At 31.5% G+C, this 230,686-nt stretch carries 199 protein-coding genes (2 of these 199 running past the window's edge); 111 read left to right on the top strand and 88 right to left on the bottom strand.

Translation table 11 applies throughout. The annotated features are described in order from the left end of the window. Both Q0829_RS04575 and aroB read right to left on the bottom strand, forming a co-directional pair. Nucleotides 1-405, bottom strand: partial view of a hypothetical protein gene (locus Q0829_RS04575; protein WP_298540451.1) — the 5' portion only. The gene continues 471 nt to the left of window position 1, outside the view; the window shows 405 of its 876 coding nt (coding positions 1-405); the start codon lies at nucleotides 403-405; the stop codon falls past the left edge of the window. A gap of 139 nt (nucleotides 406-544) precedes the next feature. Further along, nucleotides 545-1,615, bottom strand: coding sequence for a 3-dehydroquinate synthase (aroB, locus tag Q0829_RS04570; protein ID WP_298540449.1), 1,071 nt, complete (start codon nucleotides 1,613-1,615; stop codon nucleotides 545-547). Between the two features lie 165 nt (nucleotides 1,616-1,780). On the opposite strand from aroB, the gene Q0829_RS04565 reads away from it, so the two are divergent. From Q0829_RS04565 to Q0829_RS04550, 4 genes are all read left to right on the top strand, one after another. Then, nucleotides 1,781-2,956, top strand: a complete 1,176-nt coding sequence (locus tag Q0829_RS04565) for a proline dehydrogenase family protein (RefSeq protein WP_298540447.1) — start codon at nucleotides 1,781-1,783, stop codon at nucleotides 2,954-2,956. A gap of 218 nt (nucleotides 2,957-3,174) precedes the next feature. Beyond that, nucleotides 3,175-3,552, top strand: coding sequence for a VOC family protein (locus Q0829_RS04560; RefSeq protein ID WP_298540445.1), 378 nt, complete (start codon nucleotides 3,175-3,177; stop codon nucleotides 3,550-3,552). A 161-nt stretch (nucleotides 3,553-3,713) separates the two neighbouring features. Beyond that, nucleotides 3,714-4,064: a hypothetical protein gene (locus Q0829_RS04555; protein ID WP_298540443.1), complete on the top strand. Its 351-nt coding sequence runs from the start codon at nucleotides 3,714-3,716 to the stop codon at nucleotides 4,062-4,064. Between the two features lie 629 nt (nucleotides 4,065-4,693). Beyond that, nucleotides 4,694-8,074 carry a reprolysin-like metallopeptidase gene (locus Q0829_RS04550; protein WP_298540440.1) on the top strand — a complete coding sequence of 1,127 codons (3,381 nt, stop codon included), beginning with the start codon at nucleotides 4,694-4,696 and terminating at the stop codon, nucleotides 8,072-8,074. A 117-nt stretch (nucleotides 8,075-8,191) separates the two neighbouring features. Here the strand turns inward: Q0829_RS04550 and Q0829_RS04545 are convergent, their stop codons facing one another. Further along, on the bottom strand, nucleotides 8,192-9,700 hold the full coding sequence (locus Q0829_RS04545; RefSeq protein ID WP_298540438.1) for a PLP-dependent aminotransferase family protein: 1,509 nt from the start codon (nucleotides 9,698-9,700) through the stop codon (nucleotides 8,192-8,194). A gap of 73 nt (nucleotides 9,701-9,773) precedes the next feature. Between Q0829_RS04545 and Q0829_RS04540 the strand changes: the two genes are divergently transcribed. The 3 genes from Q0829_RS04540 to Q0829_RS04530 are packed head-to-tail and all read left to right on the top strand — an operon-like array spanning nucleotide 9,774 to nucleotide 11,292. Continuing rightward, complete coding sequence (locus tag Q0829_RS04540; protein WP_298540436.1) at nucleotides 9,774-10,433, top strand: pyridoxamine 5'-phosphate oxidase family protein; 660 nt, start codon at nucleotides 9,774-9,776, stop codon at nucleotides 10,431-10,433. 45 nt (nucleotides 10,434-10,478) lie between these two features. Next, entirely contained in the window at nucleotides 10,479-10,769 is a 291-nt protein-coding gene (locus Q0829_RS04535) for a DUF1272 domain-containing protein (protein ID WP_298540433.1), read from the top strand. Next, complete coding sequence (locus Q0829_RS04530; protein ID WP_298540430.1) at nucleotides 10,750-11,292, top strand: GNAT family N-acetyltransferase; 543 nt, start codon at nucleotides 10,750-10,752, stop codon at nucleotides 11,290-11,292. The genes Q0829_RS04535 and Q0829_RS04530 overlap by 20 nt, the downstream gene beginning before the upstream one ends. On the opposite strand, the gene Q0829_RS04525 is transcribed toward Q0829_RS04530, so the two are convergent. The 5 genes from Q0829_RS04525 to Q0829_RS04505 all read right to left on the bottom strand — a co-directional run bounded on the left by Q0829_RS04525 (nucleotide 11,293) and on the right by Q0829_RS04505 (nucleotide 16,223). Next, complete coding sequence (locus tag Q0829_RS04525; RefSeq protein WP_298540427.1) at nucleotides 11,293-11,667, bottom strand: hypothetical protein; 375 nt, start codon at nucleotides 11,665-11,667, stop codon at nucleotides 11,293-11,295. 173 nt (nucleotides 11,668-11,840) lie between these two features. Continuing rightward, nucleotides 11,841-13,040, bottom strand: coding sequence for an alanine dehydrogenase (locus tag Q0829_RS04520; protein ID WP_298540425.1), 1,200 nt, complete (start codon nucleotides 13,038-13,040; stop codon nucleotides 11,841-11,843). A 157-nt stretch (nucleotides 13,041-13,197) separates the two neighbouring features. Next, complete coding sequence (locus Q0829_RS04515; protein WP_298540422.1) at nucleotides 13,198-13,722, bottom strand: hypothetical protein; 525 nt, start codon at nucleotides 13,720-13,722, stop codon at nucleotides 13,198-13,200. A gap of 375 nt (nucleotides 13,723-14,097) precedes the next feature. Then, nucleotides 14,098-14,511 (bottom strand): tRNA (adenosine(37)-N6)-threonylcarbamoyltransferase complex ATPase subunit type 1 TsaE, encoded by a 414-nt coding sequence (gene tsaE / locus Q0829_RS04510; protein WP_298540419.1) that lies wholly within the window; start codon nucleotides 14,509-14,511, stop codon nucleotides 14,098-14,100. A gap of 161 nt (nucleotides 14,512-14,672) precedes the next feature. After that, a complete protein-coding gene (locus tag Q0829_RS04505; protein WP_298540416.1) occupies nucleotides 14,673-16,223 on the bottom strand; it encodes a PglZ domain-containing protein in 1,551 nt (516 codons plus the stop codon). A 221-nt stretch (nucleotides 16,224-16,444) separates the two neighbouring features. Here Q0829_RS04505 and Q0829_RS04500 point away from each other — a divergent pair, with 221 nt between their 5' ends. The 9 genes from Q0829_RS04500 (at nucleotide 16,445) to Q0829_RS04460 (ending at nucleotide 27,145) form a co-directional block, all read left to right on the top strand. Next, nucleotides 16,445-17,674 (top strand): HD domain-containing protein, encoded by a 1,230-nt coding sequence (locus tag Q0829_RS04500; RefSeq protein WP_298540414.1) that lies wholly within the window; start codon nucleotides 16,445-16,447, stop codon nucleotides 17,672-17,674. A gap of 25 nt (nucleotides 17,675-17,699) precedes the next feature. Beyond that, entirely contained in the window at nucleotides 17,700-18,728 is a 1,029-nt protein-coding gene (gene lpxD / locus Q0829_RS04495; RefSeq protein ID WP_298540412.1) for a UDP-3-O-(3-hydroxymyristoyl)glucosamine N-acyltransferase, read from the top strand. Continuing rightward, nucleotides 18,721-20,124 carry a bifunctional UDP-3-O-[3-hydroxymyristoyl] N-acetylglucosamine deacetylase/3-hydroxyacyl-ACP dehydratase gene (locus Q0829_RS04490; protein ID WP_298540410.1) on the top strand — a complete coding sequence of 468 codons (1,404 nt, stop codon included), beginning with the start codon at nucleotides 18,721-18,723 and terminating at the stop codon, nucleotides 20,122-20,124. Before lpxD ends, Q0829_RS04490 begins: the two co-directional genes overlap by 8 nt. Before the next feature lie 55 nt (nucleotides 20,125-20,179). Then, nucleotides 20,180-20,962 (top strand): acyl-ACP--UDP-N-acetylglucosamine O-acyltransferase, encoded by a 783-nt coding sequence (gene lpxA, locus Q0829_RS04485; RefSeq protein ID WP_298540407.1) that lies wholly within the window; start codon nucleotides 20,180-20,182, stop codon nucleotides 20,960-20,962. A gap of 47 nt (nucleotides 20,963-21,009) precedes the next feature. Beyond that, the gene (gene efp / locus Q0829_RS04480; RefSeq protein ID WP_298540405.1) at nucleotides 21,010-21,576 is read left to right on the top strand and encodes an elongation factor P; all 567 of its coding nucleotides are present in this window, start codon (nucleotides 21,010-21,012) and stop codon (nucleotides 21,574-21,576) included. Nucleotides 21,577-21,609: 33 nt separating this feature from the next. Further along, a complete protein-coding gene (locus tag Q0829_RS04475) occupies nucleotides 21,610-22,548 on the top strand; it encodes a UDP-3-O-(3-hydroxymyristoyl)glucosamine N-acyltransferase (RefSeq protein WP_298540403.1) in 939 nt (312 codons plus the stop codon). Further along, nucleotides 22,541-22,948: a nuclear transport factor 2 family protein gene (locus Q0829_RS04470; protein ID WP_298540401.1), complete on the top strand. Its 408-nt coding sequence runs from the start codon at nucleotides 22,541-22,543 to the stop codon at nucleotides 22,946-22,948. The genes Q0829_RS04475 and Q0829_RS04470 overlap by 8 nt, the downstream gene beginning before the upstream one ends. Nucleotides 22,949-23,115: 167 nt before the next feature. After that, a complete protein-coding gene (gene sucD / locus Q0829_RS04465; RefSeq protein ID WP_298540399.1) occupies nucleotides 23,116-23,988 on the top strand; it encodes a succinate--CoA ligase subunit alpha in 873 nt (290 codons plus the stop codon). Nucleotides 23,989-24,160: 172 nt separating this feature from the next. After that, nucleotides 24,161-27,145 carry an insulinase family protein gene (locus Q0829_RS04460; protein ID WP_298540396.1) on the top strand — a complete coding sequence of 995 codons (2,985 nt, stop codon included), beginning with the start codon at nucleotides 24,161-24,163 and terminating at the stop codon, nucleotides 27,143-27,145. A gap of 101 nt (nucleotides 27,146-27,246) precedes the next feature. On the opposite strand, the gene Q0829_RS04455 is transcribed toward Q0829_RS04460, so the two are convergent. Together Q0829_RS04455 and Q0829_RS04450 are read right to left on the bottom strand one after the other, a co-directional pair. Further along, a complete protein-coding gene (locus Q0829_RS04455) occupies nucleotides 27,247-28,050 on the bottom strand; it encodes a hypothetical protein (RefSeq protein ID WP_298540394.1) in 804 nt (267 codons plus the stop codon). After that, nucleotides 28,047-28,610: a sigma-70 family RNA polymerase sigma factor gene (locus Q0829_RS04450; RefSeq protein WP_298540392.1), complete on the bottom strand. Its 564-nt coding sequence runs from the start codon at nucleotides 28,608-28,610 to the stop codon at nucleotides 28,047-28,049. The genes Q0829_RS04455 and Q0829_RS04450 overlap by 4 nt, the downstream gene beginning before the upstream one ends. Before the next feature lie 114 nt (nucleotides 28,611-28,724). On the opposite strand from Q0829_RS04450, the gene Q0829_RS04445 reads away from it, so the two are divergent. The 4 genes from Q0829_RS04445 to Q0829_RS04430 all read left to right on the top strand — a co-directional run bounded on the left by Q0829_RS04445 (nucleotide 28,725) and on the right by Q0829_RS04430 (nucleotide 32,497). Beyond that, a complete protein-coding gene (locus tag Q0829_RS04445; protein WP_298540390.1) occupies nucleotides 28,725-29,102 on the top strand; it encodes a hypothetical protein in 378 nt (125 codons plus the stop codon). 89 nt (nucleotides 29,103-29,191) lie between these two features. Beyond that, nucleotides 29,192-31,846 (top strand): CHAT domain-containing tetratricopeptide repeat protein, encoded by a 2,655-nt coding sequence (locus Q0829_RS04440; protein WP_298540388.1) that lies wholly within the window; start codon nucleotides 29,192-29,194, stop codon nucleotides 31,844-31,846. Between the two features lie 171 nt (nucleotides 31,847-32,017). After that, complete coding sequence (locus tag Q0829_RS04435) at nucleotides 32,018-32,233, top strand: hypothetical protein (RefSeq protein WP_298540385.1); 216 nt, start codon at nucleotides 32,018-32,020, stop codon at nucleotides 32,231-32,233. A gap of 81 nt (nucleotides 32,234-32,314) precedes the next feature. After that, nucleotides 32,315-32,497, top strand: a complete 183-nt coding sequence (locus tag Q0829_RS04430) for a hypothetical protein (RefSeq protein ID WP_298540383.1) — start codon at nucleotides 32,315-32,317, stop codon at nucleotides 32,495-32,497. Between the two features lie 55 nt (nucleotides 32,498-32,552). Here the strand turns inward: Q0829_RS04430 and Q0829_RS04425 are convergent, their stop codons facing one another. The 4 genes from Q0829_RS04425 to Q0829_RS04410 all read right to left on the bottom strand — a co-directional run bounded on the left by Q0829_RS04425 (nucleotide 32,553) and on the right by Q0829_RS04410 (nucleotide 38,755). Then, nucleotides 32,553-34,370: a sodium:solute symporter gene (locus Q0829_RS04425; protein ID WP_298540381.1), complete on the bottom strand. Its 1,818-nt coding sequence runs from the start codon at nucleotides 34,368-34,370 to the stop codon at nucleotides 32,553-32,555. 171 nt (nucleotides 34,371-34,541) lie between these two features. Continuing rightward, nucleotides 34,542-37,040 (bottom strand): PIG-L family deacetylase, encoded by a 2,499-nt coding sequence (locus tag Q0829_RS04420; RefSeq protein WP_298540378.1) that lies wholly within the window; start codon nucleotides 37,038-37,040, stop codon nucleotides 34,542-34,544. 89 nt (nucleotides 37,041-37,129) lie between these two features. Beyond that, a complete protein-coding gene (locus Q0829_RS04415; protein ID WP_298540377.1) occupies nucleotides 37,130-38,431 on the bottom strand; it encodes a hypothetical protein in 1,302 nt (433 codons plus the stop codon). A 96-nt stretch (nucleotides 38,432-38,527) separates the two neighbouring features. After that, the gene (locus Q0829_RS04410) at nucleotides 38,528-38,755 is read right to left on the bottom strand and encodes a hypothetical protein (RefSeq protein ID WP_298540375.1); all 228 of its coding nucleotides are present in this window, start codon (nucleotides 38,753-38,755) and stop codon (nucleotides 38,528-38,530) included. A gap of 112 nt (nucleotides 38,756-38,867) precedes the next feature. Here Q0829_RS04410 and Q0829_RS04405 point away from each other — a divergent pair, with 112 nt between their 5' ends. Beyond that, nucleotides 38,868-39,227: a hypothetical protein gene (locus Q0829_RS04405; RefSeq protein WP_298540373.1), complete on the top strand. Its 360-nt coding sequence runs from the start codon at nucleotides 38,868-38,870 to the stop codon at nucleotides 39,225-39,227. A gap of 90 nt (nucleotides 39,228-39,317) precedes the next feature. On the opposite strand, the gene Q0829_RS04400 is transcribed toward Q0829_RS04405, so the two are convergent. After that, entirely contained in the window at nucleotides 39,318-41,489 is a 2,172-nt protein-coding gene (locus tag Q0829_RS04400) for a DNA mismatch repair protein MutS (RefSeq protein WP_298540370.1), read from the bottom strand. Nucleotides 41,490-41,636: 147 nt separating this feature from the next. Here Q0829_RS04400 and Q0829_RS04395 point away from each other — a divergent pair, with 147 nt between their 5' ends. Continuing rightward, nucleotides 41,637-42,302 carry a uracil-DNA glycosylase gene (locus Q0829_RS04395; RefSeq protein WP_298540369.1) on the top strand — a complete coding sequence of 222 codons (666 nt, stop codon included), beginning with the start codon at nucleotides 41,637-41,639 and terminating at the stop codon, nucleotides 42,300-42,302. A 5-nt stretch (nucleotides 42,303-42,307) separates the two neighbouring features. On the opposite strand, the gene Q0829_RS04390 is transcribed toward Q0829_RS04395, so the two are convergent. The 4 genes from Q0829_RS04390 to Q0829_RS04375 form a co-directional block, all read right to left on the bottom strand. After that, the gene (locus tag Q0829_RS04390; protein WP_298540367.1) at nucleotides 42,308-42,487 is read right to left on the bottom strand and encodes a hypothetical protein; all 180 of its coding nucleotides are present in this window, start codon (nucleotides 42,485-42,487) and stop codon (nucleotides 42,308-42,310) included. Between the two features lie 267 nt (nucleotides 42,488-42,754). Further along, on the bottom strand, nucleotides 42,755-43,321 hold the full coding sequence (locus tag Q0829_RS04385) for a hypothetical protein (protein ID WP_298540365.1): 567 nt from the start codon (nucleotides 43,319-43,321) through the stop codon (nucleotides 42,755-42,757). A 108-nt stretch (nucleotides 43,322-43,429) separates the two neighbouring features. Then, a complete protein-coding gene (locus Q0829_RS04380) occupies nucleotides 43,430-44,020 on the bottom strand; it encodes a hypothetical protein (protein WP_298540363.1) in 591 nt (196 codons plus the stop codon). 54 nt (nucleotides 44,021-44,074) lie between these two features. Next, complete coding sequence (locus tag Q0829_RS04375; RefSeq protein WP_298540360.1) at nucleotides 44,075-44,926, bottom strand: substrate-binding domain-containing protein; 852 nt, start codon at nucleotides 44,924-44,926, stop codon at nucleotides 44,075-44,077. A 156-nt stretch (nucleotides 44,927-45,082) separates the two neighbouring features. Between Q0829_RS04375 and Q0829_RS04370 the strand changes: the two genes are divergently transcribed. Beyond that, complete coding sequence (locus Q0829_RS04370; RefSeq protein ID WP_158597073.1) at nucleotides 45,083-45,229, top strand: hypothetical protein; 147 nt, start codon at nucleotides 45,083-45,085, stop codon at nucleotides 45,227-45,229. Here Q0829_RS04370 and ppk1 read toward each other — a convergent pair. Genes ppk1 through Q0829_RS04345 form a run of 5 tightly spaced genes read right to left on the bottom strand, consistent with a single transcriptional unit; the run spans nucleotide 45,218 to nucleotide 50,481 of the window. After that, nucleotides 45,218-47,287, bottom strand: coding sequence for a polyphosphate kinase 1 (gene ppk1, locus Q0829_RS04365; protein ID WP_298540358.1), 2,070 nt, complete (start codon nucleotides 47,285-47,287; stop codon nucleotides 45,218-45,220). The two genes, Q0829_RS04370 and ppk1, sit on opposite strands and share 12 nt — an antisense overlap. A 51-nt stretch (nucleotides 47,288-47,338) precedes the next feature. Next, the gene (locus Q0829_RS04360) at nucleotides 47,339-48,217 is read right to left on the bottom strand and encodes a nucleoside phosphorylase (protein ID WP_298540356.1); all 879 of its coding nucleotides are present in this window, start codon (nucleotides 48,215-48,217) and stop codon (nucleotides 47,339-47,341) included. A gap of 1 nt (nucleotide 48,218) precedes the next feature. After that, nucleotides 48,219-49,157: a DUF1835 domain-containing protein gene (locus Q0829_RS04355; protein WP_298540354.1), complete on the bottom strand. Its 939-nt coding sequence runs from the start codon at nucleotides 49,155-49,157 to the stop codon at nucleotides 48,219-48,221. Between the two features lie 34 nt (nucleotides 49,158-49,191). Beyond that, nucleotides 49,192-49,521 (bottom strand): translation initiation factor, encoded by a 330-nt coding sequence (locus tag Q0829_RS04350; protein WP_298540353.1) that lies wholly within the window; start codon nucleotides 49,519-49,521, stop codon nucleotides 49,192-49,194. Nucleotides 49,522-49,530: 9 nt separating this feature from the next. Then, on the bottom strand, nucleotides 49,531-50,481 hold the full coding sequence (locus tag Q0829_RS04345) for a 2-oxoglutarate and iron-dependent oxygenase domain-containing protein (RefSeq protein ID WP_298540351.1): 951 nt from the start codon (nucleotides 50,479-50,481) through the stop codon (nucleotides 49,531-49,533). A 292-nt stretch (nucleotides 50,482-50,773) separates the two neighbouring features. Between Q0829_RS04345 and Q0829_RS04340 the strand changes: the two genes are divergently transcribed. From Q0829_RS04340 to Q0829_RS04265, 16 genes are all read left to right on the top strand, one after another. Then, entirely contained in the window at nucleotides 50,774-52,771 is a 1,998-nt protein-coding gene (locus tag Q0829_RS04340) for a dehydrogenase E1 component subunit alpha/beta (protein WP_298540349.1), read from the top strand. A gap of 46 nt (nucleotides 52,772-52,817) precedes the next feature. Continuing rightward, a complete protein-coding gene (locus Q0829_RS04335) occupies nucleotides 52,818-53,345 on the top strand; it encodes a hypothetical protein (protein ID WP_298540347.1) in 528 nt (175 codons plus the stop codon). Between the two features lie 399 nt (nucleotides 53,346-53,744). Further along, complete coding sequence (locus Q0829_RS04330) at nucleotides 53,745-54,743, top strand: SDR family oxidoreductase (protein WP_298540345.1); 999 nt, start codon at nucleotides 53,745-53,747, stop codon at nucleotides 54,741-54,743. 39 nt (nucleotides 54,744-54,782) lie between these two features. After that, on the top strand, nucleotides 54,783-56,063 hold the full coding sequence (locus Q0829_RS04325) for a nucleotide sugar dehydrogenase (protein WP_298540342.1): 1,281 nt from the start codon (nucleotides 54,783-54,785) through the stop codon (nucleotides 56,061-56,063). Between the two features lie 14 nt (nucleotides 56,064-56,077). Continuing rightward, the gene (locus Q0829_RS04320; protein WP_298540340.1) at nucleotides 56,078-57,208 is read left to right on the top strand and encodes a glycosyltransferase; all 1,131 of its coding nucleotides are present in this window, start codon (nucleotides 56,078-56,080) and stop codon (nucleotides 57,206-57,208) included. 23 nt (nucleotides 57,209-57,231) lie between these two features. Further along, on the top strand, nucleotides 57,232-58,365 hold the full coding sequence (locus tag Q0829_RS04315) for a glycosyltransferase (RefSeq protein WP_298540338.1): 1,134 nt from the start codon (nucleotides 57,232-57,234) through the stop codon (nucleotides 58,363-58,365). Next, nucleotides 58,362-59,390 carry a glycosyltransferase gene (locus Q0829_RS04310; protein WP_298540336.1) on the top strand — a complete coding sequence of 343 codons (1,029 nt, stop codon included), beginning with the start codon at nucleotides 58,362-58,364 and terminating at the stop codon, nucleotides 59,388-59,390. Before Q0829_RS04315 ends, Q0829_RS04310 begins: the two co-directional genes overlap by 4 nt. A 21-nt stretch (nucleotides 59,391-59,411) precedes the next feature. After that, nucleotides 59,412-60,599, top strand: coding sequence for a polysaccharide pyruvyl transferase family protein (locus Q0829_RS04305; RefSeq protein WP_298540335.1), 1,188 nt, complete (start codon nucleotides 59,412-59,414; stop codon nucleotides 60,597-60,599). A gap of 106 nt (nucleotides 60,600-60,705) precedes the next feature. After that, complete coding sequence (locus Q0829_RS04300; protein WP_298540332.1) at nucleotides 60,706-61,176, top strand: acyltransferase; 471 nt, start codon at nucleotides 60,706-60,708, stop codon at nucleotides 61,174-61,176. Between the two features lie 17 nt (nucleotides 61,177-61,193). Next, entirely contained in the window at nucleotides 61,194-62,357 is a 1,164-nt protein-coding gene (locus Q0829_RS04295; RefSeq protein ID WP_298540330.1) for a glycoside hydrolase family 88 protein, read from the top strand. A 4-nt stretch (nucleotides 62,358-62,361) separates the two neighbouring features. After that, complete coding sequence (locus tag Q0829_RS04290; protein WP_298540327.1) at nucleotides 62,362-63,930, top strand: hypothetical protein; 1,569 nt, start codon at nucleotides 62,362-62,364, stop codon at nucleotides 63,928-63,930. Nucleotides 63,931-63,937: 7 nt separating this feature from the next. Beyond that, nucleotides 63,938-65,044 carry a glycosyltransferase family 4 protein gene (locus Q0829_RS04285; protein WP_298540325.1) on the top strand — a complete coding sequence of 369 codons (1,107 nt, stop codon included), beginning with the start codon at nucleotides 63,938-63,940 and terminating at the stop codon, nucleotides 65,042-65,044. Further along, nucleotides 65,041-66,246, top strand: a complete 1,206-nt coding sequence (locus Q0829_RS04280) for a glycosyltransferase (protein WP_298540323.1) — start codon at nucleotides 65,041-65,043, stop codon at nucleotides 66,244-66,246. The genes Q0829_RS04285 and Q0829_RS04280 overlap by 4 nt, the downstream gene beginning before the upstream one ends. A gap of 9 nt (nucleotides 66,247-66,255) precedes the next feature. Then, entirely contained in the window at nucleotides 66,256-67,350 is a 1,095-nt protein-coding gene (locus Q0829_RS04275; protein WP_298540320.1) for an EpsG family protein, read from the top strand. After that, complete coding sequence (locus Q0829_RS04270; protein ID WP_298540317.1) at nucleotides 67,350-68,348, top strand: glycosyltransferase; 999 nt, start codon at nucleotides 67,350-67,352, stop codon at nucleotides 68,346-68,348. Before Q0829_RS04275 ends, Q0829_RS04270 begins: the two co-directional genes overlap by 1 nt. Then, on the top strand, nucleotides 68,338-69,195 hold the full coding sequence (locus tag Q0829_RS04265) for a beta-1,6-N-acetylglucosaminyltransferase (RefSeq protein ID WP_298540316.1): 858 nt from the start codon (nucleotides 68,338-68,340) through the stop codon (nucleotides 69,193-69,195). The genes Q0829_RS04270 and Q0829_RS04265 overlap by 11 nt, the downstream gene beginning before the upstream one ends. Nucleotides 69,196-69,275: 80 nt before the next feature. On the opposite strand, the gene Q0829_RS04260 is transcribed toward Q0829_RS04265, so the two are convergent. Next, nucleotides 69,276-71,324, bottom strand: a complete 2,049-nt coding sequence (locus Q0829_RS04260) for a hypothetical protein (RefSeq protein WP_298540314.1) — start codon at nucleotides 71,322-71,324, stop codon at nucleotides 69,276-69,278. A 141-nt stretch (nucleotides 71,325-71,465) separates the two neighbouring features. On the opposite strand from Q0829_RS04260, the gene Q0829_RS04255 reads away from it, so the two are divergent. From Q0829_RS04255 to Q0829_RS04245, 3 genes are all read left to right on the top strand, one after another. Then, complete coding sequence (locus Q0829_RS04255) at nucleotides 71,466-72,608, top strand: glycosyltransferase family 4 protein (RefSeq protein WP_298540311.1); 1,143 nt, start codon at nucleotides 71,466-71,468, stop codon at nucleotides 72,606-72,608. Between the two features lie 139 nt (nucleotides 72,609-72,747). Next, nucleotides 72,748-74,052 (top strand): CoF synthetase, encoded by a 1,305-nt coding sequence (locus tag Q0829_RS04250; protein WP_298540308.1) that lies wholly within the window; start codon nucleotides 72,748-72,750, stop codon nucleotides 74,050-74,052. An 8-nt stretch (nucleotides 74,053-74,060) separates the two neighbouring features. After that, nucleotides 74,061-74,675 (top strand): sugar transferase, encoded by a 615-nt coding sequence (locus Q0829_RS04245; RefSeq protein WP_298540305.1) that lies wholly within the window; start codon nucleotides 74,061-74,063, stop codon nucleotides 74,673-74,675. 44 nt (nucleotides 74,676-74,719) lie between these two features. Here Q0829_RS04245 and Q0829_RS04240 read toward each other — a convergent pair whose 3' ends face one another. Both Q0829_RS04240 and Q0829_RS04235 read right to left on the bottom strand, forming a co-directional pair. Then, nucleotides 74,720-75,445: a class I SAM-dependent methyltransferase gene (locus tag Q0829_RS04240; RefSeq protein ID WP_298540303.1), complete on the bottom strand. Its 726-nt coding sequence runs from the start codon at nucleotides 75,443-75,445 to the stop codon at nucleotides 74,720-74,722. Nucleotides 75,446-75,507: 62 nt separating this feature from the next. Continuing rightward, entirely contained in the window at nucleotides 75,508-77,205 is a 1,698-nt protein-coding gene (locus tag Q0829_RS04235) for a carbamoyltransferase C-terminal domain-containing protein (RefSeq protein WP_298540301.1), read from the bottom strand. 265 nt (nucleotides 77,206-77,470) lie between these two features. Here Q0829_RS04235 and Q0829_RS04230 point away from each other — a divergent pair, with 265 nt between their 5' ends. Genes Q0829_RS04230 through Q0829_RS04210 form a run of 5 tightly spaced genes read left to right on the top strand, consistent with a single transcriptional unit; the run spans nucleotide 77,471 to nucleotide 82,724 of the window. After that, entirely contained in the window at nucleotides 77,471-78,088 is a 618-nt protein-coding gene (locus Q0829_RS04230; protein ID WP_298540299.1) for a formyltransferase family protein, read from the top strand. Next, nucleotides 78,081-79,175 carry a hypothetical protein gene (locus Q0829_RS04225; RefSeq protein ID WP_298540297.1) on the top strand — a complete coding sequence of 365 codons (1,095 nt, stop codon included), beginning with the start codon at nucleotides 78,081-78,083 and terminating at the stop codon, nucleotides 79,173-79,175. The genes Q0829_RS04230 and Q0829_RS04225 overlap by 8 nt, the downstream gene beginning before the upstream one ends. Nucleotides 79,176-79,181: 6 nt before the next feature. Then, on the top strand, nucleotides 79,182-80,675 hold the full coding sequence (locus Q0829_RS04220) for an AMP-binding protein (protein ID WP_298540295.1): 1,494 nt from the start codon (nucleotides 79,182-79,184) through the stop codon (nucleotides 80,673-80,675). Nucleotides 80,676-80,685: 10 nt separating this feature from the next. Next, nucleotides 80,686-80,928: an acyl carrier protein gene (locus Q0829_RS04215; protein WP_298540293.1), complete on the top strand. Its 243-nt coding sequence runs from the start codon at nucleotides 80,686-80,688 to the stop codon at nucleotides 80,926-80,928. Between the two features lie 44 nt (nucleotides 80,929-80,972). Further along, nucleotides 80,973-82,724, top strand: a complete 1,752-nt coding sequence (locus Q0829_RS04210; RefSeq protein ID WP_298540291.1) for a NeuD/PglB/VioB family sugar acetyltransferase — start codon at nucleotides 80,973-80,975, stop codon at nucleotides 82,722-82,724. 12 nt (nucleotides 82,725-82,736) lie between these two features. Here Q0829_RS04210 and Q0829_RS04205 read toward each other — a convergent pair whose 3' ends face one another. Both Q0829_RS04205 and Q0829_RS04200 read right to left on the bottom strand, forming a co-directional pair. Next, entirely contained in the window at nucleotides 82,737-83,705 is a 969-nt protein-coding gene (locus tag Q0829_RS04205; protein ID WP_298540290.1) for a hypothetical protein, read from the bottom strand. A gap of 32 nt (nucleotides 83,706-83,737) precedes the next feature. Continuing rightward, nucleotides 83,738-85,189: an MBOAT family O-acyltransferase gene (locus tag Q0829_RS04200; protein ID WP_298540288.1), complete on the bottom strand. Its 1,452-nt coding sequence runs from the start codon at nucleotides 85,187-85,189 to the stop codon at nucleotides 83,738-83,740. 699 nt (nucleotides 85,190-85,888) lie between these two features. Here Q0829_RS04200 and Q0829_RS04195 point away from each other — a divergent pair. The 4 genes from Q0829_RS04195 to Q0829_RS04180 all read left to right on the top strand — a co-directional run bounded on the left by Q0829_RS04195 (nucleotide 85,889) and on the right by Q0829_RS04180 (nucleotide 92,184). Next, the gene (locus Q0829_RS04195) at nucleotides 85,889-87,022 is read left to right on the top strand and encodes an aminotransferase class I/II-fold pyridoxal phosphate-dependent enzyme (protein ID WP_298540285.1); all 1,134 of its coding nucleotides are present in this window, start codon (nucleotides 85,889-85,891) and stop codon (nucleotides 87,020-87,022) included. After that, the gene (locus tag Q0829_RS04190; protein ID WP_298540283.1) at nucleotides 87,019-88,947 is read left to right on the top strand and encodes a nucleoside-diphosphate sugar epimerase/dehydratase; all 1,929 of its coding nucleotides are present in this window, start codon (nucleotides 87,019-87,021) and stop codon (nucleotides 88,945-88,947) included. The genes Q0829_RS04195 and Q0829_RS04190 overlap by 4 nt, the downstream gene beginning before the upstream one ends. 84 nt (nucleotides 88,948-89,031) lie before the next feature. Further along, complete coding sequence (locus Q0829_RS04185; RefSeq protein WP_298540281.1) at nucleotides 89,032-89,826, top strand: polysaccharide biosynthesis/export family protein; 795 nt, start codon at nucleotides 89,032-89,034, stop codon at nucleotides 89,824-89,826. A gap of 6 nt (nucleotides 89,827-89,832) precedes the next feature. Next, nucleotides 89,833-92,184, top strand: a complete 2,352-nt coding sequence (locus tag Q0829_RS04180; RefSeq protein ID WP_298540280.1) for a polysaccharide biosynthesis tyrosine autokinase — start codon at nucleotides 89,833-89,835, stop codon at nucleotides 92,182-92,184. Here Q0829_RS04180 and Q0829_RS04175 read toward each other — a convergent pair. The 5 genes from Q0829_RS04175 to Q0829_RS04155 form a co-directional block, all read right to left on the bottom strand. Next, nucleotides 92,181-92,915, bottom strand: a complete 735-nt coding sequence (locus Q0829_RS04175; protein ID WP_298540278.1) for a CpsB/CapC family capsule biosynthesis tyrosine phosphatase — start codon at nucleotides 92,913-92,915, stop codon at nucleotides 92,181-92,183. The two genes, Q0829_RS04180 and Q0829_RS04175, sit on opposite strands and share 4 nt — an antisense overlap. A gap of 156 nt (nucleotides 92,916-93,071) precedes the next feature. After that, the gene (locus Q0829_RS04170) at nucleotides 93,072-93,806 is read right to left on the bottom strand and encodes a head GIN domain-containing protein (protein WP_298540276.1); all 735 of its coding nucleotides are present in this window, start codon (nucleotides 93,804-93,806) and stop codon (nucleotides 93,072-93,074) included. Nucleotides 93,807-93,827: 21 nt separating this feature from the next. Next, nucleotides 93,828-94,928 (bottom strand): DUF4097 family beta strand repeat-containing protein, encoded by a 1,101-nt coding sequence (locus tag Q0829_RS04165; RefSeq protein WP_298540273.1) that lies wholly within the window; start codon nucleotides 94,926-94,928, stop codon nucleotides 93,828-93,830. Beyond that, nucleotides 94,909-95,472: a hypothetical protein gene (locus Q0829_RS04160; protein ID WP_298540270.1), complete on the bottom strand. Its 564-nt coding sequence runs from the start codon at nucleotides 95,470-95,472 to the stop codon at nucleotides 94,909-94,911. The genes Q0829_RS04165 and Q0829_RS04160 overlap by 20 nt, the downstream gene beginning before the upstream one ends. After that, nucleotides 95,469-96,020: an RNA polymerase sigma factor gene (locus tag Q0829_RS04155; RefSeq protein WP_298540268.1), complete on the bottom strand. Its 552-nt coding sequence runs from the start codon at nucleotides 96,018-96,020 to the stop codon at nucleotides 95,469-95,471. Before Q0829_RS04155 ends, Q0829_RS04160 begins: the two co-directional genes overlap by 4 nt. A 218-nt stretch (nucleotides 96,021-96,238) precedes the next feature. Between Q0829_RS04155 and lon the strand changes: the two genes are divergently transcribed. Continuing rightward, nucleotides 96,239-98,689, top strand: coding sequence for an endopeptidase La (gene lon, locus Q0829_RS04150; RefSeq protein WP_298540266.1), 2,451 nt, complete (start codon nucleotides 96,239-96,241; stop codon nucleotides 98,687-98,689). Between the two features lie 813 nt (nucleotides 98,690-99,502). Next, entirely contained in the window at nucleotides 99,503-100,717 is a 1,215-nt protein-coding gene (locus Q0829_RS04145; protein ID WP_298540264.1) for a class I SAM-dependent rRNA methyltransferase, read from the top strand. 66 nt (nucleotides 100,718-100,783) lie between these two features. Here the strand turns inward: Q0829_RS04145 and Q0829_RS04140 are convergent, their stop codons facing one another. The 3 genes from Q0829_RS04140 to Q0829_RS04130 form a co-directional block, all read right to left on the bottom strand. Further along, complete coding sequence (locus tag Q0829_RS04140) at nucleotides 100,784-101,194, bottom strand: DUF2541 family protein (RefSeq protein ID WP_298540263.1); 411 nt, start codon at nucleotides 101,192-101,194, stop codon at nucleotides 100,784-100,786. A 165-nt stretch (nucleotides 101,195-101,359) separates the two neighbouring features. After that, complete coding sequence (locus Q0829_RS04135; RefSeq protein WP_298540261.1) at nucleotides 101,360-102,196, bottom strand: M57 family metalloprotease; 837 nt, start codon at nucleotides 102,194-102,196, stop codon at nucleotides 101,360-101,362. A 291-nt stretch (nucleotides 102,197-102,487) separates the two neighbouring features. Then, on the bottom strand, nucleotides 102,488-102,934 hold the full coding sequence (locus Q0829_RS04130; RefSeq protein ID WP_298540258.1) for a hypothetical protein: 447 nt from the start codon (nucleotides 102,932-102,934) through the stop codon (nucleotides 102,488-102,490). 237 nt (nucleotides 102,935-103,171) lie between these two features. Here Q0829_RS04130 and Q0829_RS04125 point away from each other — a divergent pair, with 237 nt between their 5' ends. Together Q0829_RS04125 and Q0829_RS04120 are read left to right on the top strand one after the other, a co-directional pair. Then, on the top strand, nucleotides 103,172-103,360 hold the full coding sequence (locus Q0829_RS04125; protein WP_118456171.1) for a hypothetical protein: 189 nt from the start codon (nucleotides 103,172-103,174) through the stop codon (nucleotides 103,358-103,360). A 29-nt stretch (nucleotides 103,361-103,389) separates the two neighbouring features. Further along, nucleotides 103,390-104,451 carry an MJ1255/VC2487 family glycosyltransferase gene (locus tag Q0829_RS04120; protein ID WP_298540256.1) on the top strand — a complete coding sequence of 354 codons (1,062 nt, stop codon included), beginning with the start codon at nucleotides 103,390-103,392 and terminating at the stop codon, nucleotides 104,449-104,451. A 65-nt stretch (nucleotides 104,452-104,516) separates the two neighbouring features. On the opposite strand, the gene Q0829_RS04115 is transcribed toward Q0829_RS04120, so the two are convergent. Next, on the bottom strand, nucleotides 104,517-105,350 hold the full coding sequence (locus Q0829_RS04115) for an OmpA family protein (RefSeq protein ID WP_298540255.1): 834 nt from the start codon (nucleotides 105,348-105,350) through the stop codon (nucleotides 104,517-104,519). Between the two features lie 341 nt (nucleotides 105,351-105,691). Here Q0829_RS04115 and Q0829_RS04110 point away from each other — a divergent pair, with 341 nt between their 5' ends. Continuing rightward, on the top strand, nucleotides 105,692-106,657 hold the full coding sequence (locus Q0829_RS04110; RefSeq protein WP_298540251.1) for a M23 family metallopeptidase: 966 nt from the start codon (nucleotides 105,692-105,694) through the stop codon (nucleotides 106,655-106,657). A gap of 3 nt (nucleotides 106,658-106,660) precedes the next feature. On the opposite strand, the gene Q0829_RS04105 is transcribed toward Q0829_RS04110, so the two are convergent. Beyond that, complete coding sequence (locus Q0829_RS04105; protein WP_298540249.1) at nucleotides 106,661-107,821, bottom strand: response regulator; 1,161 nt, start codon at nucleotides 107,819-107,821, stop codon at nucleotides 106,661-106,663. A gap of 247 nt (nucleotides 107,822-108,068) precedes the next feature. Between Q0829_RS04105 and Q0829_RS04100 the strand changes: the two genes are divergently transcribed. The 4 genes from Q0829_RS04100 to Q0829_RS04085 all read left to right on the top strand — a co-directional run bounded on the left by Q0829_RS04100 (nucleotide 108,069) and on the right by Q0829_RS04085 (nucleotide 110,872). Further along, complete coding sequence (locus Q0829_RS04100; RefSeq protein WP_298540246.1) at nucleotides 108,069-108,734, top strand: hypothetical protein; 666 nt, start codon at nucleotides 108,069-108,071, stop codon at nucleotides 108,732-108,734. 464 nt (nucleotides 108,735-109,198) lie between these two features. Further along, the gene (locus Q0829_RS04095; RefSeq protein ID WP_298540245.1) at nucleotides 109,199-109,687 is read left to right on the top strand and encodes a sigma-70 family RNA polymerase sigma factor; all 489 of its coding nucleotides are present in this window, start codon (nucleotides 109,199-109,201) and stop codon (nucleotides 109,685-109,687) included. Between the two features lie 4 nt (nucleotides 109,688-109,691). Next, nucleotides 109,692-110,303 carry a hypothetical protein gene (locus Q0829_RS04090; protein ID WP_298540243.1) on the top strand — a complete coding sequence of 204 codons (612 nt, stop codon included), beginning with the start codon at nucleotides 109,692-109,694 and terminating at the stop codon, nucleotides 110,301-110,303. A gap of 143 nt (nucleotides 110,304-110,446) precedes the next feature. Beyond that, entirely contained in the window at nucleotides 110,447-110,872 is a 426-nt protein-coding gene (locus Q0829_RS04085; protein ID WP_298540241.1) for a Dabb family protein, read from the top strand. Between the two features lie 18 nt (nucleotides 110,873-110,890). On the opposite strand, the gene Q0829_RS04080 is transcribed toward Q0829_RS04085, so the two are convergent. Continuing rightward, nucleotides 110,891-111,214 carry a metalloregulator ArsR/SmtB family transcription factor gene (locus Q0829_RS04080; RefSeq protein WP_298540239.1) on the bottom strand — a complete coding sequence of 108 codons (324 nt, stop codon included), beginning with the start codon at nucleotides 111,212-111,214 and terminating at the stop codon, nucleotides 110,891-110,893. Next, nucleotides 111,204-111,632 carry an SRPBCC domain-containing protein gene (locus Q0829_RS04075; RefSeq protein ID WP_298540238.1) on the bottom strand — a complete coding sequence of 143 codons (429 nt, stop codon included), beginning with the start codon at nucleotides 111,630-111,632 and terminating at the stop codon, nucleotides 111,204-111,206. The genes Q0829_RS04080 and Q0829_RS04075 overlap by 11 nt, the downstream gene beginning before the upstream one ends. Nucleotides 111,633-112,064: 432 nt before the next feature. Between Q0829_RS04075 and Q0829_RS04070 the strand changes: the two genes are divergently transcribed. Genes Q0829_RS04070 through Q0829_RS04055 form a run of 4 tightly spaced genes read left to right on the top strand, consistent with a single transcriptional unit; the run spans nucleotide 112,065 to nucleotide 117,571 of the window. Further along, complete coding sequence (locus tag Q0829_RS04070; RefSeq protein ID WP_298540237.1) at nucleotides 112,065-113,216, top strand: caspase family protein; 1,152 nt, start codon at nucleotides 112,065-112,067, stop codon at nucleotides 113,214-113,216. Then, entirely contained in the window at nucleotides 113,209-114,696 is a 1,488-nt protein-coding gene (locus tag Q0829_RS04065) for a hypothetical protein (RefSeq protein ID WP_298540235.1), read from the top strand. The genes Q0829_RS04070 and Q0829_RS04065 overlap by 8 nt, the downstream gene beginning before the upstream one ends. A gap of 4 nt (nucleotides 114,697-114,700) precedes the next feature. Then, nucleotides 114,701-115,783 (top strand): hypothetical protein, encoded by a 1,083-nt coding sequence (locus Q0829_RS04060; protein WP_298540233.1) that lies wholly within the window; start codon nucleotides 114,701-114,703, stop codon nucleotides 115,781-115,783. A gap of 48 nt (nucleotides 115,784-115,831) precedes the next feature. After that, nucleotides 115,832-117,571, top strand: a complete 1,740-nt coding sequence (locus Q0829_RS04055) for an amidohydrolase family protein (protein WP_298540231.1) — start codon at nucleotides 115,832-115,834, stop codon at nucleotides 117,569-117,571. Nucleotides 117,572-117,573: 2 nt separating this feature from the next. Here Q0829_RS04055 and Q0829_RS04050 read toward each other — a convergent pair whose 3' ends face one another. Next, the gene (locus tag Q0829_RS04050) at nucleotides 117,574-118,944 is read right to left on the bottom strand and encodes a hypothetical protein (RefSeq protein ID WP_298540228.1); all 1,371 of its coding nucleotides are present in this window, start codon (nucleotides 118,942-118,944) and stop codon (nucleotides 117,574-117,576) included. 192 nt (nucleotides 118,945-119,136) lie between these two features. Here Q0829_RS04050 and Q0829_RS04045 point away from each other — a divergent pair, with 192 nt between their 5' ends. From Q0829_RS04045 to Q0829_RS04035, 3 genes are all read left to right on the top strand, one after another. After that, complete coding sequence (locus Q0829_RS04045; RefSeq protein ID WP_298540226.1) at nucleotides 119,137-119,787, top strand: class I SAM-dependent methyltransferase; 651 nt, start codon at nucleotides 119,137-119,139, stop codon at nucleotides 119,785-119,787. A 136-nt stretch (nucleotides 119,788-119,923) separates the two neighbouring features. Further along, complete coding sequence (locus tag Q0829_RS04040) at nucleotides 119,924-120,241, top strand: DUF6660 family protein (RefSeq protein ID WP_298540223.1); 318 nt, start codon at nucleotides 119,924-119,926, stop codon at nucleotides 120,239-120,241. A gap of 66 nt (nucleotides 120,242-120,307) precedes the next feature. After that, nucleotides 120,308-122,488, top strand: a complete 2,181-nt coding sequence (locus tag Q0829_RS04035; RefSeq protein ID WP_298540221.1) for a TonB-dependent receptor — start codon at nucleotides 120,308-120,310, stop codon at nucleotides 122,486-122,488. Nucleotides 122,489-122,603: 115 nt separating this feature from the next. Here Q0829_RS04035 and Q0829_RS04030 read toward each other — a convergent pair whose 3' ends face one another. Next, nucleotides 122,604-123,491 carry a winged helix-turn-helix domain-containing protein gene (locus Q0829_RS04030; protein WP_298540219.1) on the bottom strand — a complete coding sequence of 296 codons (888 nt, stop codon included), beginning with the start codon at nucleotides 123,489-123,491 and terminating at the stop codon, nucleotides 122,604-122,606. A gap of 132 nt (nucleotides 123,492-123,623) precedes the next feature. Here Q0829_RS04030 and Q0829_RS04025 point away from each other — a divergent pair, with 132 nt between their 5' ends. Both Q0829_RS04025 and Q0829_RS04020 read left to right on the top strand, forming a co-directional pair. Continuing rightward, complete coding sequence (locus Q0829_RS04025; RefSeq protein ID WP_298540217.1) at nucleotides 123,624-124,616, top strand: YceI family protein; 993 nt, start codon at nucleotides 123,624-123,626, stop codon at nucleotides 124,614-124,616. Between the two features lie 128 nt (nucleotides 124,617-124,744). Then, complete coding sequence (locus tag Q0829_RS04020) at nucleotides 124,745-126,295, top strand: DEAD/DEAH box helicase (RefSeq protein ID WP_298540214.1); 1,551 nt, start codon at nucleotides 124,745-124,747, stop codon at nucleotides 126,293-126,295. Between the two features lie 20 nt (nucleotides 126,296-126,315). Here Q0829_RS04020 and rlmF read toward each other — a convergent pair whose 3' ends face one another. Next, on the bottom strand, nucleotides 126,316-127,191 hold the full coding sequence (rlmF, locus tag Q0829_RS04015) for a 23S rRNA (adenine(1618)-N(6))-methyltransferase RlmF (RefSeq protein ID WP_298540212.1): 876 nt from the start codon (nucleotides 127,189-127,191) through the stop codon (nucleotides 126,316-126,318). Between the two features lie 659 nt (nucleotides 127,192-127,850). On the opposite strand from rlmF, the gene Q0829_RS04010 reads away from it, so the two are divergent. Further along, entirely contained in the window at nucleotides 127,851-128,462 is a 612-nt protein-coding gene (locus Q0829_RS04010; protein WP_298540209.1) for a matrixin family metalloprotease, read from the top strand. Between the two features lie 206 nt (nucleotides 128,463-128,668). On the opposite strand, the gene Q0829_RS04005 is transcribed toward Q0829_RS04010, so the two are convergent. The 4 genes from Q0829_RS04005 to Q0829_RS03990 form a co-directional block, all read right to left on the bottom strand. Further along, nucleotides 128,669-129,049, bottom strand: a complete 381-nt coding sequence (locus Q0829_RS04005) for a DUF779 domain-containing protein (RefSeq protein ID WP_298540207.1) — start codon at nucleotides 129,047-129,049, stop codon at nucleotides 128,669-128,671. A gap of 15 nt (nucleotides 129,050-129,064) precedes the next feature. Further along, on the bottom strand, nucleotides 129,065-130,588 hold the full coding sequence (locus Q0829_RS04000; protein WP_298540200.1) for an aldehyde dehydrogenase family protein: 1,524 nt from the start codon (nucleotides 130,586-130,588) through the stop codon (nucleotides 129,065-129,067). Nucleotides 130,589-131,104: 516 nt separating this feature from the next. Then, complete coding sequence (locus Q0829_RS03995) at nucleotides 131,105-131,524, bottom strand: DUF2147 domain-containing protein (protein ID WP_298540197.1); 420 nt, start codon at nucleotides 131,522-131,524, stop codon at nucleotides 131,105-131,107. A gap of 189 nt (nucleotides 131,525-131,713) precedes the next feature. Beyond that, the gene (locus Q0829_RS03990; RefSeq protein WP_298540195.1) at nucleotides 131,714-131,920 is read right to left on the bottom strand and encodes a hypothetical protein; all 207 of its coding nucleotides are present in this window, start codon (nucleotides 131,918-131,920) and stop codon (nucleotides 131,714-131,716) included. Between the two features lie 114 nt (nucleotides 131,921-132,034). Between Q0829_RS03990 and Q0829_RS03985 the strand changes: the two genes are divergently transcribed. Further along, on the top strand, nucleotides 132,035-132,382 hold the full coding sequence (locus Q0829_RS03985; RefSeq protein ID WP_298540192.1) for a hypothetical protein: 348 nt from the start codon (nucleotides 132,035-132,037) through the stop codon (nucleotides 132,380-132,382). Between the two features lie 83 nt (nucleotides 132,383-132,465). Here the strand turns inward: Q0829_RS03985 and Q0829_RS03980 are convergent, their stop codons facing one another. The 5 genes from Q0829_RS03980 to Q0829_RS03960 form a co-directional block, all read right to left on the bottom strand. Next, nucleotides 132,466-133,527, bottom strand: coding sequence for an Ig-like domain-containing protein (locus Q0829_RS03980; protein WP_298540190.1), 1,062 nt, complete (start codon nucleotides 133,525-133,527; stop codon nucleotides 132,466-132,468). Between the two features lie 37 nt (nucleotides 133,528-133,564). Continuing rightward, a complete protein-coding gene (locus tag Q0829_RS03975) occupies nucleotides 133,565-134,671 on the bottom strand; it encodes a hypothetical protein (RefSeq protein WP_298540187.1) in 1,107 nt (368 codons plus the stop codon). Between the two features lie 242 nt (nucleotides 134,672-134,913). After that, a complete protein-coding gene (locus Q0829_RS03970) occupies nucleotides 134,914-135,240 on the bottom strand; it encodes a hypothetical protein (RefSeq protein ID WP_298540185.1) in 327 nt (108 codons plus the stop codon). A 104-nt stretch (nucleotides 135,241-135,344) separates the two neighbouring features. Beyond that, nucleotides 135,345-136,016 carry a LytTR family DNA-binding domain-containing protein gene (locus Q0829_RS03965; RefSeq protein WP_298540183.1) on the bottom strand — a complete coding sequence of 224 codons (672 nt, stop codon included), beginning with the start codon at nucleotides 136,014-136,016 and terminating at the stop codon, nucleotides 135,345-135,347. After that, the gene (locus Q0829_RS03960; RefSeq protein WP_298540180.1) at nucleotides 136,009-137,028 is read right to left on the bottom strand and encodes a histidine kinase; all 1,020 of its coding nucleotides are present in this window, start codon (nucleotides 137,026-137,028) and stop codon (nucleotides 136,009-136,011) included. The genes Q0829_RS03965 and Q0829_RS03960 overlap by 8 nt, the downstream gene beginning before the upstream one ends. 190 nt (nucleotides 137,029-137,218) lie before the next feature. On the opposite strand from Q0829_RS03960, the gene Q0829_RS03955 reads away from it, so the two are divergent. From Q0829_RS03955 to Q0829_RS03940, 4 genes are read left to right on the top strand one after another with little or no spacing between them, the layout of a single operon-like run. Next, entirely contained in the window at nucleotides 137,219-137,527 is a 309-nt protein-coding gene (locus Q0829_RS03955; protein ID WP_298540178.1) for an EF-hand domain-containing protein, read from the top strand. 60 nt (nucleotides 137,528-137,587) lie between these two features. Further along, complete coding sequence (locus Q0829_RS03950) at nucleotides 137,588-138,334, top strand: YHYH protein (RefSeq protein ID WP_298540176.1); 747 nt, start codon at nucleotides 137,588-137,590, stop codon at nucleotides 138,332-138,334. After that, nucleotides 138,321-138,926, top strand: a complete 606-nt coding sequence (locus Q0829_RS03945) for a toxin-antitoxin system YwqK family antitoxin (protein ID WP_298540174.1) — start codon at nucleotides 138,321-138,323, stop codon at nucleotides 138,924-138,926. Before Q0829_RS03950 ends, Q0829_RS03945 begins: the two co-directional genes overlap by 14 nt. Next, the gene (locus Q0829_RS03940) at nucleotides 138,892-139,575 is read left to right on the top strand and encodes an SCO family protein (RefSeq protein ID WP_366892612.1); all 684 of its coding nucleotides are present in this window, start codon (nucleotides 138,892-138,894) and stop codon (nucleotides 139,573-139,575) included. Before Q0829_RS03945 ends, Q0829_RS03940 begins: the two co-directional genes overlap by 35 nt. 384 nt (nucleotides 139,576-139,959) lie before the next feature. On the opposite strand, the gene Q0829_RS03935 is transcribed toward Q0829_RS03940, so the two are convergent. From Q0829_RS03935 to Q0829_RS03905, 7 genes are all read right to left on the bottom strand, one after another. Continuing rightward, the gene (locus Q0829_RS03935) at nucleotides 139,960-140,319 is read right to left on the bottom strand and encodes a hypothetical protein (protein ID WP_298540172.1); all 360 of its coding nucleotides are present in this window, start codon (nucleotides 140,317-140,319) and stop codon (nucleotides 139,960-139,962) included. A 40-nt stretch (nucleotides 140,320-140,359) separates the two neighbouring features. Further along, on the bottom strand, nucleotides 140,360-141,274 hold the full coding sequence (locus Q0829_RS03930; protein ID WP_298540170.1) for a DUF5777 family beta-barrel protein: 915 nt from the start codon (nucleotides 141,272-141,274) through the stop codon (nucleotides 140,360-140,362). Between the two features lies 1 nt (nucleotide 141,275). Then, the gene (locus Q0829_RS03925; protein WP_298540168.1) at nucleotides 141,276-141,821 is read right to left on the bottom strand and encodes a YceI family protein; all 546 of its coding nucleotides are present in this window, start codon (nucleotides 141,819-141,821) and stop codon (nucleotides 141,276-141,278) included. A 19-nt stretch (nucleotides 141,822-141,840) separates the two neighbouring features. Further along, nucleotides 141,841-142,269, bottom strand: a complete 429-nt coding sequence (locus Q0829_RS03920) for a hypothetical protein (RefSeq protein WP_298540166.1) — start codon at nucleotides 142,267-142,269, stop codon at nucleotides 141,841-141,843. Nucleotides 142,270-142,279: 10 nt separating this feature from the next. Continuing rightward, nucleotides 142,280-142,624 carry a cytochrome c gene (locus tag Q0829_RS03915; RefSeq protein WP_298540165.1) on the bottom strand — a complete coding sequence of 115 codons (345 nt, stop codon included), beginning with the start codon at nucleotides 142,622-142,624 and terminating at the stop codon, nucleotides 142,280-142,282. A 100-nt stretch (nucleotides 142,625-142,724) separates the two neighbouring features. Further along, on the bottom strand, nucleotides 142,725-143,567 hold the full coding sequence (locus tag Q0829_RS03910) for a hypothetical protein (RefSeq protein ID WP_298540163.1): 843 nt from the start codon (nucleotides 143,565-143,567) through the stop codon (nucleotides 142,725-142,727). Nucleotides 143,568-143,892: 325 nt separating this feature from the next. After that, nucleotides 143,893-145,011, bottom strand: a complete 1,119-nt coding sequence (locus Q0829_RS03905) for a LytTR family DNA-binding domain-containing protein (protein ID WP_298540161.1) — start codon at nucleotides 145,009-145,011, stop codon at nucleotides 143,893-143,895. Nucleotides 145,012-145,349: 338 nt separating this feature from the next. Between Q0829_RS03905 and Q0829_RS03900 the strand changes: the two genes are divergently transcribed. From Q0829_RS03900 to Q0829_RS03890, 3 genes are read left to right on the top strand one after another with little or no spacing between them, the layout of a single operon-like run. Beyond that, nucleotides 145,350-145,787: a hypothetical protein gene (locus tag Q0829_RS03900; RefSeq protein WP_298540159.1), complete on the top strand. Its 438-nt coding sequence runs from the start codon at nucleotides 145,350-145,352 to the stop codon at nucleotides 145,785-145,787. Next, nucleotides 145,780-146,328 carry a YceI family protein gene (locus Q0829_RS03895; protein WP_298540157.1) on the top strand — a complete coding sequence of 183 codons (549 nt, stop codon included), beginning with the start codon at nucleotides 145,780-145,782 and terminating at the stop codon, nucleotides 146,326-146,328. The genes Q0829_RS03900 and Q0829_RS03895 overlap by 8 nt, the downstream gene beginning before the upstream one ends. After that, entirely contained in the window at nucleotides 146,318-147,226 is a 909-nt protein-coding gene (locus Q0829_RS03890) for a DUF5777 family beta-barrel protein (RefSeq protein ID WP_298540155.1), read from the top strand. Before Q0829_RS03895 ends, Q0829_RS03890 begins: the two co-directional genes overlap by 11 nt. Nucleotides 147,227-147,326: 100 nt before the next feature. Here Q0829_RS03890 and Q0829_RS03885 read toward each other — a convergent pair whose 3' ends face one another. Beyond that, a complete protein-coding gene (locus Q0829_RS03885) occupies nucleotides 147,327-148,892 on the bottom strand; it encodes a M28 family peptidase (protein ID WP_298540153.1) in 1,566 nt (521 codons plus the stop codon). Between the two features lie 202 nt (nucleotides 148,893-149,094). Here Q0829_RS03885 and Q0829_RS03880 point away from each other — a divergent pair, with 202 nt between their 5' ends. The 3 genes from Q0829_RS03880 to Q0829_RS03870 are packed head-to-tail and all read left to right on the top strand — an operon-like array spanning nucleotide 149,095 to nucleotide 152,019. Next, the gene (locus Q0829_RS03880; RefSeq protein ID WP_298540151.1) at nucleotides 149,095-150,144 is read left to right on the top strand and encodes a DUF3667 domain-containing protein; all 1,050 of its coding nucleotides are present in this window, start codon (nucleotides 149,095-149,097) and stop codon (nucleotides 150,142-150,144) included. Nucleotides 150,145-150,200: 56 nt separating this feature from the next. Continuing rightward, a complete protein-coding gene (locus tag Q0829_RS03875; protein WP_298540148.1) occupies nucleotides 150,201-151,763 on the top strand; it encodes a protein adenylyltransferase SelO in 1,563 nt (520 codons plus the stop codon). A gap of 7 nt (nucleotides 151,764-151,770) precedes the next feature. Beyond that, a complete protein-coding gene (locus tag Q0829_RS03870; protein ID WP_298540146.1) occupies nucleotides 151,771-152,019 on the top strand; it encodes a peptide methionine sulfoxide reductase in 249 nt (82 codons plus the stop codon). Nucleotides 152,020-152,069: 50 nt separating this feature from the next. Here the strand turns inward: Q0829_RS03870 and Q0829_RS03865 are convergent, their stop codons facing one another. The 4 genes from Q0829_RS03865 to Q0829_RS03850 form a co-directional block, all read right to left on the bottom strand. Next, entirely contained in the window at nucleotides 152,070-154,295 is a 2,226-nt protein-coding gene (locus tag Q0829_RS03865) for an acylase (RefSeq protein ID WP_298540144.1), read from the bottom strand. 36 nt (nucleotides 154,296-154,331) lie between these two features. Then, nucleotides 154,332-155,258, bottom strand: a complete 927-nt coding sequence (locus tag Q0829_RS03860; protein ID WP_298540142.1) for a LamG-like jellyroll fold domain-containing protein — start codon at nucleotides 155,256-155,258, stop codon at nucleotides 154,332-154,334. Between the two features lie 218 nt (nucleotides 155,259-155,476). Next, nucleotides 155,477-155,965 (bottom strand): hypothetical protein, encoded by a 489-nt coding sequence (locus tag Q0829_RS03855; protein WP_298540140.1) that lies wholly within the window; start codon nucleotides 155,963-155,965, stop codon nucleotides 155,477-155,479. Nucleotide 155,966: 1 nt separating this feature from the next. Next, complete coding sequence (locus Q0829_RS03850; protein WP_298540138.1) at nucleotides 155,967-156,539, bottom strand: sigma-70 family RNA polymerase sigma factor; 573 nt, start codon at nucleotides 156,537-156,539, stop codon at nucleotides 155,967-155,969. Nucleotides 156,540-156,676: 137 nt separating this feature from the next. On the opposite strand from Q0829_RS03850, the gene Q0829_RS03845 reads away from it, so the two are divergent. Together Q0829_RS03845 and Q0829_RS03840 are read left to right on the top strand one after the other, a co-directional pair. Further along, nucleotides 156,677-157,012 (top strand): DUF6249 domain-containing protein, encoded by a 336-nt coding sequence (locus Q0829_RS03845; RefSeq protein ID WP_298540136.1) that lies wholly within the window; start codon nucleotides 156,677-156,679, stop codon nucleotides 157,010-157,012. A gap of 62 nt (nucleotides 157,013-157,074) precedes the next feature. Further along, nucleotides 157,075-158,757 carry a serine hydrolase domain-containing protein gene (locus tag Q0829_RS03840; RefSeq protein WP_298540134.1) on the top strand — a complete coding sequence of 561 codons (1,683 nt, stop codon included), beginning with the start codon at nucleotides 157,075-157,077 and terminating at the stop codon, nucleotides 158,755-158,757. Between the two features lie 116 nt (nucleotides 158,758-158,873). Here Q0829_RS03840 and Q0829_RS03835 read toward each other — a convergent pair whose 3' ends face one another. The 3 genes from Q0829_RS03835 to Q0829_RS03825 form a co-directional block, all read right to left on the bottom strand. Beyond that, entirely contained in the window at nucleotides 158,874-160,424 is a 1,551-nt protein-coding gene (locus tag Q0829_RS03835) for a hypothetical protein (RefSeq protein WP_298540130.1), read from the bottom strand. 135 nt (nucleotides 160,425-160,559) lie between these two features. Continuing rightward, complete coding sequence (locus Q0829_RS03830) at nucleotides 160,560-161,423, bottom strand: ABC transporter ATP-binding protein (RefSeq protein WP_298540128.1); 864 nt, start codon at nucleotides 161,421-161,423, stop codon at nucleotides 160,560-160,562. Nucleotides 161,424-161,434: 11 nt separating this feature from the next. Then, nucleotides 161,435-162,760 (bottom strand): serine hydrolase domain-containing protein, encoded by a 1,326-nt coding sequence (locus Q0829_RS03825; protein ID WP_298540125.1) that lies wholly within the window; start codon nucleotides 162,758-162,760, stop codon nucleotides 161,435-161,437. A 216-nt stretch (nucleotides 162,761-162,976) separates the two neighbouring features. On the opposite strand from Q0829_RS03825, the gene Q0829_RS03820 reads away from it, so the two are divergent. From Q0829_RS03820 to Q0829_RS03805, 4 genes are all read left to right on the top strand, one after another. Continuing rightward, a complete protein-coding gene (locus Q0829_RS03820; RefSeq protein WP_298540122.1) occupies nucleotides 162,977-163,957 on the top strand; it encodes a histidine kinase in 981 nt (326 codons plus the stop codon). 4 nt (nucleotides 163,958-163,961) lie between these two features. Continuing rightward, nucleotides 163,962-164,669, top strand: coding sequence for a LytTR family DNA-binding domain-containing protein (locus Q0829_RS03815; protein ID WP_298540120.1), 708 nt, complete (start codon nucleotides 163,962-163,964; stop codon nucleotides 164,667-164,669). Nucleotides 164,670-164,777: 108 nt separating this feature from the next. After that, complete coding sequence (locus Q0829_RS03810) at nucleotides 164,778-165,914, top strand: AraC family transcriptional regulator (RefSeq protein ID WP_298540118.1); 1,137 nt, start codon at nucleotides 164,778-164,780, stop codon at nucleotides 165,912-165,914. A 146-nt stretch (nucleotides 165,915-166,060) separates the two neighbouring features. Beyond that, nucleotides 166,061-168,445, top strand: a complete 2,385-nt coding sequence (locus Q0829_RS03805) for a TonB-dependent receptor (protein WP_298540116.1) — start codon at nucleotides 166,061-166,063, stop codon at nucleotides 168,443-168,445. Nucleotides 168,446-168,553: 108 nt separating this feature from the next. Here the strand turns inward: Q0829_RS03805 and Q0829_RS03800 are convergent, their stop codons facing one another. Next, nucleotides 168,554-169,252, bottom strand: coding sequence for a LytTR family DNA-binding domain-containing protein (locus Q0829_RS03800; protein WP_298540113.1), 699 nt, complete (start codon nucleotides 169,250-169,252; stop codon nucleotides 168,554-168,556). Further along, nucleotides 169,249-170,451: a histidine kinase gene (locus tag Q0829_RS03795; protein ID WP_298540110.1), complete on the bottom strand. Its 1,203-nt coding sequence runs from the start codon at nucleotides 170,449-170,451 to the stop codon at nucleotides 169,249-169,251. The genes Q0829_RS03800 and Q0829_RS03795 overlap by 4 nt, the downstream gene beginning before the upstream one ends. A 214-nt stretch (nucleotides 170,452-170,665) precedes the next feature. Here Q0829_RS03795 and Q0829_RS03790 point away from each other — a divergent pair, with 214 nt between their 5' ends. Beyond that, nucleotides 170,666-171,538 (top strand): ABC transporter ATP-binding protein, encoded by an 873-nt coding sequence (locus tag Q0829_RS03790; RefSeq protein WP_298540108.1) that lies wholly within the window; start codon nucleotides 170,666-170,668, stop codon nucleotides 171,536-171,538. A gap of 5 nt (nucleotides 171,539-171,543) precedes the next feature. Next, nucleotides 171,544-174,813 carry a M1 family aminopeptidase gene (locus Q0829_RS03785; RefSeq protein ID WP_298540106.1) on the top strand — a complete coding sequence of 1,090 codons (3,270 nt, stop codon included), beginning with the start codon at nucleotides 171,544-171,546 and terminating at the stop codon, nucleotides 174,811-174,813. Nucleotides 174,814-174,931: 118 nt separating this feature from the next. Here Q0829_RS03785 and Q0829_RS03780 read toward each other — a convergent pair whose 3' ends face one another. Next, nucleotides 174,932-178,699, bottom strand: a complete 3,768-nt coding sequence (locus tag Q0829_RS03780; RefSeq protein ID WP_298540104.1) for a carbohydrate-binding protein — start codon at nucleotides 178,697-178,699, stop codon at nucleotides 174,932-174,934. A gap of 381 nt (nucleotides 178,700-179,080) precedes the next feature. Between Q0829_RS03780 and Q0829_RS03775 the strand changes: the two genes are divergently transcribed. After that, nucleotides 179,081-181,261, top strand: a complete 2,181-nt coding sequence (locus tag Q0829_RS03775; RefSeq protein ID WP_298540102.1) for a S9 family peptidase — start codon at nucleotides 179,081-179,083, stop codon at nucleotides 181,259-181,261. A gap of 137 nt (nucleotides 181,262-181,398) precedes the next feature. Continuing rightward, nucleotides 181,399-182,295 carry a phospholipase A gene (locus Q0829_RS03770; protein ID WP_298540099.1) on the top strand — a complete coding sequence of 299 codons (897 nt, stop codon included), beginning with the start codon at nucleotides 181,399-181,401 and terminating at the stop codon, nucleotides 182,293-182,295. A 106-nt stretch (nucleotides 182,296-182,401) separates the two neighbouring features. Here Q0829_RS03770 and Q0829_RS03765 read toward each other — a convergent pair whose 3' ends face one another. Further along, the gene (locus Q0829_RS03765; protein WP_298540097.1) at nucleotides 182,402-185,458 is read right to left on the bottom strand and encodes a GEVED domain-containing protein; all 3,057 of its coding nucleotides are present in this window, start codon (nucleotides 185,456-185,458) and stop codon (nucleotides 182,402-182,404) included. 314 nt (nucleotides 185,459-185,772) lie between these two features. On the opposite strand from Q0829_RS03765, the gene Q0829_RS03760 reads away from it, so the two are divergent. The 4 genes from Q0829_RS03760 to Q0829_RS03745 are packed head-to-tail and all read left to right on the top strand — an operon-like array spanning nucleotide 185,773 to nucleotide 188,125. Next, nucleotides 185,773-186,885, top strand: coding sequence for a serine hydrolase domain-containing protein (locus tag Q0829_RS03760; RefSeq protein ID WP_298540094.1), 1,113 nt, complete (start codon nucleotides 185,773-185,775; stop codon nucleotides 186,883-186,885). A 10-nt stretch (nucleotides 186,886-186,895) separates the two neighbouring features. After that, entirely contained in the window at nucleotides 186,896-187,225 is a 330-nt protein-coding gene (locus Q0829_RS03755) for a DUF6249 domain-containing protein (protein WP_298540092.1), read from the top strand. Further along, entirely contained in the window at nucleotides 187,215-187,787 is a 573-nt protein-coding gene (locus Q0829_RS03750; RefSeq protein ID WP_298540090.1) for an RNA polymerase sigma factor, read from the top strand. Before Q0829_RS03755 ends, Q0829_RS03750 begins: the two co-directional genes overlap by 11 nt. Next, entirely contained in the window at nucleotides 187,784-188,125 is a 342-nt protein-coding gene (locus tag Q0829_RS03745; RefSeq protein ID WP_298540087.1) for a hypothetical protein, read from the top strand. The genes Q0829_RS03750 and Q0829_RS03745 overlap by 4 nt, the downstream gene beginning before the upstream one ends. A gap of 173 nt (nucleotides 188,126-188,298) precedes the next feature. Here Q0829_RS03745 and Q0829_RS03740 read toward each other — a convergent pair whose 3' ends face one another. Further along, on the bottom strand, nucleotides 188,299-189,459 hold the full coding sequence (locus Q0829_RS03740) for an iron-containing alcohol dehydrogenase (RefSeq protein ID WP_298540084.1): 1,161 nt from the start codon (nucleotides 189,457-189,459) through the stop codon (nucleotides 188,299-188,301). Nucleotides 189,460-189,653: 194 nt separating this feature from the next. Here Q0829_RS03740 and Q0829_RS03735 point away from each other — a divergent pair, with 194 nt between their 5' ends. The 7 genes from Q0829_RS03735 (at nucleotide 189,654) to Q0829_RS03705 (ending at nucleotide 196,539) form a co-directional block, all read left to right on the top strand. Beyond that, nucleotides 189,654-190,856: a GAF domain-containing sensor histidine kinase gene (locus tag Q0829_RS03735; RefSeq protein ID WP_298540082.1), complete on the top strand. Its 1,203-nt coding sequence runs from the start codon at nucleotides 189,654-189,656 to the stop codon at nucleotides 190,854-190,856. Nucleotides 190,857-191,071: 215 nt separating this feature from the next. Then, on the top strand, nucleotides 191,072-191,365 hold the full coding sequence (locus Q0829_RS03730) for a hypothetical protein (RefSeq protein ID WP_298540080.1): 294 nt from the start codon (nucleotides 191,072-191,074) through the stop codon (nucleotides 191,363-191,365). Nucleotides 191,366-191,370: 5 nt separating this feature from the next. Continuing rightward, the gene (locus Q0829_RS03725) at nucleotides 191,371-192,156 is read left to right on the top strand and encodes a hypothetical protein (protein WP_298540077.1); all 786 of its coding nucleotides are present in this window, start codon (nucleotides 191,371-191,373) and stop codon (nucleotides 192,154-192,156) included. 383 nt (nucleotides 192,157-192,539) lie between these two features. After that, complete coding sequence (locus tag Q0829_RS03720) at nucleotides 192,540-193,769, top strand: hypothetical protein (RefSeq protein ID WP_298540074.1); 1,230 nt, start codon at nucleotides 192,540-192,542, stop codon at nucleotides 193,767-193,769. A 184-nt stretch (nucleotides 193,770-193,953) separates the two neighbouring features. After that, nucleotides 193,954-195,063, top strand: a complete 1,110-nt coding sequence (locus Q0829_RS03715) for a type 1 glutamine amidotransferase domain-containing protein (RefSeq protein WP_298540071.1) — start codon at nucleotides 193,954-193,956, stop codon at nucleotides 195,061-195,063. A 34-nt stretch (nucleotides 195,064-195,097) separates the two neighbouring features. Beyond that, nucleotides 195,098-196,216, top strand: a complete 1,119-nt coding sequence (locus Q0829_RS03710) for a helix-turn-helix domain-containing protein (protein WP_298540069.1) — start codon at nucleotides 195,098-195,100, stop codon at nucleotides 196,214-196,216. Between the two features lie 131 nt (nucleotides 196,217-196,347). Next, nucleotides 196,348-196,539 (top strand): cold shock domain-containing protein, encoded by a 192-nt coding sequence (locus tag Q0829_RS03705; RefSeq protein WP_298540066.1) that lies wholly within the window; start codon nucleotides 196,348-196,350, stop codon nucleotides 196,537-196,539. A 132-nt stretch (nucleotides 196,540-196,671) separates the two neighbouring features. Here the strand turns inward: Q0829_RS03705 and Q0829_RS03700 are convergent, their stop codons facing one another. Next, nucleotides 196,672-197,187 carry a hypothetical protein gene (locus Q0829_RS03700; RefSeq protein ID WP_298540064.1) on the bottom strand — a complete coding sequence of 172 codons (516 nt, stop codon included), beginning with the start codon at nucleotides 197,185-197,187 and terminating at the stop codon, nucleotides 196,672-196,674. Between the two features lie 303 nt (nucleotides 197,188-197,490). Here Q0829_RS03700 and Q0829_RS03695 point away from each other — a divergent pair, with 303 nt between their 5' ends. Next, on the top strand, nucleotides 197,491-198,420 hold the full coding sequence (locus Q0829_RS03695) for a lytic polysaccharide monooxygenase (RefSeq protein ID WP_298540062.1): 930 nt from the start codon (nucleotides 197,491-197,493) through the stop codon (nucleotides 198,418-198,420). A 155-nt stretch (nucleotides 198,421-198,575) separates the two neighbouring features. Here the strand turns inward: Q0829_RS03695 and Q0829_RS03690 are convergent, their stop codons facing one another. The 7 genes from Q0829_RS03690 to Q0829_RS03660 all read right to left on the bottom strand — a co-directional run bounded on the left by Q0829_RS03690 (nucleotide 198,576) and on the right by Q0829_RS03660 (nucleotide 205,018). Further along, nucleotides 198,576-199,979 carry a S41 family peptidase gene (locus tag Q0829_RS03690; protein ID WP_298540060.1) on the bottom strand — a complete coding sequence of 468 codons (1,404 nt, stop codon included), beginning with the start codon at nucleotides 199,977-199,979 and terminating at the stop codon, nucleotides 198,576-198,578. Between the two features lie 76 nt (nucleotides 199,980-200,055). Then, nucleotides 200,056-200,616: a hypothetical protein gene (locus tag Q0829_RS03685; protein ID WP_298540058.1), complete on the bottom strand. Its 561-nt coding sequence runs from the start codon at nucleotides 200,614-200,616 to the stop codon at nucleotides 200,056-200,058. A 157-nt stretch (nucleotides 200,617-200,773) separates the two neighbouring features. Then, nucleotides 200,774-201,868, bottom strand: a complete 1,095-nt coding sequence (locus Q0829_RS03680) for a helix-turn-helix domain-containing protein (protein ID WP_298540056.1) — start codon at nucleotides 201,866-201,868, stop codon at nucleotides 200,774-200,776. 222 nt (nucleotides 201,869-202,090) lie between these two features. Continuing rightward, nucleotides 202,091-202,984 carry an alpha/beta hydrolase gene (locus tag Q0829_RS03675; RefSeq protein ID WP_298540054.1) on the bottom strand — a complete coding sequence of 298 codons (894 nt, stop codon included), beginning with the start codon at nucleotides 202,982-202,984 and terminating at the stop codon, nucleotides 202,091-202,093. Between the two features lie 68 nt (nucleotides 202,985-203,052). Then, complete coding sequence (locus Q0829_RS03670) at nucleotides 203,053-203,559, bottom strand: hypothetical protein (RefSeq protein ID WP_298540052.1); 507 nt, start codon at nucleotides 203,557-203,559, stop codon at nucleotides 203,053-203,055. Between the two features lie 20 nt (nucleotides 203,560-203,579). Continuing rightward, nucleotides 203,580-204,185, bottom strand: a complete 606-nt coding sequence (locus tag Q0829_RS03665; RefSeq protein WP_298540050.1) for an NAD(P)H-dependent oxidoreductase — start codon at nucleotides 204,183-204,185, stop codon at nucleotides 203,580-203,582. Between the two features lie 167 nt (nucleotides 204,186-204,352). After that, nucleotides 204,353-205,018: a hypothetical protein gene (locus Q0829_RS03660; RefSeq protein WP_298540048.1), complete on the bottom strand. Its 666-nt coding sequence runs from the start codon at nucleotides 205,016-205,018 to the stop codon at nucleotides 204,353-204,355. 191 nt (nucleotides 205,019-205,209) lie between these two features. On the opposite strand from Q0829_RS03660, the gene Q0829_RS03655 reads away from it, so the two are divergent. After that, nucleotides 205,210-205,773 carry a Crp/Fnr family transcriptional regulator gene (locus tag Q0829_RS03655; RefSeq protein WP_298540046.1) on the top strand — a complete coding sequence of 188 codons (564 nt, stop codon included), beginning with the start codon at nucleotides 205,210-205,212 and terminating at the stop codon, nucleotides 205,771-205,773. Between the two features lie 171 nt (nucleotides 205,774-205,944). Here Q0829_RS03655 and Q0829_RS03650 read toward each other — a convergent pair whose 3' ends face one another. Then, nucleotides 205,945-209,082: a ThuA domain-containing protein gene (locus tag Q0829_RS03650; RefSeq protein ID WP_298540044.1), complete on the bottom strand. Its 3,138-nt coding sequence runs from the start codon at nucleotides 209,080-209,082 to the stop codon at nucleotides 205,945-205,947. A 19-nt stretch (nucleotides 209,083-209,101) separates the two neighbouring features. Then, nucleotides 209,102-211,096, bottom strand: a complete 1,995-nt coding sequence (locus Q0829_RS03645; RefSeq protein WP_298540042.1) for a carbohydrate-binding protein — start codon at nucleotides 211,094-211,096, stop codon at nucleotides 209,102-209,104. A gap of 132 nt (nucleotides 211,097-211,228) precedes the next feature. Between Q0829_RS03645 and Q0829_RS03640 the strand changes: the two genes are divergently transcribed. Beyond that, nucleotides 211,229-211,495: a hypothetical protein gene (locus tag Q0829_RS03640; protein ID WP_298540040.1), complete on the top strand. Its 267-nt coding sequence runs from the start codon at nucleotides 211,229-211,231 to the stop codon at nucleotides 211,493-211,495. A 211-nt stretch (nucleotides 211,496-211,706) separates the two neighbouring features. Here Q0829_RS03640 and Q0829_RS03635 read toward each other — a convergent pair whose 3' ends face one another. Both Q0829_RS03635 and Q0829_RS03630 read right to left on the bottom strand, forming a co-directional pair. Continuing rightward, entirely contained in the window at nucleotides 211,707-212,405 is a 699-nt protein-coding gene (locus tag Q0829_RS03635; RefSeq protein ID WP_298540038.1) for a LytTR family DNA-binding domain-containing protein, read from the bottom strand. A 4-nt stretch (nucleotides 212,406-212,409) separates the two neighbouring features. Then, entirely contained in the window at nucleotides 212,410-214,086 is a 1,677-nt protein-coding gene (locus Q0829_RS03630; protein ID WP_298540037.1) for a histidine kinase, read from the bottom strand. A gap of 250 nt (nucleotides 214,087-214,336) precedes the next feature. Here Q0829_RS03630 and Q0829_RS03625 point away from each other — a divergent pair, with 250 nt between their 5' ends. The 4 genes from Q0829_RS03625 to Q0829_RS03610 are packed head-to-tail and all read left to right on the top strand — an operon-like array spanning nucleotide 214,337 to nucleotide 219,371. After that, nucleotides 214,337-215,329: a hypothetical protein gene (locus Q0829_RS03625; RefSeq protein ID WP_298540035.1), complete on the top strand. Its 993-nt coding sequence runs from the start codon at nucleotides 214,337-214,339 to the stop codon at nucleotides 215,327-215,329. A 13-nt stretch (nucleotides 215,330-215,342) separates the two neighbouring features. Continuing rightward, entirely contained in the window at nucleotides 215,343-216,227 is an 885-nt protein-coding gene (locus tag Q0829_RS03620) for a DUF5050 domain-containing protein (protein ID WP_298540032.1), read from the top strand. A 22-nt stretch (nucleotides 216,228-216,249) separates the two neighbouring features. Then, nucleotides 216,250-218,070, top strand: coding sequence for a serine hydrolase domain-containing protein (locus Q0829_RS03615; RefSeq protein ID WP_298540030.1), 1,821 nt, complete (start codon nucleotides 216,250-216,252; stop codon nucleotides 218,068-218,070). 56 nt (nucleotides 218,071-218,126) lie between these two features. Further along, on the top strand, nucleotides 218,127-219,371 hold the full coding sequence (locus Q0829_RS03610; protein WP_298540028.1) for a serine hydrolase: 1,245 nt from the start codon (nucleotides 218,127-218,129) through the stop codon (nucleotides 219,369-219,371). Between the two features lie 148 nt (nucleotides 219,372-219,519). Here the strand turns inward: Q0829_RS03610 and Q0829_RS03605 are convergent, their stop codons facing one another. The 3 genes from Q0829_RS03605 to Q0829_RS03595 form a co-directional block, all read right to left on the bottom strand. Further along, nucleotides 219,520-222,771: a sialidase family protein gene (locus Q0829_RS03605; RefSeq protein ID WP_298540026.1), complete on the bottom strand. Its 3,252-nt coding sequence runs from the start codon at nucleotides 222,769-222,771 to the stop codon at nucleotides 219,520-219,522. A 195-nt stretch (nucleotides 222,772-222,966) separates the two neighbouring features. Then, entirely contained in the window at nucleotides 222,967-225,210 is a 2,244-nt protein-coding gene (locus tag Q0829_RS03600; protein WP_298540023.1) for a carboxypeptidase-like regulatory domain-containing protein, read from the bottom strand. A gap of 187 nt (nucleotides 225,211-225,397) precedes the next feature. After that, nucleotides 225,398-227,677, bottom strand: a complete 2,280-nt coding sequence (locus Q0829_RS03595) for a lytic polysaccharide monooxygenase (RefSeq protein ID WP_298540021.1) — start codon at nucleotides 227,675-227,677, stop codon at nucleotides 225,398-225,400. A 387-nt stretch (nucleotides 227,678-228,064) separates the two neighbouring features. Here Q0829_RS03595 and Q0829_RS03590 point away from each other — a divergent pair, with 387 nt between their 5' ends. Further along, on the top strand, nucleotides 228,065-229,795 hold the full coding sequence (locus tag Q0829_RS03590) for a thiamine pyrophosphate-dependent enzyme (protein ID WP_298540019.1): 1,731 nt from the start codon (nucleotides 228,065-228,067) through the stop codon (nucleotides 229,793-229,795). 12 nt (nucleotides 229,796-229,807) lie between these two features. Further along, nucleotides 229,808-230,686, top strand: the 5' end (the start) of a protein-coding gene (locus Q0829_RS03585) for a hypothetical protein (protein WP_298540017.1). 1,221 nt of this gene lie beyond the right edge of the window; the window shows 879 of its 2,100 coding nt (coding positions 1-879); its start codon is at nucleotides 229,808-229,810; the stop codon falls past the right edge of the window.

Here is a 230,686-nt window from a genome sequence, read left to right as displayed (position 1 = left end):
GAAGGCGTGTTTTAGTTCATTAATTAATACTCTTAAAGTACCATCATAGTAAATAGTTCCTTCATCACTTTTTCCAAAATAGAGAAATTCAGGTTCTCTTCTCAATCTAAAAGAATACATCGTATCCGATTGTTCAATAACTTTAAATTCTTTTTGGGCATCTTTTAGTTCTTTGATACGGGCTTGGAGGTCTTTTTTATCTGCGCCTTTGGCATTGGGTAACTTCGCTTCCAGTTCCTTAATCTTCTCTGCTACCTTTTTCTTTAATAATGCAAAGGTTTTTTGACTATTAGGATGGATGCCGGTAGGATAGCTATTTCGAGCCAGGTGATCCAGTTCAATTTGTTTTTTGGCAATTTCATTCTGAGATAGTAGGATATTCCTAAATTCTTGTATATAGTTCATAGTAATCAACAACTGTTGCTTTAGATCAAAACAACCATAACAAATAAACTATATTTTCCCCAATAGTCAAATAGTTTTTTTTAATATAGTATATATCGTATATATTATATTGTTCATAAGAATTGCTCATCCAGCATGATTACAATGATGCATAATACTCAAAAGCATCAATGATGATATCATCAGAAACTGTACAGTTATATTTTGCTTCACCAATCGTATTTAGTAATACAAAATAAATATTTCCTTTTTCATTCTTTTTGTCATGAACTAGCAGTTGCATAATAGCTGGATAATCGTTAGGATCGATATCTACTTTTGGGAATGTAGCTAGAATTACCTGGCTTATGATGATAAGCTCTTCTTCTTTTAAGGATAGTTGGGCAGCAGAAATAAACCCTTCCAGGATCATCCCGATAGCAATCGCTTCACCGTGTAGTAATTCTGGTTTCTCTGGATGTGTTAAATAAAAAGATTCAATAGCATGACCTAAGGTATGACCAAAGTTCAGGTATTTACGAATGTTTTGTTCTGTGGGATCTTCAAAAACAATTTTATTTTTAATAACTACAGAGTCATAAATCAATTGATCTAAATCATCTGTAGTAAGCTTTGATAGATCGCTCATTTTCTCCCAATACGCTTTATCTTGAATTAACCCATGTTTTAGCATTTCTGCAAAACCACTACACATTTGATTTACTGGTAAGGTTCCCAGAAATTCAGTATCTACCAGGACCATTTCGGATTCACTGATAACACCCACCATATTTTTAAGGTTACCAAGATCTACACCTGTTTTACCTCCAACGGAAGCATCTACCATAGCGAGCAAAGAGGTTGGAACATTTATATAACTGATACCACGTTTATAGGTGCAAGCAATAAAACCACCAAGGTCAGTTACTACACCACCACCGAGGTTAATGAGCAAACTTTTTCTATCAGCACTGTACTCTGCTAATACACTCCAGATACTACTGCAGGTATCAATATTCTTATTGATTTCACCAGGTTCAATCTCTAATACTTCAACCTCATAATCTCCTTCGACCTTACTCATAAAATGAGCATAACAGTTCTGATAGGTATTACTATCTACAAGAATAAAAATTTTGGAATGGTTCGCTTTCTCTAAATAAGCATTGAGAGCAGTGTAGCATTCATCGTTAAAATAAACGATAGAATCTTTAGAAACTATGGGCTTCATAAATGGTGTTTTAACAGGCTGTGAAATTAAGTAGAATTTGTAATAAAATAAACTTCCAAGTTCTATATTTGCAGATATCTTAAAACAATTGTGAGGGAAATGATAATATGATCATAATTTAAGTGTTTTCGCTCTTATTGTTACGAATTTTAAAATGAATGCTTCATGAAAGAACATACTTTGTTTGATAATACTGAAACTGCTTTTGCGTTAAAAAGTGATTCTGAACTAGAAAGAGCTTACTTTCTTTTTAAAATGATCGCTAATGAACCTCTTGTTCGTATTGGTACTGCTGTTACAAATTTTGCATTAAAAGCCCATTTACCCGTACAAGGTCTTATTAGAGCCACAGTTTTTGATCATTTTTGTGGAGGAGTAGATGAAGAAGATTGTTTACCAGTGGTAGAAAAGATGTATGCTAAGGGTAGAGTTTCGTCTGTATTAGATTACTCTGTAGAAGGAAAAGAAGAAGAGGAACAATTTGATCATGTATTGGATAAAACCATGGAGATTCTGGATTTTGTAGATCAAAAAGAGGCTATTCCGTTTGGGGTTTTTAAACCTACAGGTTTAGGCCGTTTCTTGGTGTGGCAAAAGAAGACAGAAGGTACTCCATTAACTGTGCAAGAAGAGAAAGAATGGAGTAGGATAGAAGAACGTTTTGATAAGGTATGTAGAAAAGCATATGAGTGTGATGTTCCTCTATTAATTGATGGAGAGGAAAGCTGGATGCAGGATGCTGCTGATGAGTTAGTAGCTAAGATGATGGCGAAATACAATAAAGAGAAAGCAATTGTATATAACACCCTACAATTGTACAGGCATGATCGGTTTGAATACCTAAAGAAGTTGCAAGAAGAAGCTAAAAAAGGAGGTTTTAAGATAGGAATGAAGATTGTACGCGGAGCATATATGGAGAAAGAAAATGATCGTGCTCAGGAAAAAGGATATCCAACACCTATCTGCGAAAATAAGGCAGCTACGGATCTTAATTTTAATACGACACTGGAGTATATATTACAAAATCTGGAAGATATTTCTGTGTTTATAGGAACTCATAATGAAGAGAGTTGTTATCAAGCTATCGAGTTAATGAGAAAACAACAAGTAATTAAGAGTGATCCTAGAGTTTGGTTAGGACAGTTATACGGTATGAGTGATCATATAAGTTTTAATTTAGCTGCAGAAGGTTACAATGTGGCTAAATATCTACCTTTTGGTCCTGTAAAGGATGTTATGCCATATTTGATCAGAAGAGCGGAAGAAAACACCTCTGTTGCCGGACAAACTACCAGAGAATTAGATTTATTATCTAAGGAAAGAAAAAGACGAAAGCTCTAGTAGTGATAAGTTTTTGAGTAAGTGAGGATATTCACTTCGTTCATTATGAGGTGAAATTTCGGGTGCGATTTTTAAAATACAACCAAGAAAACATGAATTCTCAATCCTAATCAAAGATCTATTACAGCTTCTCTTCCTTGTAGGGAGAGATGTGAAGATGTATCTTGATAGAGAGGGTAAGTGCAGCACAATTTTTATTATATATTTATGTTTAAACCATGAATCTAAATCAAGTCACAGTTCCATCACTTAATATAGAACGATCTATTTCGTTCTACGAGAAACTAGGTTTACGATTAATTGTCAAGGCTTTGCCTCATTATGCTCGTTTTGAGTGTAAAGAAGGGGATGCTACCTTTTCTATTCATCAGGTTGAAAAGTTACCAAATGGAGATGGTGTTTATGTATACTTTGAAACAACACAATTAGACCAGGAAGTAACACGATTAATAGAACAAGGATTACAGTTTGAGCTGTTACCTACAGATCAAAGCTGGTTATGGAGAGAAGCAAAGCTTAAAGATCCTGATGGGAATCAAATCATTTTGTATTTTGCAGGAGACAATAGAAAGAATCCACCTTGGAGAATTAATTAATTTTTTTACTTGAATTTTATTGCCACAAAACAGTATGTTTTTTGGATTAAATGTTATTTAAATAATAAAGTTTGGTTATTGTTTGTAAAACTGATTACTAATTGGAAACATAGTTTTTAATTATTTATAGATTTTTAGTATTCATTAAAATATTTATATAAATGAAATATTATCTTAGTTGCATCTTATTTTTAGGTATGTTGGTTTTCAATCAATCTTGTAAAACGGCGAAAGCTTCGGAAATGGAAAAAGAAACTCAGGTGGATTCAAATGATAAGATATCTGATGGTTACAAAAAGGGAATTTTAAAGCGTACCAAGGTAAAATCTTGTCCCTATACAATTACAGTAGATACTTACAGTGATAGCCTTGATCCGGTAAATATTGAAGATTTTTTTAAAGAAAATATGCCTGAAAAAGTTTGGGTTAAATTTACTAGTTTAAGAATGCAGAATCGATGCGATATGGGTAGGCCCATACATATCGTTGCTATTGAAGAAAGAGTAGATTAATAATCTCTATTTATAGTTCATTTTATTAGTAAAACGCTATTTGAAAGATTGTTTGACAAAGCATTCAAAATAGATAACTGAAATGGATTTGCACGTTTCACGCCGTTTTTTAGTAGGATTTAGAGGTCTAATGTCTCGAGGTAGATGCGTGGATTTATCTCCTATTGAATACCTCGCTGACTTACCTGGAGGTTTATGTAGCGATCTCAGTTTAGGTCTTAAAACTTTTTCAATTTAACTTGGTTAACGTGAGTTCGAGGTAAGAAAATTCACGTCAGTCTGATTCGTCTTGAGCGGTTTGTATCGAAGACAAGGAGATTTTCAAGCAAAAGCCTAATTTCGATATCCTCCAAAGGCGGACAGGCTAATTTTTTTCCGTTTCACTATGAAAAATCACTCAATTTGACGGCTTTTTAGCACTAAATTTTTATATCGAGTTCACGTTGGTTACTTCATATAGTATTAAGAAACAGATATGCTTTACATAAATTTTAAAATGAAAGTCAATACCTTATCAAAAAGTAAATGTTAAAATTTAACTTTTTGATAGGGTAAAACATCCGAGTGTTGTTTAATAATAAATGAAAGTCATAAAATTTTAAAAGACTATTTGTAAAGCTAATTCTGTTATGAGAAAAAATAATACTCGACAAATCAATTTCTGTTTCTTGTTTTTTGCCTTTATCCTTTGTTATTCTGGTGTGCACGGCCAAAAGAGGGTATGGTCTGAAACGAAACCAAACGCTAAGAATACTAATGTTTCTTTAAAGAATCTAGATGTAGCGCATTTTAAGGTCTTTGATCTTAATTATGAAGATTTTAAAGATCAATTACAAACCGCTCCATTGCGGGGAACGTCCGTTACGAATTCAAGATCTATCATTTCTTTTCCAAATGAGCAAGGAAAAATATCACAATATAAAGTGATGGAGACTTCAATCTTTTCATCAAAAGATAATACATACCAACATCCTAATATTAAAACCTATTTAGGATGGCGAACAGATAATTCTGGAACTAGAGCAAGATTTAGTGTGACTCCTCAGGGGCTTAAAGCGATGATATCGGAGCCTGGAAAAGAAACTGTTTTTATTCAACCTATAACCAAAAAATCTAAGAAACAGTATTTAATTTATAATAAATCTGCAAGAGTAGGAGTGAAAGAAAATTTTGAATGTCTGACTGAAGATCTCAATACACGGGTAAAAAATGCTCCAAAATCAATAGCAAAAGATGCTAATGATCAGGTATTAAGAACTTTTAGAATGGCTGTTACTACAACGAGTGAATACACAGCCTTTTGGGATGATGGCGATGCTAGCAACGGAGATGCTAGGGCAGATGCGCTAGCTCAGGTGGTATCCACTATGAATCGTGTTAATGAAGTGTATGAATCAGATATGGCGATAACGTTCGTCCTTGTAGATACAGCTGATGATCCTGCACTAGATTTGATTTACGAAGATCCGGATCCTTACTCTAATAATGTTCTTGTAGAAATGCAGACTGTTATCGATCAAACTGTGGGGGCTGAGGATTATGATATTGGTCACTTATTTGTATATAATCCTAATGGAAACAACGGAGCTGCAGGTGATATAGGAAATGTTTGTCGCGTCGGTGTTACTGGTGGTATTGGAAAAGCAAGTGGTTTTTCAGCTCATACTTTTACCGGAGATAATGGAGGGCCATATATGTCAGATTATTTTGATGTGGATTATGTGGCACATGAGATAGGTCACCAAATGGGCGCAAATCATACCTGGTCATTTAGTAGTGAAGGGACTGGTGTGAATGTGGAACCAGGAAGTGGAACCACTATTATGGGATATGCCGGGATAACTGCAGAAAATGATGTACAACTTCATAGTGATGCTCATTTTCATTATGCTAGTATTAATCAGATTCTTAATTTAGTCAGTCCTGCAGGGAGTTGTGCTATGACTACTCCAATTACTAATGCTCCTCCTGTAGCAGATGCAGGTCTTGATTATGTAATTCCTAATGGTACAGCTTTTATTTTAAAAGCATCTGTTACCGATGCAGATGCTGGGGATGTACATACATATACTTGGGAACAGTTAGATGATGGTATTACAACATTTCAGACGTTTGGCCCAGACAAGACTACAGGGGCTGTATGGAGATCAAGACCTCCTAGTATTAGTCCTAATAGATATATGCCGATATTAGAGAGAGTGTTGACAGGAGGATTAACCCAAACCAATCCGGTTTTAAATGTGGAGAACACCTCTTGGGAAACTGTATCTAATGTAGCACGTGAATTAAATTTTGGATTAACAGTTAGAGATCGCTCAGAAAGTGGAGGATTTGGTCAAACACCGCAATCAGACTTTGACGAGATGAAGGTTACTGTAGATGGAACCGCTGGTCCATTTGTCGTAACATCACAGTCAACAGAAGAATTCTGGCCGGTATCATCCACCAAGACAATTACCTGGAATGTGGCAGGAACGGATACAGGGGCTGTCAATGTTTCTACAGTAAATATTTTACTATCCTCAGATGGAGGATTAACATTTCCTGTAACATTAGCAGCGGCAGTACCTAATAATGGTTCATATGAAATTACTGTACCTGATATTGCAAATACTGCAACAGCTAGAATTATGATAGAGGCCAATGATAATATATTTTATGCTGTAAATAGTTCTAACTTTACCGTAGATAGTGCAAGTTTCGATATTGAGGTAAATAATCTTACTCAAGATGTGTGTTTACCTGACAATGGAATAGTATACAATTTCTCTTATGAGACGTTTTCTGGATTTAATAGTACCACTAGTTTTACGGTTAATGGATTGCCTGCAGGAGCAACAGCTGTTATAAACCCCACTTCAGCTACTCAAGGCACTATGGGGACGGTTACAATATCGGGGCTAGACTCGGTAGATTTGGGTTCATATGCTTTTGCTCTGGAAGCAACTTCTGGAACTGATAAAAGGACAGTCGATAATCTTGGGTTTAGATTATATCCGGAAACACTGTCGGCAGTTACATTATCTAGTCCAGAAAATAACGCAGACAATGTTTCTTTAACCTCCAATCTAACCTGGAGTGCAGATGTTAGTGCAACTAACTATTTAATAGAAATTGCAACTGATCAAAACTTTACTGAAATAGTTGAGTCTGGTAATTTGGATACGACATCTTACACTACTCGAAGTTTACTGGATGCTACTACTTATTTTTGGAGAGTAACAAGCTCAAATCCTTGTGATACAGGAATGGTTTCAGTAGTAAATAGTTTTACTACAGTAGCCTGTTACACATTTAATTCCGTACAAAATGATATTACAATACCAGATACTGGTACTGCAAACCACGTGATTACTTCTACGATTACTGTTGCGGAGGATATAACAATTAGTGATTTAAATATTAGTGTTAACATTCTACATGACTATGTAGAAGATATAGAGTTACGATTGATTTCTCCGGAAGGAAGCGAAATTGTTCTATTAGGTGGGGTTTGCGGTGCAGGAGATAATATGGCAGTTACCTTTGATGATGAGGCAGATGGTTCCCTTGAATGTAGTGCCAGTGCTCCTGCTGTTGAAGGTATTATCATACCTGCTAATCCTTTATCTACTTTTCAAAATGAAAGTGCTCTAGGTGATTGGGTACTCCAAATCACAGATGTATTCCCAAGTGCAGATGGCGGTGAATTCCAAAATTTTTCATTACAAATATGTGGTCAGGAATCAACTACATTGAGCATTAATGATTTAAGTGAAGAGGTTTCCTTAATAATCTCACCTAATCCGTCAGAAGGTAATGTCTTAGTCACTATGGATGTATTAAATAATGACGATATAAATATTGATTTATATGATTTAAGAGGTCGTCTGATTAGTACACAGTCTTTTAACAATCCAGGAAATACTTTTAAGGAGGAATTACAATTCATTGATTTGGCACCAGCTATTTATATCTTAAGTATTGAAAATGGTGGGCAAAGGATAAGTAAACAATTGGTTATTAAATAATATGGTAAATTAATTTACCATATACATTGACAAAGATCTTTACACTAAAAAACTTAGTGTAAAGATCTTTTTATAAACGGAAGATTTTACAAAGGCACCACAATTTTATAATCTAATTTAAACGGCTTTTAATTCTAAAACTTTCATTACGGTTTCTAATATCTCAATTACGTTATAAATTTCTTCTTCATTAAATTTTGCAAAACCTATTCTAAAACCGTTGTGACCACTGTTGTCATTATCATATCGTTTCCAATCATTAATGAAAGTCAAATTTTGTTTTCTGGATTCTGTGATTACTAAGTCCCAATGATATGGTTTCTTTAATTTCACCCAAACAGCCATTCCGCCTTTTGGTATTTCAAAATCAAAAAAATCACCTAATTTTTCTTGCAATAATTTACAGAACAAATCTCTACGTGTTTTATAAATCCTACGCACTTTACTGCTATGTCTTTGCACATCACCATTGCTAATCATTCTAGCTAGTGTTTGTTCTAATAAAGTATCTCCTTGTCTATCTAATATTCTTCTTAACCTTGCTGCTTCATCTACTACTTCCTTTGGAGCAATGAAATATCCAATACGAAGTGCGGGAGCAATAATCTTTGTAAAACCACCAATATATATTACATTTCCATGAGTATCATTACTTGCTAACGGAAGAATAGGAGCATTGCTGTAGTGGAAATCGTAATCATAATCATCTTCAATAATAGCAAAATTGTACTGTTGTGATAACTGTAATAAATGCATGCGTCGCTCTGCTGATAAAGTAACAGTAGTAGGATGATGATGATGAGATGTTACATATATTGCACTAATGATTTGTTTTTTGCAGATCTTTTCGATTTCGTTAGTATTCATTCCTTGTTTATCAACAGAGACACGTTTTATAATTCCTTCTGCTTCTGTAAATGTATTATCGGCTGTCATATAATTTGTGTTTCCTGTGATAATAACGTTTTGATTATTAAGTAGTAGTTGACTGGCAAGATAAATACCCATTTGACTTCCTCTGGTGATTAGGACATTATCAATAGTGATTTTTAATCCTCTTGTTTGATTTAGATAGGGTACTAATGCTTTGCGTAATTCAATATTTCCATAGATGTCGCCATAGGTGAGTAGCGCTCTGTGATGTGTTTTCTTTGTGATATTTCTATATGTTTTAGCAATATCCTCAATAGGAGCTAATCTATGGTCTGGAACTCCATCATCTATTTTAAAAGCAGCCTGCATAGTTTCTATTTCTTTTCTAAAAAGATGTTTTCGTTTTTTAAATGGAAAACCTACAGTTTCGGAAGTTCTATTAGAAATATCATTGTTTTGAAGCTTTTTAGGATTCACAATAGGCAAATCCTGACTTACAAATGTTCCTCTTGCAGGGATACTTTCTATCCAACCTTGGGACATTAGTTCATCGTAAGCAGCGATAACTGTTTTTCTATGTACATTGAGATCTTCTGATAGTTTTCGAGATCCAGGAAGTTTTGTGGAAGGAGCAAGTTTTCCTGATTTGATAAAACCAATCATCTGATCGCATAATTGTAAATAAAGATGACGATTTGATTTTCTGTCTAAATCAATGTTGCTTTTAAAAGGAAATATAACCGGACTACTCATAATATATAAACTGGATTAGTTTAACAATCCATAAAACTACTAATTTTGGCTTAAATCAAAAAACGAATATGTAATGTCACAATATCAGGTATCCGAACTCAATAAAGTAATAAGAGGTTCAAAAAGAGCAAATTATAATGTTGAAGAAATTAATAAAATTCTAGATGATACATTTTTATGTCATGTAGGATATGTTTGGCAGAATAATGCGATTGTGATACCCACCGCTTATGGTAGAGATGGAGATACGATCTATATTCATGGTTCATTAAAAAATAGAATGATTACTAATTTATTAGCAGCCGGGAGTGCTAGTATTTCTGTTACTCATCTTGATGGATTGGTGTTAGCTAGATCCGCGTTTCATCATTCTGCAAATTATCGATCTGTAAATGTTTTTGGAACCGTTCGAAAAGTAGAAGATGCTGAAGAAAAGATGAAAGCTTTGGAATGTATCCTAAACCATATGGTTCCCGGACATTGGAATAATATTAGACAGCCAAACGAAAAAGAATTTAACGCTACATTGGTCATGGCAATTAAGATGGATACGGCTTCTGCCAAGGTTAGGGCAGAAGGAGTTGTAGACGAAAAAGAGGATCACAGTTTACCAATTTGGGCGGGAGTGATACCAATTAAGCAGACAGCGAGTGATCCGGTCTCTGATGCTGATTTAGGGGAAGCTGTAAAAGTTCCTGAAGCGGTTTTAAGTTATGTAAAAAATAAAAGCTAATTTTTAATTAGTAATTCAACAATCGTAATTCGTAATTTTATTGTTATGCTAGAAATAAGACCAACCTGTGAAAATTGTAACAAATCTTTACCTAATGATAGTAAAGAAGCCATGATTTGTACTTTTGAATGTACATTTTGCAAAGATTGTGTAGATACTATTTTACAGAATGTATGCCCTAATTGTGGAGGAGGTTTTACTAAAAGACCAACGAGACCTTCTCATCTTTTAGAAAAATATCCTGTAAGTACGAACATTATTCATAAACCTGTGAATTACGAAATTTACAAAGAGCTACAGAATAAATTTATACATATTGAATCCAGAGAAAGATAATGATATGAGCGTGCAAATAAAGATAGCTACGATAGATGATATTGAGGATATTTCGTTTTTGGGGCAAAAAACGTTTGATCAATCCTTTGGTCATCTGTTTAAAGATAGAAAGGATTTAACTGATTATTTAGAAAGTACATTTTCGGTTGAAAAATTAAGAAACAGTATTGTTAAGACACATAATGTATATTGGATTGTTTTTTATGAAGATAACGCTGTAGGATATGCTAAAATTCAATTGGACTCACCTTCAGAGTTTATTGAATCCCCAAAAACCTGTAAGTTGCAAAAGATATATATACTAAAAGAATATTTATCTATAGGAATCGGAGCTCAATTAAACCAATTGATATTTGATAGAGCAATAGGTAATAACAGTGAATATATCTGGTTGTCCGTTTTAAAATCAAATGAAAAAGCCGTTAGATTTTATGAAAGGAATTCATATACGATTGTAGGTGAACATCCATTTAGTATTGGTAAAGAAGATTTTGATTTTTGGGTAATGAGTAGAAAACTATAATTATTTAATAATTTCTAACGAATTCACTTGTGCAATAGAGTCGCAATTAGCAATAAGTAGTCCGATAGTTTTTTCTTTAGCTAGTCCTTCTATAAAATATGTATTACAAGAGTCTAAATCAGTATTACTTTTACCGAAATCTACATCTCCCGATTTTAGAATATTAGAGATATCTGCAGTATCTATGCTATAATTTTGCATAGTCGTGAGTACTTCTTTAGAAAACACCCGTTCTTTAATCCTGATGTTTTTTAGTACCCGAGCAGTAGGAGTGTAGTCACAAGAAGCCTTTTTTCCTCCTAAAAAGAAAAATAACAGAAATAATCCAATAATAAACCCAAAAAAGTAAAACCCCAGTCGGTGCGCTAGTTTCATATGTTATAAAAATCAATGCAAAAATAGTTAAAGTTTATGAGTTTGTTGGTGGGTTTTTTAGTTTTCGGGTACTAACAATTTTATTACATATTACTTGATTATTTTTTACCATGAGTTTAAGACTCAAAGCAAGCAGGCAATGCTTGCACTCTCACCACTCCAAAACTCACTTACTATAGAATCAACAAATTAATATCTCGATAAGATAAATCAAACCAATCTGCGATAGATTTACTTGTTAGAATACCGTGGTAGAAATACAATCCACTTTTTAATCCACGATCAAAACGCACAGCATTTTCTATACCTCCTTCTTCGCCGATCTGTAGGATATAAGGCGTAAAAATATTACTAATAGATAGTGATGATGTCTTTGCATAGCGAGATGGAATATTTGGAACACAATAATGCACTACTCCGTGTTTTTCGAAAGTAGGATGATCGTGAGAAGTAACTTCACTTGTTTCAAAACAACCACCCATATCAATACTTACATCTATAACAACGGCACCATTTTTCATCCTTTCTACCATTGTTTCTGATACAATAATAGGGGATCTGTTTTTTCCTCTAACTGCACCAATAACCACATCACAACGTCTTAATGCTTTTAATAAGTTTTTAGGCTGTATAGTAGAAGTATAAAGAGGTCGTCCGATATTTGTCTGAATACATCTTAGTTTAGTAATAGAGTTGTCAAACACTTTTACATTAGCTCCTAAACCAATAGCAGAACGCGCTGCAAATTCTCCTACAGTACCTGCGCCAATAATCACTACTTCTACTGGTGGTACGCCACTTATATTACCCATCATCAATCCAGAACCATGTGTAGCGCTACTCATTAATTCTGAGGCAATTAATACCGCTGCTGTACCTGCTATTTCACTTAATGCACGAACTGCAGGATATGCACCATCTGCATCACGAATAAATTCAAATCCAAGAGCAGTAATTCTTTTTTTAGCCAGTTCCTGAAAATAATCTTTAGATTGTGTTTTAAGCTGTAATGCGGAGATCAAAACCGTTTGTGGATTGATATGAGCTAATTCTTCTATAGATGGCGGTTCTACCTTGAGGATAATTGGGCATCCAAAAACTTTTTTAGTATCGTTAGTGATTTCTGCTCCGGCTTCGCTATACTCATTATCTGTAAAACTAGCTCCTATTCCAGCGTTAGATTCGATCAATACTCTATGTCCATGTGCTGTTAGGGCTGCCACGGCGTCTGGAGTGAGGCATACACGTTTCTCTTGGTAACTGGTTTCTTTAGGGATTCCTATAAAAAGTCTTCCTTTTTTACGGGCCACTTCTATCATTTCCTCTTGTGGCAAGAGTTGCTCTTTGGTAAAAGGAGAGGTTGGTTTGCTCATTTGTGTGATCTTCTATATCTCAAATTACGAATAAAAATGAATAGTATGCAAATTTAGTAGTAAGCGAGTGAATGAGTTTCTGAGTTTTTTGAGTCAGAAAGAATACTGTTTATGATAATTTGATTTGATGATATACAATGAGTAGAATACCTAATAGCTATCTAAGCCTATTCCACCAGGACTTTTTGTTTGATTTGTTAAAAGTGCTTAATTCTGATAAATCAATCCCATGAATTATATCAAAAACTTTAGTTCTTACAGCATAAACTACTGATAAAATAATAATGGTAATGGGAATAAGATAGAAGATTTCATCATCATTTATTATTTGTGAATCCTCAATAATTAAAGAGATAAGTTGAAAAGAATATAGGGCAATAGGAATTAGAATTACTGGATACCACCAATGCCTACAGGTGAAAAACCAAATAATGAATAGTGATAGTGGAATTAATTTGCCAAGGAGTACCCATACAAATACATTAACACTTTCATAATATTTACTTTGATAACTAAAAAGGGAATTTTCCCAGATTTTGCCATCTGGGAAAATATCATTAATATAAAATAAGAATGGTACTGTTGCTATAAGAAATACAATCAGACTACTTATTTTTAGGTACTTTAATTTTTGTTTTGTCGAGTGATTTTGGGGTTGTTGTTCCTTGCTGGGTGTTGTCATTTTGTGTGGTTGAGGTATAGGGTTTTGTCAGGTTATTATTATCTACATCGGAGATCATGTAGGTAGCTAGGGTAAAGAAAAAACTGAAAAAGATAGTTGTTGTGATTTTCATTTTATAGGATTTAAAATTAGTTATATCCCAAACTTAGATGAAAATCAAATGATTGTTCAATTTAAAAAAATTGTAATTTCGCGAGCTGTAACAGGTTGTTTTTGTTGCTGAAAAAAAGTAAAAATACTACGTTGTTTCTGTCGAAAACCATTTTTTTATCGATTAAATACTAGTAAAAATCAACAATAAAAATAGTTTATTATTATTGTAAGAAAAAGAGTAATTCTGTTAAATTTTACTAAAATGGCTTTTTTAACATATTTTTACCCTAATGAAAGTACTCTTTTACCATCGTCGAGAAGGTCTATTTTTATTTTAACACAGTTTTCTGGTAATAAATTAGAGATTCTATCCGACCATTCTATGAATATCCAAGCGTCTACCATATCGAGGTATTCTTCGAAACCAATATCATAGGCCTCTTCTTCATCTTGTATTCTATAAAAATCAAAATGATAAATAGTGTTGTGTTCTCCTTTATACTCATTTACTAGAGAGTAAGTAGGACTAGAAATCGTATCAGATGCACCTAGTTGTTTGCATATTTCTTTAATTAAGGTAGTTTTTCCAACACCCATTGCTGCATTAAAGAGTAATAGCTTACTTGTATTTTTGGTGTTATAGATTAACTGCTTTGCTACTATAGAAAGATCTTCAAGAGTATATGTAATAGTCATTGTTTTAATAAAAAAATTGGCTTATGTTATTTTGGTATAATAAGTTAATCAAAATGTTATTAAAAGCAGAATTTAGGCTTCTCTCCCTTTGGGAGAGATGTCCGCCTAAGCGGACAGAGAGGGAAGCAATTCTTTATTTAAATTTTAATCCTTTTGTATAGTTACCTCGGATTTAATACTACAAAAGGTATAATCATTTCTTCTAAAGAAACTCCTCCATGTTGGTAGGTGTTTCTATAATAACTAACATAATGATTATAGTTGTTAGGATATGCAAAGAAATAATCTCCTTTAGCAAATATAAACGAACTACTCATATTTATAGAGGGTAAGTGTATAGATTTTGGATTAGTTGCGGCCAATACTTCTTTGTTTTCATAAGTGAGGCTTTTACCAGTTTTATATCTTAAATTTAGACTAGTGTTTTTATCACCAATAACTTTTGAAGGGTTTTTTACATTAATCGTTCCATGGTCAGTTGTGATTATCAATTTAAATCCCATCTGTTGTGCTTGCTGTATCATATCGAGCAAGGGTGAGTTCTTAAACCAACTCTGAGTTAGAGATCTATAGGATTTATCATTAGAAGCTAATTCTTTTATTACTTCCATTTCTGTTTTGCTATGAGATAACATATCCACAAAATTGTAAACAACAACAGTCAGATCATTATCTTTTAGTCCTTTAAAATTAGCAGCAAGTGTTTTACCAGAACGTTCATTAGTTATTTTGTAATATTCGTGCTGTATATCTAAACCAAGCCTTTGTAATTGTGCAGTAAGAAATTCATTTTCATTCATATTCTTACCACCTTCATCGGTATCATCTAGCCAAAGATCTGGATGTCGTTTTTTCATATCGGCAGGCATCAGACCAGAGAAAATAGAATTACGCGCATATTGGGTAGCAGTTGGTAGAATACTACAATACGAAATTTCTTCTTCTTTCTTATAGTAATTATTTACAATTGGCTCAAAAGCTTTCCATTGATCATACCTAAGATTATCAATAACTATAAATAGTGTAGGTTGGTCTTTACTGATTTCAGGAACTACTTTTTGTTTAAACAATGTATGAGACATAATCGGAGCATCTTCATCACCGTTAAACCAATCCGGATAATTCTTATCAATAAATTTACAGAATTGGGAATTTGCTTCTACTTTCTGAGATTCTAAAATCTCAAACATACCAGTATCTTCAATATCTTCTAGTTGAATTTCCCAATATACCAACTTTTGATACAGCTCTACCCAAGCAGAATAAGAATTTACCATAGCCATATCCATAGCTATTTTTCTAAATTCTTGCTGATAGTTAGAAGTAGTTTTTTCAGAAACTAATCTGGAGTGATCTAGATTCTTTTTTAGACTTAATAATATTTGATTTGGATTAACAGGTTTAATAAGATAATCCGCAATTTTACTTCCGATTGCTTCTTCCATGATATATTCTTCCTCACTCTTAGTAATCATCACTACAGGAAGACTATCATTTTTTTCTTTGATTTCTGCTAAAGTATCAATTCCAGAAAGTCCTGGCATATTTTCATCAAGAAAAACAATGTCAAAATTCTTTTCTTCTAGCGTTTCTAGTGCCTCAGTGCCACTTTGACATTTGGTTACTTCATAATTTTTCTTTTCCAGGAATAGTATATGGGGTTTTAGTAAATCAATTTCATCATCTACCCAAAGTATCTTTATATTGCTCATTATAGGCTGTTTTTTTATGCTATTTATTATTATAAGGTGTTATATGATTTAAGAATATGACTTTTTCAATTTTATGACCACCTTATCTGTTGTATTGACTGTTTATTTTCTAAATTATTACAGTTTTACTTTTTAAAATGTATACACATTGTATAATTCTATTGCTTAATTCGTAATTCTGAATTCATACATATATATTTGTTAGCAAAAGTAAAGTAAACTTGAAAAAAAGAAATAAACTTAAAATACTAAACGACCCAATTTACGGTTTTATTACGATACCTAATGAACTAATTTTTGATCTTATAGAGCATAGGTATTTTCAGAGGTTAAGAAGAATATCCCAGATGGGGCTTTCTTATTTAGTATATCCAGGAGCACATCATACACGTTTTCATCACGCGTTAGGTTGCATGCATTTAATGCAAAATGCTGTGCGAGTTCTTCGTTTTAAGGGGGTTAGTGTTTCTTCAGAAGAAGAAGATGCCTTGTGCACTGCTATATTGTTACACGATATTGGGCATGGACCTTTCTCTCATGCGATGGAGCATAGTATTGTTAATGAAGTAAATCACGAGTCAATTTCTTTGATGTTTATGGAGAAAATAAACGAAGAATTTAACGGTAGTTTAACGCTTGCCATACAAATTTTTAAAGGAGAGTATCATCGTCAGTTTCTTCATCAATTAATTTCTGGTCAATTGGATATGGATCGTCTGGATTATCTAAAGCGAGATAGTTTTTATACAGGTGTTGCAGAAGGAAATATAAATAGTGAACGTTTAATTACTATGCTTAATGTAGTAGATGATGAATTAGTAGTCGAAGAAAAGGGTATATATTCAGTAGAGAAGTTTTTATTAGCAAGACGTCTTATGTATTGGCAGGTATATCTTCATAAAACAAGTTTAGTCGCAGAAAGTTTATTAATTAGAGTATTAAAAAGAGCAAAAGAATTAGTTGGCCAAGGAAAAAAACTTAGTTCAAGCAAGGCACTGTTGTTCTTTTTAGAAAACAAAATTACGGCTGATAATTTTACGGATGATGTTTTAGAGACTTTTTCGAAATTAGATGATTATGATATTGTATCAGCTATGAAAGAATGGACTACCTCTGATGATTTCGTTTTACGGAGCCTATGTAATATGATTATTGATAGGGATTTACTAAAAATAAAAATAAAGAAGAAAACGTTTAACGAAGGAAAAATAAAAAGAAGAGTTGATGAATTTAAAGAGAAATATAAAATTTCTGATGAAGAAGCTCGTTATTTTGTGTTTACAGGAACCATTTCTAATCAAGCATATCATCAAAATAGACAGAATATAAATATTTTATATAAGTCGAGTAAAATAGTTGATATTGTGAGTGCTACGGATCAATTTAATTTAAAGGCATTGTCAAAACCTGTAACTAAATATTTTATATGTTACCCAAAGCATATAGATTAACACATTTTTTATACTTTTGTTGCTAATGATTTTTACAGCCACACAAATTGCAGGTATACTGAATGGTGAAATCGAAGGAGATGAAACCGTAGAAGTATCAAAACTAGCAAAGATAGAAGAAGGAACTAAAGGTTCGTTAACATTCTTGTCTAATCCTAAATATACCCCATATATTTACTCTACGGATGCGTCTATTACTATAGTAGATAAAACATTTGAAGCTGAATCTAATATAAAAACTACTTTAATTAGGGTTGAAGATGCTTACAAAGCATTTTCGCAATTATTGGATTACTATAATATGGTAAAGATGAATAAAACAGGTATTGAACAGCCCAGTTTTATTTCGGATACCGCTAAGTATGGTGATGATATGTATTTAGGAGCATTTTCTTATTTAGGAGATAATGTAAATATTGGTCAAAATGCCAAGATCTATCCAAATGTATATATAGGAGATAATGTAACCATTGGAGATAATGCTGTAGTTTTTGCAGGAGCAAAAATATATTCTGAAACGATTATAGGTAATAACTGCGTAATTCATAGTGGAGTAATCGTCGGAGCGGATGGATTTGGTTTTACACCAAATGAGAAAGGAGAATATAGTAAAGTTCCACAGACGGGTAATGTGATCATAGAAGATAATGTAGATGTTGGTGCAGGAACTACGATAGATAGAGCAACCTTAGGTTCTACAATTATTCGTAAAGGAGTTAAATTGGATAATCAGATTCAGATTGCTCATAATGTAGAAATTGGAGAACATACTGCCATTGCTGCCCAGACCGGAATTGCAGGATCCACTAAAATTGGGAAATATTGCTTAATTGGCGGTCAAGTAGGTATTGCAGGACACCTTGTTATAGGTAATAAAGTTAGAATTCAGGCACAATCTGGAATTGGAAGAAATATAAAAGACGGAGAAGCTATTCAAGGATCTCCGGCATTAGGGTACTCTGATTATAATAAATCTTATGTACATTTTAAAAATTTACCCAAAATTGTAGATAGAGTATACAAACTTGAGAAAAAGATAAATGACAATGAGTAATTCCGTTGCAAATAAACAAAGGACGATTCAAAAAGAAGTCGAACTCAGAGGAGTAGGGCTTCATACCGGAAAAGAGGTTATACTTACTTTTAAACCAGCACCTGAGAATCACGGATATGCATTTTGTCGTGTCGATTTAGAAGGGAGTCCGATTATAGAGGCAGATGCTAATTATGTAGTAAATACGCAAAGAGGCACAAACCTGGAAAAGAATGGTGTAAGCATCCAGACATCCGAACATGTACTTGCTGCTTGTGTTGGTTTAGAGATTGATAATCTTTTAATAGAGCTAAACGCTTCAGAACCGCCTATTATGGATGGATCTAGTAAGTTTTTTATAAAAGCTTTAGAAGAAGCAGGTATTGTAGAACAGGAAGCAGAAAGAGATGAATATATCGTAAAAGATGTAATTTCTTATACAGACGAAGAATCTGGAAGTGAAATTATCGTAATGCCATCAGATGAATATCAGGTAACTACTATGGTAGATTTTGGTACTAAAGTTTTGGGTACACAAAATGCGTCATTAAAGCACCTTTCAGAATTTAAGAAAGAAATAGCTGATGCCAGAACATTTAGTTTTTTACATGAGCTAGAAATGTTATTAGAACATGGTCTTATTAAAGGTGGTGATCTTAATAATGCAATTGTATATGTAGATAAGGAGTTAAGTTCTAGTACCATGGAAAAACTAAAAGTTGCCTTTGGTAAGGATTCTATAGCTATAAAACCAAATGGGATATTAGATAATCTTACTCTTCATTATCCTAACGAAGCTGCAAGGCATAAGCTGCTAGACGTAATAGGAGACCTTGCGTTAATAGGAACACGTATTCGAGGAAAAATCATAGCAAATAAGCCTGGACATTATGTTAATACTCAGTTTGCTAAAAAACTTTCGAAGATTATAAAAATAGAGAAACGTAATAAAGTTCCTCAGTTTGATCTAAATAAAGAACCTTTGATGGATATCAATAAAATTATGTCTATGCTTCCACATAGACCACCATTTTTATTGATTGATCGCATTTTAGAAATGTCGGATAAGCATGTTGTAGGAATGAAAAATGTGACTATGAATGAGCCATTTTTTGTTGGTCATTTTCCTGGGGCGCCTGTTATGCCAGGAGTTATGCAAGTAGAAGCAATGGCTCAGACAGGAGGTATTCTTGCTTTAAGCACTGTTCCAGATCCAGAGAATTATCTTACTTATTTTATGAAAATAGACAAGGTGAAATTTAAACAACAGGTATTACCAGGAGATACACTAATATTTAAATTAGAATTGCTTACTCCAATAAGAAGAGGAATTTGTCATATGCAAGCTTTTGCTTACGCTAATGGAAAATTAGTGACAGAAGCGGAGCTTATGGCCCAAATCGTGAAATCAAAATAATTATTTAGTATACTAAATAAAATTTGTTTATACTAAAAATATTAAAATCAAATCAATGAATCAGCCTTTAGCATATGTTCATCCCGGAGCAAAGATTGCAAAAAATGTAGTCATCGAACCTTTTACTACGATTCATAATAATGTGGTTATAGGAGAAGGAACCTGGATCGGTTCCAATGTAACTATTATGGAAGGAGCTCGTATAGGTAAAAATTGTAGTATTTTTCCTGGAGCTGTTATCTCTGCTACTCCACAGGATAAAAAGTTTAATGATGAAGATACTACTACCGAAATAGGCGATAATACTACTATTCGTGAGTGTGTTACTATCAATAGAGGTACTGCAGATAGAATGACAACCAAGATTGGTAAAAACTGTTGGATAATGGCATATTGCCATATAGCTCATGATTGTATAGTAGGTGATAATTGTATATTTTCTAATAATAGTACACTTGCCGGTCATATTAATGTTGGAGATTTTGTAGTTTTAGCAGGTATGGCTGCAGTACAGCAATTTTGCAGTATAGGTAATCATGCATTTGTGACAGGAGGATCTTTAGTTCGTAAAGATGTACCACCTTATGCTAAAGCAGCTCGTGAACCACTTTCGTATGTTGGAATAAATTCAATAGGATTGCGAAGAAGAGGTTTTTCAACAGAGAAAATAAGAGAAATACAATCTATTTATAGAATTTTGTATCAAAGCAATTATAATAATTCTCAAGCTGTAGCTATTATTGAAGCAGAGATGGAAGCTACACCCGAACGAGACGAGGTTTTGGAGTTTATTAAGAACTCTCAAAGAGGTATTATGAAAGGATATTTCTCTAACTAAGTAATTAATTAGAGATTAGATAATAGGAATAAGTAACAAAAATAACAATGGCAAGTACTAGCGATATTAGAAATGGATTGTGTATTAAATACAATCACGATATATATAAGATTATTGAATTTTTACACGTAAAACCAGGGAAAGGTCCTGCTTTTGTGCGTACAAAATTGAAAAGTGTAACTTCTGGAAAAGTAATTGATAATACGTTTTCTGCTGGGCATAAAATTGATGAAGTAAGAGTAGAAACTCATAAGTTTCAGTTTCTGTATGCAGAAGGTGATACATATCATTTTATGAATACTGAGGATTATAACCAGATTACATTAGAGAAATCTTCTCTTGATGCTCCTGGATTATTAAAAGAAGGAGCCGTAGTTACGGTTATTATCAATTCAGAAGACCAGATGCCACTTTCTGTAGAAATGCCAGCAAGTGTTGTTTTAGAAGTTACTTCTACAGAACCAGGAGTAAAAGGAAATACAGCCACTAATGCTACCAAACCTGCTGTAGTCGAAACAGGAGCAGAAGTAATGGTGCCTCTTTTCATAAATGAAGGTGACAAAATCAAAGTTGAAACGGAGAAAGGAACCTATAAAGAACGTATTAAAGAATAATTCAGAAATAATTTCTGAATTCTGAATTATAAAATGAAGTTTCCTCAAGCACACACGCTAAAGCAAATAGCCACTATAATATCTTCAGAATTTGTTGGTATACCGGATTTTCCAGTACTTGGAATGAATGAGATTCATGTGGTTACGCCCGGTGATATTGTTTTTGTTGATCACCCTAAATATTATGACAAAGCTTTAGAAAGTGCAGCTACAGTTATATTAATTAATAAGAAAGTAGATTGTCCAGAAGGAAAAGCTTTGCTTATTTCTGATGACCCTTTTAGAGATTTTAATATATTAACCAGGTATTTTAAGCCTTTTGAAAAGGCTATGAAAACAGTCTCTGAAACCTCTAAAATTGGAAAGAATACTATTGTCCAACCCAATGCTTTTGTTGGTAATAATGTAGTAATTGGTGATAATTGTTTTATTCATGCAAATGTAAGTTTATATGATGGGACTGTTATCGGAAATAATGTAACTATACATTCAGGAACAGTATTGGGAGCAGATGCTTTTTATTATAAAAAGCGACCTGAAGGTTTTGATAAACTAATTTCTGGAGGTAGGGTTGTGATAGAAGACAATGTAGACTTAGGATCTTTATGTACTATTGATAGAGGAGTTACAGGAGATACCACAATAAAAGAAGGAACCAAAATAGATAACCAGGTGCATATTGGTCATGACACTGTTATCGGAAAAAAATGTTTGATCGCTTCTCAAGTTGGTATTGCCGGATGTGTAATAATAGAAGATGAAGTTACCGTATGGGGACAAGTAGGAGTAACCAGCGGAATAACAATTGGAACCAAAGCTATTGTTTCGGCACAATCCGGAGTTAGTAAATCTCTGGAAGGAAACAAGAGCTATTTTGGAACTCCTGCTGATGATTTTAGAAAAAAATATAAAGAAATTGCTGCCATTAGGCAAATACCCGAAATAATTGAAAAATTAAAGAATGATGAGTAAAATAGCAAAAGAGGTAGTTCAATCCTTTTATCAAACGGATTTGATTCATAACATAGAAGCCTTTTCTGAGTATTTACATCCAGAAGTAGAATTAAATTGGAATAGTAGCTTTGGCTACAATAAAAAAGGTTTCGATGACATTAAGACCATGTTTAAGGAGATGTCCAGCTCATTCGAAACATTTAGATGTGAAATTAGTCACCTTTTAGAAGAGGACGGAATGGTTACTATTCGATATACCTATGTCGCTAAAACCATTGAAAGACCTGACCAAGAAGAAGCAATAGCTCATTTTATTGCAATTTGGGAACTAAAAGATGGTAAACTATATAGAGGATATCAGATTAGTCAACAAGGCGATAATACACCAGAAAATTTAAAGTCATTTTTATCTAAATAGATTTCAAAAATCAGAATAATTACCTTTATTTTTTCCAAATATTGAAAAAGAAAGGTGTTAGAAAATTAAAAATCAAAAAAGAATTTTTTTTTGATTTTTAATTTTAACTATAGTGTTCAAAACCGTACTTTTGAAACTGCTAAAAAAATATAAAAAATCATAACGCAATGAGTGTTCTAGTAAATAAGGATTCTAAAATAATAGTTCAAGGTTTTACAGGTAGTGAAGGTACTTTTCATGCTGGTCAAATGATTGAATATGGTACTAATGTTGTTGGAGGTGTGACTCCTGGTAAGGGAGGACAAACACATCTTGATAAACCAGTTTTTAATACTGTAGAAGATGCAGTTAAGGAAGTTGGAGCTGATACTACTATTATTTTCGTACCACCTGCATTTGCTGCAGATGCTATTATGGAAGCTGCTGATGCAGGAATCAAAGTAATAATAACAATTACGGAAGGTATTCCTGTTGCAGATATGATTACGGCTTCTAACTATATAAAAGGAAAAGGATGTCGTTTGATTGGTCCTAACTGTCCAGGAGTAATTACTCCAGGAGAAGCAAAAGTTGGTATTATGCCAGGTTTTGTATTTAAAAAAGGAAATGTAGGTATTGTTTCTAAATCAGGAACATTAACCTATGAAGCAGCCGATCAGGTTGTAAAACAAGGATTAGGAATTACTACTGCTATTGGTATTGGTGGAGATCCGATTATTGGAACTACCACAAAAGAAGCTGTCGAATTATTGATCAATGATCCTGAAACAAGTTGTGTTGTAATGATTGGAGAAATCGGAGGACAATTAGAAGCTGATGCCGCTAGATGGATTAAAGAAAGTGGAACTTCTAAACCAGTAGTTGGTTTTATCGCAGGAGAAACTGCTCCGGCAGGACGTACGATGGGACATGCGGGTGCAATTGTAGGAGGAAGTGAAGATACTGCTGCAGCTAAGAAAGCTATTATGAGAGAATGTGGAATTCATGTAGTAGATTCTCCAGCAGAGATTGGTAAAAAAGTTGCCGAAGTTTTAGGTTAAAATAATATATAAATTAAAGTATTCTATTAATAATATTTTAATAAAGTCCATAGGCTTTCTAGTCTATGGACTTTTGCTTTTACCCCTGTTAAAGTATTATTAAAAAGTGTAACTTGTGCTAACATTTTGCGTTTAATAGAACGTTAAAGAAACATTAACTTAAACTATTTAAATGAAATCATTAAAATCTCTCTTACTTTTATCTTTAGTAATATTATTGAGTAATTGTGAGAATTCATCAAATCAAGAAAAAAAATCTGAGAAAGAACTTAAAGTAGAAAAACATACAGATCCCGCAGGGTTTTCATATGAAACTGTTTCTAATGATCCTACTGGTTTACGATTGTATACCTTAGATAATGGATTAAAAGTATATTTGGGGAAAAATCAAGAAGAACCAAAAATTCAAACTCTTATTGCAGTGCGTGCCGGCTCTACTTATGATCCAGCAGATAATACAGGTTTAGCGCATTATTTGGAGCACATGGTATTTAAGGGGACAGATAAAATAGGAACACAAGACTTCGAAAAGGAAAGTGTTTTTCTAAAGCAAATTTCTGATTTATATGAAACTCATAAAAAAGAAACTGATACAGTAAAGAAAAAAGAAATTTATAAGAAGATAGATGAGATTTCTCAAGAAGCTTCTAAAGTTTCTATTGCTAATGAATATGATAAGATGGTAAGTTCGTTAGGTGCAGAAGGAACAAATGCATTTACATCAAATGAGCAAACTGTATATGTGAATAAAATACCTGCCAATGAATTAGATAAGTGGTTAACTGTAGAGAGTGAGCGTTTTAGTAAATTAGTGTTACGTTTGTTTCATACAGAATTAGAAGCAGTATATGAAGAATTTAATAGAGGACAAGATAGTGATGGCCGTAAGCAGTATTTTGCTGTTCTAGAAGGTTTGTATCCAACACATCCATATGGTACTCAATCTACAATTGGAATATCAGAGCATCTTAAAAATCCTTCAATGGAGGCCATTCATGGGTATTTTGATAAGTACTATGTGCCAAATAATATGGCAGTAATATTAGTAGGAGATATCGACTTTGACGCTACAATAAAAAAAGTAAACGAATCTTTTGGATCTTATAAAAAGAAAGAAGTTTCTCATCCTACCTTTGAAAAATTAAAGCCACTTGCTGCCCCTGTTAAAAAAGAGGTATATGGACCTACATCTGAATCAATTTATGTTGCTTTTAGAACAGAAGGAAAGGGATCAGAGCAAGAAGTAATAGTAACTCTTATTGATTATATGCTTGCAAATTCTCAAGCAGGATTGATTGATTTAAATTTAAATCAAAAACAATTGGTTCAAAATGCTTCGTCATTTACAAATTTTGATAATGATTATGGGTTTCATTTATTATATGGAACACCAAAAGAAGATCAGACATTAGATGAAGTTAGAGATTTATTGTTGGCACAAATTGAAAAGATTAAAAAAGGTGAATTTGAAGAATGGTTGCTGGATGCAGTTGTTAATGATTTACGTTTATCTCAAATTAGACAATATGAGAATGCATCTTCTACAGCATATGCATATCTAGACGCTTTTATTAGTTTTCAAGATTGGGAAAATCGTTTAGAAATGCTGGATAATATGAAGGAGATTACCAAAGAACAGGTAGTAGAGTTTGCAAATACTCTGTATGCTAATAACTATGTAGAAGTTCATAAGATTAAAGGAGAAGATAAAGGTATCGTAAAAGTTGAAAACCCTGGTATCACTCCAATAGAACTAAACAGAGATAAGGAATCTATTTTCTTACAAGAATTTAACAAACTCAAAACTCCGACATTGTCTCCTCAATTTATAGACTATAAAACAGCTATTAAAGAAAACAAGACAAGTAATGGATTATCAGTGTCATATATCGAAAACCCTAATAATGATATTTTTAATTTAAATATCATTTTTGACATGGGTAAAGATCATGATCCAAAAATGTCTTTAGCTGCAGGTTATTTAGATTATTTAGGTACAGACAAGTATACACCAGAACAACTTAAGCAAGAGTTCTATAAAATTGGAGTTAATTATAGTGTATTTACTGCTGATGATAAGACATATGTTGGCATTTCAGGACTAAAAGAAAACCTTGATGCCGGTTTAACTTTATTGGAAGACTTATGGAATAATGCTGTGCCTAATCAAGAAACATATAATAAATACGTAGATAAAGTTTTAAAAAGTCGTAAGGATAATAAAACTCAAAAAGGTAATATCTTCTGGAATGGACTTATGAGTTATGGTAAATATGGTGAAAATTCACGCATACGTAATATCTATACTGCTTCAGAATTACAGGCTTTGAATCCAAAAGAATTAGTGGATAAAGTAAAAGAATTACGAGATTTTAAACAACGTATTTTCTATTATGGTAATGATGTTGAAGGTGCTATCGCTTCTTTAGATAAAAATCACATTATAAAGTCTGATTTATTAGAATATCCGGAGAAGACGAAATATATAGAAAAAGAAACTGGAGGTAATGTATATTTTGTGGATTATGATATGGTACAAAGTGAGATGTTATTGTTAGCAAAAGGAGCAGAGTTTGATTCTAAAAAAATGGCAGCTTCTAGATTGTTTAACACTTATTTTGGTAGTGGGTTATCATCTATTGTATTTCAGGAAATACGAGAATCAAAATCATTAGCATATTCTGCTTTTTCTAGTTATAATCAGGGTAGAGAAGTAGGAGAATCGGATTATGTTATGGCATATGTTGGTACACAAGCCAATAAAATGCCACAAGCAGTAGATGCAATGATGGAATTAATGACAGATATGCCGGAAGCAGAAGAACAGTTTAATCAAGCAAAAGAAGCTACGTTAAAGAAAATTGCTGCACAGCGTATTACTAAATCTAACATTTTCTGGACATATGAACGTCTTAAGAAAAGAGGTATAGAAAATGATAATCGCGAACAAATGTATAATACCATTAAGAATATGAAATTAGAAGATCTTAAAACATTCTTTAATGAGAATATTAAGGGCGAAAATTATAATGTTCTGGTAATAGGTAATAAAAAAGACGTCGACATGAACGCCTTAAAAAAGCTAGGAGATGTAAAGGAAATGGATATCGATTATCTATTTAACTACGAGAAAAATGATAAAGATGTTAAAATGTAATTTACACAATACTTACACGGTAAGTATTATGTAAATTAAAATAATACTATTGACTAAAAAGTCCATCTGCCTAAAACGGATGGACTTTTTGATTTATTGTATTATAAAGTATCTAAAAGTTCGGATGCTTCTTTAGATTTATAAGTACTAGGGTTTTGTGATATTTGAAAAAGAAGCTCCTTAGCTTTTGATACTTTATCTAATTTGATATATAATAAGGCTTTATACCAAGTTCCTTTAGGAGCATCAATTAATTTACTGTTGATTAACTTGTCAAAAGTTTTTTCTGCATCAGTGAATTGATTTAATTCCATTTGCGAGATTCCAGTATATAAATAAACTATTGCTTTATTTTGCTGAATAGAATCTAAGTCATTGGTCAAAATCTGTAAAGCATTCTTATATTGTTTAGCTTCAAATAGTTTTTGGGCATTAACTAATAGTTTAGTCTGATTATTAGTTCCTCTATCCACCAATGAAGGTAAATCAGATAGATTGATATAATTGGTATAAAGTTCTTTATTAGATGGTGAGTTATAAAGTAAAAATGTGCTTAATCCGATTAATGTCAATATCATAGCTGCACCAGAGTATAGCCACCATGATTTCATTTTTTTCTTTTGTCTATTTTGATATTCAGTATTGACGTTGCTTAAAGTACTTTTAAGCTCTTGGGTAGTGCTACTTTTAAGTAATTCCTCATATTCTTTTACTTCTGGTAGCTCATAAGCATTACTAAGACTCCATTCAGAATTATTTAGATTAAAAAGCAATTGTTTTTCGAAGTTTACTTTTTCTCTAAAACTTGAATCAACCGCTATTTTTGATAATACTTCTCTTCTTTCCTTTTCAGAAAGTGTGTTTTTAAGGAAGTTTTGAATTAATATGTCTTCTTCTATACTCATAATTTTTTAAGCGGATTATAACGCTCATCTTCTTTGATGAATTTAGATAATTTCCCTTTACATTTAAAAACACGTTGTCTGGCAACGGTTTCGGAGCTATATTTCATTTTTTTTACGATATCTTCATAAGAAATATTATTGAAAAACATAATTAATATCTTTTTACAATTATCAGAAATTAAGTTTAACTTTTCATTAAACAATTCCCATCTTTTTTGTTCTAAAATAGTTAAAGCAAGATCACGTTCTTCAGGAACTAGTTCTACAATTTCAGTATTTGTTACCCAGTTTTTCGATTTTTTTAATTCTTTACGCCATAAATTTTTACAGGCAGTAAATAAATAGGCTTCAAAACTAGTATTGATTTCGAATGTTTCCTTTCTGTATCGTACAGTAATTTGCACTAAAGCTTTCTGAAAAATATCTTCTGCATCTTGTTGTTGTCCTTTATTTTGGAGAATGAACTTTCTTACTCTTGGGAAAACTATGGTGTATATTTTCATTATCCCTTTAGAATCATTATTCAGTAAGCTTGTAAGATATTCCGTTTTTTCCGTCATTCGCAAATAGTATGTCCGTTGCAAAAATAATTTTTTTACGATGATTGGGTAACAAAATGCAAGTTTTGGGAACCAATTAGCTAAAAATTAATAATAATTTATAAAAAGTAAAGAATGGAAAAAGGTAATTTTTATAAGACAGTAACATTTGCGATATGTTCTATATTTATTTTTAGCTGTAGTTCTGATGCTGTGATTGAGGAAAATCACGAGTATTATAATACTAAACGAATGAGTATTGAAACTACAAATATTTTGATAGAATATGTTCCTGGAACTAGAGAATTAACAAAAGATGCTATTAGACAAAATTATTTAACTTCAGGTCTTTTGGTAAGATGGAGTTCTTGTGAGATAGATGATGTGGAAGTTTGGGAAGTAAATACGTACATTTTTTTCAAAGGAAAACCTAAAGCCGTTATTGATACTGATAATGAAGATATAGATAAGGCTACTATATATGCAACGTGTGAAGATTATATAAGAAACTAGTGTTTAGGTATTTAAAACTTTTAATTTTCTTAGTAATATTTTGTCCAAAAGGTAATTCCCAGGAGTTATCTAAGGATGATAGATCGTTTATGGATCGTAATGATATGTATGCTTCTGAAACTGAAAAACATATTGATAGTATTATTACGATTCATTTAAGTAATAACAACTTTCTTAATGGTATTGCAATTTCACACGAATATTCACGTAGACTTTATAAAATAAAACGATATAGTACGGCTATTAAATATGGAACGTTAGAAATTTCTCTCTATAAAAAACTAGATCTAAAAAATGATAAATATGCAAAAGCTTTATACAATTTAGGGTTGTTTTATAGTAAAATAGGTGATATTGATAGTGCTAGTCTTTTTTACAAAGACGTCGTGAATAGTAATAAAGATGAATATAGTACAGGCAAAGCATTTTGCGAATTGGGAAATTACTATTATGAGAAAGGAGATTTTTTTAAAGCACAGGATTATTATACAAAAGGAATTTCGATTTTAGAAAAATTCGATAGAAAAAAGCTGCTATTAAAAAAATACATTGATTTTTCCCAGGTTTTGGGCGAAATGAATACGACAAATAGCCTAAGTAAAAAACTAATTATCTTAGATAATGCTAATGAACTTATGAATAAGGTTTCATCACCTTTTTCTGTTAGAGATTACATAAGTCTTAATAATGAATATGCGAATTATTTTAATAGCGAAGAAACTTATAATTTTAAAAAAGCAAGATACTACTACGATAAAAACCTAAGAAAATCTATAGAAGTTAAAGATTCATCTGTAATATCGAGAACATATTCGAATTTAGGTAATTTATATATTGATTCTGAAAATATAATAAAGCGAGATAGCGCTCTCTATTTTTTGGGACAAGGGTTAAAATACAGCACTAATAAAGAAGAGAAATCTTTGATTTATCATAATTTTAGTAATTATTATGTTACTAAAAATCAGTATTTAGATGCTCTGAATAATATTCAAAAATCTCTTGTAAAGAGTGTTAATATTGGTAATGAAATAGAAACCTTACCAGATGAAAAAGTTTTAGCGATCGCTTATAATAAGTATAATGTACTTTCTGCGTTAATCCAAAAAGCTACTATTCTTATACAGTTATATTATCAAGAAAAAGATCTAAAGTATGTAGAACTTGCTCTTTCTAATCTAGTTTCTGCAGATACATTAATAAATCTTCTTTTACGCGATAGTAAAGAAGAAGGTTCAAGATTATATTGGCGTAAAGAAGCCGCAGAAATTTATCTCAAAGGAATACTAGTCTGTGAAATTTTAAATAAAAAAGAAGCAGCATTCTATTTTGCAGAAAAAAAGAAAGCATTACTTCTAATTGAAGATATATCAAAGAATACAAATAAATCAAAACTACCTGGAGTTGTTCTGGAAAGAGAAAATACATTAAAAAAGAAGATTGTAGATATAGAGAAAGCTATTAAAGAGGAAAAGGATAACGGTCTTATTAAGTCGTTGAAAAATAATCGTTTTAAACTAAAAAGACAACAAGAAAGTTTTGAAGATTCTTTGGAAATTTTGTTTCCATCTTATCATAAAGAAAAACAGACCACGAGTATTACTACAATATCACAAGTTCAAGAGAATTTAGATAAAAAAACTGTAATTATTTCATATGTAAGTAGTTATAATAAAATTGATGATGAGTTTAACAAGTTATATGCAGTTGTAATTTCTAAAAGTCAAACAGAGATTATTGAGATTGGAAAGTTAAAACTTGTAGAAGAGTTAATTGTAAATTATCGAGAAAGATTATCTAAACCCTTTGAAACATTAACGGATAAGCTGATGTTCCAAGAAGTAGCAAATGAATTATATACTCTTTTAATTCCTAAGAACAGGATATCGATAGACGTACATCAAAAACATTTAATGATAATTCCCGATGGGAAATTGCAATACATACCTTTTGAATCTTTGGTAATAGATCGTGATACAAATCGATATTTGATAGAAGAAAATGAAATAAGTTATGCATATTCTATTTCTTTTTTAATGCATAATAACAATGTTGACCGCAAAGCTACAAAGGATTTAGTAAGTTTCGCTCCTGTAAATTTTAATCATAATAATTTAGAAGAAATTATTCACAGTATTGATGAAATTGAAGCTATAGGTAATCATTTGCTCCAAAATAACTATAAAGAAAAGGACGCTTCTAAACATAATTTTTTATCTAATACAGATGATTATAAGATAATCCATCTGGCTACACATGCCAATTTTTCTGATAAACTTCAGATAGCTTTTCATGATTCGAACCTAGAATATAGTGAGCTATATACTTCCAGAAATCAAGCAGAATTGGTAGTCTTAAGTGCTTGTAATACCTCATTAGGAGAAATAGCCGAGGGTGAAGGAGTAATGAGTTTAGCTAGAGGGTTTTTCTATGCTGGTGCCAATACGGTGATTTCTTCTCTATGGAATGCCAATGATAAATCTACTGCTCAGATTATGGAGAGTTTCTATAATAACTTAGAAAAAGGCCAGACCAAATCTAAAGCATTGCATAATGCTAAAATTAAGTATCTAAAGTCTACTTCTTTATCTGATGCATCACCACATTATTGGGCAGGTTTTGTATTGATTGGTGATGCAGATACCAAACTATTTTCATTTAATATTTTCTTTTGTAGTATTCTTTTTTCTCTTTTTTTAGTATTGATAATCAGCGCTTTATTGTTTTTTATTAAAAAAAGATAATTTTTCTGGGTAACAAAAAACTTGTTATGGTAACAGGACATCATAATTAGTAAAAGTTACTCGTGTTTCTTACCTAATTATAATCAAAATTCTTTCGCGAAGAATAGACATAAGCTATGAGTGTCATTAAATGATCATAGTATTATTCATCATAATTTAAAATTCATAATTATGTTAAAAAACATTTCAAATTTAGGTAAAGAGCTAAACAAAAATGAGCAGAAAACAGTTAATGGTGGTTTGAGACCTAATGCAGATGGTTTAGTTTGTCATCCATCATTTAGATTTACTCCTACAACGTGTCCAAGCGGTACTACGTATAACAGCACTTGGGATGCTTGCTGTTATGGTTATCCAGTCCTACCGTCAGAACCTACTGAAGTATAAATTTAGTAAGTTTCACTAGAAGATATAAAATATGAACGTTATTAAACGGTCATAGTATTCATCATAATTTAAACTTTAATCATGTTAAAAAACATTTCAAATTTAGGAAAAACTTTAAGCAGAGTAGAACAAAAACAGGTAAATGGAGGGAGAAAAGAGGATCCTACAGTACCAGATTCTACAATCAAATGCTATTGTAATGGACAATTCGTAGCAATGGTAGATGATGTAGATGCCTGTTTGTGGATTTGTGATATGTACTAAATCTTAGCAATATTAATATTTAAAGGGGAAGCTTTTAGTAAGCTTCCCTTTTTCATTATTGTATTTCGATCTTTTTATTATTACTAGTTGGTATAAATCCTTGTAACAAAATGGCTAGAAACATTACTATTCCACATCCAAGGGCATTGAGCCAAAGAAAAGGAAGCCAATCTTGCCACCAGACAAAAATAATGACAGCTTGTGTAATGAGTGCAGCGATAAAAACAGCATTACTCTTTACAAACTTGAAAAAGAAAGCCAATAAGAAAATGCCTAATACATTTCCATAAAATATAGATCCTATAATATTAACCAGCTGTATCAGATTATCAAACAGATTTGCAAAACAGGCGACCAGAATCGCCAATATTCCCCAAACAAGCGTAAAAAATTTAGAGGCTGTAACATAATGTTTTTCGCTTTTTTCTTCTTTTAGATTACGTTTATAAAGGTCTATTGCCGTAGTAGATGCTAAAGCATTTAATTCTGAAGCCGTGGATGACATAGCAGCTGATAATATCACAGCTAATAATAAACCAATAAGTCCTTTCGGAAGATTATTGAGTATAAAATATATAAAAACATAGTCCTTATCGTTAGTCTCTTTGTCCTTGGCAGATTCATTATATAATGTTAATAATTCATCTTTTTTTGTTTTATATTCTTTATTAACGGATGATTTATCTTCATAACTAGCTATTTCTGCTTCTAGTTTATCATACTTCGACGCATATGCTGTATCTACAACCCTTTTTATAAAGAATTGTGTATTGAGACGATATGACCGTTCTATACTGTCCAGATTAGCTAACTCTGTCTTTAATTCAGGATTTCCGGTAATTGCAAGCTTTTCACTTATTTCTTTTTTTCTAGAAAATAGCACATCATTCTTTTGCTCAATTTCCTTATAATCATTAGAATATTCTGATGACAATAATTTATCTACAGAGTTTTGATTGAAATTCAATGGAGATTGATTAAACTGATAGAAAACGAATACCATTATTCCTACCAAGAGTATAAAGAATTGCATTGGTATTTTTAATAGTCCATTAAATAATAGTCCTAATTGACTTTCTTTAACAGATTTACCTGATAAATAACGTTGTACCTGACTTTGATCTGTTCCAAAATAAGAAAGCATTAAAAATGTTCCTCCTAAAATACCTGTCCAAACAGTATATCTGTTGCTAAGATCAAAAGAAAAATCTAAGACTTCCATCTTTCCACTAGCTCCAGCAATATCCAATGCTTTTGTGAAAGTTACATCATCAGGCAGATAACTTATTATAAGAAAAAAAGCAATAAACATTCCTGTGAAAATAATAGCCATTTGTTGCTTTTGTGTAACGCTTACTGCTTTAGTACCTCCAGAAACGGTATAGACAATTACCAATATCCCAATGATTATGTTTAGCGTAGTAAGATCCCAACCCAATACTGCAGATAATATAATGGCAGGAGCAAAGATGGTAATTCCGGCACCTAATCCTCTTTGAATCAAAAAGAAAATGGCCGTAATAGTTCTTGTTTTTAAATCAAACCTACTTTCTAAATATTCATAGGCAGTATATACTTTTAACCTATGATATAACGGAATGAAAACCATACAGATGATGATCATGGCAATGGGTAGTCCAAAGTAAAACTGAACAAATCCCATTCCACTATGAAATGCTTGTCCCGGAGTAGAAAGAAAAGTTATAGCTGATGCCTGAGTGGCCATTACGGATAGACCAATAGTCCACCATTTTGCTTCATTACCACCACGAATATAATCCTGAACATTTTTACTTCCTTTAGTTTTCCAAACACCGTATAATACAATAAACAATAAAGTTCCTATGAGTATGATCCAATCTATAAGTTGCATATGTTAATTATCTATATGTGTATGTTGTGAAGTAATGTTACGTGCTAAATTTTCATGAAAAAACTGTCGTAATCCAATAAAAGAGGAGTAAATACAACGCATTAGCTACTAATATAACCGTGTATAGTTTTTTCCAGACTATTTTAGTGTTTGAATTTTCCATAATGGTAGTTATTTCCCTAAAGATAGCATATTTGCAAACAATCTATAGGCTCCCGAAACTCCCGCAGGAAATTCTCTAAAGAAGCTCAAACCTGTATATACATAATATCCTTTACCATACTTTGCAATCAACAAAGCTCCTTTTTTCTCAGATTCTCCTTTGTCATTTGCCGAAATAATAGGTGTGTATTCTTTAGACCATTCATTAGGGAAGTATAATCCTCGTTCTTGTACCCAACCTTCAAAATCTTTGTTAGATATTTTATTTGGAGTGTTTAATACAGGATGATCACTTGCTAATAACTTAATAGTCGCATTTTCATCTGTAACACGATCTCTAGAAAGTTTCAAAGGATATGGCCCTAAGTTATCTGTTACTTTGAGTCTTCTGTTGGTATTATATTGGATAATTAAGTTTCCACCGTTTTTTACATAATCTAACAGGAATTTCTGTCTGAACTTTAATTCTTCTACGGTATTATATGCGCGTATACCAACAACAATAGCATCAAAAACTTTTAATGTTTCTTCAGAAATTGATTCAGGACTAATAGTAGTTACTTTGTAACCAATTTGTTGTAAACTTTCTGGTACTACATCACCAGCCCCTTCTATATATCCAATATTTTGGCCTTTCTTCTGGATGTCTAATCGAACAACTTTTGTCTCTGAAGGTAGTACTATGGTCTGAAATGGAATATGATCATAATCAATTGTTATAACCTCATCAGAATATGTCTTTCCTTTGATTTTTATTTCAGGTGAAATATAACCTTCACTTTGATTTTTTGGAGCCGTAAGTGTAAAAATCACTGTTTTTTCTTCATCTTTTTGAGCTAAACTGAAATTAATATTTTGTGGAGATATTTGCCAACCTTCTGGGTGTTTTAAAGAAACAGTTCCAGTTAAGTCAGATTCTCCGGCTTTTATAGTGACAGGAATTTGTTTTGCAGGACCATTAGCATAAATGATTACTTTGTCCTTAATACTTGCAGAAATGGCAGGAACAATCTCAAAAGGTTTATATACTTCTCCTTTTACAGGGTCATTAGTCTTGTAAACAATATCTTTTTGATAAGGAATAATGGTCCCATTGATTTCAATATTAAAAATTGCCTGAGTCTGGTGTTTTGTTTCTGGTGTTCCAATCAGTTTTTGGTCAGTAACATTGTACATACCTAACGTTCCCTTATTGTTTAACCAATAAGGAGTTGTGTTTTTTGTGCCAGAAATTATTTTTCCTTTTAGTTCATAATTTTTTCTTTGATTATTCGCTAAAGCGGTTTCCGCATTTTCTGAAATTCCAATTGTAGAAATATCAATTGATTTTAGACGAATTGAAGCATCACTTCGATTAACGGCTTCAATTTTAACTGTTATCTCACTATCCTTAGTAGTATAAGGTTCTGTAGCAACAGCTTCTAAATAAAGACCAGTAGCTGCTGTGATAATATCTTTTATTTCTTTTGTTTTAATGGTTTTCCAGTGAGTGTCTTCTAGTTGTTGTATTAATTGGTACGCTTTTACTAATTGATTAACAGAAGCTGAAGGGTTTTTGAAATCAAAGCTTTTTTCTACTTCATATAAAATATCGCCAATGGCTTTCCCTCCTTTAACTTTGTTCCAGGAAGTGTCAATTCCATCAAAAATATTGGCTTTGTCTTTAGGAAGTTCTCCTTTTATTAATTCTACATATTCGGTTTGTGTTCCACGAGTTCCAGTACTCCCGAAACCTTGTGATTTATGCTGGCTTCGACTTAATGAAGCAATTTCAGTATTAGAAATTCCTAAATTCGGATAATAAACGCCTGTGTCGAACTCTAAAAAATTAGATTTATCCGCTTTTTCAAAATTTTCTCTACTTCCGTAAAACCACCACGAAGTATTAAAAAACAATCTTTTAGGTTGCCATGTATCAACATATTGCAATTGCTCAGGGTATACTTTTTTGTCGGCTACCATATCAAAAGCCTCTACACTAAGCATTGCGGATGATGTATGATGTCCGTGTGTACTTCCCGGAGTCCTATGATTAAATCTATTGATTATAACATCAGGTCTAAACTTTCTTATCGCCCAAACAACATCATTTAATACTTCTTTTTTATCCCAGATTGCCAAGGTTTCATCAGGATGTTTAGAATATCCAAAATCATTGGCACGTGTAAACATTTGTTCTCCACCATCAGTATTACGAGCTGCTAATAATTCCTGTGTTCTTATTACTCCAAGTAATTCTCTTATTTCCGAACCAATTAAATTTTGACCACCATCACCACGAGTAAGTGATAGATAAGCAGTTCTTGCCTTAATCTGATTAGACATATAAGAAATTAGTCTAGTGTTTTCATCATCAGGATGTGCCGCGACATATAAAACAGAACCTAAAAAGTTTAGTTTTTTAATTGCTTCATGGATTTCTACTGAATTTGGCTTTTTAGGCTGTTGTGCTTCAGTTATATGTATAGACAGTATACTGAAAGCGATTACAAAAAGTAATTTTCGCATAATATTGGATTGATACTAATTTTGAGTGTTTCGTCAAATATAAAAAGATAAAATTCTCAGTATTTAGGTTTAAGGATACTTTAACAGGACTATTTGGATCTATAGATTAAGCCAAGTAAAGAACCTAATAAAACGGTAATTGCAATAGTGGGTCTGGGTCCAAAAACGGTTAAACCTATAAGCAAGCCTATAACACCTCCTAATGCGCTGGCAATAAAACGGCCACTATTTTTCTTTTTATTAATTACGTAAATCATGGCTATAGAAAGTGTCATTCTGAGCGCTGCACCTACGATAGTAATGTCTACGATACTTTTCCAAAATAGTGCAGTAACATAAGCAATAACAACAGTTATAATTGTTGCATATCGTAATGATTTTACTTTTTTATCTTCTTTTGATTTGTAAACCAGGTGGGAAGATACGGCAAAAATAGAAGTATCAGCCGTACTCATCAAACCTGCAAAGAAAAGTACTAGTAATAAAGGAATCCAAGATTGATTGACTAAGTTTTGCATTGCAAATACAAATACAGTATCCGGATCCAAAGTAGTATTTTGATTATAAACATATAAACCTATAAGTAATAATAAAAATGCTATCACCAATACAGGGATAATAGCTAATCCTAGCCCTCTTTTTAGAGATTTTACATCTTTTGCAGCATAACAAAGTTGGTATCTATCTGCTAACCCAAATACAGATAAACCTCCATACAAGACGAGACCTATGATACTACCTAATTGTACATTTTCGTTGGTAGAAGTACCTAAAACGCTACCAAGATCTTTTATATCTAACATTCCGAAAATTAGAATACATAAAAAACTAATTATAATAAGAGCCTGAATTATATCTGTAATAATAACTGCTTTGAAACCAGAGAACAAGACATAAATTAATACTACGGATGCCGTAATAAGTAAAGAAATATCATAAGAAAATAAATCAAAAAAGGTAATAACCTTAGCACCGCCAGCAAGAGAGAGTAAAATCCAAAAGAATTGAACAATAATAGTAATAACATTAGTGATTAATGAAGTCAATTTGTTTCCTGTAACAAATTCGGGTAGATCACCTTGTGTATAAAAAGTACCTTGTAGTGATAACTTCTTGATTCTCGGTGCTGCCCAAAAAGCAAATAATAGATAACCTATTACAGAGCCAATAGACATAGCAAATAATCCCCAGCCAAACTTATATGCGTAACCTGTATAGGTAATCAAGGTACTTACACCAATAGCACCAGCAAATTTTGAAAATAAGATTGTCCATCCACTACGATTTCTCCCGCCAATTAAAAAATCTTCGGTACTGGATGATCTTGAAATATAAACTGATAGACCTATGATTAATGTGATATAAATGGACAAGTAACTATAAATCTCCATATGGGGACGGGTTTAATGAGCTTCAAAAATAAGCAAAGTGTTTATAAAGGACTTCTCTTTTTAGTAGTTGATTTAATAATATAATGAGAAGATAGGTTAAGTCTTTTTGTCTTTCGACTTCTTCTTAAAATCTACAATATCTATTACATCCACACCCATATAATCTGCAATTTTTTGTAATCGTTCATAATCTTTTGCTAAATCTTTTCTCTTCACGACATAATCTCCTGCTTGCGGACTTACACCTAATACTTTAGAAATACCATATACGGTTTTCGCCCCTTTACTTTTCTTCAGTAACCTTTTTAACTTCTTGTTAATCATTATTTAACAGTGTTATAGAATTTAAATATACAAATAAATTTTTATTAAAAAAATATTTGATTAATCAAAAAATAATTGTATATTCGAATCATACAAATCAAAACGGCTAAAAATGAAACTCTTATTAGTAATTGCAATGCTTTGCGTAACATTCGGAAACGCTACTTCTTTAGATTCAAATCCAATAAATGAGAAGGAAAAAAACAAAAAAGGTGATAAGAAAGAGAATGTGGAGAATAACTTGATCTCTAGAAATTTTCATTCGATTAAGAGGTGGAAGATGACTGTGGAGTACACGAATGGCGATATTATTTCTAAAACTATTGAGATCAACGATGACCTATCATCTAGTGCAATGGAACTAGCTTTTATAGAAGCAGAAAAATATATAAAGACTTTAAAAAGAGTGAAAACTTATAATGTATTACCAGTATCAGGAAATTCTTTTGTTTTGCTAGCAGGAGGGAAGTAATAATCGATTGAGCTTAACCTACGAAAAAAAGGGCTGCTAATTAAACAATTAGCAGCCCTTTGCTGTATTATATATATGTATTATTAGATGTTACTTTTTTCGTTCCACAAATTCTAGTTGTTCTACTGCAACATTCGTGGTGAAAATTCCATAATTAACAACCGCTTTTCCTTTTTCTAAAGTATCTATAGTTCCAATGGATTTTCCATCAATCATGCGGACTCTATCACCAACCTTAAGGATCATTTTTGGTTTTGCTTTTTCAAGTTTTTCTACTTTCTTTTTTTCTTCCTTTTTCTTTTCTCTTATTACTTCTACTTTTTTCTCTACTTCTTTGACTATTTTTTCCTCCTTTACTTTTTTAGCCCTTCTTTGCTTAGTAGTTTGTTTTTTCCTTTTAGAGTTTTCTACTTGAACAATTTTCATAAACTCATCGATAAGTTCTCTCTTTCTCTTATTGTGAAAGTATTTTTCGCTTATTTCATTTAACTTTTGACCTAAATAAATCATCCGTTGATTACTATCATAAAGTTCTTGATAGCTTTCTAATTTATGCTGTAATCGTTGATTGATTTTATCTAAACGTTCCTTTTCTTCTTCTGTTTTTTGTTCTTTTGTTTTCAGAACAGAAGTGGTTTTTTGGAGTTTTGATCGTTCTTTTTGCAGGTTTGCAATACTTTTATCAAATCGAATTTTGCCTCGTTCTACTTTTTTCTTTGCCTTGTTAATTAAACTATAAGGTATTCCGTTTTTTTGTGCTACTTCAAAAGTAAACGAGCTTCCTGCTTCGCCTAAGTATAATTTGAATAAAGGTTCAAGAGTTTTAGAATCAAAAAGCATGTTTGCATTGGTCATGTTAGGTAGTTCATTAGCTAACATTTTTAGATTTGCATAATGTGTTGTGATGATTCCAAAAGATTCTCGCTCGTAAAAAACTTCTAAAAATGCTTCTGCTAGTGCTCCTCCTAATTCAGGATCACTACCAGTACCAAATTCATCTATAAGAAATAACGTTTTGTCATTACATTTCTTAAGAAAGTAATTCATGTTTTTTAAACGGTAACTATAGGTGCTTAAGTGGTTTTCTATAGATTGATTGTCTCCGATATCAGTCAAAACGGTATTAAATATACACATTCGACTATATTCATGAACAGGAATCAGCATACCACTTTGTAGCATAATTTGTAGTAAGCCTACAGTTTTTAGCGTAATACTTTTTCCTCCAGCGTTAGGACCGGATATTACAATGATTCGATTTCCCTTGTCTAATGAAATAGTTTGGGGATAGGTTTTTTCTCCTTTTTCCTGATTGTTTAGATAGAGTAGTGGATGATATGCATCTTTTATTGTTAATTCTCTATCCTCAGTTATTTTTGGTAATACTCCGTTTAATTTGTTTGCGTATTTTGATTTTGCAGCAATGATATCAATATCGCTAAGGTACTCTTGATATTGTTCTAGTAATTCTGAGAACGGTCTTATTTTATTTGTTAGTTCTTTAAGTATTTTAACGATTTCTTCTCGTTCTTCATATTGAAGATTGCTAAGAGTTCTGCTAAATTGTAATGTTGCTTCGGGTTCAATATAGACAATACTTCCGGTTTTAGAACTCCCCATTATAGAGCCTTTTACTTTACGGCGATACATCGATTTAACCGCAAGCACTCTTCTATTATCGACAACACTTTCTTTGATTTCATCCAAATATCCTAAACTATTATATCTGGTAAGGTCTCTACCGAAACTTCCGTTTAACTTTCCTTGTACTTCATTAATATCTTTTCTAAGTACTCGAAGCGTAGGAGAAGCGTTGTCTTTAATCTCACCAAATTTGTCGACAACTATTTCAATAAGGTTGATAATTTCTTTGGTGAAAGGAACTTCAGAAGATGTTTGATGTAGTATAGGATAGAATTCCTTAAATTTTCTAAAAAAACTAAGTAAACCATTAGTTGTTAAGCTAATAGATATAATCTTTTTAAGATTAAATGTTTCTAAAAATGTATTTTCAATACCTAATAATTGTAATTCTTTATCAATACTATCAAATCCATGATTAGGTATCTTAGAATCATTTAGATAAGAAGATTTGTATTCGAATACTTGTTGTAGAGACACATGTAAATCTTCTTTAGTACTTAAAGGAACAATTTTTAAAGCTTTTGTTTTTCCATGGTCAGTATTACATAAATCTTCAATATGATTAAGTACTGTGTTGAATTCTAAGTCTTTAAGTGTTTTTTCGGAAATACGGATCATGTTGTTGCCCTAATTTTTTAGGAGATATTCTTTTTTCTGTTAATTTCTTTATTATAAATCTCAATATGAGTTTACTTTTAGAAAAGTATTTGTTATAATTTTACAACGAAGCAAATGTAAACAATTGCATATTTTTATGATACTAACATGGATGTAAATATTGAGAATAGCTGGAAACAGCAACTTAAGGATGAATTTGATAAACCATATTTTAAAGAATTAACGGGTTTTGTAAAACAAGAATACAAGACTCAGACTTGTTTTCCTAAAGGATCAGAAATTTTTGCTGCATTTGATTATTGTAGTTTTGATGATGTAAAAGTTGTAGTAATTGGTCAAGACCCTTATCACGGTGTTGGGCAGGCTCATGGATTATGTTTTTCTGTTAATAATGGAATCGCAATGCCTCCTTCTTTGATTAATATTTTTAAAGAAATTGAATCTGATATAAATATCCCTTTTCCTTCTAATGGTAATCTAGAGCGTTGGGCAAGACAAGGCGTTTTATTATTAAATGCTACATTAACCGTAAGAGCGCATCAAGCAGGATCGCATCAAGGCAAAGGTTGGGAAAAATTTACAGATGCGGTTATTCAATCAGTTTCTAGTAATAAAAGTAATGTGGTTTTCTTATTATGGGGTGGTTTTGCTAAGAAAAAAGGAGCTAAAATAGATAACAAAAAACACTACATTTTAAACAGCGGCCATCCATCTCCTTTAAGTGCCAATAGAGGGTATTGGTTTGGAAACAAGCATTTTAGTAAAACTAATGAATATCTTACAAAGACTAATCAATTACCAGTGCAATGGTAAATTAATTATGCAGCCTTTGGAATTCCTGTAGTTTTTACTTTATTGATTTTTGCGCTAGCTGTAGTAGACTGAACTCTTTTTGCTTTTGCTTTTTTCTTATCGGTATCAACTGACTGAATACTGAATTTTAATAAAACAAAATTGAATGCTATAAGCCCTCCAAGAATTAGTAGAAAAGTTACCATAATTGATTTGTTAGTTAATTATTAGATGCAAATACCTCCAAAGGGTTGCGTACACTTTCATAATTAGTTTATTGGGGTAGGCTCGGCAAATGTACAAAAATAATTAGATCTTTTATTGCGGATATTCCGTAATATGTATGATTTAGTTAAATCTTAATTATTTATCTTATTTAGTTTACGTTATTTTAAAAAAAATATTAAATAATTAAACAATCATCAAGTCTTTCCTCTTATTATATAACGTTTATGTAATCAAAAACCCTACTTCTAAAATCTAAAACCGAAAGATAAATTTGGATGAGCGAGTAAATCAGGAGTATTTCCGCTTAATAAATTGTAGGCTACAGCAATCCCGAAATCAATAAAAATACCATTTTTTAGTATTCTTTTGTCCCCTATACCTATCCCTATAGCGACATCAGTAAAGTCAGTTTCTTGAGAAATTGAATCATTATTTCTGAAAGTGTATACTTTTCCTGATGATATCATGGCCAGTCCCTGAACATAAAACCTTCTTGCAAATCTTTCACCAACATAGTATTTGATATTAGGAATGACCGAAATATTTGTTCCGCTGGTAATATCTATATCTCTATTATCGATACTATTTTGGTTATTATATGCTTTGAAAAGATTTATTCCGACACTTATATCTTTGTTAAGAACTCTATCATAGTTTATACTAAAACCTTCAGCAATAATAAATGGATGCAGATTTACACTTAAATCGTTTTTTTGAGTATCACGTTTTGGCAAATTGATTGCATTCTCTTGTGAAAGACCAATTCTGATAGAAAAAATAAGCACTATTGTAATTATTATGATTTTCTTCATAGAATTAATTGCTTTTTTTAAAGAGTTATAAAGGTATAATCTTACCAAGATATAAGCTGTATAACTCTATATAGAATAAGTATATGCCAATATGATAGATTTGTTATATTAAAATCTATATCCTATATAAAAATTTGGTCTTACAATAATTTGAGGAGCTTTTTCATTAAATAAATTTCTCCCAATACCAAATCCAATATCTAGGAAAAAACCATTTCTAGCTACAAATTTACCACCTAAAGAGAATCCTAAAGCAAAATCTGTGTATTCTTCTGAGACATCTCCTGAACTAACAAAATTTCCTAAATCATCAAATATTACTACATAATTATCATGATCACCAGAAGATAACATTCCAAATGCTTCTACATAAAAGCCTCTTGCCACTCTGCTTCCAAAAAAATATTTGAACCGTGATGTAAAAGCTATTTCTTTATCAAAAATTCCATCTCTATCAATTACGTCATCATCGTTATCGATATTATCACTAAACCTGTAGAAAAAGTCAAAACCTAGTGTAGTATTATTTGTTAATACTCTTTCATAACCTATATCAAGAGCTCCAAAAGCTATAATGTTAATTGGGTTAATACCGATTTCATTTTTATTAATGTCCCTAGGAGGTAGATTAGATTGGTTTTGTGCAAAAGAAACTTGAAAAGAGAATAAAATAATAATAGCTATTAATGTCTGTTTCATAATAATTAAGTTGTTTTCCTATTAAGAAAGATGTTAAAACATGAAAAAGGTTGCTTACATCTTAAAAATTAGTTTCTCAGTATCAACTATCTTGCCAATGATATCCAATCTAAATAATTTATCTTGAACTTCTTTTAGAGTTTTCTCATCTATCAATGATTGACTCCATTCAGTGATTTGTAACCATGCTCTAATGTCCTCTAGTTGTTGTTCATACCTATGAGCAAGTGTTTTATCTATACTGGGTATTTGCTTAAAATCAGCAGTAGTAGTATTGATTGTTTCTAAAATACTTTTTACCTGATCTTTCTTATTGTGTAGAACTTCTTCTCTAACCGCAATCACGAAACAAGGCCACGGAGTAGGGCAGTCTCCTAAACGTCTAAAAGTTTTATTATCCACTAATGGTTTTGTTGTAAAATGTTCCCACATAAAATAATCAGCACTACCATTAGTTAATGCTTTTACAGCTCCATCTAGATTTTTTATCACTTCAAACTTTAGTGAAGAAGTATCCCATCCATTATTCTGTGCATTTATGTATGCCATTAAGTGAGATCCAGATCCGTATCTGCTTATTGCTGCTGAAGTGTTTTGGAGATCATTTATATTATTATGTTTTGAGTTATATCCTACATGTATTCCCCAAATTAAAGGAGACTGAATATATGTTTGTACAATTTTTGAAGGATTGCCAGCAATGATGTCTTTTATAATTCCTTCGGTAAGAATGATAGCAATATCAATATCTTTGTTTCTTAGAGCTTCGCACATAGCTCCGGTTCCCCCAGGAAAATCTTTCCATTCTAGTTGTATGTTATTTTCAAGATAAGCACCTTCTTCAATTGTTAAATGCCATGGTAAATTGAAGTGCTCAGGAACACCTCCTATTTTTATCGTATGCATGCTGTTATGATGTGAAATATGGTAAAATTGTGTATTTTATCGATTATATTTGTTTTTTGTCGTTTAATTTGAATTATTATCATTACCTTTGAAATATAAATCTGATAATTACGACTATATTTGAAGTAATTAAAACCAAATAAAACAATATTTGCTATGAAAAAGAATTTTTTAAGAAATAAAAGTGCTCAAGTTAAGGTAGCTAAATTAAAAAACAATACGTTAGAAAACGGGATTGTGGTATTTATCGCCTTGTTGTTAGCAACTAATTTTTTAATAAGTTTGAAAATATTATTCGGTTAACATATCGGTTAGAGAATGTACTTCTGTTAGATATTCTCTTATTTGATGCTGAGATTGTATGGACGGTTTATCGTCCATTTTCTTTTTATAAGGATTAGTTTCATTAGCATCTTGGATTCTAGCTTTTACATTGTCATTAAGTTGTATATCCAAAATTGTTTCTAACTCTTTTTTACAATCTTCATCTAAAATAGGTACTAGGACTTCTATACGTTTATCTAAATTACGTGTCATCCAATCTGCGCTGCCAATGTATAGTTTTTCAGATCCATTGTTTTCAAAATGATAAATTCTCCCATGTTCTAAAAACCGATCAACGATACTTATTATTTTTATGTTTTGGCTAATCCCTGATAATCCTGAAACTAAGCAGGTAAAACCCCTTACTAGTAATTCTATTTTTACACCTGCATTACTTGCATCATAAAGTTTCTGTATAATTAGTTTATCCTCTAAACTATTTAATTTTGCTTTAATACCAGACGGTTTACCGATTTTGGCATTATCTATTTCTTTTTCAATAAGTTCTTCAAAAGTTTTTCGCGTAGTGAAAGGTGATACAAGTAAGTGCTTGGGTTTAGGTAAAATCATCTTTCCAGAAAGTACTTCAAAAACTTCTGATAATTCTTTAGTTATTAGTTGGTTAGCTGTAAATAAACCGTGGTCGCAATAAATTTTAGATGTTTTAGCATTAAAATTACCAGTACCGATATAAGCATAAGACATTTCTTTATTGTTCTCCTTTCGTTTGATGAGAAGTATTTTAGAATGTACTTTAATTTTTGGGTAGCTATAAAAGACGGAAGCTCCTTTTTCTTCAAAAATCTTTCCCCATTTTAAATTATTCTTCTCGTCAAAACGAGCTTTGGCTTCTACAAATACAGTCACTTTTTTATTATTTTCTAAAGCTTTTAATAGAGAAGTGGTAAGTTCAGATTCCTTAGCGACGCGATACAGTGATATTTTTATTTCTGTAGTGTTAGGGTCTACAGCTGCTTGATTAATAAAGTTTTGAACATAATTAAAAGACATATATGGAAAATGTACCAATTGATCTTTTTTAGAAATTACTTCAAAGTAATTGGTGTTTTTCTCAAATTCCTTGTGTTTTATCTCCGTTATTTTTGGATAATGTAAAGAAGAATTACCTGTTGGATCTGGAAAACTGAAAAAATCACTAAAATTGTGATATTTTCCACCAGGCATCATATCAATTTTACCCAATCCTAAGAATTTACGAATCTTATTTTTAAACTCTCTAGGTAAAGCAGCGTCAAATAATAAACGTGTCGGTTGGCCATGATCACGTTGTGATAAGGATTCTTTTATTTTTTCTGCCAAAACACCATCAAATTCGTCATCGATGTATAATTCTGCATCCCTTGAAAGCTTTATTTGGAAACATCCACTTATTTTTTGATTTTCAAAAATTTGATTTAAATTAAGTCGAATAATGTCATCAAGAAATGTTATGAATGTGTTGTGATCTATAGAAGGAAAACAAACAAATCTTTCTAAATCATCAGAAGGTATATTTACAATTCCGAAGTGATCTTCTTCTTCGAATGCTATTAAATAGTATAATTTGTTATTTTCCAGAAAAATCGAATTTTCATTTGATAAATTAATGGTTTCGGCATTGATTAAAGGAAGGATTTTCGAGATAAAATATTCTGTAGCAAATTTATGTTGATTAAAATCATATTGATTTTGATCAATTAGGTGAATATTGTGTTTTGCAAGTCCGGGAATAATATTTTTAAAGAAAATGTCGCCAAATCTCTCTTGTTGAGTTTTTACACGTTTTAATATTTCCTTTACCTGTTTATTTGGTTTTAAAGCAAGCTTTTTTCTAAGCTTTTTATCTAATTTTTTTATTTGTCGTAATCGAGAAACTCTTACTCTAAAATATTCATCTAGATTAGAGGAGAATATTGCTAAAAACTTCAATCTTTCATATAAAGGATTTGAATCGTCTTCAGCTTCTTGCAAGACACGTTCGTTAAAACTTAACCAATTTACATCCCTGTTATTATAAGGGTATTTTTTTAGATCCATATTTTAAAGTTAAGCTATACAGAATATTTTAGATTTAACTAAAGGTTAAATCTAATCAAGGTAACTCACAATTTTATCTAAAGTATACTTGATAAGATTATCAACAGTTTTTTTTGGGTCATTACTGAATTGCTTTGTGGCCCTGTTTGCTATCATTGCATTCATGGATACAGCACGATGACCAAGAAGTTTTGCCATTCCATATATGCCAGCTGTTTCCATTTCTAAATTTGTTATTTTTTTATCAGCATAGCTAAATGAGGCTATTTTGTTATTTAATGTAGCGTCTGATGTAGGCAGTCTTAATACTCTACCTTGAGGGCCATAGAATCCAACATTTGTGATTGTAAATCCTTTACTGGTTTGGTCACTTTGCATATGTCTTCCTAACTTTTTGTCAAAAGAAACTACATAAGGTGTTGATTTATCTTTATCCCAATTCAGATGCTTTGTTAAGGGTTCAGAAATCTGAGGAAACTGAATATCTTTACTATCATAGAAATGGAGAAGACTGTCAAACCCAATAGCAAGTTCAGAAACTATGAAACTATCTATTGGAATTTCTGATTGTACAGCTCCAGATGTACCAATTCTAATAATGTTAAGAGAGGTATGGTCTTTTTTAATTTCTCTAGTGTCAAAATCAATATTAACTAAAGCGTCTAATTCGTTAAAAACTATATCTATATTGTCTGTACCAATACCGGTGGAGAGTACAGTTATTCTTTTTCCTTGATATGTACCTGTCTGAGTATGAAACTCTCTTTTACTGATGCTATGTTCTATAGTATCAAAATATTTAGTAACCTTACTTACTCGATCAGGATCACCAACAGTTATGATAGTGTTAGCCAGGTGTTCAGGTTTTAGGTTTAAGTGATAAATACTACCATCTTGGTTGAGGATTAATTCTGATTCGGCTATAGCCATATTATAATTTTAGTAAATTGTGTGTTTCATTATTATACAAATAATCATATTTTTTGACCCCTCCATAATACCAATCTAATGTTTGAGTATTATAAAAATTCTTTTTTTGTTGTACGGCAAGTTTTCCTCTTTCTGATAATAAGAGTCTGTCTTTGGTTTGATCAAAAAACTGAAAAAGTCTTGCCAATACTCTTTTCATCTGCATATCACCATATCCATAGAACCCTTGATATTCTAAGGTATAACCCATCAATTGTTTTATGTTTTTGATCTCATATGTATCGACCATTTGTAGAATATTATGTTCTAATGTATTAAGACCTGTTAGCATATTTGGGAACCTTTGTAAATGGGCTCTTAAACAAATAGATAGATAATCAAATGATGATTGTTTTTTGATTTGTCCAGCGATTTTATTTGGATTGGATTCACAATATAATGTCCAAACATGAGATGCTAGTTCTAAATCGTTGATATCTAATGTTATTTTATTTTCGAAATGTTTTTTTAATTGAACATCTGATAGTTCACCTAATCCCAAGTGTTTTTTAGAATTCTCAACTCTACCACTACAAACCAAAAATATTGGAGTGTCTTTAATTCCTTTTCTAAGTAATAAGCTTATAGCGGCAATCATATTAATATGGCAGAAAAGATCATATTCAAACCAAAGTATAATTTCATCATACTTTTCTAGGTTGTCTAATTTATTTAATTGACTTATAAATTTCTCTTCATAGTCATCATTAGCAATTCTGTAGTACTTTTTTAGAAATCCTTTTCGTTTTTCAATAGCCTTATTGGTTTCAATTCTTATGTCTGTAGGACCTTCGCAAAGCATCTCCCTCCAAATCAAAAATTCTCCATCTACAAGATTAAGCTCTTTTAGACGATCCGTCAAACTATCGCCATTTGTAATATGTAATGTTTTAGCCCCCAATTATATATCTATTTCTAAATTATTCGATAAAAAATTATCCTCCAACTCTTTTTACTTTAAACCCTTTTGTTTTTAGGATGTCCATAACTTTATCACGATAGTCTCCCTGAATTATAATACGTTCATTCTTAAAACTACCCCCTACACTTAATTTGGTTTTTATTTCTTTAGCAAGTTTCTTGAAATCTTCATCAGCACCTGTATATCCTTCTAATATGGTTATCGGTTTCCCTTTTCTTTTTTCATACTTACAAATAATCGGATCATCTTGCATCCAAATATCGTCTTCTTTTTTAAGATCTTTTTCCTCTTCAATAGGTTCGTGATCTGGAAATAAGTTTTTTAATTGATCTTTTAAATCCATATGCAGAAATTACTTCTTAATCAATCCAATTTCAACAAGTCGTTGATGTAGAAAATCACCTGCAGTAATGTCTTCATACTGTTTAGGATTATCTTCTGTAATACATTCTTCTAAGCAATTTAATTTCATATCGCTTCTAGGATGCATAAAGAACGGAATAGAATATCTAGGTTTACCCCATTGTTCTTTTGGAGGATTAATTACTTTATGTATAGTAGAACGTAATTTGTTATTAGTATGACGCTCTAACATATCTCCTACATTAATTACTAATTCATCTTCTTGCGGTATGGCATCGATCCATTCACCATCTTTACGCTGTACTTGTAATCCACCAGTAGAAGCTCCCATTAATAATGTAATTAAGTTGATATCCCCATGTGCTCCAGCGCGAACTGCTCCTTTTGGTTCTTCGGTTATAGGAGGATAATGGATAGGGCGTAAAATGCTATTCCCATTACTAGCCCAATGATCAAAATAGAATTCATCTAAACCTATGTAAATTGCTAATGCTCTAAGTACATATATTCCTGTTTTTTCGAGCATTCTATAAGCTTCCATTCCTGTAAGGTTAAAATCTTTAAGCTCTTCTACAATAACATTTGGAGGGTATTCTTCAATTAAATTAGCGTCTTCGGACGGTTCTTGACCAAAATGCCAAAATTCTTTTAGATCACCTTCTTTTTTACCTTTAGCATGTTCTTTACCGAAGGAAATGTAACCTCTTTGCCCACCTAATCCTTCAATCTCATATTTCTGTTTATCTTCTAAGGGTAAAGCAAAAAATGCCTTTACTTCTTTATATAATTCTTCTACTAAGTTATCACTTAAAAAATGATTTTTTAATGCTACAAAACCTATTTCTTCATAGGCTTTTCCTATCTCATCAACGAACTTTTGTTTGCGTGATGGATCTTCAGATAAAAAATCCGAAAGATCTACACTTGGTATATTATTCATGGTTATTAATTTTCTTTAACTAAAATAAATGTATTTCATTAAATAAGCATCATGGATGATGCCTTTTTTTAAAATATCGTGAATAACTGTCAAAATAATTATTTTTTGACATATTATCACTAAAGCAAAGTAAATTTAATTAATTCGTATAATTTTCAGGGTTAAATTAACAACTACTTAATATTATTGGGTTTTGGTTGTTTTTTCTGAAATAAAAATAATTACATTTACTTTACTGTTTTCCAATTTTGGAAAACCAACAATTATTAAGGTATATTGATTTTTGAATTGTATGGCAGAAGAGAAATTGTTATTAGATTTTGATAAGAAAGCGTATAGTAATGAAGTACTAATTTCATTATATGTCAAAATGTTGAAACCAAGATTGATCGAAGAAAAAATGCTCATATTACTTCGTCAAGGTAAAATATCTAAATGGTTTAGTGGTATCGGTCAAGAAGCTATTTCTGTCGGGGTAACTGCTGCATTACAGAAAAATGAATATGTTTTGCCGATGCATCGTAATCTAGGTGTATTCACTACACGGGATGTTCCCTTGTATAGACTTTTTAGTCAGTGGCAGGGTAAGGCTAATGGTTTTACTAATGGACGAGATCGCTCATTTCATTTTGGTACCCAAGAGTATAATATTGTAGGTATGATTTCACATCTAGGACCACAATTAGGAGTTGCTTGTGGTATTGCCTTAGGTAACCTCTTAAAAAAGAATACCAAAGTAACTGCCGTATTTACAGGAGAAGGAGGAACTAGTGAAGGGGACTTCCATGAAGCTTTAAACATTGCATCGGTATGGAGTTTACCGGTGTTATTTTGTGTTGAGAATAACGGGTATGGATTATCTACACCGACAAGAGAACAATACAATTGTAAAAATCTTGCTGATCGAGGCATAGGATATGGTATGGAATCTCATGTTATTGATGGTAATAATGTGTTAGAAGTTTATGATAAAGTAGATAAACTGGCAGAGAGTATACGGCAAAATCCTAGACCTATTTTACTAGAGTTTAAAACTTTCAGAATGCGCGGTCATGAAGAGGCGAGTGGAACAAAGTATGTGCCAGATGAGCTAATGAAACAATGGGCATTAAAGGATCCTATAGATAATTATAAGGAATATCTTATTGAAAATGGCATTCTTTCAGAGGAAGATAATCTTCGTGAAAAATCCACTATTAAAACAGAAATCGAAACACATTGGCAAAGAGCTAATGAAGAACAAAATGTTCAAGTTCATTTGGATAAAGAGTTAAAAGATGTTTATAAGACATTCGAATTTAAAGAAATTCAACCTAACACATCAACAAAAGAACTTAGACTTATCGATGCAATCGCAGATAGTCTAAAAGAAGGAATGCGAAGATATAATGATCTTGTTATTATGGGACAGGATATTGCAGATTATGGAGGTGTTTTTAAAATTACTGATGGTTTTATGGATGAGTTTGGAAAACATAGGGTCCGAAACACTCCGATCTGCGAATCGGCTGTAATTTCTGCCGCCTATGGATTATCTGTTAATGGTACAAAAGCAATTGTAGAAATGCAGTTTGCAGATTTTGTTTCTTCTGGATTTAACCCTATTGTGAACTTATTAGCTAAATCACATTATCGCTGGAGTCAATCTGCGGATGTTGTTGTCAGAATGCCTTGTGGTGGTGGAGTAGGTGCAGGACCGTTTCATAGTCAGACCAATGAAGCTTGGTTCACAAAAACTCCAGGTCTTAAAGTAGTATATCCTGCTTTCCCCGCAGATGCCAAAGGATTGTTATTGACCTCTATAGAAGATCCGAACCCAGTATTGTTTTTCGAACACAAAGCACTGTATCGTAGTATTAGACAGGAAGTGCCAGAAGGATATTATACTATTCCATTAGGAAAAGCTTCATTGTTAAGAGAAGGAGATCAGATAACTATTATAAGCTACGGAGCAGGTATACATTGGGCTTTAGAAATCTTAGAAAAACATTCTGAAATAGAAGCAGACCTTATTGATTTAAGAACTTTGCAGCCATTGGATGTTGAAACAATTTTATCATCAGTTAAGAAAACTGGTAAAGCGATTATTTTGCAAGAAGATTCCATGTTTGGAGGAATAGCTTCGGATATTTCTGCATTGATTATGGAGAATTGTTTTCAATACCTAGATGCGGCTGTAAAAAGGGTTGCAAGCTTAGATACACCAATTCCTTTCGAACCAAGTCTAGAATCTCAATATTTAGCAAAAAGTAGATTTGAAAAAGAGTTGCAAGAGTTATTAGAATTTTAGACCTGTATATAATAATGGGTTTGAATTAATTTTAAAATAATTTATTATGAATTTTAAACCCAACGATTTTTTTATCGGAATCTTTGATCTGTTTGCGATTCTTTTGCCTGGATTGATATTTGTCTATTTGTGGATTAATGAGATATCATCTATTTTTCATTTTAATATAGTCGAAATCCCTGAGATAACGGTGTTTTTGGTGATGTCATATATCATAGGACACTTTTTACTTAGTATTAGTTATCCTTTAGATCTTTTATATTTCAAATTCCGTAAAAAAACGTTAGGTCGTAACAGATTTTATAATGCTTTTTCTTTTATACGGATGAATAATCTCTCTGCATTACAGGAATTAGAAAGAAATACAGCGCATTATAAACTTTTTCGAAGTTTATCCTTTGTATTTTTTATAGAAATGATCCATGGCTTTGTAGGCGGTACTTTAAGTCCGTGGATCTTCATAATTCTTACTTCATTATCATGTTGGAGATACTGGTTTCTTAAGAAATGGACGGAAGAATTAGCTCTGGACTTTGAAAAAACCATTAGAGAAGACGTAATTGATAGAAATTAATTACTTCCATTTTTCAATATTTTTATAAAATCATAATAGTTACTAGTTTAGAAAAATGATTTCCATTGTAGCTAGCAATAGCATCTTTATATTTAATCAAAAATAAGGGCAAAAAAAGTTGTTAGATCTTTATACGTATTAATACCTGTTTTTATATTTCGAAAACGTTTTTGTTAATAAAAATGAGTGAGAATTTATATATTTGATTTACAGTTGGTTATAATATTTGAATCGATGAATTGATTTTTTTTTGGGATGACGGAGCATCGTGGGTTTTGTTAAGGGTTAAAATCCCCTTTGATATAAGTTGTGTGTTCTATTGTTTAATCTTAATTTCGCGCAGTCTATGCGATAAGCATAACGTAGGGGATTAAAAATCAAGGGGTAATACAAAAAATCATGAACACTAACCAATTAGAACTATTGAGTTCTTCTACTGTTTTAGTTACTGGAGCGGCAGGTTTTATAGGGTCCAATCTATGCGAAGCTTTGCTAGAAAAGGGTAGTAAAGTTATAGGTTTAGATAATTTTGCCACTGGTCATGAGAAAAACTTAGCAGCTATTAACGAAAATCCAAATTTTACATTTATTGAGGGAGATATACGGAATATAGAAGATTGCCATAAGGCTACTAATGGTGTTGATTATATATTACATCAGGCAGCATTGGGATCTGTACCAAGATCCATAAATGACCCAATAACCACTAATGATGTGAATGTAGGAGGTTTTCTTAATATGCTCGTAGCATCTAGAGATGCTGGAGTTAAACGATTTATATATGCGGCTAGTTCTTCTACCTATGGAGATTCCAAAACTTTGCCAAAAGTTGAAGAAAAGATAGGAAAGCCTTTATCACCGTATGCAATTACCAAATATGTAAATGAATTATACGCAGATAATTTCAAAAGAACGTATGATTTGGATACCATTGGATTACGTTATTTTAACGTGTTTGGACGTAAACAAGATCCTGATGGAGCATATGCAGCGGTTATTCCTAAATTTGTAATGCAGTTTATGAAACATGAGTCACCTGTAATTAACGGTGATGGATCTTTTTCTAGGGATTTTACATATATAGATAATGTAGTTCAAATGAATTTAAAAGCTATTGTTTCTGATAATAAAGAAGCATTGAACAATGTATATAATACAGCTTTTGGAGAACGAACTACTTTAAATGAACTGGTTACTTTATTAAAGGAGTATTTATCAGAGTTTGATGCTGAGATTTCTGATGTAGAAGTCAAAAAAGGTCCTGAACGTAAAGGTGATGTGCCACATTCTTTGGCTTCTGTGGATAAAGCAAAAACACTTCTTGGATACGCCCCTAAGTTTGACATGAAATCTGGATTAAAAGAAGCTGTAAAATGGTACTGGGACAATCTTAAATAATGATATAACCTTTATATAAAAGAAATAATCATAACAAGAATGCGGAATATTAAAATAGGAATCATAGGTTTAGGATATGTAGGTCTTCCTTTGGCTAGACTTTTTGCTACAAAGTTTCCTGTAATTGGTTTTGATATTAATAAAAATAGAATAGAAGAATTAAGAAACGGAATAGACACAACTTTAGAAGTTGAAGATGAAGTTTTGCAATCAGTGTTGAAGAGTAATTCTCAAATAGACCAAGGCTTATATTGTTCTGATGATTTAGAAGATATTAAAGATTGTAATTATTATATAGTAACTGTTCCTACACCAGTAGATAAAAATAATAGACCAGATCTTACTCCACTGTATAAGTCCAGTGAAACTGTTGGCAAAGTACTTAAAAAAGGAGATATTGTTATTTACGAATCCACAGTATATCCAGGGGTTACTGAAGAAGAATGTATTCCGGTCTTAGAAAAGATAAGTGGATTAAGATTTAATGAAGATTTTTATGCTGGATATTCTCCAGAACGCATCAATCCAGGTGATAAACTGCATACGGTCGAAAAAATTCTAAAAGTAACAGCAGGTTCAACACCAGAGATAGGTGAAAAAGTAGATGCATTATATGCATCAGTCATTACTGCGGGAACTCATTTGGCACCAAATATAAAAGTAGCAGAAGCAGCTAAAGTGATAGAAAATTCTCAACGTGACATTAATATTGCTTTCGTAAATGAGCTGGCTAAGATTTTTAATTTAATGGATATTGATACAAGTGAAGTATTAAAAGCCGCTGGGACTAAGTGGAATTTCTTGCCTTTTAAACCGGGTTTGGTGGGTGGACATTGTATAGGAGTAGATCCGTATTACTTAGCTCAAAGAGCACAAGAGTTTGGATATCATCCTGAAATTATATTAGCAGGGCGAAGATTGAATGATAGCATGGGACAATATGTTGCTTCTGAAGTTATTAAATTGATGGTTAATCATGATATTAAAATTAAAGGAGCTACTATTTTAGTACTTGGGATTACTTTTAAGGAAAACTGTCCAGATGTTAGAAATACCAGAGTAGTTGATGTAATAGGGAATCTAAAAGATTTCGGAACAGATATTACTATTTATGACCCTTGGGCAAATCCATCAGAGGTGAAACATGAATATGATCTGGATACGGTAAAAGAACTACCAAATATTAAGTTTGATGCCATTGTATTAACTGTAGCGCATAAAGAATATCTTGATATTAATCTTAATTCATTATTAAAACCAAATGGAGTTTTGTATGATGTAAAAGGGATTTTGAAAGAGAAAGTGCACGGAAGACTTTAAAAAGACTATAAGCTGTGAAAAAAGTTTTATTTTTTGTAGAAAGTTTATCTGGTGGAGGAGCTGAAAAAGTACTAACAGATCTAGTATCTAATTTGGATTTATCTAAGTATGAAATTACGGTATGTTCACTGGTAGACGTAGGAGTATATAATGATTATTTAAAGAGCATTTGTACTTATAAGGCAATTTTAAATAACCCTGGTGATAATAAAAACAGTATTCAAAGAAGGTGGTATGGATTACAATATAAGTTAATACATATACTACCATCTAAATGGATGTATACAATGTTTTTTAAAGAAAAATATGATGTAGAAGTTGCTTTTGTAGAAGGTTTTAGTACTAAAATTATTGCATCCTCTTCCAATAAGAACTCTAAAAAAGTAGCTTGGGTTCATATAGATTTATATGCGAATCATTGGACACAAATAGAGTATAAAAACTTAGAAGAGGAAGTAAAAGCCTACCAAAAATTTGATCATATAATAAGCGTAGCCAAAAGTGTACAAGATGCTTTTTCAAAAAGATTTGGTATTAAAGAAAGATTAAAAGTTCTGTATAATCCAGTAGATCGAAAAGATATTTTAGAAAAATCATTGCAGAAAATAGATTTTCAAAAAGAAACTTCTTTAATTCATCTAGTTACCGTTGGTAGATTAGAATCACAAAAGGGATATGATCGATTATTAGAAGTAGTCTCCAAACTAAAAAAAGATTCTTTTGAGTTTAAGTTAATGATTGTCGGAGAAGGTTCTCAAAGAAAACAATTAGAAAATTATATAGAGGAAAATGATTTACAAAACTACGTGACACTTTTAGGTTTTCAGACGAATCCTTATGCGTTTATAAATACTGCTGATGCTTTTGTATGTTCTTCCCGATCAGAAGGTTTCAGTACGGTTGTTACCGAAGCTTTAATTTTAGGAAAACCTGTTGTCGCAACCGATTGTTCTGGAATGACAGAACTTTTGGGTGATAATGAATATGGTATGATAACCGAAAACAACACAGAGGCTTTATATATTGGGTTGAAGAAATTTTTACAGGATGAACAAGTAAGATCTCATTATACAGCTAAAAGTAAAGAAAGAGGCGCAGATTTTGACATTAAAAAAACTATAAAAAGTATCGAAGAAATACTATGAGTACCAAGTTGAAAATAGTTTTTATGATTAATAACCTCTACGGAGGTGGTGCCGAGAAGATTCTTCAGACGCTGCTCGGACAGTTGGATCAAGATGTATATGACATTACTTTATATGGTGTAAAGAATGAGAAGTATGATACTGCCTTATATCCTAAAGGCGTTCAGTATAGATCTGTATATAATGGAGGCTATAAAGGCGGAGGATCTCTAAAAAATCAATTGAGCATCAAAATCATGAATAAACTAAAGTCATTTGTCTATAATAGATTTTCGGCTAAGGTGTTTTATAAGTGGTTCATAAAAGGAGATTATGATGTAGAAGTAGCCTTTATAGAAGGGTATAGTACCAGAATTATTAGTGGGTCTAATCAAAATTCAATTAAAATTGCCTGGGTTCATATCGATTTAGAAGCAAATCACTGGAGTGAAATTGCATATAATAATTATGAAGACGAGTGTAATAGTTATACTAAATTTGACCATATAGTTAGTGTGTCTAAGAGTGTACAAGATGCTTTTTCGCGTAAATTCAATATGAATAAGCGTTTAACTGTTAAGTATAACCCTGTAGATAGAGAGAATATCATCGAAAAGTCTAAATTAAAGCCTACGGTTAACATAGAGTCCGACAAGGTTTTACAACTTGTTACTGTGGGGCGTTTAGAACCACAGAAAGGATATGATCGACTATTAGAAGTATTAAATAGACTAAAAAACGAATCCTTCTCTTTTCATTTACGAATCATCGGAGAAGGTTCTCAAAGATCAGAATTAGAGAATTATATTAAGAATCATAAACTTCAGAATGAAGTTAGCTTGATGGGGTTTCAGTCTAATCCTTATCAATTTATCGCCTTGGCGGATGCTTTTGTTTGCTCATCACGTTCTGAAGGATTTAGTACTGTTGTTACTGAAGCATTAATTTTAGGAAAACCAGTCGTAGCAACAGATTGTGCTGGGATGCTAGAATTATTAGGTGAAAATGAATTTGGACTTATAACCGAAAATAACAAGGAAGCACTATATGAAGGTTTAAAAAGATTTTTGGAAGATGAAAAACTAAGGGCATATTATACCGAAAAAAGTAGAGAAAGAAGTGGCGATTTTGATAGCAGAAAAACATTGGCTAGGATTGAAGAACTTTGGAAAAAATGAAGACTAAAGAATTGCCATTAATATCTGTAATAATTCCAATATATAATTCGGAAAAATATCTGGATAAGTGTATTCGATCTATTATTGGTCAAACATATTCGCATCTTCAGATTTTGTTAGTAAATGATGGGTCTACCGATGGCAGTCTTGATATATGCAAGCATCTTGAAAAGGAAGATAATAGGATTACGGTAATAGATATACCAAATGGTGGTGTTTCTAATGCAAGGAATACAGGGATTTCTATGGCAAAAGGAACGTATCTTCAGTTTATAGATAGTGATGATTATGTAGATGGATTATATATTGAGCATTTGTTCAATACGATTCAAAAAGAAAAAGCTCAATTATCTGTTTGTGCTATTGAATCTTTAAACACAGATGGTCATATTTTTGACAAGTGGGAAGTAGAAGAAAGTACACTTCATTTTGATCATATAAATAAGGATATATTCTTAGAATTAATACAAAAATTCTTGTTATTTGGACCTGTAAACAAATTGTATAAAACAGATATTGTTGTTAATAACGGAATATCGTTTGACAGATCTTTATCTTATGGAGAAGATTTGCTTTTTAATTTTGAATATTTTAAACATATCAATTCTATAGCAGTAACAAATAAGGTAGTATATAAATATGTTCACGATAATCAAGAATCATTATCAAAAAAACGATATCATAATAAAACAGAATTAGCAAAACGAATTCATTTCGTTTTACTTGATTTTTTTGATAGGATTCAGTTAACAGATAAAGAATCTCTGGGAGTATTATATAATAGGCTTTTCGATTATTTTTACAACGAAATTTTTATAATAGTTAATGATATTGGATTCACATTTAGAGAAAAATATAAAGAAATTAGGATATTGCTAAAAGAAAAAGAGCTGACAAAAAGTTATAAATATTTATTTAAAGAAAAATATGCTTCTTGGATAGTTTTATGTATGAAACATAAGATGGTATTTTCTTTTTTGATTTGTAATTCGATTTTAAAAACAATAAAAACCAACACTAAATAATTAAAAATAACCGACGAAACGATGAATAAAATAATTATGTATCCTCATGGAGGAAGTTACAACCACGGATGCGAAGCTATTGTAAGAACAACTTTGGATATTATGGACCAAGCGATCCCTGAGGTTAGCAAAAATAAAGTTTTATTTTCTATGCGTCCGGAAGAGGATATACAGTTTGGGATGGATAAAAAATGTAAAGTTTTACCGCAAACACGACCATTACAATCCCTATCATTTGATTATTTTAAAGGAATGGTCAAAAGACACGTATTTGGTGATAAAGGTTTTTTTGATAGATATGCTTATAGAGATGTATTTAATAGTGCGGGAAAACAAACATTAGCTTTGTCAATTGGAGGAGATAATTATTGTTATGGTAGACCAGGCGATATTTATTTTATGAATAAACATGTTCGTGAGAAGGGTACAAATACCATTTTATGGGGCTGTTCTATAGAGCCAAGTGCTATGGATGAAGAAATGGTAAAGGATTTGAAGCAATATAAATTTGTTTTTGCAAGAGAGACTATTACGTACAACGCATTATTAGAAAAAGGAGTTAAAAATGCACGTTTATGTCCTGACCCGGCTTTTTTATTAGAAAAAGAAGAAATAACATTACCTAAAGGTTTTGAAGAAGGAAATACAATTGGGATCAATCTAAGCCCAATGATTATGTCCTATGAAGAAAATAAAGGAGCAGCTTTCGAAAATTATAGCAAGCTTATAGAATATCTAATTTCTGAAACGAAACACCAAATAGCTTTAATCCCTCACGTAATGTGGGATCATAATGATGATAGAATCCCACTGAAAAAATTATATGATAAATATAAAGATAATGATAGGGTTCTTTTTGTGGCAGAAGATAATTCTCTGAATGGAATGCAACTAAAATATTTAATTTCTAAATGTAATATTTTTATTGCAGCTAGAACCCATTCATCTATTGCAGCCTATTCTCAGTGTGTTCCTACTCTAGTAGTTGGGTATTCAGTAAAAGCCTTAGGAATTGCTAAGGATTTATTTGGTTCTGAAGAAGGATATGTAATTCCTGTACAATCATTAAAAGAAGAAAATGATTTAACTAATTTATATAAAGAGTTTGCAAAGAAAGAAGATGGTATAAGAAAATATCTAGTTGATATGATGCCAGAATATAAATCTAGAATAGTTGAAGCAGCTAAAGAAATAGGAACGCTCAACTAGAAACAGTGTAATAGTTTTTATAATGTTAAGCAAGATAAAGGGTAAATTCAAACAGATTTTTGGTTTAAGTAGGGATATTGACTATAGAGACTGTATCAAAATGGGGATGAAAGTAGGAGAAAATGTTCTTCAGCTTAATGAGGTGAAATTTGATTATTCTCATTGTTGGCTTATCGAAATAGGAAATGATGTTGTGTTTGCACCTCAGGTTTATCTACTAGCACACGATGCAAGTACCAAACGTCATATAGGGTATACTAAAATTGCAAAAATAAAAATTGGAGATGGTGCATTTATTGGTGCTCGTGCTCTAATTATGCCTGGAGTTAGTATTGGTAAAAATGCAATAGTGGCAGCAGGAAGTGTAGTTGTAAAATCTGTACCAGATGGTGCAATTGTTGGTGGTAACCCAGCTAAAATAATTGGTACTACTGAAGACTATATTAAAAAGCATAAGGATTTGATAAAAGAAGCAAAGGTGTATGATGAAAATTGGACCATACATAACGGTATTACTGAAAGTATGAGAACCCAAATGAATAGGGACTTAGAAAACGATTCTGGATATATTGTTTAGCTAAAATAAATTTAAAAATGATCTACTACATATTGATTTTACTTATCATAATACTATCTGTTTTATTACTTGTAATAGGGATAGACTTGTTTTTTTATTATAAAAGTGTTTTTCAGAGATATAAAATAGGAAGATGGACAGATCAAAATAACTGGCTAAAAAGTGTAAAACAAATTAATTTAACCTGGCTTCGCAAAACACCAACGGTTAAATTAACTGATAATGAAAGTTATATTATAAAAGATCTTCTAAAAGGACATTATCGAAGTACGACGATACAATCCTGGCAGGAAGCAGGAGCTTTATTAGGTGCAATTGATACTGAAAACACAAAGGAAAAAATTGATGAATTCATTAATAATAAGATAGATATACATACTGGCACCTGGAAACAGGTTCCACAATATGTAGATGGAGCTATTTTGGCGTATGCACTAACCAAAACAAATGTTGATGTTATTAAACTAAAACCTGCTTTTGATCAGGTTATAGAACTTATAGATCGTTGTAAAGGAGAAGATGGTACTATTTTTTATAGAGATTTCATTCCTTCAATAAGATTTGTGGATACCATCGGTTTTATTTGTCCGTTTCTAACATATTATGGTCAGAAATTTAATAAACCAGAATATATCGACTTAGCTTTATTACAAATACAATCTTATGTAGCTAAAGCTTTTTTACCAAACAAGATGATTCCAGCTCACGCGTATGATCTTAAAAAAGATATGCCATTAGGAATTTATGGATGGGGTAGAGGACTCGGATGGTTTATTCTAGGAATTACAGATATGTATTACGAGTTAGATGAGACGCATTCATCAAAGATCTATCTTAAAGAGCTCGTAGAAAAAACAGCAAAGGACGCATTAGTTTTTCAGAAAGAAGATGGAGGATTTAATGCTATGATTGCAGTTGATTCTTCCAGACATGATTCTTCTATAACAGCAATTGCAGGCTGGTTGTTTTATACAGCATTTACTATTGATAAAGATGAAAAATATCTTTTGGCTGCCAAAAGATGTGTACAATCTCTTATGAAAGTGACTCGTAGAGATGGTGTTATTGATTTTTGTCAAGGAGATACCAAGGGAATCGGACTTTATGCAACCACTTTTGATTTAATGCCTTTTGTGCAGGGGTTAACCATACGGCTGTCTTCGGCTATAGAAAGTAAATAATAACATGGCGGAGATAAAGGGTATTAATACGGATTCTAGAACGGTAAATTCATTTAGAAATATTGGATCCGGTTTAATTTCTCAGATTGTACAGACTGTTTTGGGTTTTGTCTGTAGAACTATTTTTATTAAGTACCTGGCGGTAGAGTATCTTGGAGTTAATGGATTGTTTACCAGCATTCTTTCTGTACTGGCATTTGCCGAGTTGGGAGTTGGTTCTGCATTTATTTATTCACTTTATAAACCTTTAGCAGAAAAGAAAGAACATGTCGTTACTGCAGTACTTAATTTATATAAAAAAGTATATGTAACCATAGGAGTAACGGTTTTTGTATTAGGTAGTTTGGTAATTCCATTTCTGGATGAGTTAATTCCTGTAAAACCGGATGCAATTGTTGAAAATATTACAGTAATCTATCTGTTTTTTCTATTCAACGCGGCATCTTCATACTTTTTTTCTTATAAAGTATCTCTATTAAATGCAGACCAGAGAAACTATATCACTACTGTTAATTACTTGATTTTCTATGTGATCCAAAATGTTGTTCAGATTCTGGTTCTGATCATTTATAAAGACTTCTTATACTATCTTGCAGCTCAGTTGATTTTACAGTTTTTGAGTAATGTTTCTGTTTCATATTTAGTGAACAGATATTATCCTTTTTTAAAAAAATTCAAAAAAGAAAAAGTAGATACTGTTATTAAAAAAGAAATAATTTCTAATGCAAAAGCTACACTAGTTATAAAAATAGGGGGAATCATTGTTAATAATACGGATAATATAATTATTAACTATTTCTCGGGCTTGGTATTAGTAGGATTAGCTTCTAATTATAACTTACTTATTGCGATTATATCTGCTTTAATCTTGCAAGTTTTTAATAATATCACGTCAAGTATTGCCCAAATTAATGCTGTAGAAAGTAAAGATAAGCAGTATCAAACATTTAAGATGGTCAACTTGGCCAATCTTTGGATATACGGTTTTAGTGCTATCTGTTTTATAATTCTTTCTAACGATTTTATTGTTTTATGGATTGGAGAAGAATATATATTACCAGTAAACATCTCACTAATGTTGGCCATTAATTTCTTTATGGTTGGAGTCCAGGGTACTATATGGACTTTTAAAACTACCTATGGTTTTTTTAATCAAGGTAAATATTTGGTGATAGTTACAGCTTTACTGAATTTACTTTTCTCTTTTTGGTTGGGTAGTGAATACGGTTTATTTGGTATTTTAATGGCAACTGCTATTTCCAGAGTGGTTACTAATTTTTGGTATGATCCCTATATTGTTTTTAAGTTGGGACTAAAAATAAAAGGATCCGTCTATCTTAAAAGGTTTCTGGTATTTTTAGGACTTTTATTAATTTCTGGAGGTATAACATATTATATATCGATACATTTTAATTTTTCAATATTAGTTAACCTGATACTTAAACTAATACTCTGTTTAGTGATACCAAATACTATTATTATGTTAGCATACAGGAACACTACAGAATTGGATGCTGTTAAAGGGATATTTAGAAAATCATATTTGGCAATAGTATCAAAAATAAAAAGGTAAAATTCGAATGAAATTACTATATATTACAAATCAAATTTGCGGATCTGCTGGATTAGAAAGAGTTCTATCGATAAAAACTGATTATTTAATTGAGAAATATGGATATGATATTCATATACTTACTATGAATCAGAATAATACTCCTGTATTTTATGATTTTAATGATACTATTAGATTTCACGATATTACTGTAAAGGGAAATCCTATTCAATATTTTTTGCAATATCAAAAAGGTTTAAGATCTATAGTCCAAAAGGTGCAACCGGATATGATTTCAGTTTGTGATGATGGATTAAAGGGTTTTTTTGTCCCTAGTATTGTCGGCAAACCTTGTCCGATGATTTATGAAAGGCATGTGTCCAAAAATATAGAGGTAAAGGAAGATAAAGTTTCTTTTAAGACTCAATTAATTACCAATATTAAATACCGACTTATGCATTTAGGTGCTAAACGGTATGATCGTTTTGTCGTACTTACTACAGATAATCTTAGTGAATGGAAATTAAAGAATTTACAAGTGATTTCTAATCCTTTGTCGTTCAATCCTGATACCAAAGCAGTATTAGAGGCAAAAACAGTATTGGCAGTAGGAAGACAGAGTTATCAGAAAGGATATGATAGATTACTAAAAAGTTGGAAAACTATTCAAGACAAGTATCCTGATTGGAAATTAAAAATTTATGGAAAAAAAGATGAAAGCCTTAATTTAGAAGGTTTAGCGAATACATTAGGAATCGATAGTTCTGTAGAGTTTCATTCTCCTACAAAGGAAATACTAAATGAATATTTAAATTCATCAATATATGTTATGTCTTCTAGATTCGAAGGCTTTGGTATGGTACTGATAGAAGCAATGGCTTGTGGAGTGCCCGCAATATCATTTGATTGTCCTTGCGGTCCAAGTGACATCATTACTGATAATACGGATGGTTTTTTAGTAGAAAACAATGATATTTCGGCATTTTCTGAAGCTATTGAAAAATTAATTCTGAATCCAGAAAAGAGGAAAAAAATGGGAGCTAATGCAAAGGAAAATATTCGTCGATTCCTTCCGGAAGAAATAGTTCCCCAGTGGGATACATTGTTTAAAAGTCTAGCAAAAAATAAAATATGAACATTTTATTAATCATGCCATATGGTAGTGTAGGAGGGATGGAACGTCTGGCTTTTACTTTTTATAACCATTACAGATCAATGGGGCATAAAGTAAAAGCAGTTAAGTTAATAAAACTAGAATCTGATATTATAAATTTTGGACAAGATGAATATCATTTTAGTGATATTGATTTTGCAGATATGTCTAAATCAAACAGAGCTCTATTTTATTTAAAAGCACCGTTGCGATTAAGAAAAATAATTAAAAAAGAAAAAATAAGTCATTCTATTTCATTTGGTGATATGACTAATGTTTTTAGTTCATTGACATACACTAAAGAGTTTAAAATAGCTAGTATACATGCATTAAAAAGTGTAGAATTGAGTGCCAAGAATATGCTCAATCGGATTTTTGAATTAAGCTATCGTACTACCTATCGAAATTTTGATAAAGTAGTTTGTATTAGTAAAGCAATTAAACTTGATTTACAAGATAATTGTGGATACACTTTTAACAATCTTCAGGTTATTTATAATCCACATAATGTATCTCAAATAATAGAACTTTCTAAAGAAAAAATAACAGACAACAAGGAATTACAGATTTTTTCTGAAGATACAATATTGTTTCTAGGAAGAATGTCTATACAGAAGGCTCCGTGGCATTTAATTAATGCTTTTTCCAAATTATCAATTACTAAAAAAACGAACTTAGTCTTTATTGGAGACGGAGATGATAGGGTTTTAGATTATTTAAAAAAGCAAATAAACGATTTAAAAATATCAGACAGCGTATTCTTTTTAGGCCGCAGAAAAAATCCATATAAGTATATTTCATCATCAACTTTGCTATCACTTTCGTCATATTATGAAGGCACTCCTAATGTGATCGTAGAGTCGTTGTGTCTCAAAACCCCTGTGGTAAGTAGTAACTGTACTGATGGGATATTAGAGCTTATGAGTATTGATCAAAGAGATCTAATAGAACATAATAATATTATGACCGAAGGCGGAATCGTTACTCCTAATCTGTTTAAAGGAGATTTATCAGTTCCATCAGAAGAAACTTTAAATTATGCATCAGAAGAAGCGTCTTTAAGTCAAGGATTACAGCTTGGGCTAGAAAATGCGACGTCGTTGCGAAATGCAATAGAAAATAAATATGAATTACTTTTGTCAAAATTCGATTTACAAAATGTGACGAAACAATATCTAAAATAATTCTTTAGAATGATAGATTTCATACCTCTTAAAAATTATTTCTACTTCTTCATTAATAGTGGATTATGTATGTTGTTATTTATGTTATTGCATACCTCTTCTCTAAAAGGTGATGAAGGAAAGGTGATATTTTTTAATAGGGTTTTTGGTTATGGTAGTTTATTTGTTTTATTATTATATATTGGTTTAAGACCATTAAGTGAGTATTATTTTGTAGATATGGCAACATATGGACATATATTCACGTCATATGAACATGGGGCACCAATGTCAGAAGAAGGTGATATAGGTTTTGTGATTTTTACCTATGTTGCATCAAAATTGATATCATTACAGATGTATTTTTTAATCTGTGCCTGTATGTATATCATACCACTATTTGTTGCTTCTCGTAGATGGTTTCCTAAGCATTACTTCTTTGTTTTCTTTATGTTGGTATGCTCATTTTCGTTTTACACTTATGGTGTTAATGGTATGCGTAATGGTATTGCAACATCGTTTTTTATATTAGCCTTGTCTTACGATAAGAAAGTTGTACCGATGGTATTCTGGTTTATGCTTAGTGTTTTGTTCCATAAAAGTATGAGTCTTCCTTTATTGGTATTTATTTTGGCTAATTTTTATCACAATATTAAATTTTATTTCATTGCCTGGGTAAGCTCTATTTTTATATCTCTCACTGTAGGAGGATTTATAATAAGTATTTTTGCGAGTTTAGGATTTGGTGACGATCGATTGAGTGCTTATTTAAATAATGCTCCGACCGCAGGTAAATTTAGTTCTACAGGGTTTAGATGGGATTTTCTGATATATAGTGCAATCCCAATAATTATGGGCTACTTATATATTTATAAATTCAAGGTTACTGATAAGACGTATCATAAACTTCTAAAGACATATTTATTAACCAATGCATTCTGGGTGATGGTCATACGTGCGAATTTTTCAAATAGATTTGCCTATCTATCTTGGTTTTTGATGGCCTTAGTAATTTTTTACCCTCCTTTTAAACAAAATATTTGGGATCAACAATTTAAGAAAATTGGATATCTAATGTTGGGATATTTTGCTATTACCTATGTTTTAACTGTAATATTATTGTAATGAAATTATCTATAATTGTACCTGTATACAATGTCGAGTTATTCTTAGAAAAATGTATACAAAGTGTATTCGATCAAGATATACCGCACGAAACGTATGAAATAGTAGCGGTAAATGATGGTTCTACAGATAATAGTCCTGCTATTTTAGAAAAATTACAAAAGACAATTAGTAACCTAAAGATTATTCATCAAGATAATAAAGGACTCAGTGGGGCTAGAAATTCTGGATTTGATTTTGCTACAGGAGACTATTTATTGTGTGTAGACTCAGATGATTATATACTTCCTAATTCTTTACATAAATTAATATCTCTGGCAGAAGAACATCAACTCGATCTATTAGAATTTGGAGCGCAAGGTGTTGATGAAGATAAAAATGTAATTTACTCTTTAGCAAAGTCTAGTAATGGTAAAGTTTTTACAGGTGAGCAGTATCTAACAGAAATAAGATATATGGGTTCTGCTTGTAATAAATTATATAATCGCAATTTTCTTAATACACATAAATTACGTTTTATGGAAGGTGTTTATATCGAAGACATAGAATTTAACACACGTGTGGTTTTTAAGGCAAATAAAGTATTAGCAACAGATTACATTGCTGCTCATTTTTTGCAACGCTTAGGATCTATTACAAGAACTAAAAATTTTGCAAAAAAAGAAAAAATGATATTTGATATTCATACAGTCTTAAAATCGATTAATGATTTTACCGAAAATGAAGTCACAGAAAATTCTTCTGCATATATTCCATTAAAAAGGAGGGTAAGTTCACTTATCGCTACTTTACTCATTCGTGTTCTTAAAGATTCTAAAACTACATCAACGAAAAAAGAAATTATTAAGAAACTAAAAGAAGACAATCTCTATCCAACAAAGTATGAAGCGGAAACAAAGGATAAAAAATATTTTTTAAATTTTTCGAATATCTATCCCTTATTTTCAATAGGAAACTTTTTTTGCAGTACTTATAATCGAATACGATATGGAAAATAAAATAGCGATTTTAATATTAGCACATCATCAACCGAAGCAACTTGGCCTATTGGTTAATCATTTGCAAACTGATTTTGATGTATTTGTTCAGATTGATAAAAGATCAGAAATGAAAATTGCTGATTTACCAAAACATGAGAACGTATTTTATTTTAAAGAAGTTGAAGTATACTGGGGTCACGTAAGCCAAGTAGAAAACATGAAATTTATTTTAGAAAAGGCTTATGAAAATAGATATAGCTACTATATGTATATAAGTGGTGATGACCTCCCTATAAAAACAAATAATCAAATTAAAGAGTTTATTCTTACCAATAAAGATAATTCTTATATGTACGTAAATCCTTTACCTATAAAGACATGGGGTTTTAATCAAGGGTTTGATAGACTGGATCGATTCTGGTTTATGAAAATTAGCTCTAGAAAAATAGTAAAAATTGTAGCCAGAATTACCTTGATTCTGCAACGAATGTTTTTTATAAAGGTGAAAAGATTTCCTATAAATTATTACGCAGGATCTAATTGGATAAATTTAAATCTCAATGCAGTAGAGGAGGTGTTTGCATTTTTGAATGATTATCCAGAGTTTTTGAAAAAATTAAAATATTCAAGGGCTACCGATGAGATGTGGGTGCAAAGTATTTTGATGAACTCAAAAGAGAAACAAAATATTGTTCATTATGATTTAAGATATATTGATTGGACCACGGGCCCTACATTTCCAAGAGTCTTGAATGAGGAAGATAAAGCTAAAATTGAAAAAAGTGATGCCTTGTTTGCAAGAAAATTTAATTATAGTAGCCATCCTAAATTTATTGAAGGATGGCTTAATGATCTTAAAAATTAATTGATATAACAATTATAAATAAAAAACCCTTGGCTACTTTAGTAACTAAGGGCTCTTAATTAAGCTATTAAATATTTTTTTTAATTATTTTCAATAGTATTATTAGCGTTTGTTGGTTCATTCATAACTACAACAGGTTCATAATTAGCTGATAGCGTAAAATTATTCTCTATAATTTGACAATTCATAGAGTTATCAAGGATCACACCATCTACAAATTCTGCAACCACAGTGTTATTTAAAAATCGAGTACCGTCTGTTTGTACAAATTCTGTTCCTGTGTTTATTTGATTGTTTATCAAATGCACACCAATAGCATCAAAAACTCTGGAAGATTTGTTACCAGATAATACACAATTAGAAATTTCAACAGTAAAACTTTCTACTTCACTACTGAAATCAAGGTTTCGGTTATAATTATTTACGAAAAGATATCTAGCAGCAACAGAAACATTTTCGTTAAATATTTTTACATTGTTACCATAAGATCCTAAAATAATACCTGCACTATTAGGCAATGAACTTTCATAAATATTGTCATGAATACTTAAGTCTTCCGCTCTGTCAACAATTAGACTTACTTCATTTTCATAGCCAAAGTTTCTTGTGATTTCCGCCTCAGATCCTCTAATGTAGTAACCTGTAGTAAAACCACGAACAGTATTTCCGGATACGTTATTATTTAGCGCATATTGTTGGATATTTCCACCTATAAAATCAGTATATCTTCTAAAATCACTAGTAGTAATACCTACTCGTCCTGATACGTTAGATCTAGCTTCTACGGTATTGTTAGTTATATTACTACCTGTAGTTTCATTTAGGGATATAGAGTGGTCAGCAGTATTATTGTCAATAGAAACTTTATCACCAGAATATACTACGATACTACCTGCGTAATTATCTTCAAATCGATTATTGCTAATACTTACATTCTCTACCCATTCATATTGCACTCTCGAGGCAAAATCAAAACTGGCATACTCTACATAAGGTTCTACATCAAGTCCATAACGTGGATTTACACCTGCAGAATTAAACACTCCATTCGGATTCGTAGGACCATCACCAGCATTGATAATCAAATTGTCTACAACCGTAATATTTTCTCCATCAGTAATACTAATATTATTTCTACGATTACCATCCAACGTACAATTTCTTAAAACAATTCCTTCATTCCATACTGCGCCCGGATTGGTTCTAAAACCTGCGCTACCTACAATAAAGCCATCTCCTGTTGAATGTTCGATATTGATATTTTCAAACACAATATTACTAGAACCTGCGGTCACAATTAATGCAGGCCATTCATGAGTTTTTCTGGAGATATTATCACCGTCTATAAAATCAGAATAGTCGTGTTCATAACGATCACCAATAAGTGTTCCACCCGTAATAGTAACATTCTCTACTTTATAAGTACTTAATAAAACATACCAAGGGAAATGAGTTGGTTGCACTCTTAAGTAAGTATTTTCCGACATTTCTAGTCTAAAATTAGAAGGGATATGAATACCATTTTCTGATAAACCTTGCTGACCTCCGTGACCTAATCCAACTTTAAAAAAGGCATCAAGCTCATCTGTATTAAAAATTTGAGCTCCTAATCTTTTAGAAAGGTCTATAGCTGACTGTAAATTTAGCTTATTTTGTTCGGCGATTTCATCACTCACTGTTCCAGATTTGATTTCCCAGCGATTTGACCTAAAATCGAATGAATTATCACTCAAAATTACTTCTCCTTGAATGTCTAAATTTATATTTAATAGATCCCCGTCAATTGTACCTCCAGACGCAAATTGTAATGTACCATTTATGATTTGACCATTGTCAAAGATCAGTGTAGTATTTGCAGGAAGATTTATTGTTGCACCTTCCAAATCCATAGTACACGAAATAGTGACACTAGAATTAGATGCTATTCCTTCTAAACTAAAGTCACAAGGTGTAAGATTAATAGTATCATCTGGATCGGGATTATCATCTTCTTCCTGATCTTCTTCTCCATCAGGAATGTCTTCGTTTTCGTCAACCTCTTCGATAAGTTCATTTTCAAAGGATTCATTACTACAAGAAGAAGAGAAAATGAATCCAAAAATAAGTAGGATTAAAATTAATTTTTTCATTTTTTTGGCTAATAATTTAGGTTTATTTGAAGAGCATAACGTAAATAATTGTAAACTATTGTTCGTTCGTCGAACTTTTTTTACTTTTTATCCTGTTTTTTTAAATTTTAAAGCTAATATCTTAATTTTTAACATTTTTTAATGAAAAAAAAGAAAATAATCAGGGTAGTAACTTCTGATGTCTCTTATGGATTATTGACTGGTCAATTGAAATTTCTTAATCAATATTATGATGTGGTTGGAGTTTCTTCGCCAGGAGAAAAAGCAATAAAAGCAGGCCAAAGTGAAGGTATTAGGGTGGTTGATATAGAAATGCAAAGACAAATATCTATTATCAAAGATTGTGTCGCGCTTTATAAATTATATAAATTTTTCAGAAAAGAAAACCCATATATAGTCCATTCTATAACACCAAAAGCAGGTTTACTTAGTATGATCGCTTCTTATTTGGCAAAAGTTCCAAATAGAGTTCACACTTTTACTGGATTAATTTTTCCAACTAAAGAAGGTTTATTTCAGAAATTGTTAATTAAAACAGATCAACTGTTATGTAAATGTGCTACACATATTTATCCAGAAGGACAAGGAGTTAAAAATGACTTAAAAAAGTATAAGATTACCAAAAAGCCTCTAAAAATAATCGCTAATGGAAATGTAAATGGAATTGATATCGATTATTTTAATAGCGCCTTGTATTCAGAAAAAGAAAAAGAAGAATTGAAAAGAGAGCTATCAATTTCTTCTCTAGATTTGGTTTATGTTTTTGTGGGGAGACTTGTAAGAGACAAGGGCATTAATGAATTGATAAGTGCATTTAAGCGTATTAATGATGAGTATGAAAACGTAAAACTAATATTAGTGGGGTCTTATGAAAAAGAATTAGATCCTGTTTTACCGGAAACAGAGGAGGAGATAAATAATAATCCGAACATTATTCCTGTAGGTTGGCAAACTGATGTTAGACCATATTTTGCAATATCAAATGTATTAACTTTTCCGAGTTATAGAGAAGGATTTCCTAACGTGGTTTTGCAAGCAGGAGCCATGGGACTTCCCAGTATTGTAACTGATATTAACGGATGTAATGAAATTATTTCTGAAGGTAAGAACGGAATGATCATCCCTGTAAAAAACACTGATTTTCTGTATGGTGCCATGGAGAAATTTATAAAGCAACCAGAGCTTAAAGAGACGTTAGCTATGAATGCTCGTAAAATCGTATGCGATAATTATGAGAGACAATTTGTGTGGGATTCCATATTAGAAGAATATAAACAATTATAAGAAAGATCTTTTGGATATTAATAAGAATCAATTAAATTCTTAATTTCACTTTTTATGAGTAAGTTACCATGAGAGAGCATTATGATCTCTTACTCTTTATAAACCTTAACAGTATATAAAAACTATTTAGTAAGCGCGAATGAAAGTTTTTGAGAAATTGAGAAATATATTGTTTTGGAGTATTGATTTTGCAAAAGGAGGTAAAGTTTTAAGTCATTTTAAGGATATAAAACATATAGCAGAACACCCAAATGATGATTTAACTCACAAAAAAACGCATCAGTATCTGAATAGTATATTAACTCACGCTATTGAAAACACAGAATTTTATAAAAATATTAGAATAGCTAAGCTTAAAAACTTTCCAGTTATTACTAAGGAAACTATAAGAAATTCGTATTCTGATTTTGAATCTTATACATTTAAAAATAAAAAAAGAGTAAAAGTAACGACAAGCGGATCTACTGGAGCTTCTTTTTCTGTATATCAAGACCTTAATAAAAAAGCTAGAAACATAGCCGATATTATTTATTATTCAGAAATTTCTGGTTTTCATGTTGGATATAAATTGTACTATTTGCGTTTTTGGGATATGTTTAAAAAGAAAAGTAAGATATTATCTTTTTTACAGAATATTGTCCCTATTAATGTTTTTGATTTGTCTCCCGAATCTATTCAGAATCTGGTAAATACTTTGAAAAATGATAGATCCTCAAAAGGAATGATAGGATATGCCTCATCATTTAATAAGATATGTAATTACTTAGAAACAGTACACTCTGAACCTATTAAATGTAACCTAAAATCGGTTATTGGTATTTCTGAAAGATTAGATGGTGTTACCAAAATGGGCATGAAAAAATATTTTGGGGTGGATATGGTTTCTAGATATTCTAATTCGGAGAATGGTATGATCGCACAGCAACCGATAGGAGAGGAATACTTTGATATTAATTGGGGTAGTTATTATGTTGAAATTTTGGAGATATCGAGTAATGAGGCGGTAACACCTGGAACTTTGGGAAGAATTGTGGTTACAGATTTATTCAATTATCTCACTCCTATAATTAGATATGACACTGGTGATTTGGGTTGTGTAGATTATATCTCCCAAAATAATATTTCTAGATTGGTATTAACCAAAATAGAGGGGAGGAAGATGGATATGATTCGTAATACTGAAGGTGATATCTTATCCACCAGCATATTACTATTGATTAATAAATATGATGAAATTGTCCAACGCCAGATCGTACAAAAAACAAAGAATGAATATCTTTTTAGATTGAAGACTAAAAATAATATTTTTGACCAGGAAGATGTTTTCAAAAAGGAGTTTAAAGAATATTTGGGGCAGGACGCTATAATTTCAATAGATCTGGTTACAGATATTGCGCTGTTGCCTTCTGGAAAAGAAAGAGCTATTATTAATGAGGTAATTTAACAGGTTTTATGTATACATTGTTTTTCAAGAGATTTTTGGATTTTGTAGGTTCTTTGGTTCTCTTATTATTTGTTTCTCCAATTTTTATATTCTTAACAGTTTTTTTGGCGTTTGCTAATGCTGGCAAACCATTTTTTGTTCAAAAAAGACCAGGGAAAAACGAAAGAATATTCTCAATTATTAAGTTTAAAACAATGAATGATAAGAAAGACGATAAAGGGAATCTTTTATCTGATACAGAACGGTTAACTCCCGTGGGAAGTTTTGTGCGTAAGACTTCTTTGGATGAAATACCACAACTTATCAACGTTGTTTTAGGAGATATGAGTTTTATCGGACCTCGTCCACTATTAACAAAATATTTACCATATTATCGAGAAGAAGAAAAACTAAGACATACTATTAGACCAGGGATTACAGGATTGGCACAAGTGTCTGGTAGAAATCTATTACAATGGGATGATAGATTAGCTAAAGACGTAGAATATGTGAAAAATATATCCTTTTTAATGGATGCTAAAATAGTGATCAAGACAATTCAAAATGTACTTACATCAAAAGACGTTGTGGTAGATCCACAATCGATAATGCCTAATCTGATGGAAGAACGTCAGAAAGGTTAATCATTTAGAGTTCAGTTTTCTGAAATTTTATACGGGTGTTTGGATCATATTTTTTTGCAAACAAAGAAAATACCATCACCGTGCAGACTAAACTTTTTTTTCTGTTTTACAATTCGTTGGCTTTTAAATCCATGTTTTTCTAGTAAAGACAAAATGTTAGTTTCTTTTCCCCAAAAAATTGAATGTTGATCAGCATGAAAGAATTTGGTATTTATTTTTCCATTCATTGTTAATTCAGGAATGTAATATGAACTCCATTTTTCTCCTCTTATTAATCGTAAAACGTTTAGCATAAAACTAAGTATTGGATTGTACCATCTGGATTGCCAATCCATAAAACTGAATACATAAAGACTATCTTTCGTTCCAACTCTAAAAGCTTCAGAAAGAGCTTCTGATAAGAATTTCTTGCTAACCATGCTTAATATCTGTTGTGGGTATAAAACATAACCAAAATGATTGTCTTGGAGTTCATTCAGCGCTGAAGCATCGGCAATTATAAAATTAACTTTTGATTTGGTTTTTAATGCTTTTTCTTTTGCTCTATCAATTAAATCAGGAATTATATCAAACGCTGTAATGGAATCAAATCCCTTAGACTCAATATAGAACGAAATCACACCGGCACCTGTACCAGCTTCAAGAACTTTTAAGTTTTTATTGACAAGGTAGGTGTTAATTAATTCATTTTCGATGTGGTTAATTTGTTTCCTATCCTTATAACCTTCAATTATTTCGTTTTTATAATTTTGTTTAAATTCATTTTTCATCTTACACGGTTACGGCTTACTATAAAACATCAATGTTGATCATAAAATTGGAAATTACTTTTTTAAGAGTTGTTTTTTAGTAAAACGTAATTACCAACGACCAAGGCATCCAATCCATTAGAAAAAAAACATCTAATAGCATCAATCGGAGATTCTACAACCGGTTCTCCTTGAATATTAAAACTTGTATTTAGAACTACCGGAACACCGGTTTTATCTCCTAGTTTTTTAATTAAATCGTAATACAATGCATTAGATTTTTTGGTAACAGTCTGCAGTCTTGCGCTACCATCTACATGAGTAACTGCTGGTATTACAGCTTGCTTTTCTTTAAGTACGTTACAAACTTTAAGCATAAAAGGAGCTTCTACAGTTAGATCAAAAAAATCTTCTTTTGCCTCTAAAATTGTAGACGGGGCAAAAGGTCTGTAAGCTTCTCTAAATTTAACTTCGGCATTAATTTTATCTTTCATGTCCGGAAAAGCAGGATTAGCAAGGATACTTCTATTTCCTAAAGCTCTTGGTCCAATTTCCATTCTACCTTGAAACCAACCAATTATTTTCCCTTGCTGGAGTAGAGAGGACGCCTTATCAGTAATGTCTTCATAATAAGTGTACGTTAATTTAGAGCTTTTTAGTGCTTTTTCAATTTCGTTATTGCTATAACCGGTTCCTAAATAAGGGTCTAGGTGAATAAAATTTCTTGGTTTTTTCAGAATTCCATTATATAAATAATACGCAGCTCCTATTGCTGTTCCATTATCACCTGCCGCGGGCATAACATATATATCTTTAAAATTACTTTCTCTAACGATTCTACCATTCATTACACTATTCAGAGAAACTCCTCCTGATATTACTAAATAATCTGCTTTGGTTTTTTGATACAAAAAATCACAAATTTCTAAAACCTTATCTTCTAAGACCCTTTGAAAAGCAGCAGCAACATCCATATGATGTTTTTTAAAATCTTCTCCATTTTTTCTAGGTTGACCAAACGTTTCAAAAAACTTGGGAGCGCAACGCTTCCAGCTCATATTTTGATAATTAAAATAACTTAAATCAATATGTATCGATCCTTTATCGTCGATAGTAATAATCGTATCGACAATATCTTTAAAAACATTCGGATCACCCATAGGAGCAAGTCCCATAGTTTTTCCTTCATCATACATCGTTCTGAATCCACAGAATTGGGTAACAGATTCATAAAAAGATCCTAAAGAATGTGGAAAAAAACTCTCAGATATTTTAGTTATCGTATTATTACTACCGTATCCAATCCAACTAGTAGCCCATTCGCCGGATCCATCTATACTTAATAAAGCAGCTTCTTTATAAGGAGAAACAAAAAAAGAACCGGGTGCATGACAGAAGTGATGTGGAATAAAATGTGTTTTAGGTCCTTTATTTTTATCAGACCAATGTTGTTTGTACCATTTCCAAAAGCCTTTTTGCTTGTTTTTTGCGTGGGTATACTCGTGATTTATAAATGTTTTTAATTTACTTATATATCGTATTCCGTGAATTATTTTTTTATTTAAATTATGAGTAGGTTTTATGGAGACTGCAATATGATCGATATCGCCATATCCTATATTGGCAATTTTTAAGCAACGATCTATGGCTTTTTGAGGAAATACGCGCGTATGTTTATCTCTATTAAGCCTTTCTTCTTCGATTGCAGCGATAAGTTCACCATTAATAATTATACATGCGGTTGAATCATGAAAATAGTAATTGAGTCCAAGTATGACCATAAATTTCTTTTAGAATATAATAAACATGTAGTTGGTTACATATTTGGAATTAGATGTATAAAAGTAACAATTTTATCATTGCCAATGATTTATGTAAAAATGGTTCCAATAGTAGTTGTCTTAAAAAAAACCAAAAACCTCTTAAAAAAAACTTATAAATATGATATAACGATTAAAATAACTGATATTTTTGCGGTTAGTTGAAAAGACTAAATTAAATCGTATTTAATAATATACATATTGAAGAAAAACTACATTTCATTTTATGCAGACAATAAATAAAATTAACTGGGCTATTCTTGTTACAGGTTGGGGAAGAAATGCTGTAGATACATTAAAGGCTTATGCTAATGAAAAACTGGGATCGGGTCACCGTATATCTCTTGTATTATATGAATCTGAGCCTTGTGGAGCAGCAGAGCTGGCAGTAAATATTGGTGTAGAGACTTTACAATTAAAAAGAAAGGATTTCAAGGACTCAGAAATTTATCAAAAAAAAATCGTAGAAGAACTTCAGAATAGAAATATAGATTATATATTTATGCTCAATTATAAATATATAATTAGGAAGAATATGTTATCTGCATTCCCTAGCAGAATTATTAATATTCATCCATCCCTTTTCCCCAGTTTTTTAGGTACTAAGACGGCAATTCAAGATGCGTTAGCGTATGGTGTTAAGATAACAGGAATAACAACCCATATTATTGATGATAAAGTGGATGAAGGAGAAATTCTTTGTCAGGTTGCAATCAAAGTTAAAGATGAGGATACATTCGATACTTTATACCCTAAGTTTTCTAAAAAGGGAGCTAAATTGATTATTAAGACGATGAAAAAAGTTGAAAGTTTACATATAAATACAGTAGGCAACAATGAATAGTGATTTTAAAACCTTATTGATTACCAAAAAAGAAATCAGAGAGGCTTTAGATAAAAACACTTTCTGGAAGAATGCTAAAAATGTTCCTTTTACCAAAAGTAAAGCAAATTGGTTGTTGCAGAACAGTCGCATAGAAGAAAATGATATCTGTGGTTTGATAGGGTATGAGGATGAAGTAATGATAGCTTTCATTTATTTTATTCCAGATTATATTAAAACAAGCGCCGGTGAAAAAAAAATATATTGGTGTAGACGATGGTGGGTAGCAGATGCTTATAAGAACTCTATTCTTGCAACCTATATGATGAACGAAGCTGTTAATGCTGTTGACAAGCAGGTTTTAATTAAATATATAGGAAAAGAAGTTGAAGAGTTTTATGATAAACAACCTTTTACGAAATTTTCTGAAAGAGAGCGGTTTTTCATTCTATTTAACGCTGATGCTAATTTATTGATCAGTAAAATAACAGTTTTAAAATATGCAAAACCTATCGCTAAATATTTAGAAAGAATTTCTGGGTGGTGGATTCAAAAAATCAATCGTAAAAAAATAAACAAGACTGTTTCAGAATTATCTTATGAATATCTAAGCTCATTAGATCAAGAAACTTGGGAGTTTCTTGAAAATAAATGCAAAAATGATTTGATTCCCAAAACAAAAGAATACGTAAACTGGCAACTTTCTAACAATCAGTATGCAATTACACCTGTAATAAACAGATTCCCATATCATTGTTTGATAGCAAGTGCTTCAGAGCAGTTACATCATATAAATCTAAGTGTTAAGAAAGAGAAAGAGATTATCGGATTTTTAAGTTTTCTGGTAAGGGGGAATGAATTTAATGTTAAATATTTTGTTGCTAAAGAAGGATATATGGATGAATGTGTTAGTGCTTTAATGGATAATTTTATAAAAACAAATACGAATATTATTCATACTGAGAATACAGTTTTGGGTAAAAAGATTTCAGAAAAGTTTAGCAACTTTTATAGCGATAAAAGAATGTTGTATGCGTTTGCGCATAATGATATCGAAAACAATTTTGAAAATGTAAGTTTGTATGACCGAGATGGGCATTTTGCATAATTAAAAATGAAAATGGGAGTTATTGATCAAATAGTAGAAAGTTTTTCTAAATACAAAAATCGGCCGGCTTTATGTATTAGAAAAGAAACATATACGTATGAAGATTTATCACAGAGCATATCTGATATAAGACTGCTTATAAGAGAGCATATTCCATTATCTCATAAGCATATAGGAATAATGACGAATGACGATGTAGAAACGTATGCTACTATTTTTGCATTATGGTTAGAAGGAAAAGCTTACATTCCGATAACACCAACAACTCCGTTAGAAAGAAATAGTTTTATTCTTAATGAAGTAGGTAGCAATTTTGTTCTATCCTCAGAAAAAGTAGACGGATATGATAAAGATTACAGCGTTTTAATAACATCAGATATTCAATCCGCCGAAATTAATTTGGAACCAAGCGAGTTTTCTGAAAGTAATTTAGCATATATATTATTTACTTCAGGTTCTACAGGAACACCAAAAGGAGTACCGATTACTTTTAAAAATCTAGATAGTTTATTTAGAGCTTTAGATGCAGATCCAAGACATAAGATATTTTCTGAAGATAAATGTCTGCAGATGTTTGAATTAAATTTTGATTTTTCTTTGGTTACATTTTTATACCCATTACTCAATGGCGCAAGTATTTATACAATACCAAAAGATCAAATCAAGTACTTCTATATATATAAGTTGATTTTAGAAGAAAAGTTAACGTATTTAGTTATGGTACCTTCTGTAATACATTATCTAAGGCCATATTTTTCTGAAATTAATGAATTAGAAGTTAGATATTGTTGTTTTGGTGCAGCACCGTTAGATGCAGATATTGTTTTGGAATGGAAAAAATGTATCCCTAATGCAATATTGTATAATTCCTATGGCCCTACAGAATATACTGTTACCACAACGTACTATTCTTTAGAAAATAATGATACACCAAAAACAAGAAATGGAGTAGTAGCGTTAGGGAAACCTCTAGATAAAGTCGAAGCTATGGTAATAGATGAGTTTCAGAATATTCTGAAACCTGGTGAAGAAGGTGAACTATGTCTTGCTGGATCGCAACTAACCTCTGGATATTGGGGTAATTCGCAAAAAAATAAAGAATCATTCTTCACTACAGTTTATAATGGAAAAGAACAACGGTTTTATAAGACCGGAGATCTATGTACAATGGATGAAGAACAGGATATTACATTTATCGGAAGGAAAGATTTTCAGGTGAAAATAAGAGGATATCGTGTAGAGCTTTCAGAAATAGAGTTTTATGCAAAAGAAAAATTATCAAAAACTAATGTAATAGGGATTGATATTACTAATGATTTAGGAAATACGGAGATAGCCTTAATTATAGAGTCTGATAAGTTTGATGTATCAGATCTTGAAAAGCATTTGAAAAATAAATTACCAGATTATATGATTCCTACTCAATATAAATTTATTAAAGAGTTTCCTCTAAATGCAAATGGAAAAATAAACAGGAAAGTAATTAAAAACATACTTTGAACTAAATAGAATGGATATAGAAAATATAAAAATTAAAGTTAGAGAAGCATTCGTAAAAGTCTTAGAGCATGACAATTTTACGTTAACAGATCAAACTACTGCACACGACGTGGATGGATGGGAATCTATCACGCATATGATGATTATATCTGAAATAGAAAAATCTTTTGATATAAAATTTAAGTTAATGAGTCTCATGAATATGAATAATATTGGAGATTTGATACAGACTATAGAATCTGAAATAAAATAAGATTCAGAAAATATTTTTTCAAGAATTCGGGTAAATAAACGTACATGGACAAAATTCTTATAATCGGAGCTTCGGGACACGCAAAAGTAGTGGTGGAGGCTGTTGAGTTAGTAAATGAGTATGAAATACAAGGCTTTATAGATACATATAAGAAGTCCGGAGATATGATTCTAGGCTACGAGATTCTGGGAGATGAATCTATATTGAAGGAACTCTCAGAAAAAGGAATTAAAAAAGGAGTTATTGCTATTGGAGATAATTGGGTGCGTTCGATTATGTATAAAAGAATTGTGGAATTAGTGCCGGATTTTGAATTTATAACCGTGATTCATCCAGGTGCTATTTTGAGTCCTTATAGTACAATTGGAAAAGGAACTGTTATTTTAGCCTCTGGAACCGTTAACACGCATGCTACTATTGGTGATTTCTGTATTATCAATACGAATGCCAACTTGGGACACGATAGTATTATGGAAGATTTTTCAAGTCTGGCCCCAGGAGTTACTACCGGAGGAACCGTTCTTATTGGAGAATTTACAGCAGTTTCGTTAGGAGTAGTTATTTTACAAAATATATCTATCGGAAGTCATAATGTAATAGGAGCAGGAGCTCTAGTAACTAAGAATATAGAAGATTTTACAGTATCCTATGGAATACCCGCAAAAACTATAAGAAAAAGAAAAAAAGGAGAAGCGTACCTTAATTCGATGCCAGCAAATATAAATTTTGCAGCTTATGAAATCAAAACAGAAAAAGACCTAGAAGTATACAAAGATAGTGTAGAAACAGTTTATGGTTCTAATCCATTCTATAAAATAGAATTGTTAGATACTACCAATATGAATGCTCATCAGTTGTGCTATTTTGTATTGAGCAAATCAGACACTACAATGATTATGATGCCTTTTTTCAAAAGACAGATATCTATAGATGGAAAGCTTAGCGAATATAATGATGTAATTTCACCTTATGGATACAGTGGTCCTCTATATGATTCGGATAAAGTTGATGAGAGTCTTATAAAGTATTTTTGGAAACAAGTAGACATCTGGTATCAGAAGAATAATATCGTTAGTGAGTTTATTCGTTTTAGTCTTAATGGGAATCATGAATATTATAATGGTGTACTTATTCCAAGCCTTAAAAATGTTAAAGGAAAAATTATAGAAAAGGAGGAGCAATGGAAAAAATTCAAGCCCAAAGTTAGAAACAATCATAGAAAAGCTGTAGATGAAGAACTGAAGCTAAAAATTTATCAGCAGCCCGTGTCAATAGACATAGTTCAAAGTTTTTATAATATATATATAGAAACAATGAGACGTAATAATGCACATTCATTGTATTTTCACGACATTGATTATTTTAAAAATTTTATTTTTAATAATCCTGATTCTTCTATCATCGCAATGATATACAAGGATGATCAGCCTATTTCTACAGAATTAATTTTAATAGACAATTCTACTCTTTATTCATATTTGGGAGGGACATTATCAGATTATTTTTATACAAGACCTAATGATTTCCTGAAAATTGAGGTGATGAATTGGGCAAGAGAGAATAATTATGAATATTATGTATTAGGAGGAGGGCGTGTCGATCAGGACGGTCTCTATAAGTATAAAAAATCATTCTTTCCTAATGACGAAGATGTAATATATTGTACAGGCAGAAAGGTTGTTGATGAGGAGAAGTATCTAGAACTTATAGAACAAAAAATTAATGATATAGATTCGAAAGATATAGATGTATATTCATCTGTAAGTTATTTTCCACTTTATAGAAGAGATGATTAATTTTTAAAATTACTATTTTTTAAGATCTATTTCTTTGAGGTAGTTACTTATAGCCTTTGCTATTAAATCACGTCCGTGATTATTCCAATGTTTATCATAAATTAAAATTGTGGATTGACTACTCTCTTCAAAATATGTTGAAAAGTCAATATAATTGAAACCGTTTTCTTTTAGATATGATAAAAAAGTATCACTGGTAATTCTTGAATCTAATAGTAAGGTAAACCGATCTTTGTCATATCGATATATATCTGCAAGGCTTTTAAAATTAACTAAATATTGATTTTCCTTTTGTTTTTTGATTTTATTAATTTCTTCTTTACTCAAAACAGGTTTCTTTGATACCGGTCTTAAAATATTTATGATTCTATATAGTAATTGTTGTGGAGGATCCAATATACCAATACTCTTACAGTAAACTAGTAGCTTACTTTTCTTAAGAAGTTTATTCATAGGAGATTCCAGTTGTAAACGACCTGTGTCGACTTCATATTTTCCTCTTGTAAGATCATTAGAAAATTTTATTCCGAGAATTATATGGTCAATCGCATCAAATTGTTCTTTATAAGCGTAAACAAGGTGTAGTTGATCTGCAAAATCATATCCAGCATATCCGTATTCGTAAACTTCGACTTCAGGTATTGATTTTTCAATTTTTTTACCAATGGAGTTATAGTAGTTTTGATGAAACCCTTCAATAAAAGAATCTCCTACAAGTGCAACTTCAATATTGTCTGTGGTCGGTGTAAACTCGCGATAAGAGTTATACCCTGAGTTGTTTATATGGTATTCAGAAAAATTCTGTCTTCTGTTTCCCGTAACGGAATACCCGTTCTGATTAGGCATCCATTTCTCTACGTTATATTCATCCAAAATTCTGGTCGGTGTATCTTTTCCTAAATGAAAAACGCGAACAAATAACTCTAATGAAATAAGCACAAGAAATACATATAAAGCGCTTTTTAGAATAAGTTTTTTCATTTTTTTAGTTCAGTTTTAGATACTCATATAGTTTAAAATTGAAAATAGATAAATGATCTGTCAATATTATCATCAAAGAAAAGGAGCATACCTAAAATTACTAAAGTATAAGCTATAAATCGCACTAGCTTTGATTTAAATTTGAAAGGAGATCTTTCATCTCTTCTAATTCGATATTCGTACAGAAGAAAGAACCCTAATAATACAAAGTAGTCAATCATTCTATACCCTAAGGGATGTTCGTATATTTCAAAGTTAAAATTATTATATATCTGTTTTAAAAAACCAAAAGCATCAGTGATTGATTCTGATCTAAAAAATACTCTGGAAAATGTTACTAATGAAAAGGTGAGTAGTATTTGTAATATTTCTTTAAAAGAAGGAAACCAACTATTTTCGGCAACTACATTATTCATATAAATTCGATTACGTCCCATAAGAAAAACCGGAATATATAAAAGTGCATGAATAGCTCCCCAAGCGATAAAAGTCCAATTAGCACCATGCCAAAAACCACTAACTAAAAAGATAATGATGATATTTCTAACTGATTTTAGTTTACTAACCCGGCTTCCGCCAAGAGGAATATATACATAATGCCTAAACCACGTTGATAGTGATACATGCCATCTTTGCCAATATTCCGCAACATTTCTGGAGAAATTTGGAAACTTAAAATTAGACATTAGCTCTATTCCAAATAATTTAGCAGTACCAATAGCGATATCAGAATAACCGCTAAAATCTCCATATACCTGAAAACTAAACAATGTAACGCCAAGTATTAGGGTGGAAGCTGGGTAACTTCCGTAATTAGCAAAAATGTCATCCACTATAGGGGCAATAGAATCTGCTATCACTACTTTTTTAAATAAACCCCATATGATTAGCTTTAGTCCTTCTGTACATTGCTTATAATTGAAAGTTCTTTTTGTTGTAACTTGAGAAAGTAAATTGGAAGCTCTTTCAATCGGGCCAGCAACTAATTGCGGAAAAAAACTAACAAATGTTGCAAATGATATGAAATCATTAGTAGGAGTAAGCCTCTTATAGTAAATGTCTAATGAATAAGACATAGTCTGGAAGGTGTAAAAAGATATTCCTACAGGAAGTATAATTTGTAATGTCCAGGAACTTTGTTGTTTATAACCAAAAATATCAATTAGATCAACCCAGGAGTCTATAAAGAAATTGTAATATTTAAAAAAACCTAATAGTCCAATATTAAAAATCACACTGACCCATAACCATCTCTTTCTCTGTTTATTGGAATCACAACTGTATATATATTGACCAACAAAATAATCAACTGTAGTACTTGCTAAAATAAGAAACAGGAAACGCCAATCCCACATTCCATAGAATAAATAACTAGCAACCAAAACAAAAATATTTTGAAGCTTTAAATTTTTATAGAACAATAACCAGTATACAATAAAAACTACTGGTAAAAAAATAAAAAAATCTAATGAATTAAATAACATGTAAAATCATTAATATAAAATTCTGGGGAGTTTATGGATTATAAGGATTAGTATTATAAAATTTTGATATTTTTTGAAGCGTGTAAATTTTGTTTATTTAATTTAATAAATCAAGAATTATTTTCTTTTTTTTAAAAACTCTTTTGTTGACGTAAAATTAGATTTTTCTCACTAACGTTGCTAGGGGAAAAAACCCTTTAAAGAAACAGTTTATTCACTACTTATTTTATCAAATTTAACCAGTATCATTACGTTGTTGTTTAAAAATTAGCTTAAGTAGGAAATTACGTTAATTTTTTTTGCAAATTTTAGTTAAAAAATGTTAAAAATGATGGTTTCGACCTAATTGATTAAACAAAATGACCTTTTTTGTAGGTTTTTACTTGTATTAGTGTTCTATTTACATAGTACTTTTCTTACGGTAAACCCCTCGTTTAAGGATCTATAACGAAGTAGTTATGCTGTTAAACGCCTTTTTTAAGTATTCTATCTAAAAAATTAATTTTTTAGATGATATTAAAAGTAACTAAACTATTTTAGCGGTGGTTAAAGCAAGTAAGAGAAAAATACAATTTTTGGAAGTACTACCCCCTTCTTCCTTACGTTTTATTAGATTATCATTAAAAGAGTCGGCAATTATAGCAGTTTTGTTATAATAGTTGAGGATAAATTATTGTTCATTAATTAATGGGGAAAATTATGAATGCAGTAGAATCCAAGAGAATATGGCTTTCTTCACCACATATGGGGGGGACGGAGCAAAGTTATGTTAAACAGGCTTTTGATACTAATTGGGTTGCACCATTAGGTCCAAATGTTGATGGTTTTGAAAAGGATATCGAGAATTATCTTGGTAGTAACAATTTTGTTGCAGCCTTAAGTTCTGGTACCGCAGCGTTACACTTAGGACTTAAACTTTTAGGTGTTTCTCGAGGAGATGAAGTATTATGTCAGAGTATGACATTTGCAGCTTCTGCCAATCCGATAGTTTATTTAGGAGCAAAACCTATATTCATTGATAGCGAGGCACAAACATGGAATATCTGTCCTGAGCAATTAGAATTAGCTATTAAAGATAGAATAGCAAAGGGTAAGAAGCCTAAGGCTATTATAGCAGTACATTTATATGGAATGCCATATAATGTGGATGCTATCCATAAAATAGCTTCTGAATATAAAATTCCGGTTTTAGAAGATAGTGCAGAATCACTCGGTAGTTCTTATCATAATGTAAAGTGTGGAACTTTTGGTGATATCGCTATACTTTCTTTTAATGGAAACAAGATTATAACCACCTCAGGTGGAGGTGCATTAATAGCTAAAAAACCAGAGCATAAAGAAAAAGCCATTTTTCTTGCAACTCAAGCTAGAGATAATGCTCCGCACTATGAGCATACCGAAATTGGCCATAACTATCGTATGAGTAATATTATTGCTGGTATAGGTAGAGGTCAGATGGAGGTTTTAGATAAGCACGTAAACAACAGAAGAAATAACTTCAATTTTTATAAAAATAACTTAAGTAACTCAACTGAAATTAAATTTTTGGAAGAGCCTACAGGTTTTCATTCTAACAGATGGCTGACATGTATAGAAACCACATCTTATGAATTAAGAGAAGGTATAAGAGCAGCATTGGCAGAAGAAAACATAGAATCACGACCACTATGGAAACCCATGCATCGTCAACCTGTTTTTGCAGATTGTGATGCTTACCTCAATGGAATTTCTGACGACCTATTTGATCGAGGACTTTGCTTACCCAGCGGGTCTAATCTTGAAAAAGAAGATTTATTTAGAATTGTATCGGTAATTAAAAATATATTGAGATGATTAAGGACTACATAATTAATAATTCACATAAGCACGCGTCAAAATGGGTTGTATTATCTATTGATATTGCGATCACTATTTTTAATTTCTTTTTAGCATATGTAGTTAGGTTTGGTATAACCCTAGATTTTGATAAGACTAATTTTGTTTATCAAATACCAGTAATGGCGGTAATAGCTGCCGCTAGTTTCTTGATGATAGGTTCTCATAAAGGAGTTATCAGGCACACTGGAATGAGAGATGCATACAATTTGTTTTTAGCAGTTACAGTGCTGATTTCACTAAGCGGTGCGTTAATGGTATCAAGTAGATTGTCTTTGATTCCTGAGCTTCTTAATATTCCTGTATCTATTATTTGTGTTCATTATTTATTGAATATTATTAATTTGACTCTTAGTCGATTAGTGTTTAAATATTTTTACCACTATATAAAGTCAAAACTTGGAGATTCTTCAAGGGTGATGATTTATGGAGCAGGAGATTCAGGGTTAATAACATTAGCTGCAATCACGAACGATTCTCATAAATCGGTTACCGTAGTTGGTTTTATTGATGATAATCCTCAGAAAATAGGAAAAACGATTAATGGTATTAACGTTTATCGTTCTAAAACGATTACACAAGGGTATATCACAAAGCATAATATTACCGAAATTATCGTATCAATTCCTCATATTGATAAACAACGTCTATCAGAAATCTCAGATAATTTGCTTAAGTTGTCTGTGAAGGTAAAGATTATACCTGCAATTAATGATTGGATCGATGGGAAATTAAATGTATCCCAAATCAAACAAATTCAGATAGAAGATTTATTGGATAGAGCTCCGATTGCACTAGAAAATCAAAATATCAAAAAAGAGCTTCATGATAAGGTAATTTTGATCACAGGTGCAGCAGGTTCTATAGGAAGTGAAATTGTTAGACAAGCATCTTTTTATAGCTATAAACACCTGGTATTAGTAGATCAGGCAGAGTCACCTTTGTATGATTTACAGCAGGAGTTATTAAGTAAAGGAGTTAATAATTTTACACCAATTGTTGCAGACATTCGAGATCATCAACGTATTGAAACAATTTTTGAAAGATTTAGACCTAATATGGTATTCCATGCGGCAGCATATAAACATGTGCCTTTAATGGAAAACAATCCTTGTGAGGCAATTAAGATAAATGTTTTAGGTACTAGGAAATTAGCAGATTTATCGTCGGAATTCGGCGTAGATAAATTTGTTTTTGTCTCAACGGATAAGGCAGTAAACCCTACAAATGTAATGGGTGCGACCAAAAGGGTTGCAGAGATGTATATAAAATGCTTGCATAGAACAAGTAAGACTAAATTTATCACTACTAGATTCGGTAATGTTTTGGGATCTAATGGCTCTGTAATTCCCTTGTTTAAAAAGCAAATAGATAAAGGAGGACCACTTACTGTAACTCATAAAGATGTTACTCGCTTTTTTATGACCATACCAGAAGCTTCTCAGTTAGTGATTGAAGCTGGAACGATGGGTAATGGAGGAGAGATCTTTATTTTTGATATGGGTGAATCAGTAAAAATATTCGATTTAGCTAAAAAAATGATCAGATTATCGGGACTTAATTATCCTAATGATATCGATATAGAAATTACTGGTTTAAGACCTGGAGAAAAGCTGTATGAAGAACTATTAGCAGATACCGAAAATACCTTACCAACGTACCATAAGAAAATTATGATTAGTAAGTTTGATGATGCTGATTGTCCATTAGTAATGGATAAAATTGATGATCTTTGTATTATGAATTTATTCAATCAGGATCACAAAATTGTTGGGAAGTTAAAGGAAATTGTACCAGAGTTTATTTCTAAGAATTCTACTTTCGAAAGCATTGATATTAAAAACGAGGAAACTAATAATAAAGAACAAAAGGTACTAGTCTAGTCTTCTTTTTAAAATTGTTGTAATAAACGAGAATATTATCATATTTTTGTTTGTTTATTAAATGCCCTAAAGAACTTAAAAAATATGAATTCATATAAGTTTTTACTTTTATTAGTAATATCAACATTCATTTTTTCTTGTAAGACTCCGACAGACGTGGTCTATTTCCAGAATTCTAAGGATTTAGAAAAAATAAAATCTACAAACTCATTTACTCCAGTTTTTAAGGTAGATGATGTTGTTAGTATTTTAGTTTCTGCCACGGATATGGATGCAGCGAGACCCTTTAATTTAATGCAAGGAGCTAGTTTGGAATCTTCGTCTGGAGATAATACTGGAACCGGATCTAATGGAAATGGAGGGACAGAACCAACATACCTTATTGATGAAGAGGGAACTATTGATTTTCCGGTTATCGGAAAATTAAAAATAGCTGGATTGACTCGAGTGCAGATAAAAGATATGCTAAAGGAAAAGCTAAAAATCTATATAAAAGATCCTATTGTAAATGTTAGACTTAAAAATTTTAAGATTACGGTTATCGGAGAAGTAGACAGACCTGGGTCTTTTACTATTCCTAACGAAAGGATTACAATTATAGAAGCTATTGGTTTAGCTGGAGATCTTACTATTATGGGGAAAAGAGTAAATGTGATGGTGATAAGAGAAAATGAAGGAGTGAATACATATCATAGGGTTGATCTTACCTCTAAATCGATTTTTGATTCACCTGTCTACTATTTAGCACAAAATGATGTCTTATACGTAGAACCTAATGAGGCTATGGTCAAAAGTTCTAAGGGCAATGACAATACCTTAGGAGTTGTTCTAAGTGTAGTAGGGGTTAGTTTATCTGTATTAGCGCTTATTATAAATTAGAGGAGTATGATTTCTAATACTAATTCTGATAATACTACCCTCGTGAATGCACCGAAGTCCAGTTTCAATTTTAGGGACGAAATTCTCAAATACATAAAGAAATGGTACTGGTTTTTGCTAAGTGTATTAATTTTTGGAACCTTGGCGTTTCTCCATGTACGATATACAATTCCGCAGTATAATGTTTCTGGTACCATCCTAATATCACAAGAAAAAAGTGTTAGTGAATCTGAACTATCTGCTTTTAAGGATCTAGGATTACTTGATGAATCTCAAAATAAAATAGAAAATGAGCTTCAAATTATAAAATCAAGAACATTATTAACGAAAGTTGTTAATAATCTGAAATTGAACGTTCAATACTTTACAAAAGGAAGAGTGCTCGAATCAGAGAATTATCCTAAATCTTTGATAGAGATTAATTTTTTATCTGCAGATTCTATTGTTCATACTAAATCAAAGAACTTCAGAGTGCTTGTTAATTCTGAAACTTCTTTTTCGTTTGTGGATAAAGAAGGAAAAAATATTAGTGACCATTCCTTTGGTAAGACTATAAATACTACTGTAGGCGATGTTGTTATTACTCCAAATATTGAAGATATAGCCTCTAATAAAGGAAAGATAATTCGTATAAAAATAACTCCTGTTAACGTTGTTGCCCAAAACTATAGGAATAAGATCTTTGTTGCTAAGAGCGGAAATGGATCTTCTATTGTAAACATGTCTTTAAATGATCCTGTTAAGGAGAAAGCCAAAGACATTATTAATAACTTAGTAGAAGAGTATAATAAATATACCATTAAAAACAAGAAGCAAACTTCTGCTAGGACCGCTGAATTTATTAATGAAAGATTAGATCTTATTTCCGGGGATTTATCTGAGGTTGATGATGAAGCGGCAGGTTATAAATCTAAATTTGGGTTGACCAATGATGTTTCTGCACAAACCCAACGAGTTGCTGATATTGATTCTAGGAATATTCAAGAAATTAATAGATTAGAAACTCAATTAAGAAAAATAGAATCTACTAGACGTTTTGTTTTAAGTCAGGATGGTAAATATGATATTTTACCTTCTACCCTTGGATTTGATGATCCATCTGTAACATCTACAGTTGCTAGGTATAATGGATTGATAAGTCAAAGGAAAAGATTATTAAAGTCATCAAGTGAGCAAAACCCGGTGGTAGTTAATATCGATGAACAAATAGGTTCATTACGTCAAGGACTGATTGCTAGTTTAAATGGAGCTAAAAGTTCTATAAGTATAAGCTTGAATAGTTTAAGGACTCAGGATAAGTATTTTAGTGGACAGTTGTATAATGCACCGTTAAGGCAAAAAGAATTAACTGCAATCGGTCGAGAACAAGGTATTAAAGAGCAATTGTATCTTTATTTATTACAAAAACGTGAAGAAGCAGAGATTACTAGTCATATTACACTTTCTAATGCACGTGTTATTGATAAAGCTTCTACTTTAGGATCATATCCAGTTTCTCCTAACAAGAAAATGATCTTTTTAGGTGCAATATTTTTAGGATTAGCACTTCCTTTTTTAACGATTTATTTATTGGATTTATTTAATACTAAAATAAGTTCAAGAGAAGATCTGGAGAACGCACTTTCTATGCCAATCTTAGGAGCTATTCCAAAAACGAAAACTAAGAAGAGTAAAATTGTAGTTTCCAGAAACAGCAGATCATCCGTAGCTGAAGCTTTTAGAATCCTTAGAACTAATTTAGGTTTCTTAATGGCTGGAACAAACAAAGAAACTGGTAAAGTGATATTTGTAACCTCAACGATCTCTGGAGAGGGTAAGACGTTAGTTTCATCTAATTTAGCCAAAACATTAGCTATTTCTGGTAAAAAGATAGCATATTTAGGGACGGATTTTCGTGACCCAAAATTTCATAATTTCTTTGAACTACCAAAAGGAAAAGATACTCCAGGATTTACCAATTATATTATGAATTTGGATATTAAACCTGAAGATATAATATATGAGCAAGGCCAACAAGATCCTATTTCTGTAATTCCTTCTGGAGCTATTCCTCCTAATCCTGCGGAACTTTTAATGAATGACAGGGTAAAAGAGATGTTTGGATATTTGGAAAAAAATTATGATTATATAGTGGTGGATACAGCACCTGTTAGTCTAGTAACGGATACCTTATTAATTGGTCATTTTGCAGACTTAAGTATATATATAGTAAGAGAGAACTATTCGGATAAAAGAATTTTACAGGTTCCTGAAAACTTTTATAGAGAAAAACGATTGCCAAATATGGCTGTCCTTCTTAATGCTGCTGGTGATAAGGTGGGTTATGGTTATGGATATGGGTATGGAGCAAAAGACTAACTAAAAGAACGGTTCTTTTTCATTAATTCTGATATTTTAGATGCATATTTAGTAGTATATCCCTTTTCTAGGACTTCAAACTGCTGATGATTATGGACATCAGAACCGGCAAACTCATAAAGGTTTTCGGTTAGTAATTTTTGTCCTATATTTTTTACTTTTTCTCCATAATAACCGGAAACAGAAAGTAAATTAAGTTGAAATAAAAACCCCGATTCCTTTAATTCGATGAATTTATTAATATCATCTTTATAAAAAGAATAACGCTCTGGATGGGCTAGGATAGGACTAAAACCGGCCAACTTAATTTCAAAAAGTATTTCATTTAAATTAATTGGAGGATTAAATGTTGACATTTCTACCAAAATATATTTTTGATATAGTGGAATGATATCTTTGTCTTTTATTCTTTTATAAAAAAGATCATCTAACATATATTCCGCACTAGCTTCTATCGTTACCTCTATATCAAGTGAGGATAATACTTTTTGCATTTCAATATGTTTAGATGTAATAATCTCCGTGGTGTTAGGCCATACATCTTGCATGACATGAGGTGTGGTGATTATCTTCTTTACACCTAGTTTTTCGAATTGCTCAATAATAAATGCAGATTGATATACCGTTTTTACTCCATCATCTATTCCGGGTAATAAATGTGAATGTATATCAACATAACCTTTTGGTATGAATTCTTTAAGTGGAATTTCTTTTTTAGATAAAAAATGCAAAATGTCCGTCTTGTTTTGGGGTAAATTATAGCTGTAAACCTTTAATTTATAATGAGTACAGTTATTTACAAAAGTAAAGATTATTATACGTAAAAAAAACTGCCTAAGAAGTTAAACCTCTTAAGCAGTTTTCGGATTATTGAAATATGCTTCTTATTAATGTTTTGTAATATCTCCGGATCCCGAAACTTTTTTATCTTCTTTTTCTGGATTCCCTTGATAATCAATGTCTCCAGAGCCAGTAACACGAGCTTTTAGAGAATGCGTAGATGTCAATTTAATATCTCCTGAACCAGTTACCGAGGCATCTACATTTTTTGCTTTTAAATCATAGGCTCTTACATCTCCAGAACCAGTCACATTAAATTCTAGATTTTCTGCTGATCCTTTTAGTGTTAGATCACCACTACCAGAAACAGACCCTTCTAGTTGATTCGCTTCCACTTCTAATCGTACATCCCCAGAACCAGAAACTCTTGTCTCGAAAGAGTTCGCCTTGATAACATCGTTAGAATAGATATCGCCAGATCCAGATAAACTTACTTTAGAAATATCTTTAAAAGGTACAGTGATTAGTATTATTTTATTTTTACTAGGTTTTAAGTAATAGTTTTTTTCTACGTATATTTTTAATACGTCACCTTCAACTTCGGTAACTACATGTTGGATTAGATTACTTTCAGCTTCAATTTTAATATTTCCTTCTGTTCCGTATTCTAAAGCTACGTCTAGACTACCTTTTAGTTTTACTTGATCATAACTCGATAGATTTCTGGTTTTGGTAACTACATTACCATTTCCTTCTACTTTTTTACCTTTTCCCCACCATTGTGCATTTACCGATGTTATGCTGCATAATGCTAGGCTTAAAATGATTGCTACTGTTCTCATAATTGATTGAATATTTGATGATTAATTTTTCCTTAATTTTACTCCTCCGTAACTGGTTGAAATATCGATAGTATTTCCACTATTTTTTTGTCCACGATATCCTTGATAATCCTTACTGGAGTTTTGTTTATTCTTTTTCATAATGCTAATATCTTCATCAAGTTTAATACCTCCATACGATGTTTTGATATTAAAGTCAAAATTCAAACCAGCATCATAACCTATACTGACACCTGTATAATCAGTTCTAATATTTACATTTTTCGTAGTCGATTCTAAATTTTTAATATTTATTGAACCGTAATCTGAGTTGATATTTACACTATTACTTACGTTTCCAATATTTGTGTCAAGATAGTCGCCATTTCCTTTAAATATTCCAACATTTTCTACTTTTAAACTTCCATAATCACAATTGTAATTTAGTTCTTTAGCCGCTATTATTTTAGATTGCGTATAATCTGCATTGAGTATTATTTCTTCTCCTTTTTCTAAGGTAAAATCAGAGTAGTCGGCATTAATTTTTCCATTTTTCATATACTTAATAGTACTATTATTAGTGTAATCTATACTGATATAATTGTCACTTCCTAATAATTCTCCTATAAGTATCTGTCCATAGTCACAGTTGATTTTTGCATTACCTCTAATTTTATCTACAGTAATGCTACCATAGTCATTATTGAGATCTATGCTATTTGTAGCCGGAACTTTTACAGTATAATTAATTTCCATTTTTAAATTATTTCCTTGCCAACTATCAGAGAATTTTGTCCACCAAGATTTTCCACCTTTATTAAAAGTTGTCTTTGCGCTAACTAATTGTGAAGTTGCTTCAAAAACTACGTCAATACTTTCTAGTTTTTTGATTACTTTCTCTTCATCGTTTCCATTAACTTTAATGTTAATTTCCATAACAATTCTATCTTCATCCCAAGAAGTAATATCTAGATTCCCATAGTCATTACTAATTTTTAATAAAGCATCACTGTTTACAGAAAACTCTTTTTTAAGTGACTTTTCTTTGGTATACTTTCCTTTTTTTCTAACATCCCCGTTTCCAAGTGTGATTGCAGGAACTAGAAATAGTAAGCATATTATTTTATAGTATATTGGTTTCATTTTCTGATAATTTTAATTCGTTGACATTGTTAATTTTTTCTAATACTTGTTCTAGTAAAGAAGCACGTTTCTGAAAGTTTTTGATCATCGCGCTGATTACTCTTTTGTCGTTACTACTTTCTACTAGATCTTTTTTAAGAATTTCATAACTAGATTCTAATTTTTCTAATTGTTTCATTGCATCTGTAACTAATTCAGTTGTTTCTGCAGATGAATTTTTATCTATTTCTTCCAGTTGAGTTTTAATTGCAACCGTAAAGAAATTTTGAGTTTCTTCCATTTGTGGAGAAACACTTGCTAAATCAGCTTTCTCATTATCACTAAAAATAGGAGCTACCGATACGATACCTATAAGTATAGCAATTGAGGCAGCTATAGCTAGTGGCTTGATCCAATTTCGCTTCTTTGTTTGTAATGTAACTACCTTATTTTGATCTTGTAGTTTTTCTAAAAAGCGTATTTTATGATCAGCTGATGGTTCAAATACATCAAGTTGATTTTCCATGCGTTCAAATAATTTCTCTATTTCATCTTCGGTTTTCATGCAACTAGTAATTTTTTTCGTAAACTTTCTTTCGCGCGAGAAATAAGCGTACGACAGTTAGAATATGATATATTCAAAATTTCACAGATCTCCTCATAATCATATCCTTCTATTAAGTGTAATGATAATGCAGTGCTATAACTTTCTTTTAATTCTTTTAATGTATTTAAAACTGCATTTGCTTTAACACTAGTTAAATCCTCTCTTACAACCCCTTCTGTTTCATCTGTAAGTGCATATGCTACGGTTTCTAAAGGGACCTCACCATAACTATTACGCTTACGAGATATTGTAAGACTTGAATTAATAACTATTTTTTTTAACCAAGCTCCAAACAGTTTATCATCCTCTAGCATTGATAGCTTTGTGAATGCTGTTAGAAAAGCTTCCTGCATTACGTCCTCAGCTTCTGCAGAATCTTTTATAATCCTATAAGCGCTATTATACATAGCTTTATAGTATCGATTATAAATTTCCATCTGCGCTCCCTGATCGCATTTGCGGCATCTTTCTACCAGTTGCTCGGTATTTAGTTTGGTTAGTGTCAAAAACTTCAGTTTATTTTATATAAAGATATGGATAGATACATTTTGTTACAGTTTTAAAAATATTTTTTTGAAGTTTATGGCATAACAATTGAATTATCTAAGTAGGATCAACTATAAATAGCTTATTTTGTTACTGTTATTGATTCTAAAATCAGTTTTATTAAATTTTTAAAGAATGTTGTTTTGACTTAATGACAAAATGACTTTGATATATACTTATGACGAAATCCAAATTAACAACTCTTGACAGTTTGTCATTACAAGGAATAAATGAAGATGCAGAATTAATACCTTTAATGACTCCTGAAGATGAGGAGGAAATAGATAAAGAAGATTTACCCGAGACTCTTCCTATATTACCGCTTAGAAATACAGTGCTGTTTCCTGGTGTGGTAATTCCTATTACAGCTGGTAGAGATAAATCAATTAAACTTCTTAACGAAGCTAATAATGGTAATAAAACTATTGGTGTAGTTTCTCAAAAAGAAGAAGATGTAGAAAACCCAACATCAAAGGATATAAATAAAGTTGGAGTAGTGGCTAGAATCTTAAGAGTTCTTAAGATGCCTGATGGAAACACCACGGTTATTTTACAAGGGAAAAAAAGATTTAAGATTGATGAAATTTTAGAAGAAGATCCTTATATAAGAGCCAGAGTAGTAGAAGTAAAGGAAAATAGACCTTCTAAAGAGAATCAGGAATTTAATACAATCATTGATTCTATTAAAGAATTAGCATTAGAGATTATTAAAGAAAGCCCAAATATCCCTTCTGAAGCCTCTTTTGCAATAAAAAATATAGAAAGTAATTCCTTTTTGATCAATTTTGTTTCTTCGAATCTTAATTTACCTGTTGATGAGAAACAAAAAATACTAGAGATAGATAGTATAAAGGATAGAGCGCTTGCTACACTAAAGTATATGAATCTGGAGTTTCAGAAATTAGAACTCAGAAATGATATACAGAATAAGGTGCAGCATGATATGAGTCAACAACAACGTGAATATTTTCTTCATCAACAGATGAAAACTATTCAAGAAGAGCTTGGTGGAGTATCTCATGAAGATGAAATAGAAGAGATGCAGGCGCGCAGTAAGGATAAGAAATGGGATGAAAATGTAAAAAAACATTTTGATAAAGAATTGTCCAAAATGCGTCGTATGAATCCGCAGGTAGCGGAATACTCTATTCAGAGAAATTATCTTGATCTATTTCTAGATTTGCCTTGGAATGAGTTTAGTCAGGATAAATTTGATCTTAAACGCGCAAAGAAAATTCTTGATCGCGATCATTATGGATTAGATGAAGTAAAAAAACGTATCATCGAGTATTTAGCAGTGCTAAAACTTCGTAATGATATGAAGTCCCCAATATTATGTTTGTATGGACCTCCAGGAGTTGGTAAAACTTCTTTAGGAAAATCCATTGCAGAAGCATTGGGTAGAGAATATGTTCGTATTTCATTAGGAGGATTACGAGACGAGGCCGAGATTAGAGGACATAGAAAAACTTATATTGGAGCAATGCCTGGTAGAATTGTTCAAAGCCTTAAGAAAGCCGGGACTAGTAATCCAGTATTTGTACTAGATGAAATAGATAAACTCTCTGTTGGAAATCAAGGAGACCCTTCTTCTGCATTATTAGAAGTTTTAGATCCAGAACAAAACTCGGAGTTCCATGATAATTTCCTCGAAATGGGATTTGATCTTTCTAAAGTGATGTTTATAGCTACTTCTAATAGTCTAAATACTATACAACCCGCATTACGTGATCGTATGGAGATTATTAATGTTACTGGATATACAATTGAAGAAAAAGTAGAAATAGCAAAGCAACATTTACTTCCAAAACAATTGGTAGAACATGGATTGGATAAGTCACATCTTAAAATAGGGAAAGCTCAATTAGAAAAAATTGTAGAAGGTTACACAAGAGAATCTGGAGTAAGAGGCCTAGAAAAGCAGATCGCTAAAATGGTTCGATATGCGGCTAAGAACATTGCAATGGAAGATTCATACAATGTTAAGGTTAGCAATGAAGATGTTGTAGAAGTACTTGGGGTTCCTAGATTAGAACGTGATAAGTATGAAAATAATGAGGTTGCAGGTGTTGTAACAGGTTTAGCCTGGACGAGTGTCGGTGGAGATATTTTGTTTATAGAATCCATTCTTTCTAAAGGAAAAGGTAGTCTTACTATTACCGGAAACTTAGGTAAAGTAATGAAAGAATCTGCTACCATTGCTATGGAGTATATAAAGGCAAATGCAGATATATTGGGAATTAATCAGGATATTTTTAGTAATTATAATGTTCATATACATGTTCCAGAGGGAGCAACTCCTAAGGATGGACCAAGTGCAGGTATAACGATGTTAACTTCTCTAGTATCTTTATTTACACAAAGAAAAGTGAAAAAAAGTATCGCAATGACCGGAGAGATTACACTAAGAGGTAAAGTATTGCCAGTAGGAGGGATAAAAGAAAAAATTCTAGCTGCGAAAAGAGCTCATATTAAAGAAATATTACTTTGTGAAGATAATAAAAGAGATATTGAAGAAATAAAATCGGAATATCTTAAAGGGTTGAAATTTCACTACGTAAAAGAAATGAGTGAAGTATTAGAATTAGCATTGACTAAAAGCAAGGTTAAAAATGCTAAAAAATTATAATCAATTCATTGATTAATGTAATTACAACTTTTTAAATTAAAATAATCCCGCTGAAAAGCGGGATTTTAGTTTAAGATTTCCACCCTTGGAGCGATCTTTTTATTAGATTCATTACCAAATTTGATGTTTAATACCTTTTGCTTCCAGATATTATTAAATGCTTGAATCTATTGATTTTATTGCATCTTTCTAGTTTTTAGGTGTTTAATTAGAAAAAAAATAGCAGAAAAGTGTAACAAAATTTATCAATGTTCGTCATATAGGTGTAAACAGTAGAGAAATCAACGATATCTTTTACTAGATCATCAAAAGTTGAATTAATACTAAAAAGGGGGTTCATCCTGATACATCTTAGGATGAGTGCTTTTTGAAATAGCGTATTATATTTTAACTGGCAATCAAAAAACAAGATTTACTTTACTAATAATTACAAGTTCGAACAATATTTTTTTGAGCGTTTATCCTGATACTACTTGGGATGAGCGCTTTTCTTATTTTAGTGGTAAATCAACTATTTTCTTTCACTTTTTTTGAGGTTTACACGCAGCTATAAGTTGTTTAAATATCTTACTTTTAAACTATAAACCAGACTTTATTTGAAACTCATGTTTTCATTGACCAACGAGTATATTACACATGAAAAATCTCTTAAATCTAAAGTTAGATTTTTAACTTATTGAAAAGCATACTGAGTGTCTTTTATAATAAGTTCACTTTCTAAAAAGTTTTGGTAGAACGGGACTGTTATAAACAATCCCGTTTTTTTTATCATATATTCCGATAAGCTAAAAAATATCATTAATCTTGCATACTATGGACATAGTATCTAATATTAAGACTCAAAGATTAGCAATAAAACTTAAGCCCGCTGCAGAAAAAATGGTAAAGCGGGGACATCCTTGGATTTTTGAAAACAGTATTCTTAAACAAAATGTAAAAGGTAATGCCGGTGATTTAGCTATTATATACGATCATAAAAAAAATACCATATTAGCTATTGGGTTATATGATCCATATTCTCCAATCAGGATTAAACTGATTCAGTTTAAAAAAGCGGCGCAGATTAATAATGATTGGTTTAGTAATTGCATACAGGAAGCTTATGCTCTAAGAAAGCCTTTATTAGAAACCGATACGAATAGTTATAGATTGATATTTGGTGAAAATGATCAAATGCCAGGGTTTATTGCTGATGTGTATAATAATGTTTTAGTTATAAAATTATATTCTCATATTTGGTTCCCTTACCTCAATTGGATAGTTCCTAATTTAATTAAGCAATCTGACAGCAAAACTGTAGTAGTTAGATTAAGTAGATCCTTACAAACAGTAGGGGAAACTTATAACTTAGAGGATGGTAAAATAATTTATGGACACCTGGAAAATGAAGTTGTCATTTTTAGAGAACATGGGGTCTTATTTTCTGCTAATGTAATTAAAGGTCATAAGACTGGATATTTCCTGGATCATAGACATAATCGTAAACGAGTAGGGGATTTATCTAAAGAGAAAACAGTGTTAGATGTGTTCTCATATGCAGGAGGGTTTTCTATTCATGCTTTGACAGGTGGTGCAAAAGAGGTGATAAGCTTGGATATTAGCAAACATGCATTAGAAATGGCGAAGGATAATGCTTCTTTAAATGAACATTCTGGAAATCATAATATTATGGTCGCAGATGCTTTTGAAGGTCTACAAAGTTTAATTCATCAGAAAAAGAAATTTGATATTGTTGTAATTGACCCACCATCTTTTGCGAAAAGAGAAAGTGAAATTAAAAAAGCTAAAAATAGTTATGCTAGATTGGCTAAACTTGGAGCACAATTAGTGAAAAATCAAGGCATTTTGGTTTTAGCTTCCTGCTCATCAAGAGTAATAGCAGAAGATTTTTTTAAAATTTGTGAAGAAAATATTTCTAATACAGGAAGAAGATATGAACTATTAGATAAGACTTATCACGATATTGATCATCCGATCACTTTTCCGGAAGGTGCATATCTGAAATGCGGATATTACCAGCTGTATTAGAATAGTATATAATTAATAAACCTGAGTCTAATTTAATACATATAGACTCAGATTATCCTGTTTTTATTAATGCTTTCCGAAAACGTGAACCTTAGCGCGATTTCTAGATAAGTTTTTAGTGTCGTAGATAAAAGTGATATCTTTTATAATTCTTCTATTACCTTTTAGATCAATAAGTCTTGTTGCTCCGCCTTTTTTAAAGTTCTTTCTAACTTGAATAACTTGTTTTTCGCCATTACCATATTCTACCACAATTCTATGCATGTTTAATGAACCATTAGTTACCTTCAACTTTAATTTTTTAAATGCACCATCCAGAGCGGTTACTTTTATGACATCACGATCTACCTTGTAGTTTACAGTTCTAGAACCTAAATGTTCCCATTTTGTAATTTTGGAAGATGTAAAACTACTTCCTACCAAAAAAATAATGATTAAGAAGGGTAATGCTATTTTTTGTATTCCTGTATTTTTCATAATTCAAGTTTTAATGTTTGGTAATAAGACTTGATATAATCGAAAAGGTTTAATCGTAATTTTTTTGAACATACATTTCTTAATTAAACGTTTATATCATATAAAGAGAAACCACATACATTTGATTGTATGTGGTTTTTTATGATCTGATGAAGCTTTAACTATCTAATAGAGTATATTTAAAGCATCCTTATCTGAATTTGTAAATTCTCCATCTTCATTAGGACCAAAGCATGCTAGCATTAAAGAATCTGCAAATGGTGAAATAGGCGTGCCAGGAATCCAAATAGCAGGTGATTCTGCAGGTAATGGGCCTGTATAACCGCAACTTTGACGATTATACCAATCCTGGTGTCTTAACCCAACACAATGCCCAATTTCGTGACCAATTACGTGTTCATTGACGTTGGTTGTAAATGCGTCTGTTCCAGAATTTATTCTTACCCATTTGTATGGTTCGCCTTGAGCATTAGGAAAACCTGCACTTCCACCACCACCAGCATTATTTACTTTATAAACTACGATATCTGCGGGACCAAAGTTAGTTCCAAAAGTAAGATTGAAATTAAGAGTATTAGGTAGTGCATTATAATTATTAACTGCCCAACTTAATGCAGTTTGCATTTTTGAAGTTAACGCGAAACTACCACCAGTATATCCAAGAATATCAATGTCTCTATTAGCAGGAGATACTATATTAACATCTCTATATTGTTTGTCACCACCATCTAGACGTTTTAGTTCTGGATATGAATCTAAATCTGAAACAGGAACTAAAATATCTCCTGATACCAAGTATTTATAGGTTTTTCCATCTAAATTGGTGATTTCTTGTATAGAAACATCATCAATGTTTATACCCATACTTAGTAATTTATCAAGCTGTTCTTTAGTCGGTTCTTGAGTAATTCCCTGTATTTCTTCAGTAACTTCCTTTTTTTGGCAGGAGTAGGTCATTGCCATGACAATTGCACAAAGTGCTAATAATTTAATTTTTTTCATTGTAATATATTTAGTTATGGTTAATTATCAATACTATTTACTAAGGAGGGATTCGATCACAAATCTTTCAACAAAAGTTATAATAGAAATAGTTTTAGGGTGGGAACAAAATATATGTATGGAACTATACATTTTTATTGTTTTCAAAAGTAAGATGAAATGGCAAATAGAAAAAGGGGCGTACAACCCAAATCAGTGGGTTAATCCCCTTTATTTTTAATACTTGGTAAAAAAGACTTATTTAAAAGAAAAAATTAAGTATCCAGTTTGTTTATTAGAATGACATACGGACTATTCAATTCTTATATAATTTTCAGATTGTGTATGATGTCCTTTTTCGTCAACCGTGATTTGCTGATAAGAATTTTTATCCATGACAAGTTCAAATTTAAATACCTGAGTTGTGTCAACAATTTTCATCATTGGGCCTGATGCATATTCTAATCTTTCTTCTAGTACATTACCTTTGATTATATATGACCCATATCCAAACCACTCATTGCTATCAGTAGGATCAAAACGGGTCCACATTATTTTTCCTTTATTATACATTTTTACCTGACGGTATTCATTAGTATTAAAAATGGTATCAGAAATATGATTGTCTTCATATAGGAATTGGTGCTTTAGTTCCCACACTCCCTCAAGGTTATAGACATCAATTGAAGGAGAAGTACTAATATTATTGAATGTAGTAGTAGAAAATAAGCCGAGGAGAATCAATACAAAGATTTTCATGATTGTGTGATTTAAGTTGAACCTTAATAAGTTACAAAAATTTTGTGAGATTATTTTGTTTTGAAATGGCTTTATAATTTCTTTAGGAGTGATTGTGAATAAGAATTTAATAACATGTAGGGCCTACTAATAAAAGTAGTTATCATAAAAAGTAAATTTGAAACCTGATAATATAGATGAATGGTTTTTAATATTTATAATTAAAAACATATTCTAGCTTGAAAACGAGAATATAATATGACCGAATATGTATTATTAACTGATGATCAAACCTATTTTGTAGAATATCTTATAGGAGAATTGATTTTATCTAATAGTATCAGTGAAGCAATGAAGTTTAACGATGAGCATTTGGCTTTAAAGTTTAAACAAATGCTTCATAATTCTTGTAAATTAACTACGAGTGTGAATACCTATATAGGTTAATACATATCTTACAATTATAATTACTTAGTTTGAAAATATTATATGGAGTTCCTGGAGAAGGAATGGGACACGCAACGAGAGCAAAAGTAATTCTTACCCATTTAGCTAAAACTCATGAAATAAGAATTGTCTCTAGTGATAGAGCATATCGATTTCTTCAGAAAGCGTTTCCGGATCAAACATATGAAATTAAAGGATTTCATTTTTCATACAAGGATGGAGTAGTGTCTAGATCGAAAACATCTGCGGATATTATAAAGCATGCGCCAGAAAACCTGATTACAAATTTCAAGAAATACAAAGATCTTCAGGATGATTTTAAACCAAACATCGTCATATCTGATTTTGAATCCTTTACCTATATATATGCCAAGTATCATAAAATTCCTGTAATAAGTATCGATAATATGCAGATTATTGATCGAGGTAAAATAGATGTTAAAATACCGAAGTCAGAAAAATTAAATTATAAAATAGCTAAGGCAGTAGTAAAAGCAAAACTTCCTCAGTGTAATCAGTATTTGATATCCTCTTTTTTTAAAACTAAAATTAAGAAAAAGAATAGCTGTCTAGTTCCGCCAATAATTAGAAAAGAAATTCTGGATGCCAAGCAAGAGATAAAGAATCACATATTAATTTATCAATCATCCTGCAGTGAAAAGAGAATGATACCTCTTTTAAATGAGTTTCCCAAAGAAGATTTCTTGTTATATGGTTTTAACAAGGAAGAAGTTCATGGAAATGTATCGATGAAGAAATTTAGTGAAACTGAGTTTATTGAAAATTTTAGAACTGCTAAAGCTGTTTTCTGTAATGGAGGATATTCGTTTATAAGTGAAGCATTATTCTTGAATAAGCCTATCTGTACTGTTCCTATTAAAAATCAATTTGAACAATATTTAAATGGTGCTTATATAGAAAAACTAGGATATGGGAAAATGCTTATAGATTTTGAAACAGAAGGAATACAAAATTTTTTGAATAAGCTGTCGGAATTCCAAAAGAAGATAAGAGAATATCAACAGAAGGATAATCTTTTATTATTTACTATGTTAGACAGTATTTTAAGAGATATTACAGAAATAAAATAATCATTGAATACAAAAAAAGGGATGAGTACTTAAACTCATCCCTTTTCTTTAGAATTTGTTTTATCTTAATTCGATGATAACATCGCAAAGAATTTATCTAAATTAGGTAATAATACGATTCTTGTACGTCTATTAATAGCCATATTTTCTTCAGTATCATTTTCTACTAGAGGCTGGTAACTGCTTCTTCCTGACGCTATTAGTTTAGCAGGATCCACATTGTATTTTTTCTGTAATAATCTAGTAATAGAAGTTGCTCTTTTAACACTTAAATCCCAGTTATCTTCTAATGCAGGAGTGTTAATTGTTCTTGGGTCTGTATGACCTTCGATCATAACATCAAGACTAGGCTCAGAATTAATTACCTGTGCTAGTTTTTCTAAAACATCATTTGCTTTGTTACTTACTCTGTAACTTCCACTATTAAATAACATTTTATCAGATATAGAAATCATAACTACCGTATTATCAATATCGATAGAGATATCATCATCTTCTTTCAAACTATCATCTAAAGAACTTTTTAGATTATGAGAAACCGCAAGATTCATAGAGTCTTCTAGGGTTCTAGCACCCTGAAGCTTTTCTGGATCTACTTGAGCCAACGTTTCCTTCATCTTTTCCTTAGTGTTGTTCGAAATTACGGCAAGGTTATCAACCATTACCATTTTCTCATCATTAGATTCTCTTAATGAATTAATTTTCGAATTGTAATCTGCTACTCTAGCTTCAATTTTTGCAAATTTAGATTCTAATTCTTCTTTTTCTACAGTGGTTTTCTGTAACGTACTACGAGTGTTGTTTAAATCCTCTTCTAGAGCAAGATATTTCTTTTTAGATACGCAAGACGTAGCCATAAGAGCTCCAGATAATACGATTAGTGTGAATACTTTTTTCATGGTTATTTAATTAATCTTTTATACGTAACTAAAACTACTTGTTGTGCGTTTTATTATATTTTCACCTACTAAACTTTTCATATCGAATTCTTAAAAATTGTTAAAAAAAATTGTTAAAATTAGTATACCGTACTATTTTTACGGTAAATTTATCCCTTTATTATTGTTAATAAACTGAATAATAATACTTTAATGTTTTTTAGGTATGATTGAAATTTTTTTATTCGAAATTAATTTTTTTTATTGTTGTAACGATATAAAAAATGTATCGTCTTATTATAAAACGAAAGGTCCTGAATCAATTTTACTTTAAATTTAAAAATTCTTGAAAATTCATGTTTTTGAATAAAAGAAAATTATTCCTATTAGGAGTTTTAGTTTGTGTTTCATCTATAAATGTATCTGCACAGTTAGTCGAAAATAAAGATGATAAGTTATTATTAGGCTATAAGACGATAGTATTGGACGGCACCATTACGTACTTACCAATATATAAAGTAAATCGACAAAGTATTATTGCCAGGACTAATTCTGGTACGACACACGATTCCAAAGATTTTAGTGAGGTTTATGAGAAAGACTGGAGTAATACAGTATTTAATGTTTTTTGGCTAAAAAAGTCTATAGATCCTTTCTTATTGCATTTTGAGGATGAAGTTTTCTCATCACCCGTAGAACATAAAATGGTAGTTACATCTAGATATGGATGGAGGAGAGGTAGACCACATCAAGGGATTGATATAGATCTTAGAACTGGTGATAATGTAAGAACATTACTTAGTGGAAAAGTCCGATACGCCAGACGTCACGGAGGTCACGGAAGAACTGTTGTAATTCGTCATGATAATGGTTTAGAAACTGTTTATGCACATCTCTCTAAATATTTGGTAAAAGAGAACGATATCGTGGAAAAAGGACAAATTATAGGTAAAGGTGGTGTGTCTGGTAATGCGAGAGGCAGTCATCTTCACTTAGAAGTAAGATATAAAGGTAAGAGTATACATCCGGAGTATCTTTTCGAGTTTAATCAAGAGACGAAAGTTAGATCCAAAGATATTGCTGTAACAAAAAAGTGGATGACCCCAAGATCGCACCGATCTACTAAGAAAAGTAAAATTGTAGTTCAAACGAATATTAAAGAAATCTCTAATGAAACTCCTACTAAAAGTGTGTATATAGTGAAGAGAGGAGATACTTTACATGGGATCGCAAGAAAACACGATATCGAAGTATCGGAAATATGTAAAATAAACGAAATCAGATACAACTCGGTTCTTAATGTGGGACAAGAAATTGTAATTTATTAATAGTTAATTTCTTACATGTTTTTGTATCATTTCTAACAAAATATTTTTGTCGTAAGGCTTTAATATATAGTCATTTAATCCTGCTTGTATAATCTGCCTGTTTAACTGTGTTACATCAACAGCAGTCAATGCAATGACGGGAGTTTTACTATCAAATTCTCTAATTCTTTTTGTAGTGCCGATGCCATTAAGTTTTGGCATATTGATATCCATAAGAATAATATCATAAGAATTGTCTTTTGCTAATTCTATAGCATCGAAACCGTTGTCTATAGTCGTGCATTCAAAATTTTCTTTTGAAAGAATCTTGTCCGCAACTAACAAATTCAATTTATTATCATCAACGATTAGTACTCTTTGCTTAGTACCACTATCTATTGTTTGACTAGCTTCATCGTTAGGATTGATAGTTTCCATATCTATAACAAAAGCATATTCGGACCCAGAGTGAGAATTGTTTTGCAGTATGATTTCACCATTTAAAGATTTAGCAAGTCTTTTAACTATAGTAGAATTAGCACTAGTTCCTAGATATGCCTTTTTTACATTTTCTATACCTATAAACTCTTGATATATAGATTTTTCATCTTCTTTGGAAACCTCATTACCATCATGAGTTACCTTAAACGAAATATGATTCAAATTCCCCTTTTTATTGATAAGCTGAACCGAGAAAAGAACATTTCCATTTCTAGTAAATCTAAGAGCATTACTAATGAGATTCATTAATATTTGAGAAAGAATCCCAGGATTGCCATTTAGTGTTTCGGGTAGATCGGGATCAAACTCTAGATCTAATGAATTATCACTATTTTCTATAGCATAACTAAAAGAATTTATGATATTTTGAGTCAATTCTTTTAGATTAAAAGGTTTCTTTGTAGGCACAATTTCTTCAGAATCTAAAACATTAATCTGAAGTACGTTATTAATAAGAGTTAATAAGTAATCTCCTGAAAATTTTAATGATTTAAGATTTTTATTGCTTTCCAATTCCGGGTGCTCATTAACTAGAATATTCGTTAAACCCATAATTCCGTACAATGGTGTTCTTAATTCTTGGTTAAGAGATGAAATAAATTCTTGATTGATTTGAACTTTCTTTTCTGTAGAATCAAGTAAAGAATTTAACTCATTGTTCTTATTATTGAGTTGGTTGCTCAATGTTAAACATCGATAACTTAAATAAATAATCACGAAGAGGAGTAAAATTCCGATGATATAATAAATCATTTGAAATATTTTATGACAAAATAAGAGATATCGGATTTATCTTACAAGTTTGAAACCGTATTTTTTTGGTAAATAGGATTATTTTGCATTTTTGACTTAACAAATAGTTAGTTTGGTTGAGTTTTTGATTACAAATAATAAAAAAAAGTAAGGGATTGATTATCTTTAACGACTATATATGGATAAAGGAATAATGAGGATGAAATCTACAGTTGTATCAATATTAGCGGTTTTTTTTGTGATTTCTATAAATGCACAAATAGAAAAACCTTTGTCTTCTTTAAAAGTTGATGAAAGCAGTAATTTAAGTACTAGTAAATACAGTTTATCCTCTGGTTTAGCCAAGCCTAAAAATAATTTTACATTATATAATAATTCAAAAGACTCAATTCGGTTTAACAGAACACAGAAACCGTTTGATATGACTGGAAATAATGGTCTTTTACAACCAAATTTTAAGGTTGTCCCTAAACATTTTCAAAAGGATAAAGAAATAAAAGAAGAATATAAATCTGATCAATATCTGGGAGATTTTAAAAGTAATTCAGAGTATGTATATCTTATTTACAGAGATCATCAATCCGTAGATGGAGATTTAGTAAGAATCTTTATAAATGATGATGTAATTAAGTCTAATGTATACTTAGATGCTGTTTTCAAAGGGTTTAAGATTAATTTAATTAAAGGGTTTAATAAAATAGATATACAAGCTCTAAACCAAGGAACCTCTGGTCCCAATACTGCAGAGTTTCAATTACACGATGACCAAGGAAATATAGTTACTGCTAACGAATGGAATCTGACTACCGGAGTAAAAGCTACGATTATAGTTGTTAAAGAGTAATATCTTCTTATCCTAAATCTTTTTAAATTCACGTTTCTTATTTTTCGAATTTTTATCATTAATTAATTCTTCGCTAATCTTTATAAGGTGAACTCGATGAAAGAATTTAGTTCTAAAAAGCCGTCAGATAGAGTAATTTTTTATAGTGAAACTGAGAAAAATTAGCTTGCCCGCCTCTGGAGGGTATCGAAATTAGACTTTTACCTGAAAATTTACTTGTCTTCGATAGTTCTGCTAGCCTGTCGAAGTATAATTCGCCTAAGACAGAAGATCACTCTGACTAACGTAAATTTTCTTAGGTCGAACTCAGATTTATATAAACGTATCTTTTAGGTTTACTATATCTTTTTTGATACTTTTTCCACACGTTAATTAGTAATGATTTCATAGTATTTATATTTTTTTTGAAATATTATGTGATTTTTTAGATGTATAACATACTAATAAGAAAAAACAAACTCAAGATGAGTAAAGAAGAAGAGTTTACTCGCATTATTAAGGATAATGAAGGTGTTATTTTTAAAATAACTACCATATACACTGATAGATCAGAAGATCAACAAGATTTATATCAGGAAATTGTGTATCAATTATGGAAAGCTTATGATACATTTAAAGGAAAATCTAAAATAAGTACCTGGATGTATCGTGTGGCATTAAATACAGCCATCACAAGACTTAAGAAAGAAAAAAGAAAAGGTAGTAGAGTCGGAATTGATCAAGTAGTATTAAAACAAACAGAAAACTATAATACCGAGTTCGAGGAGAAATTAAGAATCTTATATGCTCATATAAAAATGCTTAACGATCTGGAAAAAGGATTAATTCTATTACTTCTAGAAGGGAAGAAGTATGAAGAAATTGCATTGATCACCGGATTAACTCCATCCAATGTGGGAACAAGAATATCCAGAATCAAACAAAAGCTGAAAACTCAAATAATAAAAAAATAAGGCTATGGAACTAGAGGAAATGCAAGCAGTATGGTCTGAGATTAGTGGCCAATTAGAAAAACAAAAAAAGTTAACAGATAAAATGATTATTATGATGACACAAGAACAATATAGAAAAAAATGGAATAAAATAGCTTATCCGGAAATTTTTGGTACTATCATTTGCTTTAGCATGGCGATATTGATTTTTGCTAATATAAATACATTAGAAACATGGTATAATATTATACTTGGTGTGATATGTGCCATTATTTTATTGGTTTTACCAATATTATCCTTGCGATCAATAAATAAAATGAGCGGAATTAATTTTTATGAAAATAGCTATAAGGATACTTTAATAAAGTACACAAAAAACAAAAAACAATTTCAATTACTTCAGAAATTCTCTTATTATTTAAGCTTTGTACTAATATTTTTGATACTACCGGTAACATCTAAAATTATTGGAGGTAAAGATATGTTTACGGGTGTAAAAAATATTTGGCCATTGATTGTATTCATACCTTTAGGAATTACATTCTTTATATTTTTTGCTAAATGGGTTAAGAAATGTTATGGAAAAAATATCAACGAGGCGGAGAATATACTAAAGGATTTACAAGCAGAAGAATAGATTTTAGTTTCTAACAATAAAAAATAAAACCAGACTTGAGCGCAGAGTTCTGGTTTTGTTGCTATAGAATTCATTTTTTTGATTTATACGTACAAAATGTAATGTTTTTGTATTTTTAAGGAATAACCAATGATATTTTAAAAATGAACTTCACACTTAATTTTAATCGAAAATTTCAATATTTAATTTTTAGTTTAATAATATTTAGTACAATTATTTCGTGTGAAGATGCTAAATCAAATGATAATCAATTTGATAAAAACTTTGTTCATACGGTGTATATATGGCTCAATAATCCGGATAGTAAAGAGGATAGAAAACTTTTTGAAGAGTCTCTAAATAAATTCTTAAATACATCGAAGTATGCAAAAACTAACTTTGTGGGCACTCCTGCAGGAACCGATAGGGAAGTAGTGGATAATTCTTATACGTACGCAATAGTCGTTACTTTTTCTTCTAAAGAAGAACAGGATTTATACCAAAAAGAAGAAGCACATCTTTTATTTATTAAAGAGGCTTCTTCCTTGTGGAATAAAGTACAGATCTATGATGCTATTGGTATAGATTAAATAAAACAATAGTTGTACCTATTCTTTTTGATCCAGATACGATCCTAAATTATTAAGTGTATCATCCCAGAATTGCTCATAGAACTTCAACCATTGATTTACTGCTTTTAGTGGTTTTGTATCTGCAAAACAAAATCGTTCTCTTCCTTTCGAATTTATTTGGACCAAACCAGCATCTTCCAACGTTTTTAGATGCTTAGTTACTCCCTGACGGCTCATGTCGAATTGACTTGATATTTGAGTAATTGGTAAAGCAGTGGCTGCCAATACCAATGCATGAAATATCTCTCTTCTGGTTGGATCCGCAATCGCTTTTAGTATTTTGGTGATTTTATCCTGCATGTACTTCCTGTGTTAAATATCCTGACAGTTCGTTGATACAATTATTCCAACCACCATTAAAACTGTTGAACATGGTTACGGCAGTGTCTCCTGGATAATTAGAAATACCGGAGTGTTCAAGATATAATTTAGTACCTCCATCAATTTCTTCTAGTTTCCAAGTTACTATAGTTTCTACTGCTGTGCCTCCTACAATCCATGTGTAGATCAAGGTATAAGGGTTAGCTTGTTTTACGGTACCAGTTATTTGGGTACAGTTTTCTTTATCAGGTGAGTTAAAAGTATACCTGTAACCAACTTCAGCTTTAAAATCTGCAGGAATAAACCAGGTTGATATTTCTTCAGCCGTAGAAATAGCGTTCCAGATTTTGTCAATGGAATGTTTAAAAATGTGTTCTTTAATAATTTGATCTTTCATTTGTATGACATTTTAAATTAATAATGCAACTATATGGTTGCAAATTTAAGTCAATGTTTTTTAATAAGCAACTTTTTGGTTGCTTATTGATTGTAAAAGCCTTGTTTTTATGGTTTTAAGTATGCTTGATTCCAATCGATTTAAAAATAAATATGTAAAGTAACTTTTTTATTTAAATTATTCTTATTACTTTAAAGGTCCTCATAGTTAAGTTTATTTTCCCCATTTTTTAGTTATTATTTTCAAAGTAAAAGACACTTTGAAGAATTGTGTATAAGGGTTTTTTGATTCAAAATACCCAATAACAGGTATGTTATATATAGTCAGAATTATAGAAATTACAAATGCTAATTTGTACTCAGTTGAATAATGATATGTTATTTTTTGGTATTCACTTTTTTAGCAATGACGCATTAAAATAATAAAAATTATATGGCATTGATTTTTGATCAAATAAATGGAGGAGCACAAACTCACGTATTAATTATAGGAGTGGGAGGTTATCGATATCTATCTGGAGGAATAGAAGAAAAGGTGCAGAATTATGAAAGAGTTGGTATTTTGAAACAACTATCATCACCTCCTAAATCAGCTTTGGCTTTTAGAGATCATCTATTAGAAATAGAGAACGATCAGCAAAAAGGATTTGTTAAATCTTTGGGGAGTATAGAATTATTGATTTCTCCATCTCCTAATGACCCTAATCCTGGTAGTGATGGAGAACAATTTGAACCTGCAAACTTTGCAAATGTTTCCCAAGCATATAATGATTGGAAACAACGTTGTGATAGTCATGTAGATAATGTCGCAATTTTCTTTTTCAGTGGTCACGGAGTTGAAAAAAAAGATCACTATTTGTTAACTGAGGATTTTGGTGCTAACCCTAATAATCCTTGGTTGATGGGAAGTTTTACTTTCAATAAAACGAGAAGTGCATTTCATTCTTGCCAGGCATCTACACAATGTTTTTTTATAGATTCTTGTAGAAAGATTAATGCAGATATGCTCCAAAGTGATCTTCCAGATATTCCTTTGGATGTTCCTTCGTTAACAACGCCTGATTGTAAACATGATCTTACAATGAAAGCTGCTGCACATAATGAAGCAGCATATGGACCGAAAAAAAAGCCTTCATTTTTTACTCAATCCATAATAAAAGCTTTACAAGGATATGCAGCCGATAAAAGAGGAGGACAATGGGCTGTCAATACAGGTGATATCGCTACACAGATTCATAAGATCCTACGGATGGTTAAATCTACTGAAGGATATAAACAACGTTGTGTGTATTCTGCTAGTGAACCTTCTGGTATAATTACCTTTAGCAAGGCGCCACCTGCGCATCTATCTGTTGCTTGTGATCCAGCTGAAGCAACCAATGTATCTAAATTAAAATGTAAAGCTCTTGAAGGAGAAACGGAATTTACTGAAGATCCAAAACCTGAATCTTGGGAATTAGATATGATTGCCGGATACTACACATTACAGACTGAATCACAAAGTGATGAATTTAATAATGGAGAAACATTGGCCTTAGTTCGGGCATTAACTAACGAAAAAATAAACTGTTCTAGAAATGAGTAATCTATCTATACATATTATAACACATGGAAATGATTCTTCTCGTATTCCTAAGAAAATTACAATTCTCAATTCAAAACTCGAAGAGATTGATTCTTTTTGGATGACTCATAATAATCATAAAAATTTAAATGTGGAATCTGGAGTTTATGGAGTAGCACTTACATTGGCTTCTGGTAAAAAAATGGAAAAGGCTGTAATGGTTAAATCTAATTTAAGCGGAAAGGTAACGTTCGACTTATCGGGGTTAAGCCCATATGAAACCCAAGAATGGGCATATTTATCCAAAAATTTATCCACCCACGTAGATAAAGAAAAAGATTTAGTAGATAATACTTATTTAGGCGCTTGGATTCGATTATGGAAAAAAGAAGATGAGAACTGGAAAGTTGTTAAGATTCCAATTCAGGAATCAAGTTCCTGGAATGAAGAAGGTGTAAGTTATGAGCTAAATGTAGAACGTGATCAACAATTTCTACAAGTAGGAGGGCCTAAAATTCCCTGGAAATTAATAGCGCTACCTCCTAATAATAACTTGATGTGCTTGATCCGACCTAATGAAGGTCCTAAAAGTATTGTACACCCTTTAGAGGTTACGGTAACTTCAGATAACTGGTTTGCAGAAACTATTTTGACTTTACTTAATCAAGATTCCAGATCCAAAGCACAGGATCTTTATGATAGCTCAGGGCTGAAATCATCTTCTGCAGAAGAACTGTTATATGGAAAAATATCTAATCCTACTGCCGCGGCGATAGGAGGATATTACTTATTGAAAACGGGAGAAATAGACCGATTACATAACTGGGCTGAAAATTTGGCTAATTGGATGCCTTGGATGTCTGATGGTTCGATTATCTGGGCATGGCAATTGATCAAAGAAGGAAGAAATAGTGGTAATATGAATATTATCGAAATCAAATCACGTTTTCTGGAAGCTACAAAAAGAGGAATACCTTTATATACAGAAGGATTAAGGTTGTTATGGAAAGGTTTAAAAATGTTGGTTGATAATGACACTGCTGACTCAAAAATTGAAGCTGCATTAAAAGTAGTAGAAAAATATGCTGAAGCCGCGGACTGGACAACCACAACCACCACTTTTAATGGAGTTGCTCCCCAACAACCTGGTAAAAAGTCAAAAAGGGGAACACCTCATAATAAAGATTTTATAGCATACATCTATGATGTACCTGTAAAGGAGTTAATAAAAGATACGGTATTCGATCCTATTGATGATAATCTGGAAATATATGTCGGAGATTCCGTTTCGCCAGGAATAAGGTTAGCGTCAGATGGATGGATTAGATCAGATGAAGGAATGAAGTTTGGTTCTATTTATAAAGCAGCAAAAGAATTAAGAAGTAAAGGAACTACGAGCGGATCTATGGATGAAAAATTAAAAGACATTCATATTAAGTTTCCTAATAAAGACTTTGATTCTGAAATCAGAAAATATAGAATGGGAAAAGGAAAACTATAAAATTATGTTTAATATTAAATTTTTACCTGCAAGATTTGGCGATTGTATCTGGATAACTTACGGAGCAGAAGATAATCCTAGTCGTATTCTCATTGATGGAGGCACTGGAGGTACAAGGCACAGTATCAGAAAATTAGTAGAAGAACTTCCGGAAAATGAAAGAAAGCTTGAATTGTTAGTAGTAACACATATAGATAGAGATCATATAGAAGGTATTCTTAAATTGTTAGAAGAAGATGAATTACCTTTTACCATACGTGATTTCTGGTTCAACGGCTGGGGACATTTAGATATACCGGGCGAAGAAGAAATAGAACCTTTTGGAGGTGTTATGGGAGAACGCCTTTCAGCAGGAATATTAAAACATAATTTATCTTGGAATGGAGATTTTAATAAGAAAACCGTTGTAGTAGATGGCGAAGCATTACCAAAAATATCGCTACCAGGAGGAATGAAACTTACACTTTTATCTCCAGCACCAAAACACTTATCTGAGCTTAAAGATAAATGGGAAGATGAAGTAAGAGCTGCTAATTTAGATCCTGGTTTTGGTTTAGCAATAAATGATGAAGAGGAGGGTGAAGAAGAGGTTGATAGTTTTGGAGGTGAAGAAATACCGAATATAGATATACTCTCGCAAGAAAGTTTTGAAGAAGATACAGCAGCAGGAAACGGAAGTAGTATTGCTTTTTTAGCGGAATATGAAGGAAAAAAAGTACTGTTTTGTGGAGATGCATTTCCCAGTCAACTATTAGAAGCACTAAATAAAATAGCTCCGGATCGTAAAATAGATTTAGATCTTTTTAAAGTATCACATCATGCTAGTTCACATAATACAAGCCCAGAATTGTTAAACAAAGTAAACTGTAAGAATTTTGTCATTTCTACAAATGGTAGAATTTATAAACACCCAAAAAAAGTAACTATAGCCAGAATCTTAAAATCTGCAGGAGCTAATACTCAACTTATTTTTAATTATAAGTCAAAGATTAATAAGATTTGGGATGAAGAGTTTATAAAAAACAAATATAATTATACAACTATGTATCCAGAACCGGGAATGGAAATAGTACAAATAGATCTTTAAAATCATCCTTCATAAACCAAAACATAACACTTTTTAAATCAAAAGATTATGAATGATTCAACTAAAAAGCCAATCATAAACTGCCACGCTCATATTTTTAAAGGAGAACACGTGCCTCCTTATCTTGCCAAAACATTTGTACCCTGGCCATTTTATCGTTTGCTTAATACTCCGCTGATATTGAAGTTGTACAAACGTAGTGTAAAAGATAATAACGAAAAATACCAAGATCCTTACGTAGAAAAAAAACGGAACAAAGTGATCAGAAGAATAAAACTTCAGCGAAATAAATTATTGAATGGTGTTTTATCACTTATAGGATTTATTGTAACATACCATGCATTGTTTATTATTTTTGAATGGTTGTCCCTTGTTTTTAGTCCTGAAAATAATGACGTTATCAAATACGGATTAATATTACAGGAATGGCTAGAATCTATATACCTGTTATATCCATTAAAAAATATTTTTATTAAGACTGCATTGGTTGCAATACTAGTATTATTTTTTAAAAGTGGTAGAAATCTAATATGGTTTATACTTCGTAAAACGCTAAAGTTCTTTTCTGTTTTACCAGGTAAAATGACAAAAGATTTGTTAGATAGGTATTTGCTTTTGGGTCGTTTTACATTATATAAAGATCAAAAAAGAATTTTTTCAGTACTAGAATCACAATATCCTCCTGGTTCTAAATTTATAGTATTACCAATGGATATGGAATATATGGGAGCAGGTAAACTAGACGCAAAATCCTCATATAAACATCAAATGCAGGAAATAGCAAGTATAAAAGAAAAAGGAAAGTATAAGAATGAAATACTTCCGTTTGTATTTGCAGAACCAAGAAGAATACGAGAAGAAAAAGATCACCTTAAGTTTACATTTTATAAAGGAAAAGTAACACTTCAGGATTGTTTTATAAAAGAGTATATAGAGGATAAAAAATTCAACGGATTTAAGATTTACCCTGCATTGGGATATTATCCTTTTGACGAAGCGTTATTACCATTATGGAAGTATGCTGCTGATCGTGGTATTCCTATTATGACACATTGTATCAAGGGAACTATATTTTACCGAGGCAAAAAGGAAAAGGAATGGGATGTGCACCCTATTTTTAAAGAAGTTGTAAATCTTGAAAACGATATTTATGAGCCATTATTACTGCCGCAAACTAAAAACAAAGATTTTTCATTAAATTTCACACATCCATTGAATTATTTGGTGTTGCTGAAGGAAGAATTACTTCGTATTCTGGTCGATCAATGTAGTGATGAAATTAAAAGCCTATTCGGATACAAAGACTTAAACACTCCTTTAACTTATAATTTATCTCATCTCAAAATTTGTTTTGCTCATTTTGGAGGAGAAGATCAGTGGAATAAATATCTGGAATTTGATCGATATAGGTATAGTAATGAGTTAATTAAAGAGCCAGAGACTGGGATTAACTTTTTGTACAGATTGGATAATAAGTTTAGTTGGAAAAAACTAGAAGATTGCTGGAAGTATGTAGATTGGTATTCAATCATTTGTAGTATGATGTTACAACACGAGAATGTGTATGCAGATATAAGTTATATACTTCATGATGAACAGATTTTTCCTTTATTGAGACAAACTATCAATCATACTAAGTTAGGAAAGAAAGTTTTGTTTGGGACTGATTTTTATGTGGTAAGAAATCATGCCGCAGAGAAGAATTTAGTTGCTGCGACAACAGGTAACTTAACTGTAGAAGAATTTGATATTATCGCGCGTGATAATCCTGCAAAGTTTTTATCTTGATGTTAATTAGAGCTATCAGTAGCATACCATTTAGCAATGGTATTTCCAGCTGGTTTAAACCTTGGAGAAAAATCTAAATTAGTAGGAGCATTCTCCTTATTTGATTGAGTGTTCCATTGCCAGATATATGTTCCTGCGAACCAATCTTTGTTCCATAATGTTTCATAAAGTGCTTGATAAGCTATTTGTTGGGTTTTGTCCGATTTTTGTTTAGATAAAATACTTAGGACAGAACCCCATTCCCAGGGTTTGATAGTTGCCGATGCTTCACTTTTGTATCCTATTTCTGTAAATAATATGGGTTTTTTATGGTTTTTTGATAATGATTCTAACATTTTTACATGGGCATCCCATCCGCTTAGTACTGTATTTAAATCGGGATTAGCACCTTCGGTTAAAGGAAAGTAAGCTTGTATTCCTATATAATCTAGTTCATTCCAAAAATCGATTAATTCATATTCACCATCCCAATTTGCTGCATACGTTAATTTTCCTTTATAGATAGTTTTAATTTCTTTGATTAAAGTCTTCCACTTTTCTGGCTGAGCTAGTAGAGAACTTTTTAATTCTGTACCTATGCAAAGTAGCTCCACATTAGTTTTAGCAGCCATTTTCGTATAGTGTAACATATTTGCACGATAAGAATTGAACCAAGTATCCCAATCAGCAGAAGTAGGTTGTCTTACATTAGATCTCCATCCAGAACGTAACCAAAGGTGTGGTTTTAGCATTATATTAATACCTCTATCCTTAAGCTTTGTGATTGCATTTATATATATACTATCTCTTTTTGACCATTGGCCAACTTTTTTTGGAGTTCTCATTTTTAATGTTTCCTCATCTTCCTGATCGAAAAAAGGTACTACCGCTACCCATTCTATATTGGATCGAACTAGGTCATCAATTGCAGTTTTATTATCCTCATTATAATTCCAACCAAATACGGTCATGCCACGATGTTTTCCATCAACTTTATATAAGTTCTTAGAGAAACCACTATTGTTTTCTATGGATGGAATCCAATTATACTCAAAATCTTCTGAACTATTCTTGATGATAATAAATTTAAAAATTCCAAATAGAACCAAAGTTGGAGTAAATAATTTTAAGGAGAAATGTTTTAACATCACTGTAAAGCCTTTCTTTTTTTGTAATCGAATAAAATATCTGAAAATTAGAAATACTATATAAAGTATTATATATAGGATATGAATTACAACAATAAACTTCAGACTTATCAGTGCATTTCCAAAATACTGCAAAGATTCTAAAAATGTAAACCCAGCCGATATAGTACCAATAATAAAAATAATTAAGCTCGTTAACCAAGAGAATATATATACCTTAAAAGCTGTAAAAAGTTCGTTTTTCATATACCAGATCACTAACTTAATATATTAAAATAAAAATGCGTCGTAATCTTACATAGCATATAGATGAATATCAATTTCTAAATGTAAATAAAATATAAACTTTTCATAAATAAAGTATTTAAAGTTTAATTAACTCGTATTTTAATTAAGCTAATCATCATATAATCAGTATTAATACAAAACCGAAGATATATGGAGTTAAATAATAAATTTCTGATATTATTAATTTTGATTGGAATTAATTTAGGACAGGCTCAATATAAAGAGAATGATTGGAAAGAGAGAGATACCTGGATGAAGGTTTCAGAATTATTTGAGATAGCAGAAATCAAACAAGGCAGTATGGTGGCAGATGTAGGTTGCCATGAGGGATACTTGTCGATTCATATGGCAAAAGTAGTCGGAGCATCAGGAAAAGTTTTAGCAGTCGATGTTAGAAAAGATAGATTAGAGAAGCTGGATGAACATCTAAAGAAGCGAAAAATTAAAAATGTAAAAACTATTTTAGGAGATTATGATAATCCAAACTTACCTGATAATTCTTTGGATGTTGTGGTGATTTTGGATACATATCACGAAATGGACGATTATAAGGAAATATTAGCACACGTTAAAAAAGCTTTGAAACCAAAAGGTAATATTGTAATAATAGAAAAATTTAAAGAACATATGCTCAATAAATCTAGAGATGAGCAAATGGAGGCTCATACATTGGCTATGCATTATGTGAAAAAAGAATTAGAAACTGCTCGGTTTATAATGAAAAGGGAAATTAAAGATTTTGGGAGATGGAAAAAAGAAGAAGATAAGCGAATATGGATTTTAGTAGGGACTAAGAAATGATGAATATTCACTATACAGATTTGCGTGTTTTTATAATACAAATAGTGAATTTGATGCTAAAAGAAGTTTATGATATTGGAATTTATAGAACTTTCAAACTTCATTGCATTGTATTTCGTTTATCTTTGTAAATGTAATGAAGTTATTTACAATAATATTATCTGTCTTTATATTAAGTTCGACGCTTATACCTTGTTCTGATGCATTGAATTCAGAAGATCAAGAGGATGTATTTTGTGATCACAAGCACGATCATTCTGAGGATACAGATGATTCTTGTGCTTCAATATGTATATGTACTTGTTGTGGTGTAACAATTACATATGAGTTACTAAAACAGTTTAATGTAGCTATAAGAACTGTCATCATTTCTAAAGATGATTGTATCTATCAATCCGATTATACTTTTTATTTCTTTCCAAATATATGGCAACCGCCTAGATCAATTAGCTAATTGTTAGTTAGGCTTTATAATATAAGCCTCAAATCAAATTTGGCGAATTAAAAACTAAAATTTAAAATGAAAAATATACTATGGAGCATAATGCTCTCCATATTGCTATGTGCATATGCTAATGCGCAAACAAATACATTAAAAATTAAAATACTATCAGAATCAAACGGTGAACCTTTGATTGGAGCAACTATTTATTCGGAACAAATAGAAAAAGGGGCTGTAACGGACTTGGATGGTATAGCCACTATAGATTTAATTCCAGATGGGATTTATGATTTTACGATATCATTTTTAGGTTTTGAATCGGTTAAAAAATCAATAAAAGTTCCAAACACTGAAGTATTGATTATAAAACTAAAAGAAGATGGTGAATCTTTAGAGGAGGTAGTTTTACAATCCAATCGAAGTACTAGAACCATCAAAAGAATTCCTACAAGAATCGAGTTTATAGGAGCAGAAGAATTAGGAGAAAAAAATGCTATGAATGCTACTAATATTTCCATGGTATTAAGAGAAAGTACCGGAATACAAATGCAGCAAACATCATTAAGTAGCGGAAATTCGAATATTAGAATCCAGGGGCTGGATGGTCGATATACGCAGCTGTTAAGAGATGGATTTCCCCTGTATGGAGGGTTTTCCAGTGGATTGAGTATTATGCAGATACCTCCTTTGGATTTAAAGCAATTCGAAATCATAAAAGGAAGTTCTTCTACACTTTATGGAGGAGGAGCAATTGCAGGATTAGTAAATATGATTTCTAAAACTCCTGAAGAAGAACCTGATCTCGATATTATGATAACACAGACCCACGCATTAGGAACTACTGGTAATGTGTTTTATAGTAAACGTAATGATAAATTTGGAGTGACTCTATATGGATCTGGTCATTATCAGAAGGAATTCGATCCAGAAGATGATGGATTTAGTAATTTACCACGAACAAAATCTGTATCGATAAATCCTAAACTATTTTATTATCCATCCGATAAAACTACGTTTTGGTTTGGAGTTAATGGTACTTATGATGATAGGATAGGTGGCGACACAAATGGAATCGATAATAATGAAAATAATACGCTTTACACAGAAGAGAATATTTCTAAACGTTTGAGCACTCAGACAGTTTATACAACCGAAATTGATGCTATAAGATCATTAAATGTAAAAAATAGTTTTGCTTATTTTAATAGGGATCTCACCGTTCCTAACTTTAATTTTAATGGATCTCAGTTCAATTCATTTACAGAAATCGTCTATAATAAGAAGGGTGTAAGAGCAGATTGGATTTTAGGTGCAAATTTATATACAGTAGATTTTGATGAAGATTCTATTACGTTAGAACGTGATCAGAATGATATAACAGCTGGATTGTTTGTAAATAATATCTATGATATCACTGACAACTGGATAGTAGAAACAGGTTTTAGAGCAGATTATGCAAAAGACTGGGGATTTTTTCCTTTACCAAAAGTCTCATTACTTTACAAATCAAATAACTCATTTTCTAGTAGAATAGGAGGAGGTTTAGGGTATAAAATTCCCGATATTTTTACTGAAGAAGCTGAATTTATTAACTTCAATAATATATTGGCTATCGATAAGGATGGTTTAGACGCAGAACGTTCCTATGGTGTAAATTTGGATTTTAACTATGATACCTACTTAACTGATGAAATAAGTTTTTCTGTAAATCAATTATTTTATATGACAGCAATTCAGGATGGTTTATTGTTAACGGATACCAATACCGGTTTTTTTGAATTTGAAAATGCACAGGATGATATTGTTAGTAAAGGAGCGGAGACCAATATTAAATTTAGTTATAAGGATTTTAGATGGTTTCTTAATTATGCATTTATTGACACTCGTTTAAATTACCTTAATGGTAATCCACAAAAGCCTTTAACAGCAAGACATAACGCAGGAAGTGTGGTGATGTATGAAAATGAAACCTGGAGAATAGGTTTTGAAACCTATTATATCGGTAAGCAATTGCTATCTAATGGAACAGAAACTACCGATTTTGTTTTAATGGGGTTATTAGGAATGCGTAATTTTAGTTGGGGAACAATCTTTGTAAATTTCGAGAATTTTACAGATCGTAGACAAAGTAGATTTTCTCCATTGGTTTTACCTCCAACCAATGACCCTACATTTACCGAAATTTATGCTCCTACAGATGGATTTATTCTTAGTGCGGGTGTTATTATAAAACCCTTTGGGCAAAAAGAACATCATTAATTCATAAAATAAAGGATGCCTTGTTTTTTATAGCAAGGTATCCTATATTCTAGCTTAGAGAACCAATCTAAATGCTCATTTTAGGGACATAATTTTATAGTAACTTCATTAAGAATTATTGTTTACTATTGGTTGTTTCAAGTTTGTAACCTACCCCATGAACGTTTACAATTTTGACCTCCGAATCTTTACCGAATTTTTTTCGTAGCTTAGAGATAAACATATCAAGACTTCTGCCTACAATAACACCATTATCTTCCCAGACTTGTTTAATAAGCTGTTCTCTCTTAACAATTTGATTAGGATATTGTGCAAAAATAGCTAGTAGTTCACTTTCTTTAGCCGTTAATGAAATTTCTGTTTGATCTTTATTTAACTTCTGTTGATCCGGATAAAATATAAGTGTACCAAGAATGATTTGATTTGATGAAACTATTTGATTTTTTTCTAGATCTTTCTTTTTAAACAAAGTAGTACTTGTAATCACAATAATAAGTAATACTAATAAAGAAAGAGTATACATATTACCCATTGTGCTATATAAAGAAGGCGTTTCTTCTTTAAGCATAATAAGCTGAATAGTGTAACAACTTACAGGAAGTTTTCTGCCCAGGCATGAAATTTCAGTTTCTTTTATTGGACCTAATATTTCATAACTATACGATACTTCTTTTGTTTCACAATGAATCACTTCTGTGATATAATTATCAGGGAGCCCTGTTTTTTTTAATTCAACATCAATAATTGCAACTAAATCTTCTGGATCAATTGTCAGTTCTTTCTGAAAAGATAATTCAAATTTATGATCAGAAACCTCTTTTATCGGAAGTACTAAAGATGTGGAATCATTGTTTTTTAATAATAACTTGTTTCCAATAGCTCTTAAGGCAACTTTAATTTTTTCTGTATGGAACACATCTTCTTTTGGAGAAAAACTATGAATCATCATTATACTCATCAATAAGACGGTAACAGTTATAGGTATTTTGAGTTTATTCTTCACTTAAAAAATGTTTCTTACTTACAAATAACGAAAAATTTACAATTGCGATACACTTTTTTACAATTGATTTAGCATTGTAGCATATGCTCTGAATTATTTTCGTCTTAACTAAAATTTAAAATATTATAATAGATGAAAACTAATGTAAGAATTCAACTTAATAAATTGAATGTCAATATTGTTAAAATATATATAAGTATGCTCATACTTATAGTGTTTTTTGGATGTTCTAATAAAACCGACTTTATTAGCACAGAATCGGGACTTCAGTATAAAATAATAAAACCTGGTTCAGGTCCTGCAGTTGTAAAAGGAAAAGAAGTTCTTATTCATGAAACTACTACATATACCGATGATTCTTTGGTGTATACTTCTAGAAACAGGCCAAGTCCTCTTAAGATTTTGGTAGGAGGAAATCAAGTAATAAAAGGAGTAGACGAAGGTTTACAGGGAATGAAAATAGGAGAAGTACGTAAACTTATTGTGCCTCCATCTTTAAGTAAAAGAACTGGAAATGTTACTTTTCCACATCCAGATTCTACATTACTTTATGAAATTGAATTAATAGATATTGTAAAAGAGAAAATACCTACTAAAGCTGTTGATGGTAATATTTTGAAAATAAACAAAGAGAAAAGCATTCTTAGATGGGAAGGATTTAATAAACTTCAAACAGAAGGACACTACGGAACTGTTACTTTTGATAGCGGAGCATTCTATATGAAAGAGAATAAGATTTTTGGTGGAGAGTTCGTAATTGATATGAATACTATTATAAATACAGATGGAGATTACATCGAGTCTCTTGTAGATCACTTAAAAAACGCTGATTTTTTTGAAACAGATAAATATCCGGTCGCTTCACTTAAAATAATAACCGTTAAATATATTGATGACTCTAATATATCGGTACTAGCCAATTTAACTATCAAAGACGTGCAACAGCCAATAGAGTTTAATGCTCATATAGCGTATAAAGAAAAGAAGTTGATTTTTACTTCAAAATTTACAATCGATCGAACGTTATGGAATATAGTTTATGCATCTGGTAGTGTTTTTGGTAGTTTAGGTGATAATTTGATCTCAGATGAGATACAGTTTGAAGCCTCCATATTCACGGAATAATAAGCTTCGGACATGCAATTTCATTCATTTGACAACAAATTGTAGAAAAAAAATAACATATTTTATGATAAAAATTCTGCAAAAATGCATAAAAGGAAGTAGTTTTGCAGCCCTAGAAATCAGAAAATATGTCGGATACCACTACAGAATTACAAGAAAAAAAAACAGGTAAAGATTTATATAGTTATCAAAAAGGAGCAATTAACAAGATTTTCAAAAGTTTTGAAGATGCTCGTGAAGACTACCATTTATTATATCAATTACCAACCGGAGGAGGGAAAACGGTTATTTTTTCTGAGATTGTAAGACAATACCTTAAGCATCATAATAGAAAAGTGTTAGTGATGACACATCGTATAGAATTATGTAAGCAGACATCTAATATGCTTACAGGATTTGGTGTTGTTAACAAAGTAGTGGATAGTAAGGCTAATCTAGATGATCAGAATAAGTATAGTTGTTTTGTGGCAATGGTGGAAACCTTAAACAATAGATTGAATGAGGGGAAGCTGGATATTTCTGATATTGGTTTAGTGATTATAGATGAGGCACATTATAATTCTTTTACTAAACTATTTAAATTTTTCGAAAAGTCTTTTATTTTAGGAGTTACTGCCACGCCATTAAGTTCTAATATAAAATTACCAATGAAAGACAATTATGATGAATTAATTGTTGGTGAAACTATAGAGTCTCTAATTGAGAATGAATTCTTAGCGCGAGCAGATGTATTTGCTTATAATATGGGATTAACTTCTCTAGAGGTAGGATCTAATGGAGATTATACAGTAAAATCTTCAGAAGATTTATATACCAATAGTAATATGCTGAGTCAGCTATTGCAAGCCTATGAAAAGCATTCTAAAGGTAAAAAGACATTAATATTTAATAATGGTATTAACACTTCATTACATGTTTACGATACTTTTAGATCTGCGGGATATCCTATTGCGCATTTAGATAATACTGCTACCAAAAAACAAAGAAAACAGATTCTTCAATGGTTTAAGGAGACACCTGATGCTATTTTAACTTCTGTAAGTATTTTGACCACAGGATTTGATGAACCTACGGTAGATACTATTATCCTTAATCGTGCTACTAAGTCATTGACTTTATATTATCAGATGATCGGTCGTGGATCTCGTATATTAAAAAATAAGTCTACATTTAATGTTATTGATCTAGGAAATAATTATCATCGTTTTGGACCTTGGGGAGCAGATTTAGATTGGCAGAAAATATTCAATTCGCCGGATTATTACATGGATAAACTCCTTAACGATGAGGATATTGAAAACAAGTTCAAACATGAAATGCCGGAAGAATTAAGAGCTGAGTTTGCTAATTCCGAAGAAGTGTATTTTGACATCAAAGAGACATATAAAGATTCTGTTAGAAAAGGAGAATCTTCTAAAGTTGTTTTAGAACGATCCATAGCACAACATGCAAAAATTTGTATAGAAAATAGTGAAGATGTTTATGATGCTATTGCTTTAGCTAAGTTACTAGGAGATGATATAGATCATAGGATACAGAGTTATGCTAAATGCATAAGTAGAAGTACATATAACTTTTTATCTTGGTTAAAGGATGATTATAGAAAAAAACTGAATGCTTATTTAAGAGAAAATTTCGATACTAAATTCGAAGAAATTCACGGTAGACCTCCCGAATAGACCTTGATTTTTATTTTTTTCTATTCTTTTTGGAATTTCCAGGCTATAAATCGGCTTTGTTTATTTCCTTGAGACATTTGTACAGTTTTATGAATCGCTTTTAGCTTATTAAGCTGTTTGTAAATTTTTGGCAAATTATCTTTTTTGGATACTAAAGAAGTAAACCAGCCTACTTGAGTTTTATAATTTTTACTTTGTTTAATCATTCGTTTAATAAACAAAGCTTCGCCACCGTTACACCATAATTCATTAGCCTGTCCACCAAAATTTAATACCAATGATGTAGTTTTTTCGTTGCTTGTAGATAGATTTTTTAATTTACGAAGTGTCCCTTTGGTAGCCTCATCTTCTGAAGAATGAAAAGGAGGATTGCAGATAGAAAAATGATAATATTCATTAGGTTTAATAATACCTTCAAAAATATTAGCATTATTTTCTTGATGCCTAAGCTCAATATTCTTCTTTAAATTAGGAGTTAAATCTACATTAGCTTGAGCAGCGGAAACAGCAGTCATGTTAATATCTACACCAATCATTTTCCAATTGTATATTTGAGATCCTAGTATAGGATAAATACAATTTGCACCAACACCAATGTCCAACCCTTTTACTTGGTCATTACTTCCATCTTTTGTTAATAGATCAGCAATATGATGAATGTAATCAGCTCTCCCCGGAATAGGAGGACATAAATAACCTTTAGGGATATTCCAGTCATTTAAGCGATAATAATGCTTCAGAATTGCTTTATTCAATTCAAGTACTGCTTGATTGTTAGAAAAATCAATACTCTTATTACCGTAAGAATTTACAGAAAGATAGCTTGATAAATCTTGATGAGATGTAATTAAGACATCAAAGTCGTAAGTGGAATTATGGATATTATTGGGATGCAAAATAGAAATGGAATTATGAAAGTGTAAATATACAGATTATAATTACCGAAATAAGTAGTAGCGAGATGATAGAAGTTTTTGCGTATTCTCTTTTACATTTTAAAAATAAGGGATAAAATATGTTAAAATAAAGTTAAAAAAATAAATTTTATCCTCTATTTTATACTGTTATCAATGTTGTTTATAACATAAAAAAAGAAATATTTTCCATCTCCAATAAAAACCTTCTTAACAGTGATAGATACACATTTTATAGTGCTTAAAAAGTTCATAATTCCCTATTTTTTTAAGTATTAAAATAGATCGATAATCGATGTAAATGCTATGAAACAAAATGTTTTTCATTTTTGACAGGGGAAAAAACCCCTTATTTTGAGTTGTTTAATTTCTTATATTTATGTTAATTAATCGTCACAAATATTCTCACACAAACTTAATTACAATGCAATTAATATATAAATATTGCATTAAAGATTAGCTTATTTAAAATTTAATTTGAGCAAATCATACTTCGATGATTTATAGTTCTTGTTGCTACAACTATAATCAGAATTACCCAATTATAAAAAGCTCGAAAGATGTATTCAGTCTGTGCTTCAAAGCGCGTGGAATACTTAGGACTCATTAATCTGTAATGTTTAATATTTAATATTCGATTTATGAAGTTAGTTGTAGCAACGCTTAGTTTTTTATTTTTAATTTCTTGTGCAGTAGAAGATGATTATGTTCAATTTCAGATTGAACAGGTGTTTTCTGATAATTTAGAACAAACCATTAAGGTTGATATTATTTATGTGCAATCTTCTGTAGCTTCCAATCAATCTTTTTATAATTTAGATGAAACTGCTTTTATCCAGAATCTGAATGGTAGTTTTTTTCATCGATATGGCATTGGACTTGAAATTGGAGATATTCAAACACTAATTAATGATGAATTATATGATTTAAGAGATAATAGTGGAGAAGAATCAAGGGTGTTTTTAGCTCAGACACAGGATTTGTATAATAAAAATAGAATGAACATATATATTATAAAGAGGTCTCATACCGATGCAATAGCGGGTATAGGTAAAAATCAAAGAGCCTTAATTACTGATGAGTTTTTGTTTACGGCAACGGCTCCACATGAGATAGGTCATGCTTTAGGGTTGTTTCATTCTACAATAGAGGGAAATGTAATGAGTAAAATAAGACCACATATGAGAAAGGATTTCACAAATGCGCAAGTTGATCAAATGAAGAATGCTATGAAAAAAATTGAAGAATTTTAGATGGTGATTTTGCTAAGAGTTACATTAAATTCTTCTTTAATTTTTCGTAGTATTCTTTTAACTAAGTTTCCTTTTTTATGTAGTTAAGAGTGTTATTAAGTTACTGCTATGTTTAATTACCCAAATTTCTTTTATTTAAAAATAAAAGATAAAACAGGCTGTTTTTACAGCCTGTTTTTTTAAAATAACTAATGAATTTTGGTAAATCATCGTACCATTTCTCCAATATGAATGGGCTTCAATTCATTAGTTTCTGTGTCATTATATATTCGAGATTTAATTATAAATCTAACTCCTAAGGGGATTTCTAAAGAAAAACTAGAACCACGACCTTCAATTATATCTACAGTTAATTGCGTGTGTTTCCAATACTCAAATTGATCTGCTGACATATAAAAGTCACAGTTATGGATGATACCTAGCCACACATCTGTTTCATTGATCATCAATTCACCTTTTTCAAAACACATAGGAGATGATCCATCGCAGCATCCTCCGCTTTGGTGAAACATTAATTCCCCGTGTGCTGCTGTGAGTGTATCTATAGTTGCTTTTGCGGCTTCTGTAATTTTAACTCGTGGTGTCATATCTCAGTTTACTTTTTAGAAAAACCCAAGAGGATTTTTGTCATAAGAAATAAGCATATTTTTAGTCTGACGATAATGGTTAAGCATCATTTTATGATTTTCTCTTCCAATACCAGATTTCTTATAACCTCCAAAAGGTGCATGGGCAGGATATGTATGGTAGCAATTTACCCAAACCCGTCCAGCTTGCACAGCTCTAGATATTTGATAAGCTTGATGCATATCGCGAGTCCATACACCTGCACCTAAACCATACAGAGTGTCATTAGCAATTTCTATAGCTTCCGCTTCATTTTTGAAAGTTGTTACACAAGCGACAGGGCCAAAGATCTCTTCTTGGAATACACGCATTTTATTATTTCCTAATAATAAGGTTGGTTCAATGTAATATCCATTTTCTAAACCTTCTACATAAGCCGCTTTACCACCCGACAATACCTCGCATCCTTCATCCTTACCTATATTTATATAGTTAAGTATCTTTTCATACTGATCATTTGACGCTTGTGCCCCCATCATAGTTTCAGGATCTAAAGGATGTCCGAGTTCTATTGCTTCTGTACGTTCTATAACTCGTTCTATGAATCGCTCATAGATACTTTCTTGGATCAATATTCTTGATGGGCAAGTACATACCTCGCCTTGGTTAAGCGCAAATAATACTGCGCCTTCGATACATTTATCAAAAAAGGTATCGTCTGCTTCCATGATACTCTCAAAAAAGATATTAGGAGATTTACCTCCAAGTTCTAATGTAACAGGAGTAATGTTTTTAGAGGCATATTGCATGATAAGCTGACCAGTAGTAGTTTCTCCTGTAAATGCTACTTTTTTAACTCTGGTACTAGATGCTAATGGTTTTCCAGCTTCAATTCCAAATCCATTAACTATATTAAGAACACCATCTGGAAGTATTCCTTCAATCAATTCCATAAGGATCATGATTCCTACTGGTGTTTGTTCTGCAGGTTTTAGTACGATACAATTTCCGGCAGCAAGAGCAGGAGCTATTTTCCAAGTTGCCATTAAGATCGGGAAGTTCCAAGGGATAATTTGACCAACAACACCAAGGGGTTCCAAAATATTTATTGATACAGTATTGGAATCTAATTCACTTGCCGATCCTTCTTCTGCACGAATTACACCTGCAAAATATCTGAAATGATCAACAGCTAATGGCAGATCGGCTGCTAAGGTTTCCCGCAGAGCTTTTCCGTTGTCCCAGGTTTCTGCTCGTGCTAGTGCATCAAGGTTTTTTTCGATTACGTCAGCAATTTTTAATAAGCAATTGCTACGAAATGTTGCAGAGGAGTTATTCCATTCTGGAGCGGCTTTCCATGCCGCGTCAATAGCTAGTTCAATGTCCTCGGCGGTTGATCTGGCAATTTTTGTGAAGCTAGTTCCATCAACAGGAGAAATATTGTCAAAATATTGACCTTTTACAGGAGCGGTCCATTTTCCACCAATATAATTGTTGTATTGGTCTTTGAAGTCAGGTCTTCTTACCTTACCTTTTGGGGTTGGCCTTACGATACTCATAGTGATAAAAGAATTAAAAAAGTTTAAACAGTTATTAGAGAATAGGGATTCTAGTGATTTGTCAAGCAACAGGTATAACATGCTGACAATAAAGGACGTATCCTTAAATATACTATATTTTGAAGAATTCTAAGGGATGAAAATTGTTAATATTATTATTAACTTTTGTGAAAAATTTGTTACACGAATAACCCTAATAAATATACATTACTACCAATCCGATTTCGATTAGTATTAAGTACATCATGAAAGTTTAATTTCGAGTGATTTTTCGTAATAAAATGAGAAAAAATAACTAACACGCTTGTAAGTAGCCGGAGCATCTTTTTATTACTTAAATACTGTATTTCAGTTTAATACAGCTTAAGTTGTTAGAAAATTTTATCAATTGTATGAAGTGAATTTTAGTAGTAGTAAACTAGCTCAGGGCAAGTCCGTGAGGCATTAGATAGAAAATAATTTTAGATTTCGAGGCAAGCCTCGGGGCATTTAAATCTCGATTATCGAGTAAATGCATTACTTTTTTACTCTTGTTGCTTCAAAAGTTTTAAATAGAATACCTTTATAGGCCCTTATGAAACATAAATCAATGTTATCTGAATCAATCCATACTTTTACAGTATATGTCTTTCCGCTATCTGCATTGTAGATAGTTCCACCAGATAATTCTCCATCTTCAAAACTTAAGTTGTTAAGAATATCTATTCCCAATAATTGACGTTGTCTAAGAGAAGGATTAGGGTTTTTGTTATCTAAGCCATTAAGATTAGAAATAGGTTGTTCTGCTCGTTTATTAATTTTTCCATAAAAATGATCTCCATTTTTATAGATTTCTATGATAGAGCCACCTTCAATACGCCATTTACCAATATAAGTTTCGGGTTTTATGGATAATACGTAAATAGAAGCTAAGAAGAGAAAGAGAGTTAATCTCATCGAGAAGAATGTGTTATTTAGATTAGTTTTCTTCGGAAATATAAGTATAAAAGTTTGATTTTAGTTTTATCTCAATTAATTAAACTGAATAATGCCAGATCAATTCACAGAATAATCAATAAAAAACAGCATGCCATTTTGTATAGCAACTAGAAAACCAATCTTATAATAACACAGTGAAGTAAAAGGCTATTTATTGCTATCTATGATGTCTTTAATATCTACTTCCATATAATCAGCAATTCTTTGTAATCGTTCAAAATCTTTAGCAAGATTTTTTCTCTTTACTACATAATCTCCTGCTTGCGGACTTACTCCTAAAGTTTTAGAAATACCGTATACCGTTTTAGCCCCTTTACTTTTTTTTAAGAGCCTTTTTAAATTCTTATTTACCATAATTCAAACATACATGTATTTTTTTAATATTCAAATAAAATTTTATTAAAAAAATATTTGTATAATCAAATTATATATGTATATTCGTCGGAACAAATCCAAAAATCATCACTTATGAAACTCCTTATTATCAGTACTTTGTTCTGTATGTCTTTTAGCTATGCGACAACAAATCCGAGAAATGAAAAAGAAAAAACTAAAAAAGAGAAGAGTAGTGCTAAAGAAGAAAACTCATTAGTCTCTAGGAATTTTCATTCTGTAAAAAAATGGAAAATGACAATTGAATATACTAGTGGAGAGGTGATTTCTAAAACGATTACTTTAGATCAAAATTTATCTGTAAGTCCAATGGAAAGTGCTTTTGTTGAGGCGGAAAAATATATGAAAACATTAAAAAATGTAAAAAGCTATAATGTGTCTCCAGTAGCGAGTAACTCTTTTGTTTTGTTGGCCGGACACTAAAATCTTACATGAGTCTCAAAACTACCACTGAGATAATATACCTACTTAATGCTAGAAAAGGCAGTTGATCATACTGCCTTTTTTTAATTTATAGTAAATCCTAATGAGTACTTTTGATGATTACTTTGGTTGTTAGAAGTGTTTTTGATTTCTTTATCAAATAACCGATTGAGGTTGTTTCCAGCTAAATCTTCAATTTCTGGATTACATAAAATCTGATAATAACCGTTTTTCCACAATTCTATAGGCTGAAATGATAATATAGTCTCTTGTTCCAATAATTGCCAGGTTCCCTTTATTTCCTGCATACTACTGTCTACTATATAAATATTATCCCGGACGCTACCATAATCCATAGATTCATTACATCGAATTAAAAGCTTTGATGTAGAATTAGTTTTCGGAATATCTATCTTCCAGTCATCTATAGTTGGTTTTATGCGATCGGTATCTCCTATACTGAAGGGGTGTATGAAGTCTTTTTGCATAGAAACTCCGTTATTATCTTTTATGTTTTTTGTAACTATCAAACGATAGGTTTCTTTATTAAAAACAGGTCCTAATTGTTGATTTGGTTTTAAGCCTCGTTTTTGTCTGCCCGGTTCTATCCATAGGGTTAAGACTGTTTTATCATCAGAAATAAGTGGGTTTTCTAATGGGAGTATAGTTTTTGATAATGTATCTCCTGCGTGGTTAATGAATCTAATGTGATTATATATTGAAGTAGTATTAATTGGTTTTGAAAACTGAATATATAATTTTAAAAGATTGGAAGGAAGGATAGTAGCAGAGGGGTATATTTTTGTTACGGAAAGAGGTTCGTAATTCTCAGGAATTGTTAGTTTGAAATATTCTATGATATGATTATATACCAAGGTATATTTTTGATTCCATCCAAAAGGAACTACTGGTGTAAATAAGGTTCCTTCTTGTGCTTTAATTGTTTTTCCTAGAATTGGAGTAGAAGAATCTAACTTATCCTCAGAAATCTCACCTTTGAATATAACGATTCTTCCTTCGGGTAATTTGTCTTTTTTTATAAGAACTTTGTTTTTAGTGAAAGTAAATTCCAGTGATGACTGCTGGGCATACATTACTTGCATTAGATTTATAAGAACTAATAAAATCTTGAAAAGATGCTTCACAATAAAATATTAATAAATAGAAATGTATTAAATATTACTATTTCACCCACCAGCTATTTCCTGTTTTTAACGCTAGATTTCCATTAGATTCTCTTTGTACGATAAGAAAGCTATCACCTAGTTTGTCTAGTTGCTGTACGTTTACAAATGGCAGGTTTACATAATCTACGCCCACTGCAGCTCCTTTTTTAACAACAGGTGTGGTAAGAGAACCTTCATATGCTTCAAGATCCTTAAAATCCATTTTCATTAATGGTCTATTACTATTAGCAATAAGTAAATAACGATTTCCTTCACTTTCAATCTCAATCATATCTACTGGAGAGTTTCCGCTTCCTAATTCAGCGACTGTTCTACCTTTATTATGTTCACCAGATTTAATTTCATTCATAGGAAAAACAACTAATGGCGTGCACGTATAACCAGCAACTAAGTGTAGGTTCCCATTTATGCTAGTCGGAATAAATGCTTTTATTGGAGCATGAGTTTCATATTTTCCATGTGCCGCATGATAAATTTCTAAAGAGCTATAATCTTGTTTTTCACTAAAAGGAAAATCTATTGATCTAAATGTAGAAGCAAATTCTTGATTACTCAAACCTGATAACAATACTTTTCCTTCTATATATTTTATATCTGCTACGGCCCATTTACGTAATTTTCGACCTCTACGATCCTTTGCTTCTTCGGTTACAGGATTGAGTAAAGTTGTTTTACTATAAGAAACATTGTCAAGCGGAACCTGTTTTAATACATTATTTTCTACTCTTAATAAGATTGGTACTCCCGAACTGTGATTGATCGAGAGATAGATATTGTCATTCTGTGGATTTACCACCATATCTGTAATCTGTATCTGGTCGATGGTTGTGCCCATCATATCTGCTATTAGTTTGTCTAGTTGATCTAATTTTACTTTAGAGTTATCTAACTTAGGATGCTCACTAAGATCAATTGCTACAATTTGGGCAGCATTACTGTCGCCAATAAATAGAATGCCTTCTGGACCAAAGGTCATTTTATGAATAGAAGTAATACCGGGATTACCTGTTTTAAAATTTATTTTAAGTAAAGAATTTGCTTTAGCATTACTAGCAAAAAGAGATAGAATGAATGCAATAATTAGAGTGATGAGTGTTTTCATGACGTGTGATTTATGAATAGATCAATGATTTTAAAAGTAATAAAAATGAAGAATTCTTACAGTTAAATAATTGCCAATACTGTAATTCAGTATAGAATTAAATCTGAAACATTACTCTAGAAAACTAATGATTTATTTATGAATCACTCAGATTTTGATACAAAGCTTATTTAAAACCCTTAAAAATATTAGAGCCGGAGAATAGTATTTATTCTCCGGCTTATATTATTATGGTTCTTTTATTAATTCAATTCTCCTTCACCTACAGGTTCATTAGCCGTAGATATTCTAGAGTTGTTAAATCCATTATCATTATTGAAGTAAACATATATTGGATTCTCATTTCGTAACATGTCGATTAAATGTTGTAATTGATTATGATGATAATAGAAACTATAATAAGAACCGAATTGTGTGGCATCCGGAAGAACTGCATTAGAGTCTTCTATAAACCTAACCGAGCAGGTTTGTCCACCAGATCCTCTAAGAATTAAATTGGTTTTTCCTGTATTTCTTGAAGACCAGTTATAATAGGAATATGTCTGAACTTGAAAAGATGATTGTGCCATAATTATTTTGTTTTTTATGAAGACACAATCTATATTTTATTATTTCGAAAAAAAAGAGGTGAAAAACTGATTATCAATAGTGTAAACACCTTTTTGTTTTCAGTTTAAAATAATTGTTCTTTAACCGATTCATAATAGCTAGAGCTTACAGGTATTTTGATTTCTGATAAGAAAAGATCTTTTCCCTTTAATGCTGTGACTTTATACTTATTGACAATAAATGAACGATGAACCCTAATAAAAAAGCTATTTGGCAATGCTTCATTAAGAGATTTTAAGGTTTGATGGCTCATTATTTTCTTACTATCTGTATTAAAAACAACATATTCACTATCACTTTCTATATAATGAATATCGCAATATTTAATTTTATGCAAATCATATCCTGATTTAATAGTAATAGTGTCTTCGATATTTGTAGGAGGAATATTTTTTTTAATTTTAGTCACAGCAACTAAAAACCGATCAAAAGTGATAGGTTTTAATAAATAATCTAAAGCATTTAACTCAAACCCTTCTAGTGCATATTCTGAGTAAGCAGTTGTAAAAATTACTTGTGTAGATGAAGGAATTAGTTTGGCAAAATCAGTTCCCTTTAATTCTGGCATTTGGATATCCAAAAAAACAACATCAATTGATTCATTTTTAAGAGATTCCATAGCATCAATTGGGTTTTCGAACGAACCAATTATATCAATAAAATCTAATTTATCTATATATGTTTTTAAAAGGGCTCTTGCCAATTCTTCATCGTCTATTATAAGGCATTTAAGCATGATCAATAAATTTTATGTTCAACATAACCTTAAATTTTTCTTTAGAGTCATTAATTTCTAATCGATGTGTTTCTGGATATAATATACTCAATCTTTTTTTAACATTTTCTAGTCCAATTCCACCGACATTATCTTTCTGAATCTTTTCTTTTGGAATGCTATTCTCAATTTCAAAAACTATATGTTGTGCCGTAACATTAATTGCTATATGTATAAAGGAACCATTGTGCTTCTCAATATTACTATGTTTAAAAGCATTTTCGATAAAAGGAATGAACAGCATAGGTGCTATCATTAAATTATTATCAGAAACACTAAAATTAGTTTGTATAGGATAAGGTTTGCTGCTCTTTAGCGAAAACAACTTGATATAGTTTTCGATATAAGTAATTTCTTTATCTAGAGAGACTAGTGGTCGTTCACACTCATACAATACGTATCGAAGCATATTAGACAAATAACTAATGCTTTGTTGTGTTTTATCGGAATCTATTACTGAAAGTGCGTAGATATTATTAAGAGAATTAAATAAAAAATGAGGATTGATTTGTGATTTAAGAAGTTTAAGTTCTGTCTGAAGGTTCTCATTTTTAATCAGGATAGTTTCTTCTTCTTTCTTTTGCGCAAACAAGAAAGTCTCTATAAATGTAGCAATTACATATGAAATGGTTAAGAACAACAATGTAATCAAAAACTTAGATGGAGGTCTTCTGGGCATATGCCTTAATTCATCAATTCGTGGCATTCTTGCTGGAGTAAATAGGTTAGAAGCAATAAATGTACATATACTAATTGCTAAAATTGAAATTATTAAAAAAAGCACATATTTTTTCTTGAATAAAAATTTCTCTGCAAGATAAAATATAAGACCAGCGATAAGAAAAACCTGAAAGCCAAACATTAATAAATTTTCGCTAAACAATCTATGATTACTAACTTGACCTAAAGATAGAATTACCCATACAGTTAGCCATAAAAGTATTTGGAAAAAGAATCTTTTTGATTTGCTCATATTGCAAATTAACTAAAAATAAAGTCAGTCATTTTACAAAACTTAGCTCAAATCTTTTTTATAAATGCCATCTACATGTTATAAACCATCATTCACTGAAAAGATCGTGTTATTGACTGATAACAGGGATTTGCTGTACTACTTTTGTTTAATTTAATAGTCTATATAAGAAATGATAACACGTATAGATATGAATTTAAGAAGAAACAAAATGAATTTTGGATTGGCGATAGGGTTAGTAGCGATTATGGTATCTTGTAAATCAAATGCTCAATCTAATGATAGCAGAGAAAGAGGTCAAAAACCTCCAAGCATAGAAGAAATATTCAAAATGATGGATACTAATGAGGATGGAAAATTGACCAAAGAAGAAGTAAAAGGGCCATTAAAAAGAGATTTTTCTAAAATCGATACAGATGAAGATGGATTTATTACAAAAGAAGAGTTAGAGAAAGCCCCTAAACCGGAAAGAAAAGGCCCACCGAAAAGAGAACAATAGAATGATATTAATTGACTAAATCTGAAAACAATGAATCTTAACCTGAAAAATAATAGAATGATGACAACAATATTTGGAATATCCATGTTGATCGTCACTTTTATCGCTTGTAGTAGTGATGATAACAATGTAAATACAACTGATGATGATGGAACCGTTTCAGAACTTCATGCTGCCTTTGCTGAGTTTGATACAGAGGAAACAGATATTTATATAGAAGGCTCTAATGTGGTTATAGAAACTACAGGAAGGCCAAATCATACCAGTTCTTATTGGGGACAAGGTAATGCATTATACATAGAGGAACCTGATGTTGTGGCAACACCGAGTTTGATTCCAAACTTTGATGGTTCTGCTACTTTAAGAGTTTCTACTGATCCTCAATTAGCAAATAGTACAACAGCGACATCTCTTGGAGCTATTGGGATAGCTATTAGTGGAGCAGCACTTTTTAATGATCAAGAAGGTAATGGAGCTTTAGATCAAGCTGCAGCATCTCTAGATTATTCAGGAGGACATATTGGACCGGCAGAATATCATTATCATTTAGAACCAAGAGCTTGGTCAGACGATGATGAAGATTTAATAGGGATCATTTCGGATGGTTTTTTTATTTATGGCCGAAAATGTAATTCAACAGCAACATATCCAACAGATTTAGATGCTTCTGGAGGACATTCAAGCACTACTCAGCATACAGATGAAGCTGAATATCATTATCATATCATCAATGAACTGTATTCTACAACAGGTAGTTATATAGTTTTTGCCGGACCATATAATGGAACTCCAAATGCGATTAATTAAAATAGTTTATACCACCATTTTCCTTTGTTTGATCAGTTGTAAAAATACTTCAGAAAGCATAAATATATACACTGAAAATGTTACAAGTATTCCTAATAAACTGGTACCTAAGAAAAAGTTGGTTCTTAATTCAAATGAAGGGAGATGGTATTATAACAACCAACCTTTTTCTGGATATGCAGTTACTTATCATCTAAATAATACTTTAGAGGAAAAGGTTGGTTATTATAATGGGAAAAAACAAGGGATTGCCAAAAAGTGGTTTCCTAATGGAGCAGTACGCAAACAGTGTTTTTATAAAAGCAATCGTCTTGATGGAGTAGTAAAAATCTGGTGGGAGAATGGTTCTTTAGCTTCAAAGTCAAACTATATAGATGGAGAAAAACATGGTATTCAACAAAAATGGTATCCAACCGGACAATTAGCTAAGCAAACTCATATGAATCTAGGCAGGGAAGAGGGTATGCAAAAAGCATGGTTAGAGAATGGTAAAATATACGTTAATTATGAGGCTAAAAATGGTCGGATTTTTGGTCTTAGACGCTCAAATTTATGTTATGAACTTAAAAAGGAAGTGGTACAATATCAATAAAACAGTATGCTTTGCTATTGGCATGTTGATTATGATAAGTAGCTGTAAAGATAATAAAGCAAAGAAAACGAGTAGGGTAGAGTCTTTACCCTATTTTAATGAAGCTACATTTACACCACATTGGTTAACACCAGGTAGCCAAGAAGAAAAAGAATTTCATGTGATACCTAATTTTACTTTAATAAATCAACTTGGAGATACGATTACGAATAAAACTTTTGAAAATAAAATATATATTACAGATTTCTTTTTTACTACTTGCCCTGGTATTTGTCCAAAAATGACGGCCAATATGTCTAAGCTTCAGAAAGAATTTAAAGATGATTCAACCATATTGTTATTGTCTCACTCCGTGACTCCTGAATATGATTCTGTTCCTGTATTACAAGAATATGCTAAAGAGAAACAGATCAACCCAAATAAATGGCACTTGGTGACTGGTGACAGAAAGCAGATTTATGATTTAGGAAGGAATTATTATTTTGTAGAAGAAGATCTGGGAGTAGAAAAGAATGAAGATGATTTTTTGCATACAGAAAATTTTTTATTAATTGATAAAAACAAACATATCCGTGGAATTTATAATGGACTTAATAGAGCTTCTATAGCACAATTAATTATTGATGTTAACACATTAAAATCGGAATGAAGTTTTTTTAAAAAAAATATTACCCCAAGACTGTAAAACTGAGAATTTGACTTCTTATGTGTTTATAGATAGATTTGTTTATTGAGAATCTCTGTAGTTATTATTAATTACAGAGATTTTACTTTTGAAACAACTTTTGAAAGTATAGAATATTGTAGTTTATATTTACACCAAACTTTAGTTAAGCTGGAGTTGATTAATACATAAAGGAAGAAATACTGTTATAATAAAAAGGCTGAATTCTTACGAAAACAGCCTTTCTTAATATCAACCACCTAAAAAACATTTTTCATAGCAATTTCACCCCATTGACCTTTCTATAAAGTAGTTTTAAGTAAATGATTGATCAATCTCCATATATTTTTATATGGATAATTAATTTTATTAAGCGTGATGATCAAACCAGGATATACTTGTTTTTGCAGTTACACATAATTCATTACTTGCATTAAAAAAACTATTTCTAACAATTAGTTTTTGTTGTTTTTCATCAAATGACAATAACTCCAGATTTATAAAAAACTCCTGCATAAACATTAAATGTTTTCTGATTTTTTTTGTTTCTAAGAATTCTTGCAAATCAAAGTTGATCGTTTTTCTCTTTTGCTTAGCGTATCCTTTTTCAGATAAATAAGCATTAAGTATCGATGATGTATAGCTTTGATAGGCATTGTCCTGCATTACCATAAAATCATCAACATCTTCTCCTTTAACTTTGAAATTTCTTCTAAACATTTTATTCATCGTATAATTTGTTTAATATTTATTGTAGTAGTAATCTTATTTATAAACCAGCATCTTTCATTGCTTTCAATTTTTTCTTTTTCTTATTTCCAATTTGGAAAGCTCTTGAAATATTAAAACCGAGATGTATATCTCCTTCAAAAAAATCATCTGTGGATTCGGTAATAAAACTTTTTTCTATCATAGTTATAGAATTCGAAAGTATGATCTGAAAAACGTGTCCTCCTGTTTCTATATCAACCCCAAAGGCTATTGAATTTGAAGCATCAATGGATTCTAATGGGTTTGCTGTATAAAAATACTCTCCGTTTATAGAAACTCTCTTAGTTAATTTTACTCTACTACCAACACCAACGGCAAATATGCCATGTGGATCCTCATTAATCTTTACGGAATTTCTATGAATATAGGTTGGCGTAATTTGTAATGAAAACCCGGGACTAAACTTTCTTGCCATTAATATTTGTGTAACATATGATAACTTTTGACTGAAACTTGGTTCATTGTTTGGATCAAAATCTTTTAATGTTCTATACGCAATACTGGTAAAAAGAGATGCAGTAAAAGGAAATGAATTTTTACCAGAACTTTGTTTTAAGAACTTGTACTTAACAAATCCATCGTATGTTTTATCAAAACTACTTCTACCTATTCCTAGCATGATATCATCAGTTAAACCATACTCAAATGCAAAACGAATATTAGATTGATCCAGTCCATATAGCTCATCAGCTCCCAAATTAACTCTACCAAAACGATGTGATATTACAAACTCTAAGGTTCCTTTTTTTCGATTCTCTATGGAATGACCATTTAGTATTCGGGTTCCTTTAAAAGTAGAGGTAATGTAATTTTTAGTTTGTGGAGTCTCATCTTCTAAAATATCTAATAGATCTTGAGCAAATACTTGAGAGCTAATGATACAAAGTGTAATAACAATTAATATCTTTTTCATATTATTTATTATAAGGTTTGTGATCCAACTCAAATGAAACTTTTACGACCTTGGCTATATTATTAGCAACTATAGATGGTATTTCAATTTTGAAATCAGCCACGGTTACTGGAAAATCTCCCGTTAGTAAAATATTTTCTTTAGTCTTAGTGATTTTACCTTTAGTTTCTATTTGTTTTGTAACACCGTGAATTGTGATATCACCTGTTATGGTTACTATTTGTTCACTTTCATCTAACTTGTTGAAATTGAGAATTTGACCTTTAAAAATTGCTTTTGGGTATGTATCTGATTCTACATAGTTTTCATTAAAATGTTCTTGCATTAATGATTTTTCGAACATAAAAGATTTCATAAGTATAGAAATGGCTACATTACCTGTTGATGAATCTATAATACTTAGCACTTGGTTGTTATCTGCTTTAATATCTTCTATAGGAGAAGTAGAAAAGAACGAAGTGTATCCTTGTTTTGTTAGAAATTTGCCTTGCCCGAATGAAAGAGTTGAGCATAATAAACCGAATAATAATATATTAAATATTTTCATTTTTTTTGTAATTAGATTGTTAGTTAGTAATTGTACATTTTATCAATATTACATCCATTAAATATCCAGTACAGATACCTTTAATATTGATTTCTTGACCTATTTTTAGGTTACTTGTTTTTTTATTTTCCTCAGGTGATAGATGACATATTACACTCTCTATATCATCGCCTTTTCTCAAAACGATAATAGCATTACCATTTTTATTTGTATCGATTTCCGCAATGGTACCACTAACTTGAATTATTTGTTCTAAGTATTTCTTGTTAGCTTCTGTTTCATCATTTAGAAATTCGGCCAATAGAATACCTGCTTTCATGGATACATTGGGTGTAGCTGTTGATACATCTATATGAGGCTTATTATATATTTTGAAGCTTATAAAAGCAGCGACAAATAGCATAATTACTCCGGCAATGAGAATCTTTTTATTTGTTTTCTTTGTCATTGGATTTGATTTAATTGTTTAATGCGCCGCTTTCTATCCAACAGCGAATCAATTCTATTTCCTCATTACTTAAAGAACCACCTTGTGGCATCGTTCTATTAACAACTTGAGTTCTTACTCTGGCAGAGTTATTATTAATACCATCATAAGTTCTTAAATCAGGAAATTGGCTTCCTCCATGACAGCTTATACAGTTACTATCGATAATTGGTTTAATGCTAGCTGCAAAGGAAATAGTGGTGTCACAAGATTCTATTATTATATCAGAATCTTCTTCTACGTTAGTCTCGCAAGAGAAAAGAGTGATACTAAGTACGATTATCAGTGCGTTTTTAATTTTTGAGATAATGTTCATTTTTGAAAAGAATTTTAAGTATAAGAGGAAGAAAGAAGTTCTTATCTTCCTCTTATGATCAACTAACTAACTACTTATAAATAAACCAAGTTTTAATCTTCTAAAGTTCTGTAGTATCGGTATTAACAATTGGCCAAATACCTGGATTAGGAACATTGATTCCATAATTATCTCCTCTTTCTACATCTTGTCCAAAATAGTATAAAGGTCTTCCTTTATAGGTTAATTGTGGTGTACCAAAAACATCGATGGTTCCAAAATCACTAGCATCTAGAATACTAGGTAATCTATCTATATCTATATGAAAAACAGGCCACGCAGCATTATTAGAAAAATCTTCTACAGTGAAGCTGTTTTTATCTTTTGTATCTTGGCTAAAGCTGTATATGGTTCTTCCTTTGCTACTTGTCATATAAAAGGTAAGTTCATCTCCAGGATTATAATCACTAGTGAAATTTTGATCGTTTCCATCACCATCTCTCCCCACTAATTGAGCTTCTGCATACATTAAGGAATAATCGGGTTTAGCAATGTACCAGTTATTGCCAATTTTATCGCCGTTAGTATCACCAGCTGCATTATCATTTGCAAAATAATATAATGGCCATCCTTTATATGTATTTTGTTTTTCTCCATCAGTTCTAGTTATTACACCAAAATCATTAGCATCTAAACCATCATCTAGTGTTAAGTCAGCTTTATAAAATATAGGCCAAGCCGTTTTACAATTACCTGAGCATTCTGATTGTTCTTTAGTATCTCTCGAGAAGAAATAAAGCGACATACCTTCAGAATCAGTAAGTATTTTTCCGTGAATATTATTATCAGCTAATTTTACATTATTAGCTTCAGGTTCGGTAATAATTTGTTGATCTGAGTCATCACTACTACAACTTGTTAATAATGATATTGAAGTGAGTAATAAGAAAATTGATTTTTTCATTTTTAAATTATTTATGATTTATGCCACAAATAACCATCAATGAAGAAGGTAAAATCAAATTAATGTATGTGAGAAGGAAAAAAAAGCCTTAAAAAGGAAAAAAAGGCTTTGAAATTATAAAGTGTTTTATATTTTCTGAATTTCATTAAAATGAATTAAACGAATACATTTTAAATATCTGAAAATCAGTATTTTATTTTAATTTAATTAAAGAATGTTCACACAATGTCTACCTAAATCGTTTTTTGAATAAATGGAATTTTATCCTTTAAAGCGGTAATTCTAAATATAAAACAGGGGAACATTGCCTATGGTGTTTATAAACTTAAATATTTAGCCATTGTCTAAACTCTGCTGCTTTATTTTTACTTATAATTATCTCTACATCGGCATCCTTGATCAAAATTTTCAGTTGACTATTTCCATATTTGATGATTTTTGCTATGGCAGTTATACTTATTATAAATTGCCGATTTGCTCTAAAAAAGAGAGAAGTATCCATGTTCATTAATATATCATCTAAACTATCATTACTTGTAGATTTTTTACCATCAAAACATACTATATATGTTATAGTGTTTTCAGTATATATGTAAGATATATTGTTTATCGAAACTGGAATCAATTCATTTCTGATATAGGTTAGAATTCTTTTTTTGCCAGATTCTTTTAAGGATTCTACTGTTGATTCTAGTGATTCTTCCTCAGTATTTTCTACTACTTTTTGCTGATAAGCAATAAGATCTGTATTTAATTTAGATAGATTTAGTAGTTCACTTTCCAGGCTTATATTTTTCTGTTCTAATTGCTTTTCGTAATAACTTCCTATAATTCTAACTGCAAAAAAAGAAGATAGAATAATTAATCCACCCATGAGTGCGAAAATGGTGTAAAAACTTGTTTTTAGTTTTCTTATCTGGATTGATATTTTACTTAAATTTACTTGTGCAGCTACTATCAGATCAGAGTCTTTTACAGGTGATATATAAACAATTTCTGATACTATTTCTGCATTAGCGATACTATCATTCTTCTTTCTTTGGTTTATAAGAAGGTCATATAGTTTATCAGAACTATCTTCTTCGTTTAATGAGGTGATTAAAGATTGATCTGAATTTACTTTTAGACCTACTTTTGTAATATCTGGATGACAAACTTGTTTTCCTGACCAATCAAACAAACAAATAAAAGAAGCTTCATTATGAGTGTTTTCGATAGCATTTTGGATACTACTGACTATTTTTGATTTTTCAATACCCTCAACTATTTGGTTTTGAGTTAATTTAGATATTTCGTTAGCTTCTCGTTTACTAGATTCTAACTGTATCTCTATTAATTGATTCGCACTTACTTTAATAAAGTACTTTACACCAAAAGAAGCAATAATTAAAAAAATTACAGATATAGAAATAAAAGTTAAGAAGTATAATTTGTCTTTTCTCATTGACTATGCTAGCTATCGTTTTTAATAATTTAAACTTAATAAGCTTATTGATTGTTTTCGAAACGAAAATACTATATTTTTTCTCCTATTGTTTTTAAACGTTGAAATAATTACAGATCATCTCAATGTTTTTTTTTCCTTTTTAAACACTATTTTTCGTCTTAAAACAGGTTTTTAATGATAGAATATCTCAATAACCTTTAATTTGTCTAAGTTCTAATTTTAAAAAATTAAATATGAAAGCAAATATGTACTATAGATTTTTATCATTGTTAAGATTATATTTTTTAAATTCTAAATAATATCATCAAGAACCACTAGTTTTGTTTCAATAACAAATGAATAAAAAAAATAAAATAACTTTTTCTCTTATAACCTTATTATTGTTAGGAGGTTTTTATATCTATTTTGAATTTTATAGTTATCCGCGAATGGATATCAATAAAGTATCAACAGAAATAAAAACGAGTTCTAAAAATCTTACGGCATCATTTATTAAGAATGAAAAAAATGCTAATTCAATATATAAAGGTAAAATAATAGAAGTAGAAGGTGTAGTGAAAGAAGTTACTTTTTTAAATAACCGAAATACAGTAATATTGTATGGTGATAATAAACATTCTGGCGTATTATGTGATATGCAATCCAATCAAATGATGGAGATTAAAAAGCTTGCAAAAGGCCAGAAGATTATGCTTAAAGGGGTTTGTAAAGGATTTCTTAAAGATGCTATATTACTAAATTGTATGCTGATTAACCAACAAAGCAATGAATAGAATTATTATTCTACTATCTCTTTTGATCAATTTTATTGACGCTGACAATAGATCAGATCAAGTTATAACACGTCAGGGACAGGTATCTTTCTTTTCCTATACTTCTGTAGAAAACATAGAAGCTAAGAATAATCAGGTTTTAAGTATTATTGATTTTTCGAAAAATGAGATAGCTATAAGTATGCTAATGAATGCATTTGTGTTTAAAAAATCACTAATGCACGAACATTTTAATGAAAGTTATATTGAATCTGATTTGTATCCTAAAGCTACTTTTCAAGGTAATATTATTGATTTTGATCCTTTAGCAGAAGGGATTCAGACCAAAATGGTAAAAGGAACACTTACTATTAGGGATATCGCTAAAGAAGTAGAAATAAAAACAAGTATTGAAAATAATAATGGAACATATTTAATAACGGGTGATTTTGAAGTTGTTGTTAAAGATTTTGATATTAAAATTCCACCAATTCTTGCGCCCAATATAGCCAAAATTATATCAATTAAATTCAGATTTGAATACCAACCATATGAGCAATAATAAGTTTTTTCTTCTGTATTTACTTTTGCTAATAGGATTTAGTATGTCTATGAATGCTCAGGATTTACTGGACAAATTAGAAAAAGAATATCCAAATACTCCACAGTATGAAATAGCAACCTTCAAAGGAACTCGTATTTCGTTAGGTCACTCTATAGAAAACCGAAGAAAAGGAGTTTTAGAAGTAAAGGCGATGAATCTATTTTGGAATATCCCTAATCGTCCAAGTCAAAGTTTTGTTGCGGATAAATGGACAGCAAGAATTGCTTTAGAATATGGGATATCTGATAGATTAACTTTTGGTGCCGGCGGATCTACATTGGATGGTATTTTTGATGGTTTTCTAAAATATAATCTTATACGCCAAAGAAAAGATGCTAAAGGTGCGCCTATAAGTATTACATTGTTTCAAAATGGATCTTATAGAAGTATGACTAGTGGGCTTCATAGCAATATAAATTTATCTGATGATTTTATGGATCGGACTGCATTTACCAGTCAGATTTTAATCGCTAGAAAATTTACCCCTCAATTTTCTTTACAAGTATCTCCAACATTTATTCATAGAAGTTCTTCTGCTTTTGATGAAGATCCAAATAATCATTTTGCTTTAGGAATAGGAGCAAGGTATAAAGTGGGAGGTCATATATCTATTGTTTCAGAATATTATTATCAGGCTAATCCACTTAAATCAATTGACACCTATGATGCCTTTGTATTGGGAGTAAATTGGGAAATGAGCGACTTAATGCTTCAGTTTCAGATGACAAATGCCAGAGGCATGGTAGAAGATACATTTATTACACAAACTCCTAATAACTTTAATCTTAGTGATGGGAATTTCGTTTTTGGATTTAATGCTACGTTTGTTTTGCATTTTAATCAAAAACAACCTTAACTATTTGATACATATTTTTTTAAAATATTTTTTAATAAAAACAGGCTTGATTGATTCATCAAGCCTGTTTTTGTATCAAAAGAACAATGATAAGTTTTACTTATTTATTTTCAGCTTTATCGACAACAATACGATTTTCACGATTTGCTAATTCCCAAGCAGTATAAAATACTAATCGTGTTCTGTTTTCTAATAAGTCATATTGAATTTTATCCGGAGTATCACTAGGTTGATGATAATCATCATGAGTTCCATTAAAATAAAAAATAACAGGAATATTATTTTTAGCAAAATTGTAATGATCTGATCGGTAATAGAAACGATTAGGGTCATTTTCATCATTATAAGTATAATCCAATTCTACATTCGCGTATTTAGTATTTACCTCTTCTGAAATAGCATGTAATTCTGTACTTAATTTATCGCTCCCGATTAAATACACATAGTTTCTATTTTCACTTTTACGTTTAGGGTCTATACGACCGATCATATCAATGTTTAAATCTGCTACAGTATTTTCTAATGGAAAAATTGGATCTATATCGGTATAATAACGAGATCCTAATAGACCTTTTTCTTCACCGGTTACGTTTAGGAATAGAATAGAACGTTTTGGACCATTTCCATCTTTTACAGCTTTTGCAAAAGCTTCAGCAATTTCTACTACAGCGACTGTTCCAGACCCATCATCATCGGCACCGTTATATACTTTACCATCTTTAACGCCTTCATGATCCAGATGTGCAGAAATTACTATGATTTCATCTGGTTTCTCCGATCCTTTGATAAATGCGGCTACATTTTCTGAAGTTATTTTTTCAGAGACATTTTTATAATCCAAAGTCATCTTAGTTTTGATAATATTGGTTTTATCATTTGTCTCTATATCATTTACTAATGCTTTAGCCAAATCATTATTGATCAGGAAGAAGTAAGCTTCCTCAGAATTATCCGAAAGCGTCATTCTACCGGATGCATTGCCAAATTGTGCCACAGCCATTTGATAAACTTCTGGGAAATAGAACAATATTGCCTTAGCACCTTTCTCTTTGGCAGCATTACGTTTTGCAGCAAATTGTTGTCTCATATTAGACCATTTTGACCCTTCTGAAGTGCCTGTGATCGTAAATGTCCCATCAGTATTTTTGGGCTCTCCTGATTTTATAAGAAGCACTTTATCTTTAACATCTATATCACCATAACTTGAGAATTTTTCGTCATCAATTCCGAATCCTGCATAAACAATTTCATCTAAAGAAAAGTTATCTGTTTTTCCTGAAGAAAGCGAAATAAAATCTTCTGTATACTGAAAAGGTTTATCATTAACGCTAAGTTTTACATCGGGTTTGCCAATAATATTTAGTGGTACTTCCTGAAAATAGTTTCCATCACTTTTTGCAGCTGGCACACCATATTTCATATAATGTTCTTTCAGAAAATTAATCGCCAACTTCTGTCCCGGTTTACCTGTTTCTCTACCCTGAAATTCATCAGATGCATATGTGTATAATGCTGTTTTTAGATCTTCCGCAGTAATCGTATTTGCATAAGTTACAGAATTACTGACTACTTTTTTTGTTTCTGCAGAGGTACTTGTAGTATTTTTTGTAGTACCACAAGCTGCAATGAATGCCGTTATTACTAAAACGGAAATTACTTTTTTCATAAAAGATGTGTGAATATTAATTGTATGATTTCAGCCAAAAATACAAGAATTTCTATATCATTTTGTTAAGTGACTGCAAAAAGTAGGAGTTATCAGATATTTAAAAGTACTTTTAATTATAATCTATAAGGATTGAAGCTAGCATAAATAGATCAAATTATATTTGTAATTTCGTTCTGTACATTTAAACAAATGATTAAAAATGTCTACTACTAATCAATGTAAAAATTGTGAACAATCTTTTGAAAAATCTTTTGACTATTGTCCCTACTGTGGACAAGAAGCTGCGGATAATCTAACTTTTGGGGTATTATTTAGTAATACTATAGGTAATTATTTTGCGGTTGATGCTCGTTTTTTTAAGAGTTTTATTCCTTTAATGACAAAGCCAGGTATTTTGGCAAGACTTTTTGTTGATGGAAAACGCTTATCTTATTTGCATCCTGCCCAGTTTTATCTTTTTATCTCTGTTGTATTCTTTTTTGCTTTTTCATTTACTGTTAGAAAGGCTGATGACAGTCTAAATAAGACGTTTAAAAAGGAGTTTAGCAAGGAAAGTGCGTTAGATCCAGAAGAAATTAAGAAAGATTCCATTGGTTTAGAAATTGCTAAAAAAGCATTAACAAATAATGCAGGCCTTTCCAAAATAGCAAAAAAAGATCTTAAGGTTTTTGATTCTGTGATGTCTGCTGAACAAAAATCATCTAAAAATTCATTCAGTTTTAAACGAAAGCAGCTGGATTCTTTAATAGCTATAGAGGCTCCTTTGGAAGAAAAATTAAAATTTATGGGATTAGAGGAAGGGGATAGTGGGATCACTAAAAAATTCCTTACCCAAATTCTAAAGTTTTATGAGCAAAAAGGAGGAGGTATTTTAAAAACATTGTATGATACTATTCCAATAACGATGTTTTTGATGTTACCGTTATTTGCATTTTTACTAAAAATATTTTATTGGAAAAGAGGAACTTTTGCACATCATATGGTATTTAGTTTCTATTTTTTCACGTTTGTTTTTACTTCGTGTTGTTTTCTAATTTTAATTAATTCAATTGTCGGAATACCTATTTGGTTGCAGATCTTATTCTTTTTTTCATTTATTATTTACTTAATACTTGCTTTTAGAAATTTTTATAAGAGTAGTTGGATAGGAGCACTTCTTAAAGGCTTTTTTGTTAGTTATATATATGTGATTATTATAATACCGTTTGCTTTAAGTGGTATTATTTTGGTTTCAATATTTTTATATTAAAGGAATACTCAAGTTTTTTGAAGCAAACTAGAAGTATTACTAAAAAGTAGTCGGTAATGAAATTAAATTTAAATAATACTTTTTCTGAAGAATTACCTTCAGATCCTATTCAGGAAAATTCCCGAAGACAGGTTAGAAATGCTTGTTTTTCGTATGTGACTCCAAAGAAAACAAGCAAGCCAGAGATGTTACATGTTTCTGAAGAAATGAGTCAGGAATTGGAATTTTCTAAAGAAGATGTGCAGTCAAAAGATTTTTTGCATATAATGACAGGTAATAAGATTATAGATGATACTAAACCTTATGCTATGCATTATGGTGGACATCAATTTGGAAACTGGGCCGGACAATTAGGAGATGGTCGCGCTATTAATCTTACAGAAGTTGTATACAATTCTAAGCGTTGGGCAATTCAGTTAAAAGGTGCTGGCGAAACTCCATATTCTCGTAATGCTGATGGTTTAGCTGTATTACGATCCTCCATTCGTGAATATTTATGTAGTGAAGCAATGTTTCATTTAGGAGTTCCAACAACACGAGCATTGTCTCTTGCAATTACAGGTGATCAAGTATTAAGAGATATATTATATAACGGTAATGCAGCTTACGAAAAAGGAGCTATTGTATGTCGTGTAGCTCCTTCATTCATCAGGTTTGGGAATTTTGAAATTTTAGCAGCTCATGGAGATCATAAAAATTTAAAACTTTTGACTGATTATACCATAAAACATTTTTATCCAGAAATAAATGCGAGTGGTAAGGATGCATATGTTCAATTTCTTTCAGAAGTTAGTAAAAGAAGCCTAAAAATGGTTATTGATTGGCAACGGGTAGGCTTTGTACATGGTGTTATGAATACGGATAATATGTCTATTCTTGGTTTGACCATTGATTATGGTCCATACGGATGGTTAGAAGATTATGATCTGGGATGGACTCCTAATACTACAGATAGACAATTTAAACGCTATAAGTATGGAACGCAACCGGAAATAGTACTTTGGAATTTGTACCAACTGGCTAATGCGTTGTATCCATTAATTGAAGAAATTGATCCAATAGAAAATGTATTAAATGAATATCAAGAAGCTTATAAGCAGGAATATATTGATATGATGTATACTAAAATTGGAATTTTCACAGGTCAGGAGAAAGATCATCTACTTATAAATGAACTAGAAGAATTGCTACAACTTGTAGAAACGGATATGACGATCTTTTTTAGAACCCTTGCTAACTATAAAAAAGGAGATCACAATCAAGGAATTGAAATTGTGCATCGTGCGTTTTATAACCCTAAAGATTTAAAAGATGATATTGTAAGTCGTTGGAATGCTTGGTTTGTGAAATATAATGATCAATTGCAAAACGAGGTTTTGAGTGATGAACAACGTAAGGAGAAAATGAATATGATAAACCCAAAATACGTTCTTCGCAATTATATGGCTCAGCTGGTGATTGATGACGCAGATAAGGGAGATTATAGTTTAATTGATGAATTATACCAAATGCTTAAAAAACCATACAATGAGCAACCAGAATATGACAAATGGTTTGTAAAACGTCCAGATTGGGCAAGAAACAAGGTTGGTTGTTCTATGTTATCCTGTAGTTCTTAGTATTGTTATGTTATTAGAATATATAAAAAGAATTCCAGAAGGATATTCTGAAGGAATATATAAAAACATAAAATATAGTATTACCAAAGAGACCTTCAATAAAGGAAAGTCTTTTAAGATATACGGAAAAGAATTGCAAGGAAATGATTTTATCAGCTTAAACTATTACATTACGTCTACTTCAGAACTATTAAAACCTTGTGAAATGCCAGAACAAAAGGTTGTTGATTTTTTAGAAAATATTGTTATAGTATGACTTAGTAATTGGTAATAAAAAAATTTCATAAAATATTGATTTTCAATTTTTTACCTGTTTTTATTTAATTGTTTGATGGAAGGTTCTTTCTCTCCTGGATGATATAAACTTTTACCACGTTTTAATACATCTTCTTTATAAAAAGCGGCCTCTTTAAATTGTACATCAGCATAGGGTTGTATTTGATCATCAAAATGAGGAGAATCGGGATTGCCACTTTGACCACCAGCAAGGCTTGTTTTTGCTTTTACCTTTTCTCCAAATTCCACAACGGCCACAAAACTATTTCCTCTGGTTCCATAGATTTTTTTGGTATTATTTGTATAACGTTCACCATAAGCAGCAAGTGCTCCCCAACGTCCTGATGCAAAACCAACTGCTGTACTGGGTTTATTATCATCGAATGGTTGTCTGATATCTCCATTAATACGCTGAAAACGATTGACTTCTCCCCAAGGAACAATGCCTCCAAAATCCGCTTCTAATTGCGATAATGTTTCTTTAAAAATATTTAGTCTTTCTTCTAACGGAGATCCTGTACCAAAATAGGTGAGAAGTGCCATATCGCTCATCCGTTCTTTAGGTCTTTTTCCTTTTTTTGCATAGTTAGTTCCATAAAAGTGAGCCAATGTCATGGCTTTGGATTCTTTAGAAGTTTTATAATCCCAATTTCGTAAAATTTCTATAGAACTTTCTAATTCTTTAGTTTTATCAATTTTATCATAAGCTTCTACCAATCCAGGAATTAATTTTTCAAAAGCTGGTAAATACGAATCATATGCAAGAGCAATAAGACTATCTATGGTATAATCTTTTTTATCTTTTAGTAATTCAATAGCATGAACACCCCTGAAATTTTCACGATCTATAGACATATAGCGTGGATAATCTTCCTTTTTAGGACTAAATTCTAGTGCGGAAGTATATGGTGTAGAGTTACAATTTTGTAACCAGCCATTTTTCGGATTTAAAAGGGTTATTGCTTCATCAACAGGATGTAAGCCATTCCAATCGGTTTTAGGATTACTACCATCTACAGGTTTTGTATAATCAAAGGATTGATCTCTAACAGGAATAAAATTACCGTGAAAGTATGCTATATTTCCTTCAGCATCTGCATATACTGTATTATTTGATGAATTAGTTTTTATATCCATCATTTTACGAAACCCTTTATATCCATCTTGTTTAGTTCGTATATAGGATTGCTCTAAGGCTTTTACTGGTTCCCACATTAAAGCAGTAGATACCCATTTCCCATCTTTAATATGTGTTACAGGACCATGGTGTGTACGATATGCGGGAAATGTTTTTTCTTTTATAGAATCACCTTCCTTATACTTTAGGGTAATATCATATTGATCTATAGGGCGCAGTTCATCACCGTATTGATACATGGGTTTGCCTTGTTTCTCAGTAGTAGTTTCTATAAATTCATCAATAACATCCGTATATGTAGAGGTATGCATCCAGCCTGTTTTCTCATTAAAACCTTGATATACGAAAAACTGTCCCCAAGTAACTGCTCCGTATGCATTCAATCCTTCTTCACTAACTACATGGACTTCTCCTCTAAAATAAAATGAAGTATGTGGATTGATCAATAACATAGCATTTCCAGATTGTGTGAGTGAACCGGAAATTGCAATTCCATTAGAGCCCTGAGGTTCTAACATTTCCTTTTCTTTTTGTAACGAAAGTTCTTCAGTAATAGGTATTTCCATACCATTTTCATACATCGCTTTGATTTTACGAGTAGATACGCGCTCTATATCTCCACCAATGGAACCTTCACTAAAATACATAGGCATCCATGGTTCAAAATGTGTAAGTAATCGAGGTTTTACTTCTGGATGTGTTTCCAAATAATAATTGATCCCATCGGCAAAAGCAATACATAATTCCTTAAGCCATTCTGGACTACTTTCATAATTAGCTATGGCTTCTTTTTCTGTCATAAAAAGCTTTGCTCTTAAATCACTATAAATAGCTTTTTCTCCTTCCACTTCGGCTAAACGACCGATTGCCCAAATATAATTTTGTTCCACTCGATTAAAATCATCTTCACATTGTGCATACAATAATCCAAATACAACATCTGCATCAGTCTTTCCATAGATATGAGGTACGCCAAAATCATCTCTAATGATGGTAGTATTTAATGAATGTTCTTGCCATCTTTTCTCTTCATCACTAATTTCTACTTTTTTTTCAGTTTTACACGAAAATAGGAGCAAAGTAGTAATACCAAAAATTATGATTTTAAATCGTATCATAGAACTTATTTTATAATCTAAAGAAAGGGTAAGTTGTTATTTTAGAAGTGTATGAACTCCATTTTCTAATGTATATAATGTGGTAATTTCTTTTTGAGTAAGATTTCTATTGTAGATAGAAAGTTCATCCATCAATCCTATATATCCTAATCCCAGATAAATATTTGATTTATCTAGTTCCCAAGTAAAAGGATCTGTAATGTTTTCTCTTTTTCCTTTTAGTTCACCGTTTATATATAAGGAAGTTTCGCCTATTTCTGTGTTTAGGCTTTTAAAATTAATTAAGATATGTGTCCAGGTGCCTTTGGCAAAAGGCGGTTTAGAAACGGGCAGTAGTTGTTTAATAAAATCCTGATCGTCATTATCAGAAACTGTAGTGTCTTTTTTCCAAACAGTTTTATCACCAATAACTCCAAGTCTAAAATCTCTTGGATTATCTTTCGTAAAGTCAACCCATATAGATGCATCATTATAACTAACATCAGTTATTTGGATTGGATCACAATATCCTGGTTCCAGATCAGTGGCTGGATCAAGATTTAGCCAAAAAGAAACAGCACCATTCCAGTTATTGGTGTTATACGCGATGTTATCTTTACTGGTATAATAAATATAGCCTTTACCATTAGAAGTATATAATAGTGCATCTCCTTTAAGTCCTTTATCTTTTGCAATACTTATATTTTCTTTATGTATTCCAACTTGTGCAGAATCTCTTGCTTTACGAGAAGGAACCGTATATAGTTGAGGATCTCCGAGTGCAAAGTCAGCCTGAACGCCTTGATCAAAAGAAGCATAAAAAGTTAAGGCTTTTTTTAATGCTGTGTTTGTAGTATTTTCTTTAGCTACGTCCTTTTGGGTCTTATCTTTTTTGGTATTGTCATTTCCACAAGACCCTGCTAAAAAAGATAGTGCAAAAGCAAAAATAACAATGTAATGAGGGTTAGATTTTATAGTTTTCATGAGATGGTTTGTGTGAGATAATATGGTTATAAATATATAAAAATAATACCCATCATATATGATGATGAGTATTGGATATGAAAGTTTTAAATAAACTTTATGATATCGCTGTCATGAGATGTGGAAGAATGAATTGAAATAAACACTTTACCCTATCTAATATCATAATTTTATTGAACGATATATTATCTGAAAATTAAATATTGCTTTGTAAATATTTAATTTTCAGATAATATATTTCCTATGGTTAGAAATATTTTTTCTATTGTTAAAATGAGTACAGAACTACTCATGATATATATTAGTAAAATAGGTGTTTTTTGAATAAATTTTAGAGCAGAATTAATAATATCTAAAAACACGCTATTTATCTCGATTTGCTCTGAATTAATATAAGTTTCGAAAAACAAAGAAAGAATAAGAATACTCGATATGAAGATGATTAAAACCTTTTTGGAAATCAAAGGTTCTATTACTTCATCTTCGTTATTCTTTTCTATCATAGAAACAACTTTTTTTGTAAAATCACTACGGATAGGGTCTAGAGTATTATGAAATAAAACCTCATTAATTCTAACATCTTTTGTTTTTAAAAAAGTTTCATTCTCCTGAATCATTTCCAGAAAATCACTGGTAAATTGAGTATTAGGTCCCTCTAATTGCTCATTTTTAATCCACTTTATTAGAAGTTTATCTTTTTTATTCATTTTATAAAATGTTTTTTAATTCGTCTTTCAATAAACCATTTAATTGTTTTTTTAACTTCTTTCTTGCTCTAAACAGTTTAATTTTGATATTTGATTTAGATAATCCAGTAATACCATGTATTTCTTCAATACTGTTTTCATCGATATAGAATAAAGTAATTAAAAGCCCTTCTATACTTGGTAATGAATTGATAGCTAATTTCACAAAGTATTGAGTGTCTTTATACTGAAGACTTTCTTGTTGAGAAAGATTCTGTGACTTTAATTTCTCATGATCTTCATTAACAATGGGTTGCGTATTGATTTTGTTTTTTCTAAGATCATATATAGCGGTCCTATATGTAATCGTATATAACCAAGTAGAAAATTTCGATTCTTTTTTAAATGCGTGTATTTGTTGATATACTTTTATAAAACTCTCCTGAGCTATATCTTCTGCTTCGATTTTGTTTTTCACAATTTTTAAAGCAATGTTATACACCATATCCTTGTACTTATCTACGATATATGATAATGCTTCAAAATCACCTTGTCTTATTTTTTCGATATGTATAAAATCTTCCTCTGAACTCATCCATGCTTAGGATGCTATTTTATGTACAATGGTTACACTTTATTATGATTTAATCAAAAATTCATTCTTTATCTATAATGTGTAACCATATATCTAAAAAGTGCATCTTAATAGATAACAATTAAAAATTTAAGAATATGGATGGAAATATTTTAGTGCCTATTTCATTTATAGCCTCTGTGTTTGGAATCATTTACATATATATAGCCTCCCGACATAGAGAACGTATTGCTATGATTAAATATGGAGTGAATGCTTCTCAATTAGTAAATAGGAAAAGGGATTTAGCACAATCATTAAAATACGGAATGTTTCTGATGGGTATCGCTTTAGGAATTTTGGTAGGATACTTTATAAATCTATTTGTACAAGAAAAAGACCATCCTATATTTTATTTTTCTATGACATTTTTATTTGGAGGGATCAGCATTATTATTAACTACAGAATGGAAAAAAAGAAAGCAAATATCTAATACGTGATCGTATTGAGATTTATAACCAAAATAATCATTTCATCAATCAATTTTAATCAATTATGATACAATCAAAACGAGTAGTTATAAAAATAATTTCGGTATGTATTTATGTACTTTCGATCAGTGTAGCAAAATCTCAAAATTCTACCGTAGTAGAAGAAAAAATAGATGCGTTATTCAATGACTGGAAACAAGGTGAAACTCCTGGAGCCTCGGTTTTAGTTATAAAAAACAGAGCTGTTATTTTTAAAAAGGCGTATGGATTAGGAAATATTGAAAATAATATTCCTAATACAACCTCTAGTCTTTTTAATATAGCATCTAATTCTAAACAGTTTACTGCGTTTGCAGCATTATTACTTGAGGAAGAAGGTAAGTTATCCTTAGAAGATGATGTTCGAAAATACATTCCAGAACTTCCAGATTTTGGATATACTATAAAAGTAAAGAATCTGGCACAGCATACTCATGGGATACGAGGTGTAATTTACTTATTAGGAATGGCGGGATGGAATATTGAAGATGTTATTACTAAAAAAGATATTTTTGAATTATTTAAGCAACAAAAGGAACTCAATTTTCTACCGGAGACTGATTTTTTGTATAATAATTCTGGATACATATTACTAGCAGAAATTATAGCGAGAGTATCAGGAAAACCATTTCATGCATATCTGAGAGATCATATCTTTATGCCATTGGAAATGAGAAATACAGTTGTTTTCGAAGATAATAGTAAGATCATTAAGAACTTGTCATATCCATATTATTTTGATGGTAAATCATATAAAGTAGCCATTAGAAATTCAAAAGATATTGTTGGCCCTAGTGGTATCAGAACTTCTACAGAAGACTTAAGTAAATGGTTGCTGAATTTTGAAAACCTAAAAGTAGGTAATGAAAGGATTATAAATAGATTAATCACTCCAACTGTACTAAAAAATGGTGATACACTGTCTTATGCCTTAGGTCAGGTGATACATTCATATAAAAATCAAAAAGTTATCAGTCATGGAGGTTCTGATGCAGGATATAAAAGTCAGATTTTGCGCTTTCCTCATGAAAAATTATCAATCATTGTTTTAACAAATAATGGTTCGTTAAACGCAGAAGAAAAGGCATATCGCATTGCAGATTTATATTTAAGTAATGATATGAAATCTTTAAAAAAAGTGTCTAATCAAAAAGTACTATCAACTTCACCTATAACAGAAGAAATGTTAACCAAATATGAAGGGAAATTCGAATTGCAACCTGGGTTTATATTAGAATTTAATCAGAAGGAGGGAGGTCTGTTTATAACCGCTACTGGACAAGGAACATTACCTTTAGAAACAATTAGTAACACTGAATTTAGAATTAGAAGGATAGACGCTTTAATCACATTTGTGGAGGATAAAGATGGGACAGTAAATACATTAAGTTTTGATCACAATGGAACCGTTAATTCTGCTAAAAGGATAACTTATGATATTGATAAATCTATTCTAGAAAAATATACTGGTACTTATTACAGTGAAGAGTTAAATACGTCCTATAAATTATCAATACAAGATGGTCAATTAATTGCCAGTCATCAACGACAAGATAATACTAAACTTACAGCACTCGAACCTACTAAGTTTACCGGAAATACGTGGTTCTTTGGTATTCTAGATTTTATAATCCAAAAAGATAATGTTAAAGGCTTTAAAGTTTCTTCTGAAAGAGTAAAGAATCTTTGGTTTGAAAAGAAGATTTAAAATAATTCGAGTTAAGTAAAAAAATCAATTTATTAATAAAATTTACTCAAATTTAATACACTTTGAGTTCGTAACAAAAAAATATGTATTGCTACGAACTCAGAGTGTAAAGTGTGTCATTGTTTTCTCAACTGATACCTTCTCGTTAAGAAACCAATGATTCCTAAAGTCATAGTTACTATTATTAATGATATTATATAATTAGAACTATGATTAAGTCCACCGAAATAGTCTGCAAATGGTATTTTATTAATGTTCGCATATGTGATCATAAAAAATAGTATTTCGAATAGTTTTTTTCCTTTAGTAAGTATCCCTAATCCAGATGCTAACAAAACAATAAAAACAGCCCCTATTATTATAAATCCTACAGATGAAAATTCTTGTATAGTCATCAATCTAATTATTAACGGAGTGGCTAAAAATAATATGATAGCTATCCCTGCAATTATTTGAGACGTTAATAATCGAGTTAATGGTTTATGTGAACTAAATGCAAAATAATGAACATTATGGTAGATTTCTTTAGATGATATTTCTGAAAGCCGATGTACTTGTAAAAACCATAGTATAGGTAAGATCAATGGATATGCAATTTCAACGGGAGTTATTGCTAGCAAAATCATTCCTATAAGATTTATAACCCATAACCATCTTTTTCCTTTTCGGAAGAGTAGTATTAATTCAGTTTTTACTAAAGAAAATATTCCATAGTCGATTTCAGGTTTAGATAAGTTGGATAAAACAATTTCTTTGGCTTCTTTTTTATTAAAGATTTTGGGAATTGTATTTGTTATTTTGGATTTGTGTTTTATCTTAAATCGATGAAAAAATGGAGATATTATGATAATTAGTATCATTCCTAGTAAGGTCCAGGCTATTCTGCTTATTAAAAAAGATATAGGAAAAGATATTCCGTTAAATTCGAATTTCTTTGGTTTTTGAACATTTCCTAAAACATATCCTATTGATAAACTAGTCTGGTCATCCACTTGTAAAATACCTTTAACACTTTCTTCCATTTGATGCATTACTATTTTGGTTCCAAAAGGATCTAATGCAAATTGTGTTTCATCAGAATATGTGGAAAATACAATTGTAGAGAATAAAAAGAAGAAGCCGATATTTTGAATTACTGAATATTTTTTAAATAGAACTTCGAAAACTACAGCCAATACAGCAATAAAAAACATAGCCGGAATAGGAATCAATAAATATGGAACTATAAATTGTGACAGTTCAAAAGGAAATCCTTCATTGTATAAAAAGAAGAGAATTATACTCATTATGAAAATAATAAATACAATGGTAGATAATATTAAAAAATTACTAAATACCTTTGAAAATAAATACCTGAAGTTAGAAACAGGAGTAGCGGCAGTGATCTGTCCAATCTTAGTTATTTGATCCGCTTTAATTCCACTGTTTACGAGATAAAAACCAATTAGGGATAAAAAAACACTCGTCATAATTGCCGTTACATAACCAAACCAAGCTGCATTGTAATAACCTACATAATCAGAAATTCTTATCGTAGAATAGGATGCATTTGGTTCTGGCACGAATGTATATGCTATTGCTAAACTAATACATAAGGTTATTAGAAAACTATAACTTCGGGTGCGTTGCAGATAATCGAACTTTATGGTTGATAAAAATGTTTTCATGATAAATTGTGTTAGTAAGCATTATAGATTCCGATATGTACCTTTTCTAAAAAAGCAAGGATTGCAATGAATAATAGTACTGATGCTATGGATATTCTTACAATTGTCTTTTTATTTATTGATTTTTTCATGGTTTTAGTTTCTTTTAGTTAAGTATAAGTATGCATCTTCAAGATTTGCTTGTTGGGGGATAGAATGTTCAATTGGGTTTTCCGAAATGTACCGAACGTTTATCATTCCTTCTTTTCGAGAAGTACTTACTATAATTTGGTTGTTTTTAAAATGAGTAAGGCGATCTTTCTCTATGGTAATACTAAAAACCTTTTGATCAACAAGTTGTATTAGTTTTTCTTGATCACCATATGAAAGTAAAGAGCCATTTTTCATTACAGCTACTTGATCAGCAATTGTATCAATATCGGATACGATATGGGAAGACAAAATTACAATACAGTCTTGTGCTAAATCCGAAATAAGATTTCTAAAACGAACTCTTTCTTCTGGGTCAAGCCCAACCGTTGGTTCATCAAAAATCACAATTTTGGGATCATTGAGAAGTGCTTGTGCAATTCCCACGCGTTGTTTCATTCCTCCAGAATAACTTCCTATAGGTTTTTTAGCAGCATCTAATAGGTTAAGTCCATCTAGCAATTGCTCAATTTTTGATGTAAGATTAGATCCTCCGATACCTTTCATAGCTGCTATATATTCTAAAAACTCAAAAGCATTAAGATTAGGATATACTCCAAAATCTTGAGGAAGAAAACCTAGCTGTTTGCGCATATAGTTTGCATCTTTTACAATATTGTTTTTATTTAAAATAATAACACCTTGTGTTGGTTTACTTACAGTAGCTATCATTTTTAAAAGTGTTGATTTTCCAGCTCCATTAGGCCCTAATAGTCCTAATATTCCTTTCTCTATAGTTATGGAGAAATCTTTTAAACCGTATTTATTTCTATTATACTTTTTTGATATGTTTTGAATTTCGAGTGTCATAATTGTCGATTTTATTTGCTTAATGCTTTTTTGCTAATTGTCGTTACAAAACCGTTTTGGCTAAACGATAAACTATTATTATCATCTTCTATTTGTGTTAATACAACACCAACGGTAGTGTCATAAAGTGATTTATCATCTTTTTGTGTAAGTTCACTTTTAACCCCTTGAGCTTCTGAAACTAAATACATTTTATCATTCTCAAGAACAATTTCTAAGGTTAGATTAGCTTCTTTTAGTAAATAAGTTCCAGTATATTTTTTGAAATTTTTTAAATCAATACTTTTAAAACTTTCTATAGGTTTATTATTCATATATGCTATTAGGTCGGTACTAATAGATTTTTTTGATGGAATTGTTCTTGTATTAGAAAAAATGAGGTATAAATCTTTAGTGATTGGATTATATTGGTTCCGGAATGCATACCCAATATTGTTTCCACCGTGTCCGTAATAATTCACTCCTTCTTGGTTGGATTTGAATAATCCGTAGCCATAATATTGATTTCCGGATTCCATCATCATTTTTACTGTCTCTTTTTTCAATAATTGTTCTGTTTCGAATAAGGATCGATAGAATATCTCCATATCTGTTAGGGTAGAAGCCATACTACCAGCTGCATACGCAATATTTGCAAAATAACGGTAGTCTAAATAATCAGTAACATCTTTTTCTTCGTGATAAGGTGTTGCTAAATTTGGAATATTTCTATGCACATAAGGATGAGTGTTTTTCATTTTTAAAGGTGTAAGAATGCGTTCTCGCAACAAATCAAAATAACTTTGATCAGTGATTTTTTCAATAATTTTTCCTAAAAGAAAATAATTGGTATTACAGTAGTCGAATTTACCAACCATCTTAGGGTTAGATTTCTCTATTTGTTGTAATAAAGCAGCATTATACAATGAATCGTTTTTTGCATAGAAAATATCTTGAATGTTTCTTCCTATTACTTCATCTAGACCACTTTCGTGTGTTAGTAAAGCTTTTATAGTCAATGATCCATCTACATTTTGTATTGGTGTTAAGTATGTACCAACACTATCCGTTAGTCTTAAATTTCCTTTTTCAACTTCCTGAAGTATTAGTATTGCAGTAAAAGTTTTTGTTGCGCTACCAATATTAAAAACACTATGCTCTGTTAGATTAAAATTACCTAAACTGATTGTCTTTATTTTGTTATCTTTTTTGATTAGGATGGCCATTCCTTTGTTTTGTTCTTTTAATACGGAATTATATTTTTTAGAAATAATATCTAAATCATTTGTTTGCCCATATCCAATATACTTTATAAGGAAGAATACTAGTAATACGATTAATTGTCTTGAAGTTTTCATAAATCTGTTTTTATAATTTGTTGGATCAAAACTCATTTAATTTAAGTTTAGAATAAAAAAAGAATGATGAGAGGGAGTGATAGAATGATATTAGTATAAAAATCATCTTAACACGAAAAAGAGGTCACATAGACCATAAAGGATAACTTACATCATTAAAAAGTGTTATTTCAAATACCAAAACCTATTTTTGATAAGAATTTTTAATCAAATACTATGTCAAAATTAGATACTTGGGTGGATAATAAGCTCTTACAAAATATAACTGCATGGTTGTTTTTGATGCTTATTTTCTTGATGGTCATTCAAGCAGAAAATAGGTTGATTACAACTTTGGGATTTATTGCCTTTATTATGCCGCCAGTATATATCTGTAACTTAAAGATATTGCCTTTATTCTTTAATAATAATAATAGAGTGTTAGGAATGTTTTTGTTTTTCCTTAATATTTTATTTTTTACATTTTTGGGTGTTCTTCTTTTGAGCAACTTATTTGATAATTTCCAATGGAAAATGTTATTCAATGTTTTTGGTGCCGTTTTATTAGTGATTCTTTTCGGAACAGCTTTAAAACTCGCCAGAGATAGTTTTTTTCGTCGCCAGGAAGAGAAGGAAGCAGAGTTAAAACTTCTGAAAGCACAATTGAATCCACATTTTTTATTTAATACCTTGAATAATCTATATGGCTTATCTGTTGTGAAATCAGAAAAATTGCCTGATTTAATGCTGAAACTTTCGGACTTGTTACGTTATAGTTTATATGAAACGAAAGAAATGTTTGTTCCTTTAGAAAAGGAAATTAAATATCTAGAAAACTATATCTCTCTTGAGAAGATACGCTTAGAAGATAAAGCGGATATTCAGTTTAATATTAGTGGTGTCATATCTAGTACTGCTATAGCACCAATGTTGCTAATCGTTTTTGTGGAGAACGCTTTTAAACATTTAGGAGTCTTAGGTGATATGAAGAGTAAAGTGTTAGTAAATATAGTAATAGCGGAGAGTTCACTCGATTTCGAGTGTATAAATACTACTGATTCTTTAGATATAAAACATAGTAATCTCGAAAAAGGAAAAAGTGGTATTGGTTTACAAAACGCTAGAAAACGTTTAGATTTGATGTACCCAGAAAAACATGAATTGCAGATAGAACAACAAGAAGATTCTTATCGAGTAGCGTTAACTCTTAATTTTTGAATGTGTGAAAATATTACAATGTTTAATAGCAGATGATGAGCCAATAGCTCGCCAGATCATTGAGAATTATATTAAGGAAATACCTTATCTAGAGGTAGTTTCTACGTGTAAAAATGCTTTTGAAGTTATGGCTTTTTTACAGGAAAACAATGTGGATTTATTATTCCTAGATATCAATATGCCCAAATTGTCAGGTATCAGTTTATTAAAGACAATGCAGCAAAAACCTCAGGTTATTATTACTACAGCTTATCCAGAATTTGCCGTAGAAGGTTTTGAGTTATCTGTGATTGATTATTTACTTAAACCATTTTCTTTAGAACGATTTATACAGGCAGTTATTAAGGTACAACAAAAATCAAATAATAATGTCAATAATGTAGTTGTTGAGAAAGAAGATACTATTACATCTATATATGTAAAGAGTGATAAGAAAATTATTAAGCTGGACTTAGATGCTATTAATTATATAGAAGCGTACGGTAACTACATTAAAATTTATACGGATCAAATGATATTAACACCCACAACATTATCCGATTTTTCAGAAAAATTATCTAATGATTTCATTAGGATACATAAATCATTTATCGTAAATTTTAATAAACTAAAATTAATCGATGGTAATCAAATGGTATTACAAAATGATAGTAAATTACCGATAAGTAAGTCGTACAGAAAAATAGTTTTAAATAAGATTGATAATACATAGTATTAGTTATACACTAAATATATTTTTATTTTTTTATTATTAAAGGTTCTTTTACTTATTAGTTAATAGCAAATATTTATTTTAGCTTTAAAATATTTTTCAAGGTTAATGGATAAATTTTCTGTTTTAGGAATCATAACTTTAGTAATCGTATTTATTGCATTATTGCTTGCTGTTTTCTTGTTTACTGTTAAAACAAAGAACAAGATTAGTAACCGATTAATGGGGGTCTATTTTATCATATTTGCCGTACATATAAGTGTATTTTTTTATGCAAAGTATATTGAATTACCTTTGGTTATAGACATGCTTCGAGATCAAATCATGTTTTTGTCCAGCCCATTATTATTCCTATACGTATTGTCCTCTGTCTATTCAGATTTTAAACTACAGCCCAAGCATTTGTTACATCTGATTCCTTTTGTTATTGAGATTTTGATTTATGTTCCTAATTTTTATGCGGTTAGTGAAGAGGAAAGAAGAATTTTTACAGATAATTTTCATTCAAATCCGGAAGTGAAATTTTCTACATTGTATGGTTCTATAGTATCCATAGTTTATCTTGTTTTAATATTCCAAACGCTTAAAAAATATAAGTTATTACTGCTAGAAAGTTACTCTGATAGTAATAAGTTTAATTATAAATGGTTATATCAATTAACATTACTACTATCGTTCATTTTTATTTTTTCTACTTCTAAACAAATTTATAAATATGTTGGTAATGATATAGAAGTTCTAAATATGTTGAGAATTCTACTCACATTACTTTTGTTAGGTTTTTTGTCATGGATTGTACTCAAGAGCATGTATTATCCAGAATTGTTTAGAAGTATTGATACTAAGCACCTGTTGGTTAGAAATTTGATTGAAACTTCATCTATTAAGCAAGACCCTGCTGATAAATTTGTAGAACAAATAGAGAAGCTTCAAAACTATATGGAAACCGAGGAACCTTATTTAGATTCTTCATTGACCATACATAAGCTAGCGAATCAAATGAACCTTCCGTTCAGGGATATGTCCATTTTAATTAATCATCATATTGGAAAACACTTTTTTGATTTCATCAATGAATATCGAATAAAAAAGGCAATAACCTTACTAGAAAATCCACTTAACAAAAAACTAACCATCCTTGAGATTCTGTATGATGTTGGGTTTAATTCTAAATCTCCATTTAATACGGCTTTTAAAAAACACACCGGTTATACACCTTCTCAATATCGTAAAAACATCTCATAATGAAGTGTTTACAATAAAGTAGTACGTTCTTGTAAAAAAGTAATACTAATTTTTGGTAAAAAAATGAGTACTACTTTCTTTAGTTGTACGCATTCATTAAACTTTCCTATCATTTTTGTTTTGAATTAAATTTTAAAACACACGAAATGAGAAATTACATACTATCTATTTTTTTAATGACTTCTTTTTTAGGGATCGCGCAATTAGAATTAACAGGAACTGTAACAGATAGTTCTAGCCCTGTTGCATTTGCAAATGTATTCTTGACTAATCAGGATGGTCAAATTGTAACTAATAGTGGAGGTATTACTGATGAAAATGGTTTTTTTTCTATAAAAACTGAAAAAGGCACCTATAAAATAACTGTTAGCTTTATAGGTTTTAAAGATTGGGAAAAAGAACTTTTGATCGAAAACAACTATGACTTAGGAAGTATTATACTTGAAGAAGATACAGAAAACCTGGAGGAGGTAGTGATAACATCACAAAAGAAATTAATTGAACAGAAGACAGATAGGTTAGTATTTAACGTAGAAAACAGCATTGCTGCGATAGGAGGTAACGCAGCAGATGCGCTTAGAGTTGCTCCTGGCATCAGGATACAAAATAATAATATCAGTATGATTGGCGGTGAATCCTCACGGATTATGATCGATGGTAGGTTATTAGAATTAACCGGAGAAGATCTAATCAATTTTTTAAATTCTATAGCATCAGATGATATAAAGAAGATAGAGATCATTACTAATCCACCTGCTAAGTATGAAATCGTAGGGAATGGAGGTATTATAAATGTTATTTATAAAAAAGGTAGAAGAAATTCCTGGAAGAATACTTCAGGTATTACATATAACCAAAACACCTATAACTTCACAACACTGCGTAATAGCTTTTTCTACAACAAAAGTAAAATTAGGTTAGCACTTTCTGTAAACGGTAGTAAGGGAAATATCAGAAATCAAGAAGGTAGTACTATTTTCTTTCCGAATAGTACATGGAATGTTGACACGGAGTCTAAAGATGAAAAAGATAATTATTCTGGTCGTTTTTCATTAGAATATGATATTTCAGAGAATATAAAAATAGGAGGGCAGTATTATGGTACTTATAACCGTCCGGATTCTAAAGGTAATGGTATTACTAACTTTATCAATAATCAAGGCACTCTGGATTCATTGTTGATAAATGATAATAATAGAAGTGATAGAATAGATAGTCATGTACTTAATGCACATGTAATAACTCAACTGGATACTATAGGAAGAAAAATCTCTGTTGATTTCGATTATTTTCGCTATAATAATTCTCTAGAAAACGATTACATTGTTAATACGTTCTCTTCTGAGAATGAATTCCTTGGTATTAATCAAGCGGCACAGAATTTCTCGAATCAAAATATAGAAAACTATAGCGTAAAAGTAGATATGGAACATCCTTTAAGCTTTGTAAACCTTTCTTATGGCGGCAAATTAAGTTTTATTACAACACTGAATGATTTGCAAAACTTTAATACGATTACCGGATCTCCAGTTTTTGACACCAACCTATCGAATCAATTTGAGTACAAAGAAAACGTACAAGCATTGTATATAAATGGAGCAAAAAAAATACAGAATAATTGGAATTTACAAGCTGGATTGAGATTAGAGAATACAGAAACCAGAGGTTATTCTGCTACCTTAAACCAGCGAAACAAAAACGATTATTTAAAAATATTCCCTACACTTTATGCATCATATCAGAGAAATGATGCACATAATTTTTCATTCAATTATGGAAAAGGTATAAATCGACCTAGCTTCAGAGATTTAAATCCATTTAGAAGTTTTATCAACAGTAATGCATATTCTGAAGGGAATCCCTTTATTCAACCATCCTTTACAGATCGTTTTACGTTATCACATAATTATAGAGGAAAATTAATTACGAATCTCTATTATGCTCGAACTAAGGATGGTTTTGGTACGTTGTTTTCTGCTGATGCTGAAAATGAAATTCAGACCATTATCAGACGTAATTATTATTCGAGTTCCTTCTTTAGAATAAGTGAAACCTATACTTTCGATAGTTTTTCTTGGTGGAAAAGTCAAAATTACTTCTCTTTTTCACTTCAGAACACAAGACTTGACGATGATCTCAATTCAAGCCCTCAAAATGGAAATCAATTCTATTTCTCAACAAATAACACTTTTGTATTAGGAAAAACCACAAAGTTACAAGCAGATTTTTGGTATGCTTCCAAGAATAAAGCATTATTATATGATGTAGACAAGATGTACAATTTTACCATTGGATTAAAACAGAGTTTTTTAGACAATACCCTACAAGCATCGTTAGTATTTAATGATATTTTTGATACCGCTAGTTTACGTAATCTATCATCAGAGATCAATGGTGTAGAAACAATCTATGGTCAAAATTATAGTAGTAGAAATGTACGATTCTCATTAACCTACAGCTTCGGAAACAAAAAAGTTAACGTTAAAAACAGAGGTTTTGGGAGTAAAGATGAACAAAATAGAGCCAATTGAATTAGTACATTCTTATTTATCCCAAAATCGATAGGATATAAAACTTATCGGGTTTTGGGATTCATTATTTTATATCATATAAAGCTTAAATGAGATTATTCTTGGGTATTACCTCAGTAATTGGGTGACATTGGTTTTATACATTGTTCCGATAGGGACCACATGATCCGCTATTAATATTCTATTTCCTTCAATACTTTTTATATGTTTTTTGGCTACGGCAAAAGATTTGTGTACCTGCAAGAAATCATCACTGGCCAGTGTTTCTAATAAATCGGTTATTTTTTCTCTTACGGTAATGGTTTCATGGATCGTAACCACTTTTGCATAGTTTCCTGCAGATTCTAAATATTGAATATCACCTAGCGGAACCTGAGTATACTTCTTGTTACTTTTTAGAAAAACACTTCGTTCTTCTCTTTCTTTAGGTGTTGTAGGTGAAGGAGTTGCTTTTGATGTAGAAGTTACCGCTTTATTTACTGCTTTTAGGAAACGTTCAAAGCTAAAGGGTTTCAACAAATAGTCTGTTATATTAAGTTCATATCCTTCAACTGCATATTCAGAATAAGCAGTTGTGACAATAACTTTGGGAGGAGAAGAGAGGGTTTTTAAAAAATCAAAACCTTTAAGTTTTGGCATGTTAATATCAAGGAAAATTAAATCTACTTCATTAGTACTTAAATATTCAAAAGCTTCCAGTGCGTCATAACAATCTTTCATTAATTTCATATTTGGCAATACATCACAATAGCGTTTAATAATACCGTGCGCTATATGCTCATCATCTACGATTATATATTTAATCATACTAGTTTCAGTCTTAATTGTACTTTATACACATCTTCTGTTGTTGAAAAAGATAAAGAGTGTTTTTTGTGATACACTAGCTCAAGTCTTCTTCTTAGATTTTTGAGTCCAATACCAGGTTTTTCTGTAGGCTCTGTGGGATCAAAATTGTTTTCTACAGTAAAATATATTTCCTCTTTTGTTGAAGTTAGATTAACTCTAACATACGCATTTTTCCTTAGATTTTCTAAACCGTGTTTAAATGCGTTTTCCAGTAATATTATAAATAATAAAGGCATTACTTTGGTTTCTTTATTTTCAATATTATAATCAAATTGTACATCAGTTTTTTTATGATAACGCATCTTATGCAGCTCTATATAATTGCTGAGATATTCAATTTCTTTGTCAATATTCACAAAATCGTGTTCTCCTTCATAAATACTATATCTCATCATATCAGATAATTTTAATATCAATTCTTGCGCTTTTTTCGGATCTTCTTCTACTAATCCGTACAGGTTATTTAAGGTATTAAAAAAGAAATGTGGATTTACCTGGCTTTTTAAGTGTAGTAGTTCGGTTTTAGTTTTTTCGTTTTTAAGCCGGATTATAGATTTGACCTGTCTGATAAGCCAATTCAATATAAACACCAATACCATTAAAAATATTACTGGTATCAGAAGATCCATTAATAAATCTTCTTCTTCTAATATCACTAATGTTCCTTTTTCAGTTGCTTTTTTCTCGAATGTGTAAAAAATAACAAATAATAGTACAACGGTAATATTAACCATTAAAGACCAAAATGCGATGGTAAAAAAGCTCCAATTTCCCACACGATTACCTTTATTTTCTTTAATACGATATTGTATATATAAGAAAATCAATGTCGAAATAAATGAAATCCAGAATAGTATACTTAAAACCCCATGAGTCGGATCTGACTCTAATGCTCCAATTAAATATACTATTCCTAATACTATCGAAACCGCTAAGATTTCATTGCGTATCCAGGCTAGTGAACTGGGTGTATAACTTTTTCTGGAAAGAAACCAATATAATAGTAAATAGCCAATGGTAACTATAGCGGCAAATGTTAATAGAACCCCAGTAAACCTTATGTCTAACGTTATTAAAAATAAACCACTTATTAACGAAAACACAAAGAGACTTAGTGTAATAAAAACTCTATTATATCTATTATTTTGTAACATCATACCCAATATTACTTAAATAAATGGTATCCACCAAAGAAGTTGATATACACGGTTTATCTCTATATGAACCGTATTAAATCAGGGACGAATCCACTTACTATTTATAGCTCTTATTTGTGCATCTATTTGAATCAAGTTGGTCACTATTATTTAGTTGATTTTAATCTTGTCTATATGTTTGATGAAAACAAATATTAATCAAAAAACGAACAGTATGGAACTAACCATCAATAACTTATCAAAGACTTATAGAAATGATGTAAAAGCACTACAAGATGTTACGCTAAACATTCCAAAAGGCATGTTTGGGTTACTGGGACCTAATGGTGCTGGTAAATCAACGTTAATGCGTATTATTTCTACCCTACAAGAAGCCGATACAGGTACAATAACACTGGGGAATATAGATGTTTTAAAACAAAAAAATGAAGTTAGAAAGATATTGGGTTATTTACCACAACAATTTGGTACATATCCTAAAATATCCGCTTATGCATTACTTAACCATTTAGCATTTTTAAAAGGAATCACTAATAAAAATCAACGAAAAGAAGTGGTAAAAGGGCTACTTCATAAAACAAACTTATATGATGTTAGAAAACAAAACTTAGGCGGTTATTCTGGAGGAATGAAACAGCGTTTTGGAATTGCACAGGCCTTACTTAACAATCCTAAGTTATTAATAGTTGATGAACCAACCGCTGGATTAGATCCTGCAGAACGTAATCGTTTCTATAACCTATTAAGTGAAATTGGAGAAAATACGATTGTTATTTTATCGACACATATTGTAGATGATGTTAAAGAGTTATGCACCAATATGGCGATTATTAATAAAGGTAAGGTTGTATTAAAAGGAAACCCTTTGGATCTTATTAATAGTACAGAAGGGAAGGTATATCAAAAAACGATTCATAAAAATGAATTAGATACTTATAAAAAAGAATATGAAGTTATCAACGAGAAACTGTTTTTAGGAAAACCTACTATCAGTATACTAAGTAATCATCACCCCAAAAATGGTTTTATTCCTATAAATACTAGGTTAGAAGACGTCTATTTTTCACAAATCAATAATAAAAACTAAAAATTATGTGGTACGAAATATTCAAGTTCGAACTTAGGTATAGAGCTAAACGTCCAGAAACATATGTGTTTTTTATATTCCTATTTCTGTTTTCTACAGTAGGTGTGGATTTTATTTTTCAAGGAGTGGAATTAGGATTAATGAAAGAAAATGCACCCTTAGTTGTTGCCAAAACAATGGGTGCAATCACAGGCATTTTTATGATTATGGCCTCAATGATTATGGGGGTTCCTATTCTCCGAGATTTTCAGTACAATATGGAATCATTACTATTTGTTAATCCCATTAAGAAGCAAGATTATTTAGTAGGGCGCTTTTTAGGATCTTTTACTGTATTGCTTTTCATCTTTAGTGCCGTATTATTAGGAATGATGGTAGGTGAATTTATGCCTTGGCGTCAAGATCTGTTACCATTTAAACCAATTACCTATTTGCAATCCTTCCTAGTAATTGTAGTGCCTATATTGTTTTTTGGCGCCTGTTTGTTTTTTATCGCAGGAATGTTGAGTAGAAAATTATTAGTGGTCTATACACAGGGCATATTCTTATTTGTTGTTTTTTTACTTACCAAAGCGATCGAAAATGAACATTTACAAGCAATTTTAGATCCTTTTTCACTAACTACATTGACGAACATAGCAAAGAATTGGTCGATTATAGAGCGTAATTCTTTAGGGATATCATTTAATGGAGTTATGCTTCATAACAAGTTGTTTTGGATCGCGATAGGCATCGTTACTTTAATAATAGGGTATCGTAAATTTAGTTTTAGTCTTGTTTCTAAAATTTCAAATAGTAAAAAGAAAAAGGAGGTTAAACTCGAAGAAAATTCTATAATAACTGAACATATTATTCCAAAAGTTAATATCCATTATACGTTTAGAACATACTGTATTCAATTATTAGAGCTATCTAAGTTTTATACAAGATCCTTACTCAAAGAGACGTCATTTTGGGCGATTGCCATTTGCGGAATAATCATCATCTTAATCAATTCGGTAAACTTGGGAACAGTATATGATGTAGATAGCTATCCTGCAACTTATTTTATTGTAGAGGAATTACAAGAAATGTCTCTGTACTTCTTTATCATCATTCTTGTTTTTTATTCTGGTGAACTTGTTTGGAAAGAACGTGATAAAAAAATCAACTTGATATATGATGCAACACCAATTTCAGAATTTACCACACTTTTCAGTAAGTTTACTGCACTTACTGGTATTTATATTGTGTTAATGTTTAGTTTGATAATAACAGGGATACTATTTCAAGTAGCTCATGGTTATTATCAGTTTGATCTGAAAGTTTATTTCTTTGGATTCTTTATAGAAATACTGCCATTTTTAATGCTATACACAATTGCTGCATTTTTCTTTCAGATTATTAGTAATAATAAGTTTGTTGGAATCCTATTTCTGTTATTATTCTTTATTGTAAATATTAGTTCAGAACTTTTTGGATTTCAGCATAGCTTGTACAAATTTGGAGGTAAAACATTAGGTACTTATTCAAGTATGAATGGTTATGGTCATTTTTTGAAACCTTATTTATGGATTAAAACCTATTGGTTCATATTTGGAGTTTTATTATTGATACTAAGTGCAGGAATCTCCGTACGTGGATCAGAAACCAACTTAATAAAGCGTTTTAAAGCCTTTAGATATCGCTTTACAAAACAGATGATACAACTTACTATTTCTGCAAGTTTTATATTTATACTAATAGGAAGTTATATTTTTTATAATACGAATATACTTAATGAGTATTGGACAAACTCTGAACAAAGTGTATTTAGGGCCAATTATGAAAAAACCTTGAAACATTTTGAATATCTACCACAACCTAAAATTACAAGTGTGAATTTAAATGTGGAATTATATCCAAAAATTAGAGGATACTCTGTTAACGGATACTATATCCTAAAGAACACTTTAGATCAACCCATTAATGATATCCATATTCAGAAAAAAATAGCATCACATGTGCAACTAGATTCTATAGTTTTTGTTGGAGGCGCATCGATAAACACAGCATATAATCAGTTTGATTATACGATCTATTCATTATCTAAAACATTAGCACCTGGAGATTCTATCAAAATGAAGTTTAAACAAAGTTTTTTTTCTAAGGGCTTTGATGATCAAGATACGAATACCGAAATAATACACAATGGTACTTTTTACAATAATCAAGAGTTTCCAACTATTGGTTATAATAGAAAATATGAACTTCGCGATAAGGATATCCGCAAGGAATATGGACTAAAACGTAGATCGAATAAAGCTAAAAGAGATCATGTTTTAGAATTAAAAAATGCTATTTCGGGTGGTGATTCTGATGGAATTCATTTTGAAGCGATTATCGGTACAGACAATAAACAAACCGCAATTACATCGGGAGTTCTAATCAAACAATGGAACGAGAATAATCGAAATTATTTTCATTATAAGATGGATCAATCTATGATAAATTTTTATTCGATAGTTTCTGCGGATTATGAAATTAAAAAGGATTTTTGGAAATCACCATTAGATAGTTTAGTGGAACCTGTTTCCTTGGAAATATATTATCACAATACTCACACATATAATTTAGATAGGATGATGGCTTCTATGAAAGCTTCTTTAAGCTATTACAGTACTAACTTTAGCCCTTATCAATATGAGCAATTGCGTATTATGGAATTTCCTAGGTATGCTACATTTGCTCAATCATTTCCTAATGCGATTCCTTTTTCTGAAGCAATAGGATTTGTATTGGATATCGATGATGAAAGTGATGTGGACATGGCATTTTATGTAACTGCACATGAAGTAGCGCATCAATGGTTTGGTATGCAAATAGAAGCAGCAAACGTACAAGGGCGTCATATGATTTTAGAAACCTTATCTCAATATGCAGCTATGATGGTGTTGAAAAATAATTATCATGAAGAAAAAATACAGCGGTTTTTAGAATTTCAAAAAGAAACTTATAATAAGAAACGAAAGAAATCTAAAATCGAAGAACCTTCATTGGCTTTAGTAGAAAATCAAGATTATATTTATTATAATAAAGGAGCCTTAGCAATGTATACATTGCAAGAAAGAATAGGAGAGGATCAAGTTAATAAAGCATTACAAGCTTTTATAGAGGATTGGCATGGCCAAAAAGGTAAACTTAAAAATTTATCAAGTAGATATGCCACGACCAAGGATTTACTATCATATTTTATTAGAGTAACACCAAAAGATCAACAATATATAATTACCGATTTATTTGAAAAAGTAGAATGAATTGTTTGTCAAGATAATCGAATGTTTTATGATTAAATAAGTAAGCCTTTCATTTTTGAAAGGCTTACTTATTTTAAGGATTTCTTTTTTATCTAACTTTAGTTAAGTATTCAAACAATTACTTCTGAATACTTATTTTGCTAAAATATGATTTTTTATTATCTAGAATTTTTAAGATGTAAACACCAGTATTCAAGTGTTGTAAATCCAAAGCTGCTGATTCACCTTTAACACTTTCTGAATGTATCCGTAAACCAGCTAGGTTATAAACTTCTACCCGAGCTGTACCTACACCTGAAACAGTTACATTTAATAAATCAAAGTTGTTTAAAGGGTTAGGATATACCAAAGGACCTTTCTTTATGATATCTTCAGGGGATTTGTTATTTCCTTGAAAGCGATCTCTACCCGCAAGCCATTCCATATCCCAACGAACACCTCTTAATAAACATCCTTCAACTCCCATATCAACTCTACCAGGACATAATGGTTCATCGCTTGAATCATTTATAGGTCCATTTCCACATTGAACATCATTATAGATGTTATCTCCATTATTTCTTGATCTAAATAAAGGATGTTTTTCTAATTCATCACAAATATCAACTACACTATATTGTGTTCCATTAACGATTACCTTTTTACTACCTAAATTGTGATCAAAATTAGTACTACACCAGCAAAACCCATTGGCCTCATAACTATCGTGCCATGATACTCCTCCTGGGTTTAAAGGAATATCTCCACAATCTTTTATTAAAATGAGGTGAGCTATATTGTATTCGCAATCTCCACCTGCATATCTAGCGGCTACTTGATATTCTGCATTACTTAAACCTGTAAAGCTATAAGAACCAGCATTGTCATTAATAGTAATAGGGTATGAGTTTCCTCCATCAATACTTAGTTGAATTTGTGTATACGCATCCGAATCTTCGAAATCGACTATAATTTGACCATTGTTATTGCTACAACCTGGATTAGTTTGAGTAATTGAAATTCCTCCAAAGAAATCTGAACAATCTCCACCAATCGTTGTGCAAGCCAATGCAGAAACATTAGGTCCTGTTACTTCCATATAATCAATATTACCAAGTCCAGAACTATTAGTAGCCTCCAGACGTACATCTTTTACTCCGTCAGAAAGGTTTACTGTAACTGATTCTGTTTCCCAATTAGTCCAACTTCCTGTAGTATTAAAGGCAATATTGCTTGCTACAGTAGATCCGTCAACAACTAATTTTCCTGATCTGTTACTTGTGCTAGCATATCTCCAGGTAATAGTATAGGATCCAGCTAATCCGTCTAATTTCCAATCTATACCATTGCCTAATGCATTATCAGTATTAACAAACCCCGTTCCTGTATGTCCACCATGATTGTTGTCAATTGAACCATCATAAGAACAGAATCCGATTGTATTTTCCTGAATTGTGATTGTGTTGTTGTTATCTATAGGATTTACCGTTAATGTCCGTGTTACATTTGGAGCAGCATTGTAGGTGTTATTTCCAGCTTGTGAAGCTGTTATAGTTGAAATTCCATCACTAACAATATGGATATTACCGTTTACAATAGTTGCCACATTTGTATTGGAACTTGTATATGAAACTGATAGACCAGAACTAGCTGTTGCACCTGGTGAAAAGTCTGAATCTCCAACCTGATTGATTGGTAAAGTTCCGAAGGAAATTGTTTGATCTATTTTATCTGAAGTACCTTCGGATATATTAATATTCGAAATATAATACGTTTCTGAAGCTACGCTAGTGGCACCATTGATAATAATTTCAATTGTATTGCCGGTAATACCATTAACCGAAACAGTCTTTTGAGAAAAGGCATTGACATTTTCAGAAATAATCTGTGGAGAACCATCGTTTATAGAATAATAAATATTTAGATAATCTGCATCCTCCATAGATCCAATGCCTTCTATATCCATAGATACTTCAATGCTTGTAAAAGCACAGGAAATATCAATGACTCCAGAACTGTAGTTTACCATCTGATCAGAAATAGTAAAGTCGTCATCGGTCCAAGGAATTGAACACCCTTCAGATTCAGAGGTTCCATACAGGGTTGAAATATTCTGTTTTGTTATTCCAGGTCCTTCATAAGCTACAGACAATACATTTCCTCCGGTTTTTTCAAAAAATTGAACTTCTATTTGGTGATATCCAGTTTCTAAACAAATTATTCCAGATTCTTCACGTGCGGCGTGTAACCCATCATTGTCTACTATCTTAATTCCATCAACCCAAAGTGAGGAACCATCATCAGAAGTTGTGTAAAACGTATAATCACCATCACTCGGAATATTAATATACCCATTAAAACGTAGTCCAAAATTGTCTGTACTTGTTGCATTGTTTAGATCGATAGATGATGCTATACCACTTGAAACGGGAGTAAGTGAACTGAAATTAGGTAAAGAATTCCAGGAACCTTCATAGTAGTCATAATTTATACCACCTATTAGATTAGAAGGTGGTGTAATCGCTGCTAAAGGTGAGCTACAGGGATTCACTGTAGTATCTTCTAAAAACCTAAACCAATCAACATCTAATAAATACCCACTTCCTCCAGTAAATACCAAATAAATATCCTGCGCTCCACTTACTTGTGATATACTTGCAGTAAAGGTTTTCCAAGATGTAAAAGATCCGGTATTAGTAACTTCTACGGTTCCTAATAAAGTTCCAGAAACACTTCCTTGTCTTACTTCAATAGTTCCTCCTGACGTACCACTTGATGCAGAAATTTCTATAGAATTTGCTCCGGAACCAAAATCAACATTTTCATATTGTACCGAATCACCATTATTTATCCAGCCAACAAAAGAATTAGTACTTCCTGTTTGTATACCTGATTGCTCACAAAAATCTTCTGCTTCAATTTGCGAAAACGCATCGTGACTACTACATGTCGGTGGTTCAACAAGATTTTCACAAGTTTCACTTGAATCACTTATATTGCTTGACTGAGAAACCGCACCGGTAACGTCATAATCATCTCCGTTACCATAAGAATTACAATTTGAAATTTCTCCAGTAGCTCCGGATTTAGCGTAAATACCGTCTTTTGCATTATTTGCTACACAGTTATTTTTCCAGTCTATATTTCTTGTAGTAAAGTTTTCACTATTTGCACCTAATCCAAAATCACCATTGTCAGTGATAATACAATCATGTACCAAATATCCTTCAGTATCTGCAGCACGTACTCCTCTAAAATAATTTCCTGACATTTCACAATTATAGATTTCAATATCCTCACTATAAGAAATATTAATTCCATTTGCAGAAGTAGAGTTGTTAAATGTAGAATTCCTAACAATAGCACCATAACATCTCCTTAGATACATATTATGTGCAAAACCTTCTTTACCTGCTGTTCCGTTTTCGCTAAAATCACAGTTCTCTACTAAAACATTTTTAACACCTTTAATATGCACTCCCCATCCTGTGTTGTAGCAACGAACACTTGATATTTTTACCGTATCGTGATCAGCGCCATAGGAGATAATTTCTATCCCTCCGCCGTCAGATGCATTGGTACCAGTCAAAGTTAGATTCTGAATGGTAATGTTCTTTAATCCATAACCAGATTGAACAATCATCTTTATATTTTGAGTCGTCTTAATGGTGGTGCCGTATATACCTGAACCTTGTAGTTTTGTGTTACTAGATATTTTAAGAGAAGAAGTAATCGTAAATGTACCAGAATCAAGTGTAACAGCACCTCCTCCGCTAGAGGCTACATCATCGAGTGCATCCTGAATGTTTCCACCTAAAGGTACTGTTATATCTGCAGCACTCAATGAAAGACTTATTAAAAGGATAAAAACCTTCATCATATTAATAAAATAGTTTGTCTTTATCATAATTAAATAGTATTAATTTTTAGACATATCTGATTCACATTAAGAGGAATATTTATGTCAATTTGGTTAAACGGAATACATTTTTGATTTTTAAAACATGATTGTATAAAATTGGGGTTGAAAATAATTGGTCAACCAATTTTATAAAAGTAAAAGTAGTATACAATTATAAGGGATCATTTGATCTCTAGAATTCGTAGAGATTAGTTTAGAATTCGTTTATGATTTATAGTATTATCCGGAATTAGGATAAAATATTCATTTTTTTAAGTTAAATTAATTGCTAGTTGTTGTAGAATACTAGTATTTTTAAATCATGAAATTCAAATTATATGTTATGATTTGAATATTCACTTTTATCATTTAATCATACTATTATATATGAAAACTAAAATCATCAATCTACTTCTAGTTTTACCTGCATTCTTTATAGCTTGTAATACTGCTACAGAAGAAAAACAAGAATCAAGACCTCACCAATCATTAGACGCTCCGATTGCTAAGAAAATAGCAGAGGAATTAAAAGCACATGGTGATACTCGTATCGATAATTATTTCTGGATGCGTCTAAGTGACGAACAGAAAAATTCGGAAACTCCTGATGTACAAACCCAAGATGTACTGGACTATCTAAATGCAGAAAATGATTATAAAGATGCTGCTATGAAACATACTGATAGTCTACAAAAAACATTATTCGATGAAATTGTAGGACGTATCAAGAAAGATGACTCATCTGTTCCTTATAATGATAATGGATACTCATATTACACAAGATTTGAAAAGGGAATGGATTATGCGTTGTATTGTCGTAAGAATCTAGAAGAAAATGCGAAAGAGGAGATTATGCTTAATGGCCCGGAAATGGCTAAAGGATTTGCTTATTTTGCTTTGGGTGGAATGTCAGTTAGTGCTAATAATAAAATACTTTCATATGGAGTTGATACTGTGTCTAGACGTAGATATACTATTTATTTTAAGGATTTAGTGACTAACGAAAAACTTTCTGATAAATTGGTAAATACCACAGGAAGTGTAGCTTGGGCCAATGATGATAAAACCGTTTTTTATACCTCTAAGGATTCAGTTACTTTAAGAGCAAATAAAATTTACAAACATATATTAGGAACAGATCAGTCTCAAGACGAATTAATATTCAATGAAGAAGATGATACATTTAGTACGTTTGTTTATAAATCCAGATCTGATAAATATATTATTAGTGGAAGTTCCCAAACGTTATCTACGGAATATAGATATTTAGATGCAGATACTCCTAATGGCACTTGGAAAATAATCCAGCCAAGAGAAAGAGATTTAGAGTATAATGTAGCTCATTTTGGGGATCATTTTTATATTAACACAAATCTAAATGCTAAGAATTTTAAATTAGTAAAAACACCTTTGAGTGCCACTACTAAAGAAAACTGGGTAGATGTCATACCGCACAGAGAAGATGTTTTACTACAAGATTTTACCGCTTTTAAAAATCATTTAGTATTAAGTGAGCGAAAAAATGGTCTAAGTACAATAAGAGTTAGAAAATGGGAGGGATCAGATGATCATTATATTTCATTTAATGACCCTGCTTATTTCTCTAGGACAAGTGTTAATATGGATTTTGATACTAATATTTTGCGGTATGGTTATACATCCTTAACAACTCCTAATAGTACCATCGATTATAATATGGATACTAAGGAACAAACAGTTTTAAAAGAACAAGAAGTACTAGATGCTAACTTTTCTAAAGAGAATTATGTTTCAGAACGTTTATATGCAACAGCAAGAGATGGAGTAAAAGTGCCTATATCTTTAGTGTATAAGAAAGGAACACAGAAAAATGCAAATACACCATTATTGTTATATTCCTATGGTTCATATGGGAGCAGTACTGAACCTTATTTTAGTTCAACTAGACTTAGTTTACTAGATCGTGGTTTTGTATTCGCAATGGCTCATATTAGAGGAGGACAGGAAATGGGACGGTATTGGTATGAAGATGGTAAATTATTAAAAAAGAAGAATACATTTACTGATTTCATTGATGTTGGAGATTTTTTGGTAAAAGAAGGATACTCAAGCTCTGATCATATGTATGCATTAGGAGGAAGTGCTGGTGGATTGTTAATGGGAGCTGTACTAAATATGAAACCTGAGCTTTGGAATGGAGTAGTAGCTGCAGTACCATTTGTAGATGTCGTATCGACTATGATGGATGAAACCATACCATTAACAACATTCGAATTTGATGAATGGGGTAATCCTAAAAACAAGGAATATTATGACTATATGAAATCATATTCGCCCTATGATAATGTAGCAGCAAAAGCATATCCAAATATATTAATTACTACAGGCTATTGGGATAGCCAAGTTCAGTATTGGGAACCGGCAAAATGGATTGCAAAACTTAGAGAACTAAAAACTGACGATAATCTATTAATTATGGATTGTGATATGGAAACAGGTCATGGCGGTGCATCAGGTCGTTTCGAACGATATAAGAGAACAGCTCTTAATTATGCATTTATGCTTGATTTAGAAGGAATAAAAAAATAATTCATTTAAAGAAACATACTAAAACCAGTAAAACTTCTTTTTACTGGTTTTTTTGTCTCTGATTAAGTTTAGTGAAAAACCACTTAGTAATACTCTTTTTAGTATTATATGTGAATTTTGGAATATATAAAACGTTTATGAAAGTATTAATCACTATAATTTTATTTTTTCTCACATTTTCTTTTAGCTACTGCCAAAATATTATTGAGGGCTCTGAAGGAAATTTATCCAAAAGATGGAAAATAAAGCGAGGAGATAGTATAAAACAATTTAAAATTGAACCTTATAAGCCTGTATATTTTTTATTAGCTAACTATACAACAGACATAAATAATTTTCCAACAAGTGCTAATCCTCTTAATACAGTAGAAGAATCTTCTGATTTTTCTGATACAGAATTAAAATTTCAATTAAGTTTTAAGACCAGAGCAGTTAGAAATTTATTTGGAAAAAAAATAGGAGGTGATCTCTGGATAGGGTATACGCAATCTTCACGTTGGCAATTATATAGTGCTAATATTTCGAGACCATTTAGAGAAACTAATTATGAACCAGAAGTTATGTTGGTTTTTCCTACTCCTTATAAGATTTTAGGGTTCAAAGGGGTTTTAGCAGGTATTGGCATAAATCATCAAAGTAATGGAAGATCAAATCCTTTATCAAGAAGTTGGAATCGAATTATAATGCAGTTCGGATGGGAAAACCCTTCTTGGAGTTTTATGTTAAGACCTTGGTGGCGATTACCAGAGGATACAATAGAAGATAACAATCCTGGAATAGAAAACTTTGTTGGTAGAACAGAGTTTTTAGCTACTTTTTCTAAAGGAAAGCATGATATAAGTATCCTGGCTAAACATTCATTACGAGGCGGAAGTAAAAATAGAGGGAGTATACGACTCGATTATGCAGTTGAAATCTTAGGGCAACTACAGGTTCATGCTCAAATATTTCACGGATATGGTGAAAGTTTAATAGATTACAATCATAATCAAACAACTTTCGGAATTGGTTTATCTCTTCTGCAATGGAGATAATTTATATTCTATTATTTTAGAAATTTTAGTGTAAAATATATAAAAGGCTGTCGTCATTTTGATCGACAGCCTTTTTCTTCTACTTATTGGCTCATAAAAGTTTTAGTTACTTCCTAACAATGAATCTTTTTGTAATTGCTAATCCGTCAGAATTAGTAAACCTAACAAAATACAATCCATCAGCGAATTGAGAAATATCAACTCCAAAAGAAGATTTCTTTGGATTTATCTTTTTCACAATAGTACCATTTGAAGAAATCATAATAATCTCATCAAATTTCCCTTCATTAATTTCAATATTTAATGTTGAAGTTGCAGGAATAGGATACAATTGGATACTCTTATTTGCTATTCTTGTGAACGATACTACTTCTGCGATTTCGTCCGTATCTTCTTCATTTGCCGGAGTAGTACTTCTTGCATTATCACCACTAATAATAATTTGATCAAAATAAACCTGATCATTATTTACACTAGCATCACAACGTATACGAAATCTATTGTTCGCATTAAAATTATAAGTTCCAGAATCCAGAACAATAGTATCTGTAAAGAAAGATCCGTTAGTAAAATCTGTTCCTGTTACATATTGTCCAATCACTTCATAAGAAGAACCATTAAAAAACTCAATAAAATAATCTTCTCCATTTTCCATTGCATTCGCAAAAGTGTGAAACTCAATAGATACTTGTGTATTTCCTGTTAGATCAAGTATAGGTGACACTGCATTTGATGAAGCGCTATTATCACGAAGTCTAATCGAAAAATCTCCTTCGAATGCTCGTGCGCTATTGTTGATACGAGCACAGTCGCTTCCTCCATCTATCCAGCCTTCAAATCCTGTTTCAAAATAGTAAGCTGCAATTTCACCAGGAGTTCCGCCGCCGCCATTTGTACCTAAATTAACGGTATAGTCTTCTACTTCACCATAGGTAAACGTTTCACAAGAAGTAGGAATTGCATTGTATTTCATAGAAACTCTCATTCTAACTGAGGTTTCAGAAGTTCCACTTGGAACTGTAAATGATCCACTATTAGGAGTATCCGTAGATGGTGATTTTGACCAAACAAGCTCTCCTGCATCATCAAAATCTCCATTATTATTATAATCAATCCAAACAGCATATCCTTCTGCGTATATAGTACCAGTCCAAGTAGGAGTAACGGTAATTGTATATGTTTGTCCTTCATTTAAATCAGTAGAAATTGAACTGAAATCTGAATAAAATTGTGCTCCAGAAGCATTGTTAATTGTATTCAATTGAACATTACTAATAAACTCATCATTAACATTGGTACTTGCAGAATCACAATAAACAGTGGTACTACCATCTATAGTAGTAAATGAGGTAGTTGCGTTTCCTGAAACATTTCCAGCTGCATCTTCTGCACTAACAGAAGCAGTATATGATGTTAAAGGAGATAGTCCTGTAACATCAAAGTTAGTTGTTGTAGAAGTTCCTACTACACTACCACCAATAGAAATTGTATATCTCGCTACTCCTACATTATCGGTAGAAGCGGTCCAATTAAGAGTGGCTCCACTAGATGTTATATTACTAGCAGCTAAGTTTGTTGGATCCGAAGGTGCCTGCGTGTCAGGAACACCTGCTTCTATTTGGAATTTACCAACAACACCTCTTCTTCCGTTTCTTACGTACTCATTAATAAACCAAAAAGAAGAATCATCTGATGGATCTACATCAATTTTACTATAATCTCCATATCGTGTCCCAGGAATATTACCAGTTCCATTCGCAATAAGTTCTTCTGCAGTTGTCATAGTTCCTAAAGGATCAGAACTTAATCTACCAGTAAAGTAAGAACTTACTCTTACTGTTGATGGAGTAGTAGGACCAGACATAGAAGTATATCCCATTCCGATATTTCCTTGCCCATCCATGGCTAAACTTGCATGCCAGGCATGTCTTCCATCTGGTGCTGTATACGTTCCTTCCTGATATAAAGACCAGGGTTGATTATCACCACTTTGCCTAAATTCATACCAACGTATTCCTGCAAGCTCTCCAGAACTAGCATCAGTATCTACTACAAAATTGAATACAGCAGAATTATGAGTGGCAAACTTTCTAAATTGAGCTTGATTCATAATTGTTGCTTGCAATGCGTCAATAGATGTACCTCCTCCTGGCTGTGATAAATTAACAAAACTTCCTCCATCAAAAACACTAATAAAAGGTGTAGTAACAATTTCTTGTGGACTAGAAACTGTAGAGCTTCCAGGATTATTCCAATTTACGTCGGCTGTCCATACCTTAATATGATCTACAGATACACCATTCCAAGCGTTATCTTGTAAATAAACGATCGTTGCTCCACCTGGAGCAGGTAAATTTCCATCAGTAACATTTAGAGCTTGAGGACTAAAAAAACCACTAGTAACTATTCCTGGAAGATTAAAACCAAGAATTTGTGCATTTGGATCTCCAGCTAACATAGCATCTCTTTCTAACGCCCATAATTTATTAGTTCCGCCGGTATTTTCGGTAATGTAATATCCATCACTCCAAACAGATAGTTTTTGATAATCTTGTATTCCCGAAATGTTATAAACATACCATCCAGAAGTTACAGGGTTAGGTCCATCAGAAACAGCTACTTGAGCACCTGACCCTAAAAATGAAAGTACCCATCTATCTGCTGCATTGTCATAGGAGGCTGTAAGATCACAACAACCACCTGAAGGGAAAATTGCAGGGTTAGGAGAGGTTTGTCCAACTAATTGATTACCAGATTTGTCATAGATCATAAATCCAGTGTTGTAAACAACTACTACGTGATTAGGTCCTACTGCGATAGAAGGATCTGTAGGTTGAGAATTCGAAGAATATGTATCAAAAACTAAACTAGCAGGAGCTCTTTGAACACTTTGCTCCATCGCATTTTTATTTCTGAAAAAATAATCATTTTCTGTTTGAGGATCTTTGCCAGAAATAATTTGATTACCTAATGATCTTTTATCCTTTGCTTCCCGAACTGAGTTATCAGGAGCAATAAGATCATTGGGCCTTGATGCAATTGAGGAAACATATTCTACAGAAGATACTTTTCCGTGATAAAATGCTTTTGTTCCAGTTTGTTGTGCTTGAGTCATAAAACAGCCCATAACAAACCCCGTGAGTAATACGAGTTTTAATTTCATTTGTGTTAATTTAAATGGTTAATTATTTTAAAATTAACTTAAATTTTAACAGCAAATCGAAATTATTTTAGATTTTTTATGAATTAAAGGGAAGACCATATCAAGGCTAAGTAATAACCATTTATTATGTCAGTTGGATGATGATTTGTATCAATATTTTGAAAAAATGGAGATTAAATTATCTTATTAATTTTGTCTGTATTTTTTATATAATAATTAGCTTAAAAACAATTTTGTAACCTTTTTGAAATTCATTTTGTCTAATAAATGTGAATTCACAATCAAAAAAATAATCACATTTTAAATTAATCAAAATGATTTTATCAAAACGAACAGTACAACTATGGATATTGATTTTTTATTTAATATCCTTACCAACGTCTTTTGGACAAAAAAGCTATAAAACGATAAGGGTACCAGATGGAAGAGAAATAGATATTGTTACATTAGATATGCATATCAAAAAAGCAATGGATTCCATAAAATTACCCGGACTTTCTATTGCCATAGTTAATGAGGAAGATATTGTATATCATAACACATTTGGATTTGCTAATCTTAAAACAAAGAAACCCGTCACAAAAAAAACTATTTTTGAAGCAGCATCCCTTTCAAAACCTCTTTTCGCCTATTTCTTAATGAAAATGATGGAAAACGGACAATTGGATTTGGATAAACCGATATATCCTTATTTAAAGTCAATATTTCCGGAAGGTGTTATTCATAAAGACTCCTTTGAAGACTATAAAACACTAACTCCAAGAATTATTTTATCTCATGGTACTGGTATTCCTAATTGGGTAAAGGGAAAGCCGATAGAGATCAAATTTAAACCAGGAACTGATTTTTCATATTCGGGAGAAGCGTATCAACATTTGGGAGCAGCGTTTGGTACCAAATTAGGTATAGGATGGGGAAGTAAATTAGATTCTTTATTTCTGAAAGAAGCTGCACATCCCATAGGTATGGATAGAAGTATTTATACCTGGAATAATGCTTATAATAAAGATGTAGCAAATGGTCATATGAAAGGGAAAACGAATCCTGAAATAAATAAATTTAAAAAAGTCGGACCTGGTTTTAGTTTACACTCGGATGCAGAAGATTATGCGCTATTTTTAATAGAGATGATGAATCCAAAAAATATTAAAACAACTACACGAGATGAAATGTTGCGAGAGCATAATCATTTTAAATCGGATAATGAATTACTACAAGAAACAGGTCAAACGGGTTGGGGGCTTGGTTTCGCACAAAAGCCTACTGCAAATGGTCTTATGCACTTACATACAGGTAATAATCATGATTTTCAAGCCTATGCAATGTTTATTCCAGACCAGAAATATGGCTTTGTCATGTTTGGAAACTCAGATAATTTATTTCCTTTACTGGAAACAATAGAAAAACTTTTAGGAGAACATTTTTAAGATAAAATATATGGAAAATTTAAACGAAGTATTCGTATTTATAGGAATTATAATCGCAGCAGTCCTTATTGTATTTATTATTGCACGTTACACCTATTTAATTAAAATAGCTCTCATAGAAAAAGGAGTATATCAAGATCATATAAACAACAAATTGAAATATTTAGATGCCGGTTGTATTGTATTTGGTCTTGGGATCGGATTATTTATTTCCTCCATTTTTACCACCTTTAAAATATCAGAAGACACTATGGATCTACTGGTATGGGGTACTATTTTAATTTTTGGAGCTGCAGGATTAATAGTTGCACATTTCATAAGAAAGAGGCTTGAAAAATAGTTCAAAACAGCAAGATTACGAGTTAATCCGTAAAATAAATGATGGTGATACATCTGCCTTTAGACAACTAGTCTATATGCATAAAGATGTATCATTATCACTTGCTATTTCAATATTAAAAGATCCTGTTATTGCCGAAGATGTGCTACAAGATGTTTTTATAAAAGTATATCATAAGCTTCATACATTTCAATATAAATCAACATTTTCTACTTGGTTATATAGAATCGTAATCAATACTAGCTATAATGAACTTAAAAAGAAAAAACATACCGTAGAAATAAAAGAGGATAACAATGCATTTGATCTTCCTTCTAGTAATCGAAATAATTTAATTGAAGCTGATCAAAAAAAATATATTCATCTGGCATTAGAAAAACTACGTCCAGATGAAGCATTATTACTACGTCTTTTTTACTTGTGTGAGTATAAAATTAAGGAAATAGAAAAAGTAACTGGTTTTACTTCATCTAAAATTAAAGTTGACCTACATAGGGGAAGAGAAAATTTGCACTTTTATCTAAAACAATTACTGGGAGACGATTTAAATAACTTATTATGAAAGAGGAAGAGTTAAAAAGAATAATCAGCAAAAGTACTGTTGAAACTTCAGATGATTTTATCAATAATTTAATGAATGCTATTGAGGTACAGGAGCAAACTAAGAAAGTTAAGGTATGGTGGTCATTTAGAACAATTTTAATCCTATGTTCTATTTTGATCTTATTAATAGTAGGTTTATTACATCAAGTTATTGGTACTGATAATGGTTTATTAAATTCATCTTCAATAGATATTCCTAAAACACCTGTATTTTTAATAATAACCTTTGCTTTGTTATATTATCTCAATACTGTCATTAGGTTAAATTACTATAACCAGGAGAAGCAGATTGATTAATCATAAAACTGAAAGAAGAGGCTGTCTGAAAGAGTCAATATCCCTGTCACATTGAGCGGAGTCGAGAAATATTACTTGCGTGTCAATACATTTCGACTACGCTCAATGTGACAGCAATATGTTTTTGAGAATTTTCAGACAGCCTCTACCTTTTTTCATATCAAAGTCTAAAATTAATAAGCCATTTCCACTATTTCTGCTGCAACTTCAGGAGTGATATCTTGATGTTCTCCTAAAGCCGTCATTCCATGGTCAGTAAGGTTTTTTGCAACTTTTTTAGAGAACCCGTCATAGTCATCGGTATAGTCTCTTAATCGTGTATCAATATCTAGCGACTTGAAAAAGCTTTCGGTTCTTTTGATAGCTTCTTTGGCTTTTTCCTCGACAGTTCCTTCAGTTATATTAAAAATACGCTCTGCGTATTGTGCTAATTTATCTTTTTTCTGCTCAAACTTCTTAGTATAAGCGTTTGGTAGTATGACAGCTAAAGTTCTTGCATGATCAATACCATAAAAAGCAGTAAGTTCATGCGCTATCATATGCACACTCCAATCTGTAGGTACACCCTTTTGGATATATCCATTAAGCGCCATAGTACAACACCACATAAAATTAGATGCAGCTTTATAATCACTAGGGTCGTCAATTATTGCAGGAGCAATTTCAATTAAAGTTTGTAAAATCCCTTCAGAGAATCGATCCTGAAGATAAGCATCTGCAGGATACGTCATATACTGCTCTAAAACATGAGTATAGGCATCCACAATACCGTTAGCTAATTGTCTTTTGGGAATACTATGAACAACTGTTGGATCACAGATCGAAAATTCTGGAAATAATCCAGGTCCGCCCATCACCATTTTTTCGTTGGTTTCAGATCTACTCACTACAGCACCACTATTCATTTCACTACCTGTAGCAGGTAAAGTTAGTACAGTACCAAATGGTAACCCTTTGAATGTTCTAATTCTCTTTGCCAGAATATCCCATGGATCGTCTCCTTCATAAAGTGCTGCTGAAGATAAAAACTTGGTTCCATCAATAACAGACCCTCCACCAACAGCTAACATATAGCCGATGCCTTCTTTCTTTATTATCTCTAATGCCTTTAATAACGTAGTATATTCAGGATTGGCTTCAATTCCTGAAAACTCTATGATATCATGATCTTTAAGAGCAGATATTACCTGATCATAAACACCATTTTTCTTTATGCTTCCTCCTCCATAGAGCAATAAAACTTTCTTATCCTTTGGGACTTCGGTGGTGAGTTTCTCAATTTGTCCTTTACCAAAAATCATTTTGGTAGGTACATATAATTCAAAATTTCTCATGATTTTATATTAATTATTTAAGTTGACTAAACTTTGATTGAAATTATTTATACAAATTTTAAAATAAAAATGCATTAAATAGTTGATCTATGGTAAGAAATAACAAAACCTTACGACTTTTAGTAAATAAAACCTTATAATTTATATGGTATTCACCGGAATTAAAATCAGATTATTTTTTTAGATTTACCCCAATGATAGCGCCTATATTTCCTAAAAACGAAAAACATCGACAAATAGCCGTAGAGAAGTATGGATTATTAGATACTTTGCCAGAAGAAAGTTACGATAATATTACATCTATTATGTCATATATCTGCGATGTACCAATATCACTTATTACATTATTGGATAAAGATCGGAATTTTTTAAAATCACATCACGGAATTCCTTTTAACGAATCTCCTCGAGAAATTTCATTTTGTGGTCACGCTATTAATTCTGATGATCCTATAACTATTATTACAGATTCTAGAAAGGATGAAAGGTTTAAAGGAAACCCACTAGTAGATGACCATCAAGCTATTTTTTATGCTGGCGCACAGTTAATAGATTCTGATGGTTTTAAGTTGGGAACTTTGTGCGTATATGATACCAAACCAAGAGAATTAACTTCTGAACAAAAAGACGCATTACTTGCAATGTCTAAGCAAGTAGTGAATTTGTTCGAGCAACGATACCAAAACTTAAAACTAACACAACTTAGTGATAAACTAGAAAAAAGGAATGAAGATCTTAAAAAGTTTGCCAGTGTAGTTTCACATGATCTTAAATCCCCTTTAGCTAATATCATTTCGCTCACAGAGCTTTTAGAAGATGATAACAAGGATAAACTTAATGAAGAATCTTTACAATATTTAGAATATTTAAAGACGTCATCTTATTCCTTAAGAGACTATATCGATGGAATTCTTAAGTTTTATAAAAGTGATGATATAATAAAAGACGGAAAAACAGAGATACAAATTAACCATTTGCTAGAAGAATTAAAGAGGATAACTGATTCTGAACACAAAGCCAGATTTAATATTTCTACAAATGTTGAACAAATTTTTGCAAATGAAACTGCCTTAATGCAAATTTTAATTAATCTGATTACCAATGCTATAAAGTATAATTCAAAACCTGAGATAGTAATTGATATAGCTATTACAGATGAAGAAAATTTTTACAATTTTGTAATTAAAGATAATGGGGATGGTATTCCTAAGGATTTTTTACATAAAATATTTGATCTTTTTACTGTGGTTGGAGTAGAGGACAGGTATGGTAATGTTGGTACTGGCATTGGATTAGCAACTGTAAAGAAAATAGTTAAAAATTTAGGAGGAGCTATTTCCGTTACTTCTACAAAAGGAGTAGGTAGTACATTTACCTTTTCTATATCCAAAACTTAAAAGATTGTAAATTTTAATACGATTAACTTTTTTAAGCTTTACAATAAATAAGCGATTATTTATAGTGAAAAACCTCAATTTTTCAAACAAATCGATTACTTGATATAAAATGTATTCTACAGAATAATAATAGTATTTCGTTGAAAACCTCTAAGAGCTATTAAACTTCTCAATATTTTTATAGTCATTAATATGTAAGTTCAAATCCATAGATTATGAAACGAAACATATTAAAAACAGTAATACTTTTGGGTATGATTGTGTTTTTTGGATTTATAAGTATAAATCTAGAATGCAATCCAGTGGAACAGCAGACTACTTCAATGTATCAATTATTAATTGATGATGGCATCTTTAATAGTATAGAAGCTAAAGCATCTTTTGTAAATGATATTAGATCAATTCATAGGATTTGGTTTTTACTTAGTATCAGCACGCTACTAACTGTTATACTCATACGAATCTCTATATTTCCTAAAATAGAACCATTATCATCTTCAAAAATATAAATACTATGAAAAATAGACTTTTGATTCTTGCCAGTATCTTTATGATGAAATTTATATATCCAAGTTCATTTCACACAGATATTACAATTGATACTACTACAGTGATTAATAATACAGAAACATATTCTGTATATCACGATGGTACACATATTTACTTAAATATCAATACTATAGATCCCGAAATTGCTACCTCTATATTGCGGCAAGGGATAACAGTTTATTTTGATGTTAAAGGAAGAAAGAAAAAGAACGTATCCATAACATATCCGATAATTAAAAATCAAAGACCACCTAGAAGAAATGAAGATAGAGTTCAAGAAACGAGAGGTTTCAAAGAAGATAGTAGTTTAATAAAACAAATAGATCATATGTTACAGAATGATCCACCACAAAAAGCATTGTATACATATTATGATAATAATAAAGAATTTAATACACTTCTTAATAATGAAGGGATTTCTATAAACTTAGACTTCGATAAAGAAGAAAATAACTTTTTATATAGTTTAAAAATTCCCAAACTAAAAATTAATGATGATCCAGACTTTGATTTTAATAAATTAACTATTGGTGTTATAACGGCAGAAACATCAAGAAATGAATCAAAAGAAGCAAGACCATCTAATGGACAACAGTCGGCAAGAGGTGGAGGTAGAGGAGGGCGTCCAAGAGGTGGTGGATCACAGGGCAGATCTGGTAATGGTCCTTCAGGAAATCAAGGAAGATCAAGAGGAGGAGAACCATCTTCTAAGATACAATTAGATTTTTGGTTCAAGGCGAAATTGAAATAATCAAGTAAAATAGGTTTACGTGTATGATGTGAGATTTTTAATGTTGATCTTACTCTAACTAGTAATTGATTTTGTGTTAAATATGCTCTTTTAGAGTTTTTATTAGTTAGTTTTTTTGGATAAGCTTCGTAAGTAATTATGGAGCTTATTAATTTGATAAAATACCTGCTTAAGGCATAATATAGGTTAACGGAATTATCATTTAAATTGGTTTTCTTTATTATTTGCATTCTATAATTTCTAGTCTTTTTTAAGTACGTTTCCTTTACTCATATTTTGTGTTTTATAAGCGAAAAAGTTTTGTTATTTGTGATTATTACAAATTAGGTTATCTATTGGATTCTATATTTGTTTTAGTAAATAATATAAACAATCACGAGTATATGAAGTTAAAGAATAATACATCCGTTTTAAAGTTTTTTTTAGTCCTATTGATTTTATCTGGTTGTGCAGATCCATCATTAGATGGAGAATACATAACAAATGATTGCGATGCGATATTTGAGTTAGATACAACCAGAGGAGACGTTATACTAACATCACAGGAAGAAATAAATAATTGGAGTCAAGATGTAGATCAAATTAAAGGCAGTTTATACATCGGAAAATGTTTTGTTGATGATTCAACAAGTAATGGTATAGTAAATCTTAATACCTTAAGTACTATTAAAAAGGTCGAAGGAGATGTTATTTTTATTAGTAATCCTCTTACTTCTCTTGAAGGATTAGAAAATCTTGAACACATTGGAGGTGATTTAATATTAAATAGTAATGGAAGTCTAAAATCACTACGAGGATTACAAAACCTAAAACAGATAGATGGAACTCTGAAACTTTCTGGAATGTATCAACTGGAAAATATAGATGATTTAAGCAGTGTTAAAACTCTGGGCGGAGGTTTAGATTTTTGGTTAAATCCAAAACTGAAAAGTGTTAATGGTTTAATAAATGTCAATTCTTTCGGAGGATACATATCTATTGTATTTAATGAGTCACTTACAGATTTAAAAGGATTAAAAAATACAGGTCTATTTACACTAAATTATCTTAAACTCGAAAATAACCCGGAACTTACTACTTTAGATGGACTTGAAGGATTAAAAAATATAAATTCTGATGTCGAAGGGGGTATCACAGAACAAGGGTCATTGCTAATTAGTAGTAACCCCAAATTAGAAGAGGTGAATGCATTGAGTAATCTTATATCCGTTCAAAAAGACGTTGATATCAGAAAAAACGATATACTAAAAGATATCGAAGGATGCTCTAGTATTACGGAAGTTGGTGCACGTTTATGGGTGCTAGAAAACCCAGCATTAGCTACTATAGATGGATTACGAAATGTTGCTAAAGTTTCAGGAAGTTTTACAATATATGATAATGATGTAATAACTGATCTCGAAGGTTTACATTCGCTTTTACAGGTTGATTCATTCCTGATCGTTTCTAATAATGATAACCTTACGAATCTTTGTGGGTTAGCTAATTTAATACAATCAGAAAATGGTTTAAACATTGGATTGGCAGCTAATGACATACCATTTTTTGAGATAAAAGAAAATAGTTTTAATCCTACAAGAGAAAATCTGGAAAACAATATTTGTAGTGAATAAAAATTTGGGTTGTAAATAATTTAGCTGATATGTGAGCCTTTCATATAATACTTAAGAAAGTGGAGCATATCAGCTAAATTATTTAATCTTCAAAACATAATATACTCTGACGGAATTATCATTTCGACATATTTTATCTAATACTTACTATTACTTCGTGCTATAATTTTTAAAAACTAATAGCATGTTCAAAAAATATCGAATTCTTAAATGGAGTATAATCTCTATTTTATCTATTGTTCTTTCACTTTTTATTTTTGGTTGGTGGTTTATGGGTTTATTACCATCTTCAGAAAATAGAAAGGATATAACTATTACCCAAATATCAGATTTACCATATCTTTCGAAAAATACTATTCCAAAACGTGGGAAGATTTTGGTAATCGTCACCAGTACAGCTACTATGGGTAATACTAATAAAAGTACGGGCTATGAATTAACTGAATTATCACGTGCTTACTATGTTTTTCAAGCTAATGGTTTTGAGGTAGATATTGCTAGTCCATTAGGGGGAGAATCTCCTGTAGTAATTGATGATGAAGATATGGGATCTTATGATTTTGCTTTCTTAAATGATAGTTTAGCTCAGTATAAAGCGAAACATACCATTCCAGTACAAGATATTGACCCTGAGTTGTATGAAGCTGTATTTTTTGCAGGTGGAAAAGGAGCTATGTTTGATTTTCCAGAAAACACTTCTATTCAGTCTATTGTTAAAAACTTGTATCAATCTAATAAGGTGATCGGAGCAGTATGTCATGGACCTGCAGCACTAGTAAATGTAACTCTCGATACTGGTCGTCCTTTATTGGAGAATAAAAAAGTGAGCAGCTTCACCAATGATGAAGAATTATTATTGATTTCGGATGCGAAAAATATATTTCCTTTTCTATTACAAGATGAATTAGAAGCTAAAGGCGGTATTTTTAATGAAGGTACTATGTATTTGGAAAATATTAGTCAGGAGAATAATTTAGTAACTGGCCAGAATCCCTGGTCTACCTGGAAATTAGCAGAAACCATGATCACTCAATTGGGATACGTGCCAAAGTACAGAGAAATTACGGCAGAAGAAAATGCAGTAAAAGTTTTGAAGGTATATGAAGCTGAAGGATCTAAGAATGCAAAAGATTTAATTAAACAAATGATTTCTATAGATAAACAACCTATGGATAGAATACTAATAGCTAAACACGGTATTATAGCCGCGATGCAAGGTAAAATAGGAAAGTTTTTTAGTTTGGTAGGTTTAACATCTTATACAAAAAACATATCAAAAGATTTAGGAAATTAAAAGAACCAAAACACACTATTGCTAAACAAAAAGCATGAATTCTTCTAAAGGTTTATGCTTTCTTGGAATATCAAATATCCCTACATTTGAAAAAATTAGTCTATTGAGTTTTTTAGATATATTATTGGTTATTATAAGTAGTGCTGGACTTTTGCATGGAATACTTTTTGCCTGTTATTTAATCGTTTTCAAAAAGAAGAAGACATTGACTAATCTTTTACTTGGACTGATCCTCATATTTATGGCTTTTCGAATTGGAAAATCAGTAATGCTTAATTTTGGCGATAGTCTAGAACCCATTTTTATTTTTATAGGATTGGCATTTCTTTTACTTATAGGTCCATTATTTAGATGGTATATTTTAGGAATGACGTCTCCAAACTTTAAACTGCCGAAATACTATTATTTAGAAATTATTCCTTTTGTTTTTATTTTTGGCTCTAGTCTTTTTGTTACTAAAGAATGGTATGAAAACAGTAAACTGGTCATTGTCATTTTCGGGAGTGGTATCTTATTTATATACCTGCATTTAGCTTTATATATAGCATTCGGTTGGTGGATCTTGAAAAAAACAAAACAACAATATCAGCAAACAATACAAACAAAATCCCAAAGTGCTATATTTAGTTGGTTACGTTTCCTTATTATAGGTTTTATAGTTATCTGGATAACCTATGTGTTAAATATTTTAGATGAAACAGTACCATATATTGTAGGGCCCATTTTATATTCTGTAATTATTTATTTTTTAAGTTATAAGGCATTTGAATTAAAAGCAACAGATCTTGATGGAGCTATATTTAATACGAATGATAATGATCTTTTATTTGATCAGATTTCAAAATTAGTTGCTGATACAAAGTTATATCTCGAACCAGATATTTCATTAGTAAAGCTTAGTAAAATGCTAGGAAAAAGCACACAAATTACTTCATCAGTTATTAATCAATATGCAAAACGAAATTTTAATGATTTTATTAATCATTATCGTGTTCAGGAAGCTAAGAAATTACTTTCTAATTCAGAGGGTGATAAATACACTATTTCTGCTATTGCCTTTGATATAGGTTTTAGCAGTCTTTCTTCTTTTAATAGTGCATTTAAAAAGTTTGAGGGAATAACACCATCTAGATATCGAAAAGATAAAGCCTAGCATTCAAATTGTTATATATAAAAACAAGATATATATAATAAATTGAAAATAAGTTGATTAATATGTTGAATATCGAAAAAAAGGGGTCATTTTTGCACTTTGAAAAAATATTTTAATTTAATTACATTACAATGAATAAAGGAACAGTAAAATTCTTCAATGACACTAAAGGTTTTGGATTTATCACTGAAGAAGGTGCTAACAAAGATCACTTTGTACACATTTCTGGATTAATAGACGAAGTTCGTGAAGGCGATACAGTAGAATTTGATCTAAAAGAAGGTAACAAAGGATTAAACGCAGTGAACGTAAAAGTTATCTAATACATACATATACTTTCAAGTTTAATGAAAAGCTCATCAATTTTGATGGGCTTTTTTTATGATCTTATTCCTTCAATTACAATTCATTTAATTTTAGAAAAACATCAATAGCTTTTTTATGTAGAAAAGACGTTACTTTTTTCTATGACGTTTTTTCTTAGGTTGTTGATTAGAGTTTTTTCGTTTTTTAGTGTTATAAAGAGAGTTTTTTGATGATTTTTCTTCTTTTAGTTTTTTTAGATGCTCAATAATTTTAGATTTCACTTTAGATATTAAAATCTCTTCTCTTTTAATATAACTATAAAGACAACCGATCATCAAAGTAAAACCTGCTACGATCGGAATAGATCCATTTTCTATAAAGGGAAATTGAGTATAAAGATTAATAGCAACTCTAGGGTCAAAAGAGAAAAATACATAAAGTCCATAAAGCATAGCTAAGAATCCAAGAACTCCAAACAGGTAAATACTAATATTTATGTCTTTTTTTGCGTGTTTTTCTAGCTTAAGAATATTGGTGTCACTTAAAAAAGGATTGTTGTTTTCTTTTTCTTTTTGAATAAAAAGTAAGAAATCATAGTGTAAACTATCAAACGATATTCCATAACTCCTTTTATTAAGATCCTCCTTAGTAATTGTATACTTCATTTTTGTATCGTTTCATAAACAAAGATATATAATATAGAACCATACTGATCACTAAATAATTTGGAGCAGTTAAAAAACATCAAGAAAACTAACGGATTAGTATTTATTTTATTTAGAGTTTTACTTAATTCTTGAAATTATTAAAATACTCAATCTCTTCTAAATAAGACTAATAGAAATAATTAGTCTATACACAATATTTTATAAAATAAAGCGATATAAAATATGAAAATAGGTGTTTAATACTTGTAAAAAGTGTTTGTATTCTGTTTTTTAATCTCAAATCATTATACACTAATCATCATGAAAACAACAACTCAAAAAAAAAGCATTTTTAAAAACATGCGAGTCTTGCTATTAAGCGGATTATTGTTAACTTCTACACAATCAATTTCTCCACATGGTACTGTAACCAGTCCACCAAGTCGTGTTTGGATTTGTTTTCAGGAAAATCCTGAAAGTCCAGATTCACCGGCATGTATCGATATGGTTGCTTCTCACGGTACACAAGCTTTATATGATTGGAATGAAGTAGCACGAATGGATGCCAATGGTATGCATCGAGAAATTATACCAGATGGCAATTTAGCCAGTGCAGGACGACCTGATAAGTATGGAGGGTTGGATCAGGTAAGAGACGATTGGGTAGCAACACCAGTTTCTCCAGGACCATTTACCGTTACTTGGTCAATAACAGCACCACATGCAACATTATATTATGAAATATACATTACCAAAGAAGGTTGGAACCCCAATCAGCCACTTACCTGGGATAGTCTAGAGCTTCTGGAACGTACAGGAGAACTACCATTATCAGAAGAAGATAACATAGAAGTAATTTTACCAGAAAGAACAGGTAAACATGTTATCTATAGTATTTGGCAACGATCACTTAGTCCAGAAGCATTTTATTCCACGAGTGATGTAGATTTTGGTAATACGTTATCTATTGATGAGTTAAAAAAACCTTCGGCAAGCTTAGAACAAAATTACCCAAATCCATTTAGCGGGCAGAGTACTATAAAGTATAGTTTAGAGAGTGAATCTTCGGTAAATATTAAAGTTTATGACATTCTAGGGCAGGAGGTTGCTACGCTTGTTGATGAAGTTAAAAATGCTGGAGAGCACGAAATCATTTTTAATGCAGATCGTATACAAGGTAATGGCATATACTTTTATGTATTTAAAGTAGGAAATTATAAAGAAACTAGACGAATGGTTATACGGAATTAGTAGCATAGTAGCGTATCAAAAATTCAAGAATACACTTAGTTTTCATAACTATTTAATTATTATTGCCTTTATACAGATATATTATTTAGGATTTTAAGTCCGGGTAATGAATAGTTTGTATAAAGGCAATTTACTTTGTCAAGATATTAAATCATTTAATTGTTTAATAGTTCTAAAGCTCGTTCTATTCCACTATCTTTTTCTTCTTGAAAATCTACCGTTGATAAAAACGGGACTCGATTCTCTTGATTTACGGGTCCAATACCTATTGCTTCAAAAATGACTCCTTGTGGATCTTCATATACTTCATTAGATAAACCTACTTCTGCTCCATTGGGTAATGTGTGACTGAGAACATTAGACAAAACACCAGCTGTGTTCTCTCCTACAATCGTTACATAGGGTAAATCTTTCATACATAAAGCAAAAAGATCTGCTGCGCTTGCCGAAAAGGGGCTTGTAAGTACTATAATATTACCAGTAAATTGAAAATCTCCTTTGGGACCTACAGAAACAGCTCTTTTTTCTGTAAAACTATCGCCTAATCTAAATTTTTTAGTATATAAAAATCGCTCTTGATCCATAAAACGAGATACCATATCCAAAGTTGCTGTATCTAATCCTCCACCGTTAAAGCGTATGTCGATAATCAGGTTAGAAACTCCTGATGCTTCAACATCATTCATCATCGTATCTAACACAGCATTTAATGTTGACAACTCATCATTAAAATCTGTTCCATATCCTTCCATTGCTAAGATATTAATGTAACCAACATTGTCATTGATCAATCCCCATAGCATATTCTCATTTTCATCAATTTCAAAATCTCCACCTAAATATTCTGTGACTATTGTTGTAGCTTTTTGACCAAAAAGATCTCCTAAATCTTCTATATTCTCTATGATCAGCTCTCCACTTAGATTTGTATTAAGTATTTCGAATAATTTTGGTGCTCCTGAGTTAATGTCAATATCATTGTCTTCATCGTAGATACTCACATGTCCATCTTCTAATAAAACTACAAGCTCTTCTAAGATTTCATAAAAATTATCCGCCGTGACTTGATCTCTTAAGTTTTCATACTGAGACCAATCTACATTTCTGATTTCAAAAAAAGCATAATAATCATTAAAGATATTCCAAAAATGATCAAAATTCACCTTGGGATCATCTGTGCCAGCTATCTGATCAGGAAGACAAATTGAGTTTTGATTTGATAACCTAATAAATTCAAAATCAGATTCATTTAATTCCGTAGTTAATATCAGTTCATTAGGGCTTACTAGATTTGGAACAAAATCTTCTAGTTCATAATCATCATCTGCAATTGAGCATCCTGCGGTGTTTATATTATAAACTACATCTTTACCGTCTGTAAACTCCAGGATGTATCCTAGTTCTTCTGAGAACCAAAAGCCATTGATCGAATCTTCTACAGGAAGCGTGGGATTGTCATCATCCGTTTGGCAAGAAACAATTAATAATAACAGGAAGCATACGCATAGCTTTTTAATAATTGTAAAATGGATTTCTTTTTTGATAATGTGTACTATCATAATGCTAGTTTTTGATTTTTAGTAAAATGTAAAGAGATTAATAAAAGTTCTTATGGTATTAAAACTGAAGAAAACATTAAAAACGATATCCAATTTTTAGGTTAAAATAAGGTGTTAAACCAATTTCTCTTCCAGTGCTATTCCCAAATCCAAGTCCTCCACCAGCTCCAATCTCATAATTAAAATGATTGCCAATGTTTCTTCTAATCCCCCAGCTTATTGCTGTAAATGGATGACTTGATAAATTTCTATCCGTACCAGTATCTACATTGTCATAAAAATAGTAACTACCTCGTAACGAAACATAGTTACCACTGTTACCATCTATTCTTTTTCCTTGACTTACTCGTTTGTCTAAATTATAGTACCATCGAGGTTCTAAAGCTACTATAGGTAATGAATAACCATTTCCAACTTGCGTATCATTACCCTCTGCCCATAAACCTACAATTGCTATTCCTACTTCACTTCGTAAAGCGACTTGATTAGCTATTTTCAATTCATTATGAACCCATACGCCCATAACTCCGATCTGAATTCCAAAAATTGATTTTTCTACAGATGCTTCTTCTGCATTTTGTGAAAATCCAGAATAAGAAGTGTAAAGGAATAATAAAACAAAAGCTACTTTTTTCATACTAAATATTAATTTAAAGGGTATTATCAATTAAGACTAAGTAGTGTTTGATTCATTCATGTGTTTTTTGATTTCTCGATATAAAAGTATCGGAATCAAAAAGGAAAGAGAATGATTTTAGTGTTGAAGAAGTACTAAAACAGTAGGATTACACGAATTAGGACGTTTTTTGAAGCTTTCTAAAAGCACCAGGTGACATACCTAAATTAGTTTTAAAAGTACTATAGAAAACACTCTTAGATTTAAAACCAGCTTCTAAGCCAATAGCCTCTATAGAATATTTATTAAATATCGGATTATGTAATAAATTTTTAGCGGCTTCTATTCGATATTCATTTACAAACTGAATAATACTTTTATTAATTTCTTGATTTATAATCTGTGATAAATATCCTTCGCTTGTTTCTAATCGAGTTGCAAGATCTAACCTGCTTAAAAGAGGATTTTTATATAATTCCTCTTCTTCCATTAATATGTAGAGTTGAGTAATAATTTTAGAAACCGTAGTTTCATTTATTTGCTTTTTTATAGGAGTTTTATCGATTTTTCCTGAAACCAAATATCGATGTATCTCTTCTTTTTGAACAATGATTTGTAATCTGAATATTCCATAATACAAAACCCACCAGAATAAAAACGAAAGTGATATCCATAAAAAATTTGTAACATATTCCGAATCGTATATATATAGTTCAATATTAGACAAAAGCCAAACGATAATAATGCATATAATGAAAAGATTTAATCGTAATAACCAACGTCTTTTGTCTTCAGAAATAGTAGTGGCCTTTTTTATTAATCTCCTTGCCCAAAAGATTAAAAACACATTATAAGCAAAACCTAAAATGTCTTTAATGTCATATATTATAACATCAAAATCAGGGTCGTAAAAATTAAAAACAGCATGAAAAAAGGTAATAAAAACCTCAATTGCCAAAGAGCAAAAAAAAGGAACATAAAGCAATTTGTACCATCTTTTTTTTAGGTAGCTATGCTGAATTTGGATTAGAAAATAGGTGAATAAAGTTACGGTAACCAAAAATTCTAACATGATATTGTCTAAAAACTGTAAGACATAACCTTCTATGTCGTACCAACCTAAGAAGGTCAAACTTGTCAATAAGAACAAAGAAAAGGCGAGATATTTATTTGCACGATTCTTATAAAAAGAAGTAGTAACTAATGAGATACTTATAAAATATCCCATAATTCCACTTGCAATTACTATAAAATCTAGTATTGTTGTATCCAATCTTTAAAGAATTAATGGTATTAAAATTCAATGAGAAATATAAATTATTATAGCACGAATGTTTCAGATACCAAATATTCTATACATCATACCAATAACTGTAAATATTCTGGGATGTTACATTAGTTTTACAATTAATTATAAAATCAATTTTTAATATTTACGAGTTCATCTAATTATTTAACTAGTAGGAGAGGAGTATAACGTATGTAAAATAATTATTTATTTGGTAGTATTTAATTCTTTAATTATTTCATTTAAAGATAACCTTGCTTCTTTCATAATGGGTAGAAATGGCCAAATATGTGGCATGTTTTCACCTTCAATTACTTTAATTTTCACCTGAGCTGCTTTCAACTTATCGACAACCAATTTTTGATCAGGATAAGTAATGTCCTTTTCTCCTAGAAATAAGATAGTCTCAGGAAATCCTTCGAAATTTCCGTATAACGGTGAAATCATCTCGTTTTTTAAATCAACATGTCCAGCACACATTTTTTTGGCACTTAACAATCCAGCTTTTGAGAGCATTGGGTCAATTACATCTATTATATCAATTTCTGAATTAGTCATAGATGAATCCATTACTGGCGAAACGAGAATTAGTTTATTGGGTAGTTGTTGCTTATTAGTAATTAACCTCTGTATAAGTGCAATAATTAATGTACCTCCTACAGAATCACCTATTAACGAAATTTGATTTGATTTGTAGTTCTTTAAGGCCTCATTGTAGATTGAATTTACATTTTCGGAGATTTCTGATATGTTGTATTCAGGTGCTTTAGGGTAATTACACATCCAAATCGTGTAATCGGTTTGCTTTGTAATTATCTTTATCGTATCCCAATGATGTTGTCCTGGTCCTGAAATAAAAGCTCCGCCGTGAACAAATAGCAATAGTTTATTAGGAGTACTCTCTTTTTTTATTTCTGTGACTTCAGAATCCAAAACTTTAAATCGTTTCGTGATATGTTGTTTAAAAAATCTTCCTTTTGGATGATATACATCTTCTTTTCTGATACGCTTGAAATCTATGGGATCTTTACTGAAATTCTTTTTTAAACCTTTTAGTTTTATAACCAATAGCGTTAGATAATATGTAAAACTTTGTTTCATTATTTTCTTTTTAGTAATTCCCTTTATGAGGTTTTTATTATTTCTAAATACAGGAAAAGTATTTCACTTTAAAAATTGATCATTTCAATAACTTTTGTTTCACTGTCTGATAATTTTACGTGCTGCATTATACCTCCGCCAGTTTCATCCCATAGCATGAATGCGATAACATAATAGTCTCCCGCAGGTAAATCGTTAAATTCGAATTCTCCTTTTTCATTACACATTATCTTTCTAGTTTTATGGTAACCTTCTGGATCAGGAATGAACTTTGGGATTCCATTTTCTATATATACATAGCCAGAATCATCATTCTTGTAAATATGGTTTAATCGCTCTTTTGTATAAGCCGAATATGGATTTAATTCTATTCTAAAATCCTTTCCAAAACGGATATCTCCACTTTTTGATTTAAATTTTGCAATTCCTTTAATAGTAGAAGTTCCTGTATTCTTAAACCAACTAACATCATCTTCATTAAATTCGTTTTGTATTGTTATTGTTGTTTCGTTTTTTGTAGTCTTATCAGTACAACTATAAAAAATAACTGCTAGAAAAAATAGTGTATACCTCATTGGTTTTAAGTGTCTAATGGTTAATCAAAATTCTTTTTTATTCTTTTTACTATAGAATTAATTCTTTCAGAATGCATTAATCTTACTTCTTCTTTATTCAATGTTCCACCTAGAAGTATCATTTCTTTCTTATTAAATCTTTTCCCAAGCCTATCATCAAGCATTACATTTTTCATACTTTTAGCGATACCTATTTCTTCTAAAAATTTATTAGAATGACCAGCCGTACAAATTACAATGCCTTCAGGTACTTGTTTCATAACCAGATTCTTATCGATTACTTTATCATTGCCATATGCATATCCAACTGAATATACTCGATCAAACCAACCTTTTAGCTTTGCTGGACAATCGCTCCACCAAACTGGATATAAAAATATAATACAATCGGCTAGGGCAATTTTTTTTTGCTCTTTTTTTACATCATTAGTTATTGGTATATCAAGATTGGCAAAACCTTCTCGTTGATATTCTTCTTCACTCATATCTGTTTGAAAATTGATTGCATACAGATCAGAAACCTGAAAATCAATCTTTTCATTTTTTAGATTTGATTCCAATTGCTGTAAAATCTCATAAGTATATGAGTTTTTACTTGGGTGGCAAAATATAATTAGAACCTTCATTTCTTTCTTAAATTACATATTTCAATAATAATGGCATTCGTTTTTTAATTAATTATAAGAACCGACGTAAAATCTATTTCAAAATCCAGCAACACTTTTGCTATAAACTTAACTTCGCATTCATTAGGTTACATAAAAGACCTTTGATGGAAACTGCTTTAACATATCTAATTCTCTTTTGTGATTTTTGATTTACGAATCATAGCGATTCCTATCCATAAAAACCAAATTATTTGACTAATCCCAAAGATTTCTGTAAAAATATCCAATGGATAAATAGTTAATATACCTGCGATCCCTACAAGGATTCCTAATAAAACCAAAGCTCTGGAAAATGATTTGTTGTTTAAGGATATAAGACTAATGAGTAATACCCAAATTCCACCAACAATCTCATTTCCACCACCAAGCCCTTCAGAAATAACAGCTACACTAGACCATATTTGCATAGCATTTTCTGGTGATGTAATTCCTATTTCAAGCACCGAATTCAAACCAATATTTGTTATCATTCCACAGGCAATGACCAATCCAACCCAAATAACACCAAAGATGAAAGCAAGTTTTGATAAATTTGGTGAATCTTTTTTTATGCGATTATGAATTGCTAGTACTAATATCGTTAATAATATCCCAAATAAAATATAGCTAGTAAAGTTTAGAATTGATAAGGTTAGGTAATTCTCTGATAGAAAAAATAATTCTTCCTTAGCACTTGCATTTTCATCAGGATATTTTAAAACACCGCCATATATAGTGAAAGCTATGATGTATATAAGAGCTTCAAAAATTGAGCATACTCCACCAAACTTTTGTATATTTTTTATTTCCATTTTTTGTGTTTCGGTTATAACTTCAAAGATTATAATTTAGAAAACGAAAAGAATTGATATTTATCAAATAATGAACTTGATTTGATACTTTCTATCTTTTACTCTTAAATGATGGTATATCGTGGTAACAATAATTATACTATATAGTCTTCTTATAACATAACAATACTAATTACTATATAAACTAAAAAATGCAAAATTTGATAGAGACGTTTAGGGAAATTGGAAATCTCTCTAAAGAAAATGAGAAAGTATTGTTCAATACGATAGAACGTATCGAATTCCCTCCAAAAACCATACTTCACGAAACGGGTAAAGTATGTGATAGTATTTATTTTGTAGAAAAAGGAATTGCCAGAACATTTTATTATAAAAATGGAAAAGATATCACCTATTGGATTGCTCCAGAAAACGAATTTGTAGGGGCAATGGCAAGTTTCTTTTCTAGAGAAAAAAGTAATAAAATGGTTGAAACAATCGAACATTGCATTCTATGGAAATTTGAGCATCATAAACTAGAAGAACTATTTTCTTCTAATCAAGAGTTAGAGAAAGCAGCGAGATTATTTGCTAACCATGGAATTTCACTTTTAGAAAAACGATTTGATACGCTACATTTTAATACTGCAAAAGAACGTTATGACTTGTTAGTACATCAACAATCTAACATTTTGCAAAGAGTCCCATTAGGAATGATTGCTTCATATCTCGGAATTACTCAAGAAACGTTAAGTCGAATACGACATCAAAAATAGTTTTGGATATTTATCAAACGATCAGCCATTATTTAAATTTTAAAAAGCCTCGTATACTAAGATACGAGGCTTTTATTGAGATACTAGTTTTTCAATCTAATTTTCGGTTTTCATTATCGAAAAACACGTGTGTAATACTTAAATAATAATTTTGTTTGGCTTAACTCACTTTTATTCTTTTATTATTTTAAGTATTGTACTAGTCTTTTTTCCGCTTACTTTTCCATAATAAATACCTGTATTAAATTCGCTTATATTTATAATTTCATTATCGCTAGAAATTGATTTAGTAAGTACTTTACTTCCTTTGATATCATAAATCGTTATGATTGAATTTGCAGCATTTTGAATAATAGCTGTTGTCTTTACAGGATTTGGGTATATAATTATATCGGATGTAATTTTAACAGTATCAATATCATCATTATTACTTCTCAAACTTGTATTGAATTCGATCCAGTTAACATTAAATAAATAACCACTTCCTCCTGTAAATACTAAGTATACATCCTGTGTTCCACTAACATTACTAATGCTTGTGTTTACCGTAGTCCAATTCTGAAATCCACCGGTGTTACTTACATTAACAGACCCTATTAATGTTCCAGTAAGACTTCCTGTACGAACCTCTATAGTTCCTCCAGCATTTCTTGTTGCAACACGTGTATCTATATTAGAAATACCTGAAAGATTAATATTATCAAAGCGTAGCCAATCTCCATTATTTATCCATCCTACGTTTTCTCCACTTTCCGTGCTGTTTTCTGTTTGAATGCCTGACATATCATTATAATCTTCTGCTTCTAAACGAATATCTACAGTAGCTACAGGAGTTATATACCATTGTAAATTCTGACTAGAAGAACTTGAATTCCATAGATTAACATCTCTTCCTTCTACACCTCCTGATCCACCATTGATTGCGAACCCAGTTGCATTTCTTTTAATCAGTTTATAACCACCATCAGCCATAGCTATTTTTTGCCATTGTTGATTTTGATTGATATCATTTGTTTCCCATAGGTATACAGTTTGATTATTTGCTCCTCCGTCATCCCCATCAAGACTGTAATTGGTTCCATATTTCTCGTAAGAATAATATCCATTTCCATGATTTATTTCGACCCAAAGTTGACCTTCATCTGAGGTATCGGCAGAGGAGAGCGTTACATTTTGTCCATTCGTTCCGCCAGTACCTCCATCAATAGCAAATCCTGTAGCATTACGTTTGGTAATATGAACTATAGTTTCATTTGTAGGAGAATTATCTACTATTTCGTAATCAAAGGTTTCCCAAGTTCCATCTGCATTTCCTAAAGGAAAAAGAGTACTGTTATTTACGTTCCAATTTGCCTGAACCCATCCATTATTGAATAGGCTTTTCAGTGCTACTTGATTAGCACCTTTTGGTTCCCATCCAAAATTCTCCCAGGTTCCTGGAGCATTTCCATTTGCACGGATTGCTGCATTTGTATTCGTGCCAACTACTTGAACGTATTTATCTGTAGCTACTGATCTAAGAGCGATGCATCCATTAGTATGCTGTTCTACATAAAACAATGCTCTATCGGCTTCTTCTCCATTGGCGATAAGATTGGAATTGGAACTATCAATAGTAATCCACTTCTGATCACCTCCAGATTTTCTAAATGCAATTATTTCTCCTATTGGTGCATCAGTATCACAGGTTGGAGTAGAAGGATTATCACCCCATCCTAATGTTTCCAAATCCTCGGCCGGAAATTCATTCTCGGATTTTATTCTAATATTACGATAGTATAATTCTGCACCTTCTGATTGTATTTGTATTTGACCACTAGTAACTGCATTTCCATTCCAAGTAGCATCTTGCAGTGCATTTACCATAACACCATTTACATAATGAATCGCTCTATCACCGATTACAATAACCTCTAATAAATTCCATTGTCCATTAGGTAATTCCGGATTTGATCCTGCTCTTATTAATGTTCCGGTATTGAGCGGAGCCATAGGTTTGAATGTCAATCCACCGGTATTCTCTGAAGGTACTAAGCCCCGAGTACCTGCTAAACCGATATAATCTCCCAAGTCACCTTCTTGTACCTGAAACTCCAAAGAAGATTTCCAAACATCCCAAAACGATCCATGTTCTCCATTACAGTGATAAAGAATACCACTGTCTCTTAACTGGTTTAATCGAGGTTCCCATTTTAATTCTCCCCATTTAAACTCCATACTAAGATGGTAATTCTCATATTCATTTAAAGTGGTAAGACCACCATATACTTCTCCTGTGATGTATAATTGTTTTTCTCCTTCAGCCTCTATAACTGAAAATACATTTCTAGGATCATTTTCTAATCCCAGAGGAGTCCCTGATCCATTAGTTACATTATTACTGCTGCCAGGTAAACCTGTAGTAGTATGGGGTACTCCCATCCATATTTCCCAACATTCTAAATCATTTTCCAGTAAATCTGTCCATTGATTAGTTAATGTCGCACCACAATCATTTATAATATCTGTATCCAGTCTGTTAGCAGTCCAAAGCACCGCCTTTTCAATCATTTGCCTAAATGTTTGATTATTCTCATAGGTACTTCCATTATGACCTAGCGCAGTATAAAATGACCTTCCACCATCGAACTCCTTTAACCAAGTTATTGGACGAGTGGCATCGTAACTTTGATTACCTGTAGCTTGGACTTCTAACAGGTTTTGATTTGTGTCACTTAATTGACCTCCATTAAGCTCCCAATAGTACCATTCTTCTTCATGTGACCAAGTATCTCCAACATTCCCAATGTGATCGGTAACGGGATGATTGACCAACAAATTCATAGCTCCTGGTAAATTATTAGAAGTATGATTAGGACTTGTTTGAACAATTGCGCCGACTAGTTCATTATACCAGGGCCAAGTGGACGCAGCATTTGTACCTCTATAGGTATCAGTTGCGGAATGAAAACCTACAAAACCACCTCCGTTTTGTATGAATGATTCCATAGCTGCTTGTTGACTATCGTTTAGAAGATCACCACCAGTTGTATTAGAAAAAACTATAACTTCATAATTGGCTAAATTTTCTGTAGTAAAAACAGATGCATCTCTTGTGGCATCTACAGACCAGGTATCATGACTGCTATTAGATCCCAATTCCTCCAACATTGTGATACTGGCGTTTATAGCACCTGTATGCCTAAAACCATTGGTTTCGTGAAAAACTAATAGATTAAAATCTTGACCATATGCAAACTGAATGAACAATGAAAAAAAACAGACAGCTAACAGGAGCACTTTATTCTTAAATTGAGATTTCTTTTTCATAATTTTTACTTTAACTAATTTACTTCTTTATAATTTTTAAGATCGTTTTATCCTTTTGTGATAACACCTTAGCATAATATAAACCAGTTGGTAAATTGCTTAAATCTATAGTTTCAGTGTTATTAACGATCGTTGCATTATATACTTTTTTACCATTTACATTATAAATACTAATAACAGAATCTGCTGCTCTCTCAATAGTGATAGTATTTACTATTGGATTTGGATATAAACTAGGTGTTAGAAGTTTATTATCATTTACTGAAAGTAAAGTATCCTCGGAGAAGCTAAAAGAATCAATATCTAACAAATATCCTGGATCTCCAGTAAATACAAAGTAAATATCTTGCACTCCTGTTACCAAAGAAATATTTGTTGAAACCGTTTCCCAGCTAGTCCATGATCCTGTATTCGGAACCTCTAAAGTTCCTAGCAAATTACCCGTAATACTTGTTTGTCTTATTTCTATATTTCCACCTGAATTTCCACTAGATACTAATGCGGATATTGATGTTGCTCCTGAGCTAAAATCTATTCCTTCAAACTTTATCCAATCACCATCTTCTATATAACCCACTGCATCACCAGTAATTTGTACTCCTAACATGTCACAAAAATCCTCTGCTTCAATTTGTGTAAATGCATCCTGACTGTCGCATGGTGGAACAATATCGTAACAATCATCGGCATAAGTAATATCATTGTTAGCACCATTATCACTTACTGGTCCACAGCTAATTATTGTATTTCCACTGGCAGATGATTCTAGAATAATACGATATTCTGTTTCGTTTACAATGGTAGAGTTATCGCCTGTGATTACAATGGCACGTGTTTCGTCAGTATCCAATGGACCTGGCGTTCTGTGAAAGATAATGTTATGATTATTTCCTAGAATATCTGCTATATTATGAGGACCAATAGCATTAGGAGAAGGTATAATGGTCATTTCAATATTTTGACGAGAACGACTTAAACGAAAGTCACTTAAGGGAGCATATGTGAAATTACCACTTGATCCAGTAATTGTTCCACCTGCAGGCATATTGTAATTCGTTCCACCAGAACCACAATCAATAGCTTGGCTATTTTTTACTGTTGCACTAGAAGCTAAGTAAAGACGAATTCCGCCTCGCATTTGTTTTACTGTACAGTTTTCTACGGTTACACTACCCGTATTATTATATGAACGAATTCCATCTTCAGAAAGAGGATATACATGATTATAAGGAATATCATAGGATTCTTCAAAAGGTAATCTCCAAGAACCATCTCCTGTTGGAAATTTATAATCCGTTAAATAGGGGAGGTCATAGGTTTCTGTGTCATTATACATATCGTCACTCAGACGCATTCTACCTTCTATATAACAATTTTTAATTGTCGTTTCTGTAGCTCCACTTTGCATGAAAATACCATGACCAAAAGCATAATGATACATTGTAATACCATCTAGGGTATTTCCAATTCCTCCACCATCAATTCCTGTAACTAAAATCCCGCAACGTTTACTCAAGCCAAAGGTGTTTTGGGAACCAATACCATATTGACTTCCATAACCATAAGGAAAAGATCCTTTTACTATCATTTCGAGACCTTCTACTAAATTTTGATTTCCCGTAATTGACATAATAGGATCACCTCTTAATCCATACGCCAGATTATCTCTATCATTATTATAAGCACTAAAATCAGTGACTTCCTCCAAACCATTTCTATAGAAATCTTCAATAGCACCATTTCGTATGACGTTATTATCACCAGAAATAATAAAATAAACCTCTCTAATAGATCCGACCAAGGTATTAATACGTGCTCCAGTCATATCAATGGTATTACCAGACCCGCTACAATTAATAACTCTAGAATTGCTTGGTAAATCTTCTAGATAGTAGTTACCTGCTTCCAAAACAATCTCTTGATTACTATTTTGAACCGCGATTCTAAATTGTTCTAATGAATTCACAACGGTTGTTTGTGCAGTTGTAGAATGAATAGGATATAATAACGTCATTAAAATAAGAAGTGTTATATAATGGCGTTTCCGTTTTATTTTTTTGCAATTTATTTTCAATAAGTAATGAGGACGAATAGCTTGCATTAGGTAGTTGGTTAATAGGTTTAAATGGATTAACCAAATTTTAAATTGGTCAACCAATTATCTAATATATGTAACTATCTAATATTTCATAATTCCTTTTTAGAATTCGTAAGCAATCCTTTAGAATATGAAGTCGATATAAAAAATATTAATGATCCATTTACTTGGGAAGCAGAAAAAGGAAAAATCATGCTAGGTTTAGGCTATATTGGTTTAATGGACGAAATCGCCATTTTTGATAAGTCTCTAAACCTTGAAGAAATAACAACTGTCTATGGGCTTAAAAGTGGTATAAAAACATTATTCAAATAAGCGTTTAGATAACTATAAAGAATAAGAGTTAAAATATACAATCAATAACCCTCAATGTAAACAAAGGGTTATTGATTTATAACTTCATAATTTTAATAATTGAATTGAATCTAAATTACCAAAATTCAAAAATTGAATATGTGACTTTCTGGTTATCTCATAACCAATCTTAATTCAAAATTTTAGTAAGAAACATTATACCAAAGTTATTTTAAAGCCACTTGGCCTTTAGATCTTTGTATTTAGTTCTTCCGATAGGGATACGCTCTCCATTTTTAAGCTCAGCAATATATTTGCTTCCAGATTCTACAATAATTTCCTTTACCTCAGACATCTTTAGCAAATATGATTTATGAATACGCTCAAAAGAAAACGCTAACAACTGTTCTAGTTTATCCAATGATTTATCGTGTAACTCTTTTTTTCCATCTTTTAGAAAGACTTCTGTATAGCTTCCTGCACCTTTAATATAAAGAACATCAGAAACGGGTACTAGCTGTATTCTTTGTCTTTTTTTTATGGCTAAAAATTTAATATCATTTGTAGTTGTTTTTTCACTGGTGATGGTTTTATGTAGAGCTTTCTCTAACCGATCTCTATTGAATGGTTTAGGGACAAAATCTAATACTCCATATTCGAAAGCCGTAATTGCCTGATCTTTATAAGCAGAAATAATAATAGTATGAAACGATTCGGAAACTGCAGTTGTAAGCAAGTCAAAACCACTATCACCATTAAGGTTTAAATCTAGCAACATAAGATCTAATGAACTATTCTTAATAAATTGCAATGCCTCTGGGAGAGTATTAATATGTTTTAAGGACTTTAATGCGTTACCAAAAATATCGCGAGTCATGCGTTCGATTCTTTTGGCTATTCTAGATTCATCTTCAACGATTAAAATATTCATTTCTTTAAGAGTATATTTTTATGATATTTTTCCAACCTTGATTTGTTGGCTCTGAAATAAAATCCCAATTTGATTGATAACTTTCTGTAAGCCGTGCCTTAACATATTTCAGTCCGGTACCATCTTCTGTATTTCTTGATACTGATCGTGCTTTAATGGCAAAGGTTAAAAATGTATAACATTTATACTGATGAGTCGATTCGAAAATAAGTTTAAATGTAATACTATTATCTTCTAAGGGCAAGCTATGTGTAATTCCATTTTCCAAAAGCGTGTGAAAGATTCCAGGAGGTACTTTTTGCTCATGATCTATGTTTTCTTCTTGCCAGAAATAGTTGATTTCTTTCCGGTATTCCATAATCTCCAGATGTGTACGACAAAGCGCTATCTCTTGTGAAATAGGTATTAATGTATGATTTTCAATTTGATTAAAGAGATCAAATTCTTTAGCTAACTCCTCGATAAACAAAACCCCTTTCTTAGGTGATTCTTCTATCCAGTCTATCAATGAAGTCAAGGTATTCATTAAAAAATGTGGTTGAATATTTTTTTTGAGTAATTCTAAGCGCAAACGAGTGGATTGAACTAAAGAATTTTCATAAGCAAGCCGTTGTTCTTTAATTCTCATAGAAAGTAAATAAAACATCCCAAGAAGAATAAGACTAAAACCTGCAAATAAGCTTTTGTTAAAAGGAGTGGCAAAACCAATAGATACCGATAGTAGGAGAGTACATAGCACAAGAAGAGCACCTTTCATTTTTTTATAAACCCCATACAATACAACTCCAAATGAAAATAACCACATGCTTAAAACCATATTATTAGCGGTCAATTCATAGACATATCTCGATAGGAAAAAGAATGACAAAATAATAGAATAAATGGTTAGCAGTAGTTTTCTTTTTGGAAAAGGAAACTGCATAGAAAAATAGAATGGAATCAAAAAAGAAATACCAAGCATCAAAATACTGATGACACGTAAACGTACCACATGCATACTGTAATGGATGTGTATATAAGTTTTCATGAATTCTGCCAATATCAAAGTAAAAAAGAGGAAACAGCAAATACTGAAAATTAATGTTGCATACTCTTTTTTGTTACTTAAAAAGAGAAATAGAAAATAGATAGAAGTAATAAGAAAGGCTCCTGCAAAGAGATGCATATAGGAAGATTCGATGAGTCGATCGTTCAATAGCTCCTCGTAGTAGTTCATTTTTAATCCCCATATCCCAGAATGATCAGGGAAATAATAAAGACTTGAGCGTATGGCCAATATATGTTCACCCACTTCTGTCAGATCAGTCGGAATGCTAAAAGTTGCCCACATTTTACCTTCAGGTGGCAATACAGCTTCCTGACCTGGATTCCCGTTTTTTCCAATCAATACCCCATCCCAAAAAACCTCATACTCTCCGTAAACATCTAATTGGATTCCATAAGGATGTAATGATTCAGGGGCTTTCAAAATATCGATTAGAGTCCTGAACCAGTAAATCTGACCATCAAATACAATAATTTTCTCTTTTTCCCAAGATTGATCATTTAGATCTCTGGCAGCCCATTCTTGTTGATCTCCAATTTTGAATACTGTCTCATGCTCCTCGAAAACAGGGCTTTGGGAGCAAGATATCATCAGTAGCAATACCAATAAAAGACAAGGCGAAAATTTCAAGTTCATTTTAGCAGTTTTACGGATGTAAGATAACCATTATGGATAGCTTCTTAGAGCAGTTCATTACTCTATAGAGCAGTTGGTAAAATTTACATTGAATTCCTGAAAGAAAAACACATCTTTTGTAAGAGAAAAAATTATTATAAAAATATTAAAACTAACAAAAAGATCTATTCCATATCACCTTGGATATTTATAGTTGTCAAAAAAAATCATTTAAGCTAAAGCAATGCTTTACATATAAAAAGTAAGAAAGATGAAAACTAATTATTTAAAACAAGTAAAAATATTATTCGTTTTTACTTTCCTAATTGGCTTCAGTGTTTCTTGTCAGGACAATAAAAAGTCAAACCTTACTTTATTGAGCAATCAAATCCCTACGGATATGCCTTTAATTTTTGCTCCAGGTATTATTTCAATTGATAATCACGTTTCTAGTTCGATTACTTTTAATTCCGATATGGATGAACTGTTTTTCAATCGTAGAAAACCAGGAGAAAGCCATAATCTCTATACTATGAAATTGATAGCTGGTAAATGGTCTTCGCCGAAACCAGCATCTTTTTCAACAAACAAAAAACATCTAGATTTTCATCCTCGTTTTGGTCCAAATGGAAAACGTCTCTATTTCGGAAGTACAAGACCATTTAATAATACTATTACAACATCAACTACACAAAGAAGATTACATCAATGGTATGTTGAAAAAGATGAAAATGGTGTTTGGGGTACGCCAGTTATTATGAGAAAACCATTTTTAGATATATATATCATGTGTACGACACCTTCAGAAAATGGTAATCTATATTTTACTTCTGGTGAGGGGCCTGGTGCTGATAATGAAGGTATTTATTATGCTGTTAATCAGAAAGGTCGTTATGGTGCTATTGAAAGAATGGATGATGTAATCAACAATAATGGCAAGTGGATTGCGCATCCTTTTATAGCTCCCGACGAAAGCTATATCCTATATGATTCTCAAAAAGCATCAGAACCTAATAATAGCGATATATTCATCAGCTTCAATAAAAATGGGACTTGGACAAAGTCCTATAGCTTAGGGCCTAAAATAAATACGAAAATAAATGAGAACGCTGCCACTGTTTCTGCTGATGGAAAGTATCTGTTTTTCTCTAGGGGTGAAGAAAAAGTAAGACAAGACGGAAGTACATATTGGACATCGTATACGTATTGGATAGATTTTGTTCAGTTGAAAAAAGAACTTTTAGAGAATATAAATGATAACTAATAATTTAAACTATATGGAAAAAAGTATGACTATAAAGACTCTTTTATGTAAAGTGTTATTGATAATCTTTTTATCCTGTGATGAAGCACCTAAATCAACTTCTCATACAATTGCTTATAGTTCAATTGATTCAGGTAATGTAGAAATTTATTTAGGTGATATAGAAGGTAAATCAAATATTAAAAGTACAAATGAAAATGGTGGTTATTTAGCTTGGTCTCCTAACGGAAAACATTTTGCTTTTTATTATAAATATGATGAAAGAAAAACCTGGTCCATTCATACAATGAATATTGATGGTACGAATAGGAAAAGATTAACTCATGAAAAAAACAAATGGGACAATTCACCAGCGTGGTCTCCTGATGGAAAAAAAATCGTTTTTTCAAGAGCGTATAGAGATGCTGATAAAAATTGGAAGAAAGAACTTTGGATTATGAATTCAGATGGTAGTGAGCAGACTCAAATAAAATCACTAAAAGGGGGAGGCCCTTATTTCACAAAAGATGGAAGAATAGTCTTTCACTCAGAAAACCAGAAAAGTTGGATAAGCATAGCGAATATCGATGGTAGCGATCTAATTCAGTTGACAGACAATGAAGCTGAAGAGCAGCATCCCGAGGTTTCTCCGGATGGAAAACAAATTGCTTTTATGTCTAACAGAGATGGAAATCATGAAATTTATGTGATGAATATAGATGGTTCTAACCAAAAACGATTAACAAATAATGATGTTGATGATTGGTATCCATCTTGGTCTCCTGATGGGACTCAACTAATCTTTTCATCACTTAGAGATGGAGAAAAAAGCATTTATATTATGAACAAAGATGGTGCTGAAGTAAGAAAAATTATACCTAATGCTACAAGTCCGGCGTGGTTAAAAATTGTTCAATAATAGCTGTTAAGATTTTATAAATATGAATAATATTATCACAATCCTTTTAATCATAATTCTTTTCCAATCATGTACAGAAGAATCAAATACTGATACTACAATTGATTTAATTAAAAAGGTAGAAACTGGTCTCACAACTCGAGTGCACATAGCCGGTGATTCTACATGGTCTATAGAAGAACGTATGAAACACTATGGAGTTCCAGGTGTTAGTATTGCTGTCATCAATAATGGTAAAATTGCTTGGGCAAAAGGCTACGGTATAATGGATAAGGAAAGTAAAGCTCCTGTGACTGAGCAAACACTTTTCCAAGTATCAAATATTGGCATGCCTCTAACTGCGTATGGTGCATTACGTCTTGTAGAACAAAATAAAGTAAGCTTAAATGAAAACATTAACAGCTATTTAAAATCTTGGAAATTGCCTGATAGTGAATTTACCAAAGAAAGGAAAGCCACTATAAAAAATCTTTTAAGTCATACTGCTGGAATAAACGTGCACTCATTTAAAGGATATAGTACAGATGTACCTGTACCAACACTTATAGAGGTATTAAATGGAACGCCTCCAGCCAATTCAAGTCCAGTCATGGTAGATAAAGTCCTTGATGAAAGTTTTTGGATTTCAGCTGGTGGCTATACAATCATTCAACAAATGATGATGGATGTTGAGGGCAAAAAATTCCCAGAGATTATGAATGAATTAGTGCTGCAGCCTTTTGGGATGAGCAATAGTAGTTTTAATCAACCTCTTACTATAGAACAATTAAAGATGGCAGCAACTGGTTATTTGCGAGATGGTTCTATGGTAAAAGGTAAAAGACATACCTATCCAGAATTGGCTTCAAACGGATTATGGACAAATGCCAAAGACCTTGCGAAATTTGTAATCAACATACAGCAAACCCTAAAAGATAATAGTACTAAAGGATTATCAAAAGATATGACAGAATTAATGCTTACTCCATTAGTGGAAAATCGCTGGGGACTAAATGGACTAGGGTTTTCAATTTCTTATAAGAAAGATGAAATCTACTTTAGAAAAAATGGATGGAGTACAGGGTTTTATAGTGAGATGATGGCTCATAGAGACAACGGGCATGGTGTAGTTGTGTTAACGAACTCCCTTAAACCAGATTTAGTTTATGAACTGGTCCGTTCTGTTGCTCTTGCTTATGATTGGGATAATTATGTTCCAGTACATAAAAAAATGGAAACTGAACAGTCTTTAGTCAATAAAATTACGGGTAGATATATGGAAAATGGTAGGATTGTAGAGGTTTTTCAAAAGAACAATCAACTGTTCTATAGAAACATCCTTGATCTAGAAGCAGAAGAACTAGTCAAAGTCTCGGATAGTAGCTTTGTTAAAAGAAATTCTACTCGACTTATTCAATTCAAACCAAATTCTAAAAATGAAACTGTCAATTTGCTTTATATTAATAGAAACGATGGAACAATAGCTTCAACTTTTGTTAAGATGGATACTGATAAAAAAGAACCTGTAGAATTCCTTCTTGAAGGTGACTTTAAAAAAGCACTTAATGCATATATGGTATTAATCAAACAGGACTCAATTCATCCTACAGTTACTGAAGACTACTTAAATAATTTAGGACATCGTTTTTTAAACGAGGATAGAATGAAACTATCACAAGATGTTTTCAAAGTTAATATGATGCTCTATCCAGAAAGTTTCAAAGTGTACGATAGTTATGCAAAAGCCTGTATGAAAATAGGAAAAATTGATCTCGCAATTTTAAATTTCTCGAAATCACTTGAATTAAATCCGCAAAATAACTATGCCAATGATATGCTTATGGAATTACAAAAGAGTGAATAAAACAAACTTTTAGCAAATAATAAGTCGCTGGTAAGCATTTAGAAACTATGACAATTATGAAAAACATAACAGGATTACTGCTTTTAATATTTCTTTTTACAGCATGTAAAAACGAGCCAAAAAAGGACTCTGACGCCTTAAGTACTATAAGTCCAAAATATGAAACGTATAATTATTCTGGATTTACAAAAGAAGAGATTTACGCATTCCATAAGCATATTTATGAAGGTGGCGATTGGACCGTATATGGTGATACGGAACGGTATTTTTACCTAAACTTCTCCGAAATAAAGAACCACTCACGCATACAAAGGTCCGATACACCAAAAATTCTTGAAGAAACACCAAGAGATGATGTGAAGAATTTTATTACCAAAACAGATTTAAAAAAAGGAGGTGGACTATCGTTAAACGACTATGTACAGCAAATAGAAGTTAATGGATTAATTATAATTCATAAAGGCAAAATCGTCTTTGAAGGCTATCCGAGAATGTTCCCAACTGATTTGCATATTAATATGCTAATAACCCAAGTCTTTGTTAGTACTTCAATTGCTGTTCTGGAGGATAGAGGTTTAATCGATACTAGCAAACCCATTGATTATTATTTTGATGACCTTAAAAATTCAGGTTGGGGAGGTGTTCCAATAATAGATATACTTTCTATGAGTTCCGGAATTGATCGTGTCCCATTGGAAACCTATGAGGTAAGTTTTGACCCAATTAAAGATTTAGCTACGGCAAAATCTACTAAACCATCAGGAACGGAGTACCAATTTTCGAATGCCGATGCTTACATATTGACGTTACTCGTTGAAAAAATTAGTGGTCTTACCTTTCGCGATTTTGTGGAACAGGAAATATGGAGAAAGATAGGGGCAGAATATAGTGCTCTTTTAGGAATCAATAAAAATGGCACCTCTATTTCATATGCCGATGGTCTGTCAACAACACTTCGAGATCTTGCTAGATTTGGTCTTGCTTTTACCCCTAGTGGTAGAAAGAACTCTAACCCAATAATTTCTGATGCATACTTATCTAAAATCCTGAATGTAAATAAAAATCTCAAAGAGACGTCACGGAATTTTAAAGAAACGATATATAGCAGTTATCAATGGGGTGCAGTATTCGAGGATGGCGATTTTTATAAAGGAGCACATGGAGGTCAAGGTCTTTATATATCACCTTCGAAAGATTTGGTTATCGCATTTTTCGGAACATCTAATACTGATCGTGAAAGGAATCAACTTGATGTCATCTCTCGACAGCTTTCTAAATCCGGACTGTTCGATCTTGAATAAAATGACCTACAATTGATACAGTAGATCAAATATCTACATTTTAGTAAATAATAAAAACTATGCAAAACAAAACAAGACTATTACTCCTAATGTTTATTATGCTAACGCCATTAAAGCTCTTCTTTATTTCGTCATGTATTTTTTTAGTTTAGTCATCAATATATGGAGCTCCAGAAGCTTTCAACATTTCTTCTAATTTATTCATGGAGATTTGAATTGTTTTTAATTTATTTTCTGCTGTATTAAGCATTGTATTGATAATTTGCATTTGCACTTTATTAGTTTCTGTAGGTCCATATGTAGATCTTTCTAGACTTAAATAAATTGTAAAAAGCTTATCATTGACCGAAGGTGGATTCTTTTCTCCAACTTCTGCTTTGGCTTGATTACCATAGTAATCAGATTTTAAAGTATTGATTTGATCTCTAATAGTTTCTAATTGTTTTAAACCCGTTTCTGGATTGGTTGTACTATGCATTAGTGCTTTATGCAATGCTTTAGTCTTTTTCTCAGCTTTGGCTATTGATTTATCAATGGCACTCGCCGTTCTGGAAGCAGTTTCATAACCACGCCAAAAAGCAGATGTAACTTCTGGTGTTGCTCCTTGCAGTGTGTTTTTATAAAGTGGCTTCACATTAAAATTTACTGGTTCATCTAGTTGTTTTATAGTTCCGTTATGTGATAAATATAGGGTTACGCTGTAAGTACCTGGTGCAGCTAATAAACCTCTTGATTCGTCTTCATTAGAACCTTTTTTATCATTAAGATCTATTGGGTTATAGCTAGGGTATCTCAGATCCCAAGCAGTTCTGTTAATTCCAGACGTTGCTTCTTTAAAGATGTTACGTATCACCTCACCAGCCTGATTTTTTATCACGAATACAAGTTGAGGCTTTTGTTCTAACTTTTCGTCTTCTAAGACTTTCCATCCTGGAAAGGGAATGTTTTGATTTTTAATATTCGTTTCTTTTGTTTTCCGTTGCTCTTTTTTCAATACTGGAGCTTCTTTTAAATAGTAGGTGAGTAGTGCTCCAAAATCAGGGTTCGGTGCTACAAAATGAGAATCACCTTGGCTTCCCTTATTCGCTTCAAAACTGAGTTGAGAACGCTGTACATACCACCAAGCATCACGAACGGGAAACAACTTGGCTTCTGCATTTAAATCCGTTTGGGAGATATTTCTTAAGGCTGAATAATCATCTAGAATATAAAATCCACGGCCAAAAGACGCTGCAACTAGATCATTTTCACGTTTTTGTATGGCTAAATCCCTAAATGAAATTGTTGGTACATTGCCTTTTAATGCAGTCCATTGCTTTCCACTATCCACAGAAAAGAATAAACCAAATTCGGTACCAATAAATAAGAGATTTGGTGACACATGATCTTGCACTAATCGCCATACCAAATGATTATTCGGAATGGTTTTAGTCAAAGATTCCCAAGTTTGTCCTTTATCGGAACTTTTATATAAATAAGGTTTGAAATCGCCATATTTATGATTATCCAATGCTATATAAACAGTATTAACATCGTGTAAATCAGCTTTGATATCATTTACAAAAGCAGTTGGCGGTACATCAGGTAATTGATTCACTTTAATTTGTCTCCAATTTACACCTCCATTTTCAGTAATATTAATCAAACCATCATCGGTACCCACATAGAGGAGCCCTTCTTGTTTAGGAGATTCTGAAAGTGATGTAATTGTATTGTAATTAGACATGGCATACACATCCCAAGCGTTATCCCAAGATTGTTGTTTACCAAATATAGGTAAGGTAATACGCTCTTCATTTTTCGTTAAATCTTCAGAGATTGCGGTCCAAGAATCGCCTCTGTTTTCTGATTTCCAAACACGTTGTGATGCAAAATAAATGGTAGATGGTTTGTGCGGACTCACAAGAATAGGAGCATCCCAATTAAAACGTTGAATTGCATCACCTTCGGCAGGTTGTGGCTGTATATCTATAGCTTCACCAGTTTTCATGTCTAAGCGCGACAGCGTTCCTTCCTGGCGTTCAGCATATACAATATTTGGGTTTCCCGGCTCAGTAGCTGGTTGATGCCCATCCCAATTAAGAATCACGCGCCAATCACTATTTTGTATACCATGAATGTTATCCGTACGAGATGGACCTCCTTCGGTACTATTATCTTGAGTACCTCCATATATATTGTAAAATGGTTTTGCATCATCTACTGCCAGTTTATAGAATTGAGTTACAGGTAAATTCTCAATGTATTTCCAAGATTTGGTTAAATCAAAAGATTCATATAAACCACCATCGGTACCAACCAGCAGGTAATTAGGGTCGTTTTTCCTAAAGGCTATGGCGTGATTATCACCATGTTTATTTTTCCTATTCATTCTATAGAAGGTCTTTCCACCATCTTCTGAAATTTGCATAGTATTGTCCATAAGATATAGACGATCTTTTTGATGTGGTGAGGCATATAATTCTTGATAATAATGTGGTCCAGTTCCGCCAGTAATGGTATTTGATTGTTTAGACCAAGAGCTTCCACCGTCGTCGGAGCGATACACAGCTCCGGTTCTACGGTCCAGTTCAATGGCTGCATACAACACATCTGGATTATGTGGAGAAATGGCTAAACCTGTTTTACCCATAGATGTTTTTGGTAAACCATTGGTTAATTTCTCCCAAGTATCACCACCATCATCGCTTCTGTATAATGCTGTACCAGGACCATTACCAATATAGGCAGCCACGGTTCTGTGACGTTGCCATGTCGCTGCATACATGCGGTCTGGATTTCTAGGGTCATATACTAATTCTGTGACACCTGTCCATTCGTTATCCCCAAGTGTTTTTGTCCAGGTTTTGCCTCGATCTTTACTTTTGTACAAGCCGCGCTGATCACCTTTACTCCAAAGAGGTCCTTGTGCGGTTACCCAAACAATATTACTGTTATCAGGATGAACTTTTACACGAGAAATATGTTGCGTTTCTTTAAGCCCCATATTAGTCCATGTTTGTCCACCATCATCACTACGATAAACACCATCTCCAAAACCGACATGGCGTCCACCAACATCTTCGCCTGTACCTACCCAAATGGTTTCCGGACGGTTAGGGTCTATGGAAACGGTTCCGATAGAGTAGGAGGTCTCCTTATCAAATATAGGTGTCCAAGTAGTCCCAGAATTAACAGTTTTCCATACACCACCAGAGCCTACGGCAACATACCAGATATTTTCATTATGTGGATGAATAGCAATATCTGCAATTCGTCCGCTCATAAACGCAGGACCAATGCTTCGGAGTTTAAAACCATTAAATGGATTTTCTGTTGTGGCTTTCTCTTGAGCTGAAGTCGTAAAAGCCATTAAAAATGTAAAAATGATTGTGCAAAAAATGCGAGAAAGAGTCTTCATTTTTTAATGTGATTTGTGAGATTTTAAAGTTAACGAAAATCTGATTCATATCGCCTCATCAATAGTGGTAACAAATTGTTAAAACAATCTTCTAACACAATATCTATTACTGCGGATCTTTTTCTTTCAATAAGTATTTGAGGATATCACAAAGCTTACCAAAAGAATATTTTTTTACACGAAGTGTACTTTATATTAGAGTTTAAAAGAAGTGAATATCCTATTTTGGGTAATTCTATCTATATTTATAATATGCGTTTGCAATTTCTCTTCAGCACTACCGAAATTAGTATATAACTTAATTTTTAAAAATTTAGGCTCTTTTATGTTGGGAGTATAATCATTAGGAAGTTTGATATTTAAATACCATTCTCCCTTTTCTGTATTTGCTATTATATACTCATCTGATGTGTACTTATTGGTGAGTTCATGATTTATCGTTTTCTTATCTTTTTCCATGGTATGACTTAACGCAACATATTGTTTTTTTGGATTAATATATTGCATTTCAAACTCTACCACAGGATGAGACCATTCTGTAACAACTCTCACATCGTATTTCGGTAACATAAAAAACTTTTGATCGATATTTTTTACCCTCCATTTTTGATTACGTTTGGATAATAAGTGTTTGAAATCATTGTCTATTTGATTTTGTAATCCATTAAATGATTCTATTGCTTTTACCTTGTTATTGGCGATCTTTTTAAATAAATCAACAGATTTCTGATACTGTTTCTCATTAGAATAACTATTAGCTAAATCTAGATATATCTGTGATTGCAAGGGGGAAACTTCAATAATTCTTTGATATACTTTTTGCGCGTGATCAAACAACTCTCTTTTTTCAAGATTGAAAGCCAACACTTTAAGAACAGAAGTGTTATTAGGAAATAATTCTATGAGATTAGAAAGAATCTGTACTCCTTTATCGTTCTGATTATTATCAAAAAAATAATCAGCGCACTCTACAAAAAAAGTGACATTATCCTTGTGAAACTCTCGCATATTAAGATACACTTCATAGGCTTTGTTGTAATCAGATTCCTTTTTAAATAAAGTTATAAAATTAGATTCCGGAGCATCAGATACAAGAAGTGGAGATGTAAACATTTTGACGGGAATATTGTTATCTTTTGGTTGTTTTTCTTTATTCCTGCCGGATAATCGTTTTCCTGATTTAGTAGTAATCAATATAACTCCATTAATTCCATAAGTACCATACAAATTAGTGGCCGCCAATCCTTTTAATACTTTTACACTTTCCACATCATACGAATTGAGTAAATCGGCTCCTTTTAATATATCAGGAGTATCTCCAAAGCCATTAGGAGGAGCACCAGCAGTAGGTATACCATCTATATATATTGCAGGTTGACTTGATCCCAAAAAGGTTTTTCGTGTACGGATCAAAATATCATTCAAACTATTTCGACTACTAAGTTGAACTCCAGTAAATTTACCAGCGATAGCTTGTCCCAAGTTAATTTGGTCATCTATTTCAACAGTCTGGACTGCATACCCTACAGATTTTTCATCTACTTTCCTCATTCCTACATCAACCATTTTTCGCTCTTCTCGGACTTTGGATTTGACAATAGCAGCATCCAAATTGGTCACCTTATCATTCATATTGATGTCAATAAAATTATCTTCAGGACTTACCTCTGCGATAACTTTTTCTTTATTAGCGCTGCTAAATACCAAAACATCTCCAGGTTCTACGGCGATCTTATAAGCACCATTTTTATCCGTAATGGTACCTCTATTTTTACCTTGTACTAGAATATTTATACCAGACAAAACATTTGTGTCATCCATAACTACACCTTCTATATACTTTTTTTGTGAGTTTGTGTTTTCGTTAGTAACAAACTCTAGACGGACCATTTTTTTATTTTCTTTAATAGCTTTTACACCAGAATTTGCATCAAGCTCTTTGAGGTTAATATGATATCCTAGACTATAAAAAGAAGTTTCATAAAGAAATTTTTTGTTGATTTTTGGAGTACTACTTATTGTGAATATTCTAGGGCTATACAGGTCTTTTTTGAAATTACCAAAATAGCCTTGACCATCAGTAAAAAAAAGTAAAAAGTCCGCTGTTACCTTTGTATTTATTAATCCAAGATCTAAAGTACCATCATAATGTACATCACTAAGTTTTTGTTTTAACGAACTCCAATCGGAGGACTTGATCTCTACGCTCTCATCAGTTAATAATTTTGAGTTTGCTATGACCAACTTTACTTTTGTATTCGGATATTCTTTAAAAAAAATATCCAAAAACTCAAACTCTATGGAGCTATTTTTGTCTTTTTGAGAAAGAGATGCATCCCAATAGATAGCCACATTTTTAGATTCCTCAGTAATTCGGTTTTTTCCAGTTAGATTAACACTACATAAAAGTGTGACAATAATAAGTATATATTTTCCCATAATGTTAATGTACAAAAAAAAGACTGAACCAATATTTATAAAAAAAATACTCCTGCTCGTTGGATTTTCTATTTTCCAAAAGTTTCTTTATAATGTTAGAAGCATCGTACAATGCTAAAAAAAACAACCTTCTAAAATCTAGAAGGTTGTTTGTTGTAATAGTTTGCTTTATTCTAAGAATGAACTCTTAGTTTATTACTAGTTTTAAAGTGCGTTTGGTGCCAGAACGATCTAAAATTCTAACCAAATATAATCCGGATTTAATTCCAGAAATATCAATGATCATATTGGTTGTACTCGTTGGCACCCTTAGCGATTTCAATTTCTTTCCGCTAAGGTCAGAAATCGTAATAATACTATTCTTTAAATCTGTTGCGTTTTGTACTGAAAAACTTGTAGTTGCAGGATTTGGGAATATCTCAAAAGATGTGTTTTCGATATTATTTTCTCTATTTACTGCAGTTTCACAAGTAGGAGCTGTTGTCGAATTACTAAAATAAATAGAGTAATCCTTTGCCACCAGTACAAAGTTTCTTTCATCAATCGTTACATAATAATCTCCATCCAAACCAGGGATGCCAGTACCATTCAAAGAAATTTGAGGATTTGTCTCATTGAAGTTCTGCGTAGCACTTGAAAAATCAATGTACCACGGAGCTGTATTTAAGTTAAATGAAAATTGATATAAACCATTATTTGCTAAATTCCAATTTAGTGTAAATAATGTGACACTGTCCATATTTGGACCACCAGTTCCTAGTACGTAAATATAATCATAAGAGGTATTTATACTGACTAAAGCAGTTTCTGTTGGTGCACCAAAAGTGCAATTACCTGTAGGTGGATCAATAATTATATCATCTGTAACGGTAATCATTACCGAAGCAGTATCGGTTCCACCATTTCCATCACTTACGGTAACAGTAGCGGTATAGTTTCCTGTTGTATATGTATGTGTTGATATAGCTCCCGTTCCAGAAGTTCCATCACCATAATCAATGCTATAAGTAAGTGTATCGTTATCTGCGTCTGTAGATCCAGAAGCATCCAAAACTACATCTAGAGGAGTAACTCCAGCTGTTGGAGTAGCAGTGAGGACAGCCACAGGAGCTGTATTTACTGGATCTGTATCACCAGCACACAACGGAGCTATATCTGAATTACTGCAGTAAATTGTAAAATCTCCAGTAGTAGAAACTAGTACCAGATTATCTCCGTCCAGGGTTACATAATAGCTTCCGTCTAATCCAACAAAGCTAGAACCGGCAATGGTGATTTGTGATGCAGCAGCATTAAAGTTTTGTGTAGATACGGCAATTAAATCATTATACCAGTTTGGAATACCATTGTTAGTACTTAACGAAAATTGGTATAAACCATTATTTCCTAAGTCCCAGTTGATAGAACAGTTGGTGATATTATCTAAATTAGGACCACGATCACCAAATACATAAATATTGGAATATGAATTATTTACTGAAGGTAATGGGGTAGCTCTTGGCGTATCGAAGGGACAAATTATTTCTTCACATGCGGTATCTACTACTAAGTCAATGGTTTGTACAATACCGCTACTAAAAACGCCATCGCTAACTGTTAAGGTAACTATCGCACTATCTTGATTGGTATAGCTATGTGACACATTAACACCCTCTGCTGTCGTACCGTCTCCAAAATCCCAGGAATAGGTCAAGGCGTCTCCATTTGGATCAAAAGAATCACTAGCATCAAATTCCACATCTGGACCTCCACATCTACCATTATCACTTGTGAATAATGCTACAGGAGGTTTTGGTTCTGTTGTTTGGCCAAAATCGACATCACTAGTCGCGTAAAAAGCTTCTTCAGTAAGAGATCGTTGCCAAATACTATAAATAACGTGTTTGCCAGTTCTTGGAGGAAGTATCACATCTATATTGTCAATTGCAGATGCTTCTCGCGGTTCTGTTTCCACAAGAAGTTCAAGACTATCCCAAGTTAAAGGTTGATCTGGAGTCCAGCTCTCTTTCGTAATGTATACTCTATAATACAATGTTTGATGCGGAGCTGTATTGGTCCAGGTTACAGTAAATGGACCAGGAGTAACCGGTGTAGTAATCCAATCATCCCGAACTTGATCGAGTCCACCGTATTTATCAGGTCTTCCTGCACTGGCTAGATTACCATCTGGGATAATTTCTCGATGCATACCGTTGGCATCCATACGTGCAACTTCATTCCAGTCATATAAAGCTTGAGTACCATATAAAGCGACTGCATCAATACAAGCAGGCGAATCCGGGCTCTCAGGATTCTCTTGAAAACAAATCCATACTCTGCTAGGAGGACTTGTTACAGTACCATGTGAAAAAATGGTTTGAAGACTAGGAAAAACGAAAGCAACACATATCAATAGTAGAGCAGACATTTTTTTTAGGTAAGAAATAATCTGACCTAAGATTGAGGTTTTAGAGTTTGTATTTTTCATGTTGTTATTGAATTGTTAGTAATGAATTACTTTTCAAAAAAACAGGGTGGTTCAATAACAATTATGAAATTAGTATTTATTATCCTTGTTGTCAATGAATTAACATTTTTTAAGTTAATATTTAACATACATAAAGAATATGAAGTGTTTGTATTCCAACCAAAATACTCAATGATTATGATAAAATATTAGGTCGTTGAGATTTGATTTCACAAATATTGTGAAGTGATAGCATACTATTAATGATATTATATTTTGTTTCATATTTAAAAATGGGGTATTTCTACGTGTACATAAAATAATGACAAAGTTTTAGCTTTAACAAAAATATCTTTAACAGATAATTTCCCGATTACTTTTAATAGTAAATACCTAAAACTTTAACCCATGCAAAACAATACATTTACAGTAGCAGATTATTTATTAACTCGCTTAAAACAACTTGATGTTACAGAATTATTTCAGATCCCTGGAGATTACGTTAAAAACTTCACTCAAGCTTTAGAAAAATTTAAAGGGATTGAGACTATTGGAACTTCTAATGAATTAGACGCTTCTTATGCCGCAGATGCCTATGGAAGAACCAGAGGATTGTCTGCTGTTTCATTACAATATGGTGTTAGTACTTTTAGTGCATTAAATGCAGTAGCTGGTGCTTATGTAGAATCCAGTCCAATGGTGGTTATAAGTGCCACACCAGGTTCTAACGACCGACAGATTGGAAATATGTATAATGTTTTATACCATCACTCCACAGGAAACCTAAAAGCGGATCAGGAGATTTATAATCATGTTACAGTGGCTTCAGAAACTTTAAGTACTTCTGTTGGCGCAGCTAAAAAAATTGATAAATTAATAATTGCAGCAATTACACACAAAAAACCTGTGTATATCGCGGCTTATAGTGAAGTGTGGGGTGAGCCTTGTAAGCGCCCTTCGAAAAAGAAGCTACAGCCTAAAGTTAAAAAGAGCAAACCAGATGCACTGCTAAATGCTGTAGATCAAGCCTGGACACAATTAACCGCTGCAAAACAACCCATGATTTTTGCAGGTGTAGAAGTGTTACGACACGGTTTATCGGATTTACTTCAAAAAATAATAGACGCCAGTGGATTTGTATATACAACCACATCGCTGGGTAAAACGGTACTGGATGAAAAAGGAGATCAATTTATTGGTACCTACTCAGATGCCGCCTCTATAGAAAATGTAACCAATTATGTAAAAGCATCTGACTGTTTCTTAACCTTAGGAGCGCTCATTACCGATGACTATTTATGGTTCGTTGAAAATAAATTTTCTGATATGGTGATGGCAACGACAACAGAAATCAGGGCTGGATATTATACGTATAAAGACGTTACCATGAAAGACTTTATGGAAGCCTTATTAGAGCGTTTTGAAAACAGTACATCCTATCCATTAAAAAACAAAGCTCCTAAACAACCTAAATATCCAGAACCCTGGAGTTCATCATCAGATCCAAAATACAATAACAAGTCTGATGTTATTACCTATAATCGCTTTTTTCAACACACTGTTAAGCATATAGAAGATAACAAGCTGTGGGATGACATTAATCTAACATTTGGTGTGAGTTCTGCAATGTATGTTGCCACCAATATTTATGGAATGAAACAAAACAGCTTTATCAGTTCTGCTGCCTGGCAATGTATTGGTTATGAAACAGGTGCGGCATTAGGAGCACAATTAGGAAGTAAAAAACAATCCTGGACAATCGCTGGTGATGGCGGTTTTATGATGATTTGTCAATCGCTTTCAACCTTGGCAAAATATGATGTAAACAGTGTCATTTTTGTAATGAGTAATCAAGTGTATGCCATAGAACAAGTTTTTGTAGATGTAGATGCTTTTTGCCCAAATGGTACATTCGATGAATTTGACAATCTAGCAAAATGGGATTATATGGCCTTAGCAAAGGCTTATGGAGCTAATGGGTATCAAGCCTGTACCATAAAGGAACTAAATACTGTACTGAAAACAATTACAAGCACAAAAACAAACAAACCTACTTTAGTGGAAATTGTAATTCCTGAAAAAGATTTAGCAGGACAAATGAAAAATCTAACCCCTCAAGTAATGAACTGTAACAACTAAAAAATATAACAAATGGAAAATAAGACCTATTCAATTTTTGGAGCTGGAGCTGCTGGTTTATATACAGCATGGAGATTACTGCAAGGAAAACCAGCTAATGCAAAAGACAAATCAAAAAATTTAAAAGAAGGAGATACGTTGGAATTATATGATTGGGGTAAATACCAATTTTCTGAAGAAGATAAAGGAACCCGTGCAGCAGGAGCCAGAGTTTGTACCTGGCATTATCAAGATGATCCAGATGCTTCTTATTTAGAATTAGGCGGAATGCGTTATTCTGCCTGGGATTATAAAAAAACAAAGAACAATCCAAATCCTAACGATGGTAATAATCCGGGACATCGATTAGTAACCAAAACCATTAGTGAAATTGGTTTAGAAAAGTACTCTGTACCTTTTAACGAAGCTAGTGATCCACTTTTATCTTTAAGAGCAAAAAGCATGTATACATCAGATATTGACGCTAGTAACCCTGCGCCGTATAATGTAAATAATTATGGAGCTGACTCAGGACCAGATGACGGTTTTACCAAAATTGAAAGCGTTGGGATTGATGTTTCTGAAGATGCATTACCACCTACAAGAAATGAATGGTGTTCATTTTATGAAGAAGGAAAAATAACGAAAGATTTAGGCGATGAATCTATCTTTGAAAAAGGACAAAAATTAAAAGATATTGGGTATTGGAATTTAGCCTATGATGTTTTAGGACAAGAAGGTTTTGGTTATTTAGCAGATGGAAATGGATATTCTTCCAACGTGGTAAATAGTAATTCTGCACAATCGTTTGAAGTAAATAATGAGTTTACACCAGGAACACTATACAAAACATTAACCATTGGGTATTCTGGTATTTTTTCTACACTTTTTCAGGAAATTGTAAAACTTGCG

It is taken from the genome of uncultured Aquimarina sp. (genome assembly GCF_947492405.1).
In the GTDB taxonomy this organism is placed as follows: domain Bacteria; phylum Bacteroidota; class Bacteroidia; order Flavobacteriales; family Flavobacteriaceae; genus Aquimarina.
This window is presented reverse-complemented; position numbering and strand designations above follow the sequence as displayed.

Bases quoted from the DNA above. Each gene is read 5' to 3' on its own strand.
- Q0829_RS03760 (WP_298540094.1), top strand. From the start codon at position 185,773: ATGATTTTATCAAAACGAACAGTACAACTATGGATATTGATTTTTTAT.
- lpxA (WP_298540407.1), top strand. From the start codon at position 20,180: ATGAATCAGCCTTTAGCATATGTTCATCCCGGAGCAAAGATTGCAAAA.
- Q0829_RS04415 (WP_298540377.1), bottom strand. From the start codon at position 38,431: ATGGAGATTTATAGTTACTTGTCCATTTATATCACATTAATCATAGGT.
- Q0829_RS04335 (WP_298540347.1), top strand. From the start codon at position 52,818: ATGAATTTTAAACCCAACGATTTTTTTATCGGAATCTTTGATCTGTTT.
- Q0829_RS03650 (WP_298540044.1), bottom strand. From the start codon at position 209,082: ATGAAAAAGAAATCTCAATTTAAGAATAAAGTGCTCCTGTTAGCTGTC.
- Q0829_RS04285 (WP_298540325.1), top strand. From the start codon at position 63,938: ATGAAATTACTATATATTACAAATCAAATTTGCGGATCTGCTGGATTA.
- Q0829_RS04290 (WP_298540327.1), top strand. From the start codon at position 62,362: ATGGCGGAGATAAAGGGTATTAATACGGATTCTAGAACGGTAAATTCA.
- Q0829_RS04565 (WP_298540447.1), top strand. From the start codon at position 1,781: ATGAAAGAACATACTTTGTTTGATAATACTGAAACTGCTTTTGCGTTA.
- Q0829_RS04420 (WP_298540378.1), bottom strand. From the start codon at position 37,040: ATGCGAAAATTACTTTTTGTAATCGCTTTCAGTATACTGTCTATACAT.
- Q0829_RS04265 (WP_298540316.1), top strand. From the start codon at position 68,338: ATGGAAAATAAAATAGCGATTTTAATATTAGCACATCATCAACCGAAG.
- Q0829_RS03990 (WP_298540195.1), bottom strand. From the start codon at position 131,920: ATGGTAAATAAGAATTTAAAAAGGCTCTTAAAAAAAAGTAAAGGGGCT.
- Q0829_RS04230 (WP_298540299.1), top strand. From the start codon at position 77,471: ATGCAGACAATAAATAAAATTAACTGGGCTATTCTTGTTACAGGTTGG.
- Q0829_RS03820 (WP_298540122.1), top strand. From the start codon at position 162,977: ATGTCAAAATTAGATACTTGGGTGGATAATAAGCTCTTACAAAATATA.
- Q0829_RS04345 (WP_298540351.1), bottom strand. From the start codon at position 50,481: ATGAATAATATACCAAGTGTAGATCTTTCGGATTTTTTATCTGAAGAT.
- Q0829_RS04185 (WP_298540281.1), top strand. From the start codon at position 89,032: ATGAATTCATATAAGTTTTTACTTTTATTAGTAATATCAACATTCATT.
- Q0829_RS03860 (WP_298540142.1), bottom strand. From the start codon at position 155,258: ATGAAAACTATAAAATCTAACCCTCATTACATTGTTATTTTTGCTTTT.
- Q0829_RS03695 (WP_298540062.1), top strand. From the start codon at position 197,491: ATGAAAACAACAACTCAAAAAAAAAGCATTTTTAAAAACATGCGAGTC.
- Q0829_RS03755 (WP_298540092.1), top strand. From the start codon at position 186,896: ATGGAAAATTTAAACGAAGTATTCGTATTTATAGGAATTATAATCGCA.
- Q0829_RS04490 (WP_298540410.1), top strand. From the start codon at position 18,721: ATGAGTAATTCCGTTGCAAATAAACAAAGGACGATTCAAAAAGAAGTC.
- efp (WP_298540405.1), top strand. From the start codon at position 21,010: ATGGCAAGTACTAGCGATATTAGAAATGGATTGTGTATTAAATACAAT.
- sucD (WP_298540399.1), top strand. From the start codon at position 23,116: ATGAGTGTTCTAGTAAATAAGGATTCTAAAATAATAGTTCAAGGTTTT.
- Q0829_RS04280 (WP_298540323.1), top strand. From the start codon at position 65,041: ATGAACATTTTATTAATCATGCCATATGGTAGTGTAGGAGGGATGGAA.
- Q0829_RS03600 (WP_298540023.1), bottom strand. From the start codon at position 225,210: ATGGGAAAATATATACTTATTATTGTCACACTTTTATGTAGTGTTAAT.
- Q0829_RS04010 (WP_298540209.1), top strand. From the start codon at position 127,851: ATGAAGTTAGTTGTAGCAACGCTTAGTTTTTTATTTTTAATTTCTTGT.
- Q0829_RS04550 (WP_298540440.1), top strand. From the start codon at position 4,694: ATGAGAAAAAATAATACTCGACAAATCAATTTCTGTTTCTTGTTTTTT.
- ppk1 (WP_298540358.1), bottom strand. From the start codon at position 47,287: ATGGATCTAAAAAAATACCCTTATAATAACAGGGATGTAAATTGGTTA.
- Q0829_RS04295 (WP_298540330.1), top strand. From the start codon at position 61,194: ATGATCTACTACATATTGATTTTACTTATCATAATACTATCTGTTTTA.
- Q0829_RS03780 (WP_298540104.1), bottom strand. From the start codon at position 178,699: ATGATAAAGACAAACTATTTTATTAATATGATGAAGGTTTTTATCCTT.
- Q0829_RS04080 (WP_298540239.1), bottom strand. From the start codon at position 111,214: ATGCAGGATAAAATCACCAAAATACTAAAAGCGATTGCGGATCCAACC.
- Q0829_RS04040 (WP_298540223.1), top strand. From the start codon at position 119,924: ATGAAGTTATTTACAATAATATTATCTGTCTTTATATTAAGTTCGACG.
- Q0829_RS03940 (WP_366892612.1), top strand. From the start codon at position 138,892: ATGAACTTAAAAAGGAAGTGGTACAATATCAATAAAACAGTATGCTTT.
- Q0829_RS03725 (WP_298540077.1), top strand. From the start codon at position 191,371: ATGAAAAATAGACTTTTGATTCTTGCCAGTATCTTTATGATGAAATTT.
- Q0829_RS04385 (WP_298540365.1), bottom strand. From the start codon at position 43,321: ATGAAGAAAATCATAATAATTACAATAGTGCTTATTTTTTCTATCAGA.
- Q0829_RS04075 (WP_298540238.1), bottom strand. From the start codon at position 111,632: ATGAAAGATCAAATTATTAAAGAACACATTTTTAAACATTCCATTGAC.
- Q0829_RS04315 (WP_298540338.1), top strand. From the start codon at position 57,232: ATGATTAATAACCTCTACGGAGGTGGTGCCGAGAAGATTCTTCAGACG.
- Q0829_RS04250 (WP_298540308.1), top strand. From the start codon at position 72,748: ATGAAAGTTTTTGAGAAATTGAGAAATATATTGTTTTGGAGTATTGAT.
- Q0829_RS04450 (WP_298540392.1), bottom strand. From the start codon at position 28,610: ATGACGGAAAAAACGGAATATCTTACAAGCTTACTGAATAATGATTCT.
- lon (WP_298540266.1), top strand. From the start codon at position 96,239: ATGACGAAATCCAAATTAACAACTCTTGACAGTTTGTCATTACAAGGA.
- Q0829_RS03930 (WP_298540170.1), bottom strand. From the start codon at position 141,274: ATGAAAAAGATATTAATTGTTATTACACTTTGTATCATTAGCTCTCAA.
- Q0829_RS03670 (WP_298540052.1), bottom strand. From the start codon at position 203,559: ATGAGGTATACACTATTTTTTCTAGCAGTTATTTTTTATAGTTGTACT.
- Q0829_RS04400 (WP_298540370.1), bottom strand. From the start codon at position 41,489: ATGATCCGTATTTCCGAAAAAACACTTAAAGACTTAGAATTCAACACA.
- Q0829_RS04195 (WP_298540285.1), top strand. From the start codon at position 85,889: ATGAATGCAGTAGAATCCAAGAGAATATGGCTTTCTTCACCACATATG.
- Q0829_RS03945 (WP_298540174.1), top strand. From the start codon at position 138,321: ATGCGATTAATTAAAATAGTTTATACCACCATTTTCCTTTGTTTGATC.
- Q0829_RS04410 (WP_298540375.1), bottom strand. From the start codon at position 38,755: ATGATTAACAAGAAGTTAAAAAGGTTACTGAAGAAAAGTAAAGGGGCG.
- Q0829_RS03995 (WP_298540197.1), bottom strand. From the start codon at position 131,524: ATGAGATTAACTCTCTTTCTCTTCTTAGCTTCTATTTACGTATTATCC.
- Q0829_RS04300 (WP_298540332.1), top strand. From the start codon at position 60,706: ATGAAAGTAGGAGAAAATGTTCTTCAGCTTAATGAGGTGAAATTTGAT.
- Q0829_RS03610 (WP_298540028.1), top strand. From the start codon at position 218,127: ATGAAAAACATAACAGGATTACTGCTTTTAATATTTCTTTTTACAGCA.
- Q0829_RS03645 (WP_298540042.1), bottom strand. From the start codon at position 211,096: ATGACGTTATTATATCCTATTCATTCTACAACTGCACAAACAACCGTT.
- Q0829_RS03805 (WP_298540116.1), top strand. From the start codon at position 166,061: ATGAGAAATTACATACTATCTATTTTTTTAATGACTTCTTTTTTAGGG.
- Q0829_RS03895 (WP_298540157.1), top strand. From the start codon at position 145,780: ATGAATAGAATTATTATTCTACTATCTCTTTTGATCAATTTTATTGAC.
- Q0829_RS03745 (WP_298540087.1), top strand. From the start codon at position 187,784: ATGAAAGAGGAAGAGTTAAAAAGAATAATCAGCAAAAGTACTGTTGAA.
- Q0829_RS04180 (WP_298540280.1), top strand. From the start codon at position 89,833: ATGATTTCTAATACTAATTCTGATAATACTACCCTCGTGAATGCACCG.
- tsaE (WP_298540419.1), bottom strand. From the start codon at position 14,511: ATGACTATTACATATACTCTTGAAGATCTTTCTATAGTAGCAAAGCAG.
- Q0829_RS04050 (WP_298540228.1), bottom strand. From the start codon at position 118,944: ATGAAAAACGAACTTTTTACAGCTTTTAAGGTATATATATTCTCTTGG.
- Q0829_RS03880 (WP_298540151.1), top strand. From the start codon at position 149,095: ATGTCTACTACTAATCAATGTAAAAATTGTGAACAATCTTTTGAAAAA.
- Q0829_RS04130 (WP_298540258.1), bottom strand. From the start codon at position 102,934: ATGAAAATCTTTGTATTGATTCTCCTCGGCTTATTTTCTACTACTACA.
- Q0829_RS03970 (WP_298540185.1), bottom strand. From the start codon at position 135,240: ATGGCACAATCATCTTTTCAAGTTCAGACATATTCCTATTATAACTGG.
- Q0829_RS03840 (WP_298540134.1), top strand. From the start codon at position 157,075: ATGATACAATCAAAACGAGTAGTTATAAAAATAATTTCGGTATGTATT.
- Q0829_RS04060 (WP_298540233.1), top strand. From the start codon at position 114,701: ATGTTTAATATTAAATTTTTACCTGCAAGATTTGGCGATTGTATCTGG.
- Q0829_RS03870 (WP_298540146.1), top strand. From the start codon at position 151,771: ATGTTATTAGAATATATAAAAAGAATTCCAGAAGGATATTCTGAAGGA.
- Q0829_RS04275 (WP_298540320.1), top strand. From the start codon at position 66,256: ATGATAGATTTCATACCTCTTAAAAATTATTTCTACTTCTTCATTAAT.
- Q0829_RS04515 (WP_298540422.1), bottom strand. From the start codon at position 13,722: ATGACAACACCCAGCAAGGAACAACAACCCCAAAATCACTCGACAAAA.
- Q0829_RS03785 (WP_298540106.1), top strand. From the start codon at position 171,544: ATGTGGTACGAAATATTCAAGTTCGAACTTAGGTATAGAGCTAAACGT.
- Q0829_RS04235 (WP_298540301.1), bottom strand. From the start codon at position 77,205: ATGGTCATACTTGGACTCAATTACTATTTTCATGATTCAACCGCATGT.
- Q0829_RS03950 (WP_298540176.1), top strand. From the start codon at position 137,588: ATGACAACAATATTTGGAATATCCATGTTGATCGTCACTTTTATCGCT.
- Q0829_RS04360 (WP_298540356.1), bottom strand. From the start codon at position 48,217: ATGGCTATAGCCGAATCAGAATTAATCCTCAACCAAGATGGTAGTATT.
- Q0829_RS03660 (WP_298540048.1), bottom strand. From the start codon at position 205,018: ATGGAAATAAAAAATATACAAAAGTTTGGTGGAGTATGCTCAATTTTT.
- Q0829_RS04330 (WP_298540345.1), top strand. From the start codon at position 53,745: ATGAACACTAACCAATTAGAACTATTGAGTTCTTCTACTGTTTTAGTT.
- Q0829_RS04430 (WP_298540383.1), top strand. From the start codon at position 32,315: ATGTTAAAAAACATTTCAAATTTAGGAAAAACTTTAAGCAGAGTAGAA.
- Q0829_RS03735 (WP_298540082.1), top strand. From the start codon at position 189,654: ATGATAGCGCCTATATTTCCTAAAAACGAAAAACATCGACAAATAGCC.
- Q0829_RS03925 (WP_298540168.1), bottom strand. From the start codon at position 141,821: ATGAAAATATTTAATATATTATTATTCGGTTTATTATGCTCAACTCTT.
- Q0829_RS04560 (WP_298540445.1), top strand. From the start codon at position 3,175: ATGAATCTAAATCAAGTCACAGTTCCATCACTTAATATAGAACGATCT.
- Q0829_RS04435 (WP_298540385.1), top strand. From the start codon at position 32,018: ATGTTAAAAAACATTTCAAATTTAGGTAAAGAGCTAAACAAAAATGAG.
- Q0829_RS04350 (WP_298540353.1), bottom strand. From the start codon at position 49,521: ATGGATTTAAAAGATCAATTAAAAAACTTATTTCCAGATCACGAACCT.
- Q0829_RS03875 (WP_298540148.1), top strand. From the start codon at position 150,201: ATGAAATTAAATTTAAATAATACTTTTTCTGAAGAATTACCTTCAGAT.
- Q0829_RS03855 (WP_298540140.1), bottom strand. From the start codon at position 155,965: ATGAATAAAAAAGATAAACTTCTAATAAAGTGGATTAAAAATGAGCAA.
- Q0829_RS04170 (WP_298540276.1), bottom strand. From the start codon at position 93,806: ATGAGAACAGTAGCAATCATTTTAAGCCTAGCATTATGCAGCATAACA.
- Q0829_RS04445 (WP_298540390.1), top strand. From the start codon at position 28,725: ATGGAAAAAGGTAATTTTTATAAGACAGTAACATTTGCGATATGTTCT.
- Q0829_RS03825 (WP_298540125.1), bottom strand. From the start codon at position 162,760: ATGAAAACTTCAAGACAATTAATCGTATTACTAGTATTCTTCCTTATA.
- Q0829_RS03795 (WP_298540110.1), bottom strand. From the start codon at position 170,451: ATGATGTTACAAAATAATAGATATAATAGAGTTTTTATTACACTAAGT.
- Q0829_RS04540 (WP_298540436.1), top strand. From the start codon at position 9,774: ATGTCACAATATCAGGTATCCGAACTCAATAAAGTAATAAGAGGTTCA.
- Q0829_RS04225 (WP_298540297.1), top strand. From the start codon at position 78,081: ATGAATAGTGATTTTAAAACCTTATTGATTACCAAAAAAGAAATCAGA.
- lpxD (WP_298540412.1), top strand. From the start codon at position 17,700: ATGATTTTTACAGCCACACAAATTGCAGGTATACTGAATGGTGAAATC.
- Q0829_RS03620 (WP_298540032.1), top strand. From the start codon at position 215,343: ATGGAAAAAAGTATGACTATAAAGACTCTTTTATGTAAAGTGTTATTG.
- Q0829_RS03800 (WP_298540113.1), bottom strand. From the start codon at position 169,252: ATGATTAAATATATAATCGTAGATGATGAGCATATAGCGCACGGTATT.
- Q0829_RS04470 (WP_298540401.1), top strand. From the start codon at position 22,541: ATGAGTAAAATAGCAAAAGAGGTAGTTCAATCCTTTTATCAAACGGAT.
- Q0829_RS03935 (WP_298540172.1), bottom strand. From the start codon at position 140,319: ATGAATAAAATGTTTAGAAGAAATTTCAAAGTTAAAGGAGAAGATGTT.
- Q0829_RS04255 (WP_298540311.1), top strand. From the start codon at position 71,466: ATGAAAAAAAAGAAAATAATCAGGGTAGTAACTTCTGATGTCTCTTAT.
- Q0829_RS04440 (WP_298540388.1), top strand. From the start codon at position 29,192: ATGGATCGTAATGATATGTATGCTTCTGAAACTGAAAAACATATTGAT.
- Q0829_RS04370 (WP_158597073.1), top strand. From the start codon at position 45,083: ATGAAAAAGAATTTTTTAAGAAATAAAAGTGCTCAAGTTAAGGTAGCT.
- Q0829_RS03915 (WP_298540165.1), bottom strand. From the start codon at position 142,624: ATGAACATTATCTCAAAAATTAAAAACGCACTGATAATCGTACTTAGT.
- Q0829_RS04555 (WP_298540443.1), top strand. From the start codon at position 3,714: ATGAAATATTATCTTAGTTGCATCTTATTTTTAGGTATGTTGGTTTTC.
- Q0829_RS04325 (WP_298540342.1), top strand. From the start codon at position 54,783: ATGCGGAATATTAAAATAGGAATCATAGGTTTAGGATATGTAGGTCTT.
- Q0829_RS03865 (WP_298540144.1), bottom strand. From the start codon at position 154,295: ATGATACGATTTAAAATCATAATTTTTGGTATTACTACTTTGCTCCTA.
- Q0829_RS03690 (WP_298540060.1), bottom strand. From the start codon at position 199,979: ATGATAGTACACATTATCAAAAAAGAAATCCATTTTACAATTATTAAA.
- Q0829_RS04375 (WP_298540360.1), bottom strand. From the start codon at position 44,926: ATGCATACGATAAAAATAGGAGGTGTTCCTGAGCACTTCAATTTACCA.
- Q0829_RS04000 (WP_298540200.1), bottom strand. From the start codon at position 130,588: ATGAGTATCGTAAGGCCAACCCCAAAAGGTAAGGTAAGAAGACCTGAC.
- Q0829_RS04100 (WP_298540246.1), top strand. From the start codon at position 108,069: ATGGATAAAGGAATAATGAGGATGAAATCTACAGTTGTATCAATATTA.
- Q0829_RS04310 (WP_298540336.1), top strand. From the start codon at position 58,362: ATGAAGACTAAAGAATTGCCATTAATATCTGTAATAATTCCAATATAT.
- Q0829_RS03885 (WP_298540153.1), bottom strand. From the start codon at position 148,892: ATGAAAAAAGTAATTTCCGTTTTAGTAATAACGGCATTCATTGCAGCT.
- Q0829_RS03595 (WP_298540021.1), bottom strand. From the start codon at position 227,677: ATGAAAAATACAAACTCTAAAACCTCAATCTTAGGTCAGATTATTTCT.
- Q0829_RS03740 (WP_298540084.1), bottom strand. From the start codon at position 189,459: ATGAGAAATTTTGAATTATATGTACCTACCAAAATGATTTTTGGTAAA.
- Q0829_RS04045 (WP_298540226.1), top strand. From the start codon at position 119,137: ATGGAGTTAAATAATAAATTTCTGATATTATTAATTTTGATTGGAATT.
- Q0829_RS03770 (WP_298540099.1), top strand. From the start codon at position 181,399: ATGAAAGTATTAATCACTATAATTTTATTTTTTCTCACATTTTCTTTT.
- Q0829_RS04520 (WP_298540425.1), bottom strand. From the start codon at position 13,040: ATGAGCAAACCAACCTCTCCTTTTACCAAAGAGCAACTCTTGCCACAA.
- Q0829_RS03920 (WP_298540166.1), bottom strand. From the start codon at position 142,269: ATGACAAAGAAAACAAATAAAAAGATTCTCATTGCCGGAGTAATTATG.
- Q0829_RS03975 (WP_298540187.1), bottom strand. From the start codon at position 134,671: ATGAAAACACTCATCACTCTAATTATTGCATTCATTCTATCTCTTTTT.
- Q0829_RS03605 (WP_298540026.1), bottom strand. From the start codon at position 222,771: ATGAAGACTCTTTCTCGCATTTTTTGCACAATCATTTTTACATTTTTA.
- Q0829_RS03900 (WP_298540159.1), top strand. From the start codon at position 145,350: ATGAATAAAAAAAATAAAATAACTTTTTCTCTTATAACCTTATTATTG.
- Q0829_RS03985 (WP_298540192.1), top strand. From the start codon at position 132,035: ATGAAACTCCTTATTATCAGTACTTTGTTCTGTATGTCTTTTAGCTAT.
- Q0829_RS04455 (WP_298540394.1), bottom strand. From the start codon at position 28,050: ATGAGTATAGAAGAAGACATATTAATTCAAAACTTCCTTAAAAACACA.
- Q0829_RS04460 (WP_298540396.1), top strand. From the start codon at position 24,161: ATGAAATCATTAAAATCTCTCTTACTTTTATCTTTAGTAATATTATTG.
- aroB (WP_298540449.1), bottom strand. From the start codon at position 1,615: ATGAAGCCCATAGTTTCTAAAGATTCTATCGTTTATTTTAACGATGAA.
- Q0829_RS03615 (WP_298540030.1), top strand. From the start codon at position 216,250: ATGAATAATATTATCACAATCCTTTTAATCATAATTCTTTTCCAATCA.
- Q0829_RS04165 (WP_298540273.1), bottom strand. From the start codon at position 94,928: ATGAAACCAATATACTATAAAATAATATGCTTACTATTTCTAGTTCCT.
- Q0829_RS04305 (WP_298540335.1), top strand. From the start codon at position 59,412: ATGAATAAAATAATTATGTATCCTCATGGAGGAAGTTACAACCACGGA.
- Q0829_RS04055 (WP_298540231.1), top strand. From the start codon at position 115,832: ATGAATGATTCAACTAAAAAGCCAATCATAAACTGCCACGCTCATATT.
- Q0829_RS04210 (WP_298540291.1), top strand. From the start codon at position 80,973: ATGGACAAAATTCTTATAATCGGAGCTTCGGGACACGCAAAAGTAGTG.
- Q0829_RS04405 (WP_298540373.1), top strand. From the start codon at position 38,868: ATGAAACTCTTATTAGTAATTGCAATGCTTTGCGTAACATTCGGAAAC.
- Q0829_RS04215 (WP_298540293.1), top strand. From the start codon at position 80,686: ATGGATATAGAAAATATAAAAATTAAAGTTAGAGAAGCATTCGTAAAA.
- Q0829_RS03715 (WP_298540071.1), top strand. From the start codon at position 193,954: ATGTTCAAAAAATATCGAATTCTTAAATGGAGTATAATCTCTATTTTA.
- Q0829_RS03830 (WP_298540128.1), bottom strand. From the start codon at position 161,423: ATGACACTCGAAATTCAAAACATATCAAAAAAGTATAATAGAAATAAA.
- Q0829_RS03835 (WP_298540130.1), bottom strand. From the start codon at position 160,424: ATGAAAACATTTTTATCAACCATAAAGTTCGATTATCTGCAACGCACC.
- Q0829_RS03960 (WP_298540180.1), bottom strand. From the start codon at position 137,028: ATGAGCAAATCAAAAAGATTCTTTTTCCAAATACTTTTATGGCTAACT.
- Q0829_RS04395 (WP_298540369.1), top strand. From the start codon at position 41,637: ATGGATGTAAATATTGAGAATAGCTGGAAACAGCAACTTAAGGATGAA.
- Q0829_RS04245 (WP_298540305.1), top strand. From the start codon at position 74,061: ATGTATACATTGTTTTTCAAGAGATTTTTGGATTTTGTAGGTTCTTTG.
- Q0829_RS04425 (WP_298540381.1), bottom strand. From the start codon at position 34,370: ATGCAACTTATAGATTGGATCATACTCATAGGAACTTTATTGTTTATT.
- Q0829_RS03700 (WP_298540064.1), bottom strand. From the start codon at position 197,187: ATGAAGTATACAATTACTAAGGAGGATCTTAATAAAAGGAGTTATGGA.
- Q0829_RS04240 (WP_298540303.1), bottom strand. From the start codon at position 75,445: ATGAAAAATGAATTTAAACAAAATTATAAAAACGAAATAATTGAAGGT.
- Q0829_RS03705 (WP_298540066.1), top strand. From the start codon at position 196,348: ATGAATAAAGGAACAGTAAAATTCTTCAATGACACTAAAGGTTTTGGA.
- Q0829_RS03905 (WP_298540161.1), bottom strand. From the start codon at position 145,011: ATGAGAAAAGACAAATTATACTTCTTAACTTTTATTTCTATATCTGTA.
- Q0829_RS03685 (WP_298540058.1), bottom strand. From the start codon at position 200,616: ATGAAAAAAGTAGCTTTTGTTTTATTATTCCTTTACACTTCTTATTCT.
- Q0829_RS04475 (WP_298540403.1), top strand. From the start codon at position 21,610: ATGAAGTTTCCTCAAGCACACACGCTAAAGCAAATAGCCACTATAATA.
- Q0829_RS04065 (WP_298540235.1), top strand. From the start codon at position 113,209: ATGAGTAATCTATCTATACATATTATAACACATGGAAATGATTCTTCT.
- Q0829_RS03790 (WP_298540108.1), top strand. From the start codon at position 170,666: ATGGAACTAACCATCAATAACTTATCAAAGACTTATAGAAATGATGTA.
- Q0829_RS03810 (WP_298540118.1), top strand. From the start codon at position 164,778: ATGGATAAATTTTCTGTTTTAGGAATCATAACTTTAGTAATCGTATTT.
- Q0829_RS04070 (WP_298540237.1), top strand. From the start codon at position 112,065: ATGGCATTGATTTTTGATCAAATAAATGGAGGAGCACAAACTCACGTA.
- Q0829_RS04145 (WP_298540264.1), top strand. From the start codon at position 99,503: ATGGACATAGTATCTAATATTAAGACTCAAAGATTAGCAATAAAACTT.
- Q0829_RS03720 (WP_298540074.1), top strand. From the start codon at position 192,540: ATGAAGTTAAAGAATAATACATCCGTTTTAAAGTTTTTTTTAGTCCTA.
- Q0829_RS04035 (WP_298540221.1), top strand. From the start codon at position 120,308: ATGAAAAATATACTATGGAGCATAATGCTCTCCATATTGCTATGTGCA.
- Q0829_RS04340 (WP_298540349.1), top strand. From the start codon at position 50,774: ATGGCAGAAGAGAAATTGTTATTAGATTTTGATAAGAAAGCGTATAGT.
- Q0829_RS04220 (WP_298540295.1), top strand. From the start codon at position 79,182: ATGAAAATGGGAGTTATTGATCAAATAGTAGAAAGTTTTTCTAAATAC.
- Q0829_RS04025 (WP_298540217.1), top strand. From the start codon at position 123,624: ATGAAAACTAATGTAAGAATTCAACTTAATAAATTGAATGTCAATATT.
- Q0829_RS04390 (WP_298540367.1), bottom strand. From the start codon at position 42,487: ATGGTAACTTTTCTACTAATTCTTGGAGGGCTTATAGCATTCAATTTT.
- Q0829_RS04090 (WP_298540243.1), top strand. From the start codon at position 109,692: ATGGAACTAGAGGAAATGCAAGCAGTATGGTCTGAGATTAGTGGCCAA.
- Q0829_RS03655 (WP_298540046.1), top strand. From the start codon at position 205,210: ATGCAAAATTTGATAGAGACGTTTAGGGAAATTGGAAATCTCTCTAAA.
- Q0829_RS03630 (WP_298540037.1), bottom strand. From the start codon at position 214,086: ATGAACTTGAAATTTTCGCCTTGTCTTTTATTGGTATTGCTACTGATG.
- Q0829_RS04125 (WP_118456171.1), top strand. From the start codon at position 103,172: ATGACCGAATATGTATTATTAACTGATGATCAAACCTATTTTGTAGAA.
- Q0829_RS04160 (WP_298540270.1), bottom strand. From the start codon at position 95,472: ATGAAAACCGAAGATGAAATAGAGAAATTATTTGAACGCATGGAAAAT.
- Q0829_RS04380 (WP_298540363.1), bottom strand. From the start codon at position 44,020: ATGAAACAGACATTAATAGCTATTATTATTTTATTCTCTTTTCAAGTT.
- Q0829_RS04135 (WP_298540261.1), bottom strand. From the start codon at position 102,196: ATGAAAAAAATTAAATTATTAGCACTTTGTGCAATTGTCATGGCAATG.
- Q0829_RS04020 (WP_298540214.1), top strand. From the start codon at position 124,745: ATGTCGGATACCACTACAGAATTACAAGAAAAAAAAACAGGTAAAGAT.
- Q0829_RS03850 (WP_298540138.1), bottom strand. From the start codon at position 156,539: ATGAGTTCAGAGGAAGATTTTATACATATCGAAAAAATAAGACAAGGT.
- Q0829_RS04190 (WP_298540283.1), top strand. From the start codon at position 87,019: ATGATTAAGGACTACATAATTAATAATTCACATAAGCACGCGTCAAAA.
- Q0829_RS04545 (WP_298540438.1), bottom strand. From the start codon at position 9,700: ATGAGTAGTCCGGTTATATTTCCTTTTAAAAGCAACATTGATTTAGAC.
- Q0829_RS03965 (WP_298540183.1), bottom strand. From the start codon at position 136,016: ATGCTTAAATGCCTTATAATAGACGATGAAGAATTGGCAAGAGCCCTT.
- Q0829_RS04260 (WP_298540314.1), bottom strand. From the start codon at position 71,324: ATGAAAAAATTAATTTTAATCCTACTTATTTTTGGATTCATTTTCTCT.
- Q0829_RS03845 (WP_298540136.1), top strand. From the start codon at position 156,677: ATGGATGGAAATATTTTAGTGCCTATTTCATTTATAGCCTCTGTGTTT.
- Q0829_RS04005 (WP_298540207.1), bottom strand. From the start codon at position 129,049: ATGACACCACGAGTTAAAATTACAGAAGCCGCAAAAGCAACTATAGAT.
- Q0829_RS03765 (WP_298540097.1), bottom strand. From the start codon at position 185,458: ATGAAATTAAAACTCGTATTACTCACGGGGTTTGTTATGGGCTGTTTT.
- Q0829_RS04505 (WP_298540416.1), bottom strand. From the start codon at position 16,223: ATGAGCAATATAAAGATACTTTGGGTAGATGATGAAATTGATTTACTA.
- Q0829_RS04200 (WP_298540288.1), bottom strand. From the start codon at position 85,189: ATGTTATTTAATTCATTAGATTTTTTTATTTTTTTACCAGTAGTTTTT.
- Q0829_RS04270 (WP_298540317.1), top strand. From the start codon at position 67,350: ATGAAATTATCTATAATTGTACCTGTATACAATGTCGAGTTATTCTTA.
- Q0829_RS04095 (WP_298540245.1), top strand. From the start codon at position 109,199: ATGAGTAAAGAAGAAGAGTTTACTCGCATTATTAAGGATAATGAAGGT.
- Q0829_RS04115 (WP_298540255.1), bottom strand. From the start codon at position 105,350: ATGAAAAAAGTATTCACACTAATCGTATTATCTGGAGCTCTTATGGCT.
- Q0829_RS03590 (WP_298540019.1), top strand. From the start codon at position 228,065: ATGCAAAACAATACATTTACAGTAGCAGATTATTTATTAACTCGCTTA.
- Q0829_RS03710 (WP_298540069.1), top strand. From the start codon at position 195,098: ATGAATTCTTCTAAAGGTTTATGCTTTCTTGGAATATCAAATATCCCT.
- Q0829_RS04525 (WP_298540427.1), bottom strand. From the start codon at position 11,667: ATGAAACTAGCGCACCGACTGGGGTTTTACTTTTTTGGGTTTATTATT.
- Q0829_RS03625 (WP_298540035.1), top strand. From the start codon at position 214,337: ATGAAAACTAATTATTTAAAACAAGTAAAAATATTATTCGTTTTTACT.
- Q0829_RS03775 (WP_298540102.1), top strand. From the start codon at position 179,081: ATGAAAACTAAAATCATCAATCTACTTCTAGTTTTACCTGCATTCTTT.
- Q0829_RS03890 (WP_298540155.1), top strand. From the start codon at position 146,318: ATGAGCAATAATAAGTTTTTTCTTCTGTATTTACTTTTGCTAATAGGA.
- Q0829_RS04535 (WP_298540433.1), top strand. From the start codon at position 10,479: ATGCTAGAAATAAGACCAACCTGTGAAAATTGTAACAAATCTTTACCT.
- Q0829_RS04140 (WP_298540263.1), bottom strand. From the start codon at position 101,194: ATGAAAAATACAGGAATACAAAAAATAGCATTACCCTTCTTAATCATT.
- Q0829_RS03910 (WP_298540163.1), bottom strand. From the start codon at position 143,567: ATGAAAAAATCAATTTTCTTATTACTCACTTCAATATCATTATTAACA.
- Q0829_RS04085 (WP_298540241.1), top strand. From the start codon at position 110,447: ATGAACTTCACACTTAATTTTAATCGAAAATTTCAATATTTAATTTTT.
- Q0829_RS03635 (WP_298540038.1), bottom strand. From the start codon at position 212,405: ATGAATATTTTAATCGTTGAAGATGAATCTAGAATAGCCAAAAGAATC.
- Q0829_RS03955 (WP_298540178.1), top strand. From the start codon at position 137,219: ATGAATTTAAGAAGAAACAAAATGAATTTTGGATTGGCGATAGGGTTA.
- Q0829_RS03730 (WP_298540080.1), top strand. From the start codon at position 191,072: ATGAAACGAAACATATTAAAAACAGTAATACTTTTGGGTATGATTGTG.
- Q0829_RS03665 (WP_298540050.1), bottom strand. From the start codon at position 204,185: ATGAAGGTTCTAATTATATTTTGCCACCCAAGTAAAAACTCATATACT.
- Q0829_RS03675 (WP_298540054.1), bottom strand. From the start codon at position 202,984: ATGAAACAAAGTTTTACATATTATCTAACGCTATTGGTTATAAAACTA.
- Q0829_RS04205 (WP_298540290.1), bottom strand. From the start codon at position 83,705: ATGAAAAAACTTATTCTAAAAAGCGCTTTATATGTATTTCTTGTGCTT.